We start from the raw sequence: 230686 nt of genomic DNA on the forward strand, positions 1-230686 counted from the left end.
GACGGCAATCGTCCCTCCACCCCCGATCAGTTGAGAGAATTTCTGGAAGGCGATCTGACACCGGAGCATGCCAGCAAGATCTCCGTAAGGGTCCTAGACGTCACCAAGCCCTGAATAGGTCCCTCTAGTTCCAGCGGACGTGGAGGTGTTCGTGGCCGTGGAGGACGAGGGTGGGGCGGTAGACGGGGGCGGGCTTGTCGGGGTTGAGCTCCAGGGTGGGGAACCGCTGGACCAGGGCGTCGAGGGCGGCGATGGCTTCGGCTCGGGCCAGCGACGAGCCCAGGCAGTAGTAGGCCCCAGGCCGAAGCCATTGTGCTGGCTGGCGTCTCGGTTGAGGTTGAGCCGGTCGGGCTCGGGGAACGCCTCGGGGTCGCCCCAATAGCTGATCGGAGTCGGCGTGGCGGGTGAAAACCCACGCCTCATGGAGGATCGGGTTGTGGGTCTTGTGAATCGGGGCGGCGTCCCGCAGAGCGTGATAGTGCGGGTACAGGTTCCCTCGGGTTTCCGGGTTGATGATGTCGGCGATGATCTGCTCAGGCTCGGCGCTCCTAGTGAAGGCCACAGCTATAGCGGCAGGGGGATCGCCTGCCGACTGGATGGCCTGCCACATCCGGCGCGTGTCTGTGCTGCTACGACCCGATCGAGATTTCGACAGGTTCGACAGGCTGGATTCCAAGCTCCGCGCAGCCGTCGAGATAGACATCGACTGAGGTGCGGAACTCCCGTTCAATCCCCTCCACATCAGTTGCCTCAGCATTTGCTATGGAGTAAGGGCCGCTGTTGATGACCCTGGCGTGCAGCACCTTGGCCTCATCGTCGTACACCACCTCGCCCACGTAGCCCTTGTGCTCCAGCATCAGCCCTACCCTATTCGCTCGATGAACTTGGCGATGTCACGAACGGTATCGCGCCTAGTCACAGGTCGGGGATGGGGCCTGTGGACCACAATCGACTCTGAATCCTTGACCAGCTGAACTCTGGAACCGGCCCGTTCAACCACAGCGACTCCCAGCGCCCCCAACAACGATTCAATCTCCGCCCATTGATTTTACATAATTATTACCGAAATTCAGCCACAAGCTCGCCACAGAGATCAGAAAAGCCCTCCAAAATCCCGGCAAGCATCCCCGGACGGATCGCTCAGCGTCGGGATCGAAGTCGACCCGCTGGTGGGCCGGGCCGACTCGGGCGATCTGGAGCTCGACCTGGCCGAGATGCTCAGTTTGGGTTGCCTCCACATGGCGGGCTTCAACCATCACGTCGCCAATGCGAAGGGGAGGCTGGCTCATCAGACTGCGGCATTTCCGAGAACTCTCCTTTGAGGGCCGCCCTTTGATTGGAGGTTTAGTCGAGCATGGTGGCGAGCCAGGCTGCTATTTCGGGTTGGCGTTGTTGCCAGTATGCGGTGACCGTGGTGGTGGTGTCGGATTCGGCTGCTTCTGTGAGCCATGGGTCGTCGGCAACGTCATCGAAGGAGCCGAGCGATCTCACGATGTGGGCAACGCTGGGGTGCTCGAGTGTTACGCCATAGCGCTCTGAGTAGAGACGCAAACCGATGTGAGGGCTGATGCCTGCGTCGGTGGCGATGCGCATGAGGTCGTAGTAGTCGCGCATCTCGCCTCGGTCACCGATCACTTTGTATTTCGTCGCGGCGATGTCTCGAATTGATCCGATCGCTAGTCCCTCGAAGATGATTGGCTCGTCGAGCGGGCTCTGATCACTTGCATGCAGGTACTGAACCTTGACCCCGTTGACGGTGACGTTGAGTGTTCCCTCGGCGATGTTGTCGACGGCGACCGCCGCTTCAGATTCCAAGCGCTCCAAGACCGTCTTCGGATTGAACGGCTCATGCACGAACACGTCGAGATCTCGGCTGCGGCGATGTCTGAGATACATGGCCAGGGCAGTGCCCCCCATGAGCACCCCCGAATCGGGCGTCGCTGCTGCGACTAAGGGCCAGCAGGCCCGTGTTGGTGCGTCGAGAATGTCCGACCAGTCGTCGAGAGACTCTCCGTGCAACTGGAACCGGTCGGCGGTCACTGTGGGGCCGAGGCGCGGTGGGCGAGCGCGTTGTTGATGAGATCCCGGGTGTGCGGCTGCGTTGAGCGCAGCCGCAGGCACGACTGCAAAGAGCTAACCGGCAGGCGGACGGACGCCCACAGCGCGGCTTGGGGGGACGGGCCGTTCAACAGGCGATTGGCCACGAACTCGGCGTCGGCCGGAAGCGCCAGCGAAGACGGGTCGGGATGGTTCCAAAACAGTGACCAGAACTGGGGCGGAACGGGCCCGGTGAAATCGCCCAACTCCGCAGGCCTCGGGAGGGGAACATGCTGAGCTTGGGCCTGGAGTTCCCGCCAACCCGGCAATGACACCACCGGCTCCCAGGTGCTGCGCTCACGGACACCGTCGCGCCAGCTCTGAGTCCATGTGCGTTGCCTGACCGCCCCGCGGCGGGCCAGCGAAACCAATGCTGACTTCGCTGCCGACCACGAAAGGCCCGCTGATGCGGAGGCGGCCGCGACGCTGCTGATGCCGGCGCGGCGCGTGACAGCGGCCAGTACAAGCCGCTCGCTTCGCGTCAGCGGATGGTCATCGGCGGACAATTCGGTGCCGGCAGCTTCGCGCTTTAGTTCCTCAACTTCCCCACACTTGTCGCTTACTGCTTCGCGGACGAATTGCGCCACCGTCGCGCCTGACGCATGGGCGGCCTCGGTGACGCGCCCTAGATCCTCGGCGCTGATCCGAAGCGACAACTGAGCCTCCAAGAGTTGCGCAGCCATATCTATAGGATATCTCGCGATTCACTACACAATCGCGAAAAAAGATTGGAATCTCCTTAAGGTCTCTCGCCCCAATTCGAAATGGCCTGGTGCATAGTCTCCTAACCCCCGCCGGCAACTGAGGCGCTTAGCAATTCTTGGCCGGCGTTGGCCGCGGATAGCTTGGCGCTGGTGCTGTTCCCCACTTTCACGTTTGCGGCGTTCTTTGCCGTGGTGTTGCCGGTGGCGTGGGCACTGAAGCGGTGGCCGGTGCCGTGGAAGCTGTTTCTGCTGGGGGCCTCATACTGGTTCTACGCCGCGTGGGATGCCCGCTTCGTGCTGCTGCTGGTGGGCATGACCTTGGGAAATGCGGCGGCCGCCGCCGTCAATGTGCGAGCCAGCTCCGCACGGGTTCGCAAGGCGGCGGTGGCCGGCGGGGTGACGCTGTCGCTCGGGGTGCTGGCCTTCTTCAAGTACTACGACTTCTTCACCGACAGCCTCGACCGCAATCTGGGGATCTCCAGCCCGGCGCTCGACATCGTGCTGCCGGTGGGGGTGTCGTTCTTCACGTTCCAGGCCATCAGCTACATCGTGGACCTGCACCGGGGCCGCACCGAAGAGGCCAACTTGCTCGACTTCGCGGTGTACCTGTCGTTCTTCCCCCAGCTGGTGGCCGGCCCCATCGTTCGGGCCACCGAGTTCATGCCCCAGCTGAAGTCGGACACCCGCCCTGACCGCAGGGAGGTGGCCCGGGCCGTGAGGCTCATCGGCCGGGGCATGTTCAAGAAGGTGGTCATCGCCGACTTTCTGGCCCGGGCTGTGGTGAACGACGCCTTCGAGTCTCCCGGCGAGCACGGCGCCCTCGACATGCTGGCCGGGATCTACGGCTACGCCGTGCAGATCTACGCCGACTTCTCCGGCTACACCGACATGGCCATCGGCGTGGCCCTGCTGATGGGGTTCCGCTTCCCCCAGAACTTCAACGTCCCCTACGTGGCCGACTCCATCCAGGACTTCTGGCGGCGCTGGCACATGTCGCTGTCGCGCTGGCTGCGCGACTACCTCTACATCCCCCTGGGGGGCAACCGCCGGGGACGTCTGGCCACCTACCGGAACCTTCTCATCACCATGGCCCTGGGGGGCCTGTGGCACGGCGCGGCCGGGGTGTTCATCATCTGGGGCGTCTACCACGGGGCCGGCTTGGCCGTGGAGCGGTGGCGGAGCGAATCCGGGCGCGGCCCACAGCAGCGGGAACTGGCCTTTCGGGGATGGCGCTGGACCCCGTCTGACGCCACCCGGCTGTGGGCGCGGCGATTCTGGGTCTTCCACTTTGTTTGTTTGGGCTGGGTGCTGTTCAACAGCGAGACCCTGGACCGCACCGGGGACGTGCTGGCCCGGCTGTTCACCGGCTGGGGCACCGGCCCCGAGCTGTTGAATCCGCTGGTGGCCCTGGCCATCGCGGCCGCCCTCGCCGCCCAGTTCTTCCCCCGGGCCTGGGCCGAAAGAGGATCCAAGGCATTGGCGAACGCCCCTCTCGGAGCGACCGCGGTGGGCTTCTCGGTGTGGATCATGATCGTCGTCGCCCTCGGCCCCGAAGGGGTGGCCGACTACATCTACTTCCAGTTCTGACATGAGCGGTCCCAGACCTGGCAGAGGTTCTTACAGCGTGAAAAGGGTGTCGACGGGAGTGCTCGGCTGCCTGCTGCTGTCCATGTTCCTGGTGAGCGGCAAGCTGGTGGAGATCGCCGAACGCCAGCCGCTGGGCGACAGTCGAAACCGCTGGGTGGATGTGGCCGAGGGCGTCGACCGGGTGTCCAACTTCTTGGCCCTGAACCGGCCCTACGACCTCATCACCGACGTTAGGGGAGTGGGCACCGACGCCGGGGAGGAGATTGACACGATCGAGGACGTGGCCGCTGCTCTGGGACGAGAGCGAGGTCCGTTGCCGCCCCGAGGCCAGGCATCCACAGCCACACCCCGACCGAGGCCGACCGCCGCCGACCCGGCGACCGCGGCGCCTAAGGCTCCGGCGGCCACCGATATCCCTCACGATTCCGGTGCAACTAGGGACGCTGAGGCGTCCCCCACCCCCGATGCCGGCGAGGAGCCTCAACCCACTCAAGCCGCAGATGATGCCGGGTCGGCCGAACAGCCAGAGGCACTTGATGCCTCCTCAGAACCCGAGCCAATCGAGGGCACCCCCAATCCCCAGCCTGAGCAGATCGACCGCGAACCGCTGATCGTGCCTCAGTGGCAGGTTCCCCCAGTGGGCCCGTGGCTTCTCCCTCCGCCCAAGAATCGCACCGTGACCCCCGACGATCCCTTGCGGGTGTACGTGGCCGGCGACAGCCAGGCGTTCTTTCCCGGCCACGCATTGACCGACGTGGTCGAACGGGGGCTTTTCGATGTGACGATGGATTTCCGCAACAGCACCGGGCTAGCCCGGCCCGACTTCTTCAACTGGCCGGCGGAATTCCTCGACTTCGCGGCCGAAGAAGACCCCGAGTTGGTGGTGCTCTTTTTGGGCGGCAACGACTGGCAGACCATGGAGAATTCGGAGGGGACCCTCTTGAGGCGGGGCTCCGATGCGTGGCGATCAGAGTGGGCTTGGCGCATGCAGATCACCTTCGACACGCTGACTGCCCCTCACCGCCACATCGTGTGGGTCGGCTTGCCCCCGGCCCGCTCCGAGCCATTTGACACTGGGTATCCCCAGATCAACGACATCTCGTGGCTGGTGACACTCACCCGCTCCGATGTGACCATGGTGGACATCTGGGATCTGTTCGGCGGTGACGGGCCCTATGAGGAAAGCGTCGCTCCGCCCACAGGCGGCGACCCCGTGCGAGTGCGCCAAGAAGACGGCATCCACGTCAACCGCACCGGGGCGAGATGGGTAGCCGAGCTGATCGCGGAGATCGCCGCCGAGCGGTGGGAATTCGAAGAGAGCGGGTGACGAGAATCGAACTCGCGTCATCAGCTTGGAAGGCTGGGGTTCTACCACTGAACTACACCCGCAGGGCTGGCCGCCCATGATATCCACCCGTCGCGGCAACCGGCTACGACACGAGGATTCGAAGGGCCGTCGGTAAAATGCGGGCCTTGTGAGGAGCACGGTCGAAGTCCTAGAGGACAACCGGGTCAAACTGTCGGTGGACATCGATCCCGAGGAATTCGAGGAGAAGCTGGACGAGGCCTTCCGCAAGCTCGCCCGCCAAGTGCGCCTGCCCGGATTCCGCCCCGGCAAAGCCCCCCGCCGAGTGCTGGAGGCGCGGCTGGGTCCCCAGGCGGCTCGGGGGGAGGCCCTCAGCGATGCGGTGCCCGAGTACTACGCCCAGGCGGTGAACGACCACGACGTGGACGTGATCGCCCCGCCGGAGATCGACATCACCAGCGGGGCCGAGGAGGGATCGGTCAGCTTCGACGCAGTAGTCGAGGTGCGTCCCCTGATCTCGGTCACCGGATACGACCAGCTCAAAGCCGAGGTGCCCAGCCCCGAGCCCACCGAGGAGGAGATCGGCCAGCAGGTCGACCAGCTCCGCAAGCAGTTCGGCGAATTGGCCCCCATCTCCCGGCCGGCCATCGACGGCGACCACGTGACCATGGACATCTACGGGTCGTACAACGGCGAAGAAGTCGAGGGTCTCACCGTGGACGACTACGCCTACGAGGTGGGCCAGGGAGCCGTGGTGCCGGAGATCGACGAGCAGCTCCGGGGATCCAAAGCCGGCGACATCTTGGAGTTCAACGCCGAGCATCCCGATCCCGATGAGGACGGGCTCTTGCGGTTCCGAATCCTGGTCAAAGAGGTGCAGGAGACCGTTCTGCCCGATTTCGACGACGAGTTCGCCCAGGAGGCCTCCGAATTCGACACCGTCAACGAACTGCGGGCCGACATCTCCGAGAACATCGCCCGGGTCAAGCGGGCCAACGCCCTGTCCTCTCTGGCCGGCCAAGTGGGGGAGCAGCTCGCCGAGCTGGTGGCCGACGACATCCCGGAGGCGTTGGTGGACGCCGAAGTGCAGCACCGCCTCCGGACCCTCCAGATGCGTCTGGGCAGCCAGGGCATCGAGTTCGACACCTACCTCGAGGCCATCGGCCAGACCGCCGATGACCTGGCCGAATCGCTGCGGGAACCCGCCCTCCAGGAGGCAAAAGCCGACCTGGCACTGCGGGCCGTGGCCGCGGCGGAGTCCATCGTGGCCACCGACGAGGACGTGGATCTTGAGCTGGCCGCGCTGGCCGCCCAGGTGGGGCAAACCGTCGACGAGGTCAGGTCGGCGTTATTCGCTGACGATGAAACCCGCCTCAAGGGGGTACGATTAGACGCACAGATGCGCAAGACCCGGGAGTGGGTTCTGGAGCGAGTCGAAATCAAGGATTCCGACGGAAACCCGATCGAACGCTCTAGCCTGAACCCGGACGACGAGTCTGACCTTCCCCCCAACACCATCGAGAGCCAAACCACATGAACCCTCAGAACTACATGGTGCCAGTCGTGGTCGAGCAGACCAACCGGGGTGAGCGCTCATTCGACCTCTATTCCCGACTGCTCAAGGAGAACATCATCTTCTTGGGCACTCCCATCGACGACACGGTGGCCAATCTCATCTGTGCACAGCTTTTGCACTTGGAGTCGGAGAACCCCGACAAAGACATCAACCTCTACATCAACAGCCCGGGCGGCGACATCAACGCCATGTTCGCCATCTACGACACCATGCAGTACTTGAAGCCCGACATCACCACCATCTGCTTCGGACAGGCGGCCTCGGCCGCCGCGGTGCTGCTGGCGGCGGGGGCTCCCGGCAAGCGCCTGGCGCTGCCCCACAGCCGAATGCTGATCCATCAGCCCTACGCCGGGGCGTCCGGCCAGGTGTCCGACATCGAGATCGCCTCCCGGGAGATCCAGCGGCTCAAAGACCAGCTCGAGGAGCTGCTGGCCCGCCACACCGGCCAAGACCTGGAGAAGGTCAAGCAGGACACCGACCGCGACTATGTGATGACCGCCGAGGACGCGAGAGACTACGGGCTCATCGACGAGGTGATCTCGTCGCGTGACGCCGTGGAAGCCGCTGGCCCGATCACGGCCATCCGTTAGGGGGGATCAGAGACCGTGGCAAAGTTCGGAGAGGGCGGAGAGCTTCTCAAGTGCAGCTTCTGCGGCAAGACCCAGAAGCAGGTCAAGAAGATGATCGCCGGCCCCGGCGTCTACATCTGCGACGAGTGCATCGACCTCTGCAACGAGATCATCGAGGAGGAGCTGGCCGAGGGAACCGACGTCGGTTTCAAGGAGCTCCCCAAGCCCCAGGAGATCTACTCCTTTTTGAACGACTACATCATCGGCCAAGAGCACGCCAAGCGGATCTTGTCGGTGGCCGTCTACAACCACTACAAGCGGGTCCAGATGGGCTCATCCGACCCCGAGGTGGAGCTGTCCAAGTCGAACATCCTGCTGCTCGGCCCCACCGGGTGCGGCAAGACGCTGATGGCCCAGACCCTGGCCCGGATGCTCAACGTGCCCTTTGCCATCGCCGATGCCACCGCGCTGACCGAGGCCGGCTATGTGGGCGAGGACGTGGAGAACATCCTCCTCAAGCTCATCCAGGCCGCCGACTACGACGTCAAGAAGGCGGAGACCGGCATCATCTACATCGACGAGATCGACAAGATCTCCCGCAAGAGCGAGAACCCGTCGATCACCCGCGACGTGTCCGGCGAGGGAGTGCAGCAGGCCCTGCTGAAGATCCTGGAGGGCACCACCGCGTCGGTGCCGCCCCAGGGAGGGCGCAAGCACCCCCATCAGGAGTTCATCCAGATCGACACCACCAACGTGTTGTTCATCGTGGGCGGGGCCTTCGCCGGCTTGGAGCAGATCATCGAGAACCGGGTGGGCAATGTCGGGGTCGGCTTCGGTGCCGACATCCGCACCGAGACCGAGCGCGACCACGGCGAGCTCTTCAACCAGGTTCAGCCCGAGGATCTGATCAAATTCGGACTCATCCCCGAGTTCATCGGACGGTTGCCGGTGGTCGGCGTGGTCTCCCACTTGGAGCGGGACATGCTGGTTCGGATCCTGGTGGAGCCCAAGAACGCCCTGGTGAAGCAATACTGCAAGTTCTTCGAGTTCGAGAACGTCGAGCTGGTGATCAGCGACGACGCGCTGTCCGAGGTGGCCGAGCTGGCGCTCACCCGCAACACCGGGGCCCGGGGGCTGCGAGCCATCTTGGAGGAGGTCCTGCTCGACGTGATGTACGAGCTGCCCAGCCGAGATGACGTGGTCCAATGCGTGGTCGACGCCGAGACCGTTAGCGGCGAGGAAGCCCCCCAGCTGCTCAATGCGGCCAAAGCCCGTTCAAGCGACCGGTCCCGGCGCCAGGCCAGCTGACTTCCCGTCCCTGGCCGAGGCCCGGGCGTGGCTGGACGGCCACGTCAACCTGGAGGCAACGGCCGGCGACGTCGACGGCCTGACGATCGCTCCGATGCGCGAGCTCTTGGCCGCGCTGGGCGATCCGCAGGCCGACTACCCGGCAGTCCACATCACGGGCACCAACGGCAAGGGCTCGGTCGCCGCACTGATTGCCGCGCTGGCCGGTGCTTGGGGGATGAGCGTCGGGGTTTATTCCAGCCCCCACGTCGAGCGCATCAACGAGCGCATGACCGTGGGCGGCGACCCCATCGACGACGCCGAGCTGGCCGAGCTCCTGGGCCATCTGCGGCTGGTGGAGGATCATCTGGTCGCTGGCGGCGGACCCCGGCCCTCGTGGTTCGAACTGGTCACCGCGGCGGCACTGCGCTGGTTTGCTGATGCGGCAGTGGACCTGGCGGTGGTGGAGGTGGGCAAGCTGGGCCGCTACGACGCCACCAACGTGGTGAACAGCGAGGTGGCGGTCATCACCAATATCGGCCGCGACCACACCGACGGCCGCCCCGGCTGGGAGGAGGAGGTGATGGGGGAGAAGGCGGGCATCCTCCATCCAGGGGCCACCGCGGTGCTGGGGCCGATGGATTCCGATCTGGTGGCCATCGCCGCCGAGGAGTCGCCCGGGGAGCTCCTGGTGGCCGGTCGGCAATTCGAGCTGGAGGAAGACCGCCCGGCGGTGGGTGGCCGCCTGATCACGGTGCGCACTCCCCGGGCCCGCTACGACGACGTCTATGTCAGCCTGTTCGGCGCCCATCAGGGGCAGAATGCCGCGACGGCCATCGCCGCCTTCGAGTCTTTGGTGGACCAGGAGCTGGACGAGTCGGTCTTGGGCGCGATGGGCGATGTGGCGGTTCCCGCCCGATTCGAAGTGGTGTCCCGCCAGCCCCTCGTGGTGATCGACGGGGCTCACAACCCAGACGGCCTGGCCGCCGCGTCGGCCACCCTGGCCGATGAGTTCAGCGTGCTGGGCACAGTCACCTGGGTGGTCGGCATGATGAGCGACAAGGACCCCGACGCCATGCTGGGCGCCATGGCCGCTTCCGGAGCCCGGTGCGACCTGGTGGTGGGCTGCGCCCCCGACTGGCCGCGGGCCTTGCCGGCCGCCGAGGTGGTCGCCGCCGCCCGGGGGCGGGGGATCGACGCCGAGGCTGTCGACGATGTGGCTGAGGCAGTCGAACGAGCCTTGGCGCTGTCCACCGAGGAGGACGCAGTGATCATCACCGGATCTCTGTACACCGCCGGTGCGGCCCGCCTTCACATGACCGCAGCCAATAAGTAGGGTTCCCCCGGTGATGGAATGCGGCAAGCGATCAGTGGGGTGCAGCCGGTGAATCGGACGCTCGTGTTGTGCAAGCCCGATGCAGTGGAGCGCGGCCTGGTGGGAGCCATTCTGTCCCGTTTCGAGGCCCGGGGCTTGCGGATTGCAGCCATGCGCATGCTCACCATCGACGCCGATCTGGCCGCCCGCCACTATGCAGAGCATGTGGAGCGCCCGTTCTATCCCGACTTGGTGGCGTTCATCGGCCGCTCACCGTCGGTGGCTGTGGTGATCGAGGGGCCCGAGGACACCTACGCCGTCGTCCGCTCGATGATGGGGGCCACCAACCCCCTGGAATCTCCCCCCGGCACCATCCGAGGCGACTACGGGCTGGAAGTCACCGAAAACCTGGTCCACGGCTCCGACAGCAATGCCTCCGCCGAGCGGGAGATCGCCATCTTCTTCCCCGAGCTGTGACATCGGGACCGCGAGTGCCGGTGTGCGATTTCTTTTCCGACCTGCGATTGGAGCCGGTGTGCGATTTCTTTTCCGACCTGCGATTGGAGCCAGTGTGCGATTTGGAATCGGCTGTTCTAACCTTGCGCCATGGTGAAGCGGCGGTTCTCTTCCAGTAGCGGCCTGGTGGGCCGAGATGTCGCCATCGACCTGGGCACCGCCAACACGCTGGTGTATGTCCGCGGCGAGGGCATTCTGATCAACGAGCCATCGGTGGTCGCGGTCACTAGCCAGGGCGTGCCCTTGGCGGTGGGCTCTGAGGCCAAGCGGATGCTGGGGCGCACGCCGGCCCACATCCAGGCCATCCGCCCGCTCAAGGACGGGGTCATCGCCAACTTCGACATCTGCGAGAAGATGCTGCGGTATTTCATCCAGCGGGTGTCGCCTGGCCGCTTCATCCGGCCCCGCATGGTGATCTGCGTACCCTCCGGCATTACCCCGGTGGAGCAGCGGGCCGTCCAGGAAGCGGCGATCTCGGCGGGAGCGAAGAAGCCGGTCTACATCATCGAAGAGCCCATGGCCGCAGCCATCGGCGCCGGCCTGCCAGTGCAGGAGGCTTCGGGAAGCATGATCGTCGACATCGGCGGCGGCACCACTGAGGTGGCCATGATCTCGCTGGGCGGAGTGGTGACCGGCCAGTCCATCCGGATGGGCGGCGATCGGATGGACGAGGACATCATCGCCTACCTGAAGAAGGAGCACAGCCTCACCATCGGAAGTCGCACTGCTGAAGAGGTCAAGATCGTGCTGGGATCAGCGTGGGCCGGCAGCGAGAACCGCTATGCGGAGGTGCGGGGCCAGGACATGGTCAGCGGCCTGCCCAAGACCGTGGTGACCTCCACCGCCGAGATCCGCGAGGCGATTTCCGAGGTGGTGCGCTCGATTGTCGATGCGGTCAAGGTGACGCTGGATGAGACTCCCCCCGAACTGGCCGCCGACATCATGGAGGCTGGAATCGTTCTGGCCGGCGGCGGTGCCCTGCTGAACGGCCTGCCTCCTCGGATCGAGGAAGAGACGGGAATGCCGGTCCGGCTGGCGTCCAATCCCCTCCATGCGGTGGCCATCGGCTCAGGCCAGTCGCTGGAGGAGTTCGACGCGCTCGAGGGGCTCCTCTTCTCGTCGTCGTACGACTGATCGCTCGGTTCGGCCCTGTGGCCACGGGCACCCGCACAGGACGGTCGCGATTCACGCTCATCTTCCTTCTCCTCACCTCCGCGACACTGCTCACTCTGGACGCCCGTGATTTCGAGCCCCTCCAGCGAACGGAGGAGACCCTTACCGACCTGATCTCGCCGCTGAGGTCGGGGGCTGATCGGGTGTTCGAGCCGGTGGGCGACGCCTGGACCGGCATTACCGGCTACGACGAGCTGGAAGCCGAGAATCAGGTGCTGCGAGAAGAGCTGCAAAAGCTTGAGGGCCAGCAGATTCTCGACTCCGACGCCGCCATCCGCCTTGAATCGCTGCTCGACGAGCTGGGTCTTCCCTATGTGCAGGACATCCCCAACGTCGTGGGCGAAGTGGTGACCGCCAATGTCGGGAATTTCGACCGGTACTCGGTCCAGATCAACCGCGGATCTGAAGACGGGATCCGCAATGGGATGCCCGTGGTCACCAGGGGCGGGTTGATCGGGCGGATCGACGGCGATCCCGGCCGGGGGCACTCCCGAGTCACCCTTTTGACCGACCCCGGCTTCGAGGTCGGCGTGCTGGTGGTGGGCACCGATGATGTGGCCCTGGCCTCGGGGAGCGGTCATGGCCAGCCGCTGATGGTCACCAAGGGGCTGGAGATAGAGACCGAGGTGGCCGTCGGCCACGATGTGGTCACCAGCGGTGTGGACCGCAGCCGCTATCCCCCCGGCATACCCATCGGCACCGTCACCCACATCGACTATGACGAAGCCCGCCTGTTGCAGCTCCTCACGGTGGAGCCGACAGCCAACACCGACAACCTGAGCTTCGTGACGGTTCTGCTGTACGACCCCTTGGCAGAAGAATCATGACCATGGCCGGCGCGTACGCCCGCAGCGCGCTCTTCTTGCTTACCGCGCTGGTCCTCCACATGGCGTTGTTCTCCGACCTGCGGGTGCTGGGGGTCGCTCCGGAAGTTCCCCTGGCCATCGCCGTGACCGCGGGACTGGTCGGCGGGCCGGAGCGGGGAGCGGCCGCCGGTTTCGCCATCGGGTTGGGCATCGACCTGTACCTGCCCACGCTGTTCGGCCTTTCTGCCCTCATCTACACCGTCTGGGGCTACTCGGTGGGCCTGATCGAGGAGCGGATATTCCGCAGCGCGTGGTGGATCAACGTTTTGGTCACCGCAGCAGCCACCGCCGGCGGGCTGCTGGTGTACGCGGTGCTCGGCGAGCTGTTGGGAGAGGCCAACCTCTACACCGACCGCCTCTATGTGGTGATGGGTGTTGCCGCCGCCTACAACCTGGTGCTGAGCCTGCCTCTGCTGGGGCTGTGGCGCTGGTCGTGGCCCCGGCTTCTCGGAGAAGAGCGTTGACTCCCGAATCGCTTCGCCTGCGGCTCAGCTTCCTGGCCATCTTGGCTTTGCTCGCCTTCGGGGTGCTGGCTGCCCGCCTCTGGTTCCTGCAAGTGATGAGCTCAGAGGAGTTCGAGAACATCGCCGTGTCCAACACCATCCGGGTGATCTACGAGCCCGCCCCCCGGGGCCGCGTCTTCGACCGCAACGGCCACGTGCTGGTGGACAACCGGGAGTCCTTGGTGGTGACGGTGGACCGGTTCACCTTTGACACCGAGTTCGAAGAGGACGAGCAGGACGACCTGGTGCTCCGCCTGGCCACCGAGATCAGCCGAGCCGGGCGGCTCACCAAGGTGTTCGAGATCAACGGCGCACTCGACGACCCCCGCTACGGCCCACTCGACGCAGTGCCGGTTGCCGATGACGTCACCGAGAACTTCGAGATCGTCCTGGCCGAGCGGGCCGATGAGTTCCCCGGCGTGGGCACCGTCATCCGCAGCGTCCGCACCTACCCCTACGGCGATCTCGGCGCTCACATTCTGGGCTATGTCTCCCTCCTCAGCGAGGAGCAGTACGAGCTCTTGGCCGATGATCCCAAGACCTACCGGCGCAATGACGAGATCGGCCAGACCGGAATCGAGGCGTCTTTCGAGTCGGTGCTGAGGGGCACACCCGGCTTCACCAGGCTGGAGGTCGACAATGTGGGCGACCCGGTGGCGGTGCTGGAGCAGGTCGACCCCATCGCCGGGGCCGACGTCCACCTCACTTTGGACATCGACATCCAGGCACTGGCCGAGAAGGAGCTCGTGGCCGGCCTGGCCGAGGCCCGCCAGCGGGAGACCGACGACCCCAACGACCCGCCGTTCAAAGCCCCGGGCGGGGCCCTGGTGGTGATGGATCCCAACGGCTCAGAGGTTCTGGCCATGGCGTCGTTCCCCACGTACTCGCCGAGCGAGTTCGTCCACGGCTTCTCTGAGGAGCGGTGGGCCCAGCTCCAAGACCCCAACAACCACCAACCGCTGCACAACCGGGCCTTGGCCGGCATCTATCCGCCGGGGTCCACGTTCAAGCTGTTCACCGCCTATGCCGCGATGAACAGCGGTGTGATCGGCCCGCGGGGCGTGCTCGACGTGCGCACCCTCTACGAGGACGCTGGCACCTACATCGTGCCGTCGTGCGAGGAGGAGGTGATCGCCTCGTGTACGTTCAGAAACGCAGAGGAGGCCATATATGGGCCGGTGGACCTGCGCCGGGCCATCACCGTGTCGTCTGACGTCTACTTCTACTACTTGGGCGACACCATGGACCGCGCCGACCGCTTCGACCGGGAGGGCATCCAGCGGTCGGCCCAGCTTTTCGGCTTCGGCGCACCGACGGGCATCGCGCTGCCCGGCGAGGGGGTGGGCCGGGTTCCCTCCCCGTCGGCGGCCGAAGCAGCGGGCGAGCCGTGGCGAACCGGTGACTCGATCGTTTTGGCCATCGGCCAGGGCGTGTTGGGGGCCACCCCGCTTCAGCTGGCCAACGGCTACGCCGCCTTCGCCAACGGGGGAACGCTGTACGCACCCAAGATGGTGAAGGAGGTGGTGAATCCGGTGACCGGCGAGGTTTTGCAGGCCTTCGCCGACCGGGTGCTCGACCAGATCTATCTGCCCCGTTCCATCAGAACGCCGATCCTCGAGGGGCTGCTGGGAGTGACCGCCGACCTGGAGGGCACTGCCCACTCCGCGTTCTTCGGCTTCCCCCAAGAGGAGTGGCCGGTGGCGGGCAAGACCGGGACGGCCGAGGTCGTGGGTCAGGCCGACAACTCGCTGTTCGCGGCCTTCGGGCCCAATCCCAATCCCGAGTACGTTGTCGTCGCGATCATGGAGGAGTCGGGATTCGGGGCGTCGGTGGCTGCTCCCGCGGTGCGCCGGGTGCTGGAGCCCATCGCCACCAACTCGGTGCCCGCGGTTCGCACCATCGACGATCTCGCCGAGTTGAGCGGAACGATCGGCGATGATGGAGACGACGTGGACGCCGAGAACACCGAAGTGGAGAGCGCGGCCTGATGGCAGTCATCTCCCTGGAGGAACGCCGGCTCAAGGACCGGGAGCTGAACCCCCGGAGCAGCCCGTATGCGCCGTGGATGCACATCGACCTGCTGCTGGTGTTGGCCGCGGCCGGCCTCGCCGCCATCGGCATCGCGGCCATCTACAGCACCACCCGGGGCCGCGATCCGGAGAACTTCGACTCCTTCTTCTTGGAGCGACAGTCGCTGTTCGCCGTGGCCGGCGCGCTGTTCATGGTGTTCGCGGCCTGGTTCCCGTATCAGGAGCTGGCCAAGTTCGCGGTGGCCATCTACGGGGTGGGGATACTGGCGCTGATCGTGGTGCTGGGCCCCTTGGGCGAAGAGGTAAACGGCGCCCGATCGTGGTTCCGGTTCGGCGACTTCCAGCTCCAACCGTCTGAGTTCCACAAGCTGGCGATCATCGTCGCGGTGGCGTATTTCTTGTCGCGCTACGAAGACCATTTGAGCGCGCCCCGGGTGTTCTTCGCCGTGGGCATCGTGGCGTGGCCCGGCTTGCTGGTGCTGCTCCAGCCCGACGTGGGCACCGCGATCATCTACGTGTTCATCGGGTTCGTTCTGCTGCTGATCGGCGGCATCCGCTTCCGACATGTCATCGGCATCGCCCTGATCGTGGTCACCGTGGTGACCCTGATGATCAACTCCAACATGCTGGAGGAGTACCAGACCAACCGGCTGCGAACCTTCGTGGATCCCACCACCGGCATCACCGATGCCGCCTTCCAGCAGCGCCAGGCCCAGATCGCCATCGGCAACGGCGGGGTGGGCGGCAAGGGCTACGGCGAGGGCTCCCAGACCTTGAGCGGCCTGGTGCCCCAGCAGCACACCGACTTCATCTTCACCGTCATCGGCGAGGAGTTCGGCTTCGTCGGCTCGGCCACCACGCTGGGGCTCTACGCCCTGCTGCTGCTGCGGATCCTCCAGGCGGCGCGATTGGCCAAAGACCGGTTCGGCGCGCTCATCTGCTCGGGAGTCTTCGCCATGATCCTGTTCCAGATGTTCGAAGCGGTGGGCATGACCCTGGGCATCACCCCCATCACCGGGATTCCGCTGCCCCTGGTCTCCTACGGCGGGTCCTCGGCCATCGCCACCCTGATCGGCCTCGGCCTCGTGCTGAATGTCCGCATGCGGCGGTTTACCTGAGGTCGTATGGCCCTGCGGCGGCTTATCCGACCTGAGAACAGCAACGGGCCGGCGGTAGATTGGTGGCAATGTCCCTTTGGCCGGAACTGGAGCTGGTGCTGCCCGCGGTGTCCAAGCCGGCGCGCTATATCGGCGGCGAAGGCGGGATGGCGACCCCGGAGCACCATCCGTCCAAGGCGGCGTGGCTCCTGGCCTATCCCGACACCTACGAGATCGGCCTGCCCAATCAGGGCCTTCAGATCCTCTACGAGATCCTCAACGAACGCGACGACGCGGTGGCCGAGCGGGCCTACGCCCCCTGGGTGGACATGGAGGCCGAGATGCGGGCGGCGGGCCTGCCGCTGTTCTCGGTGGACACCCATCGGCGGGCGGGGGACTTCGACGTGCTGGCGTTCAACCTGTCGGCCGAGCTGGTCTACACGAACCTGCTCAACTGCATCGATCTGGCCGGAGTGCCGGTGCGGGCCGAGCAGCGGGCCGACGACGACCTGCTGATTGGCGCCGGCGGCCACTGCACCTACAACCCCGAGCCGCTCGCCGACTTCGTCGACTTCTTCGTGCTGGGCGACGGCGAGGAGGTGGTCTCCGAGATCAACGCGGTGGTCAGGGACTGGAAGCGGTCGGGCAAGAAGTCGCGCCAGGCGGCGCTGCGGGCGCTGGCCGCCGTCGAGGGCGTGTACGTTCCGTCGCTGTACGACGTGGTCTACGACGGCCCGGCGCTGGTGTCGATCACCCCCCGGTTCGCCGATGTGCCCGCCGTGGTGGAGAAGCGCACCGTGGCCGACCTGGCGGCCTGGCCCTATCCCAAGCGCCAGCTGGTGCCGCTCACCGAGGTGGTCCACGATCGCCTCAACGTGGAGGTGTTCCGGGGCTGCACCCGGGGATGCCGGTTCTGCCAGGCGGGGATGATCACCCGTCCGGTGCGGGAGCGGCCCGCCGATCAGGTTCGCACCATGGTGGCCGACGGACTGGCCCGCTCCGGCTACGACGAGGTGGCGCTGACCTCGCTGTCCACCGCCGACTTCAGCGGGATCACCGAGGTGGTGTCCGCCACCATGGACTGCGGCGCCGGTGAGGTGTCGGTGTCGCTGCCCAGCCTGCGGGTGGACGCCTTCACCGTCGGTTTGGCCGCCCAGATCCAGCGGGCTCGGCGTACCGGCCTGACCTTCGCCCCCGAAGCCGGATCGTGGCGGATGCGCCAGGTGATCAACAAGCTCATCGACGAGCGTGACCTCTACGGGGCGGTGGAATCGGCCTTCTCCCAGGGGTGGCGGCGCATGAAGCTCTACTTCCTCACCGGCCTGCCCACCGAGACCGACGTGGACACCCTGGCCATCGGGGAGCTGGCCCGCAACTGCGTGGAACTGGGCCGAGCCCACACCAAGAACCCCTCGGTGACGGTGTCGCTGGGCGGATTCGTGCCCAAGCCGTTCACCCCCTTCCAGTGGTTCGGCCAGAACACGGTGTCGGAGCTTCAGCGCAAGATCTTCTTGCTGCGCGACGACATCAAGCGGAACCGGGGCGTCCAGATGAAGTGGCACGACCCCAAGGCCAGCCTGGTGGAGGGAATCGCCAGCCGGGGCGACCGCCGCATCGGGCGGGTCATCGAGGAGGTGTGGCGGCAGGGAGGCACCTTCCAGGAGTGGTCCGAGCATTTCGACTACGACCGCTGGACGCAGGCCATGGACCGGCATGGGCTCTCGGTGGACTGGTATGTGCACCGGCACCGCACCGAAGACGAGGTTCTGCCCTGGGACCACTTGTCGGCGGGCCTGCACAAGGACTTCCTGTGGCAGGACTGGCGGGATGCCCTCAACGAGGTGGGCTTGGAGGACTGCCGCTGGACCCCGTGCTATGACTGCGGGGCCTGCACCGGCTACAGCATCGAGCACATCGTGGCCTCTGCGGTGCCGCCGGCCGGGGGCAGCCAGGGTACCGGTCAAGTTCCTACTGGCTACCAGCCTCCCCGGGCGGTGGAGGTGCAGCTTTCTGGCGTTGGTGAGAGGACCACATCGTGAATCCGAATCAAGCACCGCGCACCCGGGTGAGGCTGCGGTACAGCAAAACGGGGCGGATCCGGTTCACCAGCCATCGGGATGTGGCCCGCATCTGGGAGCGCTCGCTGCGGCGGACCGGGCTGCCCGTGGCCCAGACCGAGGGATTTTCGCCCCGGGCCAAACTGCATTTCGGACTGGCTCTGGCCACCGGCTACGAGTCGGACGCCGAGTATCTCGACGTGGACTTCAAGTGCGCCGAGATGGCGGTGGACGAGGTGCTGGATGCCCTGGTCAGCACGCTGCCCGACGGGATCGTCGCCACTGGGGGAGGGGTTCTGCCGCCCGGCGCGATGTCGCTTCAGCAGGCGGTCACCAGCTGCGATTGGGACATCGAGCTGCTGGACGTGACCGCTGGCGATCTCGCCCAATGGGTGGATCGGGTGCTCAATGCGGCTACGCTTATGGTTACGCGAGAACGCAAAGGCCGAAAGATCACCGACGATCTGGCCCCTCAGGTGCGTGCCCTTGAGGTCGGTGAGCCGACGAGCAGGGGGGTTCGCCTCTTGGCCACTCTGGGGACCCAGCCGCGGGCAGCACGCCCGTCGGAGCTTTTGGCCGCCCTCGAACCGGTATACCGCCCGGTTCTGATTCGGCGCACTCGTCAATTGATTGAGCAGGATGGCGCCCGCTTGGAGCCGCATGAAGTCGGCGCAGCCTCTGCTCAGCACACCTTGGTTGGTGTGCCATGAGAAAGGACTACATAAATGACCGAAAGTCGCCCAAAGATCGGCGATTCCCGCCCCGCGCCTACGTCTACTGACGGCCGGCCCAAGATCGGGGATTCCCGGCCCGCGCCAACACCTTCGAAGAACAGCCCCAAAGTCGGCGATTCCCGCCCCGCGCCCGGCGGTAATGGCTCGGGCTCTGGCGGTTCGGGCTCTGGGGGCTCGGGCTCTGGCGGCAGCGGTTCGGGCTCGGGCCGCAGGCGCCGCCGTCGGGGCGGGCGGGGCCGGGGAGGCGGAAGCCGTCCGGTCCAGCCGGTGGAGCACAAGGTGTCCGACGGCCCGGTGGAGCTGGACGAGAAGACCTTGGAGCGCCGTCGGGGCCGCCGCCGCAAGGGGCGCCCGGTGGGCCGCTACATGATGCTGGTGCAGGTCCGCCCGGAAGCCACCCAGATCGCAGTGCTGGAAGGCCGGGCGCTGATCGAGCACTACGTCTCCCGCCCGGCCGACGACGTGGGCGAGATCCACGGCAACATCTATTTGGGCCGGGTTCAAAACGTGCTGCCCGGCATGGAGGCCGCCTTTGTGGACATCGGCACCCCCAAGAACGCGGTGCTGTACCGCGGCGACGTGGTGTTCGATCCCGATGATGTGGAGAAATCGGATGGCTCGCCCCGCATCGAGAACCTGTTGGAGGCCCGCCAGACCATCATGTGCCAGGTCACCAAGAATCCCATCGCCCACAAGGGCGCCCGGCTGACCCAGGAGGTGTCGTTGCCGGGCCGATTCGTGGTGCTGGTGCCCAACTCGACGACCTACGGCATCTCCAAGCGGCTGCCCGACAAGGAGCGCAAGCGGCTCCGCAAGGTGCTCGACCGGTGCAAGCCGGAGGAGCACGGGATCATCGTCCGCACCGCGGCCGAGAAGATCACCGCCGAGGAGCTGGAGCGCGACGTGAAGCGGCTGGTGTCGCAATGGGAGCAGATCGAGGCTCTGACCAAGAAGGCGAAGGTGCCCGGACTGCTGTATCGGGAGCCCGAGATGGCGGTTCGGGTCATCCGGGAGGAGTTCAACCAGGACTTCCGCTCGGTCCACATCGATGACCGCCGCCTGTTCGACGAGGTGCACGACTACGTGTCCAGCGTGGCCCCCGAGCTGGTCGAGCGGCTGGAGTACTACGACGCCGACGACGAGCATCTGAATTTGCTGGAGCGCCATCACGTGCACGAGCAGTTCCTCAAGGCACTGGACAAGAAGGTGTGGCTGCCCGGCGGCGGATCGCTGATCATCGAGAGCACTGAGGCGCTCACCGTCATCGACGTGAACACCGGCAAGAACGTGGGCGACTCCAACTTGGAGGAGACCGTGTTCCGCAACAACCTCGAGGCGGCTCAGGAGATCCCCCGACAGCTCCGGCTGCGCGACATCGGCGGGATCATCGTGATCGACTTCGTGGACATGGAGAAGCGGGGCAACCGCGACGAGGTCATGAAGGTTTTCCGGGAGTCGCTGGCCTGGGACAAGACCCGCACCCAGGTGCTGGACATCTCCGATTTGGGTTTGGTGGAGATGACTCGCAAGCGCATCGGCGAGGGCCTGTTGGAGTCGTGCTCGTCGGTCTGCCCGACCTGCGACGGGCGGGGCCTGGAGCTGGACCGACAGCTAGTAAGAACTCGTCGAGACGGGTAGCCTTGAACAGGTGTATGCCGTCATCCGCACAGGCGGGAAGCAGTACAAAGTTGAAGAGGGCCAAGTGCTCGATGTCGAGCTGCTGGGCGAGCCCGGCGCCGAAGTCGAGCTGACCCCGCTGCTGCTGGTGGACGGCGACTCGGTGACCGCCGCCCCCGACCAGCTCGGCAAGGCCAAGGTCACCGCCACGGTGGTGGACTCGGTCAAGGACCGCAAGATCAACGGTTTCACCTACAAGAACAAGAGCAACCAGCGTCGGCGGTGGGGCCACCGCCAGCGCAAGTCCCGCATTCAGATCACGGCCATCAAGGCCTAGTCCGAGCGCTGAGGGGAGCAAGAGATGTCCAAGACCAAAGGCGGCGGCTCAACCCGGAACGGCCGCGACTCCAATCCCAAGCGCCTTGGGGTGAAGGTGTTCGACGGCACGCAGGTGACCGCGGGATCGATCATCGTCCGCCAGCGGGGCACCCGCATCCATCCCGGCGAGAACGTGCAGCGCGGCCGCGACGACACGCTGTTCGCCACCGCCGACGGGCGGGTCAAGTTCGGCCACCGGCGGCGCCGCAAGCTCGTCGACGTCATTCCCGACTGATCGCCCCCGCGGCGGTAGCCGCTCGGCGCAGGCGGTTGCGGAAAGACAGACGATGACCCAATTCGTTGATGAGTGCGGCCTGAATGTTCGCGGCGGCGACGGCGGCGCCGGTTGCGTCTCCTTTCGCCGTGAGGCCCATGTGGCCAAAGGCGGCCCCGACGGCGGCGACGGCGGCGACGGCGGCAGCGTCTGGCTGGCGGCCGACCACAACGCGGCGTCGCTGATCGCGTTCAAAGACCACCCCCATCGCCGGGCCGGCAACGGCAGCCACGGCCAGGGCAAGCGCCGCCACGGCGCATCTGGCGACGACGCTGTGGTCCAGGTTCCGGTGGGAACCACCGTCAGAGCCCAAGACGGAGAGGTGCTGGCCGACCTCGCCGCCGACGGAGTCCGCTGGCTGGCGGCCGCGGGGGGCCAGGGCGGCATGGGCAACACCCGGTTCTCAACCCAGCAGAACCGCGCGCCGGCATTCGCCGAGCAGGGCGAGGCGGGCGAGCAGCGCTGGCTCAAGCTGGAGCTGAAGCTGCTGGCCGACGTGGCGTTGATCGGCTTCCCCAACGCGGGCAAGAGCACCCTGATCTCCCGGATCTCCGCGGCCCGCCCCAAGATCGCCGACTATCCCTTCACCACGCTGGAGCCCAACCTGGGCGTGGTGCGCACTGGCGACGACTTCGAGATGGTGGTGGCCGACATCCCCGGCCTCATCGCCGGCGCCAGCGACGGCCGCGGCCTCGGCCATCGCTTCCTGCGCCACACTGAGCGGGCCCGGGTCATGGTGGTCATGGTTGATCTGGCCTCAGTGGAGGAGGTTCCGCCCGCCGAGCAGCAGCGGGTGCTGCTGGACGAGCTGGGCGCCTACCGGCCCGAGCTGCTGGACCGGCCCAGGATTCTGGTGGGGTCTAAAGCCGATGCCGGCCATCTGGATCCCCCGCCGGGGGCCCTGCGCGTCTCCGCGGTGACCGGGGCGGGGATCACCGAGTTGACCAGGGCGATGGCCGACGCGGTCCGCGAAGCCCGGGCGTACGACAGCCTGGGCCTGCCCGCGACGCGCTCCGACGAGGTGGTGATCCACCGGCCGGTGCCCGAGGGGTTCCGTGTGGAGCGGTCCGATGACGGCGCCTATGTGGTGGTGGGCCGGGCTGCCGAGCGCACGGTGGCGCTGTCCGACCTGAACGCCCCCGGGGCCTGGGAATTCGCCCGCCGCCGCCTTGAGAGGCTGGGGGTGAATCGGGCCCTGGCCCGGGCCGGGATCAAGTCGGGTGACACCGCCCGGATCGGCGCCTTCGAGTTCGAGTACCACGATGACGACGAATATCTGAGCGGCGAATACCTGAGCGAGGAGGCATCGCCGTGATCGTGGTGGTCAAGATCGGCACGTCGTCCATCACCGAGGCCGACGGCACCATCAGGGCTGAGGCGGTGGCCAAGCTGAGCGGCGAGGTGGCTGCCGCGGTGGCCGACGGCCATCAGGCGGTGGTGGTCAGCTCCGGGGCGATCGGCGCCGGGCTGCCCGTGCTGGGCTTCGACCAGGGCCGTCCCCGCGACTCGGTCACCCTTCAGGCGCTCTCCGCGGTGGGCCAGAGCAGGTTGATGGCCCTGTACCAGGAGCGCCTGGGTGGCTACGGCCTGGTCTGCGGCCAGGTGCTGCTGGCCCCTCGGGACTTCTTGGAGCGCCCCCAATACCTGCACGCCCAGCGCACGCTCAACCGGCTGTTGAAGCTGGGGGTCGTCCCCATCGTGAACGAGAACGACGCGGTGGCCGATGACGCCATTCGCTGGGGGGACAACGACCGCATCGCCGCGCTGGTGGCCCACATGGTGGGCGCCGAGCTCTTGGTGCTGCTGACCGACACCGAGGGGGTCCACACCGCCGATCCCCGCTCCGACGCCGATGCCCGGGTCATCGAGGAGATCACCGACCTGAGCCTGCTCGAAGAGCTGGCCGGGGCCGCGGGAGGGGCGGGCACCGACCGGGGCAGCGGGGGTATGGCCTCGAAGCTGGCCGCGGCCCGGATCGCCAGCCTGTCGGGGGTTCGGACCGTGATCGGGGCCGCCCAACGCGACCGGATTGTGGCCGATGCACTGGCCGGCGGGCCGGGTGCCGGCACGACGGTGGCCGCCCAGCCCCAGCGGTTGAGCGCCCGCAAGCTGTGGATCGGATTCGCCATGGTGCCCTCCGGCACCGTGCGGGTGGACGCCGGCGCCCGCCGAGCCATGGTGGAGCGGGGAGCCTCGCTTTTGGCCATTGGCATAACCGGCTTCGAAGGCGTCTTCCAGCCGGGCGATGCGGTGGATGTTCGGGGGCCGGACGATCAGGTCTTCGCCCGCGGCCTGATGGAGGTCTCCTCAGACGACATGAACTCGGTGGTGGGCTTGCGCTCCGACGCGCTGCCTCCCGGCGCGCCTGACGAGGTCATTCACCGCGATTCGTTGACCGTGCTGCCCTGGTGACCCGCTCGAAGGCCGTCTCCATCAGCCCGGCGGCCTCTTCGGCGGCGGCCACCCCCGAGCCTCGGCCCAACACCACGTAAACCCCCCCAGTTACCAGCAAAGCCACCGGAGCGGCCACCAGCAGCGGCAAGGGCTCCAGCCCCCAGGCCAGCACCGCACCAAGCACACCGGCCGACAGCGCGGCAACAGCCAGGCGCCCCGTCGGCCCCCGAACCGGCCGGCGGCGGCCCAACAGGTAGCGGACCCGATGGCGCAGGATGCCGTATTCCGCCCACGCGGCCACCGTGCTTCCCAGAGCCAGGCCCACCGCCCCCAGCCGCACCGCGCCGCCGGCCCGCTCGGCATCCGACAGCGGCGACAGCACCTGGAAGTCGCCCAAGCGCTCCACGCTGCCGTTGACCACCGCATAGGAGTCGAAGCTGAACATGAGCAAAACCCCGACCGCGGCGGCCAGCACCACCCGCACCACCGCCACCCGGGCCGGGCCTTTGGCGTCGCCGGCGGCGAAGCAGGCGTTTTGCAGCAGCCGAGACGACGCCGAGGCCACCAATCCCAAGGAGTAGGCCGCCAGGATCCACCAGACCTGCACGGTCTGGTCGCCGTTGAACTGCCCCCGCTCCAGCAGCGCTCCCACGATCAGCCCGCCCAGGGTGATGAACGCCACCGCCGAGAACAGGACGTAGAACCCGATGCGGTCCAGCCCGGTTTGCAGCCGACGCACCAGCGCGTCGGGGTCGTGTTGCTCCCGGGCCATCTCGGGCAGATCGCTGGCCGCCACACTCATGGCGAACAGGCTGATGGGCAGGAAGTAGACCACCTGGGCGAACCCCAGAGCGGCGATGGCCCCGCCGGCCAGCAGCCCGGCCAGGATCAGGTCCACATAGGCCGAGACCTGGACCACCCCCCGGCCGATCAGCGCGGGCCCGAACCGGTTGAGCACGGTCTGCACATCGGGGCGCCGCCAGTTCAGGCTGAGCCGCAGCGAGGGGACGAGCCGGAGCACCAGCGGTACCTGCACCAAGAACTGGAGGGCCCCGCCCAGCACCACCCCCCAGGCGGCCATCTTGGCCACGTCGGAGGCCCGGGTGGCGGGGTCGACGTTGTGCCATACCAGCCATGCCCCCACCATGAACGCCACCTGGGCGGCGTTCCAGATCACCGGGGCGGCATAGGACAGGAAGAACCGGCGGTGGGCGTTCAGCACCCCCAGAGCCCACGCCGCCAGCACGATGAAGCCGATCCCGGCGAACATGACCCGCACCAGCTCGACGGTCAGGTCGGCCGTCTCGTCCGACAGCCGCCACAGCAAGAGGGACACGATCGGCTCGGCCAGCATCCATCCGGTCAGCACCACCAGCCCGGTGACCACGGCCAGGAGTCCGAACACCGCCCCGGCCAGCCGCCCGGCGTCTCTGCGCCGTCCTTGCTCGGCCAGCTGCGAGTAGACGGGGATGAACGAGGCCGACAAGACCCCTTCGCCCAACAGGTTTTGCAGCAGTCGGGGGATGGTCAGGGCGGCCCGGTAGGCATCGCCGATACGGCCCGCCCCGATGAATGCGGCCACCGCCGCCTCCCGGCCGATGCCCGAGACGCGGGACAGGAAAATCCCCGCGCCCACCAGGATCGCTCCCCTGCCGCTGGGGCGCGGGGAGTCGTCGGCGTCGTCGAGTCGTTGGTCAACCGGTGGAATGCCAAAACACGCTACCGGAGCCGGTCGTTTTACTTGGGTAGCCCGCGCCCGCACTCTCAACAAAGCACTTCAGGGGGCTGAACCCTTGTCGGGTACGCTCGCGCGGTGAGCGCCGATACAACCATGGCCGAGTTGGCCGACCGGGCCAAGGCCGCGGCCCGGGTTTTGGCCACCGCCGACACCGAGACCAAGAACCATGCGCTGCAACTGGCCGCCGATCAGCTTGAGCAGGCCCGGGACGATCTCTTGGAGGCCAACCGGGCCGATGTGGAGGCTGCCGCCGCGTCGGGCATGAGCGCCACCCTGGTCGACCGGCTCCGGCTGACCGACTCCCGGCTGGAGGGAATGGCCGGGGGTTTGCGCAAGGTGGCCGGCCTCGCCGACCCGGTGGGGGAGATCGTCGGCGGCTGGGTGGTGCCCTCCGGCCTGCGGATCAGCCAGGTTCGGGTGCCGCTGGGCGTGGTGGCCATCGTGTACGAGAGCCGCCCCAACGTGACCAGCGACGCTGCCGGCCTGTGCCTCAAGTCGGGCAACGCCGCCTTCCTACGGGGGTCCTCCAGCGCGGTGGGCTCCAACCTGGCCATCGCCGGGGTGATGCGGGACGCCTACCAGAAGGCCGGATTGCCCAGCGACGCCCTGGTGCTGGTGTCCGACACCAGCCATGCGGCGGCCGCCGAGTTCATGCAGCTCCGGGACACGATCGACTGCCTCATTCCCCGGGGCGGCCCCGGGCTCATCGCCTCCATTCTGGAGAACGCCACCGTTCCCTACGTGATCGACGGCGACGGCAACTGCCACGTGTACGTGGATGCCTCGGCCGACTTGGACATGGCCCGGCGCATCGTGGTGAACGCCAAGACCCAGCGCCCGTCGGTGTGCAACGCGGCCGAGTCCCTGGTGGTGCATCAGGCGGTAGCCGCCGAGCTGCTGCCCCCGCTGGCCGACGACCTTGCCGGGGTCGAACTGGTGGGCGACGATACTGCCCGGGCCATTTTGGGACCGGATCGCATCGGCGAGGCCACCGAGGCCGACTACTTCACCGAGTTCTTGGACCTGAAGCTGTCGGTGAGGGTGGTGGACAGCCTGGACGAGGCTATTGCCCACGTGAATGACACCGGCAGCGGCCACAGCGAGGCCATCATCACCGCCGACCTGGACGCCGCCGACCGGTTCTGCACCGAGGTGGACGCCGCTGCGGTGCTGGTGAACGCGTCCACCCGGTTCGTGGACGGCGAGGAGTTCGGATTCGGCGCCGAGATAGGCATCAGCACCCAGAAGCTGCACGCCCGGGGACCGATGGGCCTGCGCCAGCTCACCACCACCAAATACGTGGTCCGGGGCGAGGGCCAGGTACGGGGCTAGCCGTCAACCCAGAAGCCGTGATTACGGAGCCCGAACGAGCGAGACGTAGCCTTCAACCATGAGTTTCTCCTTCGCTGACGTCGACTCGGTGCGCACGGGCCTGAGCGGTGTGCAGTATCTGGCCGATGAGGGCATCGCCGGGGTGGTGTACCTGGCCGAGCGGCTTCAAAAGCCAGTGCTGGTGGAGGGCCCGGCGGGCACGGGCAAGACCCAGTTGGCCAAGAGCGTGGCCGAGGCCACCGGGGCCCGTCTCATCCGTCTCCAGTGCTACGAGGGCCTCGACGAGTCCAAGGCGCTGTACGAGTGGAACTACAAGAAGCAGCTGCTGCGCATCCAGGCCGAGCGCCAAGGAGAAGACCCCGAGGGCGAGGGCATGTGGCAGCAGATCGAGGATGACCTGTTCTCCGAGGAGTTCCTGCTCACCCGACCGCTGCTGGAGGCCATCCGCGCCGCCGAGCCGGTGGTGCTGCTCATCGACGAGGTCGACCGAGTGGAGATCGAGACCGAGGCGCTGCTGCTGGAGATCCTGTCCGACTACCAGGTGTCCATCCCCGAACTGGGCACGGTGGCGGCCAGCCAGATCCCGCTGGTGTTCCTCACCTCCAACAACACCCGGGAGCTGTCGGAGGCCCTCAAGCGGCGGTGCCTGTTCCTGCACATCGACTATCCCGATCTCGACCGGGAGAAGGAGATCGTGCTGGCGAAGGTGCCCGGAGTGGGGGAGAGCCTGGCCGACCAAGTGGCCCGCATCGTGCGCTCGGTACGCCAGATCGAGCTGAAGAAGGCCCCGTCGGTGTCCGAGACCCTGGACTGGGCCCGCACCCTGGTGCTGCTGGGAGTGGAGCACATCGACGCCGACACCGCGGCCGAGACGGTGAACATCCTGCTCAAGTACCGAAGCGACATCGAGAAGGCGCTCAAGGAGTTCGCCTCTTCCGACGAGGAATTTGCCGCCCCGGTCGCAGCCTCGTGATCCTCCTCGTCCAACGCAAGGTCGCACGCCCCTCACGCCATCCTTCGACGCCCCTGCGCTGAGCCTGCCATGAAGGTCGAGCCCGCCACTTCGCCGCTTCTGGCGCTTCTGGCCGGGTTCATCTCCGAGCTGCGGGCCGCGGGGCTGCCGGTCAGCCTCACCGAGAACCTGGATGCCATGGAGGCCATCCAGCACATCCCCATCGAGGACCGGGATGCGTTCAAGTACGCCCTGGCCGCCACCCTGGTGAAGAACCACGCCCACTGGCGGGCCTTCGAGACGGTGTTCGAGGTGTACTTCTCGCTACGAGGCCCAGAATACGACCTGGTAGACGGCGAATGGCCCGAGGGCATGGACCTGTCTGACTTCGTCGACGGCCTGGACGGCCAGCAGCGCCGCCAGGGCGGGGGCGGCGGCGAGGCCATGTCGGCCGAGCAACTGGCCGAGATGCTCTTCCAGGCGCTGATGCGGGGCGACGACGCCCTCATGCGGGCCATCGCCCGTCAGGCGGTGCAGCGCTACGCCGGCATGGAGCCCGGCCGTCCGGTGGGCGGCACCTACTACCTGTACCGCACGCTGCGGAACCTCGACCTCGACGGGGTTCTGGAGCGCCTGATGGACCAGGCCCGCCAGGACGCCCCCGGCGATCTCACCCCCTTGGAGGAGCGGCTGGAGAAAGACGAGTTCGAGGCCCGCATCGACCAGCTCCGCAAGGAAGTGGAGGCCGAGATCCGCCGCCGGCTGGTAGCCGACCGGGGAGTGGAGGCCATGGCCAAGACGCTCCGCAAGCCCCTGCCCGAAGACGTGGACTTCATGCATGCCAGCCGGGAGGAGATGATGGCCCTGCGCCGGGCCATCTACCCGCTCACCCGCAAGCTGGCCGTGAGGCTGGCCCGCAAGCGCCGCCACGGCCGCAAGGGCCCTCTGGACTTCCGCAACACCATGCGCCACTCGCTGTCCTACGGCGGCGTGCCCGCCGAGCCCAAGTTCCGCTATCCCCGCCCGGCCAAGCCCGAGATCATGGTGGTGGCCGACGTGAGCGGATCCGTGGCCGCCTTCGCCCGGTTCACCCTCCATCTGGTGTACGCCATCAGCAACCAGTTCTCCAAGGTCCGCTCATTCGTGTTCATCGACGGCCTCGACGAGGTGACCAGCTTCTTCGAGGGAGTGGACGACATCGGCGAGGCCGTCCACCGGGTGAACGCCGAGGCCGACGTGGTGTGGGTGGACGGCCACTCCGACTACGGCCACGCCTTCGAGGTGTTCTGGGAGCGCTACGGGAAAGACGTCGGCCCCAAGACCACGGTGATGATCCTGGGCGACGCCCGCAACAACTACCACGCCTCCCAGGCCTGGATCCTCAAAGAGATCGAGCACCGGGCCCGCAAAGTCTTCTGGCTCAACCCCGAACCCGGCGCCTACTGGGACACCGGCGACTCCATCGTCTCCGAATACGGCGTCCACTGCGACGGAGTCTTCGAAGTCCGCAACCTCCGCCAACTAGAAGGCTTCGTAGAGAACTTGGTCTGACCTCCCCCGGTCGAGGTCTCAAGCCCGTTCGATCCCTAGCTTGAAGGTACGTCCAGTTGCCCGTTGCGATTGTCGCCCCAGCATGTGATAACCCCGTTGGCGCGCACTCCGCATGAGTGCATCCAATCGGCTGAGAGGGCGAAGAATTGGCCACTGGGAGCATCCGACTGTCCAAAATCGTTGTCGCCCCAGCATTGGATTGTCCCGTCGGTTCTAAGCCCGCACGAGTGCCTCTCTCCGACTGAGATGGCGGTGAACTGACCCTCAGGAGCATCGTTGTCGCCCCAGCATTGGATTGTCCCATCGATTCTGAGCCCGCAGGAATTGACTCCGCCAGCTGAGATCGCGGTGAATTGCCCCTCGGGAGTATCAATCCGTCCGCCGTCGGTGAACCCCCAGCAATCGATGGTCTCCTCAGTCGTTAGCCCGCACGAATGGGACGACCCGGCGGAGACAGCGGTGAAATGGCCTGCGGGGGCATCGGTTTGACCGCCCCAGTTCTTGCCCCAGCATTCAATGGCTCCGTCAACTCTGAGTCCGCATGAGTGGTCTCCTCCGGCAGAGATGGCAGTGAACTTGCCATCGGGGGCGCCAGCCACATATCCCCAGCAATCAGCGGTTCCGTCGGTAAACAACCCGCAGAGGTGTTCATAGCCGGCAGTGATGGCGGTCAACTGGCCCTCAGGCGCCTGTATCTCGTCGTTAGAGCGTCTGCCCCAGCACTGGGCAGTTCCGTCAGTGCGTAATCCACACGAGAAGTTCCGCCTGTGGCTTCCACCGGTCGCCACCGCCGTATACCGGATTCCGGTTGCCTCCAACGTCAGCTGTGCAGCCCCATCTTCTTCGGCAACCGTCGCCGGGATGCCAGCTTCCCGACTAGGAGGTTCTTCACATCCAGCGAGACCGGCCGCAACTGCGGAACCGGCAGCCAGAATGAGCACCGCTTCCCCAAGATGGCGCCAAACCCGACGAAACGACCAGCGGCAACTCGGCATTGCTCTACTGCTGTCGGATCCCTCGGTTCCCATACGGAACAAACCTACAAATTCCTGAATCGCCTCCATAGACGGGAATTCACGGGTTGGTCCCATAACCGAGTATCCCCGAACTAGTGCTCTCTGAGGATGCCCATGGGCCAACGCATATTCAGTTGTCAAGGTGCGAGTCCTGGCTTGATCGTCCTTGGTTTCCCGGCAACGAATTGCGGGAGACATAGCGGCGGGCATTGCCGGTTTGCCCTGTGGTCGGGCGGCGCTCAGCTGAGCAGCACGGGGTTGCGCTGGGGTGGCCTATGGGTATCCACGCCCGCATCAGGGAAGGGGTCCGGTGGTTGGTGAAGCTCAAAGCGCCCCGAATCAGGGCACTTGATGACCTGCCAGCCATCGTCGTGAATGTTGTGATGACAGCGGGCGCAGACCAGCACGAGGTTGTCGAGGTTGGTCAGCCCTCCCCAGGACCAGGGCTGAATGTGATGGGCCTGGCACCAGGCTGGATTTGCGTCGCAGCCGATGCACCCCTTGTCTCGCAATGCCAAGGCCGCTCGCTGGGCCTCGGTGGCAATTCGCCGCTTGCGACCCAGCCAGAGCTTCTGGGTCTTAGCCCTGAAAACGCCGGGCAGGATATCGGCGTCGCAGGCCAGCCGGCGCAGCTCGCCCATCGGAATGGGTGTTCCGTCGCATAGCCGGGCATTGACCAACTCCCGGTGGACCATGTCATAGTCGGCAATAACCAACAGTGCAGTTCGTGGCCGCTGGCCCGACTTCGGCTCCAAGATCAACTCGGCCAATGCGTCGGCCATTCGCTGCTGCGGTGTCCGGCGATTCTTGGGGTCTTCTTCACGCCACAGCTCCCGCTCCTTGTCGGAAATGGCCAGGGCAAGCCGGTTCCCGGTGATCGGGTCGAATTCCCCGGACAGAACAAACATGCCGTCTTCCCGGCTCTCAAAGAACCGGCCGTTGCGGTTCTTGCGCTGCTTGTCGAGGATCGACTGCCCGTCGTCTTTGGAGTGCTCCCGCTGCTCTTTGCGCACTGTGCGGGCAAACTGGTCGTAGGGCTCATGCCTGGCCGCCTCGGCCAGCACAGCTTCATCGATGGGTCCCTCCGATGAAGCCCTGGCGATCAACCAAGCGTGCCTCTGCGGGATCTCGCCCGACTCCAGCGCCTTCCAAGTCTCAGCCAACCCAGTCAAACTGGCCGCGGTCTCCACCTCGCGCTTGGCTTCCCGCTTGGAAACCTGGAGTTCGTCCCGCGCCGCCATCTCCGCAGCACCCTGACCAAGCTGATCACGCTCAGCGTTGATAAGACGTACTTTCCACCCAGCCAGTCGGGACTCAGCGCGTCGCACCGAGGCCATCGCGGCCCTTCTCTGCGCCTCCGACATGCCCGCCGGGTCTATCTCCGGTATCTGAACAGCTACCTTAAAATCCCTGGTCACAGCCTCATTCGCCATGCCGAGCACAATACCCACAACCAGTGACAGTTTGTCAGGGTAGGGGTTCGACCTCCTGACATCAGACCGGATCCCAATGAGTTCAGACCAGACTTAGCCCCGAGTGGCGGTTGTCGCATTCCCGGAAGACTCTGCTGAATTGGAAGCTCGCTGGTCGCATGAAGCTCCTCTGCCTTCATAGATCAGGTCCCGCCAATATTCCAGGTGCTCGCCGGCAGCCAACATCAAGTTCTGCCGGTGTGGCACCTAGCCCTTTTCAGGTCGTCTTATGAAAGCGGCCCCCATCGCTACGCCCACGCCAGCTCCAATTGCGACGCAAGCAACTACTCGGTGGCTTTGGGGTGGCCGATGTGGACGGCGGTTAGCCAGACGGTTTTCTTATCGTCGTCGATGCAGTACCAGATGCGGCCGCTGGAGGTAACCTCGTATTGCCACTGGGGCAATTCCATGCCGTTGGCGGTCGCAGTAGCAAAGCGCCCTTGCAGGGGCTGTTGACGCTTGTTCCAGCGTCGGGGGTCTGCCGTAATGAATTCCCATGCTGCTCGGGTGTTGTTGGGGGCAGTGGCGCTGAGTTGCTCCCAGGAGTTGGCGGCGGCGTTGGAAGCGAATCTGCAGTCCCACCCACCTTCGCGTGGTGGAGGGGCGACTCGGTCGCGGCGACGGGGTGTCAATCGTCGGCCGGGGGAGGAATGACGCGACGGCCGTCAGTCACCGTGATGGGGGTGGTGAGCAGGGCGGTGAGTTCGGGGTCGCTGAGGATCTCAGCGGTGTTCTTCCAGGAGTCGATGAGGAGTTCGACTCGTTCGAAGCTCTCGACACTGGCTGAGGCCAGAATCGTCTGGGTTAAGTCCTCGGCGAAATTCCTAAGCTCGTCGGGCGAGAGGAATTCGACCCAGGGGAAGGCGGCCTCAATGGCGTCATCCATTGCCTCGGGGGAGTCAGCAGAAATCTTGCGGAGAAGGCGGGCCAGACACTCGATGGTCTTGGCCCGGCTGATGTCGCTAGCTGCGAGGCTGAGGTAGAGGTCGGGGGCGTTGCGGCGGCGCAGCACCACATCATGTTGGGCGAGATCGGCTACGACTTCTTTGGGTTGTCGGAGGAACTCGGAGAATGTGCGCTCGATAACCTGCATGAAGGCAGGATATCTGAACCAGTTCAGATATCAAGCTGATATCAGCCAGCAATCCTTCGCAATGGCTTACAAGAGGGACGACAGTCTCAGTTGCGAGTGGCGATTACCACGTTTTCTAGAACTTCGCTGTCGCCGGTGCGGACGTACCATTCCCAGGCTGTGCCGTCGGGGTCGGTGACCCAGGTTTCGGTCTTCTCGGCGAAGCAGCACTGGGTGTCGTCAACCCCGGTGGTGGCCAGGCCCGACCCGCTAAGACGGCGTTCGGCGTCGAGGACTTCCTCAGCGGTCTCGACTTCCACTCCGAGGTGGTTGATTGTGCCGCCGGCGCCGTTGCAGCATCCCTCTTCGTCGGTCACTCCGTGGCCGGCCTCGAACAACACCAGCTTCAAGGGCGGCTGGTCGATGGCGAAGTTGGCGTACCCCGGACGCCGCCGGGCCGGCTCCACGCCGAACAGGCGGGAGTAGAACCCCACCGCCTCCTCCAGATCGGACACGTTCAACGCAAGCTGCAATCTCATGACAACTCCCTTTCGAAGATCATGTCATAGCCCGGCGAAATCAGCCGCCATCTCAAGAGGTGCAACCCAGGGGGCGGCTCTTCTATTTCACCGCCACCGGCAGGTGCTTGAGGCTGTTGAAGTGGGTGGTGCGGAGCCTCGCCTCCGGGCCGGATCGCTCTAGGCGGTGAAGGTGGGGGGCCAGCGCGGAGAAGTAGGCTCGGGCCTCGGTGCGGGCCAGGTTGGCGCCCAGGCAGTAGTGGGGGCCTCCGGAGCCCAGTGACAATTGGCCGCTGGCGTCGCGGTGGATGTCGAAGGCGTCGGGGTGGTCGAAGACCTCGGGGTCGCGGTTGGCCGCCGTCATCCACAGGTCCACGATCTGACCGGGCTCGAAGCTAACCCCGCTCTCATGCTCCATCGGAGTGGTCACCCGGCGCTGGTGGTGCATGACCGGGGTCACCACCCGCAGCATCTCGTCGATTGCCTCGTCGAGCAAAGAGTCGTCGGCAGCCAGCGCCGCGGCCTGGGCGGGGTGGTCCAACAGCAGCATCAAACCACTGCTCAACAGGTTGCGGGTGGTCTCAGTACTGCCGGTGACCAGCAGCTGCCACCATCCGCCCAGCTCCTCGTCGGTCAGCCGCCGTCCCTCATACTCGGCGTGGACGAGGCTGCTGAACACGTCGTCGCCGGGCTCGGCCTTTCGGCGGGCGATGTGGGCTTGCCCGTAGGCGGCGAAGTTGGCCATGGCCGCCCGGGCATCGTCCATCGTCGGGCACATCTCGGGATCGAATGCCCCGATGGTGGTGTTGGTCCAAGACAAGATGTCGGCCCGGTCCGACATCGGGATGCCCAGCATCTCCCCGGTCACATGAAGGGGCAACTGCGCGGCCAGCATCTCGGCGGCGTCGCCTCCGCCACTGGCCAAGAAGCCATCGACCAGCTCACCAGCAATGCGGTGGGCGCTGTCCTCCAGTCGGCGGATGGCCCGAGGCGTGAAGCCCCGATTCACCAACAACCGCAGAGCGGTGTGGTCCGGGGGATCGAACTCCAACAAGGTGATGGCACCTTGACCGCGGTGTTCGCCCTCGCCCCCAGAAACAGCCAGCTGCGAGGAGGAGAACTGCTGCCAATCCCGGTTGAACTCCCGCACATACTGGTAACTGGTGACCACATAGCGCCCCCCGCCCCGGCGGTGGGGGAGCCAGTGCACCGGGTCTTCCTCTCGAAGCTGGGCCAACAGCTCCAGCGGCAGCCCGGCAACGAACGTGTCGGGATTGTCCAAAGGCGCAGCGTCAATCATCGGCGCGGAACTCTAGGCGGTTCCCAAACGGGTCATAGATGTAGACCTGTTCGGTTTCGTCGTCCTGAACCTCGAGCACTTCGTAACCCTGAGGTCGAGCCGTCTCGGCGAGCTTCGTCACATCCGAGACAACAAAGGCCACATGGGCCTTCTTGGCCGGGCGAAAGTCCGGGTCAACCCCTAAGTGCAGCTGCCCGCAAGTCCCTTCGGGCAACTCGAACCAGCACCCGCCCCGCTTGGCCAGCTCGGGCGGCTTGGCCACCTCGACCAGCCCTAGCAACCCGCCATAGAACGCCCGAGCCTCGTCCTCGCCCCCCACCGGGATCGCCACCTGCACATGGGTAACCGACCTGACCAGTGATTCCATGTTCGCCTCAGTCTTCGAGGGGAATGTTGTGGTGGGCGATGTAGTCGGCGAACCCGGCGCGGATGGTGGACTCGTCGAGACCGAGGGCGGCGGGATCGTAGACGTGCTTGCCGAACTTGTCCTTGGGCTTTTCGGCTAAGTAGGCGGGGATGGCATCGGCCAGCTCGTCGGAGAACTCCAATCCCAAGCGGTCGTACACTGCCCGCACCGCGGTCACCGGTTCGCTTACTAGGTCTCGGAACAAGAGATCAGCGATCTGGTCGTTGGGGACCTCTCCAGAAGCCCTCTGGCCCATCACCATGTCCATCATCATCTGATAGATGAACAACATCACCGGGCCGTTTTCGCTCGGTGTCACGGCATCGCTTCTCATCCACTGGAGGGTGGTGGTGAGATTTGCCACCGAGCCGACGTACCTGACCGGATCGCGGTGGGTGAGGATCACCCGAGCATCGGGATAGGCGGCAAACAGGTCCGGGAGCGTTCCCATGTGGGCCGGCGACTTCAACAGGAACTGGGCCGGAGCGCCCTCGACGTGCTGCAAGGTTTGCAAGAAGTTCTTGTGCCACCGGTACACCGCGTCGAAGTCGAGGGGCACCCCTCGTTCGGCGAGATCCCCGATGGCATGCATCATCGGCCAGTGCCAGCTGCGGAACTCCGGCTGGCAGAAGTGTATGCATTCCACCGGAAGGTCGCCGCGCAGCTCGTGCATGGTCATGAACTCGGGCTGGATGTCGGCCCAGAACTCCTGTTCAGGCTCGCTGCACGCCAGCGGGTCGGCCCCGGTTCCCGGCAGGGTGCCCAGCGGGAAGTGGGCCTCATATCCCCGCACCCCCTGCAAGTTGGGATCTAGCGCCAGCAGCTCCAACAAGATGGTGGTCCCGGTACGGGGTGGCCCGGAGATGAACACCGGCCTGGCGATCTCGGCCTTCAGGGTTTCGGGATTCGCCTGCCAGTAGTGCACGAGACGAAGCCGGTTTTGCAGGTTGCGAATGATCTCTCCCCGGGCGCTGAGCCGCCCCACCACATTCAGGTGGGCATTCTCATCAAGCGCACCGCACAATGCCCGGTAACCGGCCTCCCAACCCGGCTCGTCGCCGAAGTCCGAAAGCCCGACCGATTCAACCGCCACCGCCAGCATCTCATCGGGATCCAGGCCCACCAATCGGGCCGGATCGCCCACCGCGGTCCCGAACAAGTTCATGCGCCGCACCCAGTCGGGGCGTTCCAAGTGGCCGGTGTGTTCCATTTCTCTTTCAGCCTCGCAATCAGTCAGGGGATTCGGGATTCCGATGTGGGGGAGTGGAATACCACCAGCACTTGTCCGGTGTCCACCTGGTCGCCCACGTTGACCCGAACCTCGGCAACTTCGAGGGCTGCTGGGGCGGCCAGGGTGTGGAACATCTTCATTGCTTCGAGCACGACGATGGTGTCTCCAGCCGACACCCTGTCTCCGGGCTTGGCGTTCAGTTCGGTGATCGCCGCGGGGAATGGGGCGACAAGGGTGCGAGCGCCGCTGCCGGCTGTCGTGGAGTCGGCCGACCATAGCTCTGACATGTCGAGGAGAGTGAAGGTGTGGGTGTGACCAGCGACGTTGACGGCCGCCATCTCGCCAGCCCGGTCGACTAGTACGGGAAACCGGTTGCCGTCCATCGAGAGGTGGGTGCCTGGCCATGGCCCGTCCGGCGCCGAGCGTCCATCGCCATTGTCTTCGGGAACGATCTCTATTCGGTGGACTTCGCCTTGGGAGTCGCGTAGGGCCAGTTGGCGCGGGCTTCGGTGAGGGGTGGTGCGAAACGGGCCCATTGCGTGCCATGGATCCGGTTGGCGGGCTGCTCTCTCTGCTGCCAGCCAAGCTTGGGCTGCGATGTCGAGGGGTGGGTCTGGTTGCTCGGGCAGGGCGGTGTCGTCGAGGAATCGGGTGGTGACGCGCCCGGCGACAATGGGAGGCTGCTCGACAAGCCAGCGGTGAAATCCTGCGGTGGTGATGGGGCCGGTGATGATTGTTTCGTCGAGGGCTTCTCCGAGCCGCTTGCGGGCGGTGTCGCGGTCGGGGCCTGAGCAGATGACCTTGGCGATCATCGAGTCGTAGTGGGGGGTAATCTCGCTGCCCGGTTCGACGGCGCTGTCCCAGCGGACCCAGTCCGGCACTCGTATGGCCCCAATAGTCCCAATTTGGGGTTGGAATCCAATGGCCGGGTTCTCGGCATTGATTCTTGCTTCGAAGGCGTGGCCGTCGAAGCACACGTGGTGCTGACTAATGGGCAGTTCCCTCTTGGCGGCGATGCTTATCTGGATCTCGACGAGGTCGAGGCCGGTGATCAGTTCGGTGACGGGATGCTCGACTTGAAGCCGGGTGTTGACCTCCAAGAAGAAGTAGTCCCCGGTCTGGTCGTCGACCACGAACTCCACTGTCCCGACCGAGTCGTAGCCCGCGGCCTGACCAAGGGCCACCGCGGCGGTCTCGAGACCCGATCGAGTTGCGTCGGGCAGGTTGGGTGCGGGGGCCTCTTCGAGGAGCTTCTGATATCGCCGCTGAACCGAGCATTCCCGGGTCCCGAGGTGGACGACGTTGTTGTAATGGTCGGCTGCGATCTGGACTTCGATGTGGCGGGGATGTTGGATGTAGCGCTCGACGATGACCGCGCCGTCGCCAAAGGCGCGCTCGGCCTCGGCTTGGGCTTGGTTGAGCGCGGCCTCGAACTGGCCGGCTTGGTCGACGATGCGGATTCCTCGACCGCCCCCGCCAGCCGAAGCCTTGATCAGCACCGGGTAGCCGATTTGCTCAGCTGCCTGGGCAAGGTCACGGGGGTCTTGGGAATGGTCATAGCCGGGAATGATCGGGATGTCGGCGGCCGCGGCCAATCGCCGAGCTTCGATCTTGGAGCCCAGCAATGCCATGGTCTCGGGTCGGGGACCGATCCATATGCGGCCGGAGGCAACAACTGTGGTTGCGAAGTCGGTGTTCTCCGACAGGAACCCGTAGCCGGGATGGATGGCATCAGCGTCGCTGGCCTCGGCGGCGGCCAAGACAGCGTCGATCGACAGATACGAGAGTGCAGCGTCGGCGGGTCCCAGCCGGCGGGAGAGCGTGGCCTCGGACACGAAGGGGGCGCGTTCATCGGCATCGGAGTAGGCCGCAACGGTCTCTAATCCCATGCGGTGGGCGGTGCGGATGATGCGCCGGGCGATCTCGCCTCGGTTGGCGATCAGGATCCTCATCGGCCCCACAGGTTCCGCTTCCTGCTCCAAGGGATCCGCCTCCCGCTCACATCCGATAGACGAGGGGTCGCGACGCCGGGGCGTCGTCTTGGCGGCTGGCCAGGGCCAAACACAGGCCGAGGGCGTCGCGGGTGTCGACCGGGTCGATCAGCCCGTCGTCCCACAGCCGCGAGGTGGCGTAGTAGGGGTCGGACTGCGTCTCGTACTGGTTCCTCACTTCAGCCCGCAACGCGGCGATCTCTTCTTCGCTGGTGCTGTCGGCGTCGAGGCCGCCGAGGCGTATATCCACCAGCACCGTCTCCGCGGTGGCTGCGGCCATGGTGGCGATCCGCGAGTTGGGCCACGCGAACAAGAACCTCGGGTTGAACCCCCGGCCGCACATGCCGTAGTTCCCCGCCCCGTATGACCCCCCGATGAGAACGGTGTAGCGGGGCACGGTGGCATTGGCCACCGCGGCCACCATCTTGGCCCCGTGCTTGGCGATGCCCCCAACCTCGGAATCGCGCCCCACCATGTAGCCCGACGTGTTCTGCAAGAACAACAGCGAGATGCGGCGTTGCTCGCACAGCTCGATGAAGTGGGTGGCCTTGAGCGCAGACTCGCTGAAGATGATTCCGTTGTTGGCCACGATGCCTACGAGGTGGCCCCAGATGCGGGCGAAGCCGCACACGATCGACGAACCCCACTCCGGCTTGAAAGCGGCAAAGCGCGATCCGTCCACCATGCGGGCGATGATCTCAACGGAGTCGAAGGGGATCCGGTCGTCGGCGTTGACGATGCCGTAGATCTCCGACGGGTCATAGGCCGGCGGCTCCGGCGGTTGCCAGTTGGCCCACGACTGGCGATCGCCGATGGGCCGCTGGTTGGTGGACTGGCAGATCTCGCGCAGGAGGCCGTAAGCCTCGTGCTCGTCGGCTGCGATGTAGTCGCTCACCCCCGACATGCGGGTGTGGACGTCGGCACCGCCGAGTTCGTCGGGATCGACGATCTCGCCCAGGGCGGCTTTGACGATGGGCGGGCCGCCCAAAAAGATGCGCCCGATCCCCTCCACCATGATCACCTCGTCGCTCAACGCCGGGACATAGGCACCGCCCGCAGTGCAACCCCCCAACACCACCGAGAGCTGGGGCAGCCCTTGGGCCGACAGCCGGGCCTGTCGGTAGAACGAGCCGCCGAAATGGTCCTTGTCGGGGAAGATCTCGTCTTGCAGCGGCAAGAACGCCCCGCCAGAGTCCACCAGATAGATCACCCCGAGCTCGTTCTCCTCGGCAATCTGCTGAGCCCTCACGTGCTTTTTGATCGACACCGGCAAGAGCGACCCCCCCTTGACGGTGGCGTCGTTGGCTATGAACACATAAGGCACGTCGTGTACCAGGCCGATCCCGGTGACAATCCCCGCCCCGGGTGCGGTGTCGTCGTATTGGCCGAAGCCCGACAGGGTGGACAGCTCCAAGAACGGACTCCCGCCGTCGATAACCAAGTCGATGCGGTCCCGCACCATCAACTTCCCGCGGGCCAGATGGCGCTCGATAGAGCGGTCCCGACGAGGACCGCCGGAGATGGCCTCTTGTTGTCGTTCCCGCAAGGTGGCCACCATCCCCCGGTACCAGTCTGTGTTAGCACCGAACACCTCTGAACGAGGGTCAATCCGGGATTCGACCTGTCTCATATGCCACCCGGTTCTAACAGACGTCGAACCACTCGAGGGCTTGTTCGGCGCACAGCTAGCGGGTTGGGGCCAAGCCGAGCTCGCGGGAGATCACCAGACGCTGGATCTCGCTGGTGCCCTCGCCGATTTCGAGGATCTTTGCGTCTCGGTAGAACCGCGATACCGGTGTTTCGTCGATGAAGCCGTAGCCGCCGAAGATCTGGGTGGCTTCCCGGGTGGCGGTCACTGCGGCTTCGGTGGCGTAGAGCTTGGCGATGGCCGCTTGCTTTTTGAACTGCTGACCGGCGTCTTTGCGGGCCGCGGCGGCGTAGGTCACCTGCCGGGCGGTCTCTGCCGCCACTGCCATGTCGGCGCACTTGAAAGCGATGGCCTGGTAGCTGGCGATGGGCTTTCCGAAGGCCTGGCGCTGGTTGGCATAGGCGGTGCACTCGTCCAGGCAGGCTTGGATTAGCCCCACCGCCAGCGCAGCGATGGCGATGCGACCCTCATCGAGGGTGGCCAGGAACTGGTTGAAGCCCTGGCCCGGTACTCCCAGCAGATTCGACTCGGGCACGCGGCAGTCGTCGAATGCCAGACCGTGGGTGTCGGAGGCATGCCACCCCATCTTCCGATATGCCGGTTCCACGGCGAAGCCCGGCGTTCCCGACGGAACGATGATCGAAGACACCCCGTCGTCGGTGCGGGCTGTGACCGTGACCAGGCTGGTGATGTCGGTTCCCGAGTTGGTGATGAACGTCTTGGTCCCGTTGATCACCCACTCCCGGTTTCCCGACGAATCATCGAGCACCGCACGGGTTTGGGTAGCCCCGGCGTCTGAGCCCCCGCCGGGTTCAGTGAGCCCGAACCCGGCCAAGGCCCGCCCGGCAACCAGATCGGGAAGGTGCTGCTGTTTCTGGTTCTCAGACCCATAATTGAAGATTGGTTTGGCCCCGAGGGTCACCCCGGCCTCCAGGGTGATGCCCATCGACTGATCGGCCCGGCCGATCTCCTCGATGGCGATGCACAGTGTGGTGAAGTCGGCGTCGCTGCCCCCGTATTCCTCGGGGAACACGAGGCCGAACAGGCCGAGTTCGCCCATCTCCCGCACAGTGCCGGTGGGAAAGACGTGATCGCGGTCCCAATCGGCGGCGTGCGGGGCGATCTCGCGGGCCGCGAAGTCGCGTACCACACTGCGGAATGCCTCCTGCTCGTCGGTGAAAGCCGCCATCACGCGTTCTGTTCCTGGGCCGCTTCGCCCAATCCGAGCTCCTGGATCGAGATCTCCCGCATCCGATACTTCTGGATCTTGCCGGTGATGGTCATGGGGAACTCGTCGGAGAATCTCACATAGCGGGGGATCTTGTAGTGGGCAATCTGCCCCTGGCAGAACGACTTGATGTCGTCGGCATCCAACGAGGCCCCGTCCCGCAGCTGCACCCAGGCCATGATCTCCTCGCCGTAGCGGGCGTCAGGCACCCCGATCACCTGCACCTCGACCACATCGGGGTGGCGGTAGAGGTACTCCTCAATCTCCCGGGGGTACACGTTCTCGCCGCCCCGAATGACCATGTCCTTGATGCGCCCCACGATGTTGATGTAGCCGTCGTCGTCCATGACGGCGAGGTCGCCGGTGTGCATCCAGCCTTGGTCGTCGATGGCATCGGCGGTGCGGGTGTCGTCGTCCCAGTAGCCCAGCATCACCGAGTAGCCCCGGGTCATGAACTCACCGGCTGCACCCCGGGCCACGGTGTCGCCGGTCTCGGGGTCCGCGATGCGAATCTCAACGTGGGGGTGGGCTCGGCCCACCGTGGCCACCCGCTTGTCGAGCGAGTCGTCGACCGATGTCTGGGTGGACACCGGCGAGGTCTCGGTCATGCCGTAGGCGATGGTCACCTCTGCCATGTTCATCCGGTCCACCACCTGCTTCATCACCTCCACCGGGCACGGAGACCCGGCCATGATCCCGGTGCGCAGCGACGACAGGTCGTAGTCGTCGAGATCGGGCTCGCCCAGCTCGGCGATGAACATGGTCGGCACCCCGTACAGGCTGGTACACCGTTCCTGCTCACAGGCCCGCAGCGAGGCGGCGGCGTCGAACCCAGCCGAGGGCACCACCATGGCCGCCCCGTGGGTGGTGCAGGCCAAATTGCCCAGCACCATGCCGAAGCAGTGGTAGAAGGGGACTGGAATGCACACCCGGTCGGCCGGGGTGTACCCGCAGGCCTCGCCCACGAAAAAGCCGTTGTTCAAGATGTTGCGGTGGCTCAGCACAGCCCCCTTGGGGAACCCCGTGGTACCGCTGGTGTACTGGATGTTGATGGGATCGTCGGGAAGGAGCCCCGCCGATCGCTCCTCCAACTGCTCAGCCGACACCGCCTGTCCGCCAGCCAACAAGCCCTCCCAATCCTGGGTCTGGAGGTAGACCACCTGCCGGGCGGGCACCCGGTCCCACACCTTCTCGATCATGCCCCGATAGTCGCTGTGGGAGAACGCCTCTGCCGCCACCAGCACGCTGATGCCCGACTGGTTGAGCACATACTCCAACTCGGCAACCCGATAGGCCGGATTGATGGTCACCAAGATGGCGCCGATCCGGGCGGTGGCGTACTGCACCAGCACCCACTCGGCGCAGTTCGGACTCCATATCCCCACCCGGTCGCCCACCTGCACATCCATGCCCATCAAACCTGCCGCCACCTCGTCAACCGCGGCGGCGAACTCGTTGTAGGTGTAGCGCAGGCCCTGCTCGACAGAGACCAGCGCATCCCGATCACCGTGGGCCTCCACTGTGCGGGCCAAGTTGGCCGAGATGGTCTCCTCCAGCAGCGGTGTTGCTGTAGACCCCAAGTCGGATGACAGCTTCATGGGCTTGGTCTTCTTTCTGTTGGCCTTGCTATCCGTCTGTTTGCATGGTCTTGTCGGTCACACGCCAGTGGCTAGAGAGCCATGTACCTTCGTTGCAGTTCCCTGTTGCGGCTGAGCTCGGTGATGTCAAGCTCTTCGACGATCTCGCCTTTGTCCATGATCAGGCCCCGGTGGGCAACTCGGGCGGCGAAGTCGAGATTCTGTTCCACCACAAGCACCGCTATACCACGCTGTGTGTTGATCTGCTCCACGGTGGTCGCGATTTCGTCCAGAATTGATGGCTGGATTCCCTCGGATGGCTCGTCGAGCAACAAGAGCTTGGGCTGGGCCATCAGGGCACGGGCGAGGGCGAGTATCTGCTGCTGGCCCCCGGACAAGCTCCCGCCGCGAGCCTTGCGCTTCTCGGCCAGTATGGGGAATTGCTCGAATGCCCCTTCAAGGTCATTGCTCTGAGACTTGCCGACGGCCGAGGCAGCTACTTGAAGGTTCTCAGCAACGGTGAGTTTCGGGAAGATATCCCGTCCCTGGGGTACATGGGAGATGCCCAAACGGGCTCGTTTGAATGCGCTGAGTGAGCCGAGATCGGTCTGGTCAAAGCTCAGCCTGCCGCCGCTGCATGGAATAGTGCCGCTGATGGCTCGCATCAGCGTGGTCTTGCCTGCGCCGTTGCGGCCCAAGACTGCCGCGATTTCTCCCGAGCCCAGCGACAGGCTGACTTCGTGGAGAACCGGAGTGGAGCCGTAGCCCGCTCGTACATGGTCTAGGCGGAGCATGGGCTCACTCCCGTCCCAGGTAGATGTCGAGGATGCGTTCATCGCGGGATAAGTCATCGAAGCTGCCCTGGGTGAACAGCCGTCCCCGGTGCAACACGGTGACGGGAGCGCCGAGTTGGCGCACGAACTCCATGTCGTGCTCGACCACGATGACCGACGCCCATTCGCCAAGTTGGGAAACCAGCTCCCCGGTTCGCCGGGTTTCTTCCCGGGTCATCCCCGCGGTGGGTTCGTCGAGCAGCACAACGCAGGGGTTGGTTGCCACCACCATTCCGATCTCCAGCCACTGCTGTTGCCCGTGTGACAGGGTTCCCGCTGGGCTCTGCGCGTGACCGCCGAGTTCAAGCCACTCCAACAACTGCTCGGTGCGAACGTCGGCTGTGGCCCGGTTGTGGGGCATGGCGAAGCAGGCCAGCCACAGATTCTCCCTTACGGAGAGCTCCTTGTAGATGGACGCCACTTGAAGCTTGACGCCGATCCCCTGTCGGGCCCGCTGAAAGGCCGGCCACTTGGTGAGGTTCTGCTCGTCCAGCAGCACCAATCCGTCGGTCACCGAATATTGCCCCGAAAGCAGCCCGAAAAGGGTGCTCTTGCCTGCCCCATTCGGCCCGATCAAGCAGGACACTCCCGTTGAGGGGAACTCAAGGGTCACATTGTCGACCGCGGTGAGACCTCCGAAGCGCTTGGTGACCATGCGGGTGGCGATCGGGGAGTTGGAGCGCTTTCCGTTGGCCTCCGCCATCCAGTCGAGCACCGGTGGTGTCGCAGGTTGGACTTGGGAGGCTTGCGCAGAATCAGGGGAAGCGGGGGGCGCGGACCAGCGGTTTGCTGCTTTGCTGCTCGCGACCGCCCAAGCCTTTGCCGCATTGGCAACCACCCCTCCGGGTAGGAACAGCACGATGAAGATCAGGATCGCGCCCAGAACGATCGGCTCGTTGTTGCCGTCTGATCCTCCTGCCCAGGAAGAGAGTCCCTCGACGATCAGCACACCGATGAAGGCGCCGGCAACGCTGAATCGACTGCCGACCAATATCCAGATCACCACCAGGGCCGCAGGGGTGAGTGAGAACACCGGAGGACTGATGAATCGGCCCCATGCCGCGAACAGGGCACCGGCGAACGCGGCGATGCCCCCTCCGATGGTGAACAGCGCCAGCTTGTGGGCTCGGACGTTGTAGCCGGTCAACTCGGTGCGGAGCTCGTTGTGCTGCATCGCCACTGCGATGCGTCCGAATGAGCGCCGAGAGAGCACCCGGATCCCCACTGCGATCACCAATCCGGCCGCCACGCACACGACGAAGAACTGGACCCTGGTGAGCTCATGGCTGGCACCGCCGGGCAGTCGCCAAGTGAGGCGCGGAATGCGGGTCATGCCGTTGTATCCCCCGAAGGGAGCGTCTCCGATCCGATATTCCGAGCCTGAAGTGGAGTTGACAAACGCGAACAAGACCAGGCTGGTGGCCAAGGTGATGATGGCGACGTACACGTTGGTGACGTTGCCGTAGAACATGAAGTAGCCCAGAAGCCCGGCGAACGCCGCGCCCACCACAACGGCCGCCGCAACGGCGGTGAGCGATTCACCGGTGTTGTCGGCGAAGTTGATGGCCCAGAACCCGTAGGTGTAGCCGCCGATGCCGTAGATGGCGGCTTGGCCGAAGCTGAAAATGCCGCCGTAGCCCCAGATCAGCACCAGCGAGAGGGCCAAGATCGCCTGAATCGCCCATAGGGACCATTCGAAGGCGGTGAACTCTTCCACCAGGTTTCCGAGGGTCGCGGCGGCTGCCAGGGCCAGCCCGGCCACCGACAGATCAGTGCCCAGCGAGCCCCGGGCCGATCGGGCCCCGGTGCCGGCAAGCCTGGTCAGATGGGCCATCATCGGCTGTCGCGCCTTCCGGTGAGTCCTTGGGGCATGAACCGCAGGATGACGATCGCGGCGATTAGCAGCATGGCCTGCCCGATCACCGGGGTGAAGCGGTTGGTGGCCACGTTCTCCACCAGCCCCAGCAGCCCGCTGGCCGACACCGTGCCGGCGATGAACGACGGGCCCCCCACAATCACCGTCATGAACGATCGGGCGACGTAGGTGTGTCCCATGGTGGGAATGACCCCCACCAGCGGGGCCAGCAGCGCACCAGCCGCCCCGGCGAGGGCGGACCCCAGTCCGAAGGTCCACATGTTGATCAACGAGGTGTTGACTCCCAGTTCCTGGGCCATAGTCGGCGACTGAGTAGCCGCTCTGGCCAGCAGCCCGTACCGTGTCTTCCGCATCACGGTGAAGGTGCCCGCGGTGAGTGCCGCAGCCGCTCCCATGAGGATCAGGTTGTAGGCCGACATGGAGAATTCGCCGACGGTGAAGCTGCCCACCGGAACCCGGATTCCTTCTGTAACCGATCCATAGTGGTTGTCGACTACTTGGACCAGGATCAGCGACACCCCCCAGGTGGCCAGCATGGTGTCGAACAGGCGGCCGTAGAGCCGTCGAATGAGCAGACGCTCCAGCACGATGCCGAAGACTCCGACAGACAATGCGGCGATCAGCATGGCCAGCCACACGTTCAACCCGCTACGAACCCCGGAGAGCGTGGCGAACGCGCCCAGCATGATGAACTCGCCATGAGCCAGGTTGATGATGCCCCGCATTCCGAAGATGACCGCGAGCCCGATGGACACCAAGAGCAGGATGGAGATCCCTGAGAAGAGATCGAAGCCGAGGTTGAAGAGTCGGTCAAGGGCCATTTAATCGGAGTCTCCCAGGATGCGCTCCGGAGGGCGAGAAACTGGCAAAGAGCCCGGCGGGGAGGGTGCTCGGCACCCTCCCCGCGGGTGGCAGGGCCACTCCCAGCCCGGAGGGGGGCAGGCTTAGTTGGGAGTGAACTGCTCGTTGGTGTCCGGATTGGCAATCAGGTCGCACGACTCTTGCTCGAACGACGGCGGGATGTTGTCAAAGGTCTCGAAGACGTCGAAGCCCCCGGAATCATTGGTGCGGGCCAGACTCACCGGTTGGACCATGTGGTGGGATCCGCCGTCGAGGGCCACTATGCCCTTGGGGCTGTCAAAGCTGACTCCGCTCTCAAGCTGGGCGATGACGGCGTCGCGCTCCAGGGTTCCGGCGGCATTCACCGCGTCGGCCCAAAGATGCCAGCCCTCCCACACGTAGACCGCCAAGTCGGTGATATAGGGGTAATCGTCGCCGTATTCGGCCTCCCAGGCGGCCACGAAAGCCCTGTTCTGCGGAGTATCGAGCTCCTCGAAGTATGGGTAGGCCACGATGATGTTCTCGGCGGAAACGGGATCGAGGGCCACTTGCTCGTTGCCGAGCCCGAAGGTCGTGGACACCACAGGGATGCTCTCGTTGACGCCGGCAGCGGCATATTGGCTGTAGAACGACATGTGGGCGCCGCCGACGAGCAAGGACATCACCGCATCAGGTTCCGCGCTCTGCACGGCAGAGATGGTCGTGCCGAATTCGGCGACATCAAGCGGGAAGAAGTCCTCGCCCACGATCTCGCCGCCGTGCTCTGCGGCGTAGTGCCTCACCCAGTCAGCGGAGATCTGGCCGTAGTTGTAGTCGGCGGCCAGGATGTACATACGGGGTCCGATGTTCTCGATCGTCCAGGGGATGAGCACCTGAAGCTGCTGGGTGGGCACAACCCCCGTGACAAAGGTGTTGCGATCGCACACACCGCCCTCGTAGAGAACGTTGTAGAAATACAACAGCTCAGCCTCGCCAAATGTCGGTCGAATCGCTTCTCGGGACGCGCTGGTAATGCCGGCGTGCACCACGGCGAGGTCTTCGGCGACGAGCCGGTCGGCGCCGGTGATGTACTCGTTCTGATCCGACTTGGAGTCGAGGGCGACGAGCTCGAGTTGGCGGCCGAGCACACCGCCCTTGGCATTGATGTCGGCGATGGCCAGACGGGTGGCATCGACCATGGGCGTGCCGTAGATGTTCAGAGGACCGGTCTCGTCGAGCAGGCTCCCCACTCTGATCGGCTCGCTGGTGCTCTCGTCGGCGCTCGGCGCTTCTTCTTCCTCGTCGCTGCTGGCCGGAGCCTCGGTTGGCTCCGGCTCAGGTGCGGGATCATCCTCGGCGGGCGCGGGTTGCTCCACCTGGCTGGCTTGGTCTCCGGCAGGCTCGGTCTGGTCATCGTCATCGTTGCCGCAAGCCGCGGCGAACAGAGCAAACGCGAACAAGACTGCGGCGATCCGCAGCCACCGACTCCTAATACGGTGTTCTCTTGGAGCATTCATTGGCAGTGCAATTCCTTCCTTGAGCTGGGGACCCCGAAATCCGGCAACCCCAGGTGGCTGCTTTCGAGCACGAATCACTCGAATGAAGCCCAAAGTTGTGCAACCCGAGTTCACCGCGACCTCGGATGTCTCGTAACCCGCGATTGCAGGATTGGAGCCAACTACCCGCGAATGAAGGTTGGCCGCAGGTTCGAGGGCGCTTGAGGGTGTGAATCCTGAAAGGGGGCCACCATGTTGACGCGAGACAGCTACGAACAGCTTCGCTCAACGTTTTCGCTCGACGTGCCGCCGCGATTCAACTACGTCCGTGATGTCGTTGACCGCTGGGCCTCATCTCAACCTGACAAGCTCGCTCTTATCGCCGTTGAGCCCGATGGGACCACGGCGAACCGGTACACGTTCGCCGACATTTCGACCCGAGCTTCCATAGCCGCCGACCTGCTCGCCGAACTAGGTGTCAAAAAGGGCGATCGGGTCTTTATCATGTTGCCGCGAATCGTGGAGTGGTACGACGCATTGCTCGGCTGCATCAGGCTGGGAGCGATCCCGATGCCCGCCACGATGCAGCTAACGGCCAAAGACGTCGCGTATCGCGTCCAGAAGGCCGAGGCATTGGTGGCCATCACCGATGGCGAAGGCTTTGCTGCCGTGACAGCAGCATTGGGCGAATGCCCCACGGTCAATGCCCGAATCATCGTCGGAGAGCCCCGGAGCGACTGGACCTGCTACCGCGATGCTGTCCTCGTTGATCGCGCCAGCTCCGCAATTGAGGACACGGCGCCGGATGACCCGATGCTGATCTACTTCACCTCCGGCACTGAGTCCTATCCGAAGATGGTGCTTCACACCCAGGCCTCTTACGGCATAGGCCACGAGATCACTGCACGCTTCTGGCACGATCTGGGCGAATCCGATATCCACTGGACGGTCTCGGACACCGGATGGGCGAAGGCTGCCTGGGGCAAGCTCTTCGGCCAGTGGCGCCTCGGTGCTTCCGTGTTGATGTGGAACATCATCGGCAAGCCCGACTTCGACCGCATGCTCCGCATCATCGGCGAGCAAGGCGTCACCACCCTCTGCGCGCCGCCGACGCTGTACCGGGCGTTTGCCCAGATGGACCTCTCGCAGTATGAGCTGTCGGGACTCCGGCACTCGACTGCTGCCGGAGAACCGCTCAACCCCGAGGTCATCAAGGTCTGGCACAACGCCACGGGACTCCAAATCTACGACGGCTATGGGCAAACAGAGACCGTGAATATCGTCGCAAATATTCCGGGCATCGAGGTGCGCCCCGGCTCGATGGGCCTCCCTGCTCCCGGTTTCGACGTCCAGATCGTCGACGACGACGGAAATATCGTGAACGACGGCGACGAGGGCAATATCGCAGTACGCATAGAGCCCGAGCGCCCCGTTGGCTTGTTCAAGGAGTATTGGCGCGACCCGGAGAAGAACGCGCAGGTGTTTCGCAACGGCTGGTATCTCACTGGAGACCGGGCCACTCGTGACCGCGACGGCTACATATGGTTTGTGGGTCGCGCTGACGATGTGATCTTGTCATCCGCTTATCGCATCGGGCCGTTCGAGGTGGAGTCGGCTCTGCTCGAGCATGCCGCCGTGGCCGAGGCAGCGGTGGTAGGGAGGCCAGACCCGGCGCGTGGGGAAATCGTCAAGGCATTCGTCATCCTTGCCGACGGATTCCTGCCCACCGCAGAGCTGGGCGAACTGCTCAAGGAGCACGTGAAGGCCACAACAGCACCGTACAAGTACCCACGTGAAATCAAGTTCGTCGACGAACTGCCCAAGACCGTCTCAGGCAAAATAAGGCGAGTTGAGCTCCGCGGGCAGTAGTCGGAAAATCAGGTGGCTTGGCGCTATTCGGCGACCAGTCTCGCCTGGATCATGTTGGTGCCGTCGGCGGCAGCTTGCACCTGAATCGAATCCGCGCCCGAGTGGAGATGCTGCCTCATTGTCGCAATCAACTCATCCACCTCAGGGCCGCTCGATGCTGTGCCGCCATCGTGTTGCACAGTGAGCACGAGCTCGCTGGCCCCGAATTCTGCGCAGAGAATGGTGATTTTGACGTCGGCCTGGGTCTCCAGCCAGCGCAAGATGACCCGTGCCAACTGCACGGCAGGAAATTCGAACGGCGCGATTGCCTCGCATGCTGTGCCCTGGAAAATTGGCTGCGACCACACCCCTGTTCGAGTTGAATAGTCTTGGAGCTCTTGCAGCAGGGCGACGGGAAGCGCTTCGTCATAGGTCTGCGGCGACAGAACGTGAAGGGCCCGGCGGAGGTTCCCGGCCGCGTCTTGAACCTGCTGTTCGATCTGTTCGGCCAATTCGAACAGGGCCGAATTGTCGCCTCCCGCAGCTCGTAGTTGTGTGGCTGACACACCCATGCTGAACAGCAATTGGCCGACTTCGTCGTGAAGGTCACCGGCAATGCGATGGCGCTCGGTAGCCACCAAGTATTTCATGATCGCCTCGGTTCCAATCGCTGCCCTGAAGGCTGGTGCTGAAGCGTCTGCGGCCTGTCGCATTACTCGCAGCGATCGGTCTCCGATGCTTCCAACGGAGCGAACGCCGGCGTAGAGCACGCCGAGCACATCATCCCCGCTGGCCACGGGAACCGCGGCTATGCCGCCAATCCCCTCGCCCCTTGAGACAACGTCGACAAAGTCTCGGGTGATCTGAGGATCAGTGGCGTAGTCCTCGACGACAATCGAGCCGCCCGTTGACATCACTCTTCCCCCCAGCCCTTGCCCGGCGCAGAAACTGAGCTGATCGAAGTCTCTCGTCCGAGTTCCCCGCGAAGCCTGCATCGACATCGATGTTGACGACGGCGCATCGCAAACCGCGACGCTGGTCAGCGGCAGCCCGAGACACTCGGTAAGCATCTCGACCGTTTGCTCGGCTTGAGCCCGGACATCAACCATCCCTGCAAGTGAGTAGGAAAGACGGCGAAGAAGATCGACGACTTCATCATCGGCGCGGGGCTCACCAGTCATAGCAGTCGCAACTGTCTGGCCGTCGCCAAGGCCTCGATCCGATTGCGGGCGTGCAACTTGGTGAGCAGCGATTGGATGTAGGAGCGGACGGTGTTTTCGGCCAGATGCAATTCGGTCGCGATCTCTTTACTGGTCAGGCCGAGGGCCATGACACACAGCACCTCGTATTCCCGCAGGGTCAGCGATTCGTAGAATCCTCCGTTCTTGCCCAGCGAGACTGCTCGCGTGTGGGGATCTTCCACGAGTGAGGGATCGACGAACAGCTCGCCGGCGAGCACTTTCCTCAGCGCATCGACGAGGTTGCTGCCATCCTTGAGCACGACTCCCACCGCGCCGGCGTTCAGACACGCCCGAAGGGGCTCGCGGTCGTCGAACGCGGTGTGGATCAGGATACGGGAATGGCCTGACACGTCGGTCAGTGATCGGCACAGATGCGGGGCGAAGTTGTCGCCGAGCTTCAAATCCAAGATGACCACATCGGGCGCCAGCGACTTCGCCAACTCAACACCGTCTGCGCCCGTCATCGCCTCGCCGACCAATGTCAGATCAGGCTCGTTCGCCAAGAGCTGCCGCACGCCGTCGATCACTACGGGGTGGTCGTCGATCACCAACACTGACGCACCCATTACGCGGCCTCAAGCGGCAGCGAGATCCGAACGATCGTCCCGCCGTCCTCTCCTGCCGCCACTTCGAGGTCACCGCCTTGGCGCTGCGCCTGTCTCAGGATCGAGGCGAGTCCCCAATGGCGATCACCGCGCGGAATGACTTGCAGCTCGAAATCATCGGGCAGCCCGCGGCCGTCATCTTGGATTACCAACGAAACCCTGGTTGCCTCAAAGTGAAGCGTCACCACCACGAGCGATGCAGATGCGTGCTGCTCGATATTGAATAGCGCCTGCCGCGCTGCGCCGATGAGCGCCGCTTCGGCTGGTGTGGGCAGCGGGCGCATGTTGCCTCGGACCATGAGGTGGACCTTGAGGTCCGATCGCGACTGGAGGTCGTCGGTCTCGCGTTGCAAGGCAACTGCTACTGCCTCTGTCTGCGAGCTCGGCGCCATAACCTTGAAGGCTTCGCGCATGCGCTTTGTCGCTTCTTGCGCCTGTTCTTCGATCCCCACTGCTACCTGGGCCAAGTGCTCATCTCCACTGTCGCGGAGGCGTTGTGCTGCGACGCTGATCGAGAAGAGGAGCTGGCCAACGTCATCATGCAAATCACTGGCAATCCGCTGGCGCTCCGCATCAACTCGCTGTTGTATCGCAGTCGAAGCGCGAATCGATGCCGCCATCATGGGAGCGATATTTGCGGCGGCTTCGGCGAGAATGGTCTTGGCGCGATCACCGATAGAACCAATGGATCGGATCCCTCCGTAGAGAATTCCCACCAGTTCGGTGTCGTACTCAACGGGAACCGCCAGCATCCCGCCGAGTCCCTCGGCATTGACGACATCTACGAAGTGATTCGTGATCCGGGGATCGTCGGCGTAATTCTGCACCTCGATCTGTCGCCGCTCGACCATCACCCGGCCACCGAGTCCTTTTCCGGTTGAGACTTGGACTTGGCGAAATCGGTCGTTGCGGGCCCCGTGTACGCCCCGCATGGCAAACAGGGATGAGCCTTCTCGAACCGCAACCGATACGAGCGGAAGGCCCAGTATCCGATAGAGATCGACTGCGGTCCTCTGGGCGAGGGCCCCAGGGTCCAAGAACCCCACCAAATCCTCGCTCAGCAGGGCAAGTCGCTCAAGGTCGTCAGCATCCGCCAGTTCGATTGCGCCTAGGTACTGCATCCGGCTCGGGCCTTCTGGGCCATTGGTGACAAGGCGAAACCGCCCACATGGTTCTCATAGGCGCGCCCGACTCTCAAGAGCGTCGCCTCGTCCCACTGCTTGCCGACAATGCTCATGCCAACCGGCATCCCTTGTCCACCGGCGACGGGAATCGTCAGATCCGGATTGCCGGTCACATTCGACACCGAAGTGTTCGGGATCATCTCTAGGGCCCTTGCCACGTACTCGTCGACTGGGGCATCGCTCGATGGGATGGCTTTGGCGGCGAACGGCAGAGTCGGATAGCAGAGGACATCGTACTTCTGGAGGGCGCGATCCACAGCGGCGTTGATCTGGGGCCGCACATTGGAGGCGCGGGCGTAAGCGCCGCCACCGGTGCGGTCGGCCATGTACTCCGCGCACAAGATCACAAATTTCAAGGTCTGCGACACAAGGTGGGCTTTGGATTCCCACCCGCGCTTGGTGTACTCGATCTGCTCAGGATCGAACAGGCCTCTGTAGTTCATGCCGTAGCCGTTGCCGCGGATCATCTGCCACATCGCTCCGTCAGTGGCAATGACATTCCAGACGTGCAATGCGTCGCGGTGCTCGGGCATGGAGAAGGTCTCAACGGTGGCGCCGAGGTCCGCGAGACGACTCGCGCTGGCTTCGACAATCGAGTCTGAGACAGGATCGCTGAGGTTCTCCCATCCGAACCCTTCCGACACGACGCCCACTCTCAGGCCTTCGATTCCGTCTTCGATTCCCTCGGCATAGTCGATGCCAAAGAGGGCATTGGGTTGGCGGGGATCGTTGCCGTCTGGACCGGCAATGGCTGTCAAGAACGTTGCGAGATCGCTCATGTTTCGGGCCACTGGGCCGACATGATCGATGGTCCACTCGATGGGGTAGATGCCGGTGTACGGCACGAGGCCGAACGTGGGCTTCAGCCCGCAAGTGCCTGAGAACGCCGACGGAATCCTGATCGAACCGCCCTGGTCAGCGGCGATGGCCATGTCGACTTCGCCGGCGGCAACCAATGCGCTGCTTCCGCCGGACGAGCCTCCGGCAGTCTTTGACGTATCCCACGGGTTCCTGATCGGAGCGAGGGCTGAGGTGTGGCTGGCGCCCGAGAAGCAAAGGTCTTCGCACGCGGCCTTGCCGATGATTCTTCCGCCCGCGTCAAGGATTCGGCGAACGACAGACGCGTCGACGGTGGGGACATAGCCCTCAAGGATCCGCGACCCATTCATCATGGGAACTCCCGCCACAGCGGCGTTGTCCTTGATGGCGAAGGTCTTGCCGGCAAGCGGGCCTGTTTTCTTCTCCTGGATGTCGCATTTGACGTACCAGGCTCCCAGTTCGTTGTCGGCGTCATCGGGCCTATTGCTGTCGCGGATGGGTGCCGAAGCTCTGGACTCGTCATACATTGCGTCGACATGGTCATAAGAGCCCAAGGCACCTGCCACCAGCGCCTGGTGAATCTCGAGTTGATCTTGTCCAAGGCCGAGGCCCCACCGGTCGGCTATTGCTCGGAGCTCATCAAAATCAGGTGTCGGAATAGCCATATGCGCTCCTCTAGTCTTGACCCCAAGCCCACTTGTTTGATCAAACGTAGTTGTGGGAGGGAATACGTCAAGACCCGCGATTGCAGGTATCAGATGGGAGCAGTTCGCCTGGCTCCAAACTCAGTCGTGGCTGGTGACGCCCCCGTCAACGATGAGGGTGGTGCCGGTTACGAAGCCGGCCTCATCGGACATCAGGAAGCGGACTGCCTTGGCGATGTCTTCGGGGATGCCCACCCGGCCCAGCGGGGACTTTTCCACGCAGGCGGCCTTGGTCGGGGCGTCAGCCATCATCTGGGCCGTCATCGGCGTTTCGATGTAGCCAGGGCACACCGCGTTCACCCGGATGCCGTCGGGGCCGAGGTGGTTGGCCAGCGACTTGGTTACCCCCACCACGCCGTGCTTGGAGGCGGTGTAGGACGGAATTGTCGGGCTGCCCACCACCGACATGATGGAGCCGATTCCCACAATGGCCGACCCCTCATGGCTGCGCAGGTCGCCCAACAGGGCCTTGGCCACGAACACCTCGGCCCGCAAGTTCACCCCTAGCACCGAGTCCCAGATCTCTTCAGTGAGATGGTCGATGTCCATGGCGGTCACGATGCCAGCAGCATGGACCAGGCCTCCGATGCTGCCCAGCGCCTCCCGGGCGGAGGTCACCGCGACGGCCACCGCCGCGCTGTCGGTCACGTCCAAGCCAACCGAGTGGGTTGCCACCCCGCAGTCGGCTGAGATGGAGGCCGCCGCTTCGGCCGCCCCCTCGCCGTTGAGGTCCCACAGCGACACCGGTCGTCCAACCTCGGCAAGGGCGCGAGCACAGGCTCGACCTATTCCGGACCCCCCACCAGTGACCACGACCCCGGTATTCGGCGACATATCCAAAGCAGACATGGCGGACACCCTACGCGGTGGCCGGGATGAAGATGACTTCAATCGAGAGGCCGAAAGCGCCTAATCGTGCAGGCCGCACTCGGTTTTGTCGGTGCCAGCCCAGCGGCCGGAGCGGGGGTCGTTGCCGGGGGCCACTGGTTTGGTGCAGGGCATGCAGCCGATTGAGGGATAGCCCCGCTCCAACAGAGGATTGAACGGAACCCGGTGCTCGGCCATGTAGTCGTTCACCTGCTCGTCGGTCCAGGTGGCGATGGGGTTCAGCTTCACCAGACCCCGCAGGTCGCGCACCACGATGGGGGCCGATGCCCGGGTGACGGCCTCCACCCGGCGAAGGCCGCTCATCCAGGCCGCCTTGCCGGCGAGCGCCCGGTCGAGTTGGCCGGCCTTGACCGCGGAGCAGCAGTTCTCTGGGTCCATGTTCCAGAGATCGGGGTCATGGCGGGCCACGGTCATGAGCCGCAGGTTCAGGCCGTAGTGGCGCCGCACCCGCTCGACCGTCTCCAGCGTCTCGGGGAAATGGAAGCCGGTGTCGATGAACACCACCTCGATGGCCGGGTCCACTTTCACGGCCAAATCGATCAGCACGGCATCAGTCATCGACGCGGCCAGCGCCAAGTGGGGAGAGAAGTTGTCCACCCCCCACTGGATGACCTTTTCCGCAGGCAAGTGCTCGAACTCCTCGTTGAGAGCAGCTAGTTCTGCGTCGGTAAACGACGGAACAGTCAGGTTGGGCATTCAGAGTCGCCAATCGGGGTGCAGGTTGCGGAAGAGCTCAGGTGGCGCATTCCGAGTCGCCGATCACCGCTTCATAGGGGCCAGTCTCGTCGTAATCGACGTAGAACTCGGGTCCGTCGTCGGGCAAGGGGAACTCGTCCAAGTCGGTCAGCGTCTTGCCCACCTCACGGGATCCGCCCTTGCGCTCCAGCCAGTGGCGGAACTCTTCCCCGGCTTCCCTCTCGGCGGTGAATTGGCGCACCACCCGCACCACCGCTTCGGGAGCATTGCGGGCGGGAAGACGCAGGGCCTTGGTGCCGAAGTGGATCTGCGAGTCGCCCACATAGCCGCCGAGCAGCATCTGGTAGCCCGGCGCAGAGCGGCCGTGAGCCCGGCGTTCGGCCCCGAAGAATCCGATGTCGGAGGCGTGGTGCTGGCCGCACGAGTTGGTGCAGCCGGAGATGTTGATCCGCAAACCGCCCACCTCGGCCAAACCCTCTTCGTCTAGGCGATTGCCGATGGCGTCGGCCAACCCCCGCGATTGGGTGACGGCCAGGCTGCAGGTGTCGGCGCCGGGGCAGGCCACCACGTCTCGCAGCAGCTCGGCACCGGCCTCGGCCATGCCGATGGCCGACAGCGCCTCGAAGAGCCGGGGCAGCTGGTGCTCGCTCAAGTCGCGGAAGACGATGTTCTGGCGATTGGTCACCCGGCACTCTGCACCCAGCTCCCGCTGGATGTCGGCCAGGGAGTCGAATTGGTCGGCGGTGATGTCGCCCAGCCGAGCCCAGGCATAAGCCGACACCGTGCCCTTGGCCGCGCCCCGCACCACATTGGCCTGCTCCCACTTCTCGTAGGGTGCCCGGCCGCCGATGGACACCGGAACCCCTTGGCCCACCGGGGTGGCCTCCACCTCGGCATGGCGCCCGGCGGGGGCGTCGCCGTGGACCTTCACCAGGTCGGGGATGCCGCCGGGCCAACTTGAGGAGGCCAGCAGGAACTTGCGCTCCCGGAAGATGCGGCGCTGAAGCTCCTCGAAGCCCAGTTTCTCCACCAGCCACTTCATGCGGGCCCGCAGCTTGTTATCGCGGTAGCCGTCGTGGTCGAACACCCGCAGGCAGGCTTCGATGGTGGGAAGCAGATCTTCTCGGGAGGTGAAGTCTTCCAGAGCCAGCGCGGGGTGGGGGTTGGCCCCCAGGCCGCCGGCCACGAACACCCGGAACCCGGCCTCGACTCCGCCGTCCACCTCCCGGGTGGCGGCAATGATGCCCACGTCGTTGAACATGGCCTGGCCGCAGTCGGTGGCGCAGCCCGAGAAGTTGATCTTGAACTTGCGGGGCAGGCGCTGGGCGTAGGGGTGGCGAAGGAAGTGCAGCGCGGTGGCCCGGGCCCAGGCGGTGATGTCGAGTACCTCGTGGGGGCAGGCGCCGGCCAGGTGGCAGCCCTGCACATTGCGAACAGTGTCGCCGCAGGCCTCCCGGGTGGTGAGCCCCACCGAGGCCAGCACCCGCATCACGTCGGGAACGTCGTCGATCTGCACGTAGTGGAATTGGATGTTCTGGCGGGTGGTGATGTGGCCCCATCCCCGGGAGTAGGTGCGGGCGATGTGGGCCAGGGCCTCGAAGTGCTCAGGGTGGGCGATGCCAGCGGGGATCTTGACCCGCACCATCTGGTTGGTCCCGCCCTGGCGCTGGCCGTAGACGCCGTTGTTCAGGCGGAACACCCGCATCACGTCTTCGGGGATCTCCCCGGCCTTGTAGCGGGCCAGCATCCGCTCAAACTTGTCGATGTCGGCTTGCTGAGCGGGGTCGATTACCGCGGTGTTGTCGATCTGGACCGTGACCATCGGGCTCTCTTCTTCGGTGTATGGGATTTGGGTGGGGTTCAGGCGGGGAACTAAATCGGACTACTTTGATCCGATTAGTTGTTTATCAGGGTAGCGGCCTGAAATCAAATCCCGAGTGATTTGATCTGATTTATCCGAAAAAGGAAATTGTCGCCGCGTCAGTCGCTGAGCCGCTCGGCCAGTCGGAAGGCCAATTCGAGGCTCTGAGGGCCGTTGAGCCGGGGATCGCACATGGTCTCGTAACGGAGTTCCAAGTCGTCGTCGCTGATGGCCTCGGCCCCGCCCACGCATTCGGTCACGTCATCCCCGGTGATCTCCACATGGATGCCACCCGGCCAGGTGCCAGCCTCGGCATGGGCGGTGAAGTAGCGGTCGATCTCGGCCATCACGTCCTCGAAGTGACGGGTCTTGCGCCCGCCGGCGGTGGTGTAGGTGTTGCCGTGCATGGGATCGCATTCCCATAGCACCGGGTGGCCGGCATCGCGCACCGCAGCCAACAGCGGAGGCAGCACTTCGGACACCTTTTTGGCGCCCATGCGGCTGATGAGGGTGAGTCGGCCGGGTATGCGATCCGGGTTGAGAACCTCGCACAGCTCGAGAACCTCAGCCGGCGATGTGGTGGGCCCGAGCTTGCAACCCAGCGGGTTCTTGATGCCCCGCATGAACTCCATGTGGGCCCCGTCGAGCTGGCGGGTGCGCTCGCCGATCCACAGCATGTGGGCCGAGCAGTCGTACCACTGGCCGGTGATGGAGTCTTGACGGGTGAGGGCCTGCTCGTAGTCGAGCACCAGCGCCTCGTGGCTGGTGTAGAAGTCCACTTGATGCAGCTCGGGGGCGTCGGTGGAAATACCGCAGGCGCCCATGAACCGCAGGGCGGCGTCGATGCCGTCGGCCACCTTCTCGTAGCGCCGCCCTTCGGGGCTGGCCGCGATGAACTCCTGATTCCACATGTGGACCTGGCGGAGGTCGGCGTAGCCCCCTTTGGTGAAGGCCCGCAGCAGGTTGAGGGTGGACGCCGACTGGTGGTAGGCCCGCACCAGGCGCTCGGGATCGGCGACCCGGGAGTGCTCGGAGAAGCTGATGTCGTTCACCATGTGGCCTCGGAAGGAGGGGAGCTCCACGTCGTCCACCACCTCAGTAGACGACGATCGGGGTTTGGCGAATTGGCCGGCGATCCGGCCGATCTTCACCGTGGGTACACCGGCGGAGAACGCCAGCACCACGGCCATTTGCAGGATGACCTTGAGCTTGTCGCGGATGCTGTCGGCGGTCACGCCGTCGAACGACTCGGCGCAGTCTCCGGCTTGGAGAACGAAGGCCCGGCCGGCGGCGGCCTCGGCGAGCTGGCTTTGGAGCTGGCGGGCCTCCCCGGCGAAAACCAGCGGAGGCAGCCCGGCGAGGGTTTCGAGCACTATGTCCAGCGACGTCTGGTCGGGCCACTGCGGCTGCTGGGCTGCTGGCCGATCGCGCCAAGACGCGGGTTGCCAGGCGCTCGGGATACTGCTGGCCGCTTCGACTGGGGCCGAACTCATGGCAAAATGCTCGCCTGTCGCCGGGTATTGGGCAAACTGAATTTCTGCGGGCGGCTACGCGGCGTCGATGTCCAGCAGCTCGGCCCGGGCTCGTACCGAGTCCAGCGATCGACCGATGATGCGTCGGATGGCCTCTGAAGTCAGCCCCAGCGCTTCGCCGATCTCTCGGTAGCTGTGCTTTTCCCCGTCGATGAGCCCGTAGCGCATTTCCACTGCGAACCGGGCCCTTTCGTCCAGATCGCTGAGCAGCCCAGCCAGCGTGGCCGACTGGTCGGCGACCAGCGCCAGATCTTCGGGGCCGGGACCGCCATCGGGCTGGAGGTCCACCAGTTCGCTGTTGTTGTCGTCGCCCACTGTTGTGTTCAACGATGTGAGCGAGGTGAGCCGATGGAGTAGGGCGTGCTCAGAGTCGAGCTCTTCACCGCCCCCGGTGGCTTGGCGTATCGCAGCCCGTAGGCTGGCGGCACGCTCGCCGGGAAGCCGGATCAGATTGGCCTTCTGGTCGAGTGCCCGGCCGATGGATTGGCGGATCCAGAACGTGGCGTAGGTGGAGAACTTGAACCCTTTGCGCCAGTCGAATTTCTCCACTGCCCGGTCTAGGCCCAGGTTTCCCTCTTGGACCAGGTCGAGCAGCTCCATGCCGGTGGGCAGGGGGTACTTCTTGGCCACGCTCACCACCAAGCGAAGGTTGGCTCGAATGAAGCGCTCCTTGGCCTTGGCTGCTTCCCGCACTTGGGTGTGCAGCCGGGGATTGCTTTCTCCGGCGTCCAATCGTTCCTGGGCCTCGCGGCCCCGCTCGATCGTTTGGGCAAGCCGTACTTCGTCTTCTTTGGTGAGGAGCGGCACCAAGCCGATTGCGTTGAGGTATTGGCCTGTTGAATCGTCCATTTTTTCCTGTCTTGTTGTCTTCATGAACTGCAACCGATTTGCCCCCTCATTTGTTCCCGGTTGCCTTTCACTATTGACTCGCGAAATTACCGTTGGGTTGCACTGATGCCCGCACGAATTATTCGGCTCGCGGCTGCTCGGGGGGTAACAAGGAACTGGCCCTAGGTTTCGTACACTGCAAACTGTGAGCCACATCGGGATTTTCGGGGGCACGTTCGACCCCGTACATGTCGGTCACATCGCGGTTGCCGTTCGGGTGCGAGCAGCGCTAGAGCTCGATCGGGTTGATCTGGTGGTAGCTCACGAGCCGTGGCAAAAGCTGGACCGACCCCAGCTCAGTCCGGCTCAGGATCGATTGGCCATGGTGGAGGCTGCGGTTGAGGGCATTGACGGGGTGGCGGCCTCATCGGTGGAGATCGACCGGGGTGGGCTTACCTACACGGTGGACACCCTGGAGGCCTACCGGGCCGCCGACCCCGATGGCTCCCTGTTCCTCATTCTGGGCAGCGACGCCGCCGGAGGCCTGGACACTTGGCACCGTTATGAGGAGATGGCCGAGATGGCCGAAGTGGTGGTAGTGGACCGGCCTGGTGCTATGGGGGAGCGCCCGCCGGTAGCCCACCGGGTGGTGGACTGTCCGCTGGTCGACCTGTCCAGCACTCAGGTGCGGGCGTGGGCTGACGCCGGTCAGCCGCTCGACGGCCTGGTTCCTCCCGCCGCGCTGGCCTACTGCCGCCAAAAGAGACTGTATGGGTGATTCCACGCCAAGCGCCGGTGGCGCAGTGCCGAGGAAGGGATCGCCACGCTGGTGGCGCTGGGGCTGGCCGCTGCTGGTGTTGGGTCTAGCCGCCGCGGTGCCGCTGCTGGTGTGGCTGGGGTGGTCGGCCATTTCCAGCAGCAGCGACGGCACGGAGGTGGGCGCCCCGGTCGATCCCGCCGCCCCCGGATACGAGGCTTTTGTAGACCCCACGCCCACGCTGCTATTGATCCATGCCAACGGCGAACTTCTCCACGGGGTCACACTGCTGGCGCTGACTGACCCCAGAGTCGAAGGGGCGGTTCTGTTCATTCCCCCTGAGACGTTGACCTCTGGAGGGTCGATTAGCGAACGCTGGGTCGAGTCGGCCAGCGCGGGAGTAGCCGACTCGATTGCCGAGTTGTTGGATATCCGCCCCGGCGAGACGCAGGTGGTGGACGATGGCAGCTGGGCGGCGTTGGTGTCGGCGGTGGAGCCTATTGCCTTCATCAGTGCTGTTCCGCTCGTTGGGCCTGATGGGGAGACCCGGTTCGGGGCCGGTCTGGTGAACTTGGCCGCGGCCGATGTCGGGCCTTATTTGGCAGGGCGCAGCCCGGGCGAGTCGCCGTTCGATGCCTTGTCTCGTCACCTGTCGTTCTGGGGGGGTTGGCTGAGGCAGGTAGGGGAGTCGACCGCGCCCAACGTCATTCCTGGCGAGACTGACCGAGGGATGGGCCGATTCGGGCGGGCCCTCGCTGCGGGTGAGGTGTTCATGAGCACGATCATCGGGGGGGTCGATGACAGTGGGGCAGTGGTAGTGAATCCGGAGCGGGTTGGCAGGCAGGTGAGGGAGGTCATCCCGTTTCCCATCTCGGCTTCGAGCGGGAGCTTGCCCAGAGTTCGGTTGCTCAACGGCGTTGGAGACCTTGAGCTCACCAAAACTGCGGCTCGAGAGCTCAGCCGGGCCGGTGCGCAGATCACGCGGATCGGAAATGCCGCGGAGTTCGGATGGGAAACCACCAAAGTCGCCTATCACGACGTTGGCTTCGCCGCCTACGCCGAGGCTTACCGAGACGCCTTGGGCGCCGGTTCGGTCATCGCCGAAGAGCTGCCCAATGCCTCCGCTGATATCACGGTGACCTTCGGCGCAGATTTCTCCCATCTGCTGACGGGAGATGGTTAGAGTGAGAGCGTGATGCCTGCATGAGCGCAAAGCCCGCCCCACGACAATTGCGGACAATGACGTGATCGCCACATGAGCGTCAGCACCGCTGACAAAGCGGTCGTGTGGGATTGGGTAAAGGCCGCAGCGGCCGCGGCGGAAGAGGGTCCCGGCGCTGACACAGTCATCATTGATGTGGGCGACGTGCTGGTAATCACCGATCACTTCGTGATCACCAGCGGCGCCAATACCCGGGCAGTGCGGGCGCTGGCCGAGCGGATCGAGGAAGCAGTGGATCTCGGCGGCGGCCCCAAGCCCATCTGCATCGAGGGGCTGTCGGATTACGAGTGGGTGCTGATGGACTACGGCGACTTCGTGGTCCACATTTTCACCGCCTCGGCCCGCGACTACTACGCCCTCGAGCTTCTCTGGAAAGACTGCCCTACCCTGACGTCAAATCCGTTGCCGTCGTAGGGGCAACCCGATACAGTGGCCACGGGTCCCCAACCCGGCTACTGGTCAGAGCATTTGGTCCCGTAGGACGCCGGGTGGGGACCCGCAGCGCGTTTGAACCCTACTGGGAAAACTGGTGTTTTCAATACTGTCAGTAATTTTCAGTCAGTTACTGCTCACGCAGAAGGCGGCCGGGGGAGGTGCCGGTTTCCTTGTCCTCTTGAATGGTGACTTCGCCGTTGACCAGCACGTAGTGGTAGCCGGAGGCCCGCTGCACTCGGCGCCACTCGCCAGCGGGCATGTCGTGGACCTTCTCGCTCGGCCCGATAGCCAGGCTGTCGAGGTCGTACACGATCACATCGGCGGCCTGGCCCGGCGTCAGGGTTCCCCGGTCGGTGAACCCGGCGCATTGGGCGGGAAGCCCGGCCATGCGCCAGTGGGCGTCCTCCAGCGAGATGATCTCCCGGTCGCGCACCCCGTTGATCAGCAGCTCGGTGGGCCACCGACCGGCGGTGAGGAAGCGGGTGTGGGCTCCGCCGTCGGACACCCCGGGCAGCGCCCACTGGTAGTTCAACAGGTCGACCAGATGGTCGGGGTTGTTGAACGAGCCTGAGGCATAGAACGTGGCGGCCAGGTTGTCGGCCACCGCGACGTCAAGCATGGCGTCCACCGGGTGGACTCCCAGATCGGCGGCGATGTCGCCCACCCGGGTCTCGGCGTAGCGCTGGTACTGCGGGCTGGCGGTCTCCAATAGCACGATGTCGGCGATCGGACAGGTGACGGCAATCGACTCTGAGTCCCGCAACGCCGGGCGGCGGGCGGGGTCGGCCAGTTTGGCCAGACGCTCCTCAACCGTGCCCAGCGTGGCCTCCCGCCACGCCTCCATGTCGTCCCACAGATTCCACTCCTCGAAGGTGAAGGCCAGTCCCACGTCGGTGGTCACAGCCTGGCCGTAGATCGGCAGGCCTCGCAGGCGGCAGCTCTCCACCCAGTCGATCTGCTTGAGGTGCTGCTCAGGCCTCTGGGCGTTGGGGGTGATCACGTTGAACAGCACCGGACGGCCGCTGATGTCGGCCAGGCGCTCATAGGTGCGGCGGTGCTCGGTGCGGGTCTCGTCGGCGGGATCGGGGGCGAAGGTGGCCTGGATAAACCCCTGGTTGCGCTCGGCCAGCACCTCAGCCAGCTGGAACAGCGTCTCGTTGGGCATCACGTCGGTGTTCATGGGGTTGCCGTCGTGGTCGCGCTGGACGTTGGAGTCCCGCAGCCGCTGCACCGACCAGCCGCCGGCACCGACGTCCATGGCCTCGTGCAGCAGCGCCCTGAGCTGGGCGTGCTCCTCATCGGTGGGCATCTCGCCGGCCTTGGCCCGCTCGTAGCCCAGCACCCAGTTGAGCGCGGGATTCAGCGGGAAGAAACTCCGCATGTTGACCGCCTTGGGGGTGCGGTCTACCGCATCCAGGAACTCGGGATAGGTGACCCAGTCCCAAGGCATGCCTGCGGCCATGGCGTCGAAGGGAATGGCCTCGGTGCGGGTCATGGTCAGCATGGCCCGCTCCCGGTCTTCGGGGGCAACGGGGGCGAATCCGAAACCGCAGTTGCCGATGACGATCGAGGTCACTCCATGCCAGCCCGACAGCGTGCAGTACGGATCCCAGAACAGCTGGGCGTCGTAGTGAGTGTGGAGGTCGATGTGGCCGGGAGCCACGATCATCCCGTCGGCGTCCAGCACCTCGTCGGCATCGGAGGCCCGGAGCCGCCCGATCTTGGCGATCTTGCCGTCTTTGACGCCCACATCGGCTCGAAGCCGCTGGGCCCTGGTCCCGTCGACCACCATTCCACCGGCAATGATCGTGTCGTACGTCGTCATTTCGTCCCCCTGGTGTGCGGTGACCTTCAGCATACTGAAGCGGCTCGAGCCCGATAATTTCGGCACCCCGTCCATGGGCAGACGGACCACTAGCGTGGCCCCGATGGAAGGCCGCCCGTGGTAGAGCCGGTCGAGCGCCGCTCCTGGCTGGCGCTGGGGGCGGCCACCGCGGCGGCGTTCATGGTGGTGGTGGACGTCTCCATCGTCAACGTGGCCTTCCCGTCGATCCAGAAGTCGCTGGATGCGTCCAATGCCGCGCTGTCGTGGATCGTGAGCGGCTACTCCATCACGGTGGGATCGTTCCTGCTGCTCTCGGGGCGCCTGGCCGACCGCCAGGGGCGGCGCAAGATGTTCAATCTCGGCCTCGTCATCTTCGCCGTTGGCTCGCTGTTCTGCGGGATAGCGCCCCAGGTGGAGGTGCTGATCGCCGCACGGGTGGTGCAGGCGTTGGGCGGATCGCTGATCATGCCGTCGTCGCTGGCCATGGTGCTGCCCGAGTTCCCCGTGTCCCGCCGCTCGGCGGCTATCGGGATGTGGGGGGCGATGGGCGCGCTGGGGGCGGCGTTCGGCCCGTCCATCGGCGCGCTGTTGATCAACGGGCTGGGCTGGCGGTGGATCTTCTACGTCAACCTGCCCATCGCCGCCCTGGTGTTTGCCGCCACCGCCCGGCTGGTGCGGGAGTCGCGCGATGAGGACACCGAGGGCCGCCTCGACGTGGTGGGGGTGCCGGTGGGCACGCTGGCCTTGGCGCTGGTGATGGTGGCCATCGTCCAAGGCGAGGGGTGGGGGTACGGCGACTACCGCATCATTGTCTTCGCCGTGGTGGGAGTGGTTTTGCTGCCGCTGGTGATCTGGCGGTCGCGCTCGCATCCCAATCCGCTGCTCGACCTGAGCCTGTTCAGCTATCGCTCGTTCTCGGCGGCCACCGCCTCCTTCGGCCTGTATGCGCTGGGGTTCGTGCCCGGGTTCTTGATGAGCTCGCTGCTGTTGCAAGACCTGTGGGGCCTCACCGTGCTGGAGGCCGGGCTCGGGCTCACGCCGGGGCCGATCATGGCCTCGGCGCTGTCGGTTCCCATCGGGCGGATGGCCGACCGCTGGGGGCACCGATGGCTGCTGACTTCGGGGGTGGTGCTGTGCGGGGTGTCTTACGCGCTGCTGCTGGTGTGGGCGGGGGAGTCATCGGCGTACTTCTCGGTGTTCCTGCCCGCCAACGTGCTCTTGGGCATCGGCGTGGGGCTGTCCATCGCCACGTTCGTCAGCGCGGCCATGAGCGACGTCCCGCCGCCTCGCTTCGCCATCGCCAACGCCACCACCCGCACCGTTCAACAGGTGTGCTTCGCGCTGGGAATCGCCGTGGTGATCGCTCTGTTCAACTCCGCGCCCAGCGGCGACCCGCTGAGCGGATTCCAGCGGGCCTGGATCTGGGTCATCGCCACCTACGCGGCCTCGGCACTGGTGATCATGGTCGCCTTCCCCTCCGGCACCGCCCTCCTTCGGGGTGGACTGCGGGGCGGCCAATCTGGTGTGAGACGCTAAGGCCATGTCGGAAACTGTTGAGACGCGGCTGGCGGCGCTGAGCACCGAGGAGAAGGCCGACCTGGTGGCCGGCGAGGCCATCTGGACTACCAAGAGCTTCCCGGAGGCAGACATTCCCGGCATCGGGGTCACCGATGGTCCCAACGGGGCTCGAGGCGGCGGGCTCCTGGGCACCGGGACGGCAACGGCCTGCATTCCGGCCGGAGCGGTGCTGGGCGCCACCTGGGATCCCGAACTAGTGGAGCGGCTGGGCGGGGTGCTGGGCGACGAGGCCCGGGCCAAGGGGTGCCGGGTGCTGTTGGCCCCCACCATCAACCTGCACCGCAACCCTCTCGGGGGACGGAACTTCGAGTGCTACAGCGAGGATCCGATTCTGTCCGGGTTGGTGGCCGCGGCATTCGTACGCGGGGTGCAGTCCCGAAAGGTGGCCACCACTCCGAAGCATTTCGTGGCCAACGACTCCGAGTTCGAGCGCAATACCATCGACTCCCAGGTGGACGAGCGCACCCTGCGGGAGCTGTATCTGGTGCCGTTCGAGTACGCGGTGGCCGAGGGCGGCACGTGGGGGATCATGAGTGCCTACAACCGGCTCAACGGAACCTTCTGCTCGGAGAACGAATGGCTGCTCACCCAGGTGCTGCGGGAGGAGTGGGGGTTCGACGGTTTCGTGGTGTCCGACTGGTTCGCGGCCCGGTCCACCGCAGCATCGGCTCGGGCCGGACTGAGCCTGGAGATGCCCGGGCCGGGCCAGTGGTACAACCGCGGCCCGATCGGTGAGGCGCTGGCCGCGGGGGAGATGGACGAGGGTCATCTGGACCGAATCGCTGGCGACGTGCTGCGCCTGTTGGAGCGCACCGGGGCGTTGGACGGTCCCGATGGCTGTGAGCCCGGTCTGGAGCAGGAGTTGGATCGCCCCGAGGATCGAGCGCTGTTGCGGGGAGCGGCCGCGGCGGGGACGGTGCTGGTAGCCAACAACGGGGTGCTGCCGCTGGATCCGGGAATGTCAGGTTCGCTGGCGGTGATCGGCCCCAACGCCCGCAAGGCCCAGATCATGGGCGGGGGGTCGGCCACCGTGCAGGCGTATCGCAACGTGAGCCTGATGGACGCTCTGGGCGAAGAGCACCCCGATCTCGACGTGAGCTATGCCCAGGGCTGCGACATCGAGCGCTCGCTGGTGGCGCTGGCCGCCCCAATGCTGCGGGGCAAATTGCGCCTGGAGTACTTCAACGGGCACGACTGGTCGGGGCCGGTGGTGCATACCAATGAGTCGGGCTCGGGCGAGATGGTGTTCTTCGGAGAGCCGGGACCGGGAGTGAACCCCGAGGCGTTCTCGGTGCGGGCGTCGGGAGTGCTGGTGGCCGAGGACACCGGCCAGCACACCGTGGGCCTGGTTCAGCTCGGACGCTGCCGGGTATTGCTCGACGGCGAGGTGGTGCTGGACGCCACCGAGGGCGACTACGACCGGGGAGACGACTTCTTCGGCATGGGCTCAGAGGTGATCTCCGCCCCGGTGCAGCTCACTGCCGGGCAGGAGACGCCGATTGTCATCGAGTACTCCAGCCGCGACAGCTTCATGCTGTGCGGGGCTCGGGTGGGCGTGAAGTCGCAAGTGGAACGGGATCTGGTCGCTGAAGCTGAGGAGGCCGCGGCCGCCGCCGACGTTGCCGTGGTGGTGGTGGGCACCAACGCCGATTGGGAGACCGAGGGGCGCGACCGCGACTGGTTCGACCTGCCCGGCGACCAACCCGAGCTGATCCGCCGGGTGGCGGCGGCCAACCCGAACACCGTAGTGGTGGTGAACACCGGGGGAGCGTGCAACCTCGACTGGGCCGACCAGGCGGCCGGGGTATTGGTGGCCGGGTTCGGGGGCCAGGAGATGGGCTACGCGGTGGCCGACGTGCTGTTCGGTGTGGCCGACCCTGGCGGGCGCATGGCGATGACCGTGCCGGCCCGCTATGAGCACAGCCCGGCGTATCTGAACTATCCCGGCGAGAACGGGGTGGTGCGCTACGGCGAGGGCCTCTACATCGGCCACCGCTGGTTCGACGCCCGAGCCATCGAGCCCGCCGTGCCCTTCGGCCACGGGTTGTCGTACGCCACCTTCGAGTGGTCAGAGCCCCGGGTGTCGGGCGGGGGCGACACCGACCTGGCCGACCCGGTAATCCTAGAAGTCGACGTGGTCAACACCGGCGACCGACCGGGCAGCGACGTGGTGCAGGTGTACGTGGAGCCGCCGCCGTCGCTGCTGCACCGCCCGGTGCGAGAGCTCAAGGGGTTCGCCAAGGTCCACCTGGCTCCCGGCGAGCGCACCACGGCCCGAATCGTGCTCAACCGCCGGGCCTTCGCCTACTACGACCCCGGCGACCAGTCCCCGCCGGGATTGGAGATCGGCAGCCCAGTTCCCGCCGGGGAATCCAATAAGCGCACCGACCCCGGCTGGTACGTCGACCCCGGCCGCTACACCATCTGGACCGCCCGCTCCAGCGCCGACCTCGTCCACGCCGCCGAGATCAGCCTGGGTGGTTGATCTGCATCACAACTTGCGGTGGCCGACTGTTGAGCTCGCTCTCCTCCAAGGGAGCGAGAAGCTCAGTCCACTGATCCCCGAGGGACGACCCATTCGCACCTAAGGCCGGTGACCGTGGCGATGTGGTCGAAGTCGGAGTCGTAGTGCAATAGCGTGAGCTGCTCTTGTTCGGCGGCGGCTGCGATCAACAAGTCGGGGATCTTGCGACCCTGCAAGCCCCGCTCAGCCAACAGGCGCTGTGTTTGGCGCGCCCGGCGCATGTGCTCGGCGGTCGTCTCCACGAGTTCTAGTTCCGAAAGGCTGCGGGAGAGGGTGTCCCACTCCTGGGCGTTTTGGGCAGAGAATCCGATCTCCAGGTCGGTGATGCCGGCCCGGGCCGCGCGGCCGTCGCTGGCTATGGGCTCAACCACCTCTCGAATTGGAGTCCGAGACAAGCGGGTCAAAACGCTCGTGTCGAGCAGATGGGTCAGCGCCATGCGTGCTCTCGGTCGTCGAGCTCGGCGTCAGCCAGCGCATCGAGCGCGGCGGTGACCCTTGAGGCGCGAGCATGGCATGCGGCTTGGAGCGCCGCGTTGACTGTTGCCTTGATGGTGTCGGTGCCCAACTCTGCCCGGGCCGCAGAAAGAGCCTTCTCGTCGATGTCGATCAAGTGCTTTGCCACGGATGGGAGTATATACGCACCTTCAAGCGTATATACACCGGCATTACGTCGACCCCGGCGCCTACACCGTCTGGACAGCCCGCTCCAGCGCCGACCTCGTCCACGCCGCCGAGGTCAACCTAAGGTATTTATAATATAAGTCATGTATCTTCAATTATTTACAATCTTCAGGACGGTGATGTAGGGTAGCGGCATGGGAATTATTACGGTGCCAATCCAGATCTCGGCTATGGAGGGTGGGGAGTCCATCGAGGTCGAGGCGATAGTGGACACCGGCTCTTTCTACACCATGCTGCCCGACCGGCTGCTGCGCGAGCTGGGGGTGAAGCCCGTCGGCACGCGGCGAATCGATCTGGCCGACGGACGGCGGATACTCATGAACTACGGCCGGGCGTGGGTGACGGTGGAAGGCGAGAGTGAGGTGACCTTGGTGGCGTTCGGCGAGGACGATGGCCCGGTGCTGTTGGGGGCCTACACCCTCCAGGGGTTGGCCCTGGCCGTAGATCCGGCGAAAGAGCGGCTGGTTCCCTCCGAGATCATCATGTACCGAGCCGCGAGCTGACCCGCCCCGCCGAGGTCAGCTTGGGTGGTGGGTGACGGGAATCATTGTAGTTGTTTTTGCATTGCAAGTTGTTATGCTCAGTGCATGGCACAGTTGGTGACAAGGGTTGACGATGAGCTGATTGCCCAATTGGATGAGATGGTCGAGGGCGGCGAGGCCAAGTCTCGTTCGGATGCGGTCCGGCAGGCGCTCGATGTGATGCTCGACAAGCGCCGTCGCCGCCTCATCGGGGAGTCGATCGTCGAGGGCTACCGGCGCATTCCCGAGACCGAAGAAGAAATGCGCTGGGCCGAGGAGAATGGACGGGCGATGGTTGCTGAAGAACCGTGGGAGAAGTGGTGATCCCGGCCCAGTCCGACATCTGGTGGTATGAAAGTGAGGAAGCCAAGAGTCGTCCGGTGCTGGTGGTTACCCGCAACGAGGTTATTCCCGGACTGGGAAGAATCATGGTTGCTCCGATCACCCGCACGGTCCGAGGACTTTTGACAGAGGTCCCTCTTGACGTCGAAGACGGTTTGGCCTTTCCCTGCGTGGCAGCCTTCGACAACCTCCAAGTTGTCCTCAAGTCGCACTTGACAGAGCGCGTGGGAACGATTGCCCATCGTCGCTACGAGATCTGCGCCGCCCTCAACGCAGTAGCCGACTGCTGAGCGTACGGGGAGTGGAGCTGATGGGACTCGAACCCACGACCTCTTGCATGCCATGCAAGCGCTCTAGCCAACTGAGCTACAGCCCCGCGAAGAGGGAACTTTACCAGCCGTCAAAGGGCTGACCCACATGGGATAACGGTTATTGGCCTTGTCCTGAGGCTCGGTAGATTTAGCGGCGATGGACGGCTACGACCCGGCGGCTATCGAGCCCAAATGGCAGCAGCGCTGGGTTGACGACGCCACCTACGACATCGACAACGACGATCCCCGGCCGCCGTACTACGTGCTGAGCATGTACCCCTATCCCAGCGGCCCGGCCCACATCGGCCACGTTCGCAACTACACCTTCGGCGACCTGCTGGTGCGCTACCGCACCATGCAGGGCGACGGCGTGCTGTCGCCCATCGGCTTCGACAGCTTCGGCCTGCCGGCGGAGAACGCCGCCATCAAGACCGGCACCCACCCCCGAGAGCACACCGAGGCCAACATTGAGCGGTTGTCTTCGTCGCTGCGCCGCATCGGCGCGGTGTACGACTGGCGCCGGACGCTGAGCAGCCACGACCCCGACTACATCCGCTTCACCCAGTGGATCTTCCTGAAGTTCTACGAGGCCGGCCTGGTGTATCGGGCCACCGCCCCGGTGAACTGGTGCCCCGGCTGCCAGACGGTGCTGGCCAACGAGCAGGTGCTGGGCGACGGCACCTGCGAGCGCTGCAGCAACTTGGCCCAGCAGCGGGAGCTGGAGCAGTGGTTCTACCGAATCACCGCCTATGCCGAGGAGCTGCTGGAGGGCCTCGACGGCGTGGACTGGCCCAACCGGGTCAAGACCATGCAGCGCAACTGGATCGGCCGCTCCGAGGGGGCCGACTTCACCCTGCCGATTGCCGATGCCGACGGCAATCCCCGCGACGACATTGACGGGATCCCGGTGTTCACCACCCGGCCCGACACCAGCTTCGGCATGACCTTCGCAGTGATGTCCCCCGAGCACGCCCGGGTTGCCGAGCTGGTGACCGAGGATCGCCGAGCCGAGGTGGAGGCGTTCATCGCGGCGGTGGGCGAGCGCAGCGAATTCGAGCGTCTGTCGGCAGAGGGCCCGGCCGACAAGCGGGGGGTGGACACCGGCACCCGGGTGGTGAACCCGTTCACCGGACAGCCCATCCCGCTGTTTTTGGCCGACTACGTGCTCACCACCTACGGCACCGGGGCGATCATGGCCGTTCCCGGTGAGGACCAGCGCGACTGGGACTTTGCCACCGCATACGGCCTGCCCATCATCCGCACCGTGGAGCCCTCCGAGGGCTTTGACGGCGAGGCCTACACCGGCGACGGGCCGTCAATCAACAGCGACTGGCTGAACGGACTGTGGATGGATGAGGCCAAGGCCGCGGCCATCGACTGGCTGGAAGATCAGGGCATCGGCGAGCGCAAGGTTAACTATCGGCTGCGAGATTGGCTGCTGTCCCGCCAGCGCTATTGGGGCTGCCCCATTCCCATCGTGTATTGCGAGGCGTGCGGGGCGGTGCCGGTGCCCTACGAAGACCTGCCAGTAGGCCTGCCCGACGACGTGGCCTTCATGCCCACCGGTCGCTCCCCGCTGGTGGACCACCCCGGCTTCATGCACACCGAGTGCCCGAACTGCGGAGGCCCGGCCCGGCGGGAGACCGACACCATGGACACGTTCGTGGACTCCTCCTGGTATTTCCTGCGCTTTGCCGACCCCCAAAACTCCGAGCTGCCATTCAGCACCGAGGCGCTGGAGCGGTGGCTGCCGGTGGACCAGTACATCGGCGGGGTGGAGCACGCCATCCTGCACTTGATGTACGCCCGGTTCTTCACCCGGGCGCTGTCTGATCTGGGGGTGGCCCCCGCCGGTTTGCGGGAGCCCTTCCAGCGACTGTTCACCCAGGGCATGGTGCGGATGGGCGGGGGGAAGATGTCGAAGTCTCGGGGCAACCTAGTGGCCCCCGAGGACATCATCGACGCCCATGGGGCCGACGCCCTGCGCCTGGCCATCTTGCAGGTGAAACCCCCCGCCGAAGACGTGGACTGGGAGGACTTCGGCCTTGAGGGCTGCGCCCGTTTCCTGGGCCGGCTGTGGCGGCTGGCGGCGGGCACCGCCGAGCGGGCCAACCCCGCCCGTTCCGGCCCTGTCTCCGAAGCCGATCAGGCTATCGACGCGGCAACCCACCGACACATCCACCGCATCACCTCGGAGTTCGACCGGTGGTCGTACAACACCGCGGTGGCCGGTTGCATGGAGTTCACCAACGAGCTGTACCGCTACGTGCAATCCGACGACGGCCCCCACCACGACACGCTGGCGTTCGCCATCGACTCCCTGCTGCTGGTGATGGCGCCCATGGTGCCCCACATATGCGCCGAGCTGTGGGAGATGCGCCGGGGCGGCAACATCCACGGCGAGCCGTGGCCCACTGCGGATGAGGCAAAGCTGGTGCTGGAGACGGTGACCATGGTGGTGCAGGTGAACGGAAAGGTGCGCGACCGCATTGAGGTGCCCGCCGACATCGCCGACGCCGAGGCTGAGGCGCTAGCGCTGGCGTCGGAGCGGGTGCAGGGCTACCTAGTCGGCGGCGAGCCCCGGCGGGTTATCGCCCGCCCGCCCAAGCTGGTGAACGTGGTGGTCTAGCGGCCTGCCAGAAGTGCCGCTCAGACGTCCCAGACCACGTGAAGCTCTTCGGGGCCGCGGAACGCCACCCCCCGGATAAGCGGCGGATCGGCTTCGGGGTCGAGGCGCAGCCCTGGCAGCCGCTCGAGAATGGCCGGCAGCGCTACCCGCATCTCCAGGCGGGCCAGGTGCATGCCCAAGCACAGGTGCCGCCCCCAGCCGAATGCCATGTGGGGCACCGGCTGCTCACGGTCGGGATCCCAGCGGTCGCCGTCGGCATACACCCGCTCGTCGCGGTTGGCAGACGTCATGGTCATCATCAGCCGGGTACCCGCCGGTATCGGACAGCCGTCCACCTCGATGTCCTCGGTGGCCTCCCGGGTGGCTAGTGGCGCGGAGCTCTCCCACCGCAGGGTCTCCTCTATCACTTGATCGAGCAGCGACCAGTCGCCCTTGAGCCGGTCGATCCAGCCGTCGTGGGTCAGCAACGCCGTCAAGGCGATGCCCATCTCCCGGGAGGTGGTCTCGGCCCCCGCGGGCATGAGCAGCCGCAGAAACCCGTAGATGTGCTCGTCGTCGAGACGCTGCCCGTCGATCTCGGAATGGATGATGTCGCTGATCAGGTCGTCTTGGGGGTTTTGTTTGCGGTCTTCCACGATGGGGGAGAGGTAGTCGCGCATGGCCTGGGAGGCCTCATGGCCTACTTCTGGATACAGGGGGCCGGCGCTCACCTGCTCGGACCACAGCCGAAACTGGTCGGCGTCATCCAGCGGCACCCCCATGATCCCGGCGATCACCCGGGTGGGGAACCGCTGGGTCAGCTCGGCCACCAGATCGGCCCGCCCCCGAGGAGCGATGCCGTCGAGCAGCTCGTTGACGATGGGCGCCACCAGCTCGGTCTCCCAACGGGCCAGCGCCGAAGACCGAAACGCCTTAGACACCAGCCCCCGATAGGCGGTGTGCTCGTCGCCGTCCATCCCCAGCATTAGCGGCCCCATGAACGGGGTCATCGACTCGGCCACCACCCGGGTGGAAAACACCGCGCTGTTGCGCAGCACCTCTTCGGTATGGTCGCGGCGGTACAGGTTCAGGATTCGCCCGCCGAATCCGTCGTCGCGCACTTCCGGAGGCTCGGCTCGGCCCCGGTCCCACTCCTTGTGGGGGTTGATGGCGGCCTCTTCGGCCTGGGCCAAACCTTCGTGAAAGTCCGACGGATCCTGTGCGTCCATAGCCGGAGACTCTATTGCGGTGGCTCTAATGATGTGAACGGCCCGGAATGGCCCGAAGCGCCTCGCGCACTTCGCCCCAAGGTCCGTCGGCACGGAGACCCTGGCCGAACGACATGCGATCGATGAGACCGCCGTAGCTGGCTGCCACCCCGCTGGCCAGGTTCTGGGGCTCGGCCACAACGCCGAAGGTTCCCAGCATGGTGTCGTCGATCACGTCGGCCATCTCAACCCACTGGCCCTGCTTGGACATGCGATTCAGCTCGTCTTGGGCGTCGCCCCAGCCATGGTGCTCGAGCACCGGGCGGTATGCGGGGGTGGAACCATAGAAGGCCAGTTGCTGGCGGGCCGCTTGGGCCGCCGAGGCCATCTCCTCCTCGGTTTCGCCGGTGACGATGAACACGGGCATCGAAACCTCGATGTCCATGGGATCGCGGCCTGCTCGGGCGGCTCCGCGCTCGAGGGCGGGCAGCGACACCTCCCGCACGTAGCTCGGGGTGGTGAATCCGTGGCTGATCCATCCGTCGGCCGACTCGCCGGCCGCCTCGGTCATGAGGTCGCCCACCGCGGCCAGATGGATGGGGGGAGGGCCGAAGGGGTTGGCGCCGGGGCTGAACATCGGAGTCATGAGCGTGTGCTGGTAGAACTCGCCGCGAAAGCTCAGCTTCTCCCCGGTCTCCCAGCAATCCCATATGGCTTTGACGGCATCGATCATCTCCTTCATGCGGGCCGCGGGGTGAGACCAGGGCATGGAGAACCGCTTGGTGATGTGGGGCTTTATCTGCGAACCCAGGCCGAGAATGAAACGCCCGCTGGAATAGGCCTGAAGGTCCCACCCCAAGTTGGCCAAGATCATCGGATTGCGGGCGAATGACACCGCAATCGAGGTTCCGATCTGGATGCGGGTGGTGTGCTCGGCGGCCAGCACCAGCGGCAGGAACGGGTCGTGGTCGAGTTCAGCCGACCAGATCCCGTCGTAGCCGGCGGCCTCCAAGTTGCGGGCGTTGTCGGCGGCATCCCCTAGGGGTCCAACCGATCCCTTTCTGGCCGCTCTGGTAACGAGGCCTCCATCTAGCTTCATGCTCTGTCCTCTCGGGTGGTGGTCGCGGTCACTTGCTTTCGTCCTGGTCGCGCAAGAAGCGCTCCAGCTCTTCGGCCAGCTCGTCGCCGGTGGGTATTTCCTCGCCCTGTTCTCCCATGCTGGTGTCGTAGGCGCTTTCTAGCTGGCCGAGCAGGCGCTTGTGGCTGGCGTTTTGGGCGATCATGGTGTCGAGCCGGCGGGACACCTCTAGCCCCTCGGCGATCAGCGGCGCCGGGTCGAACCGCAGGTCGGCCGCGGCCCGCAGGCCCTGGAACAGAGCCGCGGTGGCGGCGGGGAACGGGGAGCCGGACGCATAGTGGGGCACCTGCGCCCACACCGACACCGTTTCCAGTCCGGCGGCCTCGAACCGCTTGGCCAAAGTCGCGCTGATCCCAGCGGGTACCTCCAGGGTGCCCGCGGGGGAGCCGAACCGCTCGATCAGATCCTGGGAGGTACCGGTGGCCGACAGCCGCACCGGCCGGGTGTGGGGCACCGCGGCGGGGTACGCCCCCAGAGACACCACTCGAGCTACTCCAAGCTGCTGCACCAGCTCGTCAACGGCCGTGCAGAATGCCTGCCAGCGAAAATCGGGTTCCGGCCCGTGGAGCAGCAGGAACGCCCGCTGGTCCAGGTCGCTCACCTGTTGGAGGCGGATGGCCGGCCAGCTGATGTGGTCCACCCGGCCGTCCCGAACGGTCATAGTGGGGCGGCGGGCTCGGTGGTCCACCAGCAGATCGGCGTCGAAGCTGGCCACCAGCGCGGCGTCGTCGGCCTTCAACATGATCTCGGTGGCATTGCGCATGCCGAAACCGGCATCCACCCATCCGTCAAAGGCCACCACCAGCACAGGATCGGCCAATTCGAGTCCTTGGTGGACAGTGACCAGTTCGCTGCTCATGCCACTTGCTCCGCGGCCGATGTGGCCATTTCAACCAGAGCGTCAACCCGGGCCACGAAGCTGTCGGCCCCCTGCGGCGGCGCCTTGTCGCCCATGGCCCCGCCCACATACCGGCTGTAGACGCCCTCCAGGATGCAGGCCAGCTTCCAGTAGCCGAAGGCCATGTAGTACCCGAAGTTGTCGATTTCGCGCCCAGACATCTCCGAGTAGAGGTCGAACATCTCGGCTCGGCTGGCGAATCCGGACTCGCCGGTGGGGGGATCGTCCAACGCGTATTCCGAATCATCAGGCTCAGCCCAATACACCAGAAGCTGGGCCACGTCGGCGTTGCGGTCGCCCAGGGTGCACAGCTCCCAGTCGAGCACGGCCAGCACTTCGCCTTCATCGCTCAGCATGCAGTTGTCCAGGCGGTAGTCGCCGTGGACGATCCCGGCTTGGCCCTGTTCGGGGATGCGGGCCACAAGGTGGTCGTGAACCTCCTGGATCTGGGGGCGGTCCTGGGTCTTCGACTCCTCGAACTGGCGCAGCCAGCGCCGGAGCTGACGCGCGATGTAGTCCTCCTTGCGCCCTAGATCGCCCAGCCCCACCTCGTCCACGTCAACTGCGTGGATGTGGGCCAGCGTCTCAGCAATCGACTGGGAGGCTGTCCAGCGCACCTCAGGGGTCAGCGCGGCCGCGTGCTTGCGGTTGCGCACCACCTTCCCGTCCACAAAGTCCATGACGTAGAAGGGGCGCTCGTTTACCTCTTCGTCTTCGCACAACCCGAAGGCTTGGGGCACCGGCACGTCGGTATCGGCTAGGGCGGCGATGATCTTGTGCTCTCGGCCCATGTCGTGGGCGGTGGCCAGCACCTGGTACAGCGGCGGCCGGCGCAGCACGTAACGCCGGCCGTCGGCATCGGTGGCCTTGAAGGTGAGGTTGGAATGCCCACCGGCAATCAGCTCGAACGTCAGCGGCAGGGCGACGCCGGGCACGTTGGCCTCGAACCACGCGCTGACCGCGTCGTGCTGGATGCCTCGGATGTGGTCCATGCGAGAGGTCACGCTAGCGTTCAATCTGGTTCGATGAGAGGTAGCCGATGGCCGATGTGACTGATGCGACGTTCACCACTGAAGTGGTCGAGCGCTCCCACACCGTGGCGGTGGTGGTGGACCTGTGGGCGCCGTGGTGCGGGCCGTGCAAAACGCTCGGGCCGATTCTGGAGCAGGCAGTGGCGGCCACCGGCGGGGCGGTGGAGCTGGCCAAAGTCAACGTGGACGACAACCCCCAGACTGCTCAGGCCTTTCAGGTCCAGAGCATCCCCGCGGTGTACGCCATGCGCGACGGCAAGGTGGTCGACGGGTTCATCGGCGCCCAGGGAGAGGCCGCGGTAGCCCAGTTCGTGCAGGGTCTGATTCCCACCGAACAGGAGAGCGAGGTGGAGGCTCTGGTGTCCGCTGGCGACGAGGCCTCTCTGCGGCGGGCATTGGAGCTAGACGCCGACCACGAGGCCGCCGTGGTGGGGCTGGCCGAGTTGATGGTGGCTGATGGCCGGGGCACCGAAGCCCTCGATTTACTGGAGCGGATCCCCGAGACCGCCGAGGTCCGCCGAGTGGCCGCGCTGGCCCGCACCGGCGGCGGGGCCGACAATGGGGATGTCGAGGCCCGGCTCGACGATCTGCTGGGCCGGGTGAAGGCCGATGCCGACGCCCGCCAGGAGTTCGTCGACCTGTTGGAGATCATGGGCTCCGACGATCCCCGCACCTCCGTCTACCGCCGTCGCCTCACCACCCAGCTCTACTGAGCTGCCGCAGGCAGCCGGGGACAGGGCGTTGGCCCTGTCGATTCTGATTTTCGGCTGATACTCTGAAGCCGCTTCCCCCGCCACTGGCATGGCGCGCCGCGCCCGGACGGGCTAATGGAAGACTCCTCATTGCCGCCTCCCCGGCCGACCCCCGCAGACAGGGTCAGGGAGATGGTGGATGACTACCGCCACTTGATCACCGGGCCCCGGCTGTTGATGATCGGCGGTGGACTGGTGGCCGCCATTGCGGTGGCGGCCTATCTGATGGCGGGGGCCAGCAGCGCTCCTCGGCCCGATGCAGTGATTCCCATGGCGACGCCGCTGCCCGCCCGCTCGACACCGGTTGCTGAGGCGACGACGATCTTGGCGCACGCCGCCGGTGCGGTTCACGCCCCGGGGGTGTACCTCTTTCGGGGCGAGGCCCGGGTATTCGACTTGGTAGAGGCGGCCGGGGGATTGACCACCGACGCCGACCACAACCGGGTGAATCTTGCTGCCCCGCTGTCCGACGGGGAATGGGTTTATTTCCCCCGCGTGGGCGAGACCACCGTGCCCGCTCCCATAGGGGGAAGCGGGCTGGCGGACGGTGGGGTGTCGGTTCGATCCGGGCCGCTGAACCTCAATACCGCCACTGCCGAACAGCTTGAGTCGCTGCCCGGGGTGGGACCGGCCACGGCTGCGGCCATTGTCGACCACCGCCAGCGCATCGGCGGGTTTGCCTCGGTAGACGGGCTGCTGGCCGTGTCCGGCATCGGCCCGGCCAAGCTGGAGCAGATCCGCGACTTGGTCGCAGTGTGAGTGACCGCCACGCGGTGGCACTGGCCATTGCCGCCATGGCCGGCGCTTGGTGGTCGGCGGCCGTCCCGCTGATTCCAGCGATTGCCCTGGTAGCAGCGGCCTTGGTTGTCCGTAAGCCGTGGGTGCTGGTGGTTGGCGTGTTGCTGCTGAGTTCTTCGCTGGGAGCGAGGGCCTGGGCGGGACTCGACCCGCTTGAGCCCGCAGCCTTCGAGGGCGAAGCCGCCCTGGTGTCCGATCCGGTGCCGGTCGGCGAGGGAATGCGGGTGTTCGTGCGGGCAGGAGGACGGCGCTATGAGGCGTGGGCCTACGGCCGCGCCGCCCGAGACCTGAGCGACCGACTGGCCGGGGATCGCATCAGCGTCACCGGAAGCATCCGCCCGATCCAGCCGCTGCCCGACTACCAAGCGGCCCGCCACGTAGCCAACCGGCTGAACATCGACCGCGTCCACCACTATCGGGACGGGCCCTTTCCATTTCGGATGGCCAACTGGCTGCGCCGCACCATTGCCCGAGGCGCTCAGACCTTGGACGACGACCGCCTCGCCCTGTTCACTGGGCTGTCGTACGGCGACGACCGCCACCAGTCGCCGGTGGTGTCCGACGATTTCCGGGCCGCGGGCCTCACCCACTTGCTGGCTGTGTCGGGCCAGAACGTGGCCTTTGTTCTAATCCTGGCCCGACCCCTGATCGAGCGATTCGACTACCGGGGCCGCTGGGTGCTCACCCTCGGGGCCATCGGCTTCTTCGCCCTGGTCACCCGGTTTGAGCCGTCGGTGCTGCGGGCCTCGGTCATGGCGGCCATCGCGGCCACTGCCACTTTGTTGGGCCGGGAGGCGTCCAGCCGCCGGGTGCTGGCCCTGGCCGTGGCCCTGTTAGTGCTGGTCGATCCGCTGCTGGTGCACTCGGTGGCCTTTCGGCTGTCGGTGGCCGCTTCGACGGGCATCATCTTGTGGGCGCCCCGTCTGGCCGAGCGCCTGCGGGGACCTCGGATATTGGCCGACGCTCTGGCGGTGACCGTGTCGGCGCAGTTGGCCGTGGCGCCCCTGCTGATCGCCACCTTCGGCGGAGTGCCGGTGGCCTCGCTGCCGGCCAACCTGCTGGCCGCCCCGGTGGCCGGGCCGATCATGATGTGGAGCCTGTCGGCCGGGCTGGTGGCCGGGCTGGTGGGAGGACCGCTGGCTCACGCTATCCACTGGCCCACCGACCTGGGCATCGGCTGGATCCAGGCCGTGGCTGGGTGGTCGGCATCGGCCCGGCTCGGCGAGCTGCGGACGCTCCATCTGATCGCGGTGGCCATCGGCGCCGGGGGCTGGTGGCTGGCCCGGGGTCGCCTGCTGCGCGCCGCGGCCGCTCTCGGGCTGACCGCCGCGCTGCTGGTGCCGGCGGTGGCCCTGCGAATAGCCGACCCGCCGTTCCACACCGTGCTCGACTCCGGGGTCGAGGTGTGGCGCCACGACGAGACGGTGGTGGTCGTACTCGGACCCAGCCGCTCAACCGAGCGGCTGCTGGAGGATCTGCGCCGGGCCGGAGTCGGCGCGGTGGATCTGGCAGTGGCCGACCGGGGAACCAAGTCCCAGCGCGACCAGATTCGATCGCTGCAAGAGCGCATGCACGTGGGCACAGTCATCGCCCCACCCGCCCACCGCATAGGAGGGGCCCGAACCGTCCGCAATGGCCAGCAAGTCCTGGTCGGCAGCCTCGTCGTGGAAGTGACTTCCCACGACCCCCGCCTGGCAGTGGTGGTCACTCCGCTGGCATCCCAAATCGTCACCGGCGCGGTGTAGCGTCGCCTGCGTGATCGTGGAACTGGGGCCGCATCGCTATGACGTGACCACCCGTGCCCTGGTCATGGGCATTTTGAATCGCACGCCCGACTCGTTCTACGACGCCGGCCAATACTGGGACTTCGATGCTTTCTTGGCCAAAGCCGAGGAGCTGGTGGCCGAGGGGGCCGACTTCTTGGACGTGGGCGGGGTGAAGGCCGGTCCCGGCCCCGAGGTAACCGAGGAAGAGGAGATGGACCGGGTGGTGCCGGCTATCGAGGCGCTGCGGAAGCGCTTCGACCTGCCCATCTCGGTGGACACTTGGCGGGCCTCAGTGGCCCGGGAGAGCTACGCCTCCGGGGCGGTGGTGGGCAATGACATCAGCGGATTCGCCGACCCCGATTTCCTCCATGAAGCCTCGGCAGCAGGCGCCTCGGTGGTGGCCTGCCACGTACGCCTCGCTCCCAGGGTGGCCGATCCCGAGCCGGTGTACCACGACCTGGTGGAGGAGGTGAGCCGGTTCTTGTCGGAGCGGGCTCAGTGGGCGGTGGACGCGGGCATTCCCCCGCAGCGGATCATGCTCGACGCCGGCCACGATCTGGGCAAGACCCCCGAGATGTCGGCCGAGCTGCTTCGCCGGTCTCAGGAGCTGGTGGATTTGGGCTATCCGGTGTTTCTGTCGGTGTCCAACAAGGGCTTTTTGGGGGCGCTGACCGGAACCGAGGTGGGCAACCGGCGGGAGGCCACGCTGGCGGCCCACGCGCTGGGCGTCGGGCTGGGCAGTCGGATTCTTCGGGCCCATGACGTGGCCGGCACCCGCCGGGTGGCCGACTTCATGAGCGCCCTCCTCCAACAGGAGCGGAATCATTCATGAGCGCCACAGTGGTTCTCCTGCACGGCGATGACGAGGTGTTGTTGTCCAATGCGGTACGAGACCGAGTGGCCGGTCTGGTGGGCGACGGCGACCGGTCGCTGATGGTGGCCGAGTTGACCGAGGCCGCCTACCTGGAGGACGACGACTACCACATCGCACCGTTGGTGGACGCGGCCCAGACCCCGCCGTTCCTCACCGAGCGGCGGGTGGTGGTGGGCCGGGAGATGGGCCGGTTCTCCACCGTGGATTCGCTCGGCCCCCTGTTGGGCTATCTGGAGCAACCGCTGGACACCACCGATCTGGTACTGGTGTGGGAGAAGGGGCCGGCGCTCCAGCGGCTGAACGCAGTGCCCAAGCGCCTATCGGAGGCGGTGGCCGCGGCCGGCGGCGACTTGGTCGGTGCCGGGATACCCCGAGGCCGCGACGGCGCGGCCAAGTGGATGGACACGCAGATCGCCGCCGCGGGGCTCCGGCTGCGGGCCGGGGCCAAGCGGCTGCTGGCCGACCACCTGGGGGAGGACATGAGCCGCCTGCCCGCGGTGCTCACCACGCTGGCGTCGGCCTATGGCCCGGATCGGGCGTTGGAGGCCGACGATGTGGCCCCGTTCATCTGGGAGGCCGGATCGGTGCCCCCCTGGGAGCTGACCGATGCGGTGGAGTCGGGCAACATCGCCGACGCCTTGGACAAGCTGCGCCGCATGCTCCACGCCGGTGGCCGCAATGAGATGCAGGTGCTGTCCACCCTCTACAACCACCACAACCGGCTGCTGCGCTTGGACGGGGCCGACGCCGCCGACGAGAAGGAGGCGGCCGAACTGCTGGGGATCAAGGGCTCCACCTTCCCGGCCCGAAAAGCGCTGCGCCAGGCCCGAAAGCTGGGGCCGAAGAAGGTTGCACGATCCATCGAGCTGCTGGCCCAAGCCGACTTGGACTTGAGAGGTGCCACGGCCATACCTGCCGAAGCGGTGCTGGAAGTGCTGGTGGCCCGCCTTACCCAGCTCAATCGTTAGAAGTTGGGGGTTGGACTGGGGCTACTCAGCCTGGAGCCGGGCCAGGCGCTTCATCAAGCGGGACTTCTTCCGGGCGGCGGTGTTGGGGTGCAACACGCCCTTGGTGGCCGCCTTGTCGATGCGCTTGATGGCCATGCGGGCCGCCTCAGCGGTCTCCTCAGCTTCGCCGTATTCTGCCGCGGCCTCCGCGGTCCGGGTGCGGGTGATGACCTCCGAGCGCACGGCCCGGTTTCGCTGGCGGCGCTTCTCGTTTTGGCGATTGCGCTTTATCTGGCTCTTGATGTTTGCCACAGAATGACAACTCTACCGTCCCCCAAACCCCGGTAACCACATGGGAACCTAGGGAATAAGGGCGGTAGCGTTACTCGGTTCCCATGGATCTCTCCCACATCCGCAATACCTCGATCATCGCCCACATCGACCACGGCAAGTCGACCCTTGCCGACCGCATGCTGGAGCTGTGCGGGGCGGTGGACCCCCGGGATATGCGCGCCCAATATCTCGACTCCATGGATCTGGAGCGGGAGCGGGGCATCACCATCAAGCTCCAGAGCGTCCGCCTCGACCACGACGGCTGCGTGATCAACCTCATTGACACTCCCGGACACGTGGACTTCGGCTATGAGGTGAGCCGCTCCCTGGCGGCCTGCGAGTCGGTCATCTTGTTGGTGGACGCGGCCCAGGGCATCGAGGCTCAGACGCTGGCCAACTGCTATCAGGCTCTGGAGAACGAGCTGGAGGTGGTGGCCGCACTGAACAAGATCGATTTGCCGGCGGCCGAACCCGAGCGCCGGGCTGAGGAGATCGAGCAGGTGCTGGGCATTGCCGCCGAAGATGTGCTGCACATCAGCGCGAAAACCGGCGAGGGCGTTAAGGAGTTGCTGGACGCGGTGGTGGCGCTCACCCCGCCGCCGGTGGGCGACCCCGACGCCCCGCTCCAAGCGCTCATCTTCGACTCTCACTTCGACCAATACCGGGGAGTGGTCAGCTCGGTGCGGGTGATGAACGGGCGGCTGCGGTCGGGGGCCAAGATCCGGTTCATGCAGGCCCGCACCGACCGGGAGGCTGACGAGATCGGCGTGTGGCGCCCCCAGCCGACACCAGTTGAAGAACTGGGACCGGGAGAGGTGGGCTACCTCATCGCCGGCATGAAGAACGTGGCCGAGGCCCGATCGGGGGAGACCGTCACCACGGCACGCGACGGCGCGGCCGAGCCCCTGGCCGGCTACCAAGAGCCCAAGTCGATGGTGTTCTGCGGGCTGTATCCCATCGACGGCGACGAGTTCGCCGCCCTGCGCGACTCCCTGGAGCGGCTGCGGGTGAGCGACTCCAGCTTCAACTACCAACCGGAGTCATCGGGCGCGCTGGGGTTCGGCTTCCGGTGCGGATTCCTGGGACTCCTCCACATGGAGATCGTGCGGGAGCGGCTCGAACGGGAGTTCGGCCTCAGCCTCATCGCCACCGCTCCCTCAGTGGCGTATCGGGTGGAGCTGGCCAGCGGCGAAGAGGTAGAGGTGGACAACCCCTCGGCCATGCCCCCGGCCGCCGAGGTGCAGGGCATCCAGGAGCCCATGCTGGCCGCCACCATCATCGCCCCCGCCGACTACACCGGCACCCTTATGGAGCTGTGCCAGGACCGCCGGGGAGAGATGAAGAAAATGGAGTACCTGTCGCCCGAACGGGTGGAGCTGGCCTATCGGCTGCCACTGGCCGAAGTAGTGGTGGACTTCTTCGACCAGCTCAAGAGCCGAACGCAGGGCTACGCCAGCCTGGACTACGAGCCCGACGGCTACGCCCTCTCCGACCTCACCAAAGTGGACATTCTGCTCCAACACGAGCCGGTGGACGCCTTCAGCTCCATCGTCCACCGGGATTCGGCCTATTCCTACGGTCGGCGCATGACCGAGAAGCTCAAGGAGCTGATCCCCCGCCAGCAGTTCGACGTGCCCATCCAGGCGGCCATCGGAGGCAAGATCATCGCCCGGGAGACGGTCAAGGCCTTCCGCAAAGATGTCACCGCCAAGCTGTACGGCGGCGACGTGACCCGCAAGCGCAAGCTGCTGGAGAACCAGAAGGCCGGCAAGAAGAAAATGAAGGCCATCGGCCGAGTGGACGTGCCTCAAGAGGCGTTCATCTCCGCCCTCCGACTCGACGACTGAGGCCCCCGGCCAGCGTCTGCTGGGTGGCAGATCGGGTCAGACCAGTAGTATTCAAGCCTTATGGGGACCAAAGGCGAGACGCTTTCGGCCCGCAAGGCTGCGGTGTTGCGGGCCGTGGTAGAGGGCTATATCTCCACCACCCAGCCCGTGGGTTCCTCCCACGTCTCCGAGATCGCTGACTTGGGCGTGTCTACGGCCACGGTCCGCAATGAGATGCTGGCCCTGGAGCAGGCCGGATACCTGAGCCAGCCCCACACCAGCGCGGGGCGCATTCCCACCGAGAAGGGCTACCGCCATTTCGTGGACACCCTCACCGACGTGTCCGGCACTCTGGGCCGCACCGAGCGCCAGCAAGTGAGGGCCTTCTTCGACACGACCCATAGCGAACTCGAGCAGATGCTGGCCGACACCAGCGCCCTTTTGGCTGACCTCACCGCCTATGCCGCATTGGTGGTGGCCCCCCAGCACTCCACCGCCACCATCCGGTCGGTGAGCTTGGTGGACCTGTCGGAGCGGCTGGTGATGGCCCTGGTGGTGTACGAAAACGGGTCGGTGGACAAGCGCACCATTGAGGTGGACCGGCCTGCCGACTCGGTGGAGATGGCTCGGGCATCAACCCAGCTCACCGACCTGCTAGCGGGAAGCCCGGCCAGTGCCCTTCGAGATCGCGAGCTGGCCCATGCTCTGACCCCGCTGGCGACCCGGGTGCTGGATTCGCTAGCTGATCTGAGCGATGCCGAAGAGCAGCTTTACGTTGGCGGGGCGGCCAGCGTGGCCGGGCTGTTCGACGCCACCGAGACGGTTCGCTCGGTTCTGGGAATATTGGAGAAGCAGTTGGTGGTTGTGTCTTTGGTGAGAGACATTCTGGATCGAGGCCTCACCGTGGCCATCGGCTCAGAGACCGGAGTGGCGCCGTTGGCCGAGTGCTCGCTGATCGTGGCCCCCTACGAGGTGGCCGGCCAGCCGGTGGGTTCCATCGGCGTGCTGGGTCCCACTCGTATGAATTATCCCCAAGCGCTGGCCGCGGTGGCGGTGGTGAGCCAGAACCTGGGACACAGGCTGTCGGCCCCCTAGAAGATGGCCGCCGACTTCTACGAGCTGCTCGGCGTGGGCCGAGATGCCACTGAGGACGACCTCAAGAAGGCGTTTCGCAAGCTGGCCCGCCAGTACCACCCCGACGCCAACCCCGACGACGCTGATGCCGAGGCCCGGTTCAAGGAGATCGCACTGGCCTACGAGACGCTGAGCGATCCCCAGAAGCGGGCCCATTACGACCGCTTCGGCACCGCGCCGGGAGCAGCCGGCGGGGGCGACCCGTTCTCGGGCATGAACCTGAACGACATCTTCGACGCTTTCTTCGGAGGGGCCAGCCCGTTCGGCGGGAGTCCGTTCGGCACCGCCGGCGGGCGGACTCGGACCGGTCCCCAGCGGGGCGCCGACCTGGAGGCGGTGCTGACGCTCGATTTTGAAGACGCGGTGCTGGGTGCCGATGCCGAGGTGACCGTGCGCACCGCCACGGTGTGCGAGCCCTGCGACGGCCGGGGCGCGGCCGAGGGGAGCCAGCCGATTACCTGCGGTACCTGCGACGGCATTGGCCAGGTGCAGCGGGTGCGTCAGTCGATCCTCGGCCAGATGGTTACCCGCACAGTGTGCGACACCTGCTCGGGCAGCGGCGAGGTGATCGCCGACCCGTGCCGCGAGTGCGGGGGTGACGGTCGAGTTGTGGGGGAGCGGGACTACACGGTGACCGTCCCCGCCGGGGTGGGCCAGGGGTCCACGCTTCGGGTGGCCCGCCGGGGAGCAGTTGGGCCGCGGGGCGGTCCTCCGGGGGACCTGTACGTGCATATCGATGTGCAGCCCCATCCCCGCTTTCAGCGCGACGGCGACAACCTGGTGGACCGGCTGCACCTGACCATGGTCCAGGCCGCCCTAGGGGTGAACATCAAGTACGAGACGCTGGACAGCGTGGAGGAATTGGACATTCCCGCTGGCACCCAGTCCGGCGATGTGTTTCGCATCCGGGGCCGGGGCGTGCCCCGACTGGAGGGCCGAGGCCGGGGCGATGTGCTGGTGCAGGCCATGGTGGAGACACCCACCGGTTTGAGCGACGACGAGATCGACCTGCTCCACCAGCTGGCCGAGCTGCGGGGCGAAGAGGTGGCGCCCACCACCAGGAAACGACGCCGTGAAGCCCGGCGGCGGTGACGGCCCCCACGTCTTCGTCGATGACCTGGAATGCCCCGAGCTGCGCGACGAAGACCTTCATCACCTAACCCGGTCGTTGCGCCTGCGCCCTGGCGACACCTTCACCGCCTCCGACGGGGCCGGATCGTGGCGAATCTGCCGCATGGGGTCAGTCCCCGAAGGCGAGGTTGAACCCGTCGGCGAGGTGGTGTTCGTTGAGGCCGCTCAGCCACCCCTCACCATCGGCTTCGCCCTCATCAAGGGCGGCCGCCCCGAACTAGTGGTTCAAAAGCTCACCGAACTGGGCGTGGACGCCATCGTCCCGTTCACCGCCGAACACAGCGTGGTCCGCTGGGAGGCCGACCGGGCAACCCGCCACACCGAGCGTCTCCGCCGAGTAGCCCGCGAAGCCGCCATGCAGAGCCGCCAAGTGCGCCTCCCCGAGATCGGCGAGCCCACCGACTTCGCCACCCTGGCCACCTACCCCGGCGCCATCCGAGCCGACATCACCGGCAACGCCCCATCCCTCGACCACCCCACCGTCCTAATCGGCCCCGAAGGCGGCTGGTCCGAAACCGAGCGCCACCAGCTAGGCGCCATCCGCATCAACTCCTCAGTCCTCCGCTCGGAGACGGCCGCCATCACCACCGCCGCCCTCCTAACCGCCCTCCGCGACGGCGTGATCAAACACTGCTGAGGGCGGCATACTTCGGTCGGGCAGTTCAACAGAGCCGGTTGTGGTGGTGCCTAGGATGCCCGTTTGTAGGCGATGCACAAATGGCTAATGGATTATCCACAGTATGGATAATCCATTTCGCTTTTGTGCGGCACTGAGTCCGCAGGCAGGTGTGAGCGCTCTCCAAGAATCAGGGTGAGACGGTGAAGGAGAGGCGGCGGTCGGGGCCGAATCGGTAGATGCGGAAGTCGTTGTCGAGGGAGATCGCGTGGTGAATCCCGAGCCTCTCCATAACGGCCCAGCTCGTCCGATCTGACAGAGAAAAATCCTGGTCGGCGAATGCTGCGCCGATTGCGGCGGCGACTTCAAGGTCGGCTAGTCCAGAGACCTCGATTTTGGCGACACCGCTGCGAATGGAATTAACAATAGTTTCTGCAGCATGGGCATCGTGTCGGTAGCGCATAACCATCCACGTTTCGTGGAGTACGTGATCACTGGTGACAAGCTGACCCTGGCGGCTGCGTAGGGTGGTGGCAACACGTTCGTGAGAGGCCTCGGCCCTGTCGGCTAGCGACACCCAGGCTGAGGTGTCCACATAGACGTATTCCATTGTTCAGCTGAGCTTGTCGGCAATTTGACGACCGGCTGCTTCAACGATGATCTGCTTCCCATCATGAGCCATGTCGATAGGTGTGCCGCTCACGATGCCGCAGATGGAATCGAGGTCGCCTTGGGGGGCGGGTGTGTCGAACTCTTTCTCGAACAGTCGCCGGGCAAACTCCGCGAAACTGATACCCAACTCCGCGGCGCGTTGCTTTGCCTTGGCGTGGATGTGATCGGGCATTGTGATGACCGTTCTCATGAAGTGATATCATAGCATCACTCAAACTGGGGCGCTCTAACAGTGCTGTCAACAGCCAGCTGACCCAAATTGTCACTGGGCGTGGCTATACATATGGGCGCGGGAGACGTGGGTATCCACTGTTTGCGGAGTTGGGGCTTCTATTGTCGTTTACTAGGGCTTATGGGTCTTTGAGGGTCGGAAGATGGGTGTACAACACGAGGTCTACCTCGACTACAACGGGTCCGCGCCGCTTGACCCGCGTGTTGCTGAGGCCATGTTGCCTGTCCTCTTGGAAGGCATCGGAAATGCCTCTGCCGTCCACCGCTTCGGGTGCCGGCAGGCAGCAGCAGTTGATCATGCCCGTGAGCAGGTTGCTGCACTAGTCGGTGGACGCTCTTCAGATGTTGTGTTTACGGCGGGGGCGACTGAGGCCAACAACCTTGCTTTGCATGGGGCTGTCCTAGCTGCCCCCGTTGATCGGCCTCGCATTCTCATTTCCGCAGTTGAGCACGCTTCGGTTCGCGAGACTGCACAGTGGCTGAGCGATCAAGGTATTGCGAAGGTCGATGCCATTCCGGTGACCCGCGGAGGCGTCGTCGACCCCGATGCGGTAGGGATGATGATCGACAGTGACGTGCTGTTGGTGTCAGTGATGGCGGCGAACAGCGAGACCGGTGTACTCAATCCTGTTGCAAAAATCTCAGAGCGGGTTCACGCGGCAGGGGCTCTTTTCCACTGCGATGCCACGCAGATGGTTGGGCGGCTTCCCTTCGGCCTTCAGGAATCTGGAGCAGATCTTGTGTCGATGAGTGGACACAAGATCTGTGGCCCAGGTGGTGTCGGGGCGCTAATCGGGACTCGTCAGAGCCTGCGTCAGCTTCGTCCGGTAATCCACGGAGGCGGGCATGAGCGAGGGTTGCGATCGGGGTCCACAAATGTCGCAGGCACTGTTGGACTTGGTGCCGCGGCCGAGATAGCGGTCGAGGAACGGAATTCGGAGGCCGAGCGAGTGTCTGGGCTCCGAGATCGGATGGTCGCTGAAATCAAGGAAAGAATCCTGGACGTCTACGAAAACGGAGACTCCAGTCGCCGCCTGCCTAACACCGCTAGCTTCCAATTCGCGGGTGCAGACGCCGATGCGGTGGTCACGCAGATGGACCCGATCGCCGTGTCAACTGGCAGCGCTTGCAGTTCGGGTTCGATAGAACCATCTGCTGTTCTCCTAGCGATGGGGGTCTCTAGAGAAGCGGCATATGAATCGGTCAGATTCAGCCTCGGACGATTCACCACCGATGCTGACATTGATGCCGCGGTCGAAGGAACTGTCACCGCCGTTGATTACGTTAGGGCGATGAGCAGGGAGAACGGCTGAATGCGCCTGGTCGACGCCGCGATGGACGCGTTTGCGCGGCATGAGACATTTCACCCCCGGTACGGCTGGTTCCGTAAGGCGTACATCCATACGGCTAGGGATCCCCATGTCTTTGTCAGGGATGACGCTCCTGTGGTTATCGGCGTTGGCAAGAACATGGTTCGGGCTATCCGCTTTTGGGGACTTGCAGCAAAGCTGATTGTGGAAGATCCGAAGCCGCCTAATCGAAGAGCACAAGGTTGTGTGCCGACTCGAATCGGGCACGCGCTTTTCGGAGAGTCGGGCTGGGATCCGTACATGGAGGATCCGGGCACTTTGTGGTTGTTGCACTGGCTGTTGTTCGCGCCACAGTCGCGACTACCGGTGTGGTGGCTTGCGTTCAACGAGTTCAATGCAGTCGAGTTCACTGACGATCAGCTTGAGGCCGCCATCCTCACTCAGATGAGCGCAGTCTCTGACTGGGCTAGTCCGCATGAGTCATCGCTCAAGAAGGACATCAGCGCCCTGATGCGCACCTATGCGCCGGCCCAGAAGTCAGGCCGCGTCGGTATTGATGACATTTTGGACTGCCCACTCCGCGAACTGAATCTAATTGGAGACTCAGCAGGGGCTGACGGGCATCGATTTGCACTTGGGGCAAAGCCCACTCTTCCGTCAGAGATAGCGACGTATGCGGTACTGGACTGGCTTGCTCGCCCCAACACACATAGCAGGACAGCCACGCTGAGCCGACTTGCCTACGAGCCCGGCTCACCTGGTCGAGTCTTCAAGCTCACTGAAGCAGAGCTTCTTGCAGCACTTGAGCCATCAATTGAATATGCAGACGAATTAGACCTTGTTATGCCTACCGGCGCAGTACAGCTGACTTGGTCAGAAGCTCCTAGTGTCATCGCCCCAGACATTTTGAATAGCTACTACGGCTCGGCACAACAGGACGTTTGTGCAGGCTTCGACGGCGATGAACCGGTAAGCGACGAAATCCTCGATGACCTGGGTTTCGGACGTGAGCCAGGAGATGAGATTCGCAGACTCCACCAAATCGCCGCGAAACCAAGAAGAGTCGCATGATGACCGTTCTTGCAGACGCCATCTCGATTGAGAGTCGGTATGCCCGGTCGGCAAACCTTGAACGTGACTCTGATCGGCCCGAGCCCCTCGAGGGATACATCGTCACTGCCCGGGCTCTCGATGTCGTCGAGCGTGTCGCGTCGACAGCGGCCTCTGGACAGGCGGGTGGGGCTTGGTCGTTGACCGGCCCTTACGGATCGGGGAAGTCATCCCTAGCGCTGCTGCTGGACGCTGCTTTTGGCGAGCAAGGCGAGACTCGACAAACCGCGATGGATTTGATCGGCGATGCTTCAGAGGCCGTCTGCGAGCTAATTTTGCACGCTCATCATCGGCACGACACCCATAGAGCGGGATTCCATCGGGGACTAGTCACCGCTGACAGAGAGCCGATCAGCCATACCGTGCTCAGGGCGCTTCACGCAGCTGTAATCCGCAAGTTCGGAAAGATCCCTCCCGCCAGTCGGTTCCGAGCAGCCAAGACTTTGCGTGGAGCGATTGAAGACTCGAAGACTGTTGACCCACGTCGCAATGGGCCCTCGCCAGCGGCCCTCGTTGAAATCGCGCGCTGTTTGGCTGAAGATGCACCGTTGCTGCTGATCATTGACGAGTTTGGGAAGAACCTGGAGGCGATCCGCGACGGCGGAGACACCGATCCCTATTTGCTTCAGCAACTTGCTGAAGCAGGCCAAGGTGCAGGCCTACCGATCTTCCTGCTGACTCTTCAGCACCTCTCCTTTGAGGATTGTCTTTCAGGAGCAGATGATTCCCAGCGCAAGGAATGGGCAAAAGTTCAGGGCCGTTTCGAGGACATCGCCTTTGTTGAGTCACCAGCTCAGACCCGAGCACTCATTGGAACAGTGTTCGATGTTGCCAGCGACGAGCTGCAGGGGAGAATTGACCGCTGGGCTCAGTCTCACGCCGAACAGATGAGCTTTCTCGGTGTTGCAGAGCTTGCCGATCCAAAGGTGGTGGCCTCCTGCTATCCGCTGCATCCGCTGGCCGCCTTGGTTCTGCCCGACCTATGCAGCCGGTATGGACAGCATGAACGGACTCTGTTTTCGTTTCTGGCTGGTCCAGACCCCCAAAGTGCTGCATCGTTCTTGACCGACACTGCTCTTCCTTCTAGGGGCCGTCTCCCATCGCTGGGACTCGAGTCGGTTTATGACTACTTTGTTGCGAGCGATGCACTAGGAGCGGGCAAGTCGAGCAGATGGATTGAGATCGCTTCTCGGATCCGCGATACGCATGGTCTTTCTCAGTCTGAGGATCGCCTTGTCAAGGCAATAGCACTCCTTAACTTGGTAGCGACCTCGGGGACCGTCAGAGCCTCCCAAGAGCTTCTTCGGCTAATCGACCGCAAATCAGTTGGCACGCTCGCTGAGCTTGAAGCTTCTGGCCTCGTGACCTATCGGGATTTCGCCGACGAATACCGGATATGGCACGGGACCGATGTCGATATCCATGGCCTTCTAGAAACCACCCAGCAGCGGGTCAGACAGCAGCCCCTTATCAAGATCCTTACAGAGATCGACCATCCTCGGCCTGTGGTGGCCGCTCGTCACAGCGCTGAGCACGACGTGCTCAGGGTGTTCTCCAAGCGGTACTGCGATGGAGTTGAGCCAGTGGAGCCGCTTGATCCGTCTTCTCCATTTGATGGGGAGGTAGTTCTGGTCGTCAACACCGAAGCCACTATCCCTTGCTTGGCTCCATCGGGGATGACCGCTAAGCCTGTGGTGGCCGCTGTACCAATGGATGTGAGGGCACTGGCAGAAGTTGCCTATGAGGTTGGCGCCATCACCCAAGCTCTTGATGATCCCGTTGTTAATGAAGACTGGGTCGCACGCCGCGAGCTTGGGGAGCGGCTCGTCCAGTTGCGAAGGGTATTCGACCAAATGGTGGAGGAGACGTTCAGCTCGGAATCCTGCAAGTGGTTCCTGCTCAGCGATGATGGCGCCGAAGAGCTTCGAAGTGGACGAGGCAGCGTGGCTCTCTCTGCAGCGGCCGACTTGGCGTATCCGTTTACGCCGAAGGTCCACAATGAGATGCTCAATCGCTCAGATCTGACATCTCAGGGTGCCAAGGCTCGCAGGATTCTGCTGGAGGCCATGATTGAGAACGGCGGTCAATCCGATCTCGGCCTTGTGGGGTACGGGCCGGAGGTGGCGATGTACAGGGCCTTTCTTGAACGCACAGGCGTTCATGGTCACGATCAGCGCAACGACAAATGGGTTTTTCGAAAGCCCGAGGACAAGTCCCTACGTCCTGCATGGGATGCGCTGCAAGACGAGTTCGACAGAGCAAAAGTCACCCGGATTAATCTGCGAGACGTTTACGCTGTACTGCAACTGCCACCTTTCGGCATGAAGTCAGGCGTGGTGCCAGTCTTTGTGACCGCCGGCTTGCTTGCATGCGCCGACAGTGTGGCCCTGTATGAGCACGGTACGTTCAAACCGCTGCTTACACCTGAGATATCAGAGCGAATGGTGCGAAATCCTGGTCACTTCGACATTAAGCACTTTGCCAACACCACGGGTGCTCGCCGCCAAGTAATCGATCAGTTAGCGAAACGACTCAACGTACGGCCTTCGTTCCGCAAACACCGAGTGGCCAATGTGCTTTCCATCGTCGGCCATCTCGTCTCTCAATCCAGGCGTCTCGACAACTACACACTCCGCACCAGCAATATTTCGGAAGCGTCTAGAACAGCACGCGATGCTCTCATGGCTGCGGTAGAACCTGATGAACTGCTATTTGGGACTCTCCCGAAAGTCCTGGGTTTCAAATCGGTTCCTTCAACCACACAGACCTACAGGCGAGCTCGTGAATACGCAGAGTGTGTAGGGAATGCCCTGGACGAGCTTGCTTCATGCTACGACGGGCTTTTGTCGGAGCTCTATGAATTGCTGCTGGCATCAAGCGCAGAGACCACCCGTCTCGCCATCTGCGGTCAAGCAGCTGCCCTTGAGGGAGAGGTCCTTGATCCTGATGTACGGGCATTTGTCCTAGCTCTGGGCAACAACAGTGTCGAGAGAGATTCCGACTGGATCCAAGCCATCGCTACTGTTGTCACTAGGAAGGCACCCGCGGAATGGAGCGACGAAGACTGTTTGAGGTTCAAGCGCGAGCTTCCTGAACATGTAGCTGCCTTTCACCGTCTCGTAGCCCTTCACGCCGACCGCCGCGCTCACGGCGGAGGGCCATTCGGTGCATTGCGGGTGACGATTACCCGCGCAGACGGCAGTGAGGACGTTCGACTTGTTGCTGTGGACCATGGCCAACGTTCCCAACTCAACGATCTCTTGGACGAAACGGTTGAAAGTGTGGCAGAACTCACGGGTTCACCTCAGCGAGCTCGCAACGCCTTGCTCGCACTCCTAGGCGAGAGGTTGTTGCCCGAGCAAAATGACAATGGGAAAGTCAGCAACGGTATGCTACAGCCCATTGAGGACAATGAAGGAGTGCGATATGGATGAGCCGGTTAGGCACATCTGCGGAATTTCCGGGGGAAAGGATTCCAGCGCCCTCGCCGTCTACATGCGGGGCAGCGTGCCTGAGATGGAATACTTCTTTTGCGACACTGGTGCCGAACTTCCAGAGACCTATGAGTACTTGACCCGCCTCGAAGCGATTCTGGGTAAGCCCATCGCCCGGCTTAACGCCTCGCGCGGCTTCGATCATTGGTTTGAAGTATTCCGTGGAGCACTTCCATCGCCTCAGATGCGCTGGTGCACCAAAAACATGAAGATCAAGCCCATTGAGGAGTGGATCGGTGATGCGCCAACGGTTTCATATGTGGCGATCCGAGCCGACGAGTCGAACCGCAAGGGCTACATCTCCACCAAACCCAATATCGAGAGCCGGTTTCCATTTATCGAGGATGGCATCGACCACGACGGTGTGATGCAGATTCTAAGGGATGCCGGCATAGGGCTTCCCGCATACTACGAGTGGCGCACCCGCTCCGGGTGCTATTTCTGCTTCTACCAGCGCAAAGCAGAGTGGATTGGGCTTTCAGAACGTCATCCAGAACTTTTCGAGCGAGCCGTGGCCATTGAGCAGAAGGTTCTTCAAGATGCTGGGGTGAATGGAGATGCCGACTTCGGAGAGCAGGCCATGCGAGGCCGCCAATACACCTGGTCTGGAGGAGAAACTCTCGTCCAGCTACGGTCCAGACGTGAAGAAATCCTTGAACGACATGAAGCAACAATGGCACGAGCCAACAAGACCAGAGCAAATACCCCTCTTGTAGAAGCCTTAGCAAACGCCCTTGATGACGAAGATGACGCACTACCCTGCACCGTTTGCACACTTTGACTTGGCGGGGGATTAGATGATGTCGCGCTTGCGGCTGCTAGACAACCGAAAGCCGACTTGGCGCCGTCCCGATGATGAAGTCGTTGAAGACGTAATTGTGCCAGCTCTGCAGGCAGCAGATCAATTTGATTGCATGGTGGGCTATTTTGGTGGTGCGGCACTTCGGGAGCTGTCACATGGCCTGGCAGCCTACATTCTTCGGGGCGATCAACCTTTTCGTTTACTCGTTAGCCCAGTAATATCCGACTCGGACCAAGAAGGCATCCGGTTGGGGGCCAAAAAGCCTGAAGATATCCTCGCACACGGAATTCAAGCAGCGTTCAACGATGAGATAGCTCTTGCCAGCGCACTCGCCCAACATACAAAGCAGTGTTTTGCTTATTTGCTTGCAAAGGGTCGGCTTCAAATGAAAGTTGTCCTTGTTAGAGGGGCAACTTTTCACTTAAAAGAATGGATTTTTAAAGCCGGTTCAGATGTGGCGGTCTTGTCTGGATCAGCAAATTTTACTGGTCAAGCTCTCCTAGGGAATGTGGAAAGATTAAACCTTCATCGCAATTGGCGGGGTGGAGATAGTGAAATAGCCTGCCAAGATGCAATAGACGAATTCGAAGCATATTGGACTAATTCAAAAGATCACGCGGTTGCAGTAGACATCCCGGTCGCTTTGCAAGAGGGCCTAGTTCAATCTTACGATACTCGCCAGCCACCAACTGAAACAGATTACCGTAAGGCTATAGAAATTGAAGGACGGCTTCATAGAAGTGATAGCCCTGGCGCAGTTGAAGCAAGCCCCCACGGGAAACACTTCGCACCACCTTCTCACCTAATTTGGGAAACAGGACCATATTCACACCAAGGAACCGCCGTCCTTAAGTGGGAGGGGGCCGAACGTCGAGGTATCCTGGCCATGGCCACTGGCTCTGGCAAGACCGTCACAGCGCTACTATGTGCATGGAGGCTCTGGAGGGAAGTAAAGGATCTTGTAGTCATCATCACAGCACCAACACTCCCATTGATTGCACAATGGGAAGAAGAGTGTAAGAATTTCGGCTTAGATCCATACATAGCTGGAAATCATCCTAGGGCAAAGCGCTTACGGAATATTGAGCAGATGCTGCAAGGAATCGAATACACCCAAGAGGGGCTTGTGGTACTGGTAATTACGAATGATTTTCTGAATGATGGAGAGTTCAAAGGGCTATTGAATGAATATTCGTGCCCCATAATGTTGGTTTCAGACGAAGTACACAACCTAGGTGGAACATCCTTCTTCAATAGTCCTCCCGACCAGATCATTTATCGCCTAGGACTTTCAGCAACACCAGTGAGACAATATGATGAAGAGGGAACTGAAAAATTGTTTCATTACTTTGGCGACACGGTATATGAGTTCACCCTAGGGCAAGCCATTGGCGTATGCCTGGTCTCCTACAATTATCAATTGCACGCCATCAACCTTGACACTCAGGAATTAGAAGAGTATCGCTATTGGAGTGACGAAATTAGAAAGTTAAGGCGCATAGTAGGAGATGGACCTTCGGGCGAAGAACGAGACAGATTACAAAGGCTATACAACAAAAGACGCTTAGTGTTGGAAACAGCGGAAGGTAAATTGGCCAAGTTGAAGGAACTCCTCATAGAGTGTAAGGGGTTTGGAACAAAACACCTACTGATTTATGCAACAGACAAAGATCCAGATCAACTGAACCAGGTAAATGAGCTCGTACGGGATGTTGGAATGAGGTTTCATCAAATAACAGCAAATGAGACGAGAAATGCCAAACTAGTAGAGTCCGTTTTGAGCTCATATAGATCGGGAGCGTTAGAAGTACTTACTGCTAAGCGGGTTCTCGATGAAGGGTTAGATGTTCCGGAAATATCTACAGCTATAATTCTCGCGAGCACTACTGTAGAACGCCAGTGGGTCCAAAGACGTGGAAGAGTACTGCGGATGTGTCCAGCAATTGGTAAAGAGACTTCTACAATCCATGACTTTATCGTCTTGCCTCCGGCAGGCGAATCGCGGGACGATGAAGTAGAGCAATTGATCAAGAGTGAAGTCAAGAGATGTGATGAATTCACAAGGTTGGCAAGCAATGCCGCTGCTCCCGGAGGACCACGCGATTTGCTTCAAGATGTCCGATTGGACTATATAGTGTAGCGAATTGCCAATTCGGAGATTATCTCATGACTGTAAGCGAGCGAAAACTCCTCAAAGTATTGCGAACACATGTGTCAATGTTGGACGAAAGCAATAGAGTACCCGGCTATCGGGACGACGTCTTGGAAACTCTGGCACAGATAGTAATTTTAGAAAAGGAGAACTTGGAAGCGCGGACGCAAATTCAAAAAAAGATCACCGATCAAGCAAACGCATTAGGCAGAGTTCTTATTGATGGGGATTGGGAACAGTCTCCATGATCCACTTAGTGAGTGCCTCCATAAAGAATTTCCGGCAATTGAGGAATATTGATCTACAATTTGCGAGGGAACCTGCGAGTGCATTGACAGTCATACGCGCTGAGAATGGTACCGGTAAGACCAATCTATTGACAGCTCTAACGTGGGCTCTCTTCGGGGACGACGCCTTGCCAGCAAAAAGGACGTCATATCGCATACATCCTTTAGACTGGGACTCGAAAAAAGATGGGACTCACTGTCCTGTCGAGGTGACCATCAAATTCGCCACTGTAGACGACGAAACAGGTCTAGGCCGTTCGTTTGAATTAGTGCGATCCACCAAGGAACGTCCCGGGCCAAGTGGGTCCTTTGAAGTTGAAAAATCGGAACTATCGCTCTTTGAAACAAAGCCGTCAGGTGATACACCCATTTCGAACCCCAATGCTTTCATTTCCAATCGAGTGCTACCAACAAGCCTCAAGGACGTTTTCTTCATAGACGGGGATAGGGCATTAGCGTTTATCGAAACCACAGACGAAAGATCAGCAAAACGTGACAGGGTAGAAAAGGCCGTCAGGCAACTGCTAGGGCTTGACATCCTTGAAGAAGCAGAGCGCCATGTTGACAATGCTAGAAAGCAGGCAGTCTCGGCGGTGCGAAAACAGGCGGCAGGGACCAATTTGTCGGAACTGGCCTCCAGGGAAGCAAAATTGGCAGAGGAAATCCAAGGCTACGAGGACACAAAGGAACAGATAGAGCTCGATAGACGGGCTACGGAGTCTAGAAAGCGCAAAGTCGATGAAGCTCTGAAGGGAGCTCTTGCTGCTGGCGGAGCGGATCGAAAACAGCTTGAGGTGGACCTTACTGATCGGGAAAATGAACTTAGGGGGCAACGGCAATATCACAAGGAACTGGTGGCACGTCAGAGATCCCTTGTCAATAGTTCGGATCTGCTAGTTGCAATTGCCAGAGAGAGTATTGGCGAAGCTGGCGCACTATTGGCTCAGTTGGAAAACGAAGGAGTAATACCGGACACTCTCCCTGAAGTGGTAAAGGATCGCCTGGAGCGTGGCACATGCATCTGCGGCAAAGACGTGTCAGAGGGTAGTGAAGGACATATCGCACTCCAGGAGCTGCTTGGCGAAGTCGATCGATTAGAAGATTCTCATGAAATATTGCTGCATCTGAGTACTGTAGCCCGTTTACATTCAAGCAGAACCGATGCCTCTACGGAATCCACATCCTGGACGACGCAAGGTCGAGATTCGCTAAAGGACATTGTCCAGTGTGAACAGGGACAGCAACGGCTAGAGAGGGATATTGAGGAACTTCGAACGAAAATTCGCGAGATGCCAGAGCAAGACCTTGTAGAGCTGGAACGTATGCTGACGGAGGAAGAGGGCATTGCGAGGGAATTGACCAGCAAAGCTGCGAGGATCTCGGAACAAATTCGCAACGCTGAGAAAGATCAAAAGGCTATATCCAAGGAAAGGCTGGCGGCACAGAGGAAAGAAGAGCGTTTCAAGCGATTGCTTGCCGACGAAACGGCAGCAACCGACCTGCTATCAGTATTGCGTGGCACCGTAGAAACGCTTGAAGGAGAGACCGTTGAAGAAGTAGGTGCAGCGATGAGCGAAATTTTTCTCAATATGATCGTTGCAGATCCAGAGGAAGGTGGTCTCATTAGTCGTGCGGAATTAACACGCGAACACGACATTGTGGTTTACGGGTCGGACAATCAGCGTATGGATCCGGACAGGGATTTGAGCGGCGCTCAGAGACGTGCATTGACGTTGGCCTTCATTCTTGCGCTGGTACGAGTGAGCGGGGTGAATGCCCCGAATGTGGTGGACACTCCGTTAGGCATGACGAGCGCCTTGGTTAGACGAGCGATGCTGCAATATGCAGCAGAGAATTCGTCCCAACTTGTGATGTTTTTGACAAGTAGTGAGATACATGGCGTGGAAGACATCCTGGATCGTTATGCCGGACGTACGTATACCATGACGTTTTCCGATCATTACCCTACGCAATTGGTCAACGATCCTGGCACAGGAAGGATCGAAACGCTGTTGTGTGATTGTGACTACGTGTCTTCGTGTCAATTGTGTGCGCGGAAGGAGGGTGTGTAAATGCCGATGTCGCAGGATTTCAATCCATTTGCCAACCAAGACATTCATGTTCCGAAGGCATTTCATGAAGACCTAAGGTTGTATAGCTCCACCTTTACTTCTGGTGGCGAGGAATCTACAAAAGATGAAGAGGCACCCTTTAAACGCTATGTGGACTTTTGGTTGCTTGCTGCCGCAATGGGAGCGGAGCAGAGGACATATTTGCCCGTAGAGGTTGATCAAAGGCATAGGTTCATTACGGGCAGCGTGTTTCAACGCGATTTGGCTATCATTGAATTCTTGTTGTTTCTTGCTATAGCGCACACCAACGACCCATTTGTGGTGGTGGATCCACGAAAGGTGATGGACATTGCGGAAGGTTATGCAGCGGGAGGTATTCCATTAGTGAAGGAAATGATCGAGACAGGACACTTGACCGCACTTCACAACTTAACACGCAGCCTTGTAAAGTCCCTCTCTGCGTCGGGTGAAAGCGGCCCTTAGATATTGCTGCGGTGGAGCAAGTAGAAGTCTGTTGTGTAGGGATGTATTGTTTGAACCTCTCGCAACACTTTGACCCCTATTGGTGCTCTGGCTGGTGGAGGCATCGTTCACAACGGTGTTAGGCCTTGGCCACCGGTAGGAGGCCGACGCCATGAGGGTGTCATGGAAGCCCGTGAGCGCGAGCGGGCCCCATGGATTGGGGGTTACCGGCGACTTGCTTGGCTGGAGCTTGTAGGAAGTTGATCTGATGCGCTAGCACACCTCGATGGCGGACGCCGGACGTTACCGATCCTTCTATAGCGAAGAGTTTGGACGTCGCCCCCACCGCGCTGTCTGCGTGGCCAGAACCTGACGCTGCTTGGCTAACTCAGCCTGTGGGGACCAGCTCCCTGCCCCGCACTGTGGTTGTGGTGCCCTGCCACAAGTTCGCATCTACTCATTTCCTGCCGGAAGGTCGTCTACGTGCGGAGCGCCGCAGAAAATTACTTTTCGGCGACCCTGCGAGTGAATCTTGTGCCCATAGCCGGCACAGGAGGCCCTCTGCCCACCAGGGGCCTGTACCAGGAACAGCCCTCGAGGTAGGCGCGCCGAACCACGTGGCCCTTAAAGCCTCAACTATCAGGGGTCTCCCGCCCTTTGGACCATCTGACAGTTACAAGGATCGCCAAACCCCCATATTTAGTGGCGATCCCTCATACTACTCCGATCCCAGAGTCAACGCAGAGGGCCAATCTGGGTTGAGTTCAAGCCAAAGCCACCGCTAATCGACGAACAACCAAGAATTGATCTGATCCCAGGCCAATTCAAGTAAGTTCTCTGTGCGCAACTCAATTAGCTCAATGCTCCATTGGTCGGCTTCGACTATGTGATTTAGTAATGGAAGATGTTCTTGATTTCGCAAAAGTTGCTCTATCCTGCTACTGAAGGAAATACCGGAGTTCTTGGCCTCTTCTAAGTAGGAATTCCGTTCCTCCTCAGAATGGGAAGCTAGCGTCTTGTAGAATTTGAGTTTCTTGTCCCAATTGGCATTTCCCAGACTTTGATTTTCCTTTTCTGGCAGTAACACAAGATTACCTAAACGGTGGCAAAGATCTGGATCTTCATAGATAGCTGGATCCCATCCCGATGTTGGTTTAGAAACGGGAGCGATGTGTTCAACCGTCCTATACTTCATCGCTATCCAATTGGCATATGTGAGCGAAGAGGTTTCGTCTCCAGGTACGACATCGTCTCTTGTCAAGAGCCCAGAATATTCCGTTTGCGGTCTTGCGTGGTGGCTTGCGGCAAGTATAAGAAAGCGAATAAGTGCACTGGGCCCATCCTTTCCGATAGAATTGTTTCGGGAAAGGTTAACGAAGGTTTCTCGAGATTCAATGCCCGCCGGGTTCTGAGCAAGCAGGGAAACGTATTCGCTTCGAAGGTCGTCGATGGGAAGGATCTCGTGTTGCAAATGAGGACCCAGGCATAGCGGATCCCCTCCTGCTTTTGGCTTCGACCCCATTAGATCACGGAAACACTTATCTATTCCCGCGGTTCCAAGCGTTATACAGCGCCGTAATGCCAAGAAGGCGGCTGTAGCCTTTATGGCGTCGAGGAATTGATGACTTGTGTCCTTGTCTGAGTGCGCTTCGCAATAGCGGGCCAGAATAGGTATGGCAAGAGTAGTGCGCATGTCAATCATAAAATGAAGGCACAATCTCATCAGATCAATGTCTTCATTATTCCACCCCACTATGCCGCTCGTCTGTAACCCTTCTCTGTCCCAGTATTGCTGGCGGAAATCAACCAGATCGTAGATTGCTTTTACAAAGCCGCGCGCTACACGAGGATCCTTCTTTGCGCTGGCTTGGAATTGATCTCGCATATATCGACGTTGGCTTACCAAATCCTGTGGTTTCTTTTCTCCTGTAAGATATAGGGCGAAAGTAGTGACGAGTTCTTTTACTTCTTTTACTCGAGTCTCTGACTGGGGGTAACTGTCAAGTAGTGTGTGGTCAACCATGTCCCAATAGAATTCGCTCTCCGAACCGGTATATCCATGTCCATGCTCTTGTTCAAATTGTGTCACCAAAGGTTTGCACGTTTCGAGAGCAGTTAGCGGCTCCCCAGTAGTATTTAGCGCGTCAAATATGTCAAAAGCGTCTTCCTCCTTTTGTGTTTCGACTCGGGTAAGCAGCACGTACTGAGTCAAGTAGGAAGAAAAGAGCAATAGTCGGATGAGGCCTTCTATGTCCTGTACCTTGGTTATCTCGTCGCAAAAACGATGTTGGAGTGGTTCTGCAAATTGTTCTAATCTGCGAAATAGAGATCTACAAGGATTGGTACGAAATCTGATGCGATCAAGGACTTCAATATCGTCATCGTCATCGGGCGGAGGGGCAGTGGCTGTGGCGAGAAGGTAACGGTCTAGCGTGTCAATAATGCTAAGATAATTTTCTTCCAAAGGGTCATCTTTCGTCGCTTCACTTAAGGCCGAGTGAATTGGCAATTTAGGTGATCCTATGGCTTCATTGGAAAAGCGTGCGACGAAAGCAGCTATTGGTGAACGATAATCGGAGGCAGAAAAGGAATTTGCTCGATTATCTTGAGCTCGGATGATTTTTGGGAAGGGAAACCCTTCCCCTAGATTCACAAGACGGCCAACGGCACATTGGTAGAGCGATGTCTTCTGTGCGTCAACTTCTGTCGTCAACCATTCTTGGGTGCCAACAGATGCTTGTTGGATATCGATTTCATGTTCCGCAATCTTCTGAAACAATGCTCGAGCAATCAAGATAAGGGTAGTCAAACGCTGTTGTCCGTCTACGATGTCTATGGATTCTCCATCGAATGAGGGCTCACCTTTTGTCGCTGTGAGGATGATGCTGCCAAGGTATGTGTACTGAGGATCTCTGTGTTGGTTATTGCAATTGTGATGGAAGCCACTAAGGCAATCTTGTAGTAGGCGCCTCAGGTGCCCAGTATTCCAGTTGTATTGCCTCTGGTAGAGCGGGATCTTGTAGCCTACGTTCCCGTTGTGGGACATCATAGTTTCCCAAAAAGTCCCGGTCGTGGCTTCGAAGAGGTCGCGTCCTCGAGTTGGCATTAGGTCCTCCGCGTGTGGGTGAAGCCAGTGGAGTATGGAAAGTGGACAGCTGAAAAGATCATCGGTTTAGCGACCCCGTATTGAGAGTGCGAGATTAACCATGATCTGAGCGGCAAAGTAGTATGGGAGGCGTATCAGCGCTGGTTGATGGGGGTGTAGGTGCGTTCTTGGGAGCCGGTGTAGACCTGTCGGGGGCGGGCTATTCGGCTGTCTTGTTCTAGGAGCTCTACCCAGTGGGCCAGCCAGCCGGCGGTGCGGGCGATGGCGAACAGCACGGTGAACATGTCGGTGGGGAACCCCATCGACTGGTAAATGAGCCCGGAGTAGAAATCCACGTTGGGATACAGGCGGCGGCTCACGAAGTAGTCGTCGGCCAGGGCCACCTCTTCGAGCTTCAAGGCGATGTCGAGCAGCGGGTTGGAGCCGGTCACCTCGAACACGTCGTAGGCGGCTTGCTTGATGATGCGGGCCCGGGGGTCGTAGTTCTTGTACACCCGGTGGCCGAACCCCATCAGGCGGGTCTCGCCGGCTTTGACCGCCTTGATGAACGGGTCGATGTTCTCGTAGCTGCCGATCTCGTCGAGCATCTCCATCACGGCCTGGTTGGCTCCGCCATGGCGGGGGCCGTACAGCGAGCAGGCCGCCGCTGAGATCACCGAGTAGGGGTCGGTGTGGGCGCTTCCCACCACCCGGGCGGTGCTGGTGGAGCAGTTCTGGCCGTGGTCGGCGTGGGTGATGAGCAGCAGGTCGAGCGCTCGGGCGAAGGCCGGGTCGCATTGGTAGGTGGGCTCGGCGATCTTGAACATCATCGACAGGAAGTTGGTGGCGAAGTCCAGGTTGTTGTCGGGGTAGACGAACGGCATACCGGTGTTGAACCGGAAGCCCGCGGCGGCCACGGTGGGCACTTTGGCGATGAGCCGCACAATCTGGTGCATGCGGTTCTCGGGGTCTTCGATGTCTTTGGCCTCGGGGTAGAACGTGGACAGCGCGGCGATGGTCGACACGAACATGCCCATCGGGTGGGCATCGTGGAGGAACGACTCCATGAACCGCTTGCGGAAGCGCTCGTGGATGAAGGTGTGGTGGGTGATCTCGTGTACCCACACGTCGTATTCGCCAGGGGTGGGGAGCTCGCCGTGGAGCAGGAGGTAGGCCACCTCCAGGAAGGTGGAGTGCTCGGCCAGCTGCTCGATGGGGTAGCCCCGATAGCGCAGGATGCCGTTCTCGCCGTCCACTTCGCTGACCGCGCTGGTGGTGGCCGCGGTGGTGCTGAAAGACGGGTCTAAGAACCAGACGTTGGGGAGTAGTTTTCGCCACGCTGCGGCATCCACACCACCTTCGACAATCGGAACCTCAATTGACTCACCGGTCCGATTGTCGGTGATCGTTATGGATTCAGGCACGCACGGCTCCTTTCCCTGCTCCCTCCGGCGCTGCCGCAGCTTACCTCAGGTTGTCGCTTTCGCCCCAGAGAGAGTGTTGCCCCTGGTCACAGAGGGGTGTTGTCGTGGCGGCGGCGGGGGAGGGCCTCCCGTTTGGACTCCAGCAGATCCAGGGCGGCGGCCACCTCGGCCCGGGTGTCGGCCGGGTCGATCACCGCGTCGATCGAGCCCCGCTCGGCGGCGATGTAGGGGTTCAGGTAGCGCTCCTCGTAGGCGGCCTCGAGCTCGGCTCGCTCCTCCGGGCTGGATCGGCGGTGGACGATCTCGACCGCTCCCCGAGCGCCCATCACCGCGACCTCCGCCGAGGGCCAGGCCAGCGCGATGTCGTTGCCCATGTGGCGGGAGTCCATCACGATGTAGGCGCCGCCGTAGGACTTCCGCAGGGTCACGTTCACCCGGCCCACGGTGGCTCGGGCGTAGGCGAAGGCCAGTTGGGCGCCGTGGCGGATGATGCCCCGCCATTCCAAATCCTTGCCCGGCTGGAAGCCCGACGTGTCCACGAAGGTGACCAGCGGGAGGTTGAAGGCGTCGCAGAACGACACGAACCGGGCCCCCTTCTGGCTGCACGCGATGTCGAGGGTGCCGGCCAGGGTCTGGGGCTGGTTGGCCAGCATCCCCACCGGGCGGCCGGCCACGGTGGCGAAGGCGCACACCAGGTTGGCGGCCCAGTCGGCCTTGTATTCCAGCAGGTCGCCGTCGTCGGCCACCGCCCGGACGACATCTCGGATGTCGTAGCTGCCCAAAGGCGATTCGGGAAGTATGTCCCGCAGCTCGGGGGTGGGGCGGTCGATGGGATCGTCCACCGGATACCGGGGCGGCAGTTCGTCGGCGTGGGCGGGAAGCAGGCTCAACAGCGCTCCCACCAGGTCGGAAGCGGCGTCTTTGTCGTCCACCAAGAAGGCGGCCACCCCGCTGCGCCGGGAGAGCTGGCCGGCGCCGCCCAGGGTCTGGTTGCTGATCACCTCGCCGGTGAATTGGGTGACCATACGGGGGCCGGAGACGAAGGCGTAGCTGTCCTCGGTGGCGATGGCGATGTCGGCCAGGCCCAGCAGCAGGGCCGGCCCCGACACCGCCGGGCCGGTGGCGCAGAAAATGGTGGGCACCTGACCCGAGCAGTCCACCACCGACTTGGCCACCCGGCCCCAGCCCATGGTGGCCGCGATGCCCGAGTCGATATCGGCACCAGATGAGGCTATGAACCCCACCAGGGGCACACGGCGCAGGAGGGCCTCTTGGGCGGCTCGCTCCAGTGTCTCGCTGTCGGCCGGGCTGAGCGCCCCCCGGTCGGCCTCGTTGTCCTCCACTTCGAAGACCACGCATTCCCGGCCGTCGTAGGAGTCCAGCCAGGCTCGGGCCGATCCCGGTGCTCCGGCTCGCAGCGGGACCCGGTCGGGTCGGTTGCCGGTGGCGGTCATGGCGTCAGTCTCGCGCCGTACTCAGCTGGGGTACACCCCGGCCTGGTCGTAGCCGTGGGTCCCCACCACTTCGAATATCACGTCTCGCACCGCTCGGGTGACCGCCGATGGGGCCACCCGGCGGCTGACGATCAGGCCCACCGAGCGCCGCACCAGTCCGGTGATGGGGATGCGCCGCCAGGGGCCGTCGTCGGGGGCGGCGGTGGCGGGCAAGATGGCGGCACCGAATCCGGTGAGCACCAGGGTGGCGATCATCCTCATGCCGTCGATCTCGGCCCGGGTGGTGAGCTCCACGCCCTGGATCTTGAGCTCGGAGTCGATCTCGTCTCGAAAGGCAGTGCCCGGAGGGGGCAGCAGCAGCTCGTGGCGGCTCAGCTCGGCGGGGGTCACCGACGACTTGCGGGCCAGCGGGTGGTCGGGCGGGGCTATGAGCAAGCGGTCTTCCGCGAACAGCTCTTCAGCCCGGATCTCAGAATCGTGCAGGGGCAGGTTGACCACTGCGCTGTGCAGATCTCCGGCGATCACCTGGGGGAGGAGGCTGGTGGTGGTGGCGGTGAGCACCTCGAGGCGGATGTTGGGGTATTGGGCCTCTAGGGCGGGCAAAACGATGGGGATCAGCCACCGGGCGGTGGAGTCGATGGTGCCCAGACGGGTGACTCCGGAGATGTCGTCGCGCATAGCGGCCATGTCGAGGGCGATGGCGTCGGTCTCGGCCCGGATGCGCCGGGCTCGGGCCAATACCGCCTCGCCTTCCTCGGTGAGGGTGCCGGCGTCGCGGTCCACCAGGATGGCGCCCAGCTCCTCCTCCAACTTGGCGATGTGCTTGGACACGTTGGACTGCACGGTGTGCAGCGACCGAGCGGCCTTGGAGAACGTCTTGTGCTCGGCTATCGCCAACAGGGCATCGAGCTGGCGGATGTCCATGGCCGTAAATCTAGGGTCGGCAGGAAGGGCGGATGTCCACGACGGCTCTCGGCGGGCGGTCAGCCCATGGTCCGCTGGCGGATCAGGTTCAGCGCGCTGCCCGCCTGGAACCACTCGATCTGGTCGTGCGACAGGGTGTGCTCGGCGGTTATGTCCACCGTGGTCCCGTCGGGCTTGGCCACCTGCACCTGCACCGGCGTGCCGGGGGACAGGTCGGCCAGGCCGATCACCGAGATGCGGTCGTCCTCGTCGATGCGGTCGTAGTCGTCGGGGTCGGCGAAGGTGAGGGCCAAAACGCCCTGTTTCTTGAGGTTGGTCTCGTGGATGCGGGCGAACGACCGGGCGATCACTGCCGCGCACCCCCGGAAGCGGGGCTCCATGGCGGCGTGCTCCCGGGACGATCCCTCGCCGATGTTGCGGTCGCCCACCACCACCCAGCGCTGACCGGCGGCGTGGTAGGCGGCGGCCACGTCGGGGAACGATCCGGTGGTGCCGTCGAGCTGGTTCTTGCCTTCGCCGACCGCCCCGGTGAAGGCGTTCACCGCCCCCAGATAGAGGTTGCCGGAGATGTTCTCCAGGTGGCCCCGGTAGCGCAGCCACGGTCCGGCCATGGAGATGTGGTCGGTGGTGCATTTGCCCTGGGCCTTGAGCAGCACGGGCAGATCGGTGAAGTCCTGGCCGTCCCATGGGGAGAAAGGCTCGAGCAGCTGGAGCCGCTCGGAGTCGGGCGACACCCGTACATCCACGCCGCTGCCGTCGTCGGGCGGGGCCAAGAACCCGCTGGCGCCGGGGTCGAAGCCCTGGTCGGGCAGCTCGGTGCCCGGGCCCACCATGAGCGCCACCTCGGTGCCGTCGGGGGCGGTGATGGTGTCGCTGGCCGGGTCGAAGTCCAGCGTGCCGGCCAACGCTAGGGCCACCACCGTCTCCGGGGACGTGACGAAGGCGTTGGTGGAGGCGTAGCCGTCGTTGCGCTTGGGGAAGTTGCGGTTGTAGCTGGTGACGATGCTGTTGGGGGTGCCTTCGGCCACGTCGTCGCGGTTCCACTGGCCGATGCACGGCCCGCAGGCGTTGGCCAACACGGTGGCCCCGATGGACTCCAGGTCGGCCAGCAGGCCGTCGCGCTCGATGGTGGCCCGAACCTGCTCGGAGCCGGGGGTGACCATGAGGGGCGACTTGGCGGTGAGCCCGTGGGCCGCGGCGTGACGGGCGATGCTGGCCGCTCGGGTTATGTCCTCGTAGCTGGAGTTGGTACACGACCCAACCAGGGCGGCGCTCACCTCCAGGGGCCAGCCGTTCAGCTTGGCCTCGGACCCCAGATCGGCCACTGGCCGGGCCCGGTCGGGGGTGTGGGGGCCGTTGATGTGCGGTCCCAGCTCGGACAGGTCGATCTCCACCACCCGGTCGAAGTAGCCGCCGGGGTCGCCCAGCACGGCATCGTCGGCCCGCAGGTTGTGGGCGGCGGCGTTGGCCGCGTCGGCCACGGCCTCGCGGCCGGTGGCCTTGAGGTAGCGGGCGATGGCGTCGTCGTAGGCGAACAGGGAGGTGGTGGCGCCGATCTCGGCCCCCATGTTGCAGATGGTGGCCTTGCCGGTGGCCGACAGTGAGTGTGCGCCCGGCCCGAAGTACTCCACGATGGCCCCGGTGCCGCCGGCCACGGTGAGGATCTCGGCCACCTTCAAAATCACGTCCTTGGGGGCGGCCCAGCCGTCGAGCTCGCCGGTGAGGTGCACGCCGATGAGCTTGGGCCAGCGCACGTTCCAGGGGAATCCGGTCATCACATCCACTGCGTCGGCGCCACCCACGCCCACCGCCACCATGGCCAGGCCGCCGGCGTTGGGGGTGTGGCTGTCGGTGCCGATCATCATGCCGCCGGGGAAGGCGTATTGCTCCAGCACCACCTGGTGGATGATCCCCGATCCCGGCTTCCAGAATCCGGCGCCGTAGCGGGCGCATACCGACTCCAGAAAGTCGTACACCTCCTCGTTGTTGTCGAGGGCCGCGGCCAGGTCTCGCTTAGCGTCGATGCGGGCCGAGATGAGGTGGTCGCAGTGGGTGGTGGTGGGCACTTGCACCTCGTCTAGCCCGGCGGTCATGAACTGGAGCCAAGCCATCTGGGCGGTGGCGTCCTGCATGGCCACCCGATCGGGGCGCAGATCCACATAGGTGGCTCCCCGCTCGGGGGTGACAGCGGGGTCGTCGAGGTGGTTGACCAGGATTTTCTCGGCCAACGTGAGCTCTCGGCCAAAACGTTCCCGGGCGGCGTCGACCCGCTCGTCCAGGGTGGAATACACGTTTTCAATCAGCTCAATGGGTGTGGAGGCGGCTACCGGCATACCTCCGATCCTACGGGCTTTCCGGCAAAATGGCCTTGTCGCGGAATTGGCCGAATGAGGGGTTCTACTTGGGCCAGCGGCGATGTTGACCGTGGGGTTCTGCTAGGGCCATCGGCGGTGTTGGCGGCGGGAGCGGGGGGAGCGGTCGCCGAGGGCCCAGGCCCGGCGCCAGGGGGAGACCGCGGGGCCGGTGAGGCCGGGGGTGGTGCCGGCGTGGGCTCGGCGGCGGGCTTGGTACCAGTCGGTGGCGCACTCGTCGGCCAGGGTGGCCACGGCCACCTCGATGCGGGCCGCAAAACGGCGGGCGTTGTCCTCCTCAGTGGGCACCAGTGGATCGCCGAATGTGATCGTGGTGGCCGACACCTTGGGCACGTTGCGGCCCTTGGGCAGGATGCGGTCGGTTCCCTCCACGTGGACCGGCACCACCGGCACGCCGCAGCGCACCGCCAGGTAGCCGGCCCCGCCCAAGAAGGGCTGGCCCCAGCCGTCGGGGCTGCGGCCGCCCTCGGGGAAGATGAGCAGGCTCCAGCCGTCTTCGATGAGCGACGCGGCCAGTCGGGCCGAGCGCCGCCCCACCCGGGACCGCTCGATGGGAATGGCACCGATGACCAGAGCCGAGGCCGCCGACTTGACCGCCCCGGTGAAGAAATAGTCCGATGCGGCGCCTACCACCAGCCGGTTGCGCCACCTGGGTGGGATGGATGTGAACATCAGGGGGGTGTCGATGTGGCTGTGGTGGTTGGCGGCGAAGATCACCGGGCCCTCGAGGCGCTCCAGCCGGTCTAGCCCTTGGCGGCGAGGGCGGGCCAGCGCAGCCATCGCTGGCTGCATCACAACCTCTGTGATAACCCGACGGGCGGCTCGGGCCGCCGGCTTGCGGGCCCACTCAGTGTCGTAGTCGGCCCCCCGGTTCTTGGGGGTGGGAGCGGGCGGCACCCCCACGGGCGGTCGGGCCGCCCGATAGGGGAAGTCCAGCTTCGAGATCACCCGCCTAGCTGACATCGGCCATCAGGATGGGGGGGTTGTGGAGGTGGGTGACGGTGGGCTGGCGGCCCACGGTGTCGCTGGCGATCTCGAGGGCGTCTTGGAGCGTGGATGCGGGGCGGAAGCCCATGCGCTGCACCGCCCGGGTGTCGCCGCCCACGATGATCACTTCGCCCAGGTGCTGGAGGGCGTGGGCCCCCCAGTACCACATGTAGAAGGGGTGGACGCCGTGGTAGGCGTACGACGTGCGGTACAGGTGGATGTACCACTCGTCCTCGGCGAACTGGCGCTCGTACTTCGCCTCGATCTCCACGGGGTCGGTGGTGTCGGCCAGCACCTGCTCGAAGAAGTCGATGTAGCTGGGATGGTGCACCGGGTGGAACTCCCAGCGGGTGGGGTGGCCCATGATGACCACGCCGCCCTCCCGCACCAGCGGGCGTCCCCGATAGAGGTTGAAGAAGTAGCCCAGCCCCAGGCACATCACCAGGATCGGGTTCATCACCGAGTTCACGTTGTAGGGGCAGATGTAGGGCAGGCCCATGGTCAAGATGTCGGTCTGGCCCGCAACGGGCACTAAGTGCTGGGCGTACACGTTCTCGGTGGTCACCTTGTGTACGGCCTCCACCTCGCCGGCCTGCACCGAGGTCAGCTCATAGGGCGCCCGCCAAGACTGGAAGATCTGGCGGGCCATCTGGGGCGGGGCGTACTTCAAACCCGTGGTCATGGCCACAAAGGCGGCCCGGTCCTTGGCCGTCCACTCCCACTCCCGCTTCTGGAGCATGGCCAGCGGGCCGTCCACCCCGAAGGTGTTGTTGTTGACCGTGGTCTCGATCTGGAAGATCTTCACCCCGGCGTCGCGCAGCACCTTGCCCATGCGCCAGTTGGAGGCGTGCAACTCGGAGCGGTGCTGGTCCATGAACGACTTGGACTCCTGCATCGTCTTCACGTTGTGGTGGTGGCGCAGCCCCTGGTAGCCGGCCAGGCCGGTGGCGGTGCTTTTGTGGCCGCCGTCCATGGCCACCAGGTTGATGTTCACGTACACCACCAGGTCGCTCTCCGCCGCCCGCTTGGAGAACTGCACCTCCTCACCGTGGGGAGTGGTGCCTAGCACCACCATGCCGTCGGGGTCCTCGGCGTCGTGGTTGTAGAGGCAGCCCGAAGGGGCGAATGCATCGTAGGTGCGGTCGCCCAGGCAGTAGCGCAGTTCGTCCTCGGTCATGCGCCGGTGCAGGGCCAGCGCGGCGATGATGTGGACGTCGTCCACCCCGGCCGCCGCGGCCATCTCCAGCACTTGCTCGATCACCATCTGGCGGATGTCGGGGCGGCGCATAGGGGGCAATGGCAGGGAGATGTCGTCAAAGGCGATGGTGAGCTTCATGCCCGGGCGGAGTTGGGCGGGCAGCGGATCCTGGTCGATGGGGTTGAGCAGCGCCCGGCGGATGGCGCCCTCGGGATCGGCCAGGCCCAGCAGCGGCTCGGCCGGGTAGATCACCCGGCTGCGCCCGGCCGGAAGCTTCTCGGTGCGGAAGCCCTCGCCGTGGTGGAACAGGATCGGCGGCGTAGAGCGGTCCACCTCGAGCACCATGCCCGGGCGGGGGGTTGGCCGCACTCGGTCCTTCATGACGCCTTCCGGCTTCCGATTGGGAGCAGCTTGCGGGGGCCGCCGGGGGCTTTGTCGAAGTACTCGATGAGCCAGCCCCGCTTGCGGGCCAGCATGGCCAGCTTGGGCTCGGGGTTCACCGCCACCGGGTAGCCCACCGCCTCCAGCAGGGCCAGGTCGCTGGCCGAGTCGGCGTAGGCCACCGACTCCGACATGAGCAGACCCTCGGCATTGGCAAAGTCACGCAACACTTCGGCCCGCGACTCGCTGGTGGGCGGCACCTCGGCCAGTTGCCCGGTGTAGGTGCCGTGGGACTGGGCCAACTCGGCGCACACGATGTGGTCGAACAGCGGGCGCAACGGCTCCACGATGAAGTCCAGCGCGCCGGTGATGAGCACGGTGGTGTGCCCGGCGGCGCGGTGCTGGCGCACCCGGCGGATGGCGGCGGGGTAGGACTGGGTCAATATCAGGTCGCTGAACATCTCGCCCGAGTCCTCGGCCATCTGCTTTATCGGCGCCCCTTGGTAGCGGCGGTAGAAGTGGCGGAGGAAGTCGCTGCGGTCCCGGTGGTCCAGGGCCAGAAGCGAAGGGGCCTCCAGCAAGATCTTGGCCACCAGTCGGGCCCGTTCGTCCAAAGGCAGCCGCCTAGTGGCCAACCAGCCGTAGGCCATGACCACGTTGGCGGCGATGACGGTGTTCTCCAGATCGAAGGCCGCCATGTGTCGGTCGGGGGAGAGGATCTGGGTTCGCTGGCGGTCTTTGCGGGTCGGACCCGTCCGCCCCGACGGAGCCGTCTTGACCCGGCCCTGGGCCACCACGGTGGGCAGATGGATGTCGATCACGTAGTGGGGCCAGTCGATGATCCGGGGGTCGAAGCAGTACAGCTCCTTGTCTTCGTCATCCAGGCTGTCCCACAACTCCAGCAGCCGGTTCACGCCGAACAGGGCTTCGCACTCGGTGTAGGCCCCGTAGAGCTCCACGTAGCCCAGCGCCCGCTCCACTTGATCGCGCCGCTCGTCCAAATCCGCGGTGATCTCGGCTTGGCGGCCCCGGATGGGCAGTCGCCCCAGCACCCGCTCACCGGCGTTCAGCCCGGTCCGCAGCCGTTTGAGCTGGCGGACCACCCGGCCCCGGCCCGGATAGGTCCAGTTGGGCGGGGGGATGGGCTGGTCGCGGTCGTCGTAGATGGGATTCTCGCTGAACCAGCTGTGGGCCAGATCCACCAGTTGGTTGAATCGGAACGGGTTGATCGCTCCCGACGCCACCTGGATGATCTGGCGGTCGGTGTCGTGGCCCCGGGCGGCCACCGCACAGATGGCCGCGGCCACAAGATCCACCGGGATCACGTCCAGCACTCCCTGGGGGATGCCGGGGAAGTCGGTGAGCAGCCCCCGGCCGTAGCCGATGATGATGGGCTCGGCCATGCGGAAGCCCCGGATCCACCCCGGGAATGGCTCGGCATAGGCCGACTCGATGATCGACGGCCGCACGGTGGAGACCTCTAGGTCGCCCTTGATCTCGGTCACCGCGGTCTCGGCCAGCGCCTTGGTGAAGGCGTAGGCGTCGGGGAAGCCCAGCGAGGCGGCCCGCGACCGACCGGCCTCCACCATCTGGTCGTGGACCCAGCGGCTGCGGAGCTGCTCGGTCTTGGCGGCCAGCGCTGGGGTGCCGGCCGCCCCCAGCTCATGGCGAGCCTGGCTGCGGAACTCCTCCAGTCGGGCGGGATTGCGGCTCTCGGTCTCGGTGGTGATGCGCCGGCGGCGGCTGGCCTCGGCCTCGTCCTGCCACGACACCGGCACGTACATGGGGCCGTCGGCCAGGGGCTCTTCGGGGGCGTTCCCCCGGCGGCTCCCGGCCACATAACAGGTGGACACCGCGATGAAGTGGGGGGACGCTCCCATCTCGTTGAGCATGTTCACCAGCCGAACCGGCCCCATGAGGTTGACTTCCACCGCGGTGTCCAGCGGATTGTCGAACGCCACCGCGGCGGCCGAGTGGATGACGATATCGCAGCCAGCGATCAGCTCCCGGCCGGTGTCATCCAGCCCCAGGCCATCGACGCCCACGTCACCGGCCACACCGGTGATCCGCTGCTGGCAGAGCCGTTCGAACTCGTCGGTGCCCAACTGGTCGCGCAGCCGGTCGAAGACGTCGTTGCGAATAATCTCCCGGCGAATGCGCTGCTCGACCCCTCGGCGTCCGGGGCGTACCAGCAGCACCAGTTCCACTTCAGGCACGCAGCGCAGCAGCCGCTCAACGAGAGCGGTGCCCAGGAAACCGGTCGTGCCGGTGATCGCCAGCCGCTTGCCGGCCAGCGCATCAGAGATCACCGCAGTGTTTTACCAAACCCAGGGACTTTTCCCCAGCCCACTACGCCTCGTCGCGGTCGGTGCGACGGTGCTGACGGCGGCGCTCGTAGCGCTCGTTGGCCAGGTCGACCAGCGTCTCGATGAGCTGCGGATAGGGCAGGCCGCTGGCCTCCCACAGTTTGGGGTACATGCTGATGGGGGTGAAGCCGGGAATGGTGTTGACTTCGCTGAGCAGCATTCCCCGGCCGTCGGCTTCGTAGAGGAAGTCCGCCCGGGCCATCCCCTCGCACCGCAAGGCGCGGTAGGCGGCGATCGCGAGGCGTTGAACGTCCTGGGTGGCTGCCTCGGAAATCTGGGCGGGAACCAACAGCTCGGCGCTGTCGGTGAGGTACTTGTCGGCGTAGTCGTAGAAGTCGGCGCCGGGCACGATCTCGCCGGGGACCGACGCCTTGGGGTCGCGGTTGCCCAGCACGGACACCTCGATCTCCTGGCCGGTGACAGCCTCCTCGATGATCAGCGTCTCGTCATACTGGGCGGCTGTCTCGAGCGCTTTGACCGTCTCGAGTTCGGTAGCGGCCCGGCTCACCCCCACCGACGAGCCCATGTTGGCCGGCTTCACGAACAGCGGTAGTCCCAACTCCGCAATGGCCTGTTCGGCCACCGCCTCAGAGAGATCGCTGGCCGATGCCGTTCGGTAGCGACACTGGGGAAGACCGTGCTGAGCGCACACCAGCTTGGCCACGGACTTGTCCATGCACAGCGCCGAGGCCAGCACCCCTGATCCCACATAGGGGACGTCGGCCACTTCCAGCAGACCTTGAATCGTGCCGTCTTCGCCCATAGGGCCGTGTATGAGGGGGAACACCACCGTGTCGGGCTCGGCGAAGATCTCGGCCGGGGCCACGGCAAGGCCGTCGGCGTCCAACCGGTCGGGGAGGGGATCGGGAAGCTCGGCCAGCCGCCACTGCCCCTCTCGGGTGATGCCCAGCGCCACCGTCTCGAAGCGGTCTTTGTCGGCCGCACCAGCCACATGGCGGGCCGAAACACAGGACACGTCATGTTCGGCCGACCGGCCGCCAAATAGCAGCACCAAACGGGTGCGGGTTCCCACAGGCCGACGGTACCCCACCGATTGCCCCGACAGTGGGAGGCTAAGCGTGTGCGAATGTTGGCATCGGAGGCAGCCCGAGCGGCCGGTGGCCGTCTGGTGGGTCCCGACGTCGAAGTGTCGGGAATCTCCATCGACTCAAGGACGGTGGCCCCAGGCGAGTTGTTCGTGCCGGTGGTGGCCGAGCGAGACGGCCACGACTTCATCGACGACGCCTTGGCCGCGGGGGCAGCGGCCTATCTGACCTCTGAGGCCCCCCAGGGAGCCACCGCGGTGGTAGTGGACGACAACGCCGCGGCCTTGGCCGAGTTGGGCCGCCACGCCCGCAGCCGGTTCGAGGGCCCGGTGGTGGGCATAACTGGCTCGGTGGGGAAGACCTCGGTGAAGGACATGGCTGCCGCAGCCATCGGGGCCGACCGACCGACCCACGCCAGCCCGATGTCGTTCAACAACGAATTGGGGGTGCCGCTCACTTTGGCCAATTGCCCGGAGGATGCCGAAGCGGTGGTGGTGGAAATGGGCGCCCGAGGCAAGGGCCACATCGCCTGGCTCTGCTCGCTGGCCCGGCCCACCGTGGGGGTGGTGACGTCTGTCGGGGCGGCCCACACCGAGCTTTTCGGGACCGTGGAGGCCGTGGCCGAGGCCAAAGGCGAATTGGTGGAGTCGTTGGACCCGTCGGGCGTGGCCGTACTCAACGCCGATCAACCCCTGGTGACGGCCATGGCCGACCGAACCGAAGCCGATGTGCTGACCTTTGGTCGGGCCGGGGGCGAGGTGCGGGCCACGGACGTGAGATTGGACGACGGACTGCGGCCCCGATTCCGACTGGAAACCCCCAGCGGGCAGACCGCGGTGGCGTTGGCGGTGTGCGGCGAGCACATGGTGGACAATGCGTTGGCCGCCGCGGCCGCTTCGCTGGCGGTCGGGGTGGGGGTGGATGAGATCGCCGCCGGTTTGGGCTCGGCTCAACTGTCGCCGTGGCGCATGGAGGTGACCACGCTGGCGTCGGGGGCCGTGCTCATCAACGACGCCTACAACGCCAACCCCATGTCGATGGCTGCCGCACTGCGCTCACTGGCTGCCGTGGACCGACCCCGCCGGGTGGCGGTGCTGGGGGAAATGGCCGAGTTGGGTGACCGGACTGCAGCCGAACACGCCGCCATTGGCGCCCTGGCCCAAGAACTGGGCATCGAGGTCATCCCGGTGGCCACTGCCGAATTCGGGCCTTCACCAGTCGCCGACGACGCTGCCGCGGTAACAGCACTTGGCCCAGTCGACGCCGAGACCGCGGTGCTTGTCAAGGCCAGCCGCGTCGCTGGACTGGAGACGGTGGCCGAAGCGCTGTCCAAGAGCTGAAGACGGCCGCGGCTCGCGGTTGTTCCAAGTGGATGTACTGTCGGGGTTTCGGCGACGGAGGAGGCGGAGATGGACTTTCGTGAGCGGTCGGTGCAGGAATGGGCCGCGGCGGTGCGCGATCAGGAGGTGTCGGCCCGGGAGATGGTGGAAGGATCGCTGGCGGCCATCGACGCCCAGCAGGAGCTGAACGCCTTCGTGGCCATGAACCCCGAGCGGTCGTTGGCCGAGGCTGACGAGATCGACGCCCGACTGGCCTCCGGCGACGAGGTCGGGCCGCTGGCCGGCATTCCGTTCGGGGTCAAAGACTTGGAGGACGCTGCCGGGTATGTGACCACGCAGGGCTCGTTCCTGCATTCCGACGACCCACCGGCTGAGGCCGACAGCATTCTGGTGGAGCGGCTGCGGGCCGCGGGCTGCGTGGTGATGGGCAAGACCAACACGCCGGAGTTCGGCTGGACCGGCGACACCTACAACCCCGTGTTCGGGGCCACCGGCAACCCATGGAACCCGAAGCGCTCACCGGGCGGGTCGTCGGGGGGCACCGCGGCCGCGCTCATGGCCGGTCTGGTGCCGTTGTGTACCGGCTCCGACGGGGGCGGCTCCATCCGCATTCCCGCCGCGGCCTGTGGATTCAGCGGCTTCAAGGCCAGCCTGGGCCGGGTGCCGGTGGAAGGGACCTACCGGCTGTGGCCCCTCTCGGTCCACGGGCCGATGGCGCTGCGGGTGGCCGACATCGCCTTCGTGCAAGACCTGGTTATGGGGCCGTCGCCCCGCGACCTCGACTCGCTGCCCCGCCCCGACCGGTCTTGGCGCCAGGCGCTGGACGAGGGCTGGAAGCCCAAGCGGGCCGTGTGGTGCCCGGCACCCGACGGAAAGCCGTCCGATGCCGAGGTGGTGGCGGTGTGCGAGGCCGCGGTGGCCCAGCTGGAGGCGGCTGGCGTGGCGGTGGAGGTGCGGGAAGAGGGCCTGTTCAACGACCCCATCTGGGAGTACGTGCTGCTGTCGGCCAATGCGGTGTCGGGCGAGCTGGGCGAGCTGACCGACGAGCAGATGGAGCAGATCACCCCCGGTCTGCGCTACTACTTCGGGCTGTCCACCAGTCCCCAAGTGGCTGATTTCAACCGGGCGCTCGACATCTTCTACGAGATGTCCGAGACGCTCAACGGTGTGTTGGCCGAAGCCGACCTGCTGCTCACCCCCACCGTGGCCGGCCATTTTCCCGAGTGCGGGGGCCAGGGGCTGGTCAACGGCGAGCTCGTCGACAACTGGATCCGCCACACCTACCCGTACAACCTGACCCGGCGTCCGGCGGGCAGCGTCCGGGCCGGTTTCGCCGCCGACGGAATGCCGGTGGGGCTCCAACTGGTGGGCCATCAGCTCGGCGATGTGCGGGTGCTCCAGGCCATGGCCTACTGCGAACAGGTGTTTGCGCCGCCGATGTGGCCCTCGGCAGCTTGAGGGCCAGCGGAGCCCTATCTCTTCGCCCCGCCAATGTGGCCTGAGCTATCCTGAACGACCCCCGGACCGTTAGCTCAGATGGCCAGAGCGCTCGCCTCACACGCGAGAGGTCACTGGTTCAAGTCCAGTACGGTCCACTCCCACGCTGCCCTGAGAGCGAACCTCGGAGATGGTCCGGGTGGGCCGGGGTAATTCGCGCTGGCGGGGAGAAGTGGCCAGTAAGTGGCCATATTCTGGCCACTTATTTATTTTCGGGCGGGGTAGGGTGGGCGTATGGATGCCGTCCGACGGGGGATGGCTTGAGGATGTGGGTGGTGGGGATGTTTCCTGAGGGCCGCGCCGCGATCCTCGCTCTCACCGCGGATGACGCTTTCGGGAAATACCTAGACGAGGCGTGCAGCGACGACCTGCTGTCCCCGCTATAGCATCCCGTCGTCCACGTGTTTGCCGGCGATGAATACGCCCTTCTTCGCGCGATAGCCGGCGACCTACCTCCCAGCCTCACCTCCCAGAGAATCGCAGTACCCCCCACGGTGATGATTCGGCTGCGAAACAGCCTCATGCGGGCCAGTTTTAGCTGAGCAGCCTCCGCTCTAGTTCCTCGGCGGTGGCGGCGTCGGATCCGAGCGTGTCGTTGGCCATCTGCCGGTCCATCTCGGCTTCCTGGGTGCGGATTCGGGCCAGTACGTCGGGGGGGACTGGCTCCGGTTTGGTGGATCGCCTGCTGAGCCAGGTCCTGGGATTCAACAGATGTACTCGCTCAGCGCCCACAGGGGACCTCCCGTTGGTGTCCTGTTCCCAGCATAGACCGGCTTGGCGCCCGTTCCCAGATCAGGGTGGCCCGCGCCGAGAGGGGCGGCTTGGGCCGGGGCGCGTCGGGTGCGGCAACAGTTACATGGGTATTCACATGGTTAATGATCGCAGCCACCGCCATAGACCGCGGTTGGCCGCTGGCAACATTCGACAGGCGCATCATTACTTGGGCCAACCGAACAGGGCGTTTGCGCCTGCACTCCTCATGAGCCCCGACAACCCAGCGGCCGGTTGAGGCTGTCTCGGGGTCATCCGGTTAGGGGTCTTGTGGGGTTTGGAGGGCTTTTCTGATCTCTGCGGCGAGCTTGTGGCCGAGCCGTATTTCCAGGTCGGCCATCGCGGTGACCATTTTGTTGGCCAGGCCGTGGACCGTCTCGACCAGCCTGCTCAGCTCGGCTCGCAGTTCGGCGTTGTCGGCTTTGAGCTCGGTGCGGAGTTCGGCGTTGTCGGCTTTGAGCTCGGTGCGGAGTTCGGCGTTGTCGGCTTTGAGCTCGGCTCGGAGTTCGGCGTTGTCGGCTTTGAGCTCGGTGCGCAGGTTGGCGTGTTGGTCTCGAAGCTGGGCGGTGTCGGCGCGAAGGCCGTGGACCACGGTGGTGATGAAGCCGATGAGCCCGGCGCCCAAGACGCCGATGATGGATATGAGGATCGCTTGCATTGCCCCGAATACTCCCGGGAGTGCCGCAATGGGGGAAGCCCCGCAACCCTACCCCGGCGCTGACCGCACGACAACAATCACATGGTAAATCACATAGTGTTTTGGTGGTTAATGCTTAAATCATAGGATTATGCGGCTATCTTCTGATTCTGAATATGCGCGGGTTGAGCGTTCGGCGGGTGTTGTTTCGGAAGGCCTGGGGCGGCGAGTGATGCTGGGTAGTCCCCCCCCCCCGTTGCTCGGCGGCTGAGGGTCGCAGGCGGGCCGGGGTGATCCGCGCCTTCGGGGAACGCATGTCCCTTTCTCTTTCTCTCTTCTATCTACCAGTGAAGGACGGAGCGCCATGAAGACCGAAACGCACCAGCCCCGCGCCTACCGCCGTGGTCGCGCCCGCCGTTGGGCATCGCTCTTGGTCGCCGCGCTGGTCGGGCTGGCCACGGTCGGGGTGTTGGACACCAAAGACGCACCGCCGGCCGCGGCGCAGGACCTCTCGAGCACCCTGCTCAGCAACTTGGGCAAGGACACTGGCCTTAAACGGGACACTGGGTCTTCCGTACTCGCCCAATCATTCACCACTGGGAGCGCGACCGGTGGCTACGCGCTGACGAGCATCGAGCTGGATGTGGCGAATTCCAGCGTGACCGAGGCTCAGCGAGATACCGTCCGGGTGGAGCTGTGGTCGGACTCCAGCAACAGTCCGGGTTCGAAGCTGGCGAGCCTGAAGGTGCCCGCAAGCATCTCGACGGGCACCACGTCGTTCGAGGCGCCGCCCGGCACGACGCTTGCGAAAGCCACGACGTACCACGTCGTGGTCTACTCGGTCGGCAACTTCGCCCTGCAAATCAATCTCACACGGTTGGGCGGCGAGGATGACGGCAAGGCGGCGGGCTGGAGCATCGGTGACTAAAGCCGAACGACCTCCAACGATGAGCCAAGTGGCAGTCCCACATGGATGCCAGTCATCGACGGCGGGTCGCATGTCCTCTTCAAGGTCGGCGTCAAGGGCATCGCCCCTTCGAAGCTGGTGAGCAACCTGGGGAAGAACGACGACGCGACCGCATTCACTACCAGCACTCCGTATGCCCAGGAGTTCACCACGGGCAGCAACGTCGGCGGCTACACGCTGACGAGCATTGAGGCTTCGCTGGATGAGGCGCTCAACGAAACACAGACGGCGACCGTCAAGGCTGAGCTGTGGGAGGCCGCGGGCATCGGAGAGCCGCCGAGCGGCGTATTCAAGCTGGTCGACCTGGAGGTTCCCGACACCTTGGCCGTCGGCACGAATTCCTTCGCCGCGCCGGCTAACACGAGGCTCGCGGCGGGCACGAGTTATTTCGCCGTCCTTTACACCACCGGCAATGTCAACGCCAAACTGCAAATAACGAATTCGGACGACGAAGACAGCGGGGCCGCAGCCGGCTGGTCCATTGCGAACGACTACTACTCCGGGTACGACAATGTGCCGGATTCCAGCACGTTATGGGAGAAGGAGTCTTCCACACTGCTCATCAGCGTGACCGGCAGGGCTAACCCTCCGGACCCGAGGGCCGATCTGAAGTCCCTGACGGCCAGCGGCAGCGGCAGCGAGACCGGCACGTTCACGGCATTCGACTTGACTCCGGCCTTCGACCCCAAAACCACCACTTACAAAGCCACAGTGGCCAACACCATCACCCACATCAAGCTGACGCCGACGTTGGCAGACGCCACGTCCTCGGTGATAGTGGCAGGGAGCGACGCGACCAGTGGCACGCCCACCTCCGCCATAAGTCTGGATGTAGGGGGCAACAACATATTCGTTGAGGTATCCAGCGCGGACGAAGATCTCTCCCAGACCTACTTGGTGGTTATCACGCGCGAGGAGGGCGACACGCCGACCACGTCGTCGAATGCTGATTTGTCGGCGCTGGCGGCGTCGGGGAGCACGGACGGCACTTCGTTCACGGCGCTGACGGGGGCTGATTTGCTGGTGCCGACGTTCGCGTCGGGCACCACGGGCTACCGGGCGACGGTGGGCAACGCCACGACGCATGTGAAGGTGACGCCCACGGTGGACGACACCGGCAAGGCGACGGTGAAGGTGGGCCCCAGCGGCGGCACGCTGACGTCGGTGGGCGACGGCACGGCCAGCGGGGCGATCGCCCTCGCCGTGGGCGAGAACGAGCTCGACGTGGAGGTGACCGCGGAGGACTCCAGCACCCAGACCTACACCGTCACGGTGCTCCGGGTGCCCTCTGGCACCGAGTGGCACGCCACGCTGGTGCCGGGGAGGTTCACCACGAGCGGCGGGGGGTTTGGCTGCCTCACTGACAGCGAATGCGATTCGCAGCTGACCGACAACGACTTCACGGTCGGCGGCACTGCCTATACGTTCTCCCAACTCCAGGACTGGGACTCTGACCTCCTGCAAGCGACGTTCGATCCTGATTCGAAAGCCGCGCTCAATGCGCTGAAGTTCTGCGTGGGCGGCGACGACTACGCGATCGCAAGCGATCCAACGCACAATGTCCGCAAGAGCAGCTTCGACGCCGGCTGGGCCGATGGGGTGCCGGTGTCGGTGAGCATCGGGGCTACGTGCTCGAACACGTTGGGGACGCCGACGGGGCTCACTGCGAAGATGACTTCTGCGACCGCGATGTCGGTGTCGTGGTCGAGGGCTGGGGCGCCTGGTACGCAGAGCTATGAGGTCAACTACAGGGTGCCGGGCGATGACAGAAGCAGCTACTACTTGAGCGAGACGGGCGCAACGGTCACCAAGTCGATCACCGGGCTGACCGGGGGCCTTGTCTATGAGATCCGGGTGCGGTCCGAGGCGATCACCGGGTATGAGGCCAGCGCTTGGAGCGGCTGGGTGACGGTGATCCAGCGCAACGCCAACCTGGGCGGCCTGGAGCTCAGCGTGAGCGCGTCTGAGATGGGCACGTTCTCGGGTCAGGCGCTGGTCCCGGCGACGTTCAACGCCGCCACCACGGCCTACACGGCGTCGGTGGCCAACACCGTCACTCACGCCAAGGTGACCCCGACGCTGGCCCACAGCGGGGCGTCGGTGACGGTGGAGGGCACGTCGGTGACCAGCGGATCGGCCAGCGCGGCGATCGCCCTCGACGTGGGCGAGAACGAGCTCAACGTGGTGGTCACCGCCGAGAACGGCGAGACGACCAAGGAGTACACGATCACCGTGACGCGGGCGGCGGGATCGACGCCGACGGTGACGCTGAGCTCGAATGTTTCCATCGTGGCGGAGGCGGCGGGCGAGGCGACGATCAAGGCGACGCTGTCGGCGGCGGCGCCGACCGGCGGGCTGACGGTGACGCTGGCCACGTCGGGCACGGCGGAGAAGGGCTCGGCCAAGGACTACACGCTGGCGGGGTCGATCACGGTCGCGCAGGGCGCCACGGAGGGCACGGCGACGTTGACGGCTGTGCAGGACACTGCGGTGGAGGCCGATGAGACTGTGATGGTGACCGTGTCGGTGGCGACGGGCTACACGACCGGGTCGCAGGTGACGGTGAAGATCGACGATGACGACACGGCGGCCAAGCCGACCGCGCTGATGGTGGCCGAGCGCAACACGGAGCTGGGGCTGTCGTGGACGGCGCCTTTGGGGGTGCTGACCGGCTATGACGTTCACTACACGTCGGCGTCGAAGGCGGGCGACACCCCGGTGGCCGACGACGCGGAGGTGCAGACGGGCCAGAGCGCGACGGCGGCGGCGGGCTGGGTGGCGGTCGACCGCGACACCGAGACCGACCCGCCCGACGCGGCGCAGTCCATCAAGGGCCTCACCAACGGCACCGAGTACCGGGTGCGCATCCGCGCCACCAGCGCGGCGGGCGCCGGCGCGTTCGAGTTCACTGCGGGCACGCCTGCGGAGCCGGAGCTGCCGGAGGTGGAGCTGTCGATCGCGAGCGGCCCGGTGGGCGAGGCTGCGGCCAACAGGTCGAAGACGATCACCGCGACGCTGCCGGAGGCGGCGGGCAGCAGCGGGGTGACGGTGACGTTGAGCAAGGAGAGCGGCTCGGCGACGGTGACCGACGACTACACGCTGTCGTCGTCGACCATCGCGATCGCTTCGGGCAACGATTCGGGCACCGCGACGTTGAGCATCGTCGACGACAAGGTGGACGAGGGCGACAACGAGACGCTGGTGCTCAAGGCGGAGGCGGACGGCCACTCGGCGGGGTTCCTGACGGTGACCATCGTCGACGACGACACCGCGGGGGTGGTGATCGGCGACGGCAGGGCGATCACGCGCATTGTGGAGGCGCGCGACACGGCGACCTACACGGTCAAGCTGGCCTCCAAGCCGACGGCGAGCGTGAAGGTCACGCCCAGCGTGAAGGTCGCGTCCACCGACGCCGCCAGCGACAAGGCGACGGTGTCGGGCGAGCTGACGTTCACCACCTCGAACTGGAACCAGGCCCAGAGGGTGACGATCACCGGCGTGGCGGCGGGCACCGGCCTGAAGATCACCCATGCGGTGACCGGCGTTACGAGCAGCTCCGATCCGAATTATCCGGCGTCGCTGTCGATCGCCGATGTCGGTCTCACGGTGAAGGTGTCGACGAAGACCTTCGAGATCACCTCGGCGGCGATGGCCGACGAGGGCACGAGCGCGTCGCTGACGGTAACGCTGGGCCGCGCGGCGCCCACCAGCGGCATCGCGTTCACGGCGGCCTACAACTACTCGGGCAGCACGGCGACGTCGGCCGACACGGGCACGACGCCGACGTCGGTGACGGTCAGCGAGGACGCGACCACGGCGACGCTGAGCGTGCCCATCGCCCAGGACGCCTTGGTGGAGGGGGCCGAGACGTTCACCGTCACGATCTCGACCAGCGCGACCGGCTGGCAGAAGAAGGGCGACGGCAAGGACGCCTCGACGGTCACGATCTCCGAGACCGAGGACGCGAAGATCGCGTTCGGCTCGAACGCCGCGGCCACGGCGGAGTACGAGGCGTCGCACGCCGAGTCGGCGAGCCCGACGGTGCCGGTGACGGTCAGCCACCTGCCGCAGGCCGACACGACGTTCACCATCACGCTGTTGACGACGGGGTCGAACCGGGCCACCGAGTACGCCGACGCCATGAACCCCGGCGACTTCCAGATCATGGAAAAGTCGGTGACGTTCACCTCGACGGGCAACAAGACGCAGGACCTGGCCATCACGCTCAACGACGACGACCTCGTGGAATGGGACGAGATCATCCCGCTGCGGATCGCCGCCTCGACCAGCGGCCTGGGCACCCACTACAAACGCGACTCCGAAGCCCAAAGCGATACCGACGGCGTGTCGACCGACGCGACGGTCACGATCACCGACAACGAGGGCGCGAAGATCTTCTTAGGCAAAACCGCCACTGGGCAGAAGCTCTTCCGCACGAATACCGAGGGCAACAACACCTCGGTGGACGTCACGATCGACCACCTGCCGCAGGAGGACACGACGTTCGAAATCGAGGTGCTCAGCACGGGCACGGCCACCGAGGGGCAGAGCGCCTCGAATCCCGGCGACTTCCGCATCGCCGACAAGACGGTGACCTTCGGGCCCGACGACGAGGACACGATGACCAAGGCGGTGGCCATCGCCCTCAACGACGACAACCTCGTGGAGAACAGCCAGACCATCGAGCTGCGCATCGTGGCCGCCAGAGCGTCGAGCCATGTGGACTACGACCTCGGCGACCTCTACACGCGGGAATCCAGCGACGATCTGGCGCAGTACACCATCTTGGACAACGACGACGGCAAGGCGAAGATCGCCTTCGGCAGCTCGGCGATCTCGACGGCGAAGCTGACGTCCCCGTCGGCGGAGGAGGACGTGACGGGTCTCACGCTGAACGTGCCGGTCACCATCAATTACCTGCCGGAGGAGGACACGACGTTCGAGGTCGAGGTGCTCACCGGCAGCGAGGCGGGCACGGCGACGGAGTGGGAGAGCGCCTCGGCGCCCGGCGATTTCCGGGTCGCGGCCAAGTCGGTGAAATTCACGTCGACAAGCGCCAAGACGCAGAATCTGGCGATCACGCTGACCGACGACGAGTTGGTGGAGAACGACCAGACGATCGAGCTGCGCATCAAGGCCGCCGACACGACCGGCACGGTGGGCGCCTACACGGACTTGGGCGACTACTACGTCCGCAACACCCAGAGCAGGCTGGCCCGGGCGACGATCGTCGACGACGACCGCGACGACGCGGAGATCGCGTTCGGCAACTCGGCGGCTGCGACGGCGAAGCACACCGTCGATGTGGACGAGGAGGTGTCGGGCGGGAAGCTGAACGTGCCGGTCACGATCAGCCACCTGCCCGAGGAGGACACGACGTTCACGGTGCGGGTGCTGGATGCGGGCACGGCGACGGAGTACAGCGACTCGTCGATGCCGGGCCGCGACGATTTCCACATCGCGGCCAAGACGCTGACCTTCACGAAGTCGGGGGGGCTCACCGCGAGCATCGAGGTCACGCTCAACGACGACGACGTGGTCGAGAACGACCAGACGATCGAGCTCGAGATCGTGGCGGCGGCGGCGTCGCCGGGCACCAAGGGCGCCTACGGCGATCTGGGCGACTACTACGGGCGCCACGCCATGGGGTCCAAGGCGGCGGTGACGATCGCCGATGACGACCGCGACGGCGCGAAGGTGGCCCTGCACGGCTCCGACAGCGCTTCGACGGCGAAGTTCGCGGCCTCCGACGCGGAGGGCGGGACGATCACCGTGCCGGTCTCGATCAGCCACCGCGCCCAGGAGGCCGTGACGTTCACGCTGGAGGTGACCGGCGGCAAGGCCCGCGAGACCGACGAGGCGGCCAACCCCACGGGCAACCCGAAGGACTACGTGATCGCGTCCAAGACGGTCACGTTCGCCGCCGGGACCATCGCCAAGCAGGATGTGACCGTCACCATCGAGGACGACCGGGTGGAGGAGGACACCGAGACGATCGAGGTGCGGATCAAGCCGGCGGCGGCCTCGCCCGGCACCAAGGGCGCCTACGGCGATCTGGGCGACTACTACACCCGCCACGCCCAGAGCTCGACGGGCACGCTGACGATCACCGATGACGACGAGGTGGCGGCGGTGACGCTGTCGGTTGACCGGACCGCGAACTTCCGGGACGAGATCTCGGTGCTGGAGGGCACCTCGGTGACGGTCACCGCCACGGCCGACATCCCCGTCGGCCCGCGCGGCTGGTCGGTGACGACCGAGAACACGTGGCTCACCCATCCGTCGTTCCGCACCACGCTGCCGGTTTCGTGCCAGAACGCCGGCCAGTGGCCGGGCGGTCATGCCTGTCCGAACGACTACACGCTGCCCGCGGCGTTCACGATCGCCGAGGGCCAGACCACCGCGACCGCCACGCTTCTGGTGCGCTCCGACAGCCGCTCTGAGAGCGTGGCCGAGCGCCTCGGGCTGAAGGGCACCGCGACGCGCACCACCGAGGGCGGCACCGAGCGGTCTTTGACCACCAACGAGCTGGACCTGCGCATCAACGAGAACGCCGCGGGCATCACCCTGGGCGAGGCGTCGTTCGATTTGGTGCCCGCCGAGGTGGTGACCTACACGGTGGTGCTGCGCGGCGGCAAGCCCACCGCGAACGTGACCATCACGCCGACCTCGAGCGCCACCGGCAAGGCGACGGTGTCGGGCGCGCTGACGTTCACCCCCGACAACTGGGACACCCCCCAGGAGGTGACCGTGACCGCGGTGGCCACCGGCACGGCCACCATCAGCCACGCGTCGACCTCGACCGACACGGGCTACAACGGGCTCACCCAGCTCGGCCAGGTGGCGGTGACGGTCACCGCGGCGGCGCAGACCTACCGGGTCACGCAGACGGCCGGGGGCCCCGAGGGCGGCACCGCGGAGCTGACGGTGAGCCTGGGCGCGCTGGCGCCCACGGGCGGCCTGGCGTTCACGGTGAGCCGCGCCCGGCTGCACTCGGAGACCACCTTCAACGGCAACCCGCTGCCGGCCGGGGCCAAGGACCGCACCGCAGAGCCCTCCGCGGACCTCGGCAGCGGGCGGGTCACGACCCTGACGGTGCCCGCGGGCAAGCGCGTCGCGACGATCTCGGACCCGCTCAAAGACGACGACGTGGTCGAGCAGGACGAGCACTACTACCTCGAGGTCTCCACCAGCGTCTCGGGCTGGGCGGCGAGCACCGTGCACGCCGACTGCGGGCCGAGCAGCGCGTGCGCCACGGTGACGATCACCGACGGCGACCGCGGCGAGGCGATGATCGCGTTCGGCGACGACGCCGCCGCCGGCGCCCGCTACACGGCCACCGTGTCGGAGGCCGCGGGCACGCTTCAGGTGCCGGTCACGATCAGCGCCAACCCGTGGCGCGACGCCACCTTCACCGTCGAGGTGCTCTCGACCGGCTCCGCCGCCGAGGGCTCCGACTACAGCATCGCCACCAAGACGCTGACGTTCACGCCCGGCGGCGCCGCGACCCGGAGCCTGGCGATCACGCTCACGAACGACGCCGCGATCGAGCCCGACGAGACGATCGTGCTGCGCATCGCCGCGCCGACCGGCAGCGCGGGGGACGTGGCCGCCGATCTCTACGAGCGGGGCAACGCCTCGCAGGCCACGATCACTCTCAGCTCCGACGACGGCGCCGTGGAAGTGAGCGAGTCGAGCGTCTCCGTCAGCACCGGCGCCACCGCCAGCTACACGGTGCGCCTGAGAGGCGCCCAGCCGGCCGGCACCGTGACCATCGCCGTGGCGTCGAGCGCCACCGACAAGGCGACCGTCAGCCCGGCGTCGCTCGACTTCACCACCGCCAACTGGAACCAGCCCCAGACGGTCACCGTCACCGGCACAGCCGACGGCACCGCTGTGATCACCCACAGCGTCAGCGCCACGCAGCCCGGCTATCCCCCCGCGGGGCACCTCACCGCCGCCGACGTGTCCGTCACGGTGACGGCGCTGCCCACCGTGTCGCTGTCGGTGTCGCCCGGCTCGGTGACCGAGGGCGGCGAGGTGACCGTCACCCTCACGCTCTCCGCCGCCGTCGGGACGGTGAAATCGCTGCCGATCACCGTGGGCGGCGGCCCCGCAGACACAGCCGAGACCGGCGACCACGGCACGCTCGCGAACATCCCCATCACCGCCACCGGCACGGTGTTCACCGCCAAGATCGCCACGAACCAAGACGCCGACACCGAAGACGAAACCTTCACCGTCGCGCTCGGCGCCCTGCCGACGTCGGTCGCCAAGGGCACCCCCGACACGGTTGAGATCACCATCGACGACGACGACACCAACGCCGTGTCGCTGTCGGCCAGCACCAGATCGGTGCGCGAGGGCAGCACCGTCACCATCACCGCCACCCTGGCCCAACCCCTCACCGACGCGGTGGACATCCCCATCACCGTCACCGGCGCAGACGGCGACCGCGGCACCCTGGCCGCCATCACCATCGCCGGCGGCGCCACCTCGGGCACCGGCGAGATCACCACCAACCAAGACGACGACGAAACCAACGAGACCTTCACCGTCGCGCTCGACACCACAGCACTCAACAGCCTGGCCGGCAACCTCCGAGCCGGCACAACCTCCTCAGTGACCATCACCATCGACGACGACGACCGCACCCGGCAACCACCGCCCCGCCCACCCGGACCCGGACCCGGCCCCGGACCCGGACCCGGCCCCGGACCCGGCCCCGGACCTGGGCCTGGACCCGACGACGGCGACACCGGCGACGATGACGACACCGGTGATGACACTGGCGATCGGTACTACTCCGGGGTCATCGACGGTCCCGACTACTGCACCAACCTCAGCCTGGGCGGTCCCACCACCTACGCGTTCGACAGCGACGGCGACGGAGTGGCCGACGTCTGCGCCCTGCCCTACACCCGAAGAGAGGCCGTCGCCCGCCTACAGGCGCTGGAGCAGTTGGCCGACCAGAACCCGGAACTGTTCCGCGACGCCCTGTTCGGCACACGCGACGATCCCCGCACCGCCGGCGTCGACGAGTCCACCGCCGGCACCTGCGCATCCGCGCCCACCGATCTGGGCGACACCGAAGAACAACTCGCCGAAGACGCCTGCGGCCGCCACGCCCGCAATCCCGACGACGCCTCCGACGTGTCGCCCGTGCCCCACCCGGTGGACGCCGCCTCGGCCCGCCAGTTCTATTCCGGGCCCGTCAACAGCCCGCAGTTCTGCGCCAACCACAGCCTGGGCGGCCCCACCACCTACCCGTTCGACAGCGACGACGACGGCGTGGCCGACACCTGCGCCCTGCCCTACACCCGAAGAGAGGCCGTCGCCCGTCACAACGCCCTGAGAGCCGCATTCGCCGACCACCCCCAATTCCCCGCCGCGCTCGCCGACGCCTGCGCCTCCCTGGGTGCCCTCGACTTCGGCGACTCCCCCGCCGCCCTAGCCCAAGACCACTGCTCCGGCCTCCCCTAGCCCCCCATCAAGGGGCCATCGGACATCGACTCGATGGTGGATTGGGCCAACACGTTGTGGTCGGGGTCTAGGGTCTCGAACAGCACGCCGGTGGGGGAGTGGAGGTTGAACAGCACGATGGCGCCATCGGGTCCGCCCCGCTCCATGTGAATTTCGCCGGAAGGGCTTTGGCTGTAGGTGCCGGCGGGCTTGATCTTGTGGACGGTCTCGCCGTTGGAACCCACATCGAACACATGGTGCTCGCCCTGGAGCACCAGGGTGCGGGTGGCGGCCACGTGGCGGTGGAAGTGACAGTGGGAGTGGGGGGCGAAGCGCACCAGCAAGTCGAGCGTGCCGAGGTCGGCCTGGGAGCCGAGCACGGCCACGTCGAACTCAATGGGATAGTCGAACTCCGGACCGCCTTCCATATGGGTCCAGTCCACGTCAGTCAGGTCGAATCGAGCCTCAAAGGTCATGGGCCGTATCGTAGTGAGTTATGACCGACACTCTCTCTTCAGACACCGGGATGGACTTCGACCCCAACGCTCTCCGGGAGAAGTACCGCGAGGAACGGGACAAGCGCCTGCGGTCCGACGGCAACGACCAGTACATCGCCATGGACGGGGAGTTCTCCCGCTATCTGGACGATCCGTCGCAAGCTGGCATCGTCCGGGAGCCGCTGACCGATGAGGTAGACGTGGCCATCATCGGCACCGGGTTCAGCGGGCTTTTGGCCGGCGCCCGGCTGCGCCAGATGGGGGTGGAGAGCATCCGGATGATCGAGACCGGGGCCGAGTTCGGCGGCACCTGGTACTGGAACCAGTACCCCGGCGTGCAGTGCGACATCGAGTCGTACATCTACCTGCCCCTGCTGGAAGAGCTCGACTACATGCCCAAGGAGAAGTACTCCTACGGCCCGGAGATCCTGGAGCACTGCAAGGAGCTGGGCCGCCACTTCGACCTGTACCGCGACGTGTGCTTCGGCACCCGGGTACACGAGATGCACTGGGACGACGCCGACCACCGCTGGGTGCTGCACACCAACCACAACGACCGGATGCGGGCCCGCTTCGTGATCATGGCCATCGGGCCCCTCAGCCGCCCCAAGCTGCCCGGCATCGCCGGCATCGACTCCTATGAGGGCCACTCCTTCCACACCAGCCGGTGGGACTACGACTACACCGGCGGCGACACCAACGGGAACCTGACCGAGCTGTCCGACAAGGTGGTCGGGGTGATCGGCACCGGCGCCACCGCGGTGCAGTGCATTCCCCACGTGGGCGAGGCCGCCCAGCACCTGTATGTGTTCCAGCGGACCCCGTCGTCCATCGACGTGCGGGGCAACCGCCCCACCGACCCGGAGTGGGCCATGTCGCTGGAGCCCGGCTGGCAGCAGCACCGCATCGAGAACTTCGGCAACATCGTGGCCGGCAGCATGCAGGAGGAGGACCTGGTCAGCGACGGCTGGACCGACATCCTGCGCAACCTCACCGCGCTGGGAGAGGGCACCCGCCTCGGCACCCCCGAGGAGATCGCCGAGGCCATGGAGATGGCCGACTTCCAGAAGATGGAGCAGATCCGCAGCCGGGTAGACGAGCTGATCGAAGACTCGTCCATCGCCGAGGCGCTCAAGCCCTACTACCGGCAGTTCTGCAAGCGGCCGTGCTTCCACGACGACTATCTGCCCACCTTCAACCGCGACAACGTCACCCTGGTGGACACCGACGGCCAGGGCGTCGAGCGCATCACACCCAAGGGCGTGATGGCCGGAGGCCAGGAGTACGAGCTGGACTGCATCATCTTCGCCACCGGGTTCGAGGTGGGCACCGACTACTCCCACCGGGCCAACTGCGACATCTACGGTCGGGGCGGCGAGACGCTTAGCGAGCGGTGGGCCGACGGCATGTCCACCTTCCACGGGGTGGTCACCCGGGGATACCCCAACCTGTTGCACATGGGCGGCATCCAGTCGGGGGTCTCGCCGAACTTCACCGAGCTCTACAATGAGCAGAGCCAGCATGTGGCCTACATTGTCGAGAAGGGCCTGTCGTCGGGGGCCACCGTGGTGGAGCCCACCGAGCAGGCTGAGGCCGACTGGGTGCGCGTCATCATGGAGTCGGCCTATCGCCGAGCCGGTTTCCTGGAGTCCTGCACCCCCGGCTATTACAACAACGAGGGCAAGCCCGACGATGGCCCTGGCTGGTTCGGCGGCAACTACGGTGGCGGCGCCCAGGAGTTCTTCAAGCTTCTCAAGGCGTGGCGCGAAGAGGGGTCCCTGGAAGGCCTCGAGCTGAGCTGAGCCGATGGCTGTCAAATTCGCCTACCGCAGCGGCGACACATGGGCCGAGCCGTGGGACGACTACCGAGCCCTTCGGGATGAGGATCCGGTCCACGAGGTGGGCGACGGCGAGTTCTGGGTGCTGTCCCGATTCGACGACGTTTTCGCCGCGGCCCGCGACACCGCCACCTACTCGTCGGCTAACGGCCTGACCACCGCTCCCGACGACATGGCCTCTTTCGACGACAAGGCCCGGCCCATCGTGATGATGGACCCGCCCGAGCACACCGCCATGCGCCGGTTGGTGAGCCGGCCCATGACCCCCCGCCAGGTGGCCCCGGTGGAGGACCTGGTTCGGGCGTTCATCTCCCAAAAGCTCGACGCGGTGGCCGACGCCGGCGAAGTCGACATCGTCCAGGCTCTGTTCAAGCCGCTGCCCAGCTATCTGGTGGCCCACTATCTGGGCGTCCCCCCCGAAGACCGAGTGCTGTTCGACCGCTGGACCGAGCGCATCGTGCAGGCCACCGCCGAGTCCACCGCCGCCTATGGCCAGGACCAGAGCGCGTTTCTGGAGTTGTTCGAGTACGCCACCGGGCTGATCGAACGCCGCAAAACCGACCCCGGCGACGATCTGGTGACCGACTTGGTTGAGCAGGGCGAGGATGTGGCCTCGGCCATGTGGATCGTGGGGTTCATCTTCACCATGATCACCGGCGGCAACGACACCGTCACCGGGATGCTCGGCAGCTCGACAGTGCTGCTCGACCGCCATCGGGACCAGCGCCAGATGCTCATCGACGACTCTTCGATGATTCCCAACGCGGTGGAGGAGCTGCTGCGGCTTACCTCGCCGGTGCAGAACCTGGCCCGCACGCTGACCTGCGACGTGACGCTGCACGGCGTCACCATTCCCGAGGGCAAGAAGGCGCTGCTGCTCTTCGCCTCGGCCAACCGGGACGAGCGGGAGTTCGGCCCCACTGCTGGGGAGTTGGACGTCAAGCGCAAGATCGACAAGATCGTGTCCCTCGGCTACGGCGCCCACCACTGCCTCGGCGCGTCGGTGGCCCGTCTCCAGTGCCGAGTGGCCCTCGAAGAGCTGCTGCGGCGGTTCCCGGACTACTCGGTGGATGAGGACGCCGCCCGCTTCGCCGGCGGCTGGTCTACCCGCCGCTACGAGTACCTGCCGTTTACGACCAACTGAGCGCGGCGACTACGAGAGCTGCGAGATTCCCGTTTACTCGGGCTGGCAGGCCCATTGGGACCAAGGGGGGTGGCCGCTGGAGTCCTCGTAGTAGCGAACGAACTTGGCGGCTTGCAGATTGGTGACCGGGTCGGTGAGGTCGACGGGCTGGTCGTTGTGGGACAAGATCGCCCACTCCGGCCTGCTCCATCCGGTGAGCCAGCCTTCGTTGATCTGCATGAGACCCAGCGAGTAGTCCCCCCACTCCTCCAGATAGCGGGTGTTGGGGTTGCCATGCGACTCGCAGGCCATCACCGAGAGCACGTCGTCTACCTCGTCGGCCGGGAAGAACTCCTCCACCAGGGGGCGCCATTGCTCTACGCCGTGGTGGTCGTAGCTGTCGATCCGGCTCTCGGCGGCAACAAGGGCCAGGCCAGACAGGGCTATGAAGCTGAGCAAACGAATTGGGCGCATGGAGGCGTGACTGAGGCTTCTGAGAGTACGGGGGAAGTAGGAAGATTGAAATTACAAGCAGATATTTGGCATGACAAGCATACCCAATGCCTACTGTGCCCGTAAGCCCATCCCCGCAGCAGTGCCGCCGGGTCCCTTCACGGTGCGGTTGAGCAAGATAGCGGCGATCACCAAGGCGATGCCAAACAATTCCCTCGCGCTGGGTACTTGGAGGAGCACGGCCAAACCCACCAGCACCGCAGTGGCGGGAAGGAGCGCCTGCAACAGGGCGAAGCGGTGCTGGGTGATGCGCCTCATGACCAACTGGTCGATCCAGTAGGGGATGACGTTGGACAACAGGCCGGTGACCAGGGCCAACAGCAGCACCAGTGGCGAATCCAGGGCTGGCCCCAACTTGGGTGCCCCGAATCCGCTGATGGCTGCCGCCCCGGCCAGCATTCCCAGCCCCAGTCCGTCCACCGCCGCCGGGCCGCGGGCCACACGGTGGCCGAGCACGATGTAGCCAGCCCAGAACATCCCGGCCAACAGGGCGAACATCACCCCCCGCGTGGTGCCCTCGGCCTCCACCCCGGCCAGCACGACCACGCCGGCTGCGGTAAGCAGCAGCGCAGCTCCCGAGCGCAGGGTGCGGGTGCCGACAGCGGCCACCAGGATCGGACCGGTGAACTCGATGGCCACCGCGTTGCCGAGAGGCAACTCATCAATGGACAGATAGATCGACAGGTTCATGGCGGCCAGCGCCATCCCGAAGGCCGAGGCCCACGCCAGGTCGCTGGCCTTCCATCGGCGCTGCCAGGAGCGCCGTAGCAGGATGATCATCGCCGCTGCCCCGAGCACCCGCACCAGGGCCACCCCCGCCGGGGCAATCTCGTCGAACAGGTGAACGGCCACTGCCGCGCCCAGATACTGCGACACCGCCCCCACCATGAACAGCGGCTCGGGGGCGACCGGCTGCGATCGCGGTATACGGCCCACAACTGCTTTCTATCTGTCCCGCCGCTCTTGGCGCGTCTTATTCCGATGACGCCTCGCCCTTCGCCGCTTCCGCAATATCCATAGAGTGCAGAGATGGACACCGGGGAGATGCGGCGGCGGGTGGGAGAGGCTCGCTCAGGAGTGCTCAGCACCGTTACTGCCGACGGCTGGCCCCATGCAGTGCCGTGCTGCTTCTTCCTCAAGGGCGACGTGGTGTATTCCGCAGTGGACGCCAAACCCAAGTCCACCCTGGCGCTGCGCCGACTGGACAACCTGGCCGCCAATCCCACGGCCTGTCTGCTGGTCGACTGTTATGACGACGACTGGTCGAAGCTGTGGTGGATTCGAGTGGACGGCACCGCCCGGGTGCTTGTCGACGGTGATGAGCGCGACCGCGCCCTCGACCTACTGGCCGCCAAGTACCCCCAGTACCGAGAAACTCGCCCACCCGGTCCGGTTATCGCGCTCGACGTCAGCGCCTGGCGCTCTTGGCCCTGACCAGGGCCGGATTTGCCTAGCAGGGCGGCTCCGCGGCGGCGTTGCGGCCGGCGACTCGGCCAAAGGCCAGGGCGTCGCCGATGTGGAAGCCGCCGTCTTTGCACCGGCTGTAGGTGGAGCTGACGGTGCCGGCGGCGTAGAGGCGACCGATGGTCTCGCCGAAGGGATCGAGTACTTGGGCCTTCTCGTTGCGGCGGGGGCCGCCGTTAGTCCAGCCCAATAGCGGGGCTGAAGTGAAGCCGTAGTAGGGGGGTGTGGCCAGAGGTGCCAGGGTGGCTGCGGGGCGGCCCAACGGGTCGTGGCCGGCGGCGCAGACCTCGTTCCAAGAGGCCACCGCCGCCTCCAGTCCGTCGGGGTCGATGCCGAGGATCTCGGCCAACTCGGCGGGGGTGTCGGCCTGTTGGATCCACCCCTTCTCGATCTCGGCGGAGTTGTCGGCGCTCCACTCGTAGCCCTCCATGAGCAGGTTCCACCCCACAGGCAGGATCTCCCGGGGGGGCGAGATGGGTCCGGCCTGGCGGGTGGCCTCGTCGAAGATCACGTGGAGCGGTCGGCGCTGGAACAGCTCGTAGTCGCCGTCGATCAACCCGTGGCCGTGGCCCTGGGGTGGGATCTCGTTGTGGGATCGCCGGCCGTCGTTGCCCACGCAGATGAACCCCATGGAGAAGATGAACATCACGTACATCCCCGACTCAAACCCGTCGGCGGCAAAGCCGAGGGCGGCCATCATGTTGTCCATGTGCCACAGGTCGGCGCCCACCTTCTGGGCCATCTTGATCCCGTCGCCAGTGCCCGCCGGTGAGCCCCACACCGGGGAGCCGGGAAGCTGCAAGTAGTCGCGCACCATCTCCGGGTTGTTCTCGAAGCCGCCGGTGGCTAGCACCACCCCCCGGCGGGCGCCCACCCGCAGCGGTTGGCCACCGGAGGTGGCCGCCACGCCGACCACCGCCCCGTCCTCGTCGGTCACCAGTTCATTGGCCGGGGTATCCAACAACACCTCCACGCCCTTGTCCCGCACCGCAGCAGAAAGGGCCTTCCACAGCAACTGCTGCCCCATCTCCCCGTTCACTCCCAGGTAGCCGCCATAGAACTCGGCACCAGGCATCTCCGGGTATTCCGGCTTGTAGTCGGCGTGGACGCCCGGTGTCACCCCCAGACCCTCCAGCCACTCGGTGTTGTTGTAGGTCTCGTCAGCCCACACCTGCACGATCTCCTCGGGCAACGTGTAGGGGCCGCACAGCGATCGCAGATAGGTGGCCATCCCGTCGCGGTCCAAGCTGTTGAACCAGATCCCCCCCGAGATCCGGGTGTTGCCACCCTCGCGCCCCTCGGGCATCTTCTCCAGCAGGATGACCGACGCCCCCGCGTCAGCCGCGGCAATGGCCGCCGCACACCCTGCCGCGCCCATCCCCAGCACCACTACATCAGCTTCTCTGTCCCATCCATTGCTCATGGCCGGGAATGTAGTGGTTCGACTGCTCAGGCGGGCACTTCCACCCGGTACAGCTTTTCGGCGTTGCCCCAGAGGAGCTGGTGGCGGTCTTCGGGGGAGAAGTGGCCGAGGCTGGCGGCGATCTTCTCCTCCACGTTGTCGTAGAGGCAGGTTGGGTGGGGGAAGTCGGTCTCGAACAGCACGTTGTCGAGCGGGATCCGGCCGCCTAGCAAGTCTTGGGGTGCGGACTCTTCAAACCAGAACGTGGTGTACACCTGTCCGGTGAAGTATTCGCTGGGCAGCCGGTCGAACTCGGGCCGGTCGTTCATGCCACCGCCTTCGACGAACTGGTTGTCCACCGCCTCGAGCATGAAGGGCAGCCAGCCGATACCCGACTCCACCGACACCACCTTCAGCTTGGGGTAGCGGGGGAGCACCCCCGACAGCAGCAGGTCGCACACCTGGATGCCGTTCTTGGTGAACAGGTCCACCGATTGCAGGGCGTAAGCCTCGGCGAAGCCCCGACGCTCCACCCGGTTGTGGTCCCAGTTGAACTCGCCGCTGCCGATGTGGAACGACACCACCATGTCGCAGTCGCACACCGCCGACCAGAACGGATCCCAATGGGGCTCGCCCAGATAGGGCAGGCCGAACACCTGGGGCTCGCCGGTGAAGTTCACCGACCGGTAGCCCATTGCCGCGCACCGTTGCACTTCGGCCACCGCATTGTCCACGTCCCAGAACGGGGTGGCCATCGACGGGATGAGGCGGCGGTCATCGGCGCTGCACCACTCGGAGAGGAAGTCGTTGTAGGCCCGGACGCACTCGTACTTCAACTCGGCGTCGTCGATGGACAAGAACTTCTGGGCGCCGAACCCGCCAACGTTGGGGTACAGAACCTCGGCCCACACCCCTCGCTGGTCCATCAGCTCGAGGCGGGCGTGGGCGTCGTAGGCCGCCGGGTGTACCTCGTCATAGCCGGCGGGCGAGTCGGGCATCGGCTTGGGCCACCCGGCGGGGGCCGTCGGGCCCACCGCACCGACGCGGTCGTCGCCCAGCAGCCATATCTGGCGGCCGTCGATCACCTCGACTCTGGGAACGTGGTCGCGGTGGCGGGCAGCCACTCGGCTGGTCCAGGTGTCGGCCGGCTCGGTGATATGGGTGTCGACATCGATGATCGAATAAGCCATGCCCCAGTTTCGCGCCAACCGAGCGCATAATGCGTTGCCGGTCAATCGAAATTCAGTCAAGGATGGTGGATATGAGCAATGCCGGGAACCCGGGAGGAGATGAGCCCGGCGAGCGCAGCGACTTCATCCGCAGCCTGATCCGTCAGGACATCGCCGACGGCACTTACGGCGGTCGGGTGCAGACTCGGTTCCCTCCCGAGCCCAACGGCTACCTCCACATCGGCCACGCCAAGTCGATCTGCTTGAACTTCGACTTGGCCGCCGAGTTTGGCGGCACCTGCAACCTGAGGTTCGACGACACCAACCCCGAGACCGAGCGGGCCGACTTCGTGGCCGCCATCGAGGAGGACATCGCCTGGCTCGGCTACGAATCCGACCGGGGCACGCTGTACGCCTCCGACTACTTCGAGCAGCTCTACCAGTGGGCGGAGGATCTGATCGGGGCCGGGCTGGCCTATGTGGACGACCAGGACGCCGAGGCCATCTCCGAGAACCGGGGCAGCTTCACCGAGCCGGGCACCGACAGCCCGTGGCGCAATCGCGCTCCCGAGGAGAACCTCGACCTGTTCCGGCGAATGCGGGCGGGCGAGTTCGCCGACGGCGAGCGGGTGCTGCGGGCCCGCATCGACATGGCCCACGAGAACATGCTCATGCGCGACCCGGTGCTGTACCGCATCCGCCACGCGAGCCACCATCGCACCGGCGACCAGTGGTGCATCTACCCCACTTACGACTGGGCTCACGGCCAAAGCGACGCGGTGGAGGGGGTGACGAACTCCATCTGCACCCTGGAGTTCGACGCCCACCGCCCGTTGTACGACTGGTTCTTGGACCATCTCGACTTGCCCGGCGACCGGCCGCGGCAGACCGAGTTCGCCCGGTTGAACATCACCCACGCCGTGTTGTCCAAGCGCCGCTTACTGGAACTGGTGGACGAGGGCCATGTGGACGGGTGGGACGATCCCCGCATGCCCACCCTGCGGGGTCTTCGCCGCCGGGGTTTCCCGCCCCAGGCCATACGGGAGTTCTGCCGCCACGTCGGGGTGGCCCGGGTGGACGGCACCGTGGAGGTGGAACTGCTGGAGTCGTTCGTCCGCCGGGAGCTGAACGAGGTGGCGCTGCGCCGGATGGCGGTGCTCAACCCGCTGCGCCTGGTGATCGAGAACTACCCCGAGGGCCAAGTGGAGATGCGGGAGGCGGGCAACAACCCCGAGGACCCCTCAGCCGGAGCCCGCCAGGTGCCGTTCTCGGGGGAGCTCTACATCGAGCGGGACGACTTCATGTTGGATCCGCCCCCCAAGTTCTACCGACTGGCCCCGGGCCGAGAGGTGCGGCTGCGGTCGGGCTACTTCGTGACTTGCACCGGGGTGGACACCGACGCCGACGGCAACGTGACCGAAGTGCGCTGCACCTACGACCCCGAGACCGGCTCAGGCCAGGCCCCCGACGGCCGCAAGGTGAAGGCCACCATCCACTGGGTATCGGCCGCCCACGCCCTAGACGGCCGGGCTGTCCTCTACGAGCGCCTGTTCACCGTCCCCCACCCCGGCGCCGACGGCGCCGACCCCATGGAATCGCTCGACCCCCATTCGGCCCAGCTCATCGAAGGCGCCCGCTTCGAGCCGGCCATGGCCGACATCGCCCCCGGCCAAGTAGTCCAGTTCGAGCGCCTCGGCTACTTCGCCCGCGACCCCGACACCCCCGACCTGTTCCACCGCACCGTCGGCCTCAGAGACGAATGGGCCCGCATCCAAAGGCGCCAGGGGAAGAAGTAGGCGCTAGGGGCTGAAATATTCGGGCAGCAGCGCCGTGCGGTTGCCGTTGCCCCAACAGACCACGGTCTGGTCGGGGCGCGAGCCGCAAGTGAAGTTGCGGCCGGCGGCGAGAGCGGTGAATGGCTCCTGTGGAGCCGCGAGCTGCCCCTCACTGCCCAGGCCCCAGCACTCGGCAGTCTGGTCAAGGCGCAATCCGCAGGCATTGAACCTGCCTGAGAAGACTGCGCTGAACTCGCCGGATGGCGCATCGGTTTGGCCGGCGGTGCTGTTGCCCCAGCAGAAGATGGTTTGGTCGGGGCGCAGCCCGCACGCGTGGCCTCCGTCGCCGACAGACACCGACGTGAATTGGCCCTCAGGGGGGTTGGTGTCCGGGCCAAGTGTCACAGTGCTACCCCAGCATGCGACGGTGCGGTCGGGGCGCAGCCCACAAGCATTGTCACCTACGACGTCAAGAGTGATGAATTGGCCGGCAGGCGCATTGGTTTGCCCCTCTCTATTGCCGCCCCAGCATGTGACGGATTGATCGGGGCGAAGCCCGCAGGAGTGGAGCCAACCGGCGGCAACGGAGAGAAACTGCCCCGAAGGCGGCGATGCTCTTCCCGACCCGTGGTGGCCCCAACAGGTCGCGGTCCCATCGACGCGCACTCCGCACGCATGTGCCGAGCCAACATTGACGGAGACGAACAACCCTTCGGGAGCGTCAAGCACACCAGCGAAATCCTCTCCCCAGCATTCGATGGTTTGGTCGGGGCGCAGTCCACAAGAGAATGTGGCCTCTGAGTCGATGGCCGTGAACTGGCCAGGCGGGGGGATGGTTCGATCGTCGTAGTTTCTCCCCCAGCAGACCGCGGTCTGGTTGATGCGAATCCCACATGTGTGCTCCAAGCCTGTGCTGATCCAGAGATATTCTCCCGGAGGAGTAAAGATCTGCCCGTAGTAGTTGTATCCCCAGCAGGTCGCGGTCTGGTTTGGTCGCAGTCCGCAGGTGTGCCAGCCCCCGGTGCTGATGGAGTTGAACTGGCCCTGTGGTGCATCCAGTTGTCCGTGGGAGTTGTCCCCCCAGCACTCGACAGTGTGATCGGGTCGCAGCCCGCAGGTGTGCTCTAACCCGGCGACCACGTCTATGAACTGGCGGAAGGGAGGTTCTGTTTCTCCTGATCGGTTATATCCCCAACAGACAACGTATTGGTCGGTTCGCAACCCGCACACATGACTTGCGCGGGCCGTGATGGCAGTGAACTGGCCTGGTGGCACCTTCGTTGTCCCCCAACCGCTGAATCCCCAGCAGGTGATGGTCTGGTCGGTGCCCAACCCGCACGAGTAGCCGTTTCCGGCCGCGACGGACAAGAACTGGCCCTGAGGCGGTGATGTCTCTCCGGAGACATCACCGCCCCAGCAGGTGATGGTTTGGTCGGTGCGCAACCCGCAGGCGTGAAATGACCCGGTGGCAACCGCAGTGAACAGCCCGTCTGGTTGGTTGATGATGTCGCCCCAACAGAGCACAGTTTGGTCGGTGCGGAGTCCGCAGGTGTGGAAGCCACCGGCGAAGATTGCGGTGTACCGGTCATCTGGGGCAGGGGCAGCAACCGGCTCTGGAATCATCGCCGTCCCGGATTGCGATGGTTCCGCTCCTCCGTTTTCGGCGGGTTGGGTTTCGGTCACCGGGACAGTCGGTTCTGGGGTGTGGGTGGGAGTCTGCTCTGGTTCGGCGGGTTGGGTTTCGGTCACCGGGACAGTCGGTTCTGGGGTGTGGGTGGGGGTCTGCTCTGGTGTTGCCGGTGGCGTCAGGGATTTCTTGTCGCCGTTCTCGGTTTCGGGAGGCCTAACGTCCTGGCTCCTGTCGCCATCTTCCGGCTGGGGAGTGGCTACGGAAGGTTCAGGGGTATCAACAAACCGAGTTTCCAGCGGGGACTCGTTGTCGTTGGCGATGGCCTGGACACTGATGATGATGCCAGCGATGAGGGCGAGCACGGTGATCCCGGCGGCCAGTCTCTGGTTTCTCCGGCGTCGCCGGGCACGAGCGCGAATCTCCCGCAGCGATGACGGTTCGACACGGATGCCGCCCGCTCTTCGGCCGAAATGGTCTCTGAGTTCTTCGTTAATTCCCACGGGGATCCTCCACAAGATCGGCGAGGCGGTCCAGGGCGCGGCTGAGCCGGCTCTTGACCGTTCCCGGAGCGATGTTCAGGGCTTCTGCTATCTGGCGTTCCGACCAATCGAGGTAGTAGCGGAGCACCACTACCGATCGCTGGCCGACGGAAAGTTGGGCCAGTGCCGCGTCCATTCGGTTGACCACTCCCAGCGCGATGTCTTGGCCCTCTCTCGGTGTGGGCAAGGGCCTGCGGAGGAGTTTGCGCAGACGGGAGCGAGCCCAATTGAGCCCCACCCGGTACACCCAGCCGGCAGGGTTTTGATAGTTGCCCACCGTGTTCCAGCGCTGATACGCCCTGGTCATCGCCTCGTCGGCGGCGTCATGGGCCAGGTCTATGTCGCTCAGCGTCAGGGCCAGTGCCCGACAGACGTCGCCGTGATGTCGGCGATAGAAGGCTTCGAAGTCGGGCACGCCCTTTCTTCGAAGGCCGGAGATCTGAATTTCTTCTGTCGAGCCCTCGTCTGGGTTTCCACCCGGTATGGCTTCGTCCACTGTCAGTTAAACGCTTGAAGCCATTGGCTGGTTCCGTCCCAACCGGGAATCGTCCAGGCCTCTACTCCAGGGTCGGCCAGCGGTCGGCGGTGGTGTTGGCCGCGGGCCAGGTGTCGGCGTTGAGGGCGGCGTCGCTGCCGCCGTCCATGAAGACTGCTGAGCCGCAGAAGAAGCTGGATTCGGGCGACAGCAGGAAGGCCAGCAGGTTGGCCACTTCGGTTGGATGGCCGGGTCGACCGATGGGGATGGGGTACACATCGCCCAGATTCATGATCATGTCGAGGTTCTCGGCCACCAGCGGGGTGTCGATGAGGCCAGGGGCCACCGCGTTCAGCCGGATACCCGAGCCGATCCAGTCGTCGCCGATGGCGGTGCGGCGAACCCACCTGGCCAGAGCCAGCTTGCTGGTGGCGTAAGCCGTTCCCGGATCGGAGCCGGCCAGCTCTCGGGCCCGGGCCTCGTCGTCATTGAGGCAGGCCTCGATCAGCCCATCGGGCAGGGCGACCACCGTGGTGCTGGAGTTGGAGCTGATGGCCACGGCCGAGGCGTCGGTGCCTTGGGCCAACAACGGGCGCAGCCCCTCAACGGTGGCCACAGCTCCGAAGTAGTTGATCGATACCACCTGTTGGGGGTCGGGGCCGGTGATTCCCGCGCCGGCCACTAGGCCGTCGATTCGGCCTCCGCTGGCTGCGGCCACCGCGCCGATCATCGCGTTGCGCCCCTCGGGGGTGGACAGGTCGGCGATGACCTCGGCGTCGCGGATGTCCACCCCGATCACCTCGTGGCCGTCTCGGGAGAGCCGCTCCCTGGTGGCTTGGCCGATTCCGCCTGCTGATCCGGTGATGACAATCGTTCCCATAGGTATCTGCTTAGCCTATGCGGGGTCCAAGGGTGCCCATTGGGGGTCGCGTTTTTCGGCGAAGGCAGCCGGTCCCTCTACTTGGTCGGGGTGGCCCCAGATGCCGGTCATGTGGAAGGCGCCGGTTTTGCTGGCCTCGGTGAGGCCGTATTCCATGGCGTCCCACAGGGCCTTCTTGGTGGCGGCCATGGCCGCGGGGGAGTTGCGGGCGATGGCTTCGGCGATCTCGCCGGCTCGCTCCCGCAGGCGCTCGGGCGGGTCGACGATTTCGCTGATCATGCCCAGCTCGTAGGCCCGCTGGGGGCCCATCCGCTCATGCGCCCCCATCAGGGCCATGCGCATAACCGTCTCGGCGGGCATCTTCTTCAACAGCGCGATGGCCTCGAGGGCCACTACTTGGCCCACCGACACATGGGGGTCGAAGAACTGGGCGTCGGAGGCGGCGATCACGATGTCGGCGTCGGCCACCCAGTGGAAGCCGCCTCCGCAGCAGATCCCGTTCACCGCGGTGATCACTGGCTTGCGCACCTTTTGGTGCCACGAGGTGAAGTGCAGGTCGAAGTTCTCCACCGACTCCCGGTAGCGCTCCATGCCCTGGCCGTCGGTGGCCAGCTCCACCACGTCCACCCCGGTCTGGAAGGCCCGCCCTTCCCCGGTGTGGACGATCACCCGCACCTCGGGGTCTCGGTCCAGCTCAAGCCACGCCTCGGCGAACTCCTCGCGCATCTGGGAGTTCATGGCGTTGAGCTGGTCGGGGCGGTTGTTGATCAGCCATCCCACCCGGCCCTTTCGCTCCACGATCAGCGTCTCGTAGCTCATCTCGCCAGTTTGTCGCGGTGCTTTCAAAGATGCCCCGTCGTTGGGGAGGGCCACCATCTGTGATTTTGGATTTCTCCCCGTACATTGAGGGGTATGAAACGGCTGATATCCCGCTTGTGGGGCTGGTTGAAGGCACTGCCGACCCGAGCCAAAGTACTCATCGCCGTGGTGTTGGCCGCCCTGCTGGGTGTGTTGATCTGGTTGGTGTTCTTCTGGTTCGCCTTCCAGACCTACTTCATCGACGACAAAGTTGATGAGGCTGGCCCGGTGTTCGACAGCGGCGCAGTGGCTGAAGCCCCGGCTGTCGAACCAGCCGGACCCGACCCCACGGCGGGCGACCCCGCTGTCCCGGCTGCGACGCCGACCGCTGCTGAGCCGACCGCTGCTGAGCCGACCGCTGCTGAGCCGACCGCTGCGACGCCCGACGCGCCGGCCCCGGTACCTGAGACCGATACCACCACCCCCGCGCCTGCCGCGGGCCCCATGCCGGGCGACGAGCTGTCGGAGGAGCTCATCGCCGAGATGGACGAGGCCATGGAAGAGCTGGGCATGCCCGAGGAGATGCCGGTCGAAGAGACCATGCCTGAGATGCCCCAGGTGAGGGTGGAGGCGTCGGGCGAGTTCATCAGCCGCAGCCACCCAACGCAGGGACGGGTAGATGTGCTGGGCGACGGCACCGGGCAGCGGTTCCTGCGGTTCGAGGATTTCAGGACCGACAACGGCCCCGACCTGAACGTCTATCTGAGCGCGGCTCCCCCCGACGCCCCTGTCGGCCAGTTCACCGACGTCTACGTCGACCTCGGCGATCTCAAGGGGAACGTCGGCTCGCAGAACTACGAGATTCCCCGCGACCTCGACCTCGACGTCTATTCCACCGTGGTGATCTGGTGCGTGAGGTTCTCGGTGGTGTTCGGTGCCGCCGAGCTCGTTCCCGGCTGATTAGCCTGGGGCACCCATGAAGCCCTATCCCACGCCGCCTGACGGGCTGCAAGTGGTCTCGGCACCGCCGATTCTGACCCTCACCCTCGACCGGCCCCAGCGCCGCAACTCGCTGACCGACGACATCGTCTTGGCCCTGATCGACACTTTGGAGGCGGCCAGCGCCGACGAGGAGATCAGGGCGGTTCTCCTCAACGCCACTGGCGACAACTTTTGCAGCGGCTTCGACTTGGCCGGGCGGGCGGGCGGCGGCACCCGGCCCCGGCCGGGCAGCATCTCCCGGCGCATGCCCTACCTGGTGAACCGGCTCATCCCGGTGATGTTGGAGGTGCAGGTGCCCATTGTGTGCGCAGTGCGGGGCTGGGCAGTGGGGCTGGGGCTCAGCCTGGTGCTGGCCTCCGATTTCGCGGTGGTTGCCGATGATGCCCGATTGCGGGCCCCGTTCACCTCGATGGGCATCACTCCCGACAGCGGGTCGTCATGGCTTCTGCCTCGCCTGGCCGGGGTGGCCCGGGCCAAGCAGATGCTGATGCTGGGCGAGGAGGTTTCCGGGGCCGAGGCGGCGTCGTGGGGGCTGATTCACCAGGCGGTATCAGCCGGCAAAGTGGATGTCGAGGCCGCCGCCTTGGCGGCTCGCTTGGCCGGCTCGGCCACCGTGGCCGTCGGTTTGGCCAAAGTGCTAATCCATAGCGGCTCTGGACGCAGCCTGGAAGCCCACCTGGGTGACGAGGCGTTTGCCATGGAGCTGTCGTCCCGTTCCGCCGATTTCCGGGAGTGGGCCGAATCTCGCCGAGAAGACCGTCCTCCCGAGTTCACCGGGCGATAGGCACTACTCACACCGGTCTCAGCGGCACCGGCCGGTAGTCTGCACCCATGTTGGTATTGGATCCGACGGCTGCTCCGCCGCTGATCGACCCTGATCGAGGCCCCGATGCCGGCCCGCTGACCGGCAAGCGGGTGGGCATCCGCTACGACCTCACCTGGCGCTCTTTCCTGTGGACCACCGATGAGTGGACCCGCAAGCTGGAGGTGGCCGGGGCCGAGGTGGTGCCGTGGTGCTCGGAGTCCCGCCAGGACGTGAAGCTCGAGGACGCGGTGCTCGAAGAGCTGGAAGGCTTCGCCACCGATGTGGACATCGCCATCGTGGGCTTGGGCAATTGAGGCAGCTGCACGTCCTGGACCGTCCACGACGCAGTCGCAGTGGCGGCCCAGGGCAAGACGGCGGTCGCCGTCGTAACCGAGGAGTTCGTGCCGCTGGCCGAGATCATGGCCCGCAACATGGAGCGACCGGGTCTGCGGCTGTGCGTGCTGCCCTATCCGCTGGACACCCGTCCCGAGCCGGAAGTGCGCCAGATCGCCCACGACTTCTGGTCGTCGCTGCTGGACTCGCTGGGAGTGCCGTCGTAGATGCCCCCTGACGGCGACGCCATTCCCGACGGGCAGGTCGAGGCTCCCGACGACCCGGTGGAGTTCATGCGTTGGGCCACGGCTCAGGGCTGGGGCGACGGCCTGCCCTTGATCTCGCCCACGCCGGAGCGGGTAGCCCAGTTCACCGCTGCCGCTGGCCGCCTGGCCGATTCGGTGCTGTTGGAGGTGCCGCCGGCCAACGCTTGGTGCACGGTGGAGAAGCTGGCCATCAACGCCTGCATGGCCGGGGCTGCTCCCGAGGCCATGCCGCTGATGATGGCCGCACTGGAGGCCATGGCCGAGCGGCCGTTCGACCTGTTCGCGCTCAACACCACCACCAGCTCGGTGGTGCCCTGCCTGTTTGTGAACGGCCCGGCCCGAGATCGGCTGGATCTGCCGTACCAGGCCGGATGCTTCGGCGGCGCGGCGGGAGCCGGGCCGGCCATCGGCCGGGCCATCCGGCTGGTGATGCGCAACGTGGGCGGCCAGGTGGCCGGTGAGACCTCCAAGTGCGTGCTGGGCCAGCCCGCCCGGGTGGTGGGCCTGGTGATGGGGGAGTGGGAGGAGCGCTCTCCGTGGCCGCCGCTGGCCGAGCGCCGGGGGGTGAGCGGCGACGCAGTCACCGTCTACGGCACCATCGGCACCATGGACATCGCCGACATCGCCGCCGACAACGGCCAATCGCTGGCCTGGGTCATCGGACAGTCGCTGGCCTATGTGGGCACCAACGCCTACATCTCCCATTGGGGCGCCGAGGTCATGGTGGTGGTGCCCCCACCCTGGGCCGACATGCTGGCCGCGGCCTATCCGACTGTCGAAGACGTGCAAGAGGCCCTGTGGCAAAACGCCTGCCACCAGGTTGACGACTTCCCCGAGACCCACAAGCAGTGGCTGGCCGAGCGCGACCGGATCAGCTCCGACGGCACCGCCTACATCGTGGAGCACCCCACCGATGTGATCGTGATGTGTGCCGGCGGCCTCGGCAACCTCCACGCCGGCGGCCTCCACAACTTCGGCCCCACCCGAGCCATCACCCGCCCATTCTGATGACACCGCCAACGGAGCCATCGGTCACCGTGGTGGTCGTAGCGGGCGGCGACCCCCCGACACCAGAAGAGATCGCCCGCCTCCCCGCCAACCCAGTGGTGGTAGCCGCCGATGCCGGCCTCGATCATGCCCAAGCAGCCGGATTGATGGTGGCAGTGGCAGTAGGCGACATGGACTCGGTATCACCCGAAGCCCTAGCCGCCGCCGAGCAGTCTGGAACCCGCATAGAGCGCCACCCCCCCGACAAAGACCAAACCGACCTGGAGCTAGCCCTAGAGTTGGCCGCCCGCCTCGCCGACCGCGTGATCGTCATCGGCGCCAGCGGCGGCCGCCTAGACCACCTAATCGGCAACCTAAACGTGCTGGCCTCTCCCGCCTGGGCCGGAGTCGACATAGAAGCCTGGCTAGGCAACGCCCAAGCCGTCGTAGTCCACAGCCACCGCGCTCTGGCCGTTGAGCCCGGCACAACCGTGTCGCTATTCGCACTAGGCGGCCCCGCCCGGGCAACCACTAGCGGCCTAGCCTGGCCCCTGAACGATGAAGTCCTAGACCCCCTCACCAGCCGAGGAGTAAGCAACCAAGTTCAGAGCTCTTCGCCCCAGATAGCGGTGTCCGAGGGTGTGGTGTTGGCGGTGATCCCCCACCCGTAGGGGTCGGGGGGTGGCGCCGCAGGCGGACCTGGCCGCTCCGACGGCCAGGCCGCCGTAGGTGACAGGACCCGCCGACCCCGGTGGATGGTCAACCAGTAGGCCGCTCCACCGGAAACACCCGATTCCCCTCAACCTCAACCCGCTGCCGCCGCAAACGCAAAGAGGCAATCCTCCACTTCCCATCAGAGCCCTTGCGATAAGTCTCCTCGTACCACCCCGTACCCCACATCTGCCCCACACCACTCTCCGGCGGCCAGTCCAAGTGGTCCTCCATCGACCACACAGCAGAGGCAGTATCAGGCCCGTCGATGCTGATCTCGCTCATGTGGCCGTGGTGGGTGGTAATGATCGGGGCCAAGATGGGCTCCAAGTACACCCGGAAGGCCTTGTTGCCGGTGATGTCGGAGTCCTCGCCGGTGTCGTCGGGGGTGGAGATCACCACGTCGTCGCAGAACACGTCCTCCCACTCGTCCCACCGCTTCTGGTCCATCAACCGGAAATACCGGGCCTTGAGCTGGCGAATGGCCTCAATCTCAACCAAGTCCTCAGGAGTCATGGCTGGCACGCTAGTCGGCTGAAACTCTCACAAGCTGTTTGCCGATGTTGCGGCCCTCGAAGAGCCGGGCCAGCGCTTGGGGGACGTTCTGGATGCCGTCCACCACGTCTACCCGGTAGCGGATGCGCCCATCCCGCACCCACTGGGCCAGGATGGGGAGCGCCTCGCCGAAGCGGTGGAAGTAGTCGGTGATGATCACGCCCTGCACCTTCAACCGCCGGAACAAGATATTGCGGAACAGTCGGGGCGACCACCAGTCGCCCTCTGCGTTGTAGGTGGAGATCATGCCGCACAGCACTACCCGGGCGTGGTTGTTCACTAGGCCCAGAACGGCATCCATCACCTCGCCGCCCACGTTCTCGAAGTCCACATCGATGCCGGCCGGGCACGCCGCCCGGAACTGCTCGTCCAGGTTGCCGGCTTTGTGGTCCACACAAGCGTCGAAGCCCAGTTCCTCGGTCACGAACCGGCACTTCTCCGGCCCACCGGCCACCCCCACCACCCGACAGCCCACGATCTTGCCGATCTGGCCCGCCACCGAGCCGGTGGCCCCGGCGGCCGCCGACACCACCAGAGTGTCGCCGGGGCGGGGTTCACCGATGTCGAGCAGGCTCCAATAGGCGGTCATGCCAGTGGGGCCGAGCACGCCGGTGAACGCCTCCAGCGGCAACCCCAGTTCCATAGGGATGTGCTCGGCCCGGTCGAGCACCGAGTACTCCTCCAAGATCAGCCCGCCGGTGACCACGTCGCCAGGCTGAAACTCTGGATGACGAGACTCGATCACGGTGCCCCACGTGCGCCCCCGCATGGGCTCGCCCACCTCAATGGGGGGCATGTAGGCATCCAAGTCGCTCATCCAGATCCGGTGGGTGGGGTCCATGGACAGATAGGTGTTGCGCACCAGCATCTGGCCATCGCCCGGCTTGGCCACCGGCAGCTCGGTCAGCTCCAAGTCGTCGGCAGTGATGTCGCCTTGGGGCCGAGCCCGCAGCACCCAGCGCCGATTCTGCTCGCTGGTCATCTGGCCCCTCCCGTCATCCCCGGCACACTCTACGGGGCCGTCACTAGTCTCACCCCATGAGCGAGATGTCTCCCGCCGACGTTAGAGAGCGGCTCGACCACCCGGTGGTGGACAGCGACGGCCACTATTGGGAGCACTGGCCCGACCTTGACCGCTATGTGCGGGACGAGGGCATCAGCGAGGGACTGAACGCGCTGTGGGCCACGGGAACCTTCGACGGGAGTTCCCACTGGGCCCAGGTGGCCCCCGAGGAGCGCCCCCGGGTGCGGCCATTCCGCCAGACGTGGTGGGGCGTCCCGTTCGGCAACACCGACGACCTGGCTGCGGCCATGGCCCCCGAGCTGATGTACCGCCGTCTGGATGAGCTGGGCTTGGACCTGGCCCTCTGCTACCCCACATGGGGGCTGGTGGTGCCCAGCCAGCGCAACGACGAGATCCGCCGGGGGATGTGCCGGGCTTGGAACCGCTACACCGCCGACGTGTACGACGGCTTCGGCGACCGCCTGGTGCCGGTGGCCACCATCCCCACCGCCACTCCCCAAGAAGCGGTGGACGCGCTGGACCACGCGGTGGTCGATCTGGGCTTCAAGGTGGCGATGCTGGGCGGCTTCGCGGTGCGCGACCTGGAGGGCGGGGGCACCTGGATCGACTCGCTGGGCCTTGACAGCGCCTACGACTACGACCCACTGTGGCAGCGGCTGGTGGAGCTGGGCACCGTGGCCGGTTTCCACTCCGGTTCGATGGGGTGGAGCGGGCGCCGGTCCATCACCAACTTCTCCTACAACCACATGGGCAACTTCGCCGGGGCCAGCGAGGCCACCCTCAAGTCGCTGCTGTTCGGCGGGGTGCTCCACCGGTTCCCCGATCTGCGGCTGGCCTTCCTCGAAGGGGGCACCACCTGGGCGGTGCAGTTGGTACACGACGTGATCGGCCACTACCACAAGCGCGGGCCCGAGGGTCTGCCGGCCTACGACCCTGACGCCTTCGACTCCGACCGGTTCGACCGGCTGCTGGCCGAGCACGCCGGAAAGCTCAACCCCGAGCCCGGCTTCGGCGCCCAGTTCGCCGACTTCTTCCGCACCCCCGACGTGGTGAACGACTTCGAGGCGTCGGGCATCACCGGGCCCGACGACGTGATCCGCCAGATCTCTACATCCTGTTGGTTCGGATGCGAGGCCGACGACCCGCTCACCCGGCTGGCCTTCGACCCCGAGCTGCCGGGCGGCACCCCGCTGAACGCCGTCTTCAGCTCCGATATCGCCCACTGGGACGTGGCCAACATGGTCGACGTGATGCCCGAGGCCTACGAGCAGGTGGAGAACGGCTGGCTCGACGAGCTGCAGTTCCGGGCCTTCATGTGCGACAACGCGGTGCGGCTCTGCACCGGCGCCGACCCCGGTTTCTTCAAGGGCACGGTTCTCGAGGACTACCAGCCCGCCTGAGCGCTGCCCTCCGATGGCCGCTGGACATTGCCGTATTGTGTCGGCGGCGAACCACAAGGAGATCCGATGACCGATCAGCGCCAGCAGGAGCACTATCCCGGGTTCGAGGGCACGGTGGGAAAGATCATGGCTACCTCCGAGTCGTGGTGGCCGCCCCGCCCCACCCCGCCCGAGGGCGCTCCCAACATCGTGGTTGTGCTGGCCGACGACCTGGGCTACTCCGACGTGAGCTGCTACGGCTCAGAGATCGCCACCCCGGCCATCGACGATCTGGCCTCCACCGGGGTGCGCTACACCAATTTCCACGTCACCCCGCTGTGCTCGCCCACCCGGGCCGCGTTGTTGACCGGGCTCAACTCCCACCACGTGGGGGTGGGCTTCGTGGCCAACGCCGATCCCGGGTTCCCCGGCTACGCCGGAGAGCTGCCCCACAACCAGCAAACGCTGGCCGAGATGCTCAAGGCCAGCGGCTACGCCACCATGGCGGTAGGCAAGTGGCACCTGTGCAAGGAGACCGACCTGTCGATCGCCGGCGACACCCACTCATGGCCGCTCCAGCGGGGCTTCGACCAGTTCTACGGTTTCCTGGAAGCGCTCACCAACTTCCATCACCCCCACCTGATGTACGAGGGCAACAGCCCCATCGACATCGCCGAGTACCCCGAGGGCTACTACCTCACCGACGATCTCACCGACCGGGCGTGCCGCATGATCCGCGAGGTCAAGGCCACCGACCCCGACAAGCCGCTCTTCTTGTACTACGCCCACGGGGCGGTCCACGCCCCGCTGCACGCCAAAGCCGAAGACATCGCCCGCCACCGGGGCAACTACGACAAGGGCTGGGACCAGCTCCGCGAGGAGCGCCTGGCCCGCCAGATCGACCTCGGGGTGGTGCCGCCGGACACCGAGCTGCCGCCCCGGAACTTCGAGCCCGACGAGGACGTGCGGGCATGGGACAGCTATTCGGAGGGTGAGCGGCGGGTGATGGCCCGCTACATGGAGGTGTACGCCGCCATGGTGGAGTCGATCGACGACAGCGTGGCCCGCATCCGGGCCGAGCTGGAGGCCATAGGCCAGCTCGACAACACCATCTTCGTGTTCACCAGCGACAACGGGGCCTCCCGCGAGGGTCGGGCCCAGGGGACCACCTCGTATTTCACCTACAGCAATCCTGGAGCGATGTCGTCGGCGGAGGTGGGCGAAGAGGAGATGAACGCCCTCGACGCCATCGGTGGCCCCACCACCTGGCCCCACTACCCTCGAGGCTGGGCCATGGCCTGCAACACCCCCTTCCGGCTCTACAAGATCACCTCCTATCGGGGCGGCCACTCGGTGCCGTTCGTGTTCTCGTGGCCAGCCCGCACTGCGTCGGTGGGTGGGGAGCTGCGCCACCAGTACGCCCACATCATCGACCTGCTGCCCACCCTTTCGGAGATGGTGGGGGTAGACATCCCCTCCGAGCGCCAAGGACTGGCCTCCGAGAGCCCCGACGGCGTGTCGTTTGCCACCACGCTGGGCGACCCCGATGCCCCCTCCGAGCGCACCGAGCAGTACTACGAGTGCATCGGCCACCGGGCCTACTACCGCGACGGCTGGGTGGCCGCCGCCTTCCACGAGTTCATGACCCCGTTCAGCACCGACCGCTGGGAGCTGTTCAACCTGGAGGACGACCTGAACGAGCGGGTCAACCTGGCCGAGGCCGAGCCCGAGAAGCTGGCCGAGCTCGTAGAGGCCTGGGAGGAGGCCGCCTGGCGCAACCGGGTTTACCCCCTCGACGAGGGCACCGGGTTGTACCGCCTGCTCCGTCCCGCTGAGCACGACCTGCTCACCCGGCCGCTGCGGATCCTGCCCGGCACGCCCACCGTGGAGCGGTATCGAGCGTCGCGGATCATCGCGGGGGGCAACTTCACCGTCACCGTCGACCTGCACCACCAACCCGGCGACCAGGGAGTGCTGGTGGCCCACGGCGGGCAGGCGTCGGGCTATGTGCTCTACATCGAAGACGGCGCCCTTCACTTCGAGGTGAACAGCGGCGGCCAGCCCATGGCGTTCGACCCCATGGACTTGTCGGGGGAGTGCCGCCAGATAGTTCTAGTTGTCGCCGCCCCCGGCGGGCGCATCTGGAACATCACGGTGAGCGCCGACGGCCAGACCGGCATCACCGCGTCGAATATCCCCCAGATCTACGGCTTCATCCCCTGGGAGGGCATCGACGTGGGCGTCGACCGTCGATCCCCGGTGTCGTGGCAGCTCCACCAGCGCCACGGCTCGTTCCCCTACACCGGCACCATCCACCAGGTGACCTACGTCCCCGGCCCCCCCGCCCCCGACACCGAAGAAGTCCGCCTAGCCGAACTCCGCGAAATCGGAATGGGCCTTGAATAGCCCCCGCCGCCCCGCCGGGGGATGGTGTATCTATAGTGGCCGCCGCAGCCACGAGGAGAACAGATGACCGATCAGCGCCAGCAAGAGCACTATCCCGGTTTCGGGGGCAAGATCGGGCGCATCATCGCCACCTCAGAGTCGTGGTGGCCGCCCAAGCCCACGCCACCCACCGATGCCCCCAATATCGTGATCGTGCTGGCCGACGATCTGGGTTTCTCCGATCTAGGTTGTTACGGCTCGGAGATACCCACCCCGGCCATCGACGCGTTGGCCGCCTCCGGCGTGCGCTACACCAACTTCCACGTCACTCCGCTGTGCTCGCCCACCCGGGCTGCGCTGTTGACCGGTCTCAACTCCCATCACGCCGGGATGGGCTTCGTGGCCAATGCCGATCCCGGCTTCCCCGGCTATGCCGGCGAGCTGCCCCACAACCAATCAACGCTGGCCGAGATGCTCAAGGCCAACGGCTACGCCACCGCGGCGGTAGGGAAGTGGCATCTGTGCTTGGAGTCGGACCTGTCAATCGCCGGCGACACCCACTCGTGGCCGCTCCAGCGGGGCTTCGACCAGTACTACGGGTTCTTGGAGGCCCTCACCGACTTCCACTTCCCCCACCAGCTTTATGAGGGCAACAACCCCGTGCACGTGGACCAGTACCCCGAGGGCTACTACCTCACCGACGATCTCACCGAGCGGGCGTGCCGCATGATCCGCGAGGTCAAGACCACCGATCCCGACAAGCCGCTCTTCTTGTACTACGCCCACGGGGCGGTCCACGCTCCGCTGCACGCCAAGGCCGAGGACACCGCCCGCCACCGGGGCAACTACGACAAGGGCTGGGACCAGCTCCGCGAGGAGCGCCTGGCCCGACAAAAGGAAATGGGCATCGTCCCCGCCGATGCCGAGCTGCCCCCCCGCAATACCGAGCCCAACGAGGACGTGCGAGCCTGGGACAGCTATCCCGAGCCTGACCGCCGGGTGATGGCCCGCTACATGGAGGTGTACGCCGCCATGGTGGAGTCGATCGACGAGAGCGTGGCCCGCATCTCAGCCGAACTGGAGGCGCTCGGCCAGCTCGACAACACCATCTTCGTCTTCACCAGCGACAACGGGGCGTCCCGGGAAGGCCGGGCCCAGGGAAGCACCTCGTATTTCACCCACAGCGGCACCGGGGCCCGGCCCTCCCCTGACGTGAGCGAATTCGAGATCGAGGCCCTCGAGGCTGGCGAAATCGGCGGCCCGACCACTTGGCCCCACTATCCCCGGGGCTGGGCTATGGCCTGCAATACCCCCTTCCGGCTCTACAAGATCACCGCCCACCGGGGCGGACACTCGGTGCCCATGGTGCTGTCGTGGCCGGCCCGCACCGCGGCCATGGGCGGGGAGCTGCGCCACCAGTACACCCACATCACCGATCTGCTGCCCACCCTGGCCGACCTGCTCGGCCTCGACGTGCCCACCGAACGCCAGGGACAGGCCTCGGACGCCCCCGACGGGGTGTCGTTCGCGCCCACGCTGAGCGATGCCGACGCCCCGTCCGACCACACCGAGCAGTACATCGAGTGCATCGGCCACCGAGGCATGTACCGCGACGGCTGGGGGGCGGCCATCTTCCATGAGCACCACACCCCGTTCAGCGAGGACCGCTGGGAGCTGTTCAATTTGGCCGACGACTTCAACGAGCGCAACGACCTGGCCGACGCCGAGCCCGAGAAGCTGGCCGAGATGGTGGAGGCCTGGGAGGAGGCCGCCTGGCGCAACCGGGTCTTCCCCCTCGATGAGGCCTCCGGGCTTTTCCGCACGGTGAAGCCGCCCGAGCACGCCAGGCTCACCCGGGAGCTGCGCATCCTGCCCGGATCGCCCACCGTGGAGCGATTGCGGTCGTCCCGGCTCATCGCCGGCGGCAATTTCACCATCACCGTGGATCTGCACCACCGCCCCGGCGACCAGGGCGTGCTGGTGGCCCACGGCAGCCAGGCGTCGGGCTATGTGCTCTACATCGAAAACGACGCCCTGCACTTCGTGGTCAACAGCTCTGGCCGGTATCTGGCTGCCGAACCCGTAAACCTGCCGGGGGAGTGCCGACAGGTTGTGGTCGACGCCGCCGCCCCCGGCGGGCGCATCTGGAATTTCACCGTGAGCGCCGACGGGCAGGAGGGTGCCACGCTCGCCGAAGTCCCCCAGATGATCGGCTTTTTGCCCTGGCAGGGCATCGATGTCGGGCTCAACCGGCGCTCTCCGGTGTCGTGGGACCTCTACCAGCGCCACGGCACCTTTCCCTACACCGGCACCATCCACCAGGTGACCTACCTCCCCGGCCCCCCCGCCCCCGACGTAGACGACGCCCTCCTAGAAGACTTCCGCGAATTCGGAATGGCGTTGGAGTAGTTCCCTGCCCCCTCTGGGGACATTGCGATCAAGAGGGAATCAGCCAGCGGCACACCGCTGTTGACGGGATGTTGGTGCGCGCGCGTTGGTGGCGCGCCAGCGGGTGTTTGAGCTGATGGCGGGGTTGAGTTCGCGCCGGAGTTCTGGGCCGCTGGTTGACTGTGTTTTGCCTGGTGGCAGGCAGTTTTGCGGGGCGTGTGTGGTGTGGTTTGAGGGTTGTGGAGGGGAGTTCTTCGCGGTTCGCATTTGACAGGCAAAAAAAAAAAAACGGTATTTACACAGGCCGTGAAACTTCGATTGAGTGTTGCGGTTGTTTGTGTATCTGTCTTGGCAGCGGGGTTGGCGTTGGTGGTGTCGTCTGGTTCGTTGCCGTCGGTGTCGGCGCATGATCAGACCGAGCGGGTGCGGGTGCGGGTGGCGCCGTTCACCCGGGAGGTGCGGGTGCGGGTGCCGCCGTTAACCGAGGAGTATCGGGTGCGGGTGGCGCCGTTCACCCGTGAGGTGGAGGTGCGGGTGCCGCCGTATCTGGAGGAGTACAAGGCGCGTGTCGCGCCGTTCACCGAGCGGGTGCGGGTGGCGCCGTTCACGATCCGGACGGTGGTGTTCCCGTTTGTGAAGCGGGTGCGGGTGGCGCCGTTCACCGTTACCCGGACGGTGACCCCGCCGTGCGAGACGTTCGTTTTCGGGGGCCAGACGGCCACGTATTGCCCGCCGGCGTACACCGTGACCGAGGCGGTGTTCAACTACGAGGACCGCCCGGTGTGGGGCACCAAGGACGTGTTCAACTACGAGGACCGCCCGGTGTTCAACTACGAGACGAAGTCGCGGTCGGTGTTCAACTATGAGACGCTGACCGAGGACGTGTTCAACTACGAGACGCGGACCAGGTCGGTGTTCAACTACAAGACGGTCACCGAGGACGTGTTCAACTACCAGTGGCAGGACCGCCCCGTCGCGCACACCCACCCCACACCCACCCCGACGCCGTGTCCGGCGGAGCGTTTCGATCCTTCGACGGGGGCGTGTTGGCCTGATCCGGCGAGTTGCGGGAGTCTGCACACCCACAACGGGTCGGCGTGTCACAGTCCGTCCAAGTCGCATGCGGGGGAGTGTCCGACCGGCACCGAGTTGCAGGGCCACAGCGACTGCGTGCCGGTGTCCAAGCCGAAGCCTTCCCCGTCTCCGACGTCGTGTCCGGCTGATCGTTTTGATCCGTCGACGGGGGCGTGTTGGCCTGATCCGGCGAGTTGCGGGAGTCTGCACACCCACAACGGGTCGGCGTGCCACGATCCGGACAAGTCCCATGCGGGGGAGTGTCCGACCGGCACGGAGCTTCAGGGCCACAGCGACTGCGTGCCCGTCTCGCGCCAACAGCCCGACGGCTCCGAGGCCGATGAGGGCCAGTCCGACGACGATTCCGAGGCCAGCGACCCCACGCCCACGCCCACGCCGACTCCTACGCCCACGCCGACTCCTACGCCCACGCCGACAGCGGAGGTGTGCGCGCACGAGCACGGGTCGCACGGCTGCCATGCGGCCGACGAGGTGCATTCGTGTCCTGCGGGCCAGCGGCGACAGGGCCACAGCAACTGCGTTGCGGACGTGCCGGACGCGCCGGGCGGTGTGGTGTTGGGCTGCGCGCGCGAGGGCGGGGGTTTCAGGCTGTCGGCGTCGTGGGCTCTGCCGGAGGGGGCGCGTGCGCTGTGGCAGTGGCGCCAGGGGGGCCGCACCGTGGATCGCGGCGACTGGAAGCGCGTGTCGGGGGCGTCTTTGGCGGTGGAGACGGCCGGGGAGTACTCGGTGCGGGTGCTGGCCCACTATTCGGGCCGCGAGGGCCGCAAGTACTCTGCCTGGGAGACAGCCACCGCAGAGTGCTCGGCCGACGCGCTGGCCGCGCCCACCGGCGTGTCGGCGGTGTGCTCGGCGGGCGGCGGGATTCGCGTGTCGTGGAAGGTGCCGGTGGGGTTGGCGGTGGGCCATTACCGCCAGGTGGAGGTCGAGGTCGACGGGGCGGCCGCGGGTGCTGTTCACGTCCCGAACCTGGACCGCGACGGCGACGGGCCCATAAACGAGCCCGGCGCTATGAAAAGCGGCAGCCACACCTGGGACAATGCCGAGACAGGACGGGCCCACCGCATCCGGGTGCGCCTGGTGTCCTACGACGGCCCGGTGCCCCACGAGGGGCGCACCAAAACGGAGTCGCCGTGGGCGGCCGTGACGGCGAATTCCTGTCCGAGGTTCGCGCCCGCGGGCGTGAGCGCTTCGTGCAACTCCCACGGCGTGGTGCACCTGGACTGGAACCCGGTGCGCGGCGCGGACGCCTACAAAGTCGACAACATCAACTACGAGGGGGACGCCACCGAGGTAGTCGCCCAGAGATGGGAGGGCGAGACCTACACCCTCAAGGTCAAAGCCCGCCCCAAAGGCCAACAATGGGACGACGCCACAGACACCTGGTCACAGCCCGCAACCGTCAAATGTGACCCGCTTGAACTCGCTGCGCCGACCAGAGCCGATGGGTGGGAAAGCCCGAACGACTACATCTTGCCTGACTACAGCACAGGTTGGGCGCATATCTTGAATCCCGGTTTGTACCGCTATGTGTTGGACGAGAGCACAGACCCCGCGCTGGGCCGGGACAACTGCTCGACAATCGTCAGGAATGCCGATGACACCGGGTGGACCCGCACTTGCACCATTTATTGGACCGAGCACTTGGATATCGAGGTCGACGACGACGAGGTGCTCGAGTACTTCCAGCATGGCAGGGGCAGAGCCCATGGCGCTGACGAGCCGCATCTGCACAAGACGGCTGGCGGCAAGGCCAGCGTGGAGGCCCACCGCCACTGCGGGGACCACACGACCGATGGCACCTGCTCCGACGAATCAGACGTCCCCGATCTGGCTTGGCACCCGCCCCTGCCCGACCCGGGCGACTCATGGTGGGACAACGCACTGGAAGAAAACGGAGCCAGCATCATCATCGGCTGGACCGCTGGAGGCGCGTTTCTTGGCTACGCGCTGGCTAAGAGCGGTGCAACAGTGGGGTCAACCTTAGGACCTATCGGGACTGTGGTCGGAGGTGTTCTTGGGTTCGCTGCCGGAATGGGCGTCGCATGGCTGAACAGCCGAGACGACGACGTGGCGCTGAGCATCTCCGGCTTCACTGACTGTTTGGCGCCGCCCTGGCTGAGCGCCACGGACACGAAGTGGACCAAGCAAACAGCACCCATCTCAGAGACACTTGAAGCAAATGGCTACACTACTATTATTAAGCACAAGATCGACCACTGCGTGGAGACAGTCGGATGACAAAAACAATCAGCGAACGGGACTTTCCGACAAGAGCCGAATATGCCGCAGCGCTGAATTGGCGGCAGATAATCGCCGAAACCGGCTTCTATACACTGCCCTGCATGGAGATCCAGCCACCGGAGCGCTATGGAAGGCTCAAGAGTTGGTTCATACGCGCTATGACATATAGCCCAGATCGGCGAGCTTGGAGGTTCTGGACAATTTGGCTAGTTGGCGTGCTGGCAGGACTTGCTGCAATGGGTCTTTTGACTATTAGGCCTGGGCTGGTCTCCTTTCTGGTCTTCTTGGCTTCTTGGTTGTTGATTTTCGTGTATGTTTTCTCGGTCCGCGTTCTATTGTTCCGGGCTGGAGGCTGGGACGCGATGCTCGAGCAGCGAGACCAACGGCGGGCAAAACGAACTGGAGATCTAGCCCGCGCCGAGATGTTGACCGGAGCACCCGAAAACGACACATCCTTGCCCGTAGAGACCGAGACAACTAAGTGCAAAAAGAGCGGCTCTTGAGTGAACCCGGCGCTCTCGAGCGTGTAAAGCAATCGAGGATCGAGTATTCTGGCCCGATTGGCTGGTGGCGGGCATTTGTCATCACTTTTGTCTGGTCAACCCATATAGCGGTCTTTTGCGTTATATATGCGGTTCTGTGGGCTGTTTCTCATGTCATGTACTTTCGGACTGGGGGTTGGGTGGAGATATTGGAGGAGCGTGATAGGCGCAAGAGTGTTCGCGATGGCCGATTGTCGCATAGAGACAATATGAAAGCGGCTCGGAAGGCGAATCGCGCTGCTCGCAGGTCGGAAGCGTTTGCGTTTTATAAGAGTGAGACGAGGTTCGCTCGTCACAGGAGGGCTCGAGACGGTCCTATTATTGCTGATGACGATGTTGTTGACTGACTGATGATGGAAATGGATTAGCGCCACTTCTCTTATGTATTCGAATATGAGCAGTTGGAAGTGGTTCGGAGAGGTCTATGTTGTGGGGCCATGAGGGTCGATGCGGTGTGTGGTGTTGTCTTTAGCTGTGCGTGCGGGTTGGACAGTGGGCGAGTTGCGATGCGGGCGATTTCAGAGTTGCTGGGGATCATTACCGCATAAGGCGGCGATTCCAACGCGGTATGACAAGGAGTAAAACTGTGCGCTACAGGGTAGGCATCGCCGGTGTTTCTGGTTTGGTGATGCACAATGGGGCGGCGGGGTTGGACGCCGGCAGTGCGTGGAATGTGGAGCGGGCGGGGATCGCTCGGAAGCGGGCGGGGTCTCGTACGGCGGCTGATGAGTTGCGTTTGCGGGAGTTGGAGTGTTTGGTGTCGTTGTGGTTGGACGATGAGCAGCGGCCGGCGGTGCCTGCGGCGGCGGTGCGGGCGTGTGTTGAGTCGGGGGCGCGGCGGGTGCGGCAGGGGCCGTTGGTGCGCGAGGGCCTGCGGGTGGAGGACGGGGTGCGGTTCGGCTACGACACCGAGCGGTATGGGGAGTCGTTGGAGGAGTTGGGAACCTCCGCGCAGTTCACGGCGGCGGTGGTGGTGCAGCGGGCCCGCATCCTGCGGACCAGGGCCAAGTTCGATGCGCCGTGGTCGCTGGAGTTCACGGTGGGGGTGAACCCGGAGCTGGTGGGCAAACAGGAGTTGGCCCAGTGGTTGGAGATCGCCGGCGACCGGGTGGGTTTGGGCGACTGGCGCCCGGAGAAGTCGGGCAGCTACGGGAGGTTCCGCACAGACAGCATCGACGAGCTCCCGCCCTGACGGGCGGGTGGAACCGCGCCACAGGGTCGCCGGGGCCAGGCCAGGCATGGCATGGCGGGGCAGGCCGCGGCAGGGCAAGGCGAGGCAGGGCATTGGGAAGCGAATCCCGTCGCTGTGTCCGGCACCGCGCTTCAGCCCGGTTCGCTGTGGGATTGTCAAACTCCGTATTCCGCCGCTTCCAGTTCCTTCAACGCCTCGAACCGCTCCCGCAGCTCGCCGCGTCGGCTGCGGTCGTTGGCCAGGTTCACCAATTCGTGGGGATCGTCATCGTGGTCGTACCACTCGTGGTCGTGGTCGTCGAAGTCGGCATCGGGGCCGAACAGCATGGAGTCGCCTAGCGACACTCCGAGATTGCTGACCCCGCCGCCGATGCCGTAGTAGCGGCAGTACTTGTGGCGGCCGTCGAACACCCCGGATGAGGCGTAGCGCACTTTCTCCACCCCCAGGTACCACGGCCACCGCTGGGCGAACAGGATGTGGTCGCGGATCACCGCCGACTGGTCGTCGAACAGCGGGCTGAGGCTCAGGCCGGGCAGATCGGAGGCGTCCACCCCTGCCAGCTCCAAGATGGTGGCGGCCAGGTCGGTGTGGCACGTGAGCGACTCGGTGGCCGTCCCCGCCGCCGTCAGCCCCGGCGCGGACACATACAGCGGGATCCGCATGGTCTCCTCGTAGTTCCACGGCCCCTTGGACCGCAGCCCATGGGAGCCGCACTGGTCGCCGTGGTCGGAGGTGAACACCACCACGGTGTTGTCCCACTGGTCGATGTCGTCCAGCGCGGCCAAGATCACCTCCAGGCACTGGTCGCTCAGCTGGTGCAGCTTCACGTAGTAATCGAGCTGGCGCAGCCACAGGTCGTGGTCACCGGGGTCCATCGGCCCCGGGGTGCTGTTGCGCTCCATCTCCAGGAGCCACCGCCGATGCACCTCGGGCTTGGAGTGCAGGTCGTCGTCGAAGTTCTCGGGCAGCTCGGTACACCACCGCTCGATCTCGTGGGCGAAGGCGGGCAGGTTGGTGGCCCGGCCCCACTTGCGCCGGTCCAGCTTCTCCCGGCTCTGGGCCACGTAGTCGGGCGCCTGCTCCCAGAACCAGGGCTGGTCGAGGGGGAACCACATGATGTCGTGGGGGTTCACCAAGCCCACCGTCAAGAACCACGGCTGGGTTGCGCCCCGCTGGTCGCGCAGCCAGGCGGCCGAGTCGGCCGCGATGGGCTCGTCAAACTCGGTGCCGCTGCCCGGCAGCCCCCAGAAGGCCATGTCGTTGCCGGTCCAGTCGGAGAAGCCGTAGGCCTCCATGTCGGGCTGGGCGGCGGCTTCTAGGTGCCATTTGCCCTTGTAGGCGGTGCGGTATCCGGCCTCTCGCAGCCGGGTTCCCAGGGTGGGGATGTCGGTGGAGAGCTGGGTGTTGTCGGGATAGCTGGAGTTCTCGGTCACTTCGTGCTCGTCCATGCGCAGCCCGGTGAACAGCGTGGCCCGCGACGGCGAGCACGGCGAGGTGTGGGTGTAGTGACGGCGGAACTCCAGCGACTGGTCCAACAAGCGCCGACGGGCGGGAAGCGGCACTTCGGGCGGCAGCCAATCCCTCTGGCGCTCTTGATCGGACACCAACAACAAGATGTTGGGCGGCCTGTTTTCGGGCATCGAGGGCAGCGTAGTGGCGCTCCGAGCCGCATATCTTGCGCTTCCGATAATTTGGTGGTGGACTATCGGCCTGAACGTTGCGCAACCGCGCCTGCCCGAGGGGGACTCCATGAAAACGCGTTCTTGGATGTATTCGCTTTTCGCCATTCTGCTGGCGTTCTCGCTGGTTGCCACTGCTTGCGGCAATGACGATGACGACCCTGGAGCGGGCCCGGCGGCGTCTTCGGATGATTCCGGCGACGACATAGCTGCCGACGATTCCGGCGACGACATGGCCGATGACGATTCCGGCGACGACATGGCCGATGACTCCGGCGACATGGCTGGCGACGACATGGCCGACGATGCCGTTGTCATAGAGGAGATCGGCCCGCCCGAAGACACGGTGGTCACGGTGTGCGATGCGCCGTCTTTCACGCAGATCTATGCCAAGGTGATGGCCAATCGAGGCTTCGCTGAGAACCGAGGATTCGAGATGGACTTCGTAGCCTGCCACTCCGGTGCCGCCCAAGCCGCCGCCTTGGTTTCCGGGCAGGTTGACATCGCATTGAACACCCCCGACAACATGCTGGGAATCCGCAACGCTGATTTCGACGTGGTGATGTTCGCCCAGGTGGTGGACAACCATTTCTTCGACATTGTGGTCAGCAACAACTTCGGCGAAATCGACTGCCCCCAGGGTGACTGGGAGTGCGCTATGGCCGCGCTCAACGGCACCCGAGTTGGCGTTGTGGCCCGGGGGGTCGCCGCCGAGCAGATCGCCCGCCAGCTCTTGGACTCCGCCGGGTTCGACCCCGACGATTCCACCTACATCGCCACCGGCTTGGCCGGCACCACGCTGGCCGCCTTGGACGCCGACGAGGTGGATTGGGCAATCACCTTTGAGCCCGGTTTGAGCACAGCCGAACTCGATGGCATCGGATACGCCCCGTTCCGGCTGCGGGCGGGCGATGGGCCGACCGAACTCGACTGGCCATCGGCGATCATGCTCACCGCGCGCTCTTACTGGGACGCCAATCCCAACACCGTTTTGCATTATCGAGCGGCGATCCTCGAAGCCATGGAGTGGTTGCGCGACCCGGCCAACCGCGACGCGGTCTTGGAGGAGTTGGACGCCCACCTGGGCCTCGACCCTGAAGTCGCGGCGTACATCTTCGACAACAACATCGGTTCGATGACGGTTACCGCTGAACTCGACCCGGTCCGGATCACCAACAACGTCAACTACGCCGTGGGCCGAGGCATCCTCAAGCAAGCCCAGGAATTCGGCGAGTTCGCGGTGGGCCCGGGTATCGATGTCATCCTGCCCGAGGCTCTTGTGCCGGAGACGGACCTGGTCCGCATCTGCCAAGCGCCCTCGTTCAACGGGCTTGCGGTGCAGGTTGCCGTGGAGAAGGGCATGTTGGGAGACCTCGGGGTTACCGGCGAGTTCGTTCAGTGTCCCTCCGGTCCGGCCAACGCAGCCGCGCTGATCGCCAACGAGGTCCAGTTCTCGGTCAACACGCCCGACAACATGCTGCGCATCCGCCAAGCTGATTTCGATGTTGTGATGTTCCAGCAGATCCAGGACAAGCACTTCTTCGACATCGTCGTCAGCAACAATTTCGGAGAGATTGACTGCGAGCAGGGCGATATCGACTGCACCATGGCCGCGCTGGACGGCACCCGAGTTGGTGTTGTGGCCCGCGGGGCGGCAGCCGAGCAGATCGCCCGCCAGCTCTATGACTCCGCCGGCCTCAATCCCGACGATGCCGCCTATATCGCCACTGGCCTTTCGGGCACCACGTTGGCCGCCCTCTCCTCCGGTGAGGTGGACTGGGCCATAACCTTCGAGCCCGGCCTGAGCCAGGCGGAGTTCGATGACATCGGGTATGCGCCGTTCTCGTTGCGAGCTGGCCAGTTCCCCGACGAACTCGACTGGCCGTCGGCGGTCAATACCACGTCACGGGAGTTCTTCGACAACAATCGCAACACGGTGGCCATCTATGCCCAAGCAGTGCGAGGTGCCATGGACTGGTTGCGCAATCCCGCCAACCGTGAAGCCACCCTGGAGCTGATGAACAGCTTCCTCGGGTTGGACAGGGAAGTTGCCGAGATCGTCTATGAGAGGAACATCGGCATCTTCTCGCTCAACGGTGCCCTTCAGCCCGCCCGGCTCCAGAACAATGTGGACTACGCCGTCGGCCGGGACCTTCTCGAAGAGCCCCAGGACTTCGACGACTTCGCAGTCTCTCCATAGCCAACCCCTCTTCTGGTCGGGCGGCCCGCTTGGGCTGCCCGGCCGGAGGGGCTGACTAAGGTGTCTTGATGGTGGTGTTGTGAATCCAGCCGTCGAACTCAAGGATGTGACCCTCATCTTCGGGGGCGATCACCCCAAAGACGAGCCGGTTCTCGCCGTCCAAGACATCGACCTCTCCATCCCGCCCGGCCAGTTCGTGGCGGTAGTGGGACCGAGCGGCTGCGGCAAGACCACCATCTTGAACATGTTGGCCGGGATCATCGGCCCCACCCGGGGGTCGGTGATGCGCCACGGCCAGGAGATCGACGGCCCCAGCGACGACATCGGCTACATGCTGGCCCGCTCGGGGCTGAGCCCGTGGCGCACCGCTCGCCGCAACGTCGAGCTCGGGCTCGAGTTCCGGGGCGTTCCCCGGGGGGAACGGCGCGAGCGGGCCATGGAGTTGCTGGCCAAGCTGCGCCTGGAGGGCTTTGCCGACTCGTTCCCCTCCCAGCTCAGCCAGGGGATGCGCCAGCGGGTGGCCATCGCCCGCACGCTGGCCATCGATCCCGACTTGTGGCTCATGGACGAGCCCTTCGGCGCTCTCGACGCCCAGACCCGCCTCACCGTCCAGGCCGAGTTCCTGGACCTTTGGTACGAGACTCACAAGACGGTCATCTTCGTGACCCACGACCTCGAAGAGGCCGTGCTATTGGCCGATCGGGTGGTGGTGATGACCGCTCGTCCTGGCCGCATCAAGTCGGACACCATCGTCGATTTGGCCCGGCCTCGGGTGATCGACGAGCTCCGGTTCGACCCGGTCTTCCGGGAGACCGAGCACAGGATCTGGGAGGAGTTGCGCGGTGAGATCGTCTGACGTCGACGAGCCCCGGGAAGCCGACATGGCCGACCAGACCCGGTTGGCCGATGCGCTCAGTCAAGAGGAAGTGGATGCGCTGATCCCTCACGAGTCCATTTGGCGGTATCGGCTGCGTCGCCTCGACATCCCAGTGCAGTTGATGCGGATCGGGATCCTGTTCGCTATCTGGGCTCTATGGCAGTATGACGTTGTCTGGGATGGCTGGACTTCCGTAACGGTCTTCAGCTGGTTCAGCTGGGACGTGTCCTTCTTTGGAATCCAACCGTTCCCCTACGTGCAAGAAACTTTCCGGGCCAGTCCAAGAGAGACCTGGGAGTACTTCACCCAGATATACCACGAGCAATTGTTCTGGCAGGACCTATGGGTCACGGTGAAGGAGGCGTTGTTCGGCTTCGCCATCGGCTCAGTCCTCGGATTGCTCATCGGCATCATCCTCGGCCGCTTTCGGCAAGCGGCCAAAACGTTGGGGCCCTTCATCGTCATCATCAACGCCATGCCCAAGATCGCCTTCCTGCCGCTGATTTTGATCGTGTACGGCGTGGGCGAGACCTCCAAGGTGGTCTTGGCCGTGATCATCGTGTTCTTCATCGTGCAGGTGCCCACCCAGGCCGCGGTGGCGCTGGTCGATCCCGACTTGGACCTAGTGGCCCGCACCATGGGGGCATCCCAGCGCCAGCTCTTCACCAAGGTCACGCTGCCCGGCATCACCCCGGCGGTGTTCGGCGCTCTGCGGCTGTCGGCGGTCATCTCGGTTCTGGCGGTAGTGTTCGGCGAGATCTTCTCCGCCCGCCGGGGCCTCGGCCAGCGCCTCATCACCGCGGCCAACCAGCTCTCCTACGGCGACACCTTCGCCATCGTGTTCATCCTGGCCCTGATCGCGCTGATCATGAACGGCATCATCGGCTTCGCCGAGCGCAAAGCCCTCCGCTGGCAAGCCACCCAACAAGGCGGCCAAGTCATCTCGCTGTAGAGGTTAGAACCTCAGGATCGGCCCTCGGCTAGGTCGGCTAGGCGCTCCAAGTCGGCCTCCGCAAGCATCTCGATGACATCGAAGACCGGTTGGCCGTCCCCTTTGACTGCTTCTAGTGCCCGATGTCCTGCACTATTGGATGCCGGTCGGTCAGTGGTCAGCAGCACCAATTGAGGATGCTTTCCTTCGGCGTGGAGAACAGAGGCTCTGCCCAGCGCCTTCCACAGTGTGTCGGTGCGGCGCAGCCCAGGGCGCTGGGTCACGCTGAAGGCACCGGATACATCGAATAGCCATTCTCGGCCCAATTGGTCGACGGCCCTGAAGTTGACCTCCACTCCGCAGGGGAAACGAACCTTCTCTCGGATATCTCGGAATCCGCACTGTTGGAGAATTTCGCGCGCCAATTCCTGGGCTTTTCGGCCTTGTTGCGCGGCTCGGACTTGGAAGTTGTCGCTCCATTCAGGTTCGGCTCTACTGGCAGAAGGAGCGACCGTGACCTGCCACTGGAGCTTGTCTGATCGCTTCTTGAGCCGCTCGCGTTCGTCGGCGATGCGCTGCTCGGCCAACTCGATGTAGTCGGTGTCGGTGTCGAAGCCCACATAGTGCCGTCCGGTGCGAACTGCGGCTACAGCTGTTGTCCCTGCTCCGACGAAGGGATCGAGCACCAAATCGCCTCGGTAGGTGTAGAGGTCGATCAGCCTTTGGGGTAGTTCCACCGGGAACGGGGCGGGATGGCCGACACGAGTGGCTGACTCAGGGGAGATCTCCCATATGTCGGTAGTGGCCTCCATGAACTCGTCCACAAAGGAAGTTCCTTCGGAGGGCAGCTCTTGAGCCGCCCGCTCGGCTGCGGTCAGAGCCCGGTCGAAGCGCCCCTTGGAGGCAATCACAACCCGCTCAGTAATGTCCCGCAATACCGGGTTTCCCGGCCGCTGGAAGCTGCCCCAAGCACAACTGCCCCCTGCACTGGAAGCCTTCTTCCAAATCACCTCGCCCCGCAGCAGCAGCCCCAAGCGGTCTTGGAGTATGGAGGTGACATCGGCTGAAAGAGACCGATACGGGCGGCGTCCCAAGTTAGCCACGTTTACCGCGATGCGCCCGCCGGGTTCCAGCTTGGCCACGCACTGGGAAAAGACCTCTTCCAGCATGTCCAGGAAGTCGACGTAGTCGGCTGGAATGTGGCCCTGGCCCACCGCCTCCTCATACTCCTTGCCCACGAAATAGGGCGGCGAAGTGACCACCAGCGCTACGGAGTCGTCGGTGACCTGCCCGTGCAAGTCCATCTTGCGGGCATCGCCAACCCAGAGTTGGTCAACGCAAGCCGGAGGGGAAACAACATCTGCTTGGCTGATTTCCGGCACCGGAAACCGGTCGTAGAACGCGGAGGAATCGTGTCCTTCCCGCCGACTTACCCCGAAATTGGAGGTAGCCGTCCCTTGTCTAGGCCGGGCAGATCCCACCTATCGAAGTTACATCGCAGCAGTGACAATTTCGGGGAGTTCCACCTCAGCAGGCTTGGGAGTGCCAGCGGCCGTTGCGGTGTTCTAGTTCTAGGGGGAGGCCGAAGCAGGCTGAGAGGGATTCGGAGGTCAGCACTTCTTTCAGGGGGCCTTGGGTCAGCATTTGGCCCTCGCGGAGGAGCAGCGCGTGGGTGAAGCCGGCGGGGATTTCCTCGGTGCGGTGGGTGACCACCACCAGGGGAGGGGCGGCGGGGTCGGCAGCCAGGCGGGCGAGGTCGGTCACCAGCATCTCCCGCCCGCCCAGGTCCAGGGTGGAGGCGGGCTCGTCCAGCAGCACCAATCCGGGGTCGGTCATCAGGCTGCGGGCGATCTGGACTCGCTGGCGCTCTCCCGACGACAGGGTGGCGATGGTGCGATCGCCCAGCCCCCCCGCTCCCACCTGCTCCAGCAGCAATGCCGCCCGTTCGCGGTCGGCGTCGGTGTAGTCGTGCCACCACGGCTCCAGGGCGCCGTGGCGGGCGGTCATCACCACGTCGACCGCTTTCAGATGGGGTCGCAGCATCTGGGCCAGCGCGGGGGATACGAACCCCACCCGATGCCGCAGCCGGCGCACGTCCACCTCGCCCAGCCGCTGGCCCAGCACCTCAACGGACCCCGTGGTGGGGTGCTCGTACAGAGCGGCGATTCGCAGCAGCGAGGTCTTGCCGCTGCCGTTGGCCCCCAGCACCACCCACCGCTGATCGGACGCCACCTCCCAGTCCACATCGGCGAGGATGGGCCGCTTGTCGCGAGTGAATCCCACCCCGGTCATCCGCAGCGCCAAAGTCCGCGTCGGGCTGCCCATGGTGCTCAGTTGGCGTGGGCCATCCAGGTGGCGTACATCTCGGCGTAGTGGCCGCCTTGCGCCACGAGCTCATCGTGGGTGCCGATCTCGGTGATCCGGCCGTCTTCCACCACCGCGATCCGGTCGGCTCGCATGGCGGTGGCCAGCCGGTGGGCGATGATGATGGCCGTCCGCCCCTCCAGCACCACGTCCAGGGCGGCCTCGATCTTCGACTCCGATCGCAGGTCGAGGTTGGAGGTGGCCTCGTCGAGCACCAGCACCCGGGGCCGGGCCAGAAACGCCCGGGCTAGCGCCAGCAGCTGCCGCTCGCCGGCCGACAGGGACGCTCCCCGCTCGTGAACCTGGGAGTTAACGTCATCGGGCAGCCGCTCCAGGAGCTCGGTCAACCCCACTACCCGACAGGCTTCCAACACCTCGGCCATCGATGCATCAGGCCGAGCGAAGGCCACGTTGTCGCGGATGGATCCGTAGAACAAGAACGGCTCTTGGGGCACAACCCCCAACTGGCGGCGGAGCGAGGGCAGCGTCACCGTGCGGAGGTCACAGCCGTCGATGCGCACCGTTCCCTGCTGGGGGTCGTAGAACCGGGCGATGAGCTTGGCCACCGTGGACTTGCCCGCCCCGGTGGGCCCGACCACCGCCAGGCTCTCGCCCGGTGCCAGCCGCAGGCTCACGTCGTGCAGCACCGGGGTGTCGTCCTCGTAGCCGAAGCTCACCCGGTCGAGGGTGATCTCTCCCTCGATGGCGGGCAGTTCTACGGCATCGGGGGCCTCCACCACCGAGGGTTCGTTCATCAGCACCTCGCGCAGCTTCTTGGCCGAGGCCTGACCCTGCTGGTAGCCGTTGTAGAGCTGCACGAGCTGCTGGATGGGGGCGAAGAAGAAGGTCAGATACAGCACGAAGGCGGTGAGCTCACCGGGGGTCAGGCTCCCGTTGATCACCATGGTCCCGCCGATCACCACGAGGAGTGCCTGGCCGATGATCACAATGGCCTCAGTGGTGGGGGCGTAGATGGACGCTGCCCGCACTCCGGCCAAGTTGGCGTCCTTGTGCCTCCCCACCACGTTGGTGTGGTGGACGACGTTGTGGCGTCGGCGGTTGTGAGCGGTGATCACCCGGATGCCGGCCAGGCTCTCCTGCAAATCGGCCAGCACATCCGCGATGCGGTCTCGGACCAGCCCGTAGTACAGGTTGGACACCCTCCGGAACCAGATGCTGAGCACAAACGTGCCCGGCACCACGATCACCAGGGTCAGCACCGCCAGCAGCGGGTTCAGATAGAACAGCACACCGGTGATCACCGCGAGCACCAGCGATTGCACGGCGAAGTTCACCAGGCCCTCTTGGAACAGCACGGTCAGGGCCTCGATGTCGCTGGTCATGCGGGTCATCAGCACGCCCGCCTTCTCCCTGGTGAAGAAGTCCAGCGACAGCCGCTGGTAGTGGGAGAACACCCGCATCCGCAGGGCGTACATCAGCCGCTCGCCCAGCTTGCCGGTATAGCGGATGCGCAAAGACGAGCTGAACGCATGGGCGACCACCGTGCTCAAGAACACGGCGGCCACCACCAAGAGCACCTGGAGGTTGCCCGATCTGACGCCGTGGTCGATGCCGATCTGGGCCAGCAGCGGGCCCGACTGCATCATGGCCGACTCGATCACCACCAACAGCAGCGCCACGGCCAGCTGGCGCCGGAACGGCCACAGCATGGTGCGCAGGGTGAGTGGCGGGTCGGCGGGTTGGCGGTGGCTGAAGTCGACATCGACCGGGGGGTACTCCGGCTCCTTCCGCAGCACCTCCTCCACCTGGACTCGCAGGTTGCCGGGCACACCGGCATGGGGGAGCCCGGCGTCGCGGGCCGCGCTCTGGGCCTGGGGCCCGCCGAAATACCCTCCCCAGCCCATTAGTGCCCATTCCAAGAAGTCACTGGGCCGTCGCCGTTGCCCGAAACGTCGCCCATTTCATCGTTGCTATGGCGGGCCAGAATCTCCACGTAGTGGGGATCGGTGGCGAGAAGCTCGGCGTGGGTCCCCATGTTGGCCACCCGGCCCTGATCGAGTACCACAACCCGCTCGGCCAGGCTGATGGTGGACAGGCGGTGGGCGATGATGATGGTGGTGCGGTTGGCCATCAGCTCTTGCAGGGCGTGGTGGATGGCCTCTTCCACCGTCACGTCGATGGCGCTGGTGGCGTCGTCCAACACCAGCACCTTGGGGTTGGCCAAAAGCGTCCGGGCGATGGCGATGCGCTGGCGCTGACCCCCCGACAAGGTGTAGCCCCGCTCGCCGACCACCGAGTCGTAGCCGTGGGCCAATTCGCTGATGAAGCCATGGGCCTGGGCGGCCTCCGCGGCGGTGATCACGTCGGAGCGGGAGGCGTCAGGGCGGCCGTAGGCGATGTTGTCGTGGACCGAGGCTGAGAACAGGAACGGCTCGTCCAGCACTAGTCCGACGGTGTGGCGCAGGCTTCGCAGGGTCACATCCCTCACGTCGAGCCCATCGATGCGAACCGAGCCGCCGTCCGCGTCGTAGAACCGGTCCAAGAGCCGGGCCACCGTCGACTTGCCGCTTCCCGTGCTGCCCACGATGGCGACCCGCTCGCCCGGTTCGATGTGCAGGGTGAAATCGTCGAGCACCGGAGTCTCGGGGTTGTAGCCGAAGCTGACCTGCTCGAAGTCCACCTGTCCGCGGGGGTCGACGATGTCCACTGCGGTTGGGGAGTCGACGATCTCGGGCGCCTCGTCGAGGATCTCGTAGATGCGCTGGGCCGCCGCGCTGGCCCGCTGGCCCTGCATGAGCATGAACCCCGCCATGCGGAAGGGAACCTGGAGCATGATCACATAGGCGCTGAACGCCAGCAGCGTCCCGATCGACACCACTCCCTCGATGGCCAGCCAGCCGCCGTAGAGCACCACCATGGCGGTGCCCAGCCGGGGCAGCGACTCGATGAGGGGATTCCAGCGGGATCGGCTGTTGGCGATCTCCACGTTGGTCCACTGGATGCGCTGGGCGGAGCGGCCCAAAAGGGCGATCTGGCGCTCCTCGGCGGCGAACGACTTCACCACTCGGGTGCCGTTCACGTTCTCGTCCACGATGGTGGCCAGATCGGCCATGCGGGCCTGCGTCACCCACGACAGCGGGAACACCTGATTGCGGAACTTCAGGCCGAACCAGTACACGCCGGGCAGCGGGGCCAGCGCCACCAATGCCAGCCAAGGGTGGACGTACATCATGAACCCCAGAGCCATCACGAACATCAGCACGTTCATGCTGATGAGCGGTCCGAAAGCGAGCAGCAGTTGCAGTGAGCGGATGTCGCTGTTGGCCCGGGAGATGACCTCCCCCGACTGGGTGCGGTCGTAATAGGAGAACGACAACCGGGTCAGGTGTTCGTACATGATGGCCCGCAGGTCGGTCTCCACGTTCCAGCCCAGCTTGAACAACTGGTAGCGGTAGACCCCGCCGAAGACCATCCGCCCGATCCCGAAAGCAGCGGTGAGCCCGAAGACGATCCACAGCGCCTGGCGGTTGCCTTCGATGGCCGCGTCCACCGCCGAGCGGCCCAATGCCGGGACCGCGGCCTGGATGGCCAGCGCCACTACGCCGGTGACAACGCCGATCAGCATTATCCGGCGGTAGGCCCTCACCAATGGCCAGAGCCGCTTCATCCAGCCCTTGGTTTGGTCGGGGTCGATGCCGGCCGGGGGCGGGTCGTAATGGGCTTCTACCGCGACCGGTTCAAAATCGGGGGTGCCGACTGGTCCGACGTCAACCGCCGTCACTGCTGGGTCTCCATAGCGGTTCGATACCGGTTCAGCGCCTCATTCCAAAGGGCCAGCCCGTCCATCGCCTGATCGGTCTGGTCATCTTCGAGGTGGGAGGCGATCCTGGTGAACCGCTCGGCCACTGCGGCGTCGGCCGCAGCGAGCGCTTCCCGTCCTGCCTCGGTCAGCTCGTGAGCGACTTTACGGCGGTCGGCCGGGTCGGATTTCCGTTGGAGCAGACCCCGCCTCTCCAGCCCGTCGGCCAGGGCGGTCACGCTGGGCCGGCTCACCGCCAGCCGCCCGGCCACAGCCGACGCGGCCGCGTTTCCTTCCGAAAGGAACAACAGCAGGCGATACTGGGAGGGTGACAAGTCCAAGTCTCCCAGCGCCACCGCCACTTGGCGGGCGAGGCGCGTCGCCGCCTGAGCTGCCTCCAGCGCCACTCGCGACGGTGATGGTTTGAGACTCACATGTTTAGTCTCTCTAAAGAATATGGCCGTTGCCAAGCCCTGTGCCTGGTAGTTGCCCTATTCCTGGTATCTGGTAGCCCATGAGCTGGACTACCTCAGTGGGGCTGGTGGCCGCCGCGCTTCTGATCGGGGCCAACGCGGTTTTCGTGGCCGTCGAGTTCGCCTTGGTGGCAGTCGACCGGATTCGCATCGAGCGGCTGGCCACCGAGGGTCGACGGGCGGCCCGGACCACCCTGTCGCTGCTCAAAACCCTGTCGTTCCAGTTGTCCGGGGCGCAGTTCGGCATCACCGTCACCTCGCTGGCGCTGGGCTTCATCGCCCGGCCGTCCATCGCCGAGGCATTAGAGCCGGTGGCCGAACGCATCTCCGAGGGAGCGGCCACCGGACTGTCGATCGCCGCGGCGCTGATCATCGCCGTAGTCGTCCAGATGGTCTTGGGGGAGTTGGTGCCCAAGACCCTGGCCATTGCCCGCCCGCAGCCCACGGCCATGCGCTTGGCCGCTCCCATGAGGGGCTTCACCGCGGTTACCCGGCCGTTCATCCGCCTGTTGGACGGGTCGGCCAACAGGGTTGTCGCCCGGTTGGGGATCGAGCCTGCCCAAGAGCTGAGCGAGGCCCGCTCCCGCGAGGAACTGGCCTGGCTGATCCGATCCTCGGGCCAAGAGGGGTCGATGCGCCCGGCCCGAGCTCGCTTGTTGACCCGGGCGATTCGCTTCGCCGACCACGATGCCGCCGACGTGCTGGTTCCCCGGGTGTCGGTGGTCGCCATCGAGCACCACCAATCGGTGGCCGATCTGGTCTCGCTGTCCGGCCAGACGGGGTACTCCCGCTTCCCGGTCATCGGTGCCGACATCGACGATGTGGTGGGTGTGGCCTTGGTCAAGAACGTATACGAGGTGCCGACCGGGAAGTGGGCCTCCACGCCGGTGTCGGCCATCATGCGGTCGCCGCTGGTCGTGCCCGAGACCCGGGATCTGCGCTCTTTGCTGTTGGACATGAGATCCCAGCGGAGCCCCCTGGCCGTGGTCATGGACGAGCACGGCGGCACTGCGGGCATCGTCACCCAGGAGGACTTGGTAGAGGAGATCGTGGGGGAGATCGCCGACGAGCACGACGACACCGAGCCTCCGGTCGTGGCCCACGATGCCGGAGAACTGGTGGTGCAGGCTGGGATCCATCCCGACGAGCTGGAGGACATGACCGGGCTCCGCGTGCCCGACGGCGACTACGAGACCCTGGCCGGTTTCATCTTGGACCATCTTCAGCGGATCCCCGCCGCGGGCGAGGTTTTTCGCTTCCAAGGCTGGGAGTTCCAGATCGAGTCGGTCGACCGGCACCGGGTTGACGCCGTCCGGTTGCGCCGGGTGGCGTCTGGCCACCCGGCCCTCCGGAATCGAGCAGGCCAGTGACCGCGCTGTACATCACCGTCGCGGTGGTGCTGCTGGTGGCCAACGCCGGGTTCGTGGCGGTGGAGTTCGCCCTCATCGCCGCCCGGCGGTCCCGCCTGGAGCCGTTGGCCGAGGCTGGCAACCGCCGAGCCCGGATGACATTGGCGGCCATGAGCGACCTCAACCGGCAGCTGGCCGGTGCCCAGCTCGGCATCACCATGGCCTCGCTGGGCCTGGGATTTGTGGCCGAGCCGGCGGTGGCCCGCCTCATTGAGCGAGCGGTGGAATCCTTCGTCCATCTGCCCTCCGGGGCGCTGCACACCATCTCTTTCGCGGTGTCGCTGACCCTGGTGGTGTACCTGCACATGGTGCTGGGGGAGATGGTCCCCAAGAACATCGCCCTGGCGGGGGCCGAGCGCACCGCGATGTGGCTGGCGCCGGTGAACCGCTTCTATGCCATTGTCTTCGGCCCGCTCATCGGCCTGTTGAACCGACTCAGCCGGGGGATGGTGCGCCTGTGCGGCGTAGAGCCCGTCGACGAGCTGCCCACCGCCCGCACTCCCCAGGAGTTCGCCGCCCTGGTAGAGCACTCGGCGGCTGAGGGGCTGTTGGACGAGTTCGACCGGTCGCTGTTGTCCAGCGCGCTGGAGTTGGCCGCTCGACCGGTACGGGCCGTGATGGTGCCTCGCGAGCGGATCGTGGCGGTGGAGAGGGAGGCCACGGTGGACGAGGTTCTCGATGTGATGAATGCCAGCGGCCACTCCCGAGTCTTGGTCCAGAACGGCTCGCCCGATGAAGTGGTCGGGTTCGTCCATGCCAAGGACCTCCTGGAAATGTCCAGTGCTCGGGCATCGCTGCCCCTCGGCGAGGAGCTGATCCGGGTTGTGCCGGCCATCGAGGAGGAGACCTCCTTGGAGAGTGCGCTGGTGCTGATGCAGGGCAGCCGACGCCATCTGGCTGTCGTCCGCCAGGGTGCTCGCCGCCGCACTGTCGGCCTGGTCACCCTGGAAGATGTGCTGGAAGTGCTGGTCGGCGACCTCTTCGACGAGACCGACCGTGCGCAGGGGCCATAATGGCGGCATGAAATTCTGGTGCGTGACCGCGTTCATGAAGAGCACCGAGCTGGTGCCCATTGCCCAAATGGTGGATGAAGCCGGCTATCACGGGATGCTCTTGTCGGATCACATCTTCTATCCCCAAGACCTCAAGAGCCCGTATCCGTACTCTCCTTATGAGGACGGCCGGCCCATCTGGGATCCGGAGACGTCGTGGCCTGACAGCTTTGTGACTATCGGGGCCATGATCGGCGCCACCGAGCGCCTGCACTTCTCCAACAACATCTTCATCGCCCCCAACCGCCCCATCCTCTCGGTTGCCAAACAGGTGTCCACCGCCGCGGTGATCTCCGGCAACCGGGTAGCCCTGGGCATGGCCGCGGGCTGGATGCGCGAGGAGTTCGAGCAGATGGGCCAGGACTTCGACAACCGAGGTCCCCGCACCAACGAGATGATCGAGGCCCTGCGCGAGCTGTGGAAGCCCGGCTGGGTGGAGTTCCACGGTGAGTACTACGACATCCCGCCGATGATGATGGGCCCTGCTCCCGACCAGCCCATCCCCATCTACACCGGCGGCCATTCCGGGCCGGCGCTGCGCCGGGCCGCCCGCCACGCCGACGGGTGGATCGGCAACGCATACGACTGGGACACCCTGGCCGACATTCTTGGCCGCCTGCGCGCCCTCCTGGAAGAAGAAGGCCGGGCCGACGATCCCTTCGAGATCATCACCGGCTTCTACGAGCCCCCCTCAGTGGACCTCTACCGCCGGGCCGAAGAGGAACTGGGCGTCACCGGGCTGTTCGCCCTCCCTTGGGCCACCCTCATCGACGTCAGCACCGACCAGCGCGACGGCTTGCTGGATAACGCCACCGCCTACCGCGACGCCATCAACCAGTTCGCCGATGAGATAGTCCATCCCCTCGCCGACTGATAGCGGCTGATTCAGGCGCCCATGGCGTGATAGCCGCCGTCCACGTGGATCATCTCGCCAGTGGTCAGCGGGAACCAGTCCGACAAGAGCGCGACGGCGGCCTTGGCCACTGCTGAGCTGTCCTTGACGTCCCACCCCAGCGGGGCCTGGGCGGCCCAGGAGTCCTCGAACACCTCGAAGCCGGGAATGGAGCGTGCCGCCATGGTGCGCACCGGCCCGGCGGCCACCAGATTCACCCGGATACCCTGGTCGCCGAGCGAGCGGGCCAAGTAGCGGGCGGTGGACTCGAAGGCCGCTTTGGCCACCCCCATCCAGTTGTAGAAGGGCCAGGCCACGGTGGCGTCGAAGTCCAGCCCCACGATCGAACCGCCGTCCTCCATGAGCGGCACCACCACCTCGGCCAAGGTCTTGAGCGAATAGGCCGAGATCTCCAGAGCCACCTTCACGTCGTCCCATCCGGCGGCCATGAAGTCGTCGCCCAGGCACACTTCGGGGGCGAACCCGATGGCGTGCACGGCGCCGTCCATCGATCCCCACCGGTCGGCCAGCTCGTCCCGCAGAGCGGCGGGATGGTCGGGATCGGTCACATCGAAAGCCAGCACCGGTGGGGCGCCCGGCAGCTTGCGGGCGGTTCGCTCGGTGAGGCTGAGTCCTCGCCCTGCGCCGGTCAGCACCAGCTCTGCGCCCTCAGCGGCGGCCAGCGAGGCGATGCCAAAGGCCAGCGAGGCATCGGTCAGTACGCCGGTGACCAGAATCCGTTTCCCGTCGAGGAGTCCCATGATCGTTGGAGGCTACTCGCCTTGGCGCGGCTGTCATGATCCCATGTGGGTTCGGGAGTTCGCCTCCTATACCGTTAGGCCGATGCGGATTGGGATTCTGGGAGGCACAGGCCCGGCGGGCAGCGCCCTCGCTGTCCGGTTGGCGTCGGTGGGATTCGACACCGTGATGGGGTCGCGCTCAGCCGAGCGGGCCGCCGAGATCTGCGACCGCTTGAAGGGCGAATGGCCCGACCACCAGCTCCCCCTGAGCGGTGCGGCCAATCCCGGTGCCGCCTCTTGTGAAGTGGTGGTGGTGGCCACCCCGTGGGACGCCGCCGCGGCCACCGCGGCCACGGTGGCCGACGAGCTGGCCGGCAAAGTGGTCATCAGCATGGCCAACGCCCTGGCCAAGATGGGCCGGGAGTTCCAGCCGCTGGTGCCATCTCGAGGCTCGATCGCGGCGGCGGTACAGGCCGCAGTACCCCAGGCACTGGTCTCGGGCGCCCTCCACCATGTGCCGGCCCACGATCTGGGCGATCTGAACCAGCCGGTGGACTGCGATGTGCTGGTGTGCTCCGACCACTCCGAGGCCACCGCGACCACCATGGAGATCATGAACAAGCTCCCCGGTGTCCGAGCCCTCGACGCCGGTCCGCTGTCGGGCGCGAGCCCCGTAGAGGCCTTCACCGCGGTGCTGCTGCAACTCAACGTCCGCTACAAGACCAGGGTCGCGGTCCGCTTCACCGGCTTGGGCCTCGAAGACGGCTGAGGCCCTCGGCCATGCCTGGCTCCTCTTCTCCGGCCGCATCCCCGTCGGGTCCGATGCGCCTCTACGACACCGCCCGACAGGCGGTGGTGCCGTTCGAGCCGGGGCCAGTGGTGGCCATGTACACCTGTGGCATCACCCCCTACGACGCCACCCATTTGGGCCACGCCGCCACCTATGTGGCCTACGACGTGCTCCAGCGGCGGCTGCGCGACCGGGGCCACGAAACCCGCTGCGTGCGCAACATCACCGATGTGGACGACGACATCCTCCGCAAGGCCCGGCAGATCGGCGTCCACTATCTGGATCTGGCCGCGGCCGAGACCGCCCGATTCGACTCCGACATGGAAGCCCTCGACATGCTGGCGTGCTGGTCGGAGCCCCGGGCCACCTCGGCCATCGCCGACATCCGCAAGATGATCGGCCTGGTGCTGGACCAGGGCCACGCCTATCAGTCGGGGGGGTCGGTGTACTTCGACATCTCCACCTTCGACCGCTTCGGCCAGGTCAGCCACCTGGACCGGGATGCCATGCTGGCCCTGGCTGCCGAGCACGGGGGCAATCCCGATGACCCCAACAAGCGGGATCCCTTGGATTTCGTGCTGTGGCAGAAGTCCGCCCCCGACGAGCCTGCCTGGGACTCCAAGTGGGGCCCGGGCCGTCCCGGCTGGCATATCGAGTGCTCGGCGCTGGCCATGCGGGAGCTGGGCGACACCGTGGACTTACACGGAGGCGGATCCGATCTGGTCTACCCCCATCACGAGTGCGAGGCCGCCCAGTCGGAGGTGGTCACCGGCAAGCAGTTCGTGCGCCACTGGATGCACCAGGCCATGGTGCGGATGGATGGCGAGAAGATGTCCAAGTCGCTGGGCAACCTGGTGTTCGTGTCCGACCTGTTGAAGGAGTACGACCCCCGCGCCATCCGCTTGGCCATAGTGGCCCACCACTACCGGGATTCCTGGGAGTGGGACGATTCGATCATGCCCACCGCCGCTGTGCGCCTCGAGGCCTGGCAAGCCGCGCCCGGTGGAGCCTCGTCGGTCCTCGATCACGTACGGGACTGCCTAGACGACGATCTCGACACCCCCTCAGCGGTAGCGGCTATCGACGATGCCGCGTCAACCGGCGGAATCGCCTCCGCAGCCGCCCTGCTGGGAGTCCGGCTCTAGGGGCGCCTGGTTGGCAATAATTGGACAAGCACAGGCAGGCCGAAGGGTTAATTTGAAGAGCCATGGCTGACATCAGCGTCATTCTCCCCGACGGCAGCACGCGCACCATTTCCTCGGGCGCCACCGCGGGCGACTTGGCTGCCGACATCGGCCCCGGCCTGGCCAAGGCGGCACTGATCGCCACCGTCGATGACGTCGAGGTGGACTTGAACAGTCCGCTAGCCGACGGCCAGCAGGTTTCGATCATCACCGCCGACAGCGACACGGGCTTGGAGACGCTGCGCCACTCCACGGCCCATGTGCTGGCCCAGGCCGTGCTGGAGATGTACCCCGGGGCGACCTACGCGGTGGGTCCGCCCATAGAAGACGGCTTCTACTACGACTTCGACCTGCCCGACGGGGCCACCATCAGCGATGACGACCTAGAGGCCATCGAGAGCCGGATGCGGGAGATCATTGAGGCCGACCAGCCCTTCGAGCGCCATGAGGTGTCGGCGGCCGAGGGGCTTGAGCTGTTTGCCGACCACCCCTACAAGCGGGAGATCATCGAAACGGTGGCCTTGGCCCCCGATGCCGATGCCGGTGGGAAGTCGGCCAGCGGGCAGTCGGCCGATGAGCTGGCCGACGAGGTGGCCGGCGACGGCCAGATCAGCTACTACCGCAACTCCGATTCTTTCATCGACTTGTGCCGCGGCCCCCACGTCCCGTCCACCGGCCGCCTGGGGCACTTCAAGCTGATGAGCGTGGCCGGGGCCTATTGGCGCCGCGACGCCGGTCGCCCCTCCTTGCAGCGCGTTTACGGCACGGCCTGGGCGTCGAGAAAAGACCTGGCCGCCCACCTGCACCGGCTGGCTGAGGCGGAAAAGCGGGACCACCGCCGACTGGCCCGCGAGCTCGACCTTTTGTCGTGGCCCACCGAGTTGGGACCGGGGCTGGCGGTGTGGCACCCGAAAGGGGCGGCGGTGCGCCGCATCATCGAGGACTACAGCCGCGACCGCCACGAAGAGGGCGGCTACCAGTTCGTTGTAACCCCCCACGTCGCTCGCTCCGAGCTGTGGGAGACCAGCGGGCATCTGGACTTCTATCGGGAGAGCATGTACCCGGCTCTGGAGATGGACGGCGCCTCCTACCACCTCAAGCCGATGAACTGCCCCTTCCACGCGCTGATCTACAGGAGCAGCCAGCGTTCTTATCGCGACCTGCCCATCCGCATGTTCGAGCTGGGCACGGTGTACCGCTACGAGTTGTCCGGGGCGGTCCATGGTCTGATGCGCATCCGAGGATTCACCCAGGACGACAGCCACATCTTCGCCACCCGGGAGCAGGCCCCGGCTGAGATCGCCTCATTGGTGGCGTTTGTGCTGTCGGTGCTGCGGGCGTTTGGTTTCGGCTCATTCGAGGCTCGACTGGCCACCCGGCCGCCGGAGAAGTCGATAGGGGACGACGCCGAATGGGATCTGGCCACCGATGCCCTCCGCTATGCGCTGGAGGCCGCCGAGCTGGAGTACGAGTTGGACGAGGGTGGCGGTGCCTTCTACGGGCCCAAGATCGACATCGACGTGCGCGACGCCATCGGTCGGAGTTGGCAGCTCTCCACCATTCAGGTCGACTTCCAACTGCCCGAGCGGTTCGACCTGGAGTACGTGGGCTCTGACGGCGCCCGCCACCGCCCGGTGATGATCCACCGAGCCCTGATGGGATCGATCGAACGCTTCTTCGGGGTTCTCATCGAGCACTTCGGGGGCGCGTTTCCCGCCTGGCTTGCCCCCGTCCATGCCGCCATATTGCCGGTGGCCGCCTCCCATGGCGACTACGCCGCCGAGGTGGAGACCCGGCTGAGCCGAGACGGTTTCAGAGTGGAGGTGTCGGGCGCTCAAGAGCCTCTGGGGCGGCGAATTCGGGCGGCCAAGCTCCAGAAGCTGCCCTATGTTCTGGTCGTGGGCGACGACGACGTGGCCCACGGCACCGTGGGGGTCAACGCCCGGGGCTCAGACGGCGACGAGCGGGGCGTGCCGTTGGACAGCTTCGCGGCCCGGCTGGCTGACGACGTGGAAGCTCACCGCTGATGCTCGAGCGCCTGTGGGCCCCGTGGCGCAGCCGCTATGTGTCGGAAATCCACGCCACCGCCTCCGAGGAGGGGGAGGGCACGCTCTTCGAGCGCATCCTGGCGTCTCCGGTGCCCGACGAGGAGACCGGCATCTTGTGGCGGGGTGCGACCTGCTTTGCGGTGCTCAACGCCTACCCCTACGGCAGCGGCCACCTGATGGTGGCCCCCAATCGTGCGGTGGCCGATCTGGCCGACCTCACCGATGCCGAGAGCGAGGAGCTGTGGGCCGCGGTCCGGGCCGCGGTGGCCGCGATCCGAAGGGCCTACAACCCCGAAGGAGTGAACGTGGGGCTCAACTTGGGAGCGGCCGGTGGTGCCGGCATTCCCGACCACCTGCACGTTCACTGCCTGCCCCGCTGGCGGGGCGACACCAACTTCATGACCACGGTGGCCGAAGCCCGAGTGCTGCCCGAACCCCTGGCCGAGTCGTGGTCCAAGCTGAGAAACGCCTGGGAACCCCAGTAGCCTCAAACCGTGTCCGACTCAGAATTGAGCACCTCTGATGGCGAAGCGGCGTCTGACGCGGAGATAACCGATGAGCTTCCCCAGGAGCTGAACGTCAGCGAATACGTCGGCCCCTACCTGTTTCCCAACAACAGCCGCCGTCGGATTCCGGCCATCATCTACCTGTCGGCCGCGGTGGTCTGCACGGTGGTGTGGGCGGTGGCCTCCGACAGCCCCCTGGTCAACGGAGGATTCCTAGGCGTCGCCGTCGCCCTGGCAGTCTTCGCCGTTTACGGGTTCATCTGCGGAAAAGAACTGAAGATCGACGAGTCGGATGCGTTGGTGATCGCCATCGGCGCGGTGGGCTTTCCCGTGGGCCACGCATCGGCCCAGATGGGGTGGCGGGGCTGGTTCAGCCGCCCCACCTGGCGCATCCTCCTCTACTCCAACGAGCCCCAGCCCGACCAGCGGGGATTGGTGTTTGTGGACGGCATCACCGGCCAGGTGATCGACCAGCTTGTCCAGCCCAATCCCGAAGACTGGGCTGACCTGGGAATCGACTGAGAAGTAGAATAAGAGCCTCATGTTCGACGGGAATTGGCGCTCGGCGGTCAATCGAGGGCTTGATCCCATCGGTGCCGTCCTGTGCCGGATGGGCATCAGCGCTGATGCGGTCACCATTTTCGGCATCGCCATGGCCACCGTGGCCGCGGTGGTCATCGGCCGGGGCGAGCTGATCCTCGGCTTGGTCTTTTTGATTTTGACCGGGATTCCCGACGCCCTCGACGGGCCCATCGCCAAAGCGGCGGGCACCAGCTCGGTGCGGGGTGCCTTCTTCGACTCGGTCAGCGATCGGCTGTGCGACGCTCTGCTGTTCGGCGGAGTGGCCTGGTACCTGGGCTCCACCGAGCCCGGTCGGATCTTCATGCTGCCAATGGCGCTCATGGCCGCGGCTTCGCTGGTCTCCTACCAGCGGGCCAAAGCCGAGTCGCTGGGACTCGACGCCAAGGGCGGCCTCATGGAGCGGGCCGAGCGGTTTGTGGTGCTCGGCGCCGGACTGGCCTTCAGCTTTGTGTTGATCCCGGTGCTGTGGGCCATGCTGGTGCTCACCGCAGCGACCGCCTTGTATCGGTTCGCCAAGGTCTGGCGTCAGGCCGACTCCCTGCACTCGATATGACCGACACCGCCCAGACGGCTGCTCCGTTGCCGCCAATCGCTCGAACCCGCCGGCTCTCGGCCGACGTGGTTCTCTACCGCAGCGGGGCCGCTCTGGCCCGCCGCCTGCCGCAACCAGTGGGAGCGGCTCTCACCCGGGCCATCAGCCGCACGGCCTACCGGCTGCTGCCGGAGCGACGCTTCATCACCGAGCGCCGTCTCCAGAGGGTGTGCGGCCCCGAACTTCAGGGCGAGGCGCTGGCCCAGGCCGTGCGAGCGTCCTTCGAGTCGTACGCCCGGTATTGGTACGACGGCGCCCGGATCGGCGACCTGGACGACGCCAAGGTCGAAGCCGGATTCAGCCACCAGGGGTTCAACTACATTCAAGAGGCCATCGACTCCGGCACCGCACCGATCTTGGCCCTTCCCCACCTGGGGGGCTGGGAGTGGGCGGGGACGTGGATGGCCCGCATCCCCGGCTACCCGGTGATCTCGGTGGTCGAGCCGCTCAAGCCGGCTCGGCTGTTCGACTGGATGGTGGAAGAGCGGCGCCGCATGGGCATCGACATCGTGGCGCTGGGCCCCGATGTGGTCTCGGTGCTCATCAGGTCGTTGCGAGCCGGACAGGTGGTGTGCTTGTTGGCTGATCGCCAGGTCGGCCGTGGGGGAATCGAAGTGGAGTTCTTCGGGGAGCGCACGCTGCTTCCGGGCGGTCCGGCCACCCTTGCTCTGCGGACCGGCGCGGCGATTCTGCCGACCGCGGTTTACCAAGACGGACCCAACAACCATCGGGGCGTCGTGCTGCCACCGATTCCAGCCGAGCGCCAGGGCCGCTTGCGGGCCGACGTGACCCGAGTCACCCAAGATCTGGCCTTGGCCTTGGAGCAGTTGATTCGCGCCGCTCCTGAGCAGTGGCACCTCATGCAGCCCAACTGGGCCAGCGACACCGAAGCGCTCCGCAGATTCCGCCAGCAACGGAGGGGCGTTGACCGGGTTGGAGATGACGACTCCCACCGCAGGTCCAAGTCGAAGCAGTCAGGCCAAGAGAGAGTGCTCGGATGAGGGTCGGGTTGGTCTGCCCCTACAGCCTCACCATCCCCGGCGGCGTCCAGGGCCAGGTGATGGGGCTGGCCCGCTCACTGCGACGCATGGGGGTGGAAGCCCGGGTGCTGGCCCCGTGCGACGGTCCTCCGCCCGACGAGTCGGTCACGCCCCTGGGCAACAGCCTGCCCACGGCGGCCAACGGCTCTATCGCCCCTTTGGCCCCCGACCCCCCGGCCCAGCTCCGCACGATCCGGGTCTTGCGGGACGAGCGATTCGACGTGATCCACATCCACGAGCCCCTTGCCCCCGGTCCCACCAACACGGCGGCGGTGATGAAGTCGGCGCCGCTGCTCGGCACCTTCCACCGGGCCGGTCACAGCACCGCCTACCAGTATCTGCGCCCGATCGTTCAGGCAGTGGCCAACCGTCTCGATTATCGCTGCGCGGTGTCGGAGGACGCCCGCCGTCTGGCCCAGGGGCAGCTTGGCGGCCAGTACGAGCTGGTGTTCAACGGGGTGGAGTTAAACGCCCCCTCGGCCGAGCCCATTGCGACGTCCTATCCCACCATCTTCTTCGTGGGTCGCCACGAGCCCCGCAAAGGCTTGGACGTCCTCGTCGACGCCCTCCAGTACCTGCCCGACGAGGTGCGGCTTTGGGTGGGAGGCGACGGTCCCGAGACCGAAGGATTGAGGGCCCGCACCGACAACGACCCCAGAGTGGAGTGGTTGGGCCGGATCTCCGACGCGGAGAAGCAGGCCCGCCTGCGGGGAGCCGATGTGTTCTGCGCCCCATCCCTGTTCGGCGAGTCATTCGGAGTGGTGCTGCTCGAGGCGATGGCGGCCCGGACACCGATCGTGGCCTCCGACCTGGACGCCTACGCCATTGTGGCCCGGCCCGGACTAGATGCCCTGCTGTCCGAGCCCGGCGACCCCGCGGCCCTGGCCGCAGCCCTGAAGCGGGTGCTGTTCGACAAAGACACTGCGGACTCCCTGGTGGCATCGGGGCTGGAACGAGCGCAGCAGTTCTCGATGGACACCCTGGCCGAGCGATATGCCGAGATCTATGCCGACCTGGCCGCCCGCCGCCCAGTCCGCGCTCCCCAACGCCGCTTGGCGGCGCACGAGGAGGGTGGATGAACACCGGCCAGCGCCGATCCGCCGTCGTCCTCGGCACCCTGGGCATCGTCCTCGGCGCGGTGGTCTTGTTGGTGCTCATGGTGCTCGGGCTGTCCTGGCTCGTGGCCGCGGTCGCCGGTTTGATCGCCGGTTTGATCGCCGCGGTCGGGTTGCACTTGATGGCCTGGCGCCTGCTGTTGCGCCTGACCGGCAGCACCAGTCCGGACGGCACGGTTGAGGCGGTGCTTGAGAATGTCCTAGAGGGCCTGTGCGTCAGCCACGGCATCCGCACTCCCGAGCTCCAGGTCATCCACTCCCAATCCGTCAACTCTTTGGCTGCGGCCCGCACGCCGGCCCACGCGGCCATCGTCATCACCACCGGCGCGGTGGAGCAGCTCGAGCGCATCGAGCTCGAGGGGCTGCTGGCCCATCACCTGTGCCGGATTCGTCGGGGCGATGCCGCCTTCGAAACGCTGGCCGGGGTGCTCCTGGCCTGGCCGTTGGCGACGGTCGGCTGGCTGCGTCGCCGGGTGATGGATCGGGTGTTGCCCGCCGGCCGGGGACTGAATGCCGACTTCGAGGCGGTGGCGCTCACCCGATACCCCCCCGGTTTGCTATCTGCGTTGATGACACTTTCCCGCCAGAACGCTCAGGTACCATCGCCAACGGTGGCAGCGCTTCACATGTGGATTGATGAGCCCGATTGGGGGATCACCGATGCCATCCGCCATTCCCGGCTGGAAACTCGGATTGCCGCGCTGAACGAGCTTTGACGGCAAGCGCTCCCCCAGCCCGCGGCGCCCTTTGGCGCGGGAGGATTGTTGCGGCCCTTCTAGCCCTTGTCCTCGTGGCCGCAGCGTGCGGAGGATCCGAGGAGAGCAGCAGCAGTCGGGAGGTGGAGCCAGCCGGGCCCACCCCAGCGGGAACGAACGGCCCAGTCGACGGCGGTGGGGCAGATTCTTCGGACGGCGCGGGTTCGCCGACCAATGGGGGTTCTGGTGCCCCCGGGGACGATGGTTCCGGCGACGGTTCGGACGACGGCTCCGGCCCAGATCCCGACCCCGGCGCAACCAGCGGGCCCGAACCCGCCCCGGCCACGCCCACCCCGATGCCGGGGCCCATCGAGCCGCTGACCGGCGAGCCCCTGGAGGATCCGGCCATCATGGGCCGGCCCGCGTTGGCGGTGAAGATCGGCACCAGCAGCGTGGGGCGTCCGCAGACCGGCATCAACCAAGCCGACGTGCTCATCGAGTTCAGAGTGGAGACCATCACTCGCCTTATGGCCGTCTTCCACAGTCAAGGGGCCGTCTCTTTGGGTCCTGTCCGGTCGGCCCGAAGCTCCGACGCAGACATCTTGGCCAACTTCGGCCAACCGATATTCGGCCATTCGGGGGCCAATCCAGGCGTGCTGAGGGAGATCTCGCAAGGCCAGGCCTCCGGCAAGCTCTACGAGCTGCGCTGGGACCACCTGCCTACCGACTACTGGCGGATTGCCGACCGAGTGCCGCCCTGGAACCTGTACACCGCCACCTCGGCCATCTGGGACAATGCTCCCAGCCAACTGACCGCACCCGAACCCCTGTTCCAGTACCGCCGGGAAGGGGAGGCTCTTCCACCGGGGGCTGAGGCGGTGCCTGGTGTGGAGGTCCGCTACCTCGGCGGCACCATCGCCCACTTCGTCTGGGATGCCGAAGCGGCCGGTTGGGCCCGCTGGCAAGACGGAACCCCCCATGTCGACATGGCCCGCCACTCCAATGGCACGCCCAACCCCGATATCGCTCCTGTTCAGGTGACCTCGGCCAACGTGATTGTGCTCCAAACCGAGTACGAGAACAGCACCGTCTGCTCGTACTGTCCCGAGGCCATCACTGTCGATCCGGAAGGCGGGGTTGCCCTGGTGTTCACCGGCGGCCACATGATCCGAGGTCGCTGGAGCCGTTCGTCGGCCAACCAGCCGTGGCAGGTGACCGACGGCAACGGCAACCCGGTGCGGCTCACCCCTGGCCAGACGTTCATCGCCCTGCCGGGGGGAGATGTGTTGGTGATGGTGCCGGACTTCGCCGAGAACCTGCTCAAGAATCGCTAGCAGCCGAAAACCGACATCGTGTTTGCGGTGCGCAAAGCCATAGACTGCACTCATGGCTGCTGAGTCGATGACGGGCCGCGAGACGGGGACCCCTCTGGTCAAGCGGGGGCTGGCCGAGATGCTCAAGGGCGGGGTCATCATGGACGTGGTCACCCCCGATCAGGCCAAGGTGGCCGAGGACGCCGGGGCAGTGGCGGTCATGGCCTTGGAGCGGGTTCCGGCCGACATCCGCCGCGACGGCGGGGTGGCCCGCATGAGCGATCCCGAGATGATCACCGGCATCCAGGAGGCGGTGACCATCCCGGTCATGGCCAAGACCCGGATCGGCCACTTCGTGGAGGCCCAGATCCTGGAAGCCCTCGATGTGGACTACATCGACGAGAGCGAGGTGCTGACGCCGGCCGATGAGGCCCACCACATCGACAAGTGGGCGTTCACCGTGCCGTTCGTGTGCGGGGCTGTCAACCTGGGAGAGGCGCTGCGGCGCATCTCCGAGGGCGCCTGCATGATCCGGTCCAAAGGCGAGGCCGGCACCGGCAACATCGTGGAGGCCGTCCGCCATCTCCGGTCGATCATCGGCGACATCCGCAAGATCACCCAGGCCGATTCGGCCGAGCTGTACGACTGGGCCAAGCAACTCCGGGCCCCGCTGCCGCTGGTGCGCGAGGTGGCCGAGATCGGCTGGCTGCCCGTTCCTTTGTTCTGCGCCGGGGGCATCTCGACGCCCGCCGATGCCGGGCTGGTTATGCAACTAGGTGCAGAAGCCGTGTTCGTGGGCTCGGGCATCTTCAAGTCCGCCGACCCGGCGCCCCGGGCCAAGGCCATTGTGGAGGCGGCCACCAACTATCGCGATCCCCACATCCTGGCCAAGGTCAGCCGCGGCTTGGGCGAGCCCATGCCCGGCCTGGAGATCGACGGCCTCGAGACCCGCCTGGCCGACCGCGGCTGGTAGCGGCGGCTGAGCGTGCAGCAGATCGAGGCATCACCCCGAGACTCGGAGCCCCCGGGTGAAGGTCGGGGTCTTGGCCCTCCAGGGCGCTTTCGGTCTGCATGAGCGGGTCCTGAACCGGCTCGGAGTGGCCGCGGTCCAAGTCCGCACCCCCGATGACTTGGCCGAAGTCGACCGCCTCGTCGTTCCCGGCGGGGAGTCCACCGCCATCTCCAAGCTGCTCGACGCCAACGGCTTGGCCGATCCGCTGGCCGATCGCCTGGCCGGCGGCCTGCCGGTCCTCGGGACCTGCGCCGGGCTGATCCTTCTGGCCGCCGAGGTGGTGGACGGCTATCCCGGCCAGCACTGCTTCGGGGCTGTGGACGTGGCGGTGAGGCGCAACGGCTATGGCCGCCAATCCGAGTCGTTCAGCGCGCCGATCGAGGTCGAGGGATGGGAATCGGCCTTTCCCGGTGTGTTCATCCGGGCCCCGGTGATCGAGTCGGCTGGCCTGGAGGTGGAGGTGTTGGCCGAACTGGACGGGGTGCCGGTGCTGTGCCGACAGGGTTCGGCGGTGGTGTCGTCGTTCCACCCTGAGTTGGCCGAAGACGATCGCGTCCACCGCTGGTTTGTGGAACAGGATTGGTCCACCGGCCACCGCTGGTTCACAGAACAGGAATAGAGGAGGGCATCCATGTCAGGACACTCCAAATGGGCCACCATCAAGCACCGCAAGGGGGCAGCCGACAAGCGCCGGGGCAAGCTGTTCGCCAAGCTGATCCGCCAGGTGGAGGTGGCGGCCCGAGAGGGCGGCGGCGACCTCGACGCCAACCCCACCCTCCGCACCATGTACCAGAAGGCCAGGGACAACTCGGTGCCCCTCGACACCATCGAGCGGGCCATCAAGCGGGGGACCGGAGAGCTCGAGGGGGTGGCCTACGAGTCGGTGTTCTACGAGGGGTACGCCCCGGGCGGCGTGGCCCTGTATGTGGAGACGCTGACCGACAACCGCAACCGGACCAGTTCGGAGGTTCGGGCGCTGTTCACCCGCAACGGGGGATCGCTGGCCGAGCCCGGCGCGGTGGCCTGGCAGTTCGAGCGCAAAGGGGTGGTGATCCTGGATCGCACGGTGGACGAGGACGAGCTGATGATGGCCGCCCTCGACTCCGGGGGTGAGGACTTGGCCGACGAGGGCGACACCTGGCGGCTCACCTGCGCTCCCTCCGACCTCTCGACGATGCGCGACGCCCTGTCAGATACCGGCATCGCCTTCATGTCGGCAAACTCCACCATGCTCCCCACCTCAGTGGTGGGCGTCGACAGCGCCGAATCGGCCCGAGCCGTACTCCGCCTCATCGACGCCCTCGACGACCACGACGACGTCCAAGACGTCTACGCCAACTTCGACATCCCCGACGAAATCCTCCAAGCCGCCGCCGGCTGAGCTTGACGGGTCTGTCAGGAATTTTGTGTATCGGGCGTGGTCTGAGGGTCCGCGGCAGGGTGCTGTGGGCCGGGGAGGATCATGTCTGTGACTGATCAGGGTATGCCGGCTGTGCCGGCGGAAGAGGCTGCCGGTGAGGCGGCGATGCAGGACTGGGCGGAGCTCTTGGTCGAGCGTGCCCGGGCCGAGGGGGTGGAGCTGACCGGCGAGGGCGGCTTGTTGACCGGGTTGGTGCGCCAGGTCCTCCAGACGGGCTTGGAGGTCGAGATGACCGACCACCTGGGCTATGAGCGCCACGCCCCGGAGGGCCGCGGGTCGGGGAACTCTCGTAACGGCTCGTCGCCGAAGCGGGTCACCACCGAGATCGGCGAGATCGACCTGGCGGTGCCCCGCGACCGGGCGGGGACCTTCGAGCCCGTCACGGTGCCCAAGCACCGGCGCCGCTTAGACGGGCTGTCGGGCAATGTGATCAGCCTCTATGCGAAGGGGCTCACGACCGGAGAGATCCAGGCGCATTTGGCCGAGATCTATGACACGTCGGTGAGCCGGGAGACGATCTCGAAGATCACCGACGAGATCGTCGCCGACATGGCCGTGTGGCAGAACCGGCCCTTAGAGGCGGTCTATGCGGTGGTGTTGATCGACGCGATCGTCGTCAAGGCCCACCGATGCCCAGGTCGCCAACCGGCCCGTCTATGTCGCTATCGGCGTCGACCTGGCCGGCGAGCGCGACGTTTTGGGACTGTGGCTGGGCCCAACGGGCGGCGAGGGCGCCAAGCAGTGGGCGGCGATGCTGGGCGAGCTCCGCAACCGGGGCCTGGCCGACGCTTTGATCGTGTGCTGCGACGGGCTGAGGGGCCTGCCGGAGTCGATCCGCGCCACCTGGCCCGACGCGGTGGTGCAGACCTGCGTGGTGCACATGGTCCGCAACAGCCTCAGATACGCCTCCAAGAAGCACTGGGGGCAGATAACCAAGGCCATGCGCGAGATCTACACATCTCCCACCACAGGCGCCGCTGAGGCCCTCTTCGAAGCCTTTGCCGAGAACTGGGAGGGCACCTACCCGGCGATGATCCGCTCATGGCGACAGTCCTGGGACGAGTTCACACCGTTTCTGGAGTTCCCCGCCGAGTTGCGCCGGGTCGTCTACACCACCAACGCCGTCGAGAGCCTCAACGCCCGGTTCCGACGAGCCGTGCGACACCGAGGGCACTTCCCCAACGAGCAGGCCGCCATGAAAGTCCTCTACCTTGTCGCCACCACCAAGCGAAAAGGCCGCGAGAACCTCACCGGCAAAACCAACGGCTGGAAGGCCATCTTGAACACACTGACCGTCCACTACGGCGACCGCATCGCCGACCACATCAAATGAAAACCATCACGGCCGGTTACACAGAAAAACTGACAGTCCCAGCTTGACGCGGCCGGGCCGCGGGTTTGCGTGTGGTTGTTTTCGGCGTTGGGACGAGTGGGGTGCAGATTTTTTCTCCAGGGCCTCCCGTGGTGCAGGAGGTTGCTGATTTGAAGGTGTTCTGCCTGGCAGAAGGGGTTGTTGGCTTGTAGCGGAGCGGAGTTGCGGGGACAGGTGAGCAGTCTTTTCCGGGATGGTTTCGGGTTTCCGATTTGACTGCTCCCCCCCCCCCCCCCCCCCCTATTTATTTGGGGCCATGTTTCGACGTTCGATGGTCCTTTTGGTCGCGGTGGGCTTGCTGGCAGCGGGTTTGGCGTTGGTGGTGTCGTCTGGTTCGTTGCCGTCGGTGTCGGCGCATGATCAGACCGAGCGGGTGCGGGTGCGGGTGGCGCCGTTCACCCGGGAGGTGCGGGTGCGGGTGCCGCCGTTAACCGAGGAGTATCGGGTGCGGGTGGCGCCGTTCACCCGTGAGGTGGAGGTGCGGGTGCCGCCGTATCTGGAGGAGTACAAGGCGCGTGTCGCGCCGTTCACCGAGCGGGTGCGGGTGGCGCCGTTCACGATCCGGACGGTGGTGTTCCCGTTTGTGAAGCGGGTGCGGGTGGCGCCGTTCACCGTTACCCGGACGGTGACCCCGCCGTGCGAGACGTTCGTTTTCGGGGGCCAGACGGCCACGTATTGCCCGCCGGCGTACACCGTGACCGAGGCGGTGTTCAACTACGAGGACCGCCCGGTGTGGGGCACCAAGGACGTGTTCAACTACGAGGACCGCCCGGTGTTCAACTACGAGACGAAGTCGCGGTCGGTGTTCAACTATGAGACGCTGACCGAGGACGTGTTCAACTACGAGACGCGGACCAGGTCGGTGTTCAACTACAAGACGGTCACCGAGGACGTGTTCAACTACCAGTGGCAGGACCGCCCCGTGGCGCACACCCATCCCACTCCGTGTCCGGCGGATCGTTTCGATCCGTCGACGGGGGCGTGTTGGCCTGATCCGGCGAGTTGCGGGAGTCTGCACACCCATAACGGGTCGGCGTGCCATGATCCGAAGAAGTCCCATGAGGGGGAGTGCTTGACCGGCACGGAGCTTCAGGGCCACAGCGACTGCGTGCCCGTGTCCAAGCCGACGCCTGAGCCGACGCCGTGTCCGGTGGCGCGTTTCGATCCGTCGACGGGGGCGTGTTGGCCTGATCCGGCGAGTTGCGGGAGTCTGCACACCCACAACGGGTCGGCGTGCCATGATCCGAAGAAGTCCCATGAGGGGGAGTGCTTGACCGGCACGGAGCTTCAGGGCCATAGCGACTGCGTGCCCGTGTCCAAGCCGACGCCTGAGCCGACGCCGTGTCCGGTGGCGCGTTTCGATCCGTCGACGGGGGCGTGTTGGCCTGATCCGGCGAGTTGCGGGAGTCTGCACACCCACAACGGGTCGGCGTGCCATGATCCGAAGAAGTCCCATGAGGGGGAGTGCTTGACCGGCACGGAGCTTCAGGGCCATAGCGACTGCGTGCCGGTGTCCAAGCCGACGCCTGAGCCGACGCCGACGCCGACAGCGGAGCCGTGCGCGCACGAGCACGGGTCGCACGGCTGCCATGCGGCCGACAAGGTGCATTTGTGCCCGCCGGGCCAGCGGCTTCAGGGCCATAGCGACTGCGTGCCGGTGTCCAAGCCGACGCCTGAGCCGACGCCGACCGCGGAGGTGTGTGCGCATGAGCACGGGTCGCACGGCTGCCATGCGGCCGACAAGGTGCATTTGTGCCCTGCGGGCCAGCGGCTTCAGGGCCATAGCGACTGCGTGCCGGAGGTGCCGGGTGCTGTGGCGTTGGATTGCGTGCAAGACGGCGGCCGTTTCGTGCTGTCGGCATCGTGGACCCTGCCCGCGGGCGCGAGGGCCTATTGGCGATGGCTCAAAGACGGGAAAGTCATCGGGAGCGGGCGCCTGACCCGCGTGTTCAGCGCCACCCACCAGGTGGACGACCCCGGCGAGTACGCGGTGCGGCTGTTCGCCTACCACGCCAACCGCAAGAAGTCGGGATGGGTGACCGCGTCGGCGACCTGCTCGGCGCTGGCCGCGCCCACCGGCGTGTCGGCGGTGTGCTCGGCGGACGGCGGGATTCGCGTGTCGTGGAAGGTGCCGGTGGGGTTGGCGGTGGGCCATTACCGGCAGGTGGAGGTCGAGGTCGACGGGACGGCCGCGGGTGCTGTTCACGTCCCGAACCTGGACCGCGACGGCGACGGGCCAATAAACGAGCCCGGCGCTATGAAAAGCGGCAGCCACACCTGGGACAATGCCGAGACAGGACGGGCCCACCGCATCCGGGTGCGCCTGGTGTCCTACGACGGCCCGGTGCCCCACGAGGGGCGCACCAAAACGGAGTCGCCGTGGGCGGCCGTCACGGCGAATTCCTGCCCGAGGTTCGCGCCCGCGGGCGTGAGCGCTTCGTGCAACTCCCACGGCGTGGTGCACCTGGACTGGAACCCGGTGCGCGGCGCGGACGCCTACAAAGTCGACAACATCAACTACGAGGGGGACGCCACCGAGGTAGTCGCCCAGAGATGGGAGGGCGAGACCTACACCCTCAAGGTCAAAGCCCGCCCCAAAGGCCAACAATGGGACAACGCCACAGACGTCTGGTCAAAGCCCGCAACCGTCACATGCGAACCCTTGGATCCCGCCTATCTTGAACATCCAGAACACCCTCGCTTATCAAGCGAGCCGAGGGCGGCCAGCTGGACAAGTCCGAACGCGGAGTGGTTGAGACACGGGTTGGGGGGAACAAACAGGGCCCATTGGAACAACCCCGTCCAAGTCCGGCACATGAAAGACGGCACAAAGAAACCTGGGCTGGGCCGAGACAACTGCTCGGCGACTCTACGCAACGAGGACGACGATGGGTGGACCCGCACCTGCACCGTCTACTGGACAGAGCCATTGGCCATAGAGCTCGACCAAGACGTTGTCAGGCAATTAGAGGGCCACACGTCTAGCCACAGCATTCCCATCATCCACGACGAGGGTGTTGCCCACCTGTATGCCAATTCCGATGGTTCCGCCAGTGTCGCCCCCCACCGCCACTGCGACAAGGATCACGACGGAGACGGGACCATCGACGGCACCTGCCCCGGCCCCGACCTTGCCCACGCCCCCGACCTCAAATGGCACACACCCCTGCCCGGCCCAAGCAACAGCTGGTGGAAGAACGCCGCCAAAGAACAGATCATAGGCGGCGGCGCGGGTTCAAGCGGCGGAGCTATTGTAGGAGCAGCGCTAGGCTCTGGTTTTGGGGCTATCGCTGGATTTCTCATCGGTGGAGCGTCTGGTACCTTTGTTGCATGGCTGCACAGCAAGGACAACAAAGTAAACTTGGTGATAAACGGAACATCGGGCTGCTTGCTCAATCTTTGGCAACAAAAAGAATACACTGTTGTGGAGACTTTTGAAGCAAGCGGCTATGAGACTAAGGTCAACCATGTGATCACCTATTGCGAGAAAAGCGGCTCATGAACGAACCATACCTCCACAACAGCGCGAATCAGTCAGAGGTAGGTAATGCTGGTTCGATTGGATGGTGGCGTGCTTTTGCTTTGACTTTCGCCTACTCATTTATTCTTCGGGATGGTGTGCCGGCTTGTCGCCCACCAGATGATTACAGTTCCATCAAGCATTTTTTGGTTATGCTTCCGCAGAAATACGATCCATTTACTGGCAAATTGAATCTGCGTGCATATTTTCTGCTTGGCATTTTTGGTATACCAACAATACTCATCAGCGCCGCTGTTACTGATAGTGCGGGATTCTTGTATGGCTTTATTGCTTATTTGGCTCTTGGCTTTGTACTCGTAGTTCTCATGGCTGTGTCGAGCGTCGCTTATTTCAAGGCTGGAGGTGGGATGGAGCTCTTGAGAGAGCAGGACAGGCGCAAGAGTGTTCGAGCTATTCAGAAGGAGGACCGTGCTGTTCGCAGGTCGGAATTATTTGCATTTTATAAAGATGAGACGAGGTTCGCTCGTCACAGGAGGGCTCGAGACGGTCCTATTATTGCTGATGACGATGTTGTTGACTGACTGATGACGAAAATGGATTAGCGCCACTTCTCCTATGTATTCGAATATGAGCAGTTGGAAGTGGTTTGGAGAGGTCTATGTTGTGGGGCCATGAGGGTCGATGCGGTGTGTGGTGTTGTCTTTAGCTGTGCGTGCGGGTTGGACAGTGGGCGAGTTGTGATGCGGGCGATTTCCGAGTTGCTAGGCATCATTACCGCATAAGACGGCGATTCCAACGCGGTATGACAAGGAGCAGAACTGTGCGCTATAGGGTAGGCATCGCCGGTGTTTCTGGTTTGGTGATGCACAATGGGGCGGCGGGGTTGGATTTGGGGAGTGCGTGGAATGTGGAGCGGGCGGGGATCGCTCGGAAGCGGGCGGGGTCTCGTACGGCGGCTGATGAGGCCAGGTTGAGGGTGTTGGAGTGTTTGGTGTCGTTGTGGTTGGACGACGAGCAGCGGCCGGCGGTGCCGGCGGCGGCGGTGCGGGCGTGTGTTGAGTCGGGGGCGCGGCGGGTGAGGCAGGGGCCTTTGGTGCGCGAGGGCCTGCGGGTGGAGTCGGTGGAGGTGTTCGGCTATGACGAGGCCCGTTACGGTTGTTCGTTGGAGGAGTTGGGAACCTCGGCGCAGTTCACGGCGGCGGTGGTGGTGCAGCGGGCCCGGATTCTGCGGACCCGCGCGAAGTTCGATGTGCCGTGGTCGCTGGAGTTCACGGTGGGGGTGAACCCGGAGCTGGTGGGCGAGCAGGAGTTGGCCCGGTGGTTGGAGATCGCTGGCGACCGGGTGGGGCTGGGCGACTGGCGGCCGGAGAAGTCGGGCAGCTACGGGAGGTTCCGCACAGACAGCATCGAGGAGCTCCCGCCCTGACGGGCGGGCGGAGCCGCGCAACAGGGCCGCCGAGGCCAGGCTAGGCATGGCATGGCGGGGCAGGCCGCGGCAGGGCAAGGCAGGGCAGGGTTTTGCGAGCTGATCTGGTTGTTGTCGGCTGGCGGTGTCATTAGGATGCGCTGAGCAGTCGGAATCGGCCTCGCTACCGAGCGTCAAAGGGTTCCCTTTCGAGTTCATAAACGGAGAGGGAATCTGATGACACTGGTTAGTGAGATTGAGCGGACGGAGTTGGGAACCAGTTGGTAGCTGCCATTGGCGAAGGGCCAGCGGAGACGCTGATGAAGTGCGTGCTGCCTGATGGCCGCAACCAGCTTGCCACCAAGGACGATCTGAAGGTTTTGAGTGCCGAGATGGCCACGAAGGAAGACCTGAGGGCACTAGGTACCGAGTTGCGGGCTGAGTTTGCCAAGCAAACTCGTATGTATTTGATGGTGCTGACTGCTTTTGTGGTTCCGATCTGGGCCGCGATGGCGGCGCAGTTTTTCGTCTAGTCGAACAAGTTCGACTGGTCCTCAGCGCTGGGCGGTGGGGCCAGGCCCAGGTGGTGCCAGGCGGTGGGGGTGGCTACTCGGCCCCGAGGGGTGCGCATGAGCAGCCCCTGTTGGATGAGGAACGGCTCATAGACGTCTTCAACGGTCTCGGCCGGCTCGCTGACGCTGATGGCCAGGGTGGAGAGGCCGACCGGGCCTCCGCCGAAGCGCTCGCACAGGGCCGACAGGATGGCCCGGTCGATCTTGTCGAGGCCGGCTTGGTCGACGGCGAACAGATTCAACCCGGCGGCCGCGACCGCCTGGTCGATCACCCCATCAGCCCGGACCTCGGCGTAGTCGCGCACCCGCCGCAGCAGCCGGTTGGCGATGCGGGGGGTGCCCCGAGCCCGGCAGGCGATCTCGGCCGCGCCAGCGGGGTCCACCTGGATGTCGAGGATGCCTGCCGCCCGCGCCACGATGGCCTCCAAGTCGGCAGTCGTGTAGTAGTCGAGCCGCGACACCAGGCCGAACCGGTCCCGCAACGGCCCAGTGATGAGGCCGGTGCGGGTGGTGGCTCCCACCAGGGTGAACTTGGCCAGATCGAGGCGGACCGACTGGGCCGCCGGCCCCTTGCCCAGCACGATGTCGACGTTGAAGTCCTCCATGGCCGGGTACATCACCTCTTCGACAATGCGGGGCAGCCGATGGATCTCATCGATGAACAAGATGTCGCCGTCCTCCAGCTTGGACAAGATGGCGGCTAGGTCGCCCGCCCGCTCCAGCGCCGGCCCCGAGGTGATGTGCAATCCCGCTTCCATCTCCTTGGCCACGATGTGGGCCAGTGTGGTCTTGCCCAAGCCCGGAGGCCCCGCGAACAACAGATGGTCGGCAGGCTGCGATCGGGCCCGGGCCGCGCCCAAGATGATGTGAAGATGCTCCTTCAGCTCCGACTGGCCCACGAACTCGTCCAGCCGGGCTGGCCGCAATCCTGTCTCGGCTGCGGCGTCTTCGGGCAGCGGGGTCCCGGCCAGCAGTTCCTCTCTCTTGCTCATGTCCTGCTCATATCCCGGAGGCCAGGTGGCGGAGGGCCGCTTTGAGCAGGGCGGAGGAGTCGTCGCCCGGAGGCAGGGCGGCGATGGCGCTGCGGATTTCCTCGGCGCTGTAGCCCAACTCGGCCAGTGCTTGGCGGACCACGCTGCGGGCATCGGTCGGCTGCTCGCCCGCAGGGTAGCCCGATGCCACCGCGGTGGTCACGTCGCCGATGTCGAGGCGGGATTTGAGCTCCACCAGAAGCCGGGCCGCGGTCTTCTTGCCCACTCCGGGCACCAGGCAAAGGGCATCGATGTCGTCGGTGGCCAGAATCCCGGCCAGCTCCGATGGTCCGTATATCGACAAGATGGCCATTCCCATCGCCGGCCCCACGCCGTGAGCCGAAATGAGCCCTTCGAAGACCCGGCGTTTGTCAGGGGTGTCGAACCCATAGAGGGTCTGGGCGTCTTCTCGGATGTGGTGGTGGATGTGCAGCATCACCTCTCGGCCCAGTTCGCCCAGCGCGGCCGAAGTATCCGGCGAGACGGCCACTCGATAGCCGACGCCTGCGGTCTCTACGATCACCTCGTCGGGGTCCCGCAGAGCCAGCGTGCCCCGAAGCGTTCCGATCACATCGCTGCCTGGATCCGGGATGCGGCTGGGCGGTGGGCCAGATGGCAGAAGGCCACCGCAATGGCGTCGGCCGCATCCACCGGCTTCAGCGGATGGGGCAGGCCCAGCAAAGTCTGCACCATTTGTCCCATCTGCTCTTTATCGGCACCGCCCCAGCCGGTGACCGCTTTCTTGATCTGGGTGGGCGAGTACTCGAAGACCTCGGCGCCCGCCCCCACTGCGGCGGCCATGGCCACCCCGCTGGCCTGGCCCACCCCCATAGCGGTGCGCACGTTCACCTGGAACAGCACTTGCTCGATGGCCACCGCGTCTGGGTTGTATGTGCCCATCAAGTCGACAAGCTCATTCTGGAGCTCATACAGGCGGCGGGGGATGGGATCGTCCTTGTCGGTGCGGATGATGCCCGCCGCGATCGCCTCGGTGGCGCGGCCCTTTTGGCGGATAACGCCGTAGCCGCAACGCGACAGGCCGGGATCGATCCCCATCACCAGCATCAGCCCCAAACTACCGGGCGGGTATGTCGGTTTTCGGGATAAGCGCAACGGTGGGGTAGAAACTGCTCATGCGGACTTCGGAGCTTCACTACGAGCTGCCGGATGCCGCAATCGCCCAGCAGCCAGCCGATCCCCGCGACAGCTCCCGGCTGCTGGTGGACCGAGGGCCCAACGCTCCGGCTGAGCATCGCCTGACCCGGGATCTTCCCGAGCTTCTCGGTCCCGGCGACGTGCTGGTGGTGAATGACAGCCGGGTCATGAGCGCCCGGCTGAAGCTACGCAAGGCCACTGGAGGCCGGGTGGAGGTCTTGTTGCTGGAACCGGGAGATAACGGCTGGTGGAGTGCGCTGGTGCGGCCGGGCCGAAGGGTGCGGCCGGGCTCCGAGCTGTGGTTCGAGGAGCAGCCCGTTTTGGAAGCAGGGGAGCGTATCGGCGGCGACGGAAGGCGGTGGGTGAAGCCGATGGGCGATGTCGATGTCCTCATGGACCGAGCCGGGGAAGTGCCGCTTCCCCCCTATGTCACCGGGGAGCTAGACGACGTCGAGCGCTACCAGACGGTCTATGCCGACCGGTCGGTGTCGGCCGCTGCCCCTACGGCCGGCCTCCACCTCACCAAGGAGGTGTTGGAACGGTGTCGAGAGGCGGGAGCGGTGGTGTGCAAGTTGGAGTTGGCCGTGGGCACGGCCACGTTCACCCCGGTCATGGCTGAGAAGCTGGAAGACCACGTCATGCACACCGAGTCGTATCGAATCCCGGAGTCCACGCTGGCTGCCTGCGTTCGGGCTGATCGAGTGGTGGCGATTGGCACAACCGTGGTGAGGGCGCTGGAATCGGCCGCAGCCACCGGATCAAGTGGTGGATCGACCGATCTGTTCATCAAGCCGGGGCACAAGTTCTCGGTGGTGGATGCCATGCTCACCAACTTCCATCTGCCCCGGTCCAGCCTCTTGGCCTTGCTAGCCGCGTTCATCGGCCCCCGCTGGCGGGATCTCTACGCCGTCGCCCTGGCCGAGGGCTACCGCTTCCTCTCCCTGGGGGATGCCATGTTCTGCACGAGGAATCCAGGGCAGTGACCCTCCGATTCGATGTGCTGGCCCGGGATGGGCAGGCCCGCAAGGGCCGCATCACCACCCCGAGGGGCTCGTTCACCACCCCGTGCTTCATGCCGGTGGGCACGCGGGCCGCAGTCCGAACCCTCGACACCGCCGACCTCGAGGCCCTCAAGCCTTCGGTGGTGCTGGCCAACACCTACCACTTGATGATGCGGCCCGGCGCTGATGTCGTGGAGCAGATGGGCGGCGTCCACGGGTTCACCGGCTGGTCGGGCCATGTGCTCACCGACTCCGGCGGCTACCAGGTGTTCTCCCTCGATCCCAAAGTGGACGACGATGGCGCCACGTTCCGGTCCACCTACGACGGCTCGACCCACCGCTTCACTGCCGAGCGGGTGGTGGACGTGCAACTCCAGCTCGGCTCCGACATCCAGATGGCCCTGGACGTGTGCCCCCCGTCGGAGGCGTCCGCAACGGTCCAGCGCCTGGCGGTGGACCGCACCGCCGCATGGGCGGCGCGAGCCCGCCGCCGCTTCCTGGAAATGGACGGGCCCGGCGCCGGCGCCAGCCAATTCGGCATCGTCCAAGGCGGCATCGACGCCGCTTTGCGGGCCGAGAGCGCGGCTCGGACCATCGAGGTGGGCTTCGAGGGCTACGCGGTGGGCGGGCTGTCGGTGGGGGAGAGCTCCGAGCAGATGATGGCTGCGCTCGAGGCCACTGCCCCGAAGTTGCCCGACGATCAGCCCCGCTACTTCATGGGACTGGGCGATCCGATCGGGCTGATGGAATGCGTCGGCCTGGGAGTGGACATGTTCGACTGCGTGCTGCCCACCCGGCTGGCCCGCCACGGCACCGCCCTCACCTGGGAGGGCCGCTTGAATATCGGCAATTCATCGCTTGCCACCGACGACCGCCCGATTGACCCTGACTTTACGGCCAGCCCGGCTGCCCGCTACTCCCGGGCCTACCTCCGCCACCTGTTCAACGTGGACGAGCCGTCGGCGGCCCGGCTGCTCACTCTTCACAATGTGGCCTGGCTGTTGGGGCTCATGGACACCGCCCAAGACGCCATCGTCGCCGGTACTTTCCACCAGCTGCGCCAACGGGTGGCCGATGCGTGGGGCTGACCCATTTGGCTAGGCCCGCCGAGTCGTTTCCTAGCCAGGACTTCCGGTAGAGTTCAGAGCCTTGGAGATCGTCCCCCTTCTCTTGTTGATGTTCGTCGCCATGTACTTCTTCATGGTGCGCCCCCAGCAGCGCAAGGCGCGCGAGCATCGGGCATTGCTCGAGTCCCTTGAGGTGGGCGACGAGGTGATCACCGCGTCGGGCCTGTACGGGATGATCACCGATTTTGACGGCGGCACCGTGTTCATTGAGATTTCCGATGGCGTCGAAATCAAGATCGGCCGTGAGACCATCGCCAACAAGGTCGTGTACTCCTCCGACGTCGATGGCGACGACGGCCAGGGTCCTCTGATGACTGGCGACGACCCTGACGGATAGCTCCCACCTCCAGCGTCAATGAGCCGCCGTTCGCTGGTCTCCCTTGTCTTCATCCTGGCCTTGGCCGCCGGGCTGTTGGCAGCCTCCCTGGCCGTGGGCAACCGGCCCCTTTTGGGCCTCGACCTCAAGGGCGGGGTCGAGGTGGTGCTGGTGCCGGTGGACGACCCCGACCGCCCAGTGGCCATCACCGAGGGTGACTTGGACACCGCGGTCAACATCATCCGCGACCGCATCGACGGACTCGGAGTGGCCGAGCCCGACGTGACCCGCCAGGGCGACCGAGTGGTGGTCCAGCTTCCCGGCATCAGCGACCAGCAGCGGGCTATCGACGTGGTGGGCCAGACCGCCGAACTGCGGTTCCGCCCGGTGTGCGCCGACCTCTTTGCCGAGCCGATCGTCTTCGAGGACCCCGACTTCGAGCTTCCTCCCGCCGAATTGCCCGATCCGGAGTTGGACGAGCGGGGATTGGCGCCGTGCCCCACGGACATCGACTACAACTTCTTGGACACCTCGACGTCGGCCGAAGACGAACTGGATCGCTTCGTGGTTCTGCCCGAGCGCGACGACAATGGGGAGGTCATCAGGCGCCTGTTGCTCGGCCCCTCCAATCTCACCGGCGCAGGGCTGTCCGGTGCTGACAGCACGTTCACCAACCAGTTCGCGGTGAGCGCCACTTTCAAAGGCGGCGACGAGGGCGCCGACAAGTTCGACCAGATCGCAATCGAGTGCTTCTCGGGCACTGCCCTCTGCCCGCCAACCGCCGAGGGGCGCGGCCGCCTGGCCATCGTGGTCGACGGCAACGTGCAGTCGGCACCGTTGGTCAACGCCTCCAGCTTCGACGGCCAAGTGCTCATCTCCGGCAATTTCTCGGAGCAAGAGGCCGACGACCTGGCCCTGGTGCTGCGCTACGGCGCGCTGCCCATCGAGTTCCAAGACCCCACCGACCCCCAGAGCGACAGCACCAGCCGGGCCGTGTCGGCCACCATCGGGGGCGACTCCCTGCGGGCCGGGGTTATCGCCGGCATTGTGGGGCTGGCGCTGGTGTTCGTGTTCATGGTCGGCATGTACCGCCTGCTGGGCCTGGTCGCCATGTTGAGCCTGGGCGTGTCGGCCACCCTGCTGTGGGTGATCGTGGCCTGGCTGGGCGAGACCCAGGATCTGGCCCTGACCCTGGCCGGGGTCACCGGCCTCATCGTGTCGATCGGTGTGTCGCTCGACTCCAACGTGGTCTACTTCGAGCACCTCAAGGAAGACGTGGCCACCGGCCGCAGCCTGCGCTCCTCGTTGGAGCTGTCGTTCCCGGCGGCGTTCCGGACCATCTTCTGGGCCAACTTCGCCTCGCTCATCGCCGCGGTCATCCTGTATTGGCTCTCGGCCGGCTCGGTTCGGGGCTTCGCTCTCATGCTGGGGTTGGCCTCGGTGCTCGACCTGGTGGCCACCTACTTCTTCCTGCGGCCCTGCGCCCAGCTCATGTCCCGGTCGCCCAGCCTGATGGCCCATCCCCACCGCCTCGGCCTGCCCACCAGGGAAGAGGCCATGCCTGCGGGAGCTGAGGCCTCATGAACCGGCTCCAGCGCCTGTGGCGCAACCAGACCCAGGTGGACTTCCCCGAGGTGTGGAAGACCACCCTGAAAGTATCTGCGGCCCTGATCCTCATCGGCGTCGTGGCCCTGCTGGTGCGAGGAGTCAATCTGGGCATCGAGTTCGAGGGCGGCACCGTCTGGGAGGCCTCGGCGCCCGATGTTTCCACCGCGGATGTGCGCGACGCCCTGCGGGATGTGGGCCAGGCCGACGCCAAGATCCAGTTCGTCGGCGGCGACGTGCTGCGGGTGCGGGCCGAGTTGGACGCCACCGACGCCTCCAGCGTCGCCGGAGTGTCGGCGGCCCTGGCCGCCCTCACCGGGCAATCCATCGACGACATCAGCTTCAACTCCATCAGCGCGTCGTGGGGCGACGAGATCACCAACAAGGCCATTCGCGCCCTGATCGTGTTCTTCATCGTGGTGGCCATCTACATCACGCTGCGGCTGGAGTGGCGGATGTCCTTGGCTGCGCTGGTGGCGGTGGCCCACGACATCGTCATCACCGTCGGCATCTACTCCCTGTTCCAGCTCGAGGTGACCCCGGCTACCGTCATCGCCTTCCTCACCATCATGGGGTACTCCCTGTACGACACCTTGGTGGTGTTCGACAAGAACCGCGACTACCAGCGGCGCTCCGCACTGGTGGGGCGGGCCACCTACACCCGGATCATGAACACCGCGCTGAATACGGTGTTGCTGCGGTCGGTGAACACCACCATCACATCGGTACTGCCGGTGCTGTCGATGCTGGTCATCGGAACGCTGGTGCTGGGCGCGGTGACTCTGGCCGAGTTCGCGGTGGCCCTGCTCATCGGCCTGTTGGTGGGCACCTACTCGTCGCTGTTCGTCGCCGCCCCGGCGGCGGCCTGGCTGAAGGAGCGCCAGCCGGAATTCGTGGAACTGCGGGAACGCCTCGAGGCCCGGGCCCAGTCTCGGGGCACCTCGGTACACGAGGTGGAGGACGTGGCGGTGGGCCCGTCGCCGTCTCGTCCTGCGGCGCCCAAGGCCGGCTCACCCCCAAGGCCGTCGCAACCCGGCACCGCCATTCCCCCCCGGCCCCGCAAGCGCAAGCGCCGGTAGGCGGTTTGGGCCGGGGGTAGGGTTGGGGAAGTGGAGTCCGGCTGGCCTGAGAGCCTTATTCGGGATGTTCCTGACTTCCCCACGCCAGGGATCATGTTCAAGGACATCACCCCGCTGCTCGACGACGCTGACGCCTTTCGCTGGGCTGCCGATGAGCTCGCCGACCGGTTCAGGGACACCCCGGCTGATCGCGTCGTCGGCGTTGAGGCCCGGGGATTCATCCTGGGTGCCGCCGTGGCCTACCGCCTGGGACTCGGGTTCGTGCCCGTTCGCAAATCGGGAAAGCTGCCCTACCGCACTCGGTCGGTGGACTATGAGCTGGAGTACGGCACCGCGTCCCTCGAGGTCCACACCGACGCCTTTGCCCCCGGTCAGCGAGCGCTCGTCGTGGATGATGTTCTGGCCACGGGAGGCACGGCGGCCGCCGCGGTCGAGCTCGTCGATTCCGGGGGCGCGGAGGTGGCTGGGGTTGGCTTCCTTATCGAGTTGGGTTTTCTGGGCGGTCGGGAGAAAATAGTGGTGGACGCCGACTGTCCGGTTATCTCGCTGTTCTGCTACGGGGGGTGATGAATGACGCTGACAGAGCGGCCATCGCCCTGGATGGGTCAACCCGGCCAAGATGTGGGCCCGCTGCTCGCCGCCTATCTCGAACGCCACGCCAACGGCACCGCCGACCGCATCGAGACGGCCTATCGCCTGGCTGAGAAGGCCCATTCCGGGCAGGTGCGCAAGTCCGGCGAGCCCTATGTCTCCCACCCGCTGGCCGTCGCCCACATCGTGGTGGAACTGGGGCTGGACGATGTGTCGGTGATCGCCGCCCTGCTGCACGACGCCATCGAGGACACCGCCATGGACCTGTCGGAGGTCGAGCACCATTTCGGCGGGGAGGTGGCCTCGATCGTGGACAGCGTCACCCGGCTGGACCGCCTCAAGTTCAACACCCAGGAGGAGGAGCAGGCCGCCTCCATGCGCAAGATGCTGGTGGCCATCGCCAAGGATCTGCGGGTGCTGGTGGTGAAGCTGTCCGACCGGCTGCACAACATGCGGACGCTGGCGGCGCTGCCGTTGGAGAAACAGCACCGGGTGGCCCGCGAGACGATGGACATCTACGCCCCGCTGGCCAACCGGCTGGGCATGCAGGACTTGAAGCTCCAGTTGGAGGATCTGGCGTTCGCCGCCCTGCATCCCAAGCGGTATTCCGAGATCGACCGCATGGTGGCCACCCGGGCGCCCGAGCGCGACCTGTATCTCACCCAGGTTCTGTCCAGCGTCGACGCCCGGCTGGCCGAACTGGGGATCCGGGCCCAGGTCACCGGACGCCCCAAGCACCTTTGGAGCATCTACGAGAAGATGATGACCAAAGAGCGCAGCTTCGACGAGATCTTCGACTTGGTGGGCATCCGGGTGATCGTCGACTCGGTGCGGGACTGCTACGCCGCGTTGGGCTCCATCCACGCCACCTGGAAGCCGGTGCAGGGACGGTTCAAGGACTACATCGCCATGCCCAAGTTCAACCTCTACCAGTCGCTGCACACCACGGTGGTGGGGCCGGGGGGCAAGTCGCTGGAGGTTCAGCTCCGCACCAATGAGATGCACGCCCGGGCCGAGCAGGGAGTGGCCGCCCACTGGGATTACAAGGAGGGCGCCACGACCGACGATCTGGCCTGGCTGAGCCGCATCATCGACTGGCAGCAAGAGACCTCTGATGCGGCCGAGTTCTTGAGCAACCTCAAGACCGACCTCGACCACGACGAGGTGCAGGTGTTCACCCCGAAGGGCGAGGTGGTGTCGCTGCCAATGGGCGCGATCCCCATCGATTTCGCCTACGCCATCCACACCGAGGTGGGCCACGCCTGCATCGGGGCCCGGGTCAACGGCCAACTCGTGCCGTTGGACCGAGAGTTGCGGCCCGGCGACATGGTCGAGATCTTCACCTCCAAGGTGGCCGACAAGGGGCCGTCGCGCGACTGGCTCGGGCTGGTGGCGTCGCATCGGGCCCGCAACAAGATCCGCCAGTGGTTCGCGCAGGCTCGCCGGGAGGACGCCATCAAGGCCGGCCGCGACGCGGTGGCGGCCGCCCTGCGCCGCGAGCGGCTTCCCGTGGCCAAAATCCTGTCGGGCGATGAGCTGGTGCGCGCCGCTCAGGACATGAACTACCGCGATCTCGACACTCTGTTCGCCGCGGTGGGCGAGCGCCATGTGTCGGCCAAGGCGGTGGCCGAGCGGGTGGCCGGCCTGCGGGTGGAGCCAACCGCCGACGAGGATGTGGATGACAACGCGGTCGTGACGCCGGCGCCGGCGGCGCTGCCCCGCCGCACCGATCAGCCGGTGGAGGTGGAGGGCCTCGACGATGTGCTGGTCAACCTGGCCCGCTGCTGCAAGCCGGTTCCCCCCGATGAGATCATCGGCTTCGTCACCCGGGGCCGGGGGGTGTCGGTCCACCGGACGGAGTGCGCCAACGCGGTGTCGCTGTCGTTCGAGCAGGGTGACCGCCTGATTGATGTGGACTGGAGCGCCGAGCGCACCGGTGCCTATTCCGTGACCATCGAGGTGAAGGCGTTCGACCGCACCCGCCTGCTGCGAGACGTGGCCAACGCCCTGTCCACCGGCTCGGTGAACATCCTGGCCTGCGAGACCCGCACCGGCGCCGACCAGATCTCCATCATGCGGTTCGACTTCGAGCTGATTGACAGCACCCACCTCGACGCCCTCCTCCGCACCATCCGGGGCATCGAATCGGTCTACAGCGCCTACCGGGTGCTGCCCGCTGCCTCCGGCTAGTGGAGTAACGCACCGCCGCTAGCCGCGAACCGGTGCCCGCGGTCAGCCGGTAGGGTCCTCCGGTGTGAGAGCGTGCATCGCGCTGGTATTTGCCACCATGGTTGCGGCGCTCACATTTGCGGTCGCGCCATCTGATGTAGCCGGTGCCCAAGTACCCGATGTCCAGGAGGAACAGGCCATTCTTGATGGCTTCATAGCCGACCTAGAAGCACTGCTCAACAAGTATCGGTGCGCCTTCGGCGTCGACACCTCCGCTGTCCCCGGGGGCTGTCCCGATGGGAGGCCCGCGCAGGCCCCAAATGTCAGTGAAGAACCTGAGAGCTCTTCTACCAGGCAGGGCATCGAAGCGCGGGAGAGCCTTATTCGCGCCCAACGCTCCCTATTGGACAAATATCGCTGCCAGTTTGAGGTCCACGTAGAACTCGTAACCCTCGGCTGTCCAGAGAAGCTCCAAGACGGACGAACGGCCCGAGCCCTTTCCCATGTTTACACTGCTGTCTCCTCTGGTTACGACCATTCGTGTGGTGTGCGTGTCGATCAGCGCATTGTCTGTTGGGGTAGTGGTGGGTTTGGCCTGTTTGACTCGCCCGAGGGTGCCTTCACCGCTGTTTCTACCTCTTGGTCGCATTCGTGTGGTGTGCGTGTCGATCAGCGCATTGTCTGTTGGGGTGATGGTGGGTTTGGCCTGTTTGACTCGCCCGAGGGTGCCTTCACCGCTGTTTCTACCTCTTGGTCGCATTCGTGTGGTGTGCGTGTCGATCAGCGCATTGTCTGTTGGGGGGCAAACGACTCGGGAAAGTCTGAAGCGCCCGAAGGCCGGTTTGTCGCGGTATCGGCTGGCCGACGACATTCGTGTGGTTTGCGGATTGATCAGCGCATTGTCTGTTGGGGTGAGGAGGAATTCGGCCAGTTGGATGTTCCAGAAGGGACCTTTACCGCGGTCTCGTCGGGCAATCTCTTCACCTGCGCCCTGCGTACCGATGGTTCGATTGCTTGTTGGGGTAGCAACTACGGCGGCAAGACAGATTCGCCCGCCGGCACGTTCACGGCCATTTCAGCCGGCGATGATGACTCTTGCGGCGTGCGCACCGACCAGTCCATCGTCTGTTGGGGCGGGGACTTTGCTGAGATATTCAATCCGCCGAGAGGGACTTTTACTGCTGTCTCGGCTGGGGGCAGTCATTCGTGCGGCGTGCGCACCGACCAGTCCATCGTCTGTTGGGGTGGAAGTGTCTCCGGGCAGGCTGTTGCCCCCGACGGAGTATTTTCAGCCGTATCGGCCGGTGATGGGCATTCCTGCGCTATTCGGCCCAATCATGGAATCGAGTGTTGGGGCAACGATTATTGGCGACAGGAATTCGCTCCCAGAGGAGTGTTCACCGCCATATCTTCAGATGGGGACCATTCCTGCGCAGTGCGGATTGACCGGGCTGTCCTTTGTTGGGGTCGAAACGACTTCGAGCAGTCTGAGGCGCCCGTAGGCGAGTTTGCTGCTGTTTCCGCCGGCCAATGGCATTCATGCGGATTGCGTGTCGGAATGTCCATTGCCTGTTGGGGGAAAAACCATTACGGGCAGGTTGACGCTCCTGGAGGACTATTCACAGCGTTGTCGTCGGGCGGGTCGCATTCGTGCGGACTGCGAGTTGATCAGTCTGTCCTTTGCTGGGGTCGAAACGACTTCAAGCAGTCTGAGGCGCCCGAAGGCGAGTTTGCTGCGATATCAGCCGGCCAATGGCATTCGTGCGGCATTCGACCTGATCATGCGGTTGAGTGCTGGGGTCGGAACTGGTGGGGTCAGATCGACGCGCCTGACGAGATGTTTACTGCCGTGGCTGCTGGCAGGCGCCATAGCTGTGGTCTGCGTACTGATCAATCAATTCGTTGTTGGGGTGACAACTCCATCGGTCAGTCAATTCCACCTGAAGGATCATTCTCCGCGATCGTTGCAGGGGATTGGCACATGTGTGGCATTCGAGTTGACCATGCGGTTGAATGCTGGGGCCGAAACACCTGGGGCGAGTCGGATGCACCCGATGACACATTTACGGACGTGTTGGCTGAGAGGCACCGTAGCTGTGGGCTGCGTGCAGATCAGTCGATCTTCTGCTGGGGCCACCACTCCTCGCTTATTCGCCCAAGCGTTGAAGGTGGATCGTTTGTTGAGGCTTCATCTGGCGGAAGCTATTCATGTGGCCTGCGCGCTGATCAGACCATCGAGTGTTGGGGAGAGGGCTCCTGGGAATGGGATGAACCCCCAGAAGGTGCCTTCACCGCAGTCTCTGCTGGCCGATGGAATTCGTGTGGTCTGCGCATCGATCAGACCATCGAGTGTTGGAGTCAGACCAGCTTGAGTCAGCAAATCGCTGTACCTGACGGCGCCTTCACCGAGGTATCTGCTGGTGGTACACACTCGTGCGGCTTGCGCAGTGACCAGCGTATCGTTTGCTGGGATTTCACTGAGAGCCTTCCAAAGGGTGTCTACTGGACTTCTTCGCCTTCAAATAGCATGAGCCCCTGGCGCACGGGGCCTGGACATGGGGTGCGCCCAATGTTGGGCTACTACTAAAGATTGATGTAGTCACATAGATGGTGTATCGTGACTACATGAGCGTTGGAGTGCGGGAACTGAAGGCAAAGTTGTCGGAGTACATCGCCCGGGCCGCGAAGGGCGAGTGCGTGATTGTGACCGACCGAGGGCGTCCGGTGGCCCAGCTTGGGCCGCTGTCGGGTTATTCGGCGGTGGAGCGGGGGATTGAGGAGGGTTGGATCGAGCCCCCCAAGCGTGTGGGGCTGGCCCCGGCTCAGCGGTTTCTCGCTGATCAGTCGGTTCTTGACGTCCTTGACGAGGACCGCGGGTGACGCTGTACGTGGACACCAGCGCGCTGTTGAAGCGCTACGTGGCCGAGCACGACTCCGATGCAGCCGAGCAGTTGATGGCGGTTGATCCGGTGCTGGTGACGTCGAGGCTCACCGAAGTCGAGGTTCGGCGGAACCTCTCCCGCCTGCTGGCCGGTTCCGATGCCGCCGCGGCCAAGCGGCAATTCCTCGACGATCTGGACTCGTTCGCCCTGATGAGCCTGGATGCGGCCACTTGCAACGAGGCAGCCAGAATCGCCGAGCAGACCCTGTGCCGTTCATTGGACGCACTCCACCTTGCCGCCGCCGTTCGGGCCGGCCCATCGACCACGCTGCTGACGTTCGACGGCCGCCAAGCCCAAGCGGCGAGATCACTGGGCCTTTCGGTCGTCGGCACGTGACGAGAGCGGCCTCTTGGGTGCGGGGAATAGTCGCAGTGCGCCGGTAGCATCGGGCGTCGTGGCCGAAATGTTCCAAGCGCCCAAGGGGACTCGCGACATCCTGCCGCCTGAGTCGGATCGCTGGCAGGCGCTGGTCGCCCTGTTTGCCGACGTGTTCGGGCGGGCCGGCTATGGCCTGGTGCAGAACCCCATGTTCGAGGACATCGGGGTGTTCCAGCGCTTGGGCGAGGGCACCGAGGTAGTCCGCAAGGAGATGTACGACTTCTTCGACAAGGGCGACCGCCACATGGCCCTGCGCCCGGAGGGCACCGCCTCGGTCGTCCGGGCGTTCAACCAGCACCGGCCCACCGTGCCGTGGAAGGTGTGGTATCTCACTCCCTGTTTCCGCTACGAGGAACCCCAAGCCGGCCGGTTCCGCCAGCACCACCAGGTCGGGGCGGAGGCCATCGGCTCGGCCGATCCCGACCTCGACGTGGAGGTCATCGCCCTCCAGCACGACTTCTATCGGGCACTTGGACTGAGCAGCCTGTCCCTGCGGCTCAACTCCATGGGCAGCCCCGGCGACCGGCAGGCCTACGCCGAACAGTTGGCCGCCTGGCTGGGCCAGCGGCTGGGCGACCTGGACGAGGCCGATCGGGCCAACGCCGCCGACCACCCGCTGCGGGTGCTGGACTCCAAACGGGAGCGCACCATGACGGTGGTGGCCGACGCCCCGCGCATCGTCGACGGCCTGTCCGACGCGGCCGCCGTCCACTTTGAGCGGGTGCAGGCCGGATTGGACGCCCTCGGGGTGGCCTACGAGATCGACCCTCGCCTGGTGCGGGGTCTGGACTACTACACCCACTCCACCTGGGAGTTCGCCGCCGGTTCTTTGACATCGGCCCAGAACGCGGTGGGCGGCGGCGGGCGCTACGACGGGCTGGCCGAGGCGTTGGGCGGCAAGCCGACCCCGGGAGTGGGGTTCGGAGCGGGCATCGAGCGCATCCTGCTGGCCGCCGACGCCGAAGACGCTCTTACCGAGACCGCAGGAGGGGTGGATGTGTTCGTGGTGGACGTGACCAACGGCGACGCCGGGCGCGACCTCACCTTCGAGCTGCGCCGCAACGGCATCTCAGCCGACCGGGCCTTCGACGCCCGCTCGATGAAGGCCCAGATGAAGGTGGCTGACCGGTCGGGAGCCCGCTTGGCCCTTCTGGTGGGAGAGGACGAGCTGGCGTCGGCCACAGTCACCCTGCGCGACCTGCGCTCGGGTGGCGGTCAAACCTCGCTGCCCCGGGCCGAAGTGGCAAATGAGGTGGCTCAGAGGTTGGCGAAAGGGTGAAATAGCCGTGATGCGAACGGACTATTGCGGCGACTTGCGCGCCGATGACATTGGCCGAGCGGTCTCGGTGTGCGGATGGGTGGACCGGCGCCGGGAGCACGGTGAGAATCTGGCGTTCATCGACCTGCGGGATCGCACGGGGGTGATCCAGTGCGTGGTCGACGAGCGCCACGATCTGCGCTCGGAATATGTGGTCCGCATCAGCGGCACGGTGCGGCCCCGGCCCGAGGGCACCGTCAACCCCAAGCTGGACACCGGCGAGGTGGAGGTCGGCGACTGTCAGGTAGAGGTGCTCTCGGCCGCCGAGCCACCGCCGTTCCCGCTGCATTCCCGTACCGAGGTGGACGAGAACGTGCGCCTTCGCTATCGCTACGTCGACCTGCGGGGGGAGCGCCTTCAGCGCAACCTCTCGCTGCGGGCCACGGTCAACAGCGCCATCCGCCGCTCGATGGAGGCTCAGCGCTTCACCGAGATCGAGACCCCCATGCTGGTGGCCTCCACCCCTGAGGGGGCCCGAGACTTCGTGGTGCCGTCCCGCCTGCATCCCGGCCGGTTCTACGCCCTGCCCCAGTCGCCCCAGATCTTCAAGCAGCTCTGCATGGTGGGGGGACTCGACCGCTACTACCAGATAGCCCGCTGCTTGCGCGACGAGGACTTGCGGGCCGACCGGCAGTTCGAGTTCATGCAGCTCGACGCCGAGGCCAGCTTCGCAGGCCAAGAGGAGGTGATGGCCTTCATCACCGAGGCGGTGGCCGCCGCGGTGGAGGCGGTTACCGGCACCCGTCCTGATGATCCCATCTTCATGACCTGGACCGATGCCATGGAGCGGTTCGGCTCCGACAAGCCCGATGTGCGCTTCGGCATGGAGCTGATCGAGCTGACCGGGCTGTTCGAGGGCACCGAGGCCAAGGTCTTCCAGGTGGAATGCGTGAAGGGCATCAACTGCAAGGGCGGAAGTCAGAGCCTGGGGCGCAACGCCATCGACGAGCTCACCAAGAAGTGCCAGCAGTGGGGAGCCAAGGGCCTGGCCTGGTTCCGGGTGGGCGACGACGGCGCCCTCGACGGCGCGTTGACCAAGTTCATGTCCGACCAGGAGCAGGCCGCACTGGGTCCGGCCATGGGCGCTGAGCCGGGCGACTTGCTGCTGTTGATCGCCGACCGCCGCCCCAAGGTGCGCGACATCCTCGGCCTGCTCCGCTTGGAGCTGGGCCGACCGCCCGTCACCGAGGGCGGCCTGCACTTCGTGTGGGTCACCGAGTTCCCGCTGTTCGAGTCCATCGATGACCAAGGTCGGCCCATCGCCGCCCACCATCCCTTCACCATGCCCCATCCGGATGATGTGGGCTTGCTGGACGGCGAGGGCGAGGAGCTGCTGGCGGTGCGCTCCCAGGCCTACGACTTGGTGCTCAATGGCTGGGAGCTGGGTTCGGGCAGCGTGCGGATCCACCGCCCCAACATCCAGCGGGCGGTGTTCCGAGCCCTCGGCATCAGCGACGACGATGCCGAGGAGCGATTCGGCTTCCTTCTCGACGCCTTCCGCTACGGGGCCCCGCCCCACGCTGGGTTCGCTTTCGGCATCGACCGCCTGGTGGCCATCTTGGCCGGAGAGGAGAACATCCGCGAGGTCATCGCCTTTCCCAAGACCCAGTCGGGCGCCGATCCGCTGTCCAACTCGCCCACCCCGATAGCCGACCGCCACCTCGACGAGCTCGGCTTGCGCGTTCTGCCGCCCCCCGCCTCCGGGTGAGCCACAGCCGGGCCAGATGGCGATGAGCGACGATCTGTTTGCCGCCGCCGCTGCCGAGCGCCTGGCCAAGACCGCGCCGCTGGCCGATCGGCTCCGACCCCGCCACCTGGACGAGCTGGTCGGCCAGGAGCACCTGCTGGGCCGGGGCAAGCCGCTCCGCAGCCTCATCGAGTCCGACCGGCTGTCGTCGGCCATCCTGTGGGGGCCGCCGGGCACGGGCAAGACCACCATCGCCCGGCTGGTGGCCGGCACCACCGCCCAGGCCTACGTCCAGCTCTCCGCGGTTGCCGCCTCCGTCAAGGACGTGCGAGAAGTCATGGCGTCGGCCCGCGACCGGCTCGGCCAGCAGAATCAGGGCACGATCTTGTTCCTCGACGAGGTCCATCGCTTCAACCGGGCCCAGCAGGACGCCCTTCTGCCCGCAGTGGAGTCTGGGCTCATCACCCTGATCGGGGCGACCACCGAGAACCCGTACTTCGAGGTGAACCCGCCGCTGCGGTCCCGATCCACCCTGTTCCGCCTCGAGCCCCTGGACGCCGATGCGCTGGGCGAGCTGCTGCGCCGCGGGCTGCGGGCCGAGGGCGCCGAAGCGGACGCCGACGCCCTCGACCACCTGTCGATTCAGGCCGCGGGGGACGGCCGCCAAGCCCTGACCAGCCTGGAGGTGGCCGTGGCCCTGGCATCGGCCCGTTCTGACGACCTTCTCCGGGTCACCCTGGCCGACGCTGAAGACGCCCTCGGGGCCAGCGCAGTCCGCTACGGCCGCGACGAGCACTATGACGTCGTCAGTGCATTCATCAAGAGCCTGCGGGGGTCCGATCCCGACGCCGGGCTGTACTGGCTGTCTCGAATGCTGGAGGCGGGGGAGGATCCCCGGTTCATTGCCCGCCGGATGGTGATTCTGGCTTCGGAGGACATCGGGATGGCCGATTCCCAGGCCCTGGTGGTGGCCGATGCCGCGGCCCGGGCGGTGGAGTACGTCGGGCTGCCCGAGGCGCAGCTCAACCTGGCCCACGCGGTGGTGTATCTGGCCACCGCCCCCAAGTCGAACACGGTCACCACGGCGCTCGGCAAGGCTCGGGCCGACGCGGGCGACGGCAGCGGGGAGGTGCCGGCCCATCTCCGAGACGCCCACTACCAGGGGGCGGCCGGTCTAGGGCACGGCAAGGGCTACGTGTATCCTCATGATGATCCCCAGGGCTGGGTGAGCCAGCAATATCGCCCCGACCGCTTTGAGGATCAGCGCTATTACCATCCTTCACAACACGGTGCCGAAGAGGAGATTTTCCACCGAATGATGGGCCGGAATACTGAAGACGAAACTGAAGACGACCAAATGGAGATTCGCCAGAGAATGATGGGTCGGAAAACAGACAGCAACGACAGCGAGGAGGGCTGATGCCCAAGCGACTCGTGTGGTTCGCCGCGGGGGCGGGTGCCGGCGCGGCCGGAGCGTCCTATGTGCGCCGCAAGCTGCGCCAGGCTGCCCAGCGGGCGGTCCCCGTCAGACCGAGCTCTGGCGCTAGCGCCCGCGTCAAGGCCGCGGCCTCCGAAGCCCGGGCCGCCTTGGCCGAGGGCACCGCCGCGGTCCGGCGCTATCGGGCCGAGATCGCCCGCCGGGCCCTCGACGACCCTCGGGGCCGATAGGACAACGCCTTGGCCCCCAAACGAGCCCAGGAGATCCGCAGCGCATTCACCTCCTTCTTCGGCGAGCGGGGCCACGCCGTCCTGCCGTCGGCCAGCCTCATTCCCCGCGACCCCACGGTGCTGTTCACCGTGGCCGGCATGGTGCCGTTCAAGCCCTACTTCCTGGGCGAGGAGACCTCCCCCCATCCCCGGGCGGTCACCGTCCAGAAGTGCGTGCGGGCCGGGGGCAAGCACAACGACCTGGACGAGATCGGGCGCACCCGCCGCCATCTCACCTTCTTCGAGATGCTGGGCAATTTCAGCTTCGGCGACTACTTCAAGACCGAGGCCATCGACTGGGCCTGGGAGTTCGTCACCGAGGGCCTGGGCTTCGACCCCGACCGGCTGTGGATCACCGTCCACCTCAGCGACGATGAGGCCGCGGAGATATGGCGGGACGTGGCCGGTGTGTCTCCCGACCGGATCCAGCGGATGGACGAGGACAACTACTGGCGCATGGCCGACACCGGGCCGTGCGGACCCTGTTCGGAGATCTTCTTCGACAAAGGGCCGGAGTTCGGCCCCGACGGCGGCCCGGCCCACGGCGGGGATGAGCGGTTCCTGGAGTTCTGGAACCTGGTCTTCATGCAGTTCGACCAGCGTCCCGACGGCCAAGTCCCGCTGCCCAAGCCCAGCATCGACACCGGGGCCGGCCTGGAGCGGATTCTCACCCTGATCCAGGGGGTGGAGTCGGTGTTCGACATCGACGAGATGGCCGAGTTGGTGGGCGAGGCCTCCGCGGTGACCGGCGTGAAGCTGGGTGCGGCTGAGCACAGCGACGTCACCGTGCGGATACTGGCCGAACATGCCCGCACCATGACCTTCCTCATCTCCGACGGGGTGTTCCCCTCCAACGAGGATCGGGGCTATGTTCTGCGCCGCATCATGCGCCGGGCCATTCGCCGGGCCTACATGCTCGGGGTTACCGAGGTGGTCACCCCCAAGCTGGTCGACAAAGTGGTCGACATCATGGGCCAGGACTATCCCGACATCGCGGCCAACCACAGCTTCATTCGAGATGTGGTGGCCCGCGAGGAAGAGGGCTTCCGGTCTACCCTCGCCCAGGGATCCCAGATCTTGGACGACGCCATCGACCGCCTCGGTGACGACGAGCCCCTGCCCGGCGATCTGGCCTTCTTGCTGCACGACACCTATGGCTTCCCGGTCGAGGTCACCGAGGAGACAGCCCGGGAACGGGGAGTGGCTGTCGACCGGGCTGGTTTCGACCAGCACATGGCGAGCCAGCGCTCACGGGCCCGCGAGGACTTCGACGCCCGGCACGCCACCGCGGCCGATGTGTCGTCCTACGCCGCGCTGATGGCCGAACACGGTCCCACCGAGTTCAACGGCCGGGATTTCGACACTGCCGAAGCCGTGGTCCTGGCTGTCACCGACGACGGCATCGTCTTGGACCGGACTCCGTTCTACGCCGAAGCTGGTGGCCAGATCGGCGATACCGGAACGATCACCTCTCCGACCGGCAGGGCCGAAGTCGCCGATACCACCTACGTAGTCCCCGACCTTCACCTTCACCACGTGACGGCCGTCGACGGGCAGATCACCGTCGGGCAGACGGTGATCGCCTCTATTGACGCCGAACGCCGGGCCGCCATTCGGCGCAACCACACCGCTACTCATCTGCTGCACTGGGCGCTGAAGGAGATCCTGGGCGATCACGTCAAGCAGCAGGGCTCGCTGGTGGCTGACGACCGGCTGCGCTTCGACTTCACCCACTTTGAGGCGCTGACCGACGAGCAGATCGCCGAGATCGAGCGCCTGGCCAACGCCGACATCCTGGACAACCCCCAAACCCGCCACTATGAGACGTCTATGGCCGAGGCCATGGAGGCCGGAGCCATCGCCTTTTTCGGCGACAAGTACGGCGACCGGGTACGGGTGCTCGAGGCCGGGCCGCACTCCACCGAGCTGTGCGGGGGCACCCATGTACGGGCCTTGGGCGACATCGGCCCGGTCAAGGTCGTCTCCGAGGGCTCCATCGGGGCCAACATCCGTCGTATCGAAGCGGTGAGCGGCACTCGCCCGGTCGAGATGCTCACCGAGCGGGAGGAGATGCTGGCCCAGGCCGCTGAGCGGTTGGGCGTGCCCGTCGATCAGCTTCTGGTGGGGGCCGACAAGCGCATGGCCGAGATCAAGAGCCTTCGAGCCGAGCTGGCCGAACTGCGCCGGACGGCCTCGTCCGACCAGTCGGGAGACTTGGCCCAGCAAGCCGTCGATGGAGTGGTGGTGGCCGCCGTCGAGGGCGTGGATCGGGGCCAGCTGCGCGATCTTGCCATCGCCACCCGAGACCGACCCGGCGTGGACGCGGCGGTGCTGGGGGCGGCGCCCGACGGCGGCGGAGCGGCCCTGGTGGCCGCGGTGGCCGCCGACTGCGAGCTCAACGCCGGCGAGCTCATCGCCGAAGCGGCCGCCACCATCGGCGGCGGCGGCGGTCGAGACGCCAAACTGGCCATCGCCGGTGGCCGGGACCCCTCGCGGCTGGCAGAAGCCCTCGAGCAAGTGCGAGCTGCGGCTGGCATCGCGGGCTAGTGGTGGGTCGAGCGCTGGGAATCGACCTCGGCGAGCGCCGCATTGGCGTGGCGGTCTCCGATTCTGAGGGGCGGGTGGCCACCCCGTTGACCGTCATCAAGCGCTCTGGCAGCCGAAACCGAGACCATCAGAAGATCGCGGAGCTGGTCGACGAGTATGAGGCCGGTGCGGTAGTGGTGGGGCTCCCCCTGTCGCTGGACGGCGGGATCGGTCCGGCCGCCCTCGGTGCCCAGCACGAGGCCCAGCAACTGGAAGCAGCGCTGGGGGTGCCGGTGTTGACCCACGACGAGCGGTTGACCACGGTCATCGCCGAGCAGGCGCTGGCCGAGTCCGGGCTCAGCGGCAAGGCTCGCCGCCGCCGGGTCGACATGGTGGCGGCCTCGGTGATTCTCCAAGGTTGGCTTGATAGCACCAACTCGGAAGCACAACCATGAGAATCGACGCCTCACAGGGCTGGCTGGACTCCGCATGAGCACAGATGAGGATTGGGGCTGGTTGCCGCGAAGAACCTCTACCCTCACTCGGGTAATCATCCTGTTGGGCTTGATGGGCGTGGTTGTGCTGATCGCCACGCTGTTGATCAAGGGCTGGATCGACGATCGCCTCGACCCTCCGGGCGATGAGGGCCCCGAACTGGTGGTCAACGTCCCCCAAGGGGCGTCCATCAACGACATCGCCCGCATCCTCGAAGACGAGGGGGTGGTGGCCAACTCCACGGTGTTCCGCTACTACCTGCGCTATAAGGACGCCGGCGATTTCCAGGCCGGAAACTACGTCTTGAACGAGAACATGTCGGTGTGGCGGGCCAAAGACGTGCTGCTGGCCGGTCCCGACCCCGGTCCGGCTGTGGATGCCTTCAGGGTGGTGCTGCGCGAGGGCCTCACCCTGGCCCAGATACGAGACGAGCTGCTGGAACAGGTCCCCACCTTCGATGCCGAGGACCTGGCCGCGGCCATCGCCTTCCCACCGGTGCGCTCCGACTACCAGCCGGCGAACAGCACGTTGGAGGGGATGCTGTTTCCCGACACCTATCTGCTCGACGGGGCCACCGCTGAAGACGAGGCTGCCCTCGTCGTCCGTCTGATCCAGCAATTCGACTCGGTGGCTGCCGAGGTGGGCCTGAACACGGCCCCCGACACGGTGGGGGTGAGCTCCTACGAGGCAGTCATCGTGGCGTCGCTGATCGAAAAGGAGGCACTCATCGACGAAGACCGGGCCAAAATTGCCCGGGTGATCTACAACCGATTGGGCCTGGGCATGGAGCTTCAGATCGACGCCGCAGTGCGCTACGCGGTGGGCAAGCCGTCTGAGCCGCTGACCCTCGCAGACTTGCGGGTGGACAACCCCTACAACGTGTACAACCGAACCGGCTTGCCGCCTGGTCCCATCGCCGCTCCCGGACGGGCGTCGCTGGAGGCCGCGTTGAACCCCGACGATGGCTTCTGGCTGTTCTACGTCCGCACCGATGATCCAGGACCCGGTGCCCACACCTTCAGCAATACTTTCGAAGAACACGAGGCCGCGGTGGCCATCTGTCGGGAACGGGACTTGGGATGCTGATCCCCATCGGGCTGGAACCCGACGCCGAGGTCGCCGCCGGGGTGATCGGCTTTCCCGTTCGCCACTCCCTGTCTCCGACTATCTGCCAGGCCGCCTTCGATGAGCTGGGACTGGACTGGGTCTACGCCGCCTTCGAAGTCGCCCCAGGAGACGCCGGTCGGGCGCTTGACCACATGCGGGAGCGGGGCATGGCCGGTCTATCGGTGACCATGCCCCACAAAGCCGACGTGGCCGCCGCGGTAAACGAGCTGAGCCCCGCGGCCGCGGTATTGGGGGTGGTGAACTGCGTCGCCCGCGACGGCGACCGGCTCATCGGCCACAACACCGACGGCGCCGGGTTCTGCGACGCGCTGTTGGCCGAGGGGGTGGACCTGGCCGGGATCGGCTGCGCGGTCTTGGGCGCGGGCGGGGCTGCCCGGGCGGTGGTGGCCGAACTGGCCCGCCGGGGGGTCGGCGAGGTGGCAGTGATCGCCCGTCGGGCTGAGGCAGCCGCATCCGCCGCGGCGTTGGCCGGATCGGTGGGTACCACGGCCAGCCTGACCGACGTCGGGCAGTACCGCTTGGTGGTGAACGCCACCCCGGTGGGGATGGCTGAAACCGAGGGGGCCGGCAACCTGCCCCTTGATCCCGACCTCCTCCACGTCGGCCAGCATGTGGCCGAGTTGGTCTACAACCCGCTCCGGACTCCGCTGCTGGCCGAATGCCGACAGCGGGGTGTGGCCTCGTCCACGGGCGTGGGGATGCTGGTGTACCAGGCCGCTCACGCCGTTCGGATCTGGACCGGCGCGGAGCCCCCGGTGGATGCCATGACCGCCGCGGCCACCGCAGCGCTCAAGGGCAGATGAACCAGGCAGGCGCCGGTGCCGCGCGGGGGCGAATTCCATGAGCGAAGCAGCCATGGCGATTGCCGGGCTGGCCATCGGCTTCGTCGCCGGTCGGCGTCTTCTCCCGGTCCTCTGGAAGTTCCAAGTGCGCAACAGCCGATCTTTGCGGGTGCTGGTCACGGCGCTGACTGCACTGTCCCTAGGCATCGCGGGCGGCGTTCTGGGCACCACCTGGGATGTGGTCCCGGTGTGGGTGCTGTTCGTCGCCTTGGCGGGAGTCACCACGGTGGATCTGTTCCAGTACCGCATCCCCAACGCCATAGTGTTCCCCGCCGTTGCGGTACTGCTGTCGCTGATGACCCTCATCTCGCTGCTGCGACACCAGCCGGGGGCCATCGGGCAGGCGTGTGCCGCCGCCGGGCTCTATGGCGGCATCATGGCCATCCTGCACACCGCATCAGGGGGCAGCCTCGGGTGGGGTGACGTGAAGCTGGCTTTGCCGGTGGGTCTGGCGCTCGGATGGGTTGGATCTGGCTATGGCCAGTCGCTGCTGGCCGTGTTGATGGCCTTCGGTTTGGCCTCGGTTCTCGGGGCGGTCATGGGCGTCATCGTCTGGGGAATCCGCAAGTGGGGCATCGAACTCCTGCCCGACCCCCTGGCCGATCCCGACAACCCCCGCCCCACTGTCTTCCCGTTTGCCCCGTCCATGGCGGTCGCTGCCGCGGCCACCGTGCTGGCTGTTTATGCGGTGAACTGATCCCCGCCCCTTGATGCCGTTGCCGATAAGTGCTCTCAGGGCGACAGCAGCCCACTTGTAGTATCGCGTTGTGGAAAGTAGGCCCCATGTGGCCCTCATCGGGATGATGGGGTCGGGGAAGTCGACGGTGGGCCTTTGGCTGGCCCGCTCCGAGGGGCTTCGGTTTGTGGACCTCGACGCGGCGATCGAGGAGCGCGAAGGGCGCTCGATCTCTGAGATTTTCGCCGCGGACGGCGAGGAACGCTTCCGTGATATAGAGCAGGAAGTTCTGGCCCAATGTCTGGAATCTTCAGAGCAGCTGGTGGTCTCCTGCGGCGGAGGTGTTGTTCTGCGGCCCGAAAATCGGGCGCAGCTGAGAGACCGGGCATGGGTTTGCTGGCTGCGGGCCAGCATCGACACGCTGGGCCAGCGAGTGAGCTCCGGCGACAGCCGTCCGCTGCTGGGGGACGATCCAATCGCCGACCTCACGGCCATCAGCTCCGCCCGCTCGGATCTCTACACCGAGACGGCTCACGAGATAGTGGACGTGGACGGCCTGGAGGCTGAGCAGGTAGCAGAGCAGATCAGACGAGTCTGGCCCCGGCCGGTGGCGACCACATGACGGCCGAGACTGACCCCACCGACCCGATCCGGGTCCCCGTCGAGCTGGGGGAGCGGTCCTATGACGTCTGGGTCGGCCCCGGGGTTCGCCATCGCCTTCCCGAGGTAATTCCCCGCGAAGTGAGCCGGGTAGCAGTGGTCACCCAGGCCGCGGTGGCTGATGCTGGCATCACCGTGGACCCCGGTGTCGAGCACCGGGTGTTCATCACCGACAACGGCGAGCACATCAAAACGCTGGGCGCGGTAGAGGATCTGTGCCGGGAATTCGCCCAGTGGGGCCTCACCCGCCGCGACGCGGTGGTGGCCGTGGGCGGAGGTGCGGTCACCGATCTGGGTGGATTCGCCGCCGCGGTATACCACCGGGGCATCCGGGTGGTGTTCGTGTCCACCACCCTGTTGGGCCAGATCGACGCCTCGGTCGGGGGCAAGACCGGCGTGAACCTCCCCGAGGGAAAGAACTTGGTGGGCGCCTTCTGGCAGCCCACAGCAGTGCTGTGCGACACCGAGGCGCTCGACAGCCTGCCCCCCGAAGAGATGCGGTCGGGTCTGGGGGAGATGGCCAAGTACCACTTCATCGCCGACGCCAACCTTGATTCCCTGAACCTGCCTGAGCGCATCGCCCGGTGCGTGGAGATCAAAGCCGAGGTGGTGGCCGCCGACGAGCGAGAATCCGGCCGCAGAGCGGTGCTCAACTACGGCCATACCCTGGCCCACGCCCTGGAAGCCCACGGACAGTACGACCTCCGCCACGGCGAGGCGGTGGCGGTCGGCCTCGTCTACGCCGCCGAGCTGGCCCATCGCACCGGGCGCATCGACGCCCAGCGGGTGGCCGAGCACCGCCGAGTGGTCGGCGGCTACGACCTGTCTACCAGCCTGCCCGAAGGGGCTGATGCCGATGCCCTCGTCACCCTGTTCCAGCGCGACAAGAAGGCGGTGGACGGGGTGACCTTCATGCTGGACGGACCGGAGGGCATCCAACCCGTCGTTGGGCTGGAATCTGCCCTGCTGCGCGAAACACTGGAGGCCATTCGATGAGACGCATCTCCGTTGACCGGGAGGTTCCAAAATGAGCCAGTTGATCCTTCTCCTGTCAGGTCCGAACTTGAACCTGTTGGGCGATCGCGAGCCCGAGGTCTACGGCACCGACACCTTGGACGACCATGCGGCCACTGCGTCTGCCGCTGCCGATCGCCACGGGCTTTCCATAGAGCACCACCAGTCCAACGACGAGGCAACCCTGATCGACCACATCCACCAGGCCAGGGGCCGGTGCGCGGCCATCATCATCAACCCCGGCGCGTTCACCCACTATTCCTGGGCCATTCACGACGCTCTGGTGGCCTTCGAAGGCCCGGTGGTGGAGTTGCATCTGTCCAACCCCAACGCCCGAGAGCCTTGGCGCCACACCTCGGTGGTCAGCCCGGTGGCCACCGGCACCATCGTGGGCTTCGGCGGCCACGGCTACGAGCTGGCCGTCGAAGCGGTGACCGGGCTGCTGGCATGACCGACTCTCCAGTGCTCGTTCCCATGGACGTCGCCGGTCGGGCCGATCGGGTTCGGGCTTCGGCGGCCGACGCGGGTTGCGATGCCCTGCTGATCGCCAACCTGGTCAATGTCCGCTATCTCACCGGGTTCACCGGCTCGGCCGGACTGGCCTGGCTGGGGCCCGACGAGCTGGTGCTGGTAACCGACCGCCGCTACGACGAGCAGGCCGAGTCTGAAGCCAGCCAAGCCGGCGTGGACGTGCGGGTCGAGATCACCAACGACGCCCCCAAGGAGTTGCTGGCCGCGGCGGCCGGCGGCGTGGACCGCATCGGCTTGGAAGCGGCCTCGGTGAGCTGGGCCGATCAGCGGAAGTACACCGAGTGGTTCGGCGTTGAGCTGGTGCCGACCACCGGGGTGGTGGAGCGATGCCGTCAGACGAAAGACGACGGCGAGATCGACCGCATGGCGAAAGCCGCTGCCATAGCCGATGCCGCGTTGGCCGAAGTCCGACCCATGTTGGCCGGCGGGCCCACCGAGCAAGAGGTGGCGCTGGCGTTGGACAGCGCCTTTCGCCGCCGGGGGGCCGAGAAGAGCGCCTTCACCACCATCGTGGCCGCGGGCCCGAATGCCGCACTGCCCCACATCAGGCCCACCGACCGTCCGATCGGGTCGGGCGAGTTGGTGATCATGGACATGGGCGCGGTGGTGCACGGCTACCGGTCCGACATGACCCGGACAGTGGCCGTGGGCGAGCCCGATGCTTTAGCCCAGAGGGTGTTCGACACCGTGAGGGAGGCCCAGCAACTCGGAGTGGAGCAGGTGGCCGTCGGAGCGCCCATCTCAGAAGTGGACAAGGCCTGTCGGGAGCGCATCGGCGCCGACGGCTGGGGCGACGCCTTTGTCCACGGCACCGGCCATGGGGTAGGTCTCGACATCCACGAGCAGCCGTGGGTGCGGGCCACCGCCACCGAGCTGCTGGAGGTGGGCCAAGTGATCACGGTGGAGCCCGGCGTGTACCTGCCCGGCTTCTGCGGGGCCCGGGTGGAGGACACCGTGGTGGTCACCGCAGACGGCCCCCGGCGATTGACCCATTCGCCCAAGACTCTCGCTGTGGCCTGAAGGGGATAGGGCGGGGTCTACGGCTGTCCACTGTGGCCTGAAGGGGCAGGGTAGGCCAGACTTTGGCAATGCCCACGATCACCACCAACGACCTCAAGAACGGCATGACGCTGAACCTCGACGACGGCCTGTTCAACGTGGTCGAGTTCCAGCACGTCAAGCCGGGAAAGGGCGGAGCGTTCGTGCGCACAACCCTGAAGAACGCCCGCACCGGCGCCGTGCTCGACCGCACATTCCGGGCGGGCGAGAAGGTGGAGCGAGCCAACATCGACCGCCGGGAGATGCAATATCTGTACTCCGACGGCGAAAGCTACGTGTTCATGGACAGCGAGACCTACGAGCAGCTCCATGTGGGCGCCGACGTGCTGGGCGACGCGGTGAACTACCTGGTGGAGAACAACTCGGTGATCCTCGGCATGTTCGGCACCGAGATCGTGGGCACCGACCTGCCTGCCGCAGTGGAGCTGGACATCACCCAGACCGAGCCCGGCGTCCAGGGCGACCGGGTGTCGGGGGCCACCAAGCCGGCCACTTGCCAGACCGGCCTGGTGGTGCAGGTGCCCCTGTTCTTGAACCCGGGCGAGCGGATCAAGGTGGACACCCGCAGCGGCGAGTACATCAGCCGGGCGTGAGCGTCCCGGCTTGCTTGGCGCCTCCTCGGTGACATATGACCTCGTCCGATCCGCTGGTTGCCGGGTCCCAGCGCCGCCAAGTGAGGGAGCGGGCCTTGGGGCTGCTCTATGAGGCCGAGACCAAGGGCGTGGACATGGCCGAGCTGCTGGCCGCCCAGGAACTGCCGCTCGATCCCTACGCCCACACCCTGGTCACCGGCGTGGCGTACCACCAGGGCGACATCGATGCCCTCCTAGAGGAGCTGTCCGACCGCTGGCCGGTGTCGCGCATGCCCGCGCTCGACCGGGCCATCCTGCGCATGGCCAGCTTCGAGTTGTCTCACAGCACCGACATCCCCATCGCCGTGATAATCAACGAGGCGGTGGAGCTGGCCCACGACTATTCCACGCCTTCTTCGGCGGGGTTCATCAACGGCCTGTTGTCGCAGGTCGCCACCATGGTCCGGCCTTCTGAGGGCGAACAAGAGGACGAATAGAAATACCATCCCCGAACTGCACACCGGTCGGTGTATAGTTCCCGAAACACCCGTGAAGTGGGTCCGGCGAGGCCCATACGGACATGGAGGAAACTGAGTTTGGCTGAACGCGAGCGCCGGCGAACGCCCCCGTATGGGGGCGTTTTCATTGCCCGCACCCGGGTCATGGAGGCCGAAGACATCAAGAGGGCCACCTGGCGCATGGCCCACGAGATCATCGAGCGCAATCACGGCCTCGAAGGCGTAGTGCTCGTGGGTTTGCAGACCGGAGGGGTGTGGCTGGCCGCAGACATCGCCAGTGCCCTCAATGAGATCGAAGGAGTCGAGCCTCCCTTGGGCACCCTGGACGTGGCCTTCCATCGCGACGACATCGGCTTGCGCCCATTGCTGCCGGAGGCGCCCACCAAGATTCCGTTCAATCTCGACGGCCAAGCAGTGGTGATCGTCGACGACGTGCTGTACACCGGCCGGACCATCCGGGCCGCGCTCGACGCGCTGAACAGCTACGGAAGGCCGCGGACGGTGCAGTTGGCGGTGATGGTGGACCGAGGTCATCGGGAACTGCCCATCCGCCCCGACTTCGTGGGCAAGAACCTGCCCACTCGCCGCGACGAGATGGTGGATGCCCACCGCGACGGCATCGACCTCGGGGAGATTGTCAAATGAAGCACCTTCTCTCGATCAATGATCTCGGTGCTGAGGGTATCGATGAGGTGTGCCGGTTGGCCGACCACTTCACGGAAGTGTCGCAGCGGCCCATTCCCAAGGTTCCCGCCCTGCGGGGCAAGACGGTGGCCATGCTGTTCTATGAGGACTCCACTCGGACCCGGCTCTCGTTCGAGGTGGCGGCTCGGCGCCTCTCCGCAGACGTCATGGGCTTCAGCGTGTCGGCCTCTTCGGTCAACAAGGGGGAGTCGGTGCGCGACACCGTGGCCACTGTTTCGGCCATGGGTCCCGATGCCATTGTCGTTCGCCACCGGTCGGCGGGAGTGCCCCAGCAGACCGCGGCCTGGACCCATGCCAGCGTGATCAACGCGGGGGACGGCTGGCATGAGCACCCCACCCAGGCGTTGCTCGATTGCTACACAATCCGCGATCGGCTGGGATCGGTGGCCGGTCGGCGCATTGTCATCGTGGGCGACATCAAGCACTCCCGGGTGGCCCGCTCTTGCGTGATGGCGTTCACCGCGCTGGGGGCGAAGGTCACGCTGGTGGCGCCTCCTACCCTGTTGCCTCCGGAGGTGGGTTCGTGGCCGGTGGACATCAGCTTCAGCCTCGACGCCGTGCTCAGTGACTGCGACGTGGTGTACGGGCTGCGGGTGCAGAAAGAGCGCCAGTCTGAGGCCCTGCTGCCCTCGCTACGGGAGTACACCGCCCAGTGGGGGCTCACGGTGGCTCGCGCCGCCCGCCTGCATCCCGACGCGCTGGTTATGCACCCCGGCCCGGTGAACCGGGGTGTGGAGATCGCCCCCGAGGTACTGGATCAGCCCAATGCCACCCTTAATGAGCAGGTGCGTCACGGCGTGGCGGTGCGGATGGCCGTCCTCTATCTGCTGTTGGCCGCCGATCCTGATCTGCGCCCCGAGGGGGCCGGCACATGAGCCCCGAAGGAAAGCCCCAATGAACACAGTGATCAAGGGCGGATTGGTCATCGACCAGACCGGAGAGCGCAACGCTGATGTCGTGGTCGAAGACGGGCTGGTTGTCGCGGTCGGTCCCGATCTGTCTGGCGATGAGGTCTTGGACGCTTCGGGCTGTGTGGTGGCCCCCGGCTTCGTGGATATCCACGCCCATTTGCGCCAGCCCGGCGCCGAGGAGGCCGAGACCATTGAGACCGGGAGCTGGGCCGCGGTTCGGGGCGGGTACAGCGCGGTGGTGGCCATGCCCAACACCAACCCGCCCATCGACTGCGCCGCCGTGGTCCAGGAGGTGCTGGCGCTGGGGCGCCTGGCCCCGTGCGACGTGTACACCTCTGGGGCCATCACCGTTGGCCGCAAAGGCGAGCAGCTGGCCCCCATGGCCGAGATGGCCGCGCTGGGGGTGCGGCTGTTTACCGACGACGGCAGAGGGGTCCAAGAGGCCGGGCTCATGCGCCGGGCCATGGAATACGCCGCGGGGCTGGGAGTGGTGCTGGCCCAGCACTGCGAGGTTGATTCTCTGGCCGCGGGGGGCCACATGCACGAGGGGGAGTGGTCCAGCCGCCTGGGCATTCCCGGTGTGCCTGCCGAGGCCGAGGAGCTCATGGTCATGCGGGACATCGCCCTCAGCCGCTTCACCGGCGCCCCCATCCACTTCCAACACCTGTCCACCCGGGGCTCCATCGCCATGGTGCGGGCCGCCCGTGAGGCCGGGGTGGAGGTCACCGCCGAGGCCGCCACCCACCATTTCACCCTCACCGACGAGGCTTGCGCCTCCTACGACCCGGTGTTCAAGGTCAACCCGCCCCTGCGTCCGGCTGATGATCGAGACGCGGTGCGCGAGGGTCTGGCCGACGGGGCCGTCGATGCCATCGCCACCGACCACGCCCCCCATTCTCCTGATACCAAGGAGATGCCCTTCGACCAGGCGCCACCGGGAATGCTCGGTTTGGAGACTGCCTTGGCTTTGGCACTCACCGAGCTCAACTTGCCCTTGGCCGAGGTGGTGGGGCTGCTCACCTGGCAACCCGCTGCCATCGCCGGTCTGGAGGGAGTACACGGGGCGCCGATCGCGCCCGACGGGCCGGCCAACCTGTGCGTATTCGACCCCAACGAGACATGGACTGTCGATCCCGACGCCCTGGCCAGCCGCTCCCGCAACACCCCTTACGCCGGACGCCAAGTGCGCGGCCGGGTTCGCCACACCATTGTCGGCGGCCGCCCGGTGCTGGTCGACCAGGAGATGCGGCCATGACCCGGCTGGTGCGGGCATCGGCTTTGGAGGCCACGCCATGATCCGCGAGGCGGCATTGGTGCTCAGCGACGGGGAGGTGTTCGAGGGAGAGGCCATAGGCGCGGAGCCGCCCAACGGGGTCACCTCCGGCGAGGTGGTCTTCAACACCGTGCTGACCGGTTATCAGGAGGTGATCACCGATCCGTCCTATGCCGGACAGATCATCACCTTCACCTACCCCCACATCGGCAACTACGGGGTCAATCCCGTCGATCACGAGAGCCGCCGTCCGTTCTGTCGAGGGGTGATCGTGCGGGACATGGCCCGCCGCCGCTCCAACTGGCGCTCGACCGGCGATCTTGAGGCCTTCATGGTCGATCAGGGCATTGCCGGGCTGGCCGGGGTGGACACCAGGCGGCTCACCACCCACATCCGCGACGCCGGCGCCATGCCCGGCGCCTTCGGGACCGCCTCAGAGTCCGATCTGCGGGCTGCGGCCGCGGCCGAGCCCGGCACCGATGGAGTCGACCTGGTGGCCACGGTCACCCGCCCCGAGTCGGAGTACTTCGCCACCACCCGAGATGACCGCAAGCCGCCCCACCGGGTGGTGGCCCTGGATTTCGGGCTCAAAGCCACCATCGTCCACCACCTGCGGACCATCGCCCACGTGGAGGTGGTACCAGCCCACACTGCCGCGGCCGACATTTTGGCCCTGCGGCCCGACGGGGTGTTCTTGTCCAATGGCCCTGGCGATCCCACCGCCGTCGTGGGCGCGGTCGACACCATCTCGGGCCTGTTGGGCGAGGTGCCGATCTTCGGCATCTGCCTGGGCCACCAGTTGCTGGCCGCCGCGTTGGGCGGGGAGACCTACAAGCTCCCCTTCGGCCACCACGGGGGCAACCACCCGGTGCGCAACCTGGCCACCGGCGCGGTGGAGATCACCAGCCAGAACCACAACTTCTGCGTGGCCGACAGCTCCATTCCCGGTGCCGACATCACCCACATCAACCTCAACGACCACACCGTGGAGGGATTGCGCTGCCGCGATCTGCCCGCGTTCAGCGTGCAATACCACCCCGAGGCTGGTCCCGGCCCCCACGACTCCCGGTATCTGTTCGCCCAATTCGACGATCTCATGGCCGGCCTCCCGGCCCCGGCGACCAGTCCGGCTCAGGGGCGTCTGATCGAGGGGCTGGGCCATGCCTAAGAGGACCGACATCGAGTCGATCCTTTTGATCGGATCGGGTCCTATCGTGATCGGCCAGGCCTGCGAGTTCGACTACTCCGGCACCCAGGCCTGCCGGGTGCTGCGCGACGAGGGCTACCGGGTGGTGCTGGCCAACTCCAACCCGGCGACCATCATGACCGACCCCGAGTTCGCCGACGCCACCTACGTGGAGCCCCTCAGCGCCGACGTGCTCACCGGCATCATCCACCGAGAGCAGCCCGACGTCTTGCTGCCCACCCTGGGCGGGCAGACTGCCCTGAACCTGGCCATGGAGCTGATCGAGTCGGGGGTGGTCGACAAGTACGGGGTCGAGGTGATCGGCGCCAATCAGAACGCCATCTCCACGGCCGAGGACCGGGCCAAGTTCCGCCAGGCCATGATCGACATCGGGTTGCCCGTGCCCCCCTCGGCCACTGCCCACACCCTGGACGAGGCGATGCAGGTCATGGAGCGCATCGGGCTGCCGGTGATCATCCGCCCGGCCTACATCCTGGGCGGCACCGGAACCGGCATCGCCCACACTCCTGAGCAGGGCCGGGAGATGGCCGCCCAGGGCTTGGCGGCCAGCCCCATCAGCGAGATCCTCATCGAGCAGTCGATCGCCGGCTGGAAGGAATACGAGCTGGAGGTGATGCGCGACCGGGCCGACAACTGCGTGGTGGTGTGCACCATCGAGAACCTCGACCCCATGGGGGTCCACACTGGCGACTCCATCACCGTTGCCCCGGCCCAGACCCTGTCGGATGTGGAGTACCAGGTGCTGCGGGACGCGGCCTTCGCCTGCATCCGCCGGGTGGGAGTGGAAACCGGGGGCTCCAACATCCAGTTCGCGGTGAACCCCGACAGCGGGGAGTTCGTGATCATCGAGATGAACCCGAGGGTCTCTCGGTCCTCCGCGCTGGCCTCCAAGGCCACCGGCTTCCCCATCGCCAAGATCGCGGCCCGCCTGGCAGTGGGCTACACCCTCGATGAGATTCCCAACGACATCACCGAGAAGACCCCGGCCTGTTTCGAGCCGGTCATCGACTATGTGGTCACCAAGGTGCCCCGGTGGGCGTTCGAGAAGTTCTCCGGGGTGTCGGGGGTGCTCAATACCCAGATGCAGTCGGTGGGGGAGGTCATGTCCATCGCCCGCACCTTCACCGAGTCGCTGCAAAAGGGACTGCGCTCGCTGGAATTGGGCCGCCACGGCCTCAACGCCGATCCGGGCGAGGCCGCCTACGACCCCCTCACCGACGAGGAGCTTCTGGCCGCGGCCGCGGTGCCCACCCCTGAGCGGATCTTCCAGATCGAGGCCCTGCTGCGGCGGGGGCGCACGGTGGCTGAGATTTTCGAGGCCACCAAGGTGGACCCGTGGTTCTGCGATCAGCTTCTCCAGATCACCGAGGAGCGGGCTGCGCTGACCGAGTGCGGCTTCGAGGCCATGGACTCCCGAGCGTGGAAGCGGGCCAAGCAGTTCGGGTTCTCCGACGAGCAGCTCGGCTATCTCTGGAACGTGCCGGCCGCCGAGGTCCGGTCGGCTCGTGTCGCCGCCGGAGTGGAGGCCACGTTCAAGACGGTGGATACCTGCTCGGCCGAGTTCGAGGCCGAGACCCCGTACCACTACTCCACCTATGAGGACGTCAGCGAGGTCGAGCCCTCCGATCGGGCCAAGGTGATCATCTTGGGGTCGGGTCCCAATCGGATCGGCCAGGGGATCGAGTTCGACTACTGCTGCGTCCACGCCTGCTTCGCGCTGTCGGAAGCCGGCTACGAGACCATCATGGTCAACTGCAACCCGGAGACGGTGTCCACCGACTACGACACCAGCGACCGCCTGTATTTCGAGCCCCTGACCGAAGAGGACGTCCTCAACGTGATCGACGCCG

193 protein-coding genes, 3 tRNA genes and 2 pseudogenes (2 of these 198 cut by a window edge) are annotated in these 230686 nt (G+C 65.3%); 123 read left to right on the plus strand and 75 right to left on the minus strand.

The window, feature by feature from the left end; genetic code table 11:
* Window positions 1-114, plus strand: partial view of an NACHT domain-containing protein gene (locus ACOGI7_RS01755; RefSeq protein WP_419850210.1) — the 3' end only. The gene continues 4038 nt to the left of window position 1, outside the view; only the last 114 of its 4152 coding nucleotides appear in the window; its start codon lies beyond the left edge, outside the window; it ends in the stop codon at window positions 112-114.
* A 10-nt stretch (window positions 115-124) separates the two neighbouring features.
* Here the strand turns inward: ACOGI7_RS01755 and ACOGI7_RS01760 are convergent, their stop codons facing one another.
* The 5 genes from ACOGI7_RS01760 to ACOGI7_RS01780 all read right to left on the minus strand — a co-directional run bounded on the left by ACOGI7_RS01760 (window position 125) and on the right by ACOGI7_RS01780 (window position 2780).
* The gene (locus ACOGI7_RS01760; protein WP_419850211.1) at window positions 125-610 is read right to left on the minus strand and encodes a hypothetical protein; all 486 of its coding nucleotides are present in this window, start codon (window positions 608-610) and stop codon (window positions 125-127) included.
* 19 nt (window positions 611-629) lie between these two features.
* On the minus strand, window positions 630-857 hold the full coding sequence (locus ACOGI7_RS01765; RefSeq protein ID WP_419850212.1) for a hypothetical protein: 228 nt from the start codon (window positions 855-857) through the stop codon (window positions 630-632).
* Window positions 858-862: 5 nt separating this feature from the next.
* Entirely contained in the window at window positions 863-1033 is a 171-nt protein-coding gene (locus ACOGI7_RS01770; RefSeq protein WP_419851441.1) for a type II toxin-antitoxin system HicA family toxin, read from the minus strand.
* 311 nt (window positions 1034-1344) lie between these two features.
* Entirely contained in the window at window positions 1345-2040 is a 696-nt protein-coding gene (locus tag ACOGI7_RS01775) for a nucleotidyl transferase AbiEii/AbiGii toxin family protein (RefSeq protein WP_419850213.1), read from the minus strand.
* Window positions 2037-2780: a hypothetical protein gene (locus ACOGI7_RS01780; protein ID WP_419850214.1), complete on the minus strand. Its 744-nt coding sequence runs from the start codon at window positions 2778-2780 to the stop codon at window positions 2037-2039. Before ACOGI7_RS01780 ends, ACOGI7_RS01775 begins: the two co-directional genes overlap by 4 nt.
* 171 nt (window positions 2781-2951) lie before the next feature.
* Between ACOGI7_RS01780 and ACOGI7_RS01785 the strand changes: the two genes are divergently transcribed.
* On the plus strand, window positions 2952-4388 hold the full coding sequence (locus tag ACOGI7_RS01785) for an MBOAT family O-acyltransferase (RefSeq protein ID WP_419850215.1): 1437 nt from the start codon (window positions 2952-2954) through the stop codon (window positions 4386-4388).
* A 37-nt stretch (window positions 4389-4425) separates the two neighbouring features.
* A complete protein-coding gene (locus ACOGI7_RS01790; protein ID WP_419850216.1) occupies window positions 4426-5715 on the plus strand; it encodes a DUF459 domain-containing protein in 1290 nt (429 codons plus the stop codon).
* On the opposite strand, the gene ACOGI7_RS01795 is transcribed toward ACOGI7_RS01790, so the two are convergent.
* Window positions 5707-5777, minus strand: a tRNA-Gly gene (locus ACOGI7_RS01795). The two genes, ACOGI7_RS01790 and ACOGI7_RS01795, sit on opposite strands and share 9 nt — an antisense overlap.
* Window positions 5778-5863: 86 nt before the next feature.
* On the opposite strand from ACOGI7_RS01795, the gene tig reads away from it, so the two are divergent.
* From tig to proB, 17 genes are all read left to right on the plus strand, one after another.
* Window positions 5864-7231 (plus strand): trigger factor, encoded by a 1368-nt coding sequence (tig, locus tag ACOGI7_RS01800; RefSeq protein ID WP_419850217.1) that lies wholly within the window; start codon window positions 5864-5866, stop codon window positions 7229-7231.
* Complete coding sequence (locus ACOGI7_RS01805; RefSeq protein WP_419850218.1) at window positions 7228-7860, plus strand: ATP-dependent Clp protease proteolytic subunit; 633 nt, start codon at window positions 7228-7230, stop codon at window positions 7858-7860. The genes tig and ACOGI7_RS01805 overlap by 4 nt, the downstream gene beginning before the upstream one ends.
* A 15-nt stretch (window positions 7861-7875) precedes the next feature.
* Window positions 7876-9147: an ATP-dependent Clp protease ATP-binding subunit ClpX gene (gene clpX, locus ACOGI7_RS01810; protein WP_419850219.1), complete on the plus strand. Its 1272-nt coding sequence runs from the start codon at window positions 7876-7878 to the stop codon at window positions 9145-9147.
* A complete protein-coding gene (locus ACOGI7_RS01815) occupies window positions 9098-10462 on the plus strand; it encodes a bifunctional folylpolyglutamate synthase/dihydrofolate synthase (RefSeq protein WP_419850220.1) in 1365 nt (454 codons plus the stop codon). Before clpX ends, ACOGI7_RS01815 begins: the two co-directional genes overlap by 50 nt.
* A gap of 48 nt (window positions 10463-10510) precedes the next feature.
* Window positions 10511-10918 (plus strand): nucleoside-diphosphate kinase, encoded by a 408-nt coding sequence (ndk, locus tag ACOGI7_RS01820; RefSeq protein WP_419850221.1) that lies wholly within the window; start codon window positions 10511-10513, stop codon window positions 10916-10918.
* A gap of 129 nt (window positions 10919-11047) precedes the next feature.
* Window positions 11048-12091 carry a rod shape-determining protein gene (locus tag ACOGI7_RS01825; protein WP_419850222.1) on the plus strand — a complete coding sequence of 348 codons (1044 nt, stop codon included), beginning with the start codon at window positions 11048-11050 and terminating at the stop codon, window positions 12089-12091.
* Between the two features lie 17 nt (window positions 12092-12108).
* Complete coding sequence (gene mreC, locus ACOGI7_RS01830; protein ID WP_419850223.1) at window positions 12109-12957, plus strand: rod shape-determining protein MreC; 849 nt, start codon at window positions 12109-12111, stop codon at window positions 12955-12957.
* 2 nt (window positions 12958-12959) lie between these two features.
* Window positions 12960-13460: a rod shape-determining protein MreD gene (gene mreD / locus ACOGI7_RS01835; protein WP_419850224.1), complete on the plus strand. Its 501-nt coding sequence runs from the start codon at window positions 12960-12962 to the stop codon at window positions 13458-13460.
* Window positions 13457-15487, plus strand: coding sequence for a penicillin-binding protein 2 (mrdA, locus tag ACOGI7_RS01840; protein ID WP_419850225.1), 2031 nt, complete (start codon window positions 13457-13459; stop codon window positions 15485-15487). Before mreD ends, mrdA begins: the two co-directional genes overlap by 4 nt.
* On the plus strand, window positions 15487-16647 hold the full coding sequence (gene rodA, locus ACOGI7_RS01845; RefSeq protein WP_419850226.1) for a rod shape-determining protein RodA: 1161 nt from the start codon (window positions 15487-15489) through the stop codon (window positions 16645-16647). Before mrdA ends, rodA begins: the two co-directional genes overlap by 1 nt.
* 68 nt (window positions 16648-16715) lie before the next feature.
* Window positions 16716-18665, plus strand: a complete 1950-nt coding sequence (locus tag ACOGI7_RS01850; RefSeq protein WP_419850227.1) for a TIGR03960 family B12-binding radical SAM protein — start codon at window positions 16716-16718, stop codon at window positions 18663-18665.
* Window positions 18662-19393, plus strand: coding sequence for a TIGR03936 family radical SAM-associated protein (locus ACOGI7_RS01855; RefSeq protein WP_419850228.1), 732 nt, complete (start codon window positions 18662-18664; stop codon window positions 19391-19393). Before ACOGI7_RS01850 ends, ACOGI7_RS01855 begins: the two co-directional genes overlap by 4 nt.
* Before the next feature lie 15 nt (window positions 19394-19408).
* Complete coding sequence (locus ACOGI7_RS01860) at window positions 19409-21055, plus strand: Rne/Rng family ribonuclease (RefSeq protein ID WP_419850229.1); 1647 nt, start codon at window positions 19409-19411, stop codon at window positions 21053-21055.
* Between the two features lie 10 nt (window positions 21056-21065).
* Window positions 21066-21371: a 50S ribosomal protein L21 gene (gene rplU, locus ACOGI7_RS01865; protein ID WP_419850230.1), complete on the plus strand. Its 306-nt coding sequence runs from the start codon at window positions 21066-21068 to the stop codon at window positions 21369-21371.
* 24 nt (window positions 21372-21395) lie between these two features.
* On the plus strand, window positions 21396-21647 hold the full coding sequence (rpmA, locus tag ACOGI7_RS01870; RefSeq protein ID WP_419850231.1) for a 50S ribosomal protein L27: 252 nt from the start codon (window positions 21396-21398) through the stop codon (window positions 21645-21647).
* A gap of 52 nt (window positions 21648-21699) precedes the next feature.
* A complete protein-coding gene (gene obgE, locus ACOGI7_RS01875) occupies window positions 21700-23001 on the plus strand; it encodes a GTPase ObgE (protein WP_419850232.1) in 1302 nt (433 codons plus the stop codon).
* Entirely contained in the window at window positions 22998-24098 is a 1101-nt protein-coding gene (proB, locus tag ACOGI7_RS01880) for a glutamate 5-kinase (RefSeq protein ID WP_419850233.1), read from the plus strand. Before obgE ends, proB begins: the two co-directional genes overlap by 4 nt.
* On the opposite strand, the gene murJ is transcribed toward proB, so the two are convergent.
* Window positions 24061-25716 carry a murein biosynthesis integral membrane protein MurJ gene (murJ, locus tag ACOGI7_RS01885; protein WP_419850234.1) on the minus strand — a complete coding sequence of 552 codons (1656 nt, stop codon included), beginning with the start codon at window positions 25714-25716 and terminating at the stop codon, window positions 24061-24063. The two genes, proB and murJ, sit on opposite strands and share 38 nt — an antisense overlap.
* A gap of 177 nt (window positions 25717-25893) precedes the next feature.
* Here murJ and ACOGI7_RS01890 point away from each other — a divergent pair, with 177 nt between their 5' ends.
* The 3 genes from ACOGI7_RS01890 to ACOGI7_RS01900 all read left to right on the plus strand — a co-directional run bounded on the left by ACOGI7_RS01890 (window position 25894) and on the right by ACOGI7_RS01900 (window position 29653).
* Complete coding sequence (locus ACOGI7_RS01890; protein WP_419850235.1) at window positions 25894-27150, plus strand: glutamate-5-semialdehyde dehydrogenase; 1257 nt, start codon at window positions 25894-25896, stop codon at window positions 27148-27150.
* Window positions 27151-27208: 58 nt separating this feature from the next.
* Window positions 27209-28123: an AAA family ATPase gene (locus ACOGI7_RS01895; RefSeq protein ID WP_419850236.1), complete on the plus strand. Its 915-nt coding sequence runs from the start codon at window positions 27209-27211 to the stop codon at window positions 28121-28123.
* 69 nt (window positions 28124-28192) lie between these two features.
* Window positions 28193-29653 (plus strand): vWA domain-containing protein, encoded by a 1461-nt coding sequence (locus ACOGI7_RS01900; protein ID WP_419850237.1) that lies wholly within the window; start codon window positions 28193-28195, stop codon window positions 29651-29653.
* A gap of 35 nt (window positions 29654-29688) precedes the next feature.
* Here the strand turns inward: ACOGI7_RS01900 and ACOGI7_RS01905 are convergent, their stop codons facing one another.
* The 16 genes from ACOGI7_RS01905 to ACOGI7_RS01980 form a co-directional block, all read right to left on the minus strand.
* Window positions 29689-30879 carry an RCC1 domain-containing protein gene (locus ACOGI7_RS01905; protein WP_419850238.1) on the minus strand — a complete coding sequence of 397 codons (1191 nt, stop codon included), beginning with the start codon at window positions 30877-30879 and terminating at the stop codon, window positions 29689-29691.
* Between the two features lie 29 nt (window positions 30880-30908).
* Entirely contained in the window at window positions 30909-32102 is a 1194-nt protein-coding gene (locus ACOGI7_RS01910) for a DUF222 domain-containing protein (protein ID WP_419850239.1), read from the minus strand.
* Window positions 32103-32425: 323 nt separating this feature from the next.
* On the minus strand, window positions 32426-32551 hold the full coding sequence (locus ACOGI7_RS01915; protein WP_419850240.1) for a hypothetical protein: 126 nt from the start codon (window positions 32549-32551) through the stop codon (window positions 32426-32428).
* Window positions 32552-32769: 218 nt separating this feature from the next.
* Window positions 32770-33234, minus strand: coding sequence for a hypothetical protein (locus ACOGI7_RS01920; protein WP_419850241.1), 465 nt, complete (start codon window positions 33232-33234; stop codon window positions 32770-32772).
* Between the two features lie 86 nt (window positions 33235-33320).
* The gene (locus tag ACOGI7_RS01925) at window positions 33321-33752 is read right to left on the minus strand and encodes an ArsI/CadI family heavy metal resistance metalloenzyme (protein ID WP_419850242.1); all 432 of its coding nucleotides are present in this window, start codon (window positions 33750-33752) and stop codon (window positions 33321-33323) included.
* Between the two features lie 82 nt (window positions 33753-33834).
* Window positions 33835-35031: a cytochrome P450 gene (locus ACOGI7_RS01930; protein WP_419850243.1), complete on the minus strand. Its 1197-nt coding sequence runs from the start codon at window positions 35029-35031 to the stop codon at window positions 33835-33837.
* Complete coding sequence (locus tag ACOGI7_RS01935; RefSeq protein WP_419850244.1) at window positions 35024-35398, minus strand: VOC family protein; 375 nt, start codon at window positions 35396-35398, stop codon at window positions 35024-35026. The genes ACOGI7_RS01930 and ACOGI7_RS01935 overlap by 8 nt, the downstream gene beginning before the upstream one ends.
* A gap of 7 nt (window positions 35399-35405) precedes the next feature.
* Window positions 35406-36647: a sulfotransferase family protein gene (locus tag ACOGI7_RS01940; RefSeq protein ID WP_419850245.1), complete on the minus strand. Its 1242-nt coding sequence runs from the start codon at window positions 36645-36647 to the stop codon at window positions 35406-35408.
* Window positions 36648-36670: 23 nt separating this feature from the next.
* On the minus strand, window positions 36671-38620 hold the full coding sequence (locus ACOGI7_RS01945) for an acetyl/propionyl/methylcrotonyl-CoA carboxylase subunit alpha (RefSeq protein WP_419850246.1): 1950 nt from the start codon (window positions 38618-38620) through the stop codon (window positions 36671-36673).
* Between the two features lie 46 nt (window positions 38621-38666).
* Entirely contained in the window at window positions 38667-40289 is a 1623-nt protein-coding gene (locus ACOGI7_RS01950; protein WP_419850247.1) for a carboxyl transferase domain-containing protein, read from the minus strand.
* A gap of 55 nt (window positions 40290-40344) precedes the next feature.
* Entirely contained in the window at window positions 40345-41496 is a 1152-nt protein-coding gene (locus ACOGI7_RS01955; protein WP_419850248.1) for an acyl-CoA dehydrogenase family protein, read from the minus strand.
* Window positions 41496-43133, minus strand: coding sequence for an AMP-binding protein (locus ACOGI7_RS01960; RefSeq protein ID WP_419850249.1), 1638 nt, complete (start codon window positions 43131-43133; stop codon window positions 41496-41498). The genes ACOGI7_RS01955 and ACOGI7_RS01960 overlap by 1 nt, the downstream gene beginning before the upstream one ends.
* Window positions 43134-43204: 71 nt before the next feature.
* A complete protein-coding gene (locus tag ACOGI7_RS01965; protein WP_419850250.1) occupies window positions 43205-43906 on the minus strand; it encodes an ABC transporter ATP-binding protein in 702 nt (233 codons plus the stop codon).
* A 4-nt stretch (window positions 43907-43910) separates the two neighbouring features.
* Entirely contained in the window at window positions 43911-45782 is a 1872-nt protein-coding gene (locus ACOGI7_RS01970) for an ATP-binding cassette domain-containing protein (RefSeq protein ID WP_419850251.1), read from the minus strand.
* A complete protein-coding gene (locus ACOGI7_RS01975) occupies window positions 45779-46642 on the minus strand; it encodes an ABC transporter permease subunit (RefSeq protein ID WP_419850252.1) in 864 nt (287 codons plus the stop codon). The genes ACOGI7_RS01970 and ACOGI7_RS01975 overlap by 4 nt, the downstream gene beginning before the upstream one ends.
* A 123-nt stretch (window positions 46643-46765) precedes the next feature.
* The gene (locus ACOGI7_RS01980; protein WP_419850253.1) at window positions 46766-48100 is read right to left on the minus strand and encodes an ABC transporter substrate-binding protein; all 1335 of its coding nucleotides are present in this window, start codon (window positions 48098-48100) and stop codon (window positions 46766-46768) included.
* A gap of 288 nt (window positions 48101-48388) precedes the next feature.
* Here ACOGI7_RS01980 and ACOGI7_RS01985 point away from each other — a divergent pair, with 288 nt between their 5' ends.
* Window positions 48389-50005: an acyl-CoA synthetase gene (locus ACOGI7_RS01985; RefSeq protein WP_419850254.1), complete on the plus strand. Its 1617-nt coding sequence runs from the start codon at window positions 48389-48391 to the stop codon at window positions 50003-50005.
* Window positions 50006-50028: 23 nt separating this feature from the next.
* Here ACOGI7_RS01985 and ACOGI7_RS01990 read toward each other — a convergent pair whose 3' ends face one another.
* The 9 genes from ACOGI7_RS01990 to ACOGI7_RS02030 all read right to left on the minus strand — a co-directional run bounded on the left by ACOGI7_RS01990 (window position 50029) and on the right by ACOGI7_RS02030 (window position 60363).
* On the minus strand, window positions 50029-51165 hold the full coding sequence (locus ACOGI7_RS01990) for a histidine kinase (RefSeq protein ID WP_419850255.1): 1137 nt from the start codon (window positions 51163-51165) through the stop codon (window positions 50029-50031).
* Window positions 51162-51779, minus strand: a complete 618-nt coding sequence (locus ACOGI7_RS01995) for a response regulator (RefSeq protein WP_419850256.1) — start codon at window positions 51777-51779, stop codon at window positions 51162-51164. Before ACOGI7_RS01995 ends, ACOGI7_RS01990 begins: the two co-directional genes overlap by 4 nt.
* Window positions 51780-51790: 11 nt before the next feature.
* Window positions 51791-52951, minus strand: coding sequence for a histidine kinase (locus ACOGI7_RS02000; protein ID WP_419850257.1), 1161 nt, complete (start codon window positions 52949-52951; stop codon window positions 51791-51793).
* The gene (locus tag ACOGI7_RS02005; protein ID WP_419850258.1) at window positions 52939-54498 is read right to left on the minus strand and encodes an amidase; all 1560 of its coding nucleotides are present in this window, start codon (window positions 54496-54498) and stop codon (window positions 52939-52941) included. Before ACOGI7_RS02005 ends, ACOGI7_RS02000 begins: the two co-directional genes overlap by 13 nt.
* Before the next feature lie 120 nt (window positions 54499-54618).
* On the minus strand, window positions 54619-55386 hold the full coding sequence (locus tag ACOGI7_RS02010) for an SDR family NAD(P)-dependent oxidoreductase (protein ID WP_419850259.1): 768 nt from the start codon (window positions 55384-55386) through the stop codon (window positions 54619-54621).
* A 60-nt stretch (window positions 55387-55446) separates the two neighbouring features.
* Window positions 55447-56121, minus strand: a complete 675-nt coding sequence (locus tag ACOGI7_RS02015; protein WP_419850260.1) for a phosphoadenylyl-sulfate reductase — start codon at window positions 56119-56121, stop codon at window positions 55447-55449.
* A 37-nt stretch (window positions 56122-56158) separates the two neighbouring features.
* On the minus strand, window positions 56159-57943 hold the full coding sequence (locus tag ACOGI7_RS02020) for a nitrite/sulfite reductase (RefSeq protein WP_419850261.1): 1785 nt from the start codon (window positions 57941-57943) through the stop codon (window positions 56159-56161).
* Window positions 57944-58101: 158 nt separating this feature from the next.
* Window positions 58102-59475 (minus strand): class II 3-deoxy-7-phosphoheptulonate synthase, encoded by a 1374-nt coding sequence (locus tag ACOGI7_RS02025; RefSeq protein ID WP_419850262.1) that lies wholly within the window; start codon window positions 59473-59475, stop codon window positions 58102-58104.
* A gap of 54 nt (window positions 59476-59529) precedes the next feature.
* Complete coding sequence (locus tag ACOGI7_RS02030) at window positions 59530-60363, minus strand: sigma-70 family RNA polymerase sigma factor (protein ID WP_419850263.1); 834 nt, start codon at window positions 60361-60363, stop codon at window positions 59530-59532.
* A gap of 184 nt (window positions 60364-60547) precedes the next feature.
* On the opposite strand from ACOGI7_RS02030, the gene nadD reads away from it, so the two are divergent.
* From nadD to rsfS, 3 genes are all read left to right on the plus strand, one after another.
* A complete protein-coding gene (nadD, locus tag ACOGI7_RS02035) occupies window positions 60548-61120 on the plus strand; it encodes a nicotinate-nucleotide adenylyltransferase (protein WP_419850264.1) in 573 nt (190 codons plus the stop codon).
* The gene (locus ACOGI7_RS02040) at window positions 61113-62282 is read left to right on the plus strand and encodes a LytR C-terminal domain-containing protein (protein WP_419850265.1); all 1170 of its coding nucleotides are present in this window, start codon (window positions 61113-61115) and stop codon (window positions 62280-62282) included. Before nadD ends, ACOGI7_RS02040 begins: the two co-directional genes overlap by 8 nt.
* A gap of 72 nt (window positions 62283-62354) precedes the next feature.
* Window positions 62355-62735 (plus strand): ribosome silencing factor, encoded by a 381-nt coding sequence (gene rsfS / locus ACOGI7_RS02045; RefSeq protein WP_419850266.1) that lies wholly within the window; start codon window positions 62355-62357, stop codon window positions 62733-62735.
* 148 nt (window positions 62736-62883) lie between these two features.
* Here the strand turns inward: rsfS and ACOGI7_RS02050 are convergent, their stop codons facing one another.
* Window positions 62884-64581 carry an N-acyl-D-amino-acid deacylase family protein gene (locus ACOGI7_RS02050; RefSeq protein ID WP_419850267.1) on the minus strand — a complete coding sequence of 566 codons (1698 nt, stop codon included), beginning with the start codon at window positions 64579-64581 and terminating at the stop codon, window positions 62884-62886.
* Between the two features lie 117 nt (window positions 64582-64698).
* On the opposite strand from ACOGI7_RS02050, the gene ACOGI7_RS02055 reads away from it, so the two are divergent.
* Window positions 64699-66117 carry an MFS transporter gene (locus ACOGI7_RS02055; RefSeq protein WP_419850268.1) on the plus strand — a complete coding sequence of 473 codons (1419 nt, stop codon included), beginning with the start codon at window positions 64699-64701 and terminating at the stop codon, window positions 66115-66117.
* Between the two features lie 4 nt (window positions 66118-66121).
* Window positions 66122-68644, plus strand: coding sequence for a glycoside hydrolase family 3 protein (locus ACOGI7_RS02060; protein WP_419850269.1), 2523 nt, complete (start codon window positions 66122-66124; stop codon window positions 68642-68644).
* A 62-nt stretch (window positions 68645-68706) separates the two neighbouring features.
* Here the strand turns inward: ACOGI7_RS02060 and ACOGI7_RS02065 are convergent, their stop codons facing one another.
* Both ACOGI7_RS02065 and ACOGI7_RS02070 read right to left on the minus strand, forming a co-directional pair.
* Window positions 68707-69120: a PIN domain nuclease gene (locus ACOGI7_RS02065; RefSeq protein WP_419850270.1), complete on the minus strand. Its 414-nt coding sequence runs from the start codon at window positions 69118-69120 to the stop codon at window positions 68707-68709.
* A complete protein-coding gene (locus ACOGI7_RS02070; RefSeq protein ID WP_419850271.1) occupies window positions 69111-69305 on the minus strand; it encodes a hypothetical protein in 195 nt (64 codons plus the stop codon). Before ACOGI7_RS02070 ends, ACOGI7_RS02065 begins: the two co-directional genes overlap by 10 nt.
* Before the next feature lie 193 nt (window positions 69306-69498).
* Here ACOGI7_RS02070 and ACOGI7_RS02075 point away from each other — a divergent pair, with 193 nt between their 5' ends.
* From ACOGI7_RS02075 to ACOGI7_RS02085, 3 genes are all read left to right on the plus strand, one after another.
* The gene (locus ACOGI7_RS02075) at window positions 69499-69867 is read left to right on the plus strand and encodes an aspartyl protease family protein (RefSeq protein ID WP_419850272.1); all 369 of its coding nucleotides are present in this window, start codon (window positions 69499-69501) and stop codon (window positions 69865-69867) included.
* Between the two features lie 84 nt (window positions 69868-69951).
* Window positions 69952-70209 (plus strand): ribbon-helix-helix domain-containing protein, encoded by a 258-nt coding sequence (locus tag ACOGI7_RS02080; protein WP_419850273.1) that lies wholly within the window; start codon window positions 69952-69954, stop codon window positions 70207-70209.
* Window positions 70206-70517 carry a type II toxin-antitoxin system PemK/MazF family toxin gene (locus tag ACOGI7_RS02085; RefSeq protein ID WP_419850274.1) on the plus strand — a complete coding sequence of 104 codons (312 nt, stop codon included), beginning with the start codon at window positions 70206-70208 and terminating at the stop codon, window positions 70515-70517. Before ACOGI7_RS02080 ends, ACOGI7_RS02085 begins: the two co-directional genes overlap by 4 nt.
* A gap of 12 nt (window positions 70518-70529) precedes the next feature.
* Here the strand turns inward: ACOGI7_RS02085 and ACOGI7_RS02090 are convergent.
* Window positions 70530-70603, minus strand: a tRNA-Ala gene (locus ACOGI7_RS02090).
* Between the two features lie 92 nt (window positions 70604-70695).
* Between ACOGI7_RS02090 and leuS the strand changes: the two genes are divergently transcribed.
* A complete protein-coding gene (gene leuS / locus ACOGI7_RS02095; RefSeq protein ID WP_419850275.1) occupies window positions 70696-73167 on the plus strand; it encodes a leucine--tRNA ligase in 2472 nt (823 codons plus the stop codon).
* 20 nt (window positions 73168-73187) lie between these two features.
* Here the strand turns inward: leuS and ACOGI7_RS02100 are convergent, their stop codons facing one another.
* The 4 genes from ACOGI7_RS02100 to ACOGI7_RS02115 are packed head-to-tail and all read right to left on the minus strand — an operon-like array spanning window position 73188 to window position 77382.
* A complete protein-coding gene (locus ACOGI7_RS02100; protein ID WP_419850276.1) occupies window positions 73188-74375 on the minus strand; it encodes a cytochrome P450 in 1188 nt (395 codons plus the stop codon).
* A 25-nt stretch (window positions 74376-74400) separates the two neighbouring features.
* The gene (locus ACOGI7_RS02105) at window positions 74401-75453 is read right to left on the minus strand and encodes a TIGR03617 family F420-dependent LLM class oxidoreductase (protein ID WP_419850277.1); all 1053 of its coding nucleotides are present in this window, start codon (window positions 75451-75453) and stop codon (window positions 74401-74403) included.
* 28 nt (window positions 75454-75481) lie between these two features.
* Window positions 75482-76351 (minus strand): proteasome assembly chaperone family protein, encoded by an 870-nt coding sequence (locus ACOGI7_RS02110; protein WP_419850278.1) that lies wholly within the window; start codon window positions 76349-76351, stop codon window positions 75482-75484.
* Window positions 76348-77382 carry a phosphotransferase family protein gene (locus ACOGI7_RS02115; RefSeq protein ID WP_419850279.1) on the minus strand — a complete coding sequence of 345 codons (1035 nt, stop codon included), beginning with the start codon at window positions 77380-77382 and terminating at the stop codon, window positions 76348-76350. The genes ACOGI7_RS02110 and ACOGI7_RS02115 overlap by 4 nt, the downstream gene beginning before the upstream one ends.
* Window positions 77383-77429: 47 nt before the next feature.
* On the opposite strand from ACOGI7_RS02115, the gene ACOGI7_RS02120 reads away from it, so the two are divergent.
* The 5 genes from ACOGI7_RS02120 to holA all read left to right on the plus strand — a co-directional run bounded on the left by ACOGI7_RS02120 (window position 77430) and on the right by holA (window position 82579).
* Window positions 77430-78134 carry a tetratricopeptide repeat protein gene (locus tag ACOGI7_RS02120; RefSeq protein WP_419850280.1) on the plus strand — a complete coding sequence of 235 codons (705 nt, stop codon included), beginning with the start codon at window positions 77430-77432 and terminating at the stop codon, window positions 78132-78134.
* A 171-nt stretch (window positions 78135-78305) separates the two neighbouring features.
* Window positions 78306-78932, plus strand: coding sequence for a helix-hairpin-helix domain-containing protein (locus ACOGI7_RS02125; protein ID WP_419850281.1), 627 nt, complete (start codon window positions 78306-78308; stop codon window positions 78930-78932).
* Complete coding sequence (locus tag ACOGI7_RS02130; RefSeq protein ID WP_419850282.1) at window positions 78929-80716, plus strand: ComEC/Rec2 family competence protein; 1788 nt, start codon at window positions 78929-78931, stop codon at window positions 80714-80716. Before ACOGI7_RS02125 ends, ACOGI7_RS02130 begins: the two co-directional genes overlap by 4 nt.
* Window positions 80717-80726: 10 nt before the next feature.
* Window positions 80727-81569, plus strand: a complete 843-nt coding sequence (folP, locus tag ACOGI7_RS02135; RefSeq protein WP_419850283.1) for a dihydropteroate synthase — start codon at window positions 80727-80729, stop codon at window positions 81567-81569.
* Window positions 81566-82579, plus strand: a complete 1014-nt coding sequence (gene holA, locus ACOGI7_RS02140; RefSeq protein WP_419850284.1) for a DNA polymerase III subunit delta — start codon at window positions 81566-81568, stop codon at window positions 82577-82579. The genes folP and holA overlap by 4 nt, the downstream gene beginning before the upstream one ends.
* Window positions 82580-82600: 21 nt before the next feature.
* On the opposite strand, the gene rpsT is transcribed toward holA, so the two are convergent.
* Entirely contained in the window at window positions 82601-82870 is a 270-nt protein-coding gene (gene rpsT, locus ACOGI7_RS02145) for a 30S ribosomal protein S20 (protein ID WP_419850285.1), read from the minus strand.
* An 83-nt stretch (window positions 82871-82953) separates the two neighbouring features.
* Between rpsT and lepA the strand changes: the two genes are divergently transcribed.
* The 4 genes from lepA to ACOGI7_RS02165 are packed head-to-tail and all read left to right on the plus strand — an operon-like array spanning window position 82954 to window position 87619.
* Entirely contained in the window at window positions 82954-84738 is a 1785-nt protein-coding gene (gene lepA / locus ACOGI7_RS02150) for a translation elongation factor 4 (protein ID WP_419850286.1), read from the plus strand.
* A gap of 60 nt (window positions 84739-84798) precedes the next feature.
* Window positions 84799-85812: a heat-inducible transcriptional repressor HrcA gene (gene hrcA, locus ACOGI7_RS02155; protein WP_419850287.1), complete on the plus strand. Its 1014-nt coding sequence runs from the start codon at window positions 84799-84801 to the stop codon at window positions 85810-85812.
* Between the two features lie 3 nt (window positions 85813-85815).
* On the plus strand, window positions 85816-86943 hold the full coding sequence (gene dnaJ / locus ACOGI7_RS02160) for a molecular chaperone DnaJ (protein WP_419850288.1): 1128 nt from the start codon (window positions 85816-85818) through the stop codon (window positions 86941-86943).
* Window positions 86924-87619 (plus strand): 16S rRNA (uracil(1498)-N(3))-methyltransferase, encoded by a 696-nt coding sequence (locus ACOGI7_RS02165; protein WP_419850289.1) that lies wholly within the window; start codon window positions 86924-86926, stop codon window positions 87617-87619. Before dnaJ ends, ACOGI7_RS02165 begins: the two co-directional genes overlap by 20 nt.
* A 169-nt stretch (window positions 87620-87788) precedes the next feature.
* Here the strand turns inward: ACOGI7_RS02165 and ACOGI7_RS02170 are convergent, their stop codons facing one another.
* Together ACOGI7_RS02170 and ACOGI7_RS02175 are read right to left on the minus strand one after the other, a co-directional pair.
* Complete coding sequence (locus tag ACOGI7_RS02170) at window positions 87789-88208, minus strand: type II toxin-antitoxin system VapC family toxin (RefSeq protein WP_419850290.1); 420 nt, start codon at window positions 88206-88208, stop codon at window positions 87789-87791.
* A gap of 3 nt (window positions 88209-88211) precedes the next feature.
* Complete coding sequence (locus ACOGI7_RS02175; protein WP_419850291.1) at window positions 88212-88460, minus strand: hypothetical protein; 249 nt, start codon at window positions 88458-88460, stop codon at window positions 88212-88214.
* A 184-nt stretch (window positions 88461-88644) separates the two neighbouring features.
* Here ACOGI7_RS02175 and ACOGI7_RS02180 point away from each other — a divergent pair, with 184 nt between their 5' ends.
* The 7 genes from ACOGI7_RS02180 (at window position 88645) to ACOGI7_RS02210 (ending at window position 100211) form a co-directional block, all read left to right on the plus strand.
* Window positions 88645-89814: a cysteine desulfurase family protein gene (locus ACOGI7_RS02180; RefSeq protein WP_419850292.1), complete on the plus strand. Its 1170-nt coding sequence runs from the start codon at window positions 88645-88647 to the stop codon at window positions 89812-89814.
* The gene (locus tag ACOGI7_RS02185; RefSeq protein ID WP_419850293.1) at window positions 89815-90882 is read left to right on the plus strand and encodes a DUF4007 family protein; all 1068 of its coding nucleotides are present in this window, start codon (window positions 89815-89817) and stop codon (window positions 90880-90882) included.
* Between the two features lie 269 nt (window positions 90883-91151).
* A complete protein-coding gene (locus tag ACOGI7_RS02190) occupies window positions 91152-94355 on the plus strand; it encodes a hypothetical protein (RefSeq protein WP_419850294.1) in 3204 nt (1067 codons plus the stop codon).
* On the plus strand, window positions 94348-95196 hold the full coding sequence (locus ACOGI7_RS02195; RefSeq protein ID WP_419850295.1) for a phosphoadenosine phosphosulfate reductase family protein: 849 nt from the start codon (window positions 94348-94350) through the stop codon (window positions 95194-95196). Before ACOGI7_RS02190 ends, ACOGI7_RS02195 begins: the two co-directional genes overlap by 8 nt.
* A gap of 16 nt (window positions 95197-95212) precedes the next feature.
* Entirely contained in the window at window positions 95213-97357 is a 2145-nt protein-coding gene (locus ACOGI7_RS02200) for a DEAD/DEAH box helicase family protein (protein ID WP_419850296.1), read from the plus strand.
* 256 nt (window positions 97358-97613) lie between these two features.
* Complete coding sequence (locus ACOGI7_RS02205; RefSeq protein ID WP_419850297.1) at window positions 97614-99728, plus strand: AAA family ATPase; 2115 nt, start codon at window positions 97614-97616, stop codon at window positions 99726-99728.
* Window positions 99729-100211, plus strand: a complete 483-nt coding sequence (locus tag ACOGI7_RS02210; protein WP_419850298.1) for a hypothetical protein — start codon at window positions 99729-99731, stop codon at window positions 100209-100211.
* A 760-nt stretch (window positions 100212-100971) separates the two neighbouring features.
* On the opposite strand, the gene ACOGI7_RS02215 is transcribed toward ACOGI7_RS02210, so the two are convergent.
* The 9 genes from ACOGI7_RS02215 to ACOGI7_RS02255 all read right to left on the minus strand — a co-directional run bounded on the left by ACOGI7_RS02215 (window position 100972) and on the right by ACOGI7_RS02255 (window position 115414).
* A complete protein-coding gene (locus ACOGI7_RS02215; RefSeq protein WP_419850299.1) occupies window positions 100972-103296 on the minus strand; it encodes a DUF262 domain-containing protein in 2325 nt (774 codons plus the stop codon).
* 134 nt (window positions 103297-103430) lie between these two features.
* Complete coding sequence (locus ACOGI7_RS02220) at window positions 103431-104699, minus strand: citrate synthase (protein WP_419850300.1); 1269 nt, start codon at window positions 104697-104699, stop codon at window positions 103431-103433.
* An 86-nt stretch (window positions 104700-104785) separates the two neighbouring features.
* Complete coding sequence (locus ACOGI7_RS02225; RefSeq protein ID WP_419850301.1) at window positions 104786-106153, minus strand: acyl-CoA carboxylase subunit beta; 1368 nt, start codon at window positions 106151-106153, stop codon at window positions 104786-104788.
* A gap of 21 nt (window positions 106154-106174) precedes the next feature.
* On the minus strand, window positions 106175-107077 hold the full coding sequence (locus ACOGI7_RS02230; RefSeq protein ID WP_419850302.1) for a LysR family transcriptional regulator: 903 nt from the start codon (window positions 107075-107077) through the stop codon (window positions 106175-106177).
* A 59-nt stretch (window positions 107078-107136) separates the two neighbouring features.
* Window positions 107137-109410, minus strand: coding sequence for an aconitate hydratase (locus tag ACOGI7_RS02235; protein WP_419850303.1), 2274 nt, complete (start codon window positions 109408-109410; stop codon window positions 107137-107139).
* 102 nt (window positions 109411-109512) lie between these two features.
* Window positions 109513-110397: a lysophospholipid acyltransferase family protein gene (locus tag ACOGI7_RS02240; RefSeq protein WP_419850304.1), complete on the minus strand. Its 885-nt coding sequence runs from the start codon at window positions 110395-110397 to the stop codon at window positions 109513-109515.
* 4 nt (window positions 110398-110401) lie between these two features.
* Window positions 110402-112015: a lactate racemase domain-containing protein gene (locus ACOGI7_RS02245; protein ID WP_419850305.1), complete on the minus strand. Its 1614-nt coding sequence runs from the start codon at window positions 112013-112015 to the stop codon at window positions 110402-110404.
* Window positions 112012-114324: an HAD-IB family hydrolase gene (locus ACOGI7_RS02250; RefSeq protein ID WP_419850306.1), complete on the minus strand. Its 2313-nt coding sequence runs from the start codon at window positions 114322-114324 to the stop codon at window positions 112012-112014. The genes ACOGI7_RS02245 and ACOGI7_RS02250 overlap by 4 nt, the downstream gene beginning before the upstream one ends.
* A gap of 40 nt (window positions 114325-114364) precedes the next feature.
* Window positions 114365-115414: a D-alanine--D-alanine ligase family protein gene (locus ACOGI7_RS02255; RefSeq protein ID WP_419850307.1), complete on the minus strand. Its 1050-nt coding sequence runs from the start codon at window positions 115412-115414 to the stop codon at window positions 114365-114367.
* 48 nt (window positions 115415-115462) lie between these two features.
* Here ACOGI7_RS02255 and ACOGI7_RS02260 point away from each other — a divergent pair, with 48 nt between their 5' ends.
* The 3 genes from ACOGI7_RS02260 (at window position 115463) to ACOGI7_RS02270 (ending at window position 118362) form a co-directional block, all read left to right on the plus strand.
* The gene (locus ACOGI7_RS02260; RefSeq protein WP_419850308.1) at window positions 115463-116767 is read left to right on the plus strand and encodes a UDP-N-acetylmuramoyl-tripeptide--D-alanyl-D-alanine ligase; all 1305 of its coding nucleotides are present in this window, start codon (window positions 115463-115465) and stop codon (window positions 116765-116767) included.
* 69 nt (window positions 116768-116836) lie between these two features.
* Window positions 116837-118225, plus strand: a complete 1389-nt coding sequence (locus tag ACOGI7_RS02265; protein WP_419850309.1) for an amidase — start codon at window positions 116837-116839, stop codon at window positions 118223-118225.
* Window positions 118226-118288: 63 nt separating this feature from the next.
* A tRNA-Val gene (locus ACOGI7_RS02270) sits at window positions 118289-118362 on the plus strand.
* 436 nt (window positions 118363-118798) lie between these two features.
* On the opposite strand, the gene ACOGI7_RS02275 is transcribed toward ACOGI7_RS02270, so the two are convergent.
* Window positions 118799-118996: a hypothetical protein gene (locus ACOGI7_RS02275; protein ID WP_419850310.1), complete on the minus strand. Its 198-nt coding sequence runs from the start codon at window positions 118994-118996 to the stop codon at window positions 118799-118801.
* Between the two features lie 298 nt (window positions 118997-119294).
* The gene (locus ACOGI7_RS02280) at window positions 119295-119693 is read right to left on the minus strand and encodes a hypothetical protein (protein WP_419850311.1); all 399 of its coding nucleotides are present in this window, start codon (window positions 119691-119693) and stop codon (window positions 119295-119297) included.
* Window positions 119694-120036: 343 nt separating this feature from the next.
* Here ACOGI7_RS02280 and ACOGI7_RS02285 point away from each other — a divergent pair, with 343 nt between their 5' ends.
* Both ACOGI7_RS02285 and ACOGI7_RS02290 read left to right on the plus strand, forming a co-directional pair.
* A complete protein-coding gene (locus ACOGI7_RS02285) occupies window positions 120037-120600 on the plus strand; it encodes a choice-of-anchor R domain-containing protein (protein WP_419850312.1) in 564 nt (187 codons plus the stop codon).
* Between the two features lie 45 nt (window positions 120601-120645).
* Complete coding sequence (locus ACOGI7_RS02290; protein ID WP_419850313.1) at window positions 120646-130122, plus strand: Calx-beta domain-containing protein; 9477 nt, start codon at window positions 120646-120648, stop codon at window positions 130120-130122.
* On the opposite strand, the gene ACOGI7_RS02295 is transcribed toward ACOGI7_RS02290, so the two are convergent.
* A complete protein-coding gene (locus tag ACOGI7_RS02295; RefSeq protein ID WP_419850314.1) occupies window positions 130119-130577 on the minus strand; it encodes a cupin domain-containing protein in 459 nt (152 codons plus the stop codon). The two genes, ACOGI7_RS02290 and ACOGI7_RS02295, sit on opposite strands and share 4 nt — an antisense overlap.
* 20 nt (window positions 130578-130597) lie before the next feature.
* Between ACOGI7_RS02295 and ACOGI7_RS02300 the strand changes: the two genes are divergently transcribed.
* The gene (locus tag ACOGI7_RS02300; protein WP_419850315.1) at window positions 130598-132400 is read left to right on the plus strand and encodes a flavin-containing monooxygenase; all 1803 of its coding nucleotides are present in this window, start codon (window positions 130598-130600) and stop codon (window positions 132398-132400) included.
* Between the two features lie 4 nt (window positions 132401-132404).
* Window positions 132405-133580 (plus strand): cytochrome P450, encoded by a 1176-nt coding sequence (locus tag ACOGI7_RS02305; RefSeq protein ID WP_419850316.1) that lies wholly within the window; start codon window positions 132405-132407, stop codon window positions 133578-133580.
* 33 nt (window positions 133581-133613) lie between these two features.
* Here the strand turns inward: ACOGI7_RS02305 and ACOGI7_RS02310 are convergent, their stop codons facing one another.
* Window positions 133614-134033: a hypothetical protein gene (locus ACOGI7_RS02310; RefSeq protein ID WP_419850317.1), complete on the minus strand. Its 420-nt coding sequence runs from the start codon at window positions 134031-134033 to the stop codon at window positions 133614-133616.
* A 90-nt stretch (window positions 134034-134123) separates the two neighbouring features.
* Window positions 134124-135008, minus strand: coding sequence for an EamA family transporter (locus tag ACOGI7_RS02315; protein WP_419850318.1), 885 nt, complete (start codon window positions 135006-135008; stop codon window positions 134124-134126).
* A gap of 93 nt (window positions 135009-135101) precedes the next feature.
* On the opposite strand from ACOGI7_RS02315, the gene ACOGI7_RS02320 reads away from it, so the two are divergent.
* Complete coding sequence (locus ACOGI7_RS02320) at window positions 135102-135506, plus strand: TIGR03668 family PPOX class F420-dependent oxidoreductase (protein ID WP_419850319.1); 405 nt, start codon at window positions 135102-135104, stop codon at window positions 135504-135506.
* Between the two features lie 16 nt (window positions 135507-135522).
* Here ACOGI7_RS02320 and ACOGI7_RS02325 read toward each other — a convergent pair whose 3' ends face one another.
* Together ACOGI7_RS02325 and ACOGI7_RS02330 are read right to left on the minus strand one after the other, a co-directional pair.
* Entirely contained in the window at window positions 135523-136959 is a 1437-nt protein-coding gene (locus ACOGI7_RS02325) for an FAD-dependent oxidoreductase (RefSeq protein WP_419850320.1), read from the minus strand.
* A 26-nt stretch (window positions 136960-136985) separates the two neighbouring features.
* On the minus strand, window positions 136986-138128 hold the full coding sequence (locus ACOGI7_RS02330) for an amidohydrolase family protein (protein WP_419850321.1): 1143 nt from the start codon (window positions 138126-138128) through the stop codon (window positions 136986-136988).
* A gap of 71 nt (window positions 138129-138199) precedes the next feature.
* On the opposite strand from ACOGI7_RS02330, the gene ACOGI7_RS02335 reads away from it, so the two are divergent.
* On the plus strand, window positions 138200-139903 hold the full coding sequence (locus ACOGI7_RS02335) for a glutamine--tRNA ligase/YqeY domain fusion protein (protein WP_419850322.1): 1704 nt from the start codon (window positions 138200-138202) through the stop codon (window positions 139901-139903).
* A 3-nt stretch (window positions 139904-139906) separates the two neighbouring features.
* Here ACOGI7_RS02335 and ACOGI7_RS02340 read toward each other — a convergent pair whose 3' ends face one another.
* From ACOGI7_RS02340 to ACOGI7_RS02355, 4 genes are all read right to left on the minus strand, one after another.
* Complete coding sequence (locus ACOGI7_RS02340) at window positions 139907-142012, minus strand: hypothetical protein (RefSeq protein WP_419850323.1); 2106 nt, start codon at window positions 142010-142012, stop codon at window positions 139907-139909.
* Window positions 142002-142466 (minus strand): RNA polymerase sigma factor, encoded by a 465-nt coding sequence (locus ACOGI7_RS02345; protein WP_419850324.1) that lies wholly within the window; start codon window positions 142464-142466, stop codon window positions 142002-142004. Before ACOGI7_RS02345 ends, ACOGI7_RS02340 begins: the two co-directional genes overlap by 11 nt.
* 142 nt (window positions 142467-142608) lie before the next feature.
* On the minus strand, window positions 142609-143406 hold the full coding sequence (locus ACOGI7_RS02350) for an SDR family oxidoreductase (protein WP_419850325.1): 798 nt from the start codon (window positions 143404-143406) through the stop codon (window positions 142609-142611).
* Window positions 143407-143421: 15 nt separating this feature from the next.
* Window positions 143422-144225: an enoyl-CoA hydratase/isomerase family protein gene (locus tag ACOGI7_RS02355; protein ID WP_419850326.1), complete on the minus strand. Its 804-nt coding sequence runs from the start codon at window positions 144223-144225 to the stop codon at window positions 143422-143424.
* 93 nt (window positions 144226-144318) lie between these two features.
* Between ACOGI7_RS02355 and ACOGI7_RS02360 the strand changes: the two genes are divergently transcribed.
* From ACOGI7_RS02360 to ACOGI7_RS02385, 6 genes and pseudogenes are all read left to right on the plus strand, one after another.
* A complete protein-coding gene (locus tag ACOGI7_RS02360) occupies window positions 144319-145164 on the plus strand; it encodes a DM13 domain-containing protein (RefSeq protein ID WP_419850327.1) in 846 nt (281 codons plus the stop codon).
* A gap of 16 nt (window positions 145165-145180) precedes the next feature.
* A complete protein-coding gene (locus tag ACOGI7_RS02365; RefSeq protein WP_419850328.1) occupies window positions 145181-145990 on the plus strand; it encodes an enoyl-CoA hydratase/isomerase family protein in 810 nt (269 codons plus the stop codon).
* Window positions 145991-146037: 47 nt separating this feature from the next.
* Complete coding sequence (locus ACOGI7_RS02370; protein WP_419850329.1) at window positions 146038-146325, plus strand: hypothetical protein; 288 nt, start codon at window positions 146038-146040, stop codon at window positions 146323-146325.
* 12 nt (window positions 146326-146337) lie between these two features.
* Window positions 146338-146571: pseudogene (locus ACOGI7_RS02375) on the plus strand (UGSC family (seleno)protein); the annotation flags it as partial.
* A complete protein-coding gene (locus tag ACOGI7_RS02380) occupies window positions 146572-147618 on the plus strand; it encodes a hypothetical protein (RefSeq protein WP_419850330.1) in 1047 nt (348 codons plus the stop codon). It begins immediately after the preceding pseudogene.
* Window positions 147618-148268 (plus strand): thiamine diphosphokinase, encoded by a 651-nt coding sequence (locus ACOGI7_RS02385; protein WP_419850331.1) that lies wholly within the window; start codon window positions 147618-147620, stop codon window positions 148266-148268. The genes ACOGI7_RS02380 and ACOGI7_RS02385 overlap by 1 nt, the downstream gene beginning before the upstream one ends.
* An 88-nt stretch (window positions 148269-148356) precedes the next feature.
* On the opposite strand, the gene ACOGI7_RS02390 is transcribed toward ACOGI7_RS02385, so the two are convergent.
* Together ACOGI7_RS02390 and ACOGI7_RS02395 are read right to left on the minus strand one after the other, a co-directional pair.
* A complete protein-coding gene (locus ACOGI7_RS02390) occupies window positions 148357-148824 on the minus strand; it encodes a nuclear transport factor 2 family protein (protein ID WP_419850332.1) in 468 nt (155 codons plus the stop codon).
* Between the two features lie 10 nt (window positions 148825-148834).
* Window positions 148835-149845 (minus strand): NADP-dependent oxidoreductase, encoded by a 1011-nt coding sequence (locus tag ACOGI7_RS02395; protein ID WP_419850333.1) that lies wholly within the window; start codon window positions 149843-149845, stop codon window positions 148835-148837.
* Window positions 149846-149901: 56 nt separating this feature from the next.
* On the opposite strand from ACOGI7_RS02395, the gene ACOGI7_RS02400 reads away from it, so the two are divergent.
* The 5 genes from ACOGI7_RS02400 (at window position 149902) to ACOGI7_RS02420 (ending at window position 161109) form a co-directional block, all read left to right on the plus strand.
* On the plus strand, window positions 149902-151287 hold the full coding sequence (locus ACOGI7_RS02400; RefSeq protein WP_419850334.1) for an amidohydrolase family protein: 1386 nt from the start codon (window positions 149902-149904) through the stop codon (window positions 151285-151287).
* A gap of 66 nt (window positions 151288-151353) precedes the next feature.
* Entirely contained in the window at window positions 151354-153672 is a 2319-nt protein-coding gene (locus ACOGI7_RS02405; protein ID WP_419850335.1) for an arylsulfatase, read from the plus strand.
* 63 nt (window positions 153673-153735) lie between these two features.
* Window positions 153736-156060 carry an arylsulfatase gene (locus ACOGI7_RS02410; RefSeq protein WP_419850336.1) on the plus strand — a complete coding sequence of 775 codons (2325 nt, stop codon included), beginning with the start codon at window positions 153736-153738 and terminating at the stop codon, window positions 156058-156060.
* Window positions 156061-156387: 327 nt separating this feature from the next.
* The gene (locus tag ACOGI7_RS02415; RefSeq protein WP_419850337.1) at window positions 156388-159372 is read left to right on the plus strand and encodes a hypothetical protein; all 2985 of its coding nucleotides are present in this window, start codon (window positions 156388-156390) and stop codon (window positions 159370-159372) included.
* Window positions 159373-160503: 1131 nt separating this feature from the next.
* Window positions 160504-161109 (plus strand): hypothetical protein, encoded by a 606-nt coding sequence (locus tag ACOGI7_RS02420; RefSeq protein WP_419850338.1) that lies wholly within the window; start codon window positions 160504-160506, stop codon window positions 161107-161109.
* A gap of 155 nt (window positions 161110-161264) precedes the next feature.
* On the opposite strand, the gene ACOGI7_RS02425 is transcribed toward ACOGI7_RS02420, so the two are convergent.
* Complete coding sequence (locus tag ACOGI7_RS02425; protein WP_419850339.1) at window positions 161265-162749, minus strand: sulfatase-like hydrolase/transferase; 1485 nt, start codon at window positions 162747-162749, stop codon at window positions 161265-161267.
* A gap of 109 nt (window positions 162750-162858) precedes the next feature.
* On the opposite strand from ACOGI7_RS02425, the gene ACOGI7_RS02430 reads away from it, so the two are divergent.
* From ACOGI7_RS02430 to ACOGI7_RS02440, 3 genes are all read left to right on the plus strand, one after another.
* On the plus strand, window positions 162859-164988 hold the full coding sequence (locus tag ACOGI7_RS02430; RefSeq protein WP_419850340.1) for an ABC transporter substrate-binding protein: 2130 nt from the start codon (window positions 162859-162861) through the stop codon (window positions 164986-164988).
* Window positions 164989-165067: 79 nt separating this feature from the next.
* Complete coding sequence (locus ACOGI7_RS02435) at window positions 165068-165844, plus strand: ABC transporter ATP-binding protein (protein WP_419850341.1); 777 nt, start codon at window positions 165068-165070, stop codon at window positions 165842-165844.
* On the plus strand, window positions 165831-166817 hold the full coding sequence (locus ACOGI7_RS02440; RefSeq protein ID WP_419850342.1) for an ABC transporter permease: 987 nt from the start codon (window positions 165831-165833) through the stop codon (window positions 166815-166817). Before ACOGI7_RS02435 ends, ACOGI7_RS02440 begins: the two co-directional genes overlap by 14 nt.
* An 11-nt stretch (window positions 166818-166828) precedes the next feature.
* Here ACOGI7_RS02440 and ACOGI7_RS02445 read toward each other — a convergent pair whose 3' ends face one another.
* The 5 genes from ACOGI7_RS02445 to ACOGI7_RS02465 all read right to left on the minus strand — a co-directional run bounded on the left by ACOGI7_RS02445 (window position 166829) and on the right by ACOGI7_RS02465 (window position 173354).
* The gene (locus ACOGI7_RS02445; RefSeq protein ID WP_419850343.1) at window positions 166829-168100 is read right to left on the minus strand and encodes a DNA-methyltransferase; all 1272 of its coding nucleotides are present in this window, start codon (window positions 168098-168100) and stop codon (window positions 166829-166831) included.
* A gap of 223 nt (window positions 168101-168323) precedes the next feature.
* A complete protein-coding gene (locus ACOGI7_RS02450) occupies window positions 168324-169121 on the minus strand; it encodes an ABC transporter ATP-binding protein (protein WP_419850344.1) in 798 nt (265 codons plus the stop codon).
* A 5-nt stretch (window positions 169122-169126) separates the two neighbouring features.
* Complete coding sequence (locus tag ACOGI7_RS02455; RefSeq protein WP_419850345.1) at window positions 169127-171025, minus strand: ABC transporter ATP-binding protein; 1899 nt, start codon at window positions 171023-171025, stop codon at window positions 169127-169129.
* Entirely contained in the window at window positions 171025-172902 is a 1878-nt protein-coding gene (locus ACOGI7_RS02460) for an ABC transporter ATP-binding protein (RefSeq protein WP_419850346.1), read from the minus strand. Before ACOGI7_RS02460 ends, ACOGI7_RS02455 begins: the two co-directional genes overlap by 1 nt.
* Complete coding sequence (locus ACOGI7_RS02465; protein WP_419850347.1) at window positions 172899-173354, minus strand: MarR family winged helix-turn-helix transcriptional regulator; 456 nt, start codon at window positions 173352-173354, stop codon at window positions 172899-172901. Before ACOGI7_RS02465 ends, ACOGI7_RS02460 begins: the two co-directional genes overlap by 4 nt.
* Before the next feature lie 80 nt (window positions 173355-173434).
* Here ACOGI7_RS02465 and ACOGI7_RS02470 point away from each other — a divergent pair, with 80 nt between their 5' ends.
* Genes ACOGI7_RS02470 through ACOGI7_RS02480 form a run of 3 tightly spaced genes read left to right on the plus strand, consistent with a single transcriptional unit; the run spans window position 173435 to window position 176728 of the window.
* Window positions 173435-174763, plus strand: coding sequence for a hemolysin family protein (locus tag ACOGI7_RS02470; protein ID WP_419850348.1), 1329 nt, complete (start codon window positions 173435-173437; stop codon window positions 174761-174763).
* On the plus strand, window positions 174760-175815 hold the full coding sequence (locus ACOGI7_RS02475) for a hemolysin family protein (protein WP_419850349.1): 1056 nt from the start codon (window positions 174760-174762) through the stop codon (window positions 175813-175815). The genes ACOGI7_RS02470 and ACOGI7_RS02475 overlap by 4 nt, the downstream gene beginning before the upstream one ends.
* A gap of 7 nt (window positions 175816-175822) precedes the next feature.
* A complete protein-coding gene (locus tag ACOGI7_RS02480; protein WP_419850350.1) occupies window positions 175823-176728 on the plus strand; it encodes a TIGR03619 family F420-dependent LLM class oxidoreductase in 906 nt (301 codons plus the stop codon).
* Between the two features lie 11 nt (window positions 176729-176739).
* Here the strand turns inward: ACOGI7_RS02480 and fabI are convergent, their stop codons facing one another.
* A complete protein-coding gene (gene fabI / locus ACOGI7_RS02485; protein WP_419850351.1) occupies window positions 176740-177507 on the minus strand; it encodes an enoyl-ACP reductase FabI in 768 nt (255 codons plus the stop codon).
* 82 nt (window positions 177508-177589) lie between these two features.
* On the opposite strand from fabI, the gene npdG reads away from it, so the two are divergent.
* The 18 genes and pseudogenes from npdG to ACOGI7_RS02575 all read left to right on the plus strand — a co-directional run bounded on the left by npdG (window position 177590) and on the right by ACOGI7_RS02575 (window position 196574).
* On the plus strand, window positions 177590-178255 hold the full coding sequence (npdG, locus tag ACOGI7_RS02490; protein ID WP_419850352.1) for an NADPH-dependent F420 reductase: 666 nt from the start codon (window positions 177590-177592) through the stop codon (window positions 178253-178255).
* Between the two features lie 11 nt (window positions 178256-178266).
* Window positions 178267-179421 carry a cysteine--tRNA ligase gene (gene cysS, locus ACOGI7_RS02495; RefSeq protein WP_419850353.1) on the plus strand — a complete coding sequence of 385 codons (1155 nt, stop codon included), beginning with the start codon at window positions 178267-178269 and terminating at the stop codon, window positions 179419-179421.
* Window positions 179422-179483: 62 nt separating this feature from the next.
* Window positions 179484-181487, plus strand: a complete 2004-nt coding sequence (thrS, locus tag ACOGI7_RS02500; protein ID WP_419850354.1) for a threonine--tRNA ligase — start codon at window positions 179484-179486, stop codon at window positions 181485-181487.
* Window positions 181487-181993: an HIT family protein gene (locus ACOGI7_RS02505; RefSeq protein WP_419850355.1), complete on the plus strand. Its 507-nt coding sequence runs from the start codon at window positions 181487-181489 to the stop codon at window positions 181991-181993. The genes thrS and ACOGI7_RS02505 overlap by 1 nt, the downstream gene beginning before the upstream one ends.
* A gap of 9 nt (window positions 181994-182002) precedes the next feature.
* Entirely contained in the window at window positions 182003-182536 is a 534-nt protein-coding gene (locus ACOGI7_RS02510) for a hypothetical protein (protein WP_419850356.1), read from the plus strand.
* 19 nt (window positions 182537-182555) lie between these two features.
* Complete coding sequence (locus tag ACOGI7_RS02515; protein WP_419850357.1) at window positions 182556-183149, plus strand: CDP-alcohol phosphatidyltransferase family protein; 594 nt, start codon at window positions 182556-182558, stop codon at window positions 183147-183149.
* Complete coding sequence (locus ACOGI7_RS02520) at window positions 183146-184189, plus strand: phosphatidylinositol mannoside acyltransferase (protein ID WP_419850358.1); 1044 nt, start codon at window positions 183146-183148, stop codon at window positions 184187-184189. The genes ACOGI7_RS02515 and ACOGI7_RS02520 overlap by 4 nt, the downstream gene beginning before the upstream one ends.
* A complete protein-coding gene (locus ACOGI7_RS02525) occupies window positions 184186-185307 on the plus strand; it encodes a glycosyltransferase family 4 protein (protein WP_419850359.1) in 1122 nt (373 codons plus the stop codon). Before ACOGI7_RS02520 ends, ACOGI7_RS02525 begins: the two co-directional genes overlap by 4 nt.
* The gene (locus tag ACOGI7_RS02530) at window positions 185304-186059 is read left to right on the plus strand and encodes a hypothetical protein (protein WP_419850360.1); all 756 of its coding nucleotides are present in this window, start codon (window positions 185304-185306) and stop codon (window positions 186057-186059) included. Before ACOGI7_RS02525 ends, ACOGI7_RS02530 begins: the two co-directional genes overlap by 4 nt.
* 74 nt (window positions 186060-186133) lie before the next feature.
* The gene (locus ACOGI7_RS02535) at window positions 186134-187372 is read left to right on the plus strand and encodes a DUF3048 domain-containing protein (RefSeq protein WP_419850361.1); all 1239 of its coding nucleotides are present in this window, start codon (window positions 186134-186136) and stop codon (window positions 187370-187372) included.
* 52 nt (window positions 187373-187424) lie between these two features.
* Window positions 187425-188324, plus strand: coding sequence for a pyridoxal 5'-phosphate synthase lyase subunit PdxS (pdxS, locus tag ACOGI7_RS02540; protein WP_419850362.1), 900 nt, complete (start codon window positions 187425-187427; stop codon window positions 188322-188324).
* Window positions 188325-188379: 55 nt separating this feature from the next.
* Window positions 188380-188982, plus strand: a complete 603-nt coding sequence (pdxT, locus tag ACOGI7_RS02545) for a pyridoxal 5'-phosphate synthase glutaminase subunit PdxT (protein WP_419850363.1) — start codon at window positions 188380-188382, stop codon at window positions 188980-188982.
* Window positions 188983-188994: 12 nt separating this feature from the next.
* Window positions 188995-189744 carry a YebC/PmpR family DNA-binding transcriptional regulator gene (locus ACOGI7_RS02550; protein ID WP_419850364.1) on the plus strand — a complete coding sequence of 250 codons (750 nt, stop codon included), beginning with the start codon at window positions 188995-188997 and terminating at the stop codon, window positions 189742-189744.
* An 81-nt stretch (window positions 189745-189825) separates the two neighbouring features.
* Window positions 189826-191116: pseudogene (locus ACOGI7_RS02555) on the plus strand (IS256 family transposase).
* Window positions 191117-191426: 310 nt separating this feature from the next.
* A complete protein-coding gene (locus tag ACOGI7_RS02560) occupies window positions 191427-194657 on the plus strand; it encodes a hypothetical protein (RefSeq protein WP_419850365.1) in 3231 nt (1076 codons plus the stop codon).
* Window positions 194654-195217 carry a hypothetical protein gene (locus ACOGI7_RS02565; RefSeq protein ID WP_419850366.1) on the plus strand — a complete coding sequence of 188 codons (564 nt, stop codon included), beginning with the start codon at window positions 194654-194656 and terminating at the stop codon, window positions 195215-195217. Before ACOGI7_RS02560 ends, ACOGI7_RS02565 begins: the two co-directional genes overlap by 4 nt.
* A gap of 239 nt (window positions 195218-195456) precedes the next feature.
* Window positions 195457-196062, plus strand: coding sequence for a hypothetical protein (locus ACOGI7_RS02570; protein WP_419850367.1), 606 nt, complete (start codon window positions 195457-195459; stop codon window positions 196060-196062).
* 299 nt (window positions 196063-196361) lie between these two features.
* The gene (locus tag ACOGI7_RS02575) at window positions 196362-196574 is read left to right on the plus strand and encodes a hypothetical protein (protein ID WP_419850368.1); all 213 of its coding nucleotides are present in this window, start codon (window positions 196362-196364) and stop codon (window positions 196572-196574) included.
* On the opposite strand, the gene ruvB is transcribed toward ACOGI7_RS02575, so the two are convergent.
* The 3 genes from ruvB to ruvC are packed head-to-tail and all read right to left on the minus strand — an operon-like array spanning window position 196571 to window position 198709.
* Window positions 196571-197605: a Holliday junction branch migration DNA helicase RuvB gene (gene ruvB / locus ACOGI7_RS02580; protein WP_419850369.1), complete on the minus strand. Its 1035-nt coding sequence runs from the start codon at window positions 197603-197605 to the stop codon at window positions 196571-196573. The genes ACOGI7_RS02575 and ruvB overlap by 4 nt on opposite strands.
* Before the next feature lie 7 nt (window positions 197606-197612).
* The gene (ruvA, locus tag ACOGI7_RS02585) at window positions 197613-198215 is read right to left on the minus strand and encodes a Holliday junction branch migration protein RuvA (protein ID WP_419850370.1); all 603 of its coding nucleotides are present in this window, start codon (window positions 198213-198215) and stop codon (window positions 197613-197615) included.
* Window positions 198212-198709, minus strand: coding sequence for a crossover junction endodeoxyribonuclease RuvC (gene ruvC, locus ACOGI7_RS02590; protein WP_419850371.1), 498 nt, complete (start codon window positions 198707-198709; stop codon window positions 198212-198214). The genes ruvA and ruvC overlap by 4 nt, the downstream gene beginning before the upstream one ends.
* 68 nt (window positions 198710-198777) lie before the next feature.
* Between ruvC and queA the strand changes: the two genes are divergently transcribed.
* From queA to carB, 30 genes are all read left to right on the plus strand, one after another.
* Window positions 198778-199782: a tRNA preQ1(34) S-adenosylmethionine ribosyltransferase-isomerase QueA gene (gene queA / locus ACOGI7_RS02595; RefSeq protein WP_419850372.1), complete on the plus strand. Its 1005-nt coding sequence runs from the start codon at window positions 198778-198780 to the stop codon at window positions 199780-199782.
* Entirely contained in the window at window positions 199779-200888 is a 1110-nt protein-coding gene (gene tgt, locus ACOGI7_RS02600) for a tRNA guanosine(34) transglycosylase Tgt (protein WP_419850373.1), read from the plus strand. Before queA ends, tgt begins: the two co-directional genes overlap by 4 nt.
* A 61-nt stretch (window positions 200889-200949) precedes the next feature.
* The gene (yajC, locus tag ACOGI7_RS02605; protein ID WP_419850374.1) at window positions 200950-201264 is read left to right on the plus strand and encodes a preprotein translocase subunit YajC; all 315 of its coding nucleotides are present in this window, start codon (window positions 200950-200952) and stop codon (window positions 201262-201264) included.
* An 18-nt stretch (window positions 201265-201282) separates the two neighbouring features.
* Complete coding sequence (gene secD, locus ACOGI7_RS02610; protein ID WP_419850375.1) at window positions 201283-202827, plus strand: protein translocase subunit SecD; 1545 nt, start codon at window positions 201283-201285, stop codon at window positions 202825-202827.
* Window positions 202824-203927: a protein translocase subunit SecF gene (secF, locus tag ACOGI7_RS02615; protein ID WP_419850376.1), complete on the plus strand. Its 1104-nt coding sequence runs from the start codon at window positions 202824-202826 to the stop codon at window positions 203925-203927. Before secD ends, secF begins: the two co-directional genes overlap by 4 nt.
* 30 nt (window positions 203928-203957) lie before the next feature.
* Entirely contained in the window at window positions 203958-204494 is a 537-nt protein-coding gene (locus ACOGI7_RS02620) for an adenine phosphoribosyltransferase (RefSeq protein WP_419850377.1), read from the plus strand.
* Between the two features lie 3 nt (window positions 204495-204497).
* On the plus strand, window positions 204498-206708 hold the full coding sequence (locus ACOGI7_RS02625) for a RelA/SpoT family protein (RefSeq protein ID WP_419850378.1): 2211 nt from the start codon (window positions 204498-204500) through the stop codon (window positions 206706-206708).
* Between the two features lie 97 nt (window positions 206709-206805).
* The gene (locus ACOGI7_RS02630) at window positions 206806-209274 is read left to right on the plus strand and encodes an RCC1 domain-containing protein (RefSeq protein WP_419851442.1); all 2469 of its coding nucleotides are present in this window, start codon (window positions 206806-206808) and stop codon (window positions 209272-209274) included.
* Between the two features lie 38 nt (window positions 209275-209312).
* Window positions 209313-209567: a type II toxin-antitoxin system Phd/YefM family antitoxin gene (locus ACOGI7_RS02635; protein ID WP_419850379.1), complete on the plus strand. Its 255-nt coding sequence runs from the start codon at window positions 209313-209315 to the stop codon at window positions 209565-209567.
* Window positions 209564-209965, plus strand: a complete 402-nt coding sequence (locus tag ACOGI7_RS02640) for a type II toxin-antitoxin system VapC family toxin (RefSeq protein ID WP_419850380.1) — start codon at window positions 209564-209566, stop codon at window positions 209963-209965. The genes ACOGI7_RS02635 and ACOGI7_RS02640 overlap by 4 nt, the downstream gene beginning before the upstream one ends.
* Before the next feature lie 67 nt (window positions 209966-210032).
* On the plus strand, window positions 210033-211286 hold the full coding sequence (gene hisS / locus ACOGI7_RS02645) for a histidine--tRNA ligase (RefSeq protein ID WP_419851443.1): 1254 nt from the start codon (window positions 210033-210035) through the stop codon (window positions 211284-211286).
* Between the two features lie 10 nt (window positions 211287-211296).
* A complete protein-coding gene (gene aspS, locus ACOGI7_RS02650) occupies window positions 211297-213033 on the plus strand; it encodes an aspartate--tRNA ligase (protein ID WP_419850381.1) in 1737 nt (578 codons plus the stop codon).
* Between the two features lie 22 nt (window positions 213034-213055).
* Window positions 213056-214432 carry a replication-associated recombination protein A gene (locus tag ACOGI7_RS02655; RefSeq protein ID WP_419850382.1) on the plus strand — a complete coding sequence of 459 codons (1377 nt, stop codon included), beginning with the start codon at window positions 213056-213058 and terminating at the stop codon, window positions 214430-214432.
* A complete protein-coding gene (locus ACOGI7_RS02660) occupies window positions 214432-214680 on the plus strand; it encodes a hypothetical protein (protein ID WP_419850383.1) in 249 nt (82 codons plus the stop codon). The genes ACOGI7_RS02655 and ACOGI7_RS02660 overlap by 1 nt, the downstream gene beginning before the upstream one ends.
* Before the next feature lie 9 nt (window positions 214681-214689).
* Entirely contained in the window at window positions 214690-217266 is a 2577-nt protein-coding gene (alaS, locus tag ACOGI7_RS02665; protein ID WP_419850384.1) for an alanine--tRNA ligase, read from the plus strand.
* Window positions 217266-217700 (plus strand): Holliday junction resolvase RuvX, encoded by a 435-nt coding sequence (ruvX, locus tag ACOGI7_RS02670; protein ID WP_419850385.1) that lies wholly within the window; start codon window positions 217266-217268, stop codon window positions 217698-217700. The genes alaS and ruvX overlap by 1 nt, the downstream gene beginning before the upstream one ends.
* A 34-nt stretch (window positions 217701-217734) precedes the next feature.
* Entirely contained in the window at window positions 217735-218826 is a 1092-nt protein-coding gene (gene mltG, locus ACOGI7_RS02675) for an endolytic transglycosylase MltG (protein ID WP_419850386.1), read from the plus strand.
* Window positions 218820-219671 (plus strand): shikimate dehydrogenase, encoded by an 852-nt coding sequence (gene aroE / locus ACOGI7_RS02680; RefSeq protein ID WP_419850387.1) that lies wholly within the window; start codon window positions 218820-218822, stop codon window positions 219669-219671. The genes mltG and aroE overlap by 7 nt, the downstream gene beginning before the upstream one ends.
* 37 nt (window positions 219672-219708) lie before the next feature.
* Complete coding sequence (locus tag ACOGI7_RS02685) at window positions 219709-220407, plus strand: prepilin peptidase (RefSeq protein ID WP_419850388.1); 699 nt, start codon at window positions 219709-219711, stop codon at window positions 220405-220407.
* Window positions 220408-220477: 70 nt separating this feature from the next.
* The gene (locus ACOGI7_RS02690; RefSeq protein ID WP_419850389.1) at window positions 220478-221008 is read left to right on the plus strand and encodes a shikimate kinase; all 531 of its coding nucleotides are present in this window, start codon (window positions 220478-220480) and stop codon (window positions 221006-221008) included.
* The gene (locus ACOGI7_RS02695) at window positions 221005-222042 is read left to right on the plus strand and encodes a 3-dehydroquinate synthase family protein (RefSeq protein WP_419850390.1); all 1038 of its coding nucleotides are present in this window, start codon (window positions 221005-221007) and stop codon (window positions 222040-222042) included. The genes ACOGI7_RS02690 and ACOGI7_RS02695 overlap by 4 nt, the downstream gene beginning before the upstream one ends.
* Window positions 222043-222073: 31 nt before the next feature.
* Window positions 222074-222511, plus strand: a complete 438-nt coding sequence (gene aroQ / locus ACOGI7_RS02700) for a type II 3-dehydroquinate dehydratase (RefSeq protein WP_419850391.1) — start codon at window positions 222074-222076, stop codon at window positions 222509-222511.
* Window positions 222508-223611 (plus strand): M24 family metallopeptidase, encoded by a 1104-nt coding sequence (locus ACOGI7_RS02705; RefSeq protein ID WP_419850392.1) that lies wholly within the window; start codon window positions 222508-222510, stop codon window positions 223609-223611. The genes aroQ and ACOGI7_RS02705 overlap by 4 nt, the downstream gene beginning before the upstream one ends.
* 68 nt (window positions 223612-223679) lie before the next feature.
* Entirely contained in the window at window positions 223680-224243 is a 564-nt protein-coding gene (efp, locus tag ACOGI7_RS02710) for an elongation factor P (protein WP_419850393.1), read from the plus strand.
* Between the two features lie 35 nt (window positions 224244-224278).
* Window positions 224279-224719, plus strand: coding sequence for a transcription antitermination factor NusB (gene nusB, locus ACOGI7_RS02715; protein WP_419850394.1), 441 nt, complete (start codon window positions 224279-224281; stop codon window positions 224717-224719).
* Between the two features lie 99 nt (window positions 224720-224818).
* Entirely contained in the window at window positions 224819-225385 is a 567-nt protein-coding gene (gene pyrR / locus ACOGI7_RS02720) for a bifunctional pyr operon transcriptional regulator/uracil phosphoribosyltransferase PyrR (protein ID WP_419850395.1), read from the plus strand.
* Window positions 225382-226320, plus strand: a complete 939-nt coding sequence (locus ACOGI7_RS02725; protein ID WP_419850396.1) for an aspartate carbamoyltransferase catalytic subunit — start codon at window positions 225382-225384, stop codon at window positions 226318-226320. The genes pyrR and ACOGI7_RS02725 overlap by 4 nt, the downstream gene beginning before the upstream one ends.
* Window positions 226321-226339: 19 nt before the next feature.
* The gene (locus ACOGI7_RS02730) at window positions 226340-227611 is read left to right on the plus strand and encodes a dihydroorotase (protein WP_419850397.1); all 1272 of its coding nucleotides are present in this window, start codon (window positions 226340-226342) and stop codon (window positions 227609-227611) included.
* Window positions 227612-227648: 37 nt separating this feature from the next.
* Window positions 227649-228797, plus strand: a complete 1149-nt coding sequence (carA, locus tag ACOGI7_RS02735) for a glutamine-hydrolyzing carbamoyl-phosphate synthase small subunit (RefSeq protein ID WP_419850398.1) — start codon at window positions 227649-227651, stop codon at window positions 228795-228797.
* A protein-coding gene (gene carB / locus ACOGI7_RS02740; RefSeq protein ID WP_419850399.1) for a carbamoyl-phosphate synthase large subunit crosses the window boundary here: on the plus strand, window positions 228790-230686 show its 5' portion. It continues 1442 nt past the right edge of the window; the window shows 1897 of its 3339 coding nt (coding positions 1-1897); the start codon lies at window positions 228790-228792; the stop codon falls past the right edge of the window. The genes carA and carB overlap by 8 nt, the downstream gene beginning before the upstream one ends.

Source organism: Candidatus Poriferisocius sp., assembly GCF_965204145.1.
Taxonomy (GTDB): Bacteria; Actinomycetota; Acidimicrobiia; order Acidimicrobiales; family Bin134; genus Poriferisocius.

What these genes read in the sequence shown, in the direction of transcription:
- ACOGI7_RS01760 (WP_419850211.1), bottom strand. Translation starts at nt 610, where the DNA reads ATGTGGCAGGCCATCCAGTCGGCAGGCGATCCCCCTGCCGCTATAGCT.
- ACOGI7_RS01765 (WP_419850212.1), bottom strand. Translation starts at nt 857, where the DNA reads ATGCTGGAGCACAAGGGCTACGTGGGCGAGGTGGTGTACGACGATGAG.
- ACOGI7_RS01780 (WP_419850214.1), bottom strand. Translation starts at nt 2,780, where the DNA reads ATGGCTGCGCAACTCTTGGAGGCTCAGTTGTCGCTTCGGATCAGCGCC.
- ACOGI7_RS01805 (WP_419850218.1), top strand. Translation starts at nt 7,228, where the DNA reads ATGAACCCTCAGAACTACATGGTGCCAGTCGTGGTCGAGCAGACCAAC.
- ACOGI7_RS01815 (WP_419850220.1), top strand. Translation starts at nt 9,098, where the DNA reads ATGCGGCCAAAGCCCGTTCAAGCGACCGGTCCCGGCGCCAGGCCAGCT.
- ACOGI7_RS01825 (WP_419850222.1), top strand. Translation starts at nt 11,048, where the DNA reads ATGGTGAAGCGGCGGTTCTCTTCCAGTAGCGGCCTGGTGGGCCGAGAT.
- mreD (WP_419850224.1), top strand. Translation starts at nt 12,960, where the DNA reads ATGGCCGGCGCGTACGCCCGCAGCGCGCTCTTCTTGCTTACCGCGCTG.
- rodA (WP_419850226.1), top strand. Translation starts at nt 15,487, where the DNA reads ATGGCAGTCATCTCCCTGGAGGAACGCCGGCTCAAGGACCGGGAGCTG.
- ACOGI7_RS01850 (WP_419850227.1), top strand. Translation starts at nt 16,716, where the DNA reads ATGTCCCTTTGGCCGGAACTGGAGCTGGTGCTGCCCGCGGTGTCCAAG.
- ACOGI7_RS01860 (WP_419850229.1), top strand. Translation starts at nt 19,409, where the DNA reads ATGACCGAAAGTCGCCCAAAGATCGGCGATTCCCGCCCCGCGCCTACG.
- rpmA (WP_419850231.1), top strand. Translation starts at nt 21,396, where the DNA reads ATGTCCAAGACCAAAGGCGGCGGCTCAACCCGGAACGGCCGCGACTCC.
- obgE (WP_419850232.1), top strand. Translation starts at nt 21,700, where the DNA reads ATGACCCAATTCGTTGATGAGTGCGGCCTGAATGTTCGCGGCGGCGAC.
- ACOGI7_RS01895 (WP_419850236.1), top strand. Translation starts at nt 27,209, where the DNA reads ATGAGTTTCTCCTTCGCTGACGTCGACTCGGTGCGCACGGGCCTGAGC.
- ACOGI7_RS01900 (WP_419850237.1), top strand. Translation starts at nt 28,193, where the DNA reads ATGAAGGTCGAGCCCGCCACTTCGCCGCTTCTGGCGCTTCTGGCCGGG.
- ACOGI7_RS01905 (WP_419850238.1), bottom strand. Translation starts at nt 30,879, where the DNA reads ATGCCCGCCGCTATGTCTCCCGCAATTCGTTGCCGGGAAACCAAGGAC.
- ACOGI7_RS01910 (WP_419850239.1), bottom strand. Translation starts at nt 32,102, where the DNA reads ATGGCGAATGAGGCTGTGACCAGGGATTTTAAGGTAGCTGTTCAGATA.
- ACOGI7_RS01915 (WP_419850240.1), bottom strand. Translation starts at nt 32,551, where the DNA reads ATGGAATTGCCCCAGTGGCAATACGAGGTTACCTCCAGCGGCCGCATC.
- ACOGI7_RS01920 (WP_419850241.1), bottom strand. Translation starts at nt 33,234, where the DNA reads ATGCAGGTTATCGAGCGCACATTCTCCGAGTTCCTCCGACAACCCAAA.
- ACOGI7_RS01925 (WP_419850242.1), bottom strand. Translation starts at nt 33,752, where the DNA reads ATGAGATTGCAGCTTGCGTTGAACGTGTCCGATCTGGAGGAGGCGGTG.
- ACOGI7_RS01930 (WP_419850243.1), bottom strand. Translation starts at nt 35,031, where the DNA reads ATGATTGACGCTGCGCCTTTGGACAATCCCGACACGTTCGTTGCCGGG.
- ACOGI7_RS01935 (WP_419850244.1), bottom strand. Translation starts at nt 35,398, where the DNA reads ATGGAATCACTGGTCAGGTCGGTTACCCATGTGCAGGTGGCGATCCCG.
- ACOGI7_RS01940 (WP_419850245.1), bottom strand. Translation starts at nt 36,647, where the DNA reads ATGGAACACACCGGCCACTTGGAACGCCCCGACTGGGTGCGGCGCATG.
- ACOGI7_RS01945 (WP_419850246.1), bottom strand. Translation starts at nt 38,620, where the DNA reads ATGAGGATCCTGATCGCCAACCGAGGCGAGATCGCCCGGCGCATCATC.
- ACOGI7_RS01950 (WP_419850247.1), bottom strand. Translation starts at nt 40,289, where the DNA reads ATGAGACAGGTCGAATCCCGGATTGACCCTCGTTCAGAGGTGTTCGGT.
- ACOGI7_RS01955 (WP_419850248.1), bottom strand. Translation starts at nt 41,496, where the DNA reads ATGGCGGCTTTCACCGACGAGCAGGAGGCATTCCGCAGTGTGGTACGC.
- ACOGI7_RS01960 (WP_419850249.1), bottom strand. Translation starts at nt 43,133, where the DNA reads ATGAAGCTGTCATCCGACTTGGGGTCTACAGCAACACCGCTGCTGGAG.
- ACOGI7_RS01965 (WP_419850250.1), bottom strand. Translation starts at nt 43,906, where the DNA reads ATGCTCCGCCTAGACCATGTACGAGCGGGCTACGGCTCCACTCCGGTT.
- ACOGI7_RS01970 (WP_419850251.1), bottom strand. Translation starts at nt 45,782, where the DNA reads ATGATGGCCCATCTGACCAGGCTTGCCGGCACCGGGGCCCGATCGGCC.
- ACOGI7_RS01975 (WP_419850252.1), bottom strand. Translation starts at nt 46,642, where the DNA reads ATGGCCCTTGACCGACTCTTCAACCTCGGCTTCGATCTCTTCTCAGGG.
- ACOGI7_RS01985 (WP_419850254.1), top strand. Translation starts at nt 48,389, where the DNA reads ATGTTGACGCGAGACAGCTACGAACAGCTTCGCTCAACGTTTTCGCTC.
- ACOGI7_RS01990 (WP_419850255.1), bottom strand. Translation starts at nt 51,165, where the DNA reads ATGACTGGTGAGCCCCGCGCCGATGATGAAGTCGTCGATCTTCTTCGC.
- ACOGI7_RS02000 (WP_419850257.1), bottom strand. Translation starts at nt 52,951, where the DNA reads ATGCAGTACCTAGGCGCAATCGAACTGGCGGATGCTGACGACCTTGAG.
- ACOGI7_RS02005 (WP_419850258.1), bottom strand. Translation starts at nt 54,498, where the DNA reads ATGGCTATTCCGACACCTGATTTTGATGAGCTCCGAGCAATAGCCGAC.
- ACOGI7_RS02010 (WP_419850259.1), bottom strand. Translation starts at nt 55,386, where the DNA reads ATGTCTGCTTTGGATATGTCGCCGAATACCGGGGTCGTGGTCACTGGT.
- ACOGI7_RS02015 (WP_419850260.1), bottom strand. Translation starts at nt 56,121, where the DNA reads ATGCCCAACCTGACTGTTCCGTCGTTTACCGACGCAGAACTAGCTGCT.
- ACOGI7_RS02020 (WP_419850261.1), bottom strand. Translation starts at nt 57,943, where the DNA reads ATGGTCACGGTCCAGATCGACAACACCGCGGTAATCGACCCCGCTCAG.
- ACOGI7_RS02025 (WP_419850262.1), bottom strand. Translation starts at nt 59,475, where the DNA reads ATGAGTTCGGCCCCAGTCGAAGCGGCCAGCAGTATCCCGAGCGCCTGG.
- ACOGI7_RS02030 (WP_419850263.1), bottom strand. Translation starts at nt 60,363, where the DNA reads ATGGACGATTCAACAGGCCAATACCTCAACGCAATCGGCTTGGTGCCG.
- ACOGI7_RS02040 (WP_419850265.1), top strand. Translation starts at nt 61,113, where the DNA reads ATGGGTGATTCCACGCCAAGCGCCGGTGGCGCAGTGCCGAGGAAGGGA.
- rsfS (WP_419850266.1), top strand. Translation starts at nt 62,355, where the DNA reads ATGAGCGTCAGCACCGCTGACAAAGCGGTCGTGTGGGATTGGGTAAAG.
- ACOGI7_RS02050 (WP_419850267.1), bottom strand. Translation starts at nt 64,581, where the DNA reads ATGACGACGTACGACACGATCATTGCCGGTGGAATGGTGGTCGACGGG.
- ACOGI7_RS02060 (WP_419850269.1), top strand. Translation starts at nt 66,122, where the DNA reads ATGTCGGAAACTGTTGAGACGCGGCTGGCGGCGCTGAGCACCGAGGAG.
- ACOGI7_RS02065 (WP_419850270.1), bottom strand. Translation starts at nt 69,120, where the DNA reads ATGGCGCTGACCCATCTGCTCGACACGAGCGTTTTGACCCGCTTGTCT.
- ACOGI7_RS02075 (WP_419850272.1), top strand. Translation starts at nt 69,499, where the DNA reads ATGGGAATTATTACGGTGCCAATCCAGATCTCGGCTATGGAGGGTGGG.
- ACOGI7_RS02080 (WP_419850273.1), top strand. Translation starts at nt 69,952, where the DNA reads ATGGCACAGTTGGTGACAAGGGTTGACGATGAGCTGATTGCCCAATTG.
- leuS (WP_419850275.1), top strand. Translation starts at nt 70,696, where the DNA reads ATGGACGGCTACGACCCGGCGGCTATCGAGCCCAAATGGCAGCAGCGC.
- ACOGI7_RS02100 (WP_419850276.1), bottom strand. Translation starts at nt 74,375, where the DNA reads ATGGACGCACAGGATCCGTCGGACTTTCACGAAGGTTTGGCCCAGGCC.
- ACOGI7_RS02105 (WP_419850277.1), bottom strand. Translation starts at nt 75,453, where the DNA reads ATGAAGCTAGATGGAGGCCTCGTTACCAGAGCGGCCAGAAAGGGATCG.
- ACOGI7_RS02110 (WP_419850278.1), bottom strand. Translation starts at nt 76,351, where the DNA reads ATGAGCAGCGAACTGGTCACTGTCCACCAAGGACTCGAATTGGCCGAT.
- ACOGI7_RS02115 (WP_419850279.1), bottom strand. Translation starts at nt 77,382, where the DNA reads ATGGACCACATCCGAGGCATCCAGCACGACGCGGTCAGCGCGTGGTTC.
- ACOGI7_RS02120 (WP_419850280.1), top strand. Translation starts at nt 77,430, where the DNA reads ATGGCCGATGTGACTGATGCGACGTTCACCACTGAAGTGGTCGAGCGC.
- ACOGI7_RS02125 (WP_419850281.1), top strand. Translation starts at nt 78,306, where the DNA reads ATGGTGGATGACTACCGCCACTTGATCACCGGGCCCCGGCTGTTGATG.
- holA (WP_419850284.1), top strand. Translation starts at nt 81,566, where the DNA reads ATGAGCGCCACAGTGGTTCTCCTGCACGGCGATGACGAGGTGTTGTTG.
- lepA (WP_419850286.1), top strand. Translation starts at nt 82,954, where the DNA reads ATGGATCTCTCCCACATCCGCAATACCTCGATCATCGCCCACATCGAC.
- hrcA (WP_419850287.1), top strand. Translation starts at nt 84,799, where the DNA reads ATGGGGACCAAAGGCGAGACGCTTTCGGCCCGCAAGGCTGCGGTGTTG.
- dnaJ (WP_419850288.1), top strand. Translation starts at nt 85,816, where the DNA reads ATGGCCGCCGACTTCTACGAGCTGCTCGGCGTGGGCCGAGATGCCACT.
- ACOGI7_RS02170 (WP_419850290.1), bottom strand. Translation starts at nt 88,208, where the DNA reads ATGGAATACGTCTATGTGGACACCTCAGCCTGGGTGTCGCTAGCCGAC.
- ACOGI7_RS02175 (WP_419850291.1), bottom strand. Translation starts at nt 88,460, where the DNA reads ATGAGAACGGTCATCACAATGCCCGATCACATCCACGCCAAGGCAAAG.
- ACOGI7_RS02180 (WP_419850292.1), top strand. Translation starts at nt 88,645, where the DNA reads ATGGGTGTACAACACGAGGTCTACCTCGACTACAACGGGTCCGCGCCG.
- ACOGI7_RS02185 (WP_419850293.1), top strand. Translation starts at nt 89,815, where the DNA reads ATGCGCCTGGTCGACGCCGCGATGGACGCGTTTGCGCGGCATGAGACA.
- ACOGI7_RS02190 (WP_419850294.1), top strand. Translation starts at nt 91,152, where the DNA reads ATGGATTTGATCGGCGATGCTTCAGAGGCCGTCTGCGAGCTAATTTTG.
- ACOGI7_RS02195 (WP_419850295.1), top strand. Translation starts at nt 94,348, where the DNA reads ATGGATGAGCCGGTTAGGCACATCTGCGGAATTTCCGGGGGAAAGGAT.
- ACOGI7_RS02200 (WP_419850296.1), top strand. Translation starts at nt 95,213, where the DNA reads ATGATGTCGCGCTTGCGGCTGCTAGACAACCGAAAGCCGACTTGGCGC.
- ACOGI7_RS02205 (WP_419850297.1), top strand. Translation starts at nt 97,614, where the DNA reads ATGATCCACTTAGTGAGTGCCTCCATAAAGAATTTCCGGCAATTGAGG.
- ACOGI7_RS02210 (WP_419850298.1), top strand. Translation starts at nt 99,729, where the DNA reads ATGCCGATGTCGCAGGATTTCAATCCATTTGCCAACCAAGACATTCAT.
- ACOGI7_RS02215 (WP_419850299.1), bottom strand. Translation starts at nt 103,296, where the DNA reads ATGCCAACTCGAGGACGCGACCTCTTCGAAGCCACGACCGGGACTTTT.
- ACOGI7_RS02225 (WP_419850301.1), bottom strand. Translation starts at nt 106,153, where the DNA reads ATGACCGCCACCGGCAACCGACCCGACCGGGTCCCGCTGCGAGCCGGA.
- ACOGI7_RS02230 (WP_419850302.1), bottom strand. Translation starts at nt 107,077, where the DNA reads ATGGACATCCGCCAGCTCGATGCCCTGTTGGCGATAGCCGAGCACAAG.
- ACOGI7_RS02235 (WP_419850303.1), bottom strand. Translation starts at nt 109,410, where the DNA reads ATGCCGGTAGCCGCCTCCACACCCATTGAGCTGATTGAAAACGTGTAT.
- ACOGI7_RS02245 (WP_419850305.1), bottom strand. Translation starts at nt 112,015, where the DNA reads ATGAAGGACCGAGTGCGGCCAACCCCCCGCCCGGGCATGGTGCTCGAG.
- ACOGI7_RS02265 (WP_419850309.1), top strand. Translation starts at nt 116,837, where the DNA reads ATGGACTTTCGTGAGCGGTCGGTGCAGGAATGGGCCGCGGCGGTGCGC.
- ACOGI7_RS02280 (WP_419850311.1), bottom strand. Translation starts at nt 119,693, where the DNA reads ATGCAAGCGATCCTCATATCCATCATCGGCGTCTTGGGCGCCGGGCTC.
- ACOGI7_RS02285 (WP_419850312.1), top strand. Translation starts at nt 120,037, where the DNA reads ATGAAGACCGAAACGCACCAGCCCCGCGCCTACCGCCGTGGTCGCGCC.
- ACOGI7_RS02290 (WP_419850313.1), top strand. Translation starts at nt 120,646, where the DNA reads ATGCCAGTCATCGACGGCGGGTCGCATGTCCTCTTCAAGGTCGGCGTC.
- ACOGI7_RS02295 (WP_419850314.1), bottom strand. Translation starts at nt 130,577, where the DNA reads ATGACCTTTGAGGCTCGATTCGACCTGACTGACGTGGACTGGACCCAT.
- ACOGI7_RS02300 (WP_419850315.1), top strand. Translation starts at nt 130,598, where the DNA reads ATGACCGACACTCTCTCTTCAGACACCGGGATGGACTTCGACCCCAAC.
- ACOGI7_RS02305 (WP_419850316.1), top strand. Translation starts at nt 132,405, where the DNA reads ATGGCTGTCAAATTCGCCTACCGCAGCGGCGACACATGGGCCGAGCCG.
- ACOGI7_RS02310 (WP_419850317.1), bottom strand. Translation starts at nt 134,033, where the DNA reads ATGCGCCCAATTCGTTTGCTCAGCTTCATAGCCCTGTCTGGCCTGGCC.
- ACOGI7_RS02320 (WP_419850319.1), top strand. Translation starts at nt 135,102, where the DNA reads ATGGACACCGGGGAGATGCGGCGGCGGGTGGGAGAGGCTCGCTCAGGA.
- ACOGI7_RS02325 (WP_419850320.1), bottom strand. Translation starts at nt 136,959, where the DNA reads ATGAGCAATGGATGGGACAGAGAAGCTGATGTAGTGGTGCTGGGGATG.
- ACOGI7_RS02330 (WP_419850321.1), bottom strand. Translation starts at nt 138,128, where the DNA reads ATGGCTTATTCGATCATCGATGTCGACACCCATATCACCGAGCCGGCC.
- ACOGI7_RS02335 (WP_419850322.1), top strand. Translation starts at nt 138,200, where the DNA reads ATGAGCAATGCCGGGAACCCGGGAGGAGATGAGCCCGGCGAGCGCAGC.
- ACOGI7_RS02350 (WP_419850325.1), bottom strand. Translation starts at nt 143,406, where the DNA reads ATGGGAACGATTGTCATCACCGGATCAGCAGGCGGAATCGGCCAAGCC.
- ACOGI7_RS02355 (WP_419850326.1), bottom strand. Translation starts at nt 144,225, where the DNA reads ATGAGCTACGAGACGCTGATCGTGGAGCGAAAGGGCCGGGTGGGATGG.
- ACOGI7_RS02360 (WP_419850327.1), top strand. Translation starts at nt 144,319, where the DNA reads ATGAAACGGCTGATATCCCGCTTGTGGGGCTGGTTGAAGGCACTGCCG.
- ACOGI7_RS02365 (WP_419850328.1), top strand. Translation starts at nt 145,181, where the DNA reads ATGAAGCCCTATCCCACGCCGCCTGACGGGCTGCAAGTGGTCTCGGCA.
- ACOGI7_RS02370 (WP_419850329.1), top strand. Translation starts at nt 146,038, where the DNA reads ATGTTGGTATTGGATCCGACGGCTGCTCCGCCGCTGATCGACCCTGAT.
- ACOGI7_RS02380 (WP_419850330.1), top strand. Translation starts at nt 146,572, where the DNA reads ATGCCCCCTGACGGCGACGCCATTCCCGACGGGCAGGTCGAGGCTCCC.
- ACOGI7_RS02385 (WP_419850331.1), top strand. Translation starts at nt 147,618, where the DNA reads ATGACACCGCCAACGGAGCCATCGGTCACCGTGGTGGTCGTAGCGGGC.
- ACOGI7_RS02390 (WP_419850332.1), bottom strand. Translation starts at nt 148,824, where the DNA reads ATGACTCCTGAGGACTTGGTTGAGATTGAGGCCATTCGCCAGCTCAAG.
- ACOGI7_RS02395 (WP_419850333.1), bottom strand. Translation starts at nt 149,845, where the DNA reads ATGACCAGCGAGCAGAATCGGCGCTGGGTGCTGCGGGCTCGGCCCCAA.
- ACOGI7_RS02400 (WP_419850334.1), top strand. Translation starts at nt 149,902, where the DNA reads ATGAGCGAGATGTCTCCCGCCGACGTTAGAGAGCGGCTCGACCACCCG.
- ACOGI7_RS02405 (WP_419850335.1), top strand. Translation starts at nt 151,354, where the DNA reads ATGACCGATCAGCGCCAGCAGGAGCACTATCCCGGGTTCGAGGGCACG.
- ACOGI7_RS02410 (WP_419850336.1), top strand. Translation starts at nt 153,736, where the DNA reads ATGACCGATCAGCGCCAGCAAGAGCACTATCCCGGTTTCGGGGGCAAG.
- ACOGI7_RS02425 (WP_419850339.1), bottom strand. Translation starts at nt 162,749, where the DNA reads ATGCCCGAAAACAGGCCGCCCAACATCTTGTTGTTGGTGTCCGATCAA.
- ACOGI7_RS02430 (WP_419850340.1), top strand. Translation starts at nt 162,859, where the DNA reads ATGAAAACGCGTTCTTGGATGTATTCGCTTTTCGCCATTCTGCTGGCG.
- ACOGI7_RS02445 (WP_419850343.1), bottom strand. Translation starts at nt 168,100, where the DNA reads ATGGACTTGCACGGGCAGGTCACCGACGACTCCGTAGCGCTGGTGGTC.
- ACOGI7_RS02450 (WP_419850344.1), bottom strand. Translation starts at nt 169,121, where the DNA reads ATGGGCAGCCCGACGCGGACTTTGGCGCTGCGGATGACCGGGGTGGGA.
- ACOGI7_RS02455 (WP_419850345.1), bottom strand. Translation starts at nt 171,025, where the DNA reads ATGGGCTGGGGAGGGTATTTCGGCGGGCCCCAGGCCCAGAGCGCGGCC.
- ACOGI7_RS02470 (WP_419850348.1), top strand. Translation starts at nt 173,435, where the DNA reads ATGAGCTGGACTACCTCAGTGGGGCTGGTGGCCGCCGCGCTTCTGATC.
- ACOGI7_RS02480 (WP_419850350.1), top strand. Translation starts at nt 175,823, where the DNA reads ATGAAATTCTGGTGCGTGACCGCGTTCATGAAGAGCACCGAGCTGGTG.
- fabI (WP_419850351.1), bottom strand. Translation starts at nt 177,507, where the DNA reads ATGGGACTCCTCGACGGGAAACGGATTCTGGTCACCGGCGTACTGACC.
- npdG (WP_419850352.1), top strand. Translation starts at nt 177,590, where the DNA reads ATGCGGATTGGGATTCTGGGAGGCACAGGCCCGGCGGGCAGCGCCCTC.
- cysS (WP_419850353.1), top strand. Translation starts at nt 178,267, where the DNA reads ATGCCTGGCTCCTCTTCTCCGGCCGCATCCCCGTCGGGTCCGATGCGC.
- thrS (WP_419850354.1), top strand. Translation starts at nt 179,484, where the DNA reads ATGGCTGACATCAGCGTCATTCTCCCCGACGGCAGCACGCGCACCATT.
- ACOGI7_RS02505 (WP_419850355.1), top strand. Translation starts at nt 181,487, where the DNA reads ATGCTCGAGCGCCTGTGGGCCCCGTGGCGCAGCCGCTATGTGTCGGAA.
- ACOGI7_RS02515 (WP_419850357.1), top strand. Translation starts at nt 182,556, where the DNA reads ATGTTCGACGGGAATTGGCGCTCGGCGGTCAATCGAGGGCTTGATCCC.
- ACOGI7_RS02520 (WP_419850358.1), top strand. Translation starts at nt 183,146, where the DNA reads ATGACCGACACCGCCCAGACGGCTGCTCCGTTGCCGCCAATCGCTCGA.
- ACOGI7_RS02525 (WP_419850359.1), top strand. Translation starts at nt 184,186, where the DNA reads ATGAGGGTCGGGTTGGTCTGCCCCTACAGCCTCACCATCCCCGGCGGC.
- ACOGI7_RS02530 (WP_419850360.1), top strand. Translation starts at nt 185,304, where the DNA reads ATGAACACCGGCCAGCGCCGATCCGCCGTCGTCCTCGGCACCCTGGGC.
- pdxS (WP_419850362.1), top strand. Translation starts at nt 187,425, where the DNA reads ATGGCTGCTGAGTCGATGACGGGCCGCGAGACGGGGACCCCTCTGGTC.
- ACOGI7_RS02550 (WP_419850364.1), top strand. Translation starts at nt 188,995, where the DNA reads ATGTCAGGACACTCCAAATGGGCCACCATCAAGCACCGCAAGGGGGCA.
- ACOGI7_RS02560 (WP_419850365.1), top strand. Translation starts at nt 191,427, where the DNA reads ATGGTCCTTTTGGTCGCGGTGGGCTTGCTGGCAGCGGGTTTGGCGTTG.
- ACOGI7_RS02565 (WP_419850366.1), top strand. Translation starts at nt 194,654, where the DNA reads ATGAACGAACCATACCTCCACAACAGCGCGAATCAGTCAGAGGTAGGT.
- ACOGI7_RS02575 (WP_419850368.1), top strand. Translation starts at nt 196,362, where the DNA reads ATGAAGTGCGTGCTGCCTGATGGCCGCAACCAGCTTGCCACCAAGGAC.
- ruvB (WP_419850369.1), bottom strand. Translation starts at nt 197,605, where the DNA reads ATGAGCAAGAGAGAGGAACTGCTGGCCGGGACCCCGCTGCCCGAAGAC.
- ruvC (WP_419850371.1), bottom strand. Translation starts at nt 198,709, where the DNA reads ATGCTGGTGATGGGGATCGATCCCGGCCTGTCGCGTTGCGGCTACGGC.
- queA (WP_419850372.1), top strand. Translation starts at nt 198,778, where the DNA reads ATGCGGACTTCGGAGCTTCACTACGAGCTGCCGGATGCCGCAATCGCC.
- secD (WP_419850375.1), top strand. Translation starts at nt 201,283, where the DNA reads ATGAGCCGCCGTTCGCTGGTCTCCCTTGTCTTCATCCTGGCCTTGGCC.
- secF (WP_419850376.1), top strand. Translation starts at nt 202,824, where the DNA reads ATGAACCGGCTCCAGCGCCTGTGGCGCAACCAGACCCAGGTGGACTTC.
- ACOGI7_RS02625 (WP_419850378.1), top strand. Translation starts at nt 204,498, where the DNA reads ATGACGCTGACAGAGCGGCCATCGCCCTGGATGGGTCAACCCGGCCAA.
- ACOGI7_RS02630 (WP_419851442.1), top strand. Translation starts at nt 206,806, where the DNA reads ATGGTTGCGGCGCTCACATTTGCGGTCGCGCCATCTGATGTAGCCGGT.
- ACOGI7_RS02635 (WP_419850379.1), top strand. Translation starts at nt 209,313, where the DNA reads ATGAGCGTTGGAGTGCGGGAACTGAAGGCAAAGTTGTCGGAGTACATC.
- hisS (WP_419851443.1), top strand. Translation starts at nt 210,033, where the DNA reads ATGTTCCAAGCGCCCAAGGGGACTCGCGACATCCTGCCGCCTGAGTCG.
- aspS (WP_419850381.1), top strand. Translation starts at nt 211,297, where the DNA reads ATGCGAACGGACTATTGCGGCGACTTGCGCGCCGATGACATTGGCCGA.
- ACOGI7_RS02655 (WP_419850382.1), top strand. Translation starts at nt 213,056, where the DNA reads ATGAGCGACGATCTGTTTGCCGCCGCCGCTGCCGAGCGCCTGGCCAAG.
- ACOGI7_RS02660 (WP_419850383.1), top strand. Translation starts at nt 214,432, where the DNA reads ATGCCCAAGCGACTCGTGTGGTTCGCCGCGGGGGCGGGTGCCGGCGCG.
- mltG (WP_419850386.1), top strand. Translation starts at nt 217,735, where the DNA reads ATGAGCACAGATGAGGATTGGGGCTGGTTGCCGCGAAGAACCTCTACC.
- aroE (WP_419850387.1), top strand. Translation starts at nt 218,820, where the DNA reads ATGCTGATCCCCATCGGGCTGGAACCCGACGCCGAGGTCGCCGCCGGG.
- ACOGI7_RS02685 (WP_419850388.1), top strand. Translation starts at nt 219,709, where the DNA reads ATGAGCGAAGCAGCCATGGCGATTGCCGGGCTGGCCATCGGCTTCGTC.
- ACOGI7_RS02695 (WP_419850390.1), top strand. Translation starts at nt 221,005, where the DNA reads ATGACGGCCGAGACTGACCCCACCGACCCGATCCGGGTCCCCGTCGAG.
- aroQ (WP_419850391.1), top strand. Translation starts at nt 222,074, where the DNA reads ATGAGCCAGTTGATCCTTCTCCTGTCAGGTCCGAACTTGAACCTGTTG.
- ACOGI7_RS02705 (WP_419850392.1), top strand. Translation starts at nt 222,508, where the DNA reads ATGACCGACTCTCCAGTGCTCGTTCCCATGGACGTCGCCGGTCGGGCC.
- efp (WP_419850393.1), top strand. Translation starts at nt 223,680, where the DNA reads ATGCCCACGATCACCACCAACGACCTCAAGAACGGCATGACGCTGAAC.
- nusB (WP_419850394.1), top strand. Translation starts at nt 224,279, where the DNA reads ATGACCTCGTCCGATCCGCTGGTTGCCGGGTCCCAGCGCCGCCAAGTG.
- ACOGI7_RS02725 (WP_419850396.1), top strand. Translation starts at nt 225,382, where the DNA reads ATGAAGCACCTTCTCTCGATCAATGATCTCGGTGCTGAGGGTATCGAT.
- ACOGI7_RS02730 (WP_419850397.1), top strand. Translation starts at nt 226,340, where the DNA reads ATGAACACAGTGATCAAGGGCGGATTGGTCATCGACCAGACCGGAGAG.
- carA (WP_419850398.1), top strand. Translation starts at nt 227,649, where the DNA reads ATGATCCGCGAGGCGGCATTGGTGCTCAGCGACGGGGAGGTGTTCGAG.